Genomic DNA, 230686 nt, shown 5'->3' with positions numbered 1-230686 from the left:
AAAGTCCATGCCTTTCCACTGGTGACGCTCGAGCACGCGGAACTTGCCGCCGGAAACCACCGGCGGAGCAATCACTGCACAGCCTGCGCTGTCGCCGGTATGTGACGGGTCGTAACCAATCCACACGGGACGATAGGCAAACGGTCGTTTCAGGTAGGGGTCGAAGTCTTCCCACTCGTCCAAGCTGTCCACCATGCAGCCCTGCAACTCGGCGAACGGGAACACAGAAGCCTGATCGTCCACGAACTCACACATCAGCAGGTTTTCATATTCGGCGGGGCTGTATTCCAGTTGCAATTGATCCAGGTCGAACAGATTGCAGCCGCCTGACAATGCATCTTCCACCGTCACAATCTGCCGCCACTGACCGTCTTCGCACAGCACGCCTTTTGACAGGTGCGCGTGCGTGAGATCCAGGTCAATCCTGTCGGCTTTATTGCGACGGCCTTTGTTGAACAGTTCGCCCGACCAGAACGGATAGGCGCTGTGTGCCAGGCTGGACGGCGTGGAGAAGTAGGTGCTTCGCCATTTCTTATGCAGCGACATACCGGAGGCGACTTTACGCAGCTCCTGAAACTTAGGGATCCAGAAGTATTCGTCCAGGTACAGATTGCCGGTGTAGCTCTGCGCGGTGCGGACGTTGGTGCCAAGGAAAATCAGTCGTGCGCCGTTCGGCAGAACAATCGGGTCGCCTTTTAAATCGACATCCACCTGTCGGGCAAAGTCGATAATGTAGTTTTTAAAGACGTGTGCCTGCGCTTTACTGGCCGACAGGAAAATCTGATTGCGGCCGGTGGTCAGCGCGTCAATCAACGCTTCCCGGGCAAAGTAGAAGGTTGCGCCAATCTGGCGGGACTTGAGGATGTTGCGGATACGGTGCTGTAATCCGGCCTGATGCCATCCGCGTTGATACTCGAAGGATGTTTCAATGAAGATGTCACCGAGTTTCTCAATGGCCTCATCGCTGAAAACATTCTTTTCGGGTGCCTTGCGTTCGCCCTTGTTGCGATTCGCGACGTTCGGATTTAAATCAGCCTCGCTGCCGGTGTGGTTGTAACGGTTTACCCTTGCCAGGCGTTCAATCTGTCGTCCTAACAGGTCGATCTCTTTGTAGTCCTTCCCCTCCTTTACATCTTTCATGACGAGCTGGATCAGCCGCGCTTCCATGCTGGTTTCCACGCGAGAAATGGGCGCAATGGCCTCCCACTGATCGCGAGTTTTCCAGCTCTGCACGGTCGGCGTTTTTTGGCTCAGCATCTCCCCGATTTGCCGCACAGAAAAACCCTGCCAGTAAAGCAGTGCCGCCTGTCGGCGCGGGTCGCTGATGATGGTGGAGTTTGAAATATTCATGCCGCCACGTTACCGGCTGAACAGCCGTTTTTCGCGCTGCCCACGTTGTGCCATCGGGCAACAACCCGCATCGACTGGCGACCCGCGGTGACTGTCTGGAAACTAACTCCCGTTCTCAACACTCATTACCGGAGTCAGTCACATGGCAAAGAAAGTATCGAAATGGTTCCGTATCGGGGTCGAAGGCGACACCTGCGACGGCCGCGAAATTGATGCTAACGACATCAAGCAAATGGCGGAAACATACAGCGCGAAAGCCTACGGCGCCCGCGTCAATTTGGAGCACATCAAAGGCGTTTTACCGACCAGTGATTTCCGCCGCTATGGCGACGTGATCCAACTTAAAGCCGAACAGATTGATGATGCGGCCGAACCTCTGCTGCATGACAAGTGGGCGTTGTACGCGATGATCAGCCCGACCGCGGATTTAACGCAGATGGTCGGCGACGGACAAAAGGTTTACACCTCGATGGAGATCAAACGTAACTTCGCCAACTCCAATAAATCCTACCTGGTCGGTCTGGCCGTCACCGATGACCCCGCAAGCCTCGGCACTGAAATGCTGGAGTTCAGCCGTACGGCAAAACAGAACCCGCTCGCCGGTCGTAAATCCGATCCGGACAGCCTCTTCACCGTCGCAAGCGAAGCACTGATTGAGTTTGAAGATGCGCCGGAAACTGCCCCTTCTCTTTTCGCCCTAGTGAAACAAAAGCTTTCACGTAAACAGGCGTCAGACGATGCCCGCCTGGCCGATGTTCATGAAGCCGTCAGCGAAGTTGCTCAATACGCTCAGACTGGACTGGATAAGCATGAAACCAGCCTGACTGACCTGCTGAGCCGCGTCGATACCCTGGAAAAATCCACCGCTGCCGAACATGAAGCTCTCAGTGAATTGAAGGGCAAGCTTGCGCAGACACCGGCGCAGAACTTTAACCAGCGTCCGCACGCAACCGGCGGCACAGGCGCTGACGAGACAGTCACCGACTGCTGATCCGACACATTAATTTATTTCTCAGGAAACTCTCATGAAAAAAGAAACGCGCTTTAAATTTAATGCGTTCCTCTCCCAGCTCGCCAAGCTCAACAACGTTGATATCGGCACGCTGGATAAAAAATTTAACGTCGAGCCGTCCGTCACGCAGACGCTGATGACCCGATTGCAGGAGTCCTCAGAGTTCCTGACCCGCATCAACATCATTCCGGTGGACGAAATGATGGGAGCGAAAGTGGGCGTCGGCGTGACCGGCACGATTGCCAGTACCACCAACACTGATGCGGGTGACGAGCGCGAAACGGCTGATTTCACCAAGCTGGATCAGGAAGGCTACCACTGCACCAAAACCAATTACGACTTCCACTGGATGTACAGCAAGCTGGATTTGTGGGCGCGATATAACGATTTTCAGACCCGCCTGCGTGACGCCATTATTAAGCGTCAGGCATTGGATCGCATCCTTGTCGGCTTTAACGGTATTTCCCGCGCACCGACGTCTAACCGCGTTCAGAATCCGCTGTTGCAGGATGTCGGTGTGGGCTGGCTGCAAAAATACCGCCTGAATGCCCCGTCTAAAGTGATGGGCATGATTGTCGCCGAAGACGGTACGGTGACCAATGAGGCGGTGAAAGTCGGTGGCGAAGGTGAATACAAAAACCTCGACGCGCTGGTCTTTGATGCGGTGAATGAACTGATCGACCCGATCTATCAGGACGACACCGAACTGGTGGTTATCTGTGGCCGCAAGCTGCTCGCGGATAAGTATTTCCCGCTGATCAACAAACAACAGCCGAACACTGAGGCGATGGCCGCCGACCTGATTGTCAGCCAGAAACGCATCGGCAATCTGCCCGCCGTGCGTGTGCCCGGCTTCCCTGCTAACGCCATGCTGATCACCCGCCTGGATAACCTGTCTATTTACTGGCAGGACGGCACGCACCGCCGCCACGTTGAGGAAGTACCAAAACGTGATCGCATCGAAAACTACGAATCCATTAACGAGGATTACGTGGTGGAAGATTACGGCTGCGGCTGTCTGATCGAGAACATCGAAGTGACAGCCGAAGAAGACGACACCGCTGAAAAGGCCGAACTCAGTAAATTCACCTCGGCGATCGTTGATGCCATCAAAACTGCATCCGGGACCACCGCACCGGCAGCTCAGGAGTAAATCATGACCAGCCCTGCCCGACGTCATTTGTTGCGGCAGTCAGCGATCGAAGCCGCGCAGCAGGATACCAGCCTGCTGCGTCATGCCACCGGCTATGAACTGCTGCTGCAAAAGCTTAATGCTGACCAGAAAGCCCTGAAAAAAGCCTACTCCGCTGAGAAAAAGGCAGAACTCAAACGCAAGATGCTGCCCGAATATGCGCCGTGGGTGGCAGGCGTTCTCGCCGAAGGGAAAGGTGCTCAGGACGCTATCCTGATGACGATCATGATCTGGCGTATTGATGCCGGTGACTACGCCGGTGCGCTGGAAATCGCCCGCTACGCGCTTCATTACAAGCTGGCGATGCCGTTCGGCAAACGTCCTGCCGGTTATGCGCTGGCGGAGGAAATCGCCGACATGAGCACCCGCGCTCATGCTGCCGGTGAGCCGGTCAGTCTTGATGTACTGATGACCACGATGGAACTGACTGAAAGTCAGGATATGCCGGATCAGGTGCGCGCCAAGCTGCACAAAATCACCGGCTACCTGTATCGCGACGCGGAGAAACTGCCGCTCGCCCTGCAACACCTGAAACGCGCCTTCCAGCTGAACAGCAACTGCGGCGTTAAAAAGGATATTGAGCGGTTGGAGTCAGCCATCAAAAAGGCTGCCAGCAGCTAAACAGCACGCGCCCCGCGCCGGACGGCACGCCAGCCGCGACAGGTCTGTGACCTCGTTCAACGCTGGCGTCCACCGTCCCCTATTCAGAGGTCACTATGTCTCTTGTTGTACCTGCACCAAAGCCGGACGCCGCGACGGAACCCGCGATTAAAAACACGCACTTCTGGCCGGATATCAATCCGGTGGAGTTACGCGACACGCTGCGCCTGGAAGGAACAGTGACCGCCAAACGGCTGCGCGCCGTGATTAAGTACGCGCTGACCGAAGTGAACGCTGAGCTTTACAACTACCGCGTCGCACAGCTGGCACAGGGATACAAAACTCTCGCTGATGTGCCGGCTGACCAGATTGATGACGAAAGTATCAAAGTCTGTGCCTACCTGCGGGCGGTTTCATCCATTACGGCAGCCATTCTTGCGGAACGATATCCGAACAGTGATACCACCGATGCTGGCAGTAAAAAGGCGGAGATTGTCGAAAGTACGGTTGATGAACTGTGGCGTGATGGCCGCAATGCGATCAGCGATGTTGCTGGCGTGTCGCACTGTGTGATCGGGCTGCTCTGATGAAAGTCTATGCCGAACAGGGCGACACCGTGGATTCGCTCTGCTGGCGTTACTACGGGCGCACCGAATCGGTGATGGAACAGGTTTACGCGGCTAACGTTGGCTTAGCCGCTCGCGGGGCAATTTTGCCCCATGGCTACGCGGTAGAGCTGCCGGATATTACTCAGGCCGCAGTCAGCGAAACCGTCTCACTTTGGGACTGATGACCATGGAGCGCATCACCTCGTTTATTTGTTATTGCGTCGCGGCCTTTCTTGCGTGGCTCGGCGCAATGTCGCCGCAGGATATTGCCTTTTTAGTCGGTGCCGCCGTCGGCGTCGCGACCTTCCTGGTGAACTGGTACTACCGGCGCAAAACTTACCGCCTGCTGAAAGCTATGGGCGTCAGAGGAGACATAAATGCAGCCATCAATCGTTAGACGCTGCACCGTCGCCGCAGTACTTGCGATTGCCGCGCTGCTGCCGCAAACGCCGACGTTGAAAACCTCCGCCGCCGGTCTGGCACTGATTGCCGATGCCGAAGGCTGCCGCCTGTCCGCCTATCAGTGCAGCGCGGGCGTCTGGACAAACGGCATCGGGCACACCGCAGGTGTGAAGCCGCAGACCCAAATCAGCGAACGTCAGGCCGCCGTGAATCTGGTGGAAGATGTGATGCGGGTGGAGAAAGGCATTGCGCGCTGTATGCCGGTTGCCATGCCGCAGCCGGTGTATGACGCCGTGGTGTCCTTTGCGTTTAACGTCGGCGTGACGGCGGCGTGTAAATCCACCCTGGCGTTTTTCATCAACAAGGGGGAATGGCGAAAAGCCTGCGAACAGCTGCCGCGCTGGGTGTTTGTGAACGGCGTGCGCGTCACCGGCCTGGAACGCCGCCGCGCGAATGAGCTGGCCTACTGCCTGCGGGGTGTCTGATGCGGTTGATGATTGTTTTACTGCTGAGTGCCTGCGCACTGGCGGGGCTGCAAACCTGGCGTATCGGCGGCCTGACTGATAAGTCAGACCAGGCGCAGCGTATTATCGGCACGCTGTCCGCCGGTATTGAAAGCCGCGACAACGCTATTCACCGCCTGAATGAAAACGCCGTGACGCGGGAACGCCAGGAACAAAGCCTGCGTGCGCAGCTCACGCAGGCCGGTCAGCGGGCGCGGGATCGGGAATACACAATTCAAAGGTTACTCAATGAAAATCAGGAAATGCGTGATTGGTATAGCGCTCGCCTGCCTGACGGCATTGGCCGGATGCACGCCCGTCCCGCCTTTGCCAGCGCCGCAGATTATTTACGTTGGCTGTCCGGCGGTGACGAGCTGCCCGATACCGGCAAGCTCACCCGTCACTAACGGCGATTTAAGCAGTGATGTCAGAAACCTGGAGGCCGCGCTGACAGCCTGCGGCCTCCAGGTGGAAGCGGTCAAACAATGCCAGGAGGAACACCGTGTTAAAACCCGCACAGCTACGAAAAGCCTTAACTGACGCCGTGCCGGTGCTGCAAACCAGCCCTGACCAGCTGCGGATGTTTGTGGATAACGGGCGCATCGTTACCACGTTAGCCAGTTCGCTGTCGTTTGAATATCAGTATCAGGTCGAACTGTTGATCACCGACTTTACCCAGGACAGCGATCTGATCGTGGTGCCCATTCTGGCCTGGCTGCGTGAGCATCAGCCGGACATCATGGCGACGCCGGAAAAGCAACAAACCGGCTTTAAATTCACCGCCGATATGCTCAACGATGGCGGTTATGACATCGCTATCCATGTACAGCTTACCGAGCGCGTGATTGTGAAACAGATTGATGCCGGTCTGCACGTGGAGCATTTTCCTGAGCCGCCGCTGCCGGAGCCGGTGGAAAGGCCGCGTGAACTGTATCTGCACGGCGAGTTAGTGAGCCAATGGAATGAGTGAGCTGACCGCGTTTGATACCCGCCTGGCGGGGCTAATTGCCGCCCTGTCACCCCAAAGTCGGAAGGCGGTGGCGGCGACCATTGCAAAGCAGCTGCGTAAACATCAGCAGCAGCGCATCAAGCGGCAGGTTACGCCGGAAGGGCAGCCGTTCACCCCGCGACGCCCGCAGCCGTTGCGGGCAAAGAAAGGCCGCATTAAACGGGAGATGTTCGCCAAACTGCGCACGGTTAAATACATGAAGGCCAAAGGTACGGACAGGGACGCGGTGGTGGAATTCACCGGGCAGGTTCAGCGTATGGCGAAGGTGCATCAGTACGGGCTGCGGGATCGCCCGTCTGTCCGTGCAAAAGAAATGCATTATCCGGCGCGTCCGCTGTTAGGTTTGGATGCTAAGGCCTTAAATATCATTAAATTAGAGCTATTGAATATTCTCACTTTATGAGTACTTTCTTCTGAACACTTAATCCATTGCTCCATGATTACTTACGTGTATTGATCCACCTAAACTCTAACAATGATAATTTTGAAAATACCTTTCACCGTTAACTATTTAAATTGTAATAGTTAACAGTGAAAGGTTAATTATTTATAATTTATCATTTGTAATTAAATATGAAATGGTGTAAAAAATATAATTCATGAAACATTTTAAAACATCATGAATAACTAATAGCCTCTTTATTTTTCCCAAAGTTAAAACCATTGGTTTTGGGTTTTTAATAATGAAACCTCAGACTCAAGAACTATCTTATATGGAAATTTTAATATGAAATCACGATCACTACTCACAACGCCAGATTTAATCGCTAGAAACTATACTGTTACAAGCATAGGTGGCGGCAGGTTTAATCACAGCTTTTCACCATCAACGACGAATACTATATATGAGTTTGAAGCCAACGCTGGGAATTATATCGTTGAAGGGGAGAGATATAATATTGGTTATGAAGTCATTGATGGTAAAAATATCGTTGATACTGACTGTATATCAAAAACATCTGTAATAAATAAATATTTAAGTTATGCAGTGGCTCAACATGAAGCTCTAAATAATCATGATATAAACAAAGATAAAAACGACACTAGAGTTATTCATACAGCCCAAGGAGGTTATTACTGGGGTAAAAAATATGCTTGGCGTGAGTTCGGGATGTGCCTACCAAAGGAAGTCTTTCACGAATATCTAAATTTTATAGGACACCCAACGGTTGTATGTCAAACAGTAACTCCAGGTTATCCTGTAGGCGATGATTCTATTGCATATTTAGAAACTGGCTTAGAAAAAGCAATAGAAGACCTTATTGACACGGCTGTAATAGTTAGAGATGGCCCATATTTTCGCTCACCACTTTACAATCCAACGCCTACGAAGAAATTCTCCATTAAAGGAATTGATGCAATAACTGATAAGAAATAGAAGTGTGAGTAGATTTTGAGCGAGGGCTTAATTCCCCCCGCTCAAATGGTTTTTATTGTATCTGAGAAAAATATATTTAGACATCTCAACATTCCTCCAAATAATTCATAGTTTTCCACACGCCAAATAAAACACAACCTCTTACATCTCCCTTTATCAGATTGGATCCGTTGTGCCATCTCGGACACAATCTCAGTCAATTGCCTGATTAACTGATTAACCGGCATCCTTTCCAGCATGAATACATCCATCCCCAACAACGACATTCCGCGCCTGCTGCGCAATCTGATCCGCATTGGCACCGTTGCCGAGGTGGATTTAGTTGCGGGCACCTGTCGCGTGAACACCGGCGGCAACGTCACCGACTGGCTGCATTGGCTGACCTCCCGCGCGGGGCGTTCCCGTTCCTGGTGGGCACCGTCCGCCGGTGAACAGGTTCTGCTGTTCTGCCTGGGCGGCGAGCTGGACACCGCCTTTGTGATGCCCGGCATTTTCTCTGATGAATTTCCCGCCCCGTCCGCCTCGGCGGATGCCGTACACGTTACTTTCCCTGACGGCGCGGTGATCGAGTACGAACCCAAAACCGGCGCGCTGCTGGCAACCGGCATTAAATCAGCCACGGTGAACGCTGCCGATAAGGTGGCTGTCACCGCCCCACTAATCACCTGCACGGCGACAACCCGCATCACGCTCGACACGCCGGAGGTGGTCTGCACTAACAAACTCACCACCGCCACCATAGAGATAAAAAAGGGCGGCACCATGACCGGCAACCTCACCCATTCAGGCGGCAGCATCACGTCAAACGGCATCGTTGTTCACACCCATAAACATAGCGGCGTCCAGACGGGCGGCGGCAAAACGCAGGCTCCCTCATGAGTAACGCAAAATATATCGGCATGGCTCACGATTCAGGGTGCGGCGTCGAAGACCTTGCGCACATCCAGCAGTCGGTCAGCGATATTCTGCGCACGCCCGTCGGTTCCCGCGTCATGCGCCGCGACTATGGTTCTCTGCTGTCTGAGCTGACTGACCGCCCGCAGAACGCGGCGCTGCGGCTGCAAATTATGGCGGCGTGCTACAGCGCGATCCTGAAATGGGAACCGCGCGTCAGCCTGACCGGCATCACCTTTGAAACCACCTACGACGGCAAAGCCGTGGTTGAACTCACCGGCACCCGCAAAGACACCTCTGCCGCCATTTCCTTAACCCTTCCAGTGAGCTGACTTATGGCAACGATTGATCTCAGCCAGTTACCCGCCCCCGACGTGGTGGAGGTGCTGGATTATGAAATTCTGCTGGCGGAGCGTAAAGCCACGCTGGCATCGCTTTACCCCGAAGACCAGCAGGCCGCCATCGCCCGCACGCTGACGCTGGAGTCTGAGCCGATTGTGAAGCTGCTGGAGGAGAATGCCTACCGCGAAGTGATCCTGCGTCAGCGGGTTAACGAGGCGGCGCAGGCCGTCATGCTGGCCTACGCCACCGGCGCAGACCTGGATAACATCGCGGCGACGTTCAGCGTGGAACGCCTGACCATCACGCCTGCGGATACCGCCAGCGTGCCCGCCGTGGCGGCTGTGATGGAAAGCGACGCCGATTTTCGTATCCGCGCACAGCAGGCGTTTGAAGGGCTGAGTGTGGCCGGTCCGGTCGGCGCGTATGAGTATCACGGGCGCTCTGCCGACGGGCGCGTGGCGGACATTTCGGTGGTAAGTCCCTCGCCCGCCTGCGTGACGATTTCCGTACTGGCACAGACCGGCAACGGCACAGCTCCCGCCGACCTTCTGGCGAAAGTACAGGCCGCGCTCAACGATGAAAACGTGCGCCCCGTGGCCGACCGCGTGACCGTCCAGTCCGCAACCGTCGTGAATTACACCATTGATGCCGTGCTGTACCTGTTCCCTGGTCCCGAAGCCGAACCCATCCGCGAAGCCGCCGAAGCGAAGCTTATCGCCTACACCACCGCGCAGCACCGGCTAGGCCGCGACATCCGGCTGTCGGCTATATACGCCGCGCTGCACGTTGAGGGCGTCCAGCGGGTGGAGCTGAAAAGCCCGAAGGCCGACATCGAGCTGGATAAAACCCAGGCGTCATTCTGCACCGCCTACACCTTAAAAGTGGGTGGCTACGATGAGTGATCGCCTGCTGCCCGTCGGTTCATCCGCGCTGGAGGTGGCCGCCGCCGACGCCTGCGCCGCGCTTGAAAACGTGCCGGTGCCGCTGCGGCAGCTCTGGGATCCGCTGGCCTGTCCGGTGAAGTTCTTGCCCTATCTGGCCTGGGCGCTGTCGGTTGACCGCTGGGATGAAAACTGGCCGGTTGCCACTAAGCGGCGCGTAATTCAGTCGGCCTGGTTCATTCACTGCCATAAGGGAACCATTGGTGCTATTCGCCGCGTGGTGGAGCCGCTCGGCTACCTGATTAACGTGACCGAGTGGTGGGAAACCAACGACGAACCAGGAACGTTTCGCCTGGATATCGGCGTGCTGGAAACCGGCATCACCGAAGAAATGTATTTAGAGATGGAGCGGCTGATAGCCGACGCCAAACCCGCAAGCCGTCATCTGATCGGGCTGACCATTACCCAGGATATTAAAGGCGACGTTTACATTGGCGCAGCGCAGTACGTCGGCGAGCTGCTGACCGTTTACCCCGCATAAGAGGACGATATGAGCACATTTAAATCCGTTGTCACCACGCTCGGCCAGGCGCGCATCGCGGCGGCCATTGCGGCGGGGACTGACATCAACATCACGCAGCTGGCCGTCGGCGACGGCGACGGCAAGCCAACAACGCCTGTTGCCTCACAGACCAAACTGGTGAAAGAGGTCTACCGCACGCCGCTCAACTCATTGAAGCTTGATCCGTCGCACGGAAACTGGGTGATTGCCGAAGCTGTGCTCTCTGCCAGCGTCGGCGGCTTCTGGATGCGCGAAATGGGGCTGTTCAGCAGCGACGGCGCGCTGATTGCCGTCTGCAACATGGCCGACACCTATAAACCGACGCTGGCGGAAGGTTCAGGCCGCACGCAGACGTTGCGTATGGTCATTGCGGTCAGCAATACCGAAGCGATCAGCCTGCTGATCGACGACTCGGTGATTATGGCAACGGAACAGTATGTGAATGACCTGCTGGCCGCGCATGAGAAATCGCGCAATCATCCAGACGGCACCACGACGGCAAAGGGGTTTGTCCAGCTGAGCAGCCTGGTCAGCAGTACCAGCGAAGCACTGGCTGCCACACCAAAAGCAGTGAAGGCCGCCAACGACAACGCCAACGGGCGACTGCCTTCCGGCGGGACTGCGGTCGCTGCAACTAAGCTTGCAACCGCTCGGAAGATTGCAGGTTTGGCGTTCGATGGCACTAAAGACATCAATATTACCTCCACTGATGTGGGCGCTTTAGCACCGGGTGATTTTGGGGTCGGCAGTTACGGAAAAAGCGTCCAGGATGCAAACGCCATCGATGCTAATGGTTTTTATCTGCTCCCTAAAGGAGCCGATAACGCCCCCGTGGCGGGGACGCATGCCGAAGTTATTCATGCTGGATATGATAATAATTCAGCGAAGCAAATCGCCTGGCGTGCAGGCGGTAGCTCCGTTAGCAGGATGTATCATCGCGCAAAAAGTGCCGGAAAGTGGGGTGAATATACCGGCGTTTATGATGAGTCCAACAAGCCCACTGCCGAAGACGTGGGGGCGCTCCCTTCCGGTGGTACAGCGGCAGCGGCAACAAAATTAGCCACTGCCAGAAAGATTGCCGGAGTGGCATTTGATGGCACAAAGGACATCAGCCTCACCGCCGCTAATGTTGGCGCTGTCCAGCAAGGTGGCGGAACCGGAATGTCGAGCAACACGATCCGTATTGGATGGAGCGGCAAAAAGTTATTGGCTCAAGTGGATAGCATCCAAATGGGAGAGCTTTACTACACCAATAACCCACCCAGTGCCGACGCCGTAGGCGCATTACCTGCTGAAGGAACGGCTGCTGCTGCGACAAAGCTCGCGGAGTCACGCAAGATTGCCGGGGTGGCATTTGATGGCACAAAAGATATCAGTATCAGCGCAGGAAACGTCGGCGCACTGTCATCGGGCGGCACTGCCGTAGCAGCGACTAAACTCGCCACCGCCCGCAAAATTGCCGGTGTGGCCTTTGACGGTACAAAAGACATCACTCTCTCCAACTCGAGTGTCGGGCTTGGGAATGTTGGGAATCATGCCAGCGTTCAGCAAGGCGGCGGTGTCGGTATGGGTACGAATAAAATCTATATCGGCTGGACGGGTGCGAAGGTAAAAATTCAGGTAGACGCCTCTGATATGGGGGAGGTTTACACAACGCAGAACAAACCGCCTTTTGTTGACGCTTATTCTAAGACTGAAAGTAATGCGCATTATATTGCGCGTGATAGCGTCAAAACTGCCGGATTTGCGAGCGGAAACGTGGCCAATCCCTATATGCGGCATGAGGCAAGTGACGCTGTGGTTTATCTTGCGGATCGCAACTGGTCAGACTCTCGCTTTGTTTATGACGTGCAGCGCGGTAGTCAAGCGCTGGAGAATGCGGGCTGGACTGCTCAGCAGGTATGGGAAGCGCCGACGGGTTGTTTCATGACGGGGTTAAACATCCGAACGGATTTAGGCGACTGCCGAATGATGGGCAAATACTACCGCGCGTTAATGATTAGATCGGCCAGTGGAAGCTGGCGACAGGTGGGTAACTAAGATGATCACATTCAAAAATATCACAATCTCTAAGCAGGTTTTAGAAGAGGGCATCCCCCTTCCCGTGCTTTATTTTGAAGATGAAACGGGTCAGGACTGGTACAAACTGCGAGATGAAAAATGGCAGGGTGAAAGCTGTTTCATTGCCGTTGGTGCAGACGGATTTATTTCTACCTGGGCGGATAACCCGAACTTTCTCACTTTATCGGAAGGCGTGAGCATTTACGAAATCAGCCCGGAAGCGTTGCCCGAAGATGTCAGCGATCACCCTTACCGCTATGAGAACGGCGAGTTCATGAAATTTGTGCAACCAGCGATTGAGGTTGCAGCACTGCAAAAAAGCACGTTGCTCAGTCAGGCCGCCGCCGCCATTGCTCCGCTACAGGATGCGGTTGATGTTGACGATGCCACCGACGATGAACTGGCAAGCCTGAAAGCCTGGAAGCAATACCGCGTTGCACTAAACCGGCTGGATTTAGCCGCTGCGCCGGATATCGACTGGCCTGCTGTACCTGAGTAAATTGATCGCTGAAAACGATCAATTACGGATAATTGATCAGTAGTAACTATTTGAACATGTCCCGCATATGTCTAAGGATATCCCCAGACTTTTTAGGAGGATGAAATGGAATTAAACCAGGAAGAAGCCGAGATGGTTGCGGGATTTATCGCGGCGAACTGGGCGGCATTTTCACAAGCCGCTGAGGGCGTAATGTCCGTTTGCGCTCTGCACCGGCTGGCTGAAAAATTGGGGTTGGAGAATTAACTCCCCCCGCTTTTCAAATCTATTGACCACTGCCCCCTCGAGGGGCTTTTTTGTATCTGGTCTTCACCACGTTGTGCCATTCCCCACACACCCCGCCCGCCGTGCCTGCGCGTACACAACACGCGATGATTGACCTCACCCCAATCACAGGAAAAAACACCATGGCTGATTATCATCACGGCGTGCGCGTTGTTGAAATCAACGACGGCACCCGCGTTATCTCCACCGTTTCCACCGCCATCATCGGGATGGTCTGCACCGCAGAAGATGCGGACGCCGACGCGTTCCCGCTCGATACGCCGGTGCTCATTACCAACGTACTGACCGCCGCCGGTAAGGCTGGAAAAACCGGCACGCTGCGTTCATCCCTGATGGCAATCGCCAACCAGGCGAAACCCGTCGTCGTTGTCGTGCGCGTTGCCGAATGTGACACCGAGGCGGAAACCACCTCCAACATCATCGGCGGCACCGACGCCACCGGCATGTATACCGGCATGAAAGCCCTGCTGTCTGCCCAAACCGAACTCGGCGTGAAGCCGCGCATCCTCGGCGTGCCTGGTCTGGATAATCTGGACGTCGCGACGGCGCTCGGTGCCGTCTGTCAGCAGCTGCGCGCCTTCGGTTACGTCAGCGCCTACGGCTGCAAGACCGTGTCCGATGCCATCAAGTACCGCGAGAATTTCAGCCAGCGTGAGCTGATGGTTGTCTGGCCGGATTTCGTCGCCTGGAACACTACCACGAACGCCAGCGACATCGCGCCCGCCACCGCCTATGCCCTCGGCCTGCGTGCCAAAATCGACACCGAAACCGGCTGGCATAAAACCCTGTCAAACGTCGGCATCAACGGCGTCACTGGCCTCTCAGCCAGCGTCTACTGGGATTTGCAGACCACCGGCACCGACGCCGACCTACTGAACCAGGCGTGCGTCACTACCCTTATCCGCAAAGGCGGCTTTAAATTCTGGGGGCAGCGCACCTGCTCTGACGATCCGCTGTTCCTGTTTGAGAACTACACCCGCACCGCGCAGGTGCTGGCGGACACCATGGCGGAGGGGCATCTATGGGCATCAGACAAACCCGTCACCCCGACGCTTATCAAAGACATGATCGCGGGCATTAACGCCAAACTGCGCGAAATGAAAACCGCCGGTCTGATCATCGACGGTAACTGCTGGTATGACCCCGAAGCCAACACCGTCGAAACCCTGAAAGCGGGCAAGCTGTTCATTGATTACGACTATACGCCGGTGCCGCCGCTGGAAGATTTAACCCTGCGTCAGCGCATCACCGATCAGTACCTGGCGACGTTCGCCACGTCCGTTAACAGCTAAGAGGCGCTAAACCATGGCACTGCCTAAAAAACTGAAATACCTGAACCTGTTTAACGACGGGAACAGCTACCTCGGCATGGTCAGCGCGCTGACGCTGCCAAAACTCACCCGCAAGCTGGAGAACTATCGCGGCGGCGGCATGACCGGTGCCGCGCCGATTGACTTCGGGCTGGACGATGACGCGCTGACCCTGGAATGGACGATGGGCGGGTTGGATACGCTGGTGCTCCAGCAGTGGGGGGCGGTTGACGCTACGCCGCTGCGCTTTGCCGGTTCCTTCCAGCAGGACGACACCGGCGAGACGCTCGCGGTGGAGGTCGTGATGCGCGGGCGTCACAAAGAGATTGATTTTGGCGAGTACAAACAGGGCGAAGACACCGAAACCAAAGTGTCCACCCAGTGCACCTATTTCAAACTGAGCATCAACGGGCAGGACGTGATCGAGGTGGACACCGTGAACATGGTGGAAATCGTCAACGGCACCGACCGCCTGGCGGAGCATCGCAAAAACATCGGCCTGTAACACCTGAGCGGCGCTGGTTCGCGGCGCTGCTATACCCCTTACGATTTAAGAGAATGTTATGAAACAGATTAATGAAGCCGCTATCGAAAACGAAAACGTCATTACCCTGGAAGAACCGATCACCCGTGGCGAGATGGTGATTAGCCAGGTTGAAATCATCAAGCCAAACGCCGGTCATCTGCGCGGCATCGGCCTTGCCTCCTTGTCGAATGCGGACGTTGACGCGCTGGTGACGGTGCTGCCGCGCATCACGCTACCGATCCTCACCAAACAGGAGTGCAACGCGCTTTGCCTGCCCGACCTGATCGCCCTGGCGAGCAAGGTGGTCGGTTTTTTATCGCCGAAATCGGAACAGTAAAACTGCCCGCCTCTTTGATAGTTGACGACCTGATGGCTGACATTGCGGCGGTGTTTCACTGGCAGCCCTCGGAACTCTTTGCGATGTCGCTGACCGAGATTATCGGCTGGCGGCGTCGCGCGTTACTGCGTAGCGGAGCCGAAAGTGAGTAATTTACGATTGCAGGTGCTGCTGAACGCCGTGGATCGGGCGTCGCGCCCTTTCCGCTCGGTGGAAAAAGCCAGTAAAGCACTCAGCGGAAACATCCGCAACACGCAGGACACCCTGAGAAATCTCAACGCGCAGGCGTCGCAAATCGACGGCTTTCGCAAGGCGAGCGCGCAGCTGGCCGTCACCCGTGCCAGCCTGAAAAAAGCCAAAGAGGAAGCCAGCCGGCTGTCGCAGGCGTTTGCCAATACCGCGAACCCGACGGCTAAGCAGACGCGGCTGATGGAGGCAGCGAAGCGCGCCGCAAGCGAGTTGCAGGCCAAAGAAAACAGTCTGCGCAACTCTGTGCAACGTCAGCGCGGCGCGCTGGAGTCGGCGGGGATTTCCACGCGGAACCTCGCCGCCGAGCAGCGCCGGTTACGAGCCAGCTCGCAGGAGGCGAACGCCACGCTTGCCCGTCAGCGGGAGGAGTTGGCACGGCTGAACCGGCAGCAGCAGCGGCGGGACAACAGCCGCAGGCGTTTTCAGGCAACCCAGCGCGCAGGCGACACTATCCGAAATAACGGCGCGGTAGCGATGGGCGTGGGCTCGGCGGCGCTGTATGCAGAGGGGAAATTTATCGCCCCAGGCATCACTTTTGATAAAGAGATGTCCGGCACACAGGCGATCCTCGGGCTGGATAAAACCGACAAAAAGCTGGCGGCTATCCGGCAGCAGGCGCGCGATATCGGCGGAAGTACGGCATTTTCTCCGATGGACGTTGCGCGCACGCAGGGCGTACTTGCCCGATCCGGCTATAACGCCGACTCCATTCTCAGCTCAACCGAATCCACGGTGAACCTGTCGCTGGCTTCGGGGATTGATATCGCCGACGCCGCCGACATCGTCACTAACATGCAGTCGGCGTTCAACATCCCGATGGATCAGATTAAGCGCGTCTCTGACGTGATGACCAAAGGGTTTACCAGCTCGAACACCAACCTGATTGAGCTGGGCGAGGCGATGAAATACGTGGCACCTATCGCCCAGGCAGCGGGTGCCAGTATCGAAGACACTACCGCGATGCTCGGCGTGCTGGCGGATAACGGCATCAAAGGCAGTATGGCGGGCACCGGTGCCAGCGCGATGTTTAGCCGGTTGCAGGCACCGACGGGGCAGTCACCGGCGGCGCTGAAGGAGCTGGGGATCAGCACGCGGGATAAGAAAGGCAACATGCTGCCTATTCAGAAAATCCTCACCGACATCAACGCCTCATTCAAAAGGAACAAGCTCGGGACGGCGCAGCAGGCCGAATACCTGAAAGTGATCTTCGGTGAAGAGGCGATGAAAGGCGCGGTGAAGCTGGTGGAGGCCGCAGGCAACGGCAGGCTGACCGAAAAGAAAACCGCGCTGGAAAACTCGCGGGGATCGGCGGCGTCGGTCGCGAAGGTGCAGACCGATAACCTCGACGGCGACCTGAAAAACATGCAGTCCGCGTTTGAGGATTTGCAGATCGAGACCTTTGATAAACAGGACTCCAGCCTGCGAAAGTTGACGCAATCCGCGACTGACTGGCTCGGCAGCGTGGGCAAATGGGTGAAAGCCAACCCGAAGCTGACCGGCACTATCGTTAAGTCAGCGCTGGCGGTGACGAGCCTGATTGTCGGCCTCGGCGTGCTGGGCGTGGTGGTCGGTCCGGTCGTGAAAGGTCTGGGCTATATCGGCATGGCACTGAAAGGCGTGGGCACCGCGCTGCTGTGGATGGGACGCGCCGCGATGGCAAACCCGCTGCTGGCCGTGGTCGCACTGATCGCGATGGCGGCGATTTATATCTGGGCGAACTGGAGCACGCTGGAGCCGAAGTTTAAAAAGATGTGGGACGCGATTGCCGCCTGGACGACCGAAGCCTGGGCAACCATCACCGACTGGCTGACCGGCACCTGGAACAGCATCGTTACCGGTGTGCAGGGATTATCAGATAAGTTCGCAGCGGTCTGGACGGGCATTAAAGACGGGGCAAAAGCGGGGTTTGCGGCCTATATCAATTTCCTCAAGTCTTTTGGGCAGAAGATTTTCGACGTGGTGAAAAGCCTGCCAGGCAAATTTAAAGAGGCGGGCAGCAATATGATCACCGCGCTGATGGACGGAATTGCCGCGAAGTGGCAGGCGCTGAAAGACAAGCTTTCCAGCATGACCGATTTCCTGCCGGACTGGATGAAATCGGACGGCGATAAAACCATTTCGGTGAGCGTCAGCAATAGCCTGCCGAAACCGGCGGAAGGGCTTTCTTCCCCTGCGCAGTTTTACGGCACCGGCGGCGAAGCTTACGGCTATGCGGGCATGTTCGATAAAGGCGGCGACATTGCCGCTGGTGAAGTCGGCATTGTCGGAGAGAACGGCGCGGAGCTGGTACGTGGTCCGGTGAGCGTCACGGGGCGTCGGGATACGGCGGCGCTGATGCGTAATCAGGCTCCTGCTGCCGCTCCTACCTTCAACATCTACGCTGCGTCCGGACAAAGTGCGAAGGACGTCGCCGCCGAGGCAATGCGTTTATTTGAAGATTACATGCGCCGCCAGCGTTCTGCGGCGCGCAGCTCAATGAATTACGGCTAAGGGGGTTTCTATGATGCTGGCTTTGGGGATGTTCGTGTTTATGCTGCAAACCCTGCCCTATCAGAGTTTGCAACGCTCGGCGGAATACCGCTGGCCGACCAATGACCGGATCGGCCTGCGCGCCGCGCCGCAGTTTCTCGGGCAAGGGGATGAAAAAATCACCCTGACCGGCACGCTGCTGCCGGAAATCACCGGCGGCAGGCTGAGCCTGGATGCGCTGCGCCTGATGGCCGATCAAGGCCGCGCCTGGTCGCTGATTGGCGGCAACGGTGCGATTTACGGGATGTTCGTGGTGGAAAGCCTCAGTGACGAGCATTCAGAGTTTTTCGCTAACGGTGCCGCCCGCAAAATTGAGTTTACGCTAAGCCTAAAGCGAGTGGACGAAAGCCTGACCGCCATGTTCGGCGATATCAAAACTCAGGCGGATGGCCTTCTGGATCAGGCGGGCGGCATTGCCAGCAATGCGCAGAAGTATGCAGGCGGGCTGATGTCATGATGTCCACGATCGCAATGGATAACGGCGCACAGATTGCGCCGGACTACATGGTTAAACTCGCCGGTTCAGATATCACCACGGATATCAGCAGGCGACTTATTTCGCTGTCGCTGACCGACAACCGCGGCTTTGAGGCTGACCAGCTCGACATCGAGCTGGACGACGCGGACGGGCTGATGCAGATGCCTCCGCGCGGCGCGGTGCTGAGCGTCTTTCTGGGCTGGAAAGGTCAGGCGCTGTTCCATAAGGGGGAGTTTACGGTGGACGAAGTGGAGCATCGGGGCGCGCCGGATACGCTGACGCTGCGCGCCCGCAGCGCCGACTATCGCAGCAGCCTGAATTCCCGCCGCGATAACTCCTATCACGACACAACGCTGGAGGCGATTGTCTCCGCCATCGCGGCGCGCAACAGTCTCCAGCCCGCCGTCGCCGAGTCGCTCAAAGGTGTGAAGGTTTCGCACATCGACCAGACGCAGGAAAACGACGCGGCTTTTATCACCCGTCTGGCCGAGCTGAACGGCGGGGTTGTCGCCATCAAGGCCGGTAAACTGATTTTTATTAAGCCAGGCTCAGCCCTCACCGCCAGTGGCAAGCCTATCCCGCAAATGACGCTGACCCGCAGCGATGGCGACGGGCATACGTTCAATATTGCTGACCGTGATGCTTACACCGGCGTATCAGCCACCTGGCTGCATACCAAAGAACCAAAGCCAAAAAAGGTAAAGGTACAGCGAAAGAAGAAAGAAAAGCACCTGCGCGCGTTGCAACATCCGGCGGCCAAAAAGACCACGGCGAAAGCACAAAAAGCGCCGGAGGCGAAAGAAGGCGAATATCTGGTAGGCAATGATGAAAACGTGTTTGTGCTGACGACGGTCTACGCCACGCAAAAGGCCGCGATGCGCGCAGCACAGGCCAAATGGGACAAGCTACAGCGCGGCGTCGCGCAGTTTTCTATCTCACTGGCTCGCGGACGTGCCGACCTGTTCCCCGAAACCCCGCTGGCGGTGTCAGGCTTTAAAGCAGTGATCGACGCGCAGCCATGGATAATCAGCAAGGTCACGCACAGACTGAACAGTGGCGGCTATACGACCGGGTTGGAACTGGAGGTGTTGTTGTCAGATGTGAGTTATGAGGCGACGGAAAACAACTGAGGCATTAATAGCCTCAGAAGAACTCCATTTCATCGTATGGATTTTCTTTGCACGAACGGAGCCGGCTTTCAAGATCACCACAATGAACCTCTAACTGATGGCCATCGGGGTCCAGAAAGTAAATTGACTCCCCTTCACTCTTGTTGCTTTTCCACTCTATAGCACCGGCCTGCTGTATTTTCTCTCGAAATGACGGCATGTCATCTGAAGCGATCGTAAAGGCGTAGTGAGTGTAATCTGCCTTGCGTTCTACAACAGATTCCAACGATAAACATAGCCACAGATCTCCTAGCGATATGTAAGCCCCTTTCGCCCATCTAGCCCGAGGTTTAAAACCAAGAACATCTACATAGAAACCAAAACTGCGCGGTAAATGACTGACCGCGAGAGTGAGGTGATTCAATCCGGACAGCATAATTCCCCTTTTGATTTGATTGAGTTATCTTGAATTACCATAACTAAAAACTGTGTAAATCACTGTAATTTAAGATGTATGCTCAACGCGATAACATACAATGAGTGCATCTGATTAGAATGATTATATGGTGATTATTATGATGCATTGCCCCAAATGCCAGCACGCAGCTCACGCCCGTTCAAGCCGTTACCTCAGCACCAATACCAAAGAGCGTTATCACCAGTGTCAGAATATCAATTGCAGTTGCACGTTCAAAACTCATGAAACGATCGCCGATATTATTGTTGAGCCAGGAACCGTCCATGCCGTGCTGCTGCATCCGGATAAACATAGTCAGCAGTCGTTGCAAATGCACTGAGACGAAGCCCGCGAAAGCGGGTTTTTACTTTCATAGATTCAGTGAATTAATCCCCTTACATGTATACGACTGACTAAATCAAACATTTACACTGTTTTTATATACAGTAAAATTCACATTCTCAAAAAGGAGGATGTGATGAGTGTAAGAAAGCTGTCTACCGGTAAATGGTTATGTGAATGCTACCCGAACGGGAGTGGAGGTAAGCGATGCCGCAGGCAGTTTGATACCAAAGGTGAAGCCGTTGCCTTTGAAACTTACACCATGGACCAGGCAAAGAACAAACCGTGGCTGGGTGAGAGGGAAGACCGGCGGAAGCTTAGCGAACTGGTCGATCTCTGGTACAGCCTGCACGGCTGCTCTCTGAATGATAAAAAGGGACGGTTGGGCAAACTGAAGATTATCAGCGCGGGAATGGGTGACCCGATAGCCAGTACCATCACGCCGAGAGACTGGGCGCATTATCGCGATCAGCGGCTGCGCGGTGAGATTGATAACGGCTATAGTACCAGTCTGGCGACACGTAAGGTTTCGACCGGCACGGTGAACTGTGAGCACGCTTTTCTGCGGGCGGTGTTCAATGAGCTGAAACGCCTGGGAGAATGGTCGCTGCCAAACCCTCTCGAGAATATCCGCGAGTTTGATCAGCCGGAACGCGAGATGGCATGGCTGAACCAGGAACAAATTCTGCGGCTCATGGCGGCCTGTGCAGAGCATGGGAATGATGAATTAACGCTGATCGTTAAACTCTGCCTTTCGACCGGCGCACGCTGGAATGAGACCGCCAAAATCAAGAGCTCGCAGATCTCCCCGTACAAACTCACCTTCATCAATACCAAAGGGAAAAAGAACCGCACCGTCCCCCTCGCCCGCCCGCTGTATGACGAATTGATGGCCCGCGAAGGTGTGCCCTTCTCGCCCTGCTATAAGCAGTTCTATCGGGTGATCAGGCTGGCGGGCATCGAACTGCCAGAAGGTCAGATGACGCACGTTCTAAGGCACACGTTTGCCAGTCACTTCATGATGGCCGGCGGCAATATCATTGTGTTACAGCGCATCCTCGGGCACTCAGATATCCGCGTCACGATGCGTTACGCACACTTCGCTCCCGATCACCTGGAAGACGCTATTTACATGAATCCGCTGGCTCAAATCAGTGGCGATAAAATGGCGATGGAGAATCCAAATGAGTAACATTGAGGGTAAGTGAAAAGAGTCTAAGTGATTGTTTTTATTATAAGTGGTTGATTTCAAAAACAGGCAAAAAAAAGACCGAATACGAGTCCTATATTCGGTCTAGGGAAATGGCTCTTGGGAGAGAGCCGTGCGCTAAAAGTTGGCATTAATGCAGGCGGTTAAGCCGTACAAAGTAAAGAATAGCCGACGTCTGACTATTTTCCACTCAACTCGCAACATAGTGATAATAACAATGCTGTATTATTTTCATTATGTGACAACATTCTCAAAGCATGAGTTTAACAACATTCACTTATTCGCTGCACAGCAACTCAGCAGAGCGATTCCGCTTTGGTGATAAATGGCGCGAGGCTCATTTTTTGTCCCGGATTTTGCGGGTCATCCAGCCAGATTTTTTCCAACGGAACTGCCTGAACCTGACGGTTTTTAACCTGCTCTTTCGCCACGTCGTTCAGAGGATATTGCGCCAGCGTGCTGTCGTTGATCACATACAGCGCATGGCCCGGGCGGCATTGCAGCATGACTTCTTCACGGGTGAATGCCCACGCCTTTCCGTACTGTAAGCGGCTGACCGTTTCCAGCTGTGGCGCAGCCAGACTGCTGGCGGATAAGGTCAGCAGCACGCAGGCAAGCAGTGTTTTCCTCATGATTTTTCCTCGGTAATGATTAAATTCTTAATAGGTTATAAAAGGCCACTTCAGCGCGGCGCCAGTGTGGCAAACAGGCTCACCAGCAGCAAAACCAAAAGCGCCAGCCCCCACTCAATCCATGTCATCAGTACAAAACGGCGTTCGGTATGACCGGAGTCCTTACCCATCAGCGGCACCAGACGATAACGGTTGTACACGGCGACAGCGGCCATAATGCCGACCAGCAGAATCTTGATAACCAGAAGACATTGATAAAGCGACGTCAGCTCCGTCGGCCAGCGCTGCAAAACGATGGCGGTATTGACGATGCCCGTGAGTATGACCAACGCGACAGCGGCATGACCCCATGTCGAAAAACGGATCAGCGTGGCGATGGCAAAAGGCCGCAGCTCAGGTTTACGGGTGTAGTACATGCACGCCAGCAGCGGGAGCAAGCATCCGAACCAGTAAGCGGCACTTAGCAGATGCACCATATGATTGAGACGGTGGATGAGCCCTAACATGCCGTCATGCATGGCCGCATGGCCGATCAGCGCCTGACTCAGCAACAAACCGAGCGAGCACAGAAACACCAGCAGATTGCGCACCGACAGCCAGTCCATCAGCAACACCAGCATCAGTGCGGCGGTCAGCAGCAAATGCCAGCGCCAGACTTCACCAAACGTAGTGGTCAGCACCAGCAACCAGACATTCAGGTTCAGGCCATCACTCCAGCCATTACCCATCAGCATGGCCTGAATCGACAGCATCCCGACAGACGTTACCGCCGCAACCGCGCCAAACCACATCATCAGTGTCTGGTTTTTTCGCAGTAACATCGCCGAAAAGCCGGCCGGTGCCAGCAGGGAGCAAAACACGCTCAGCCCGAATATTTGCATCAGGGAGGCAAAATGGGCGAACCGGCACAGAACAAACAACGCAGTCAGGCTCATGACTTACTTAACGGTGAAGCTGTACTGACCATTCGTTTTATGACCGTCGACCGACACCACGCTCCACGTCACCCAATATTTACCCGGGCTCAGCGCGTCGGGTAACGGGACAACCGTCTGGGTATTGTCATTGGCAGCGAGCGTTAACGCGCCAGTTTTAACCGCTTTTTTATCTGCACCGGTCAGGGTGATTTTGCTGAAATTTGGTTCGATACCTTCACTGAACCCGAGTGAGAGTTCTGTCGGGCTGGCGGCAAGAACGGTGTCCGCAGCGGGCGTCTGAGTTTTAAGATGTGCATGCGCAAAGGCTTGCGATGAGATAAATCCGCTCAGCAATACGGCTGAGACTGCCATGGCACGGCAAAGAGAGGTGGTTTTTTTCAACACGATGATTCCTTGGCTTGCGTAACGATGAATTTATAACGCCGTCACTTTATCGCAAACCAACCCAAAACGTTTGTCATAAATGCATAAAAAAACGCAGAAGCCGGAGCATTCTGCGTTTTATGTGCATCACAAACGGGGTTTACGCCGCCGGGGCTTGCGCTGCCATATTTTTGAGATCTTTATCAACGAAGAACAAGCCGTTGCCGGTATTGCTGACCAGCGACAGTTTGTCGAGAACGGATTTGAACAAGGTCTCTTCTTCATGCTGCTCTGCGACGTACCATTGCAGGAAGTTGAAGGAAGAATAATCTTTCAGAGTCATCGCCAGATCGGCCAGTTCGTTGATTTTCTGAGTGATCAATTGCTCATGCTCGTAAGTCTGCATGAAGAGATCGGACAGAGACTCAAATGTCACCGGCGGTGCAGCAATCGCGCCCAGCAAAGGCAATGCACCGGTATCGCTGACATATTTGAACAGGCGATGCATGTGATCCATCTCTTCCATGGAATGCTTTTTCAGAAACGCAGCCGCACCTTCGTAGCCTTTGGCGCTGCACCATGCACTCATCTGCAAATATAAATTGGCAGAATAAAACTCGAGGTTCAGCTGTTCATTAAGCTGATCGATCATTTCTTTTTTAAGCATGATGCGGCTCCATAAATAAATTAAGGCAGGGGAATGGGTTTATTTATCCGCATTATGCCCGCATCGACACAAAATAAAAACAGGCGATTCACATTAATATCCACATAAGCAACATTTAATTTTATTTCATTGATTTAAAAGGATTAATTATAATGGCAAATATATAATAATGAGAACCATTAACATGCATGTATATATTAAAAAGAATCATTCCTATTTGATAAAATAAAACCCCCGGTCTAATTGAAGCTAATTATCAATTCCACAACGTGAATGGTTCTTATTCACCCGCATAACATCAGTAATAATTTAGCTTAATGGCTGTTCATAAAAATAAGATGTCAGCATTCACCCCGGCGGTGGCCTCGGGTACAATGCCGGTCAAAACAGAGTCACGGGATGTCGCAATGAGTATCAATCTGGCGGAAATCAGTAAAGAAGAGATGGATCGCATCAACATCGATCTGGCGGCCTCGGCGGTCGCTTTCAAAGAGCGTTACAACATGCCGGTTGTCGCTGAAATGGTGGAACGCCAGCAGCCTGAGCACCTGCGCACGTACTTTCGTGAGCGCGTGATGCATTACCGTGGGGAATCACATAAATTCTCCCGCTTACCTTACGAACCGAAGCAAAAGTAACGTTGCTGGCGCAGGTAAACGGGATTAGGAAAGATTAACGGCGGGTAGCAAATTGCTGGTTGGTGCGGATCAGTTGATCGAGAATGCCCGGCTCATCAAATGAGTGCCCTGCTCCTTCGATAATGTGCAGCTCGGCTTCCGGCCAGGCTTTCGCCAGATCCCAGGCGTTTTGCACCTGACAGGCCATGTCGTAGCGGCCATGCACAATCACCGCAGGAATGTGACGGATGCGGTCGACATTTCTCAACAGTTGATCGTCGGTCTCTAAAAAACCCAGATGTGTAAAGTAATGGTTTTCGATACGGGCAAAGGCCAGCGCAAAGTTATCTTCACCAAACGACGCCGAACCTTCCGCAGGCAGAAGCGTGACTGTTTCCCCTTCCCACAGGCTCCAGATTTTAGCGGCCTCCAGTTGCACTGCGCGGTCGTTTGACGTCAGTCGCTTGTGATAAGCGGCGATCACGTCTTTGCGTTCTTCTTCTGATAAAATTGACAAAATCCGCTGCCATTTTTCCGGGAAGAATCGCGATGCCCCGTCCTGATAGTACCAGGTCAGTTCCTGCTTACGCATGGTGAAGATACCACGCAGCACCATCTCGCTGACATGTTCGGGATGCGTCTGGGCATAGGCCAGCGCCAGCGTGGAACCCCACGAACCGCCGAACACCAGCCATTTCTCAACGCCTGCCATTTTACGCAGACGCTCGATATCTTCCACCAGATGCCATGTGGTGTTGTTGTCGAGGCTCGCATGAGGCTTTGAACGCCCGCAGCCACGCTGATCAAACAGCATGACGTCATAATCATTCGGATCAAACAACTGACGGTGGACGGAGGAACAGCCGCCGCCGGGGCCGCCGTGAATAAAGACTGCCGGTTTGCCTTGTGGGTTTCCGCTGCGTTCCCAGTAAACCTGATGGCCGTCGCCGGTATCAAGCATGCCGCTGGCATAAGCCTCACGCGGTGGATACAACCCTTTTAATTTTGGCATGACATTTCCTGTTCTAGTTGGCCAGAGTATTGATGGATACATTTACAACCCAATAACAGCGCATCAGCCAGCCAACAACAAGTTGTAATCCACGAAAATCGGCTTTTTGTATGCTGTTCGCATACTTATCACGCAATTTCTTTTTCCCCCGCTAAGCGGCGGCGTATTCCGTGACTGTAAAGTACTGTTGGAAACACAAAGGAGCTTGCAACCGGAACGGATTTGGCTCTAAATAGGTGAGCAACCCAATCCACCAGCTTTAAAGAGAGGCGATTATGAGTAAAGGAATGGATAGCAAAAAGAATGCGAAGAAAAAGCCATTGAAAACCCCTGCCGAAAAAAAGGCTGATAAAAAAGCCAAGAAAGCATCTGCTTAACAATGTACTTCGTAGAATAAACCCGCCGAGCGCGGGTTTTTTTATTTAGATGAAATTTTTTAGATTTAGTTTTTCGAAGCCAGCGCTACCACGAAGGCGTACTCCAGCGCGATATCCTCGTAAGCTTTAAAGCGACCGGATTTGCCGCCATGCCCGGAATCCATATCCGTGTGCATCAGTAGCTGATTGCTGTCGGTTTTCACATCACGCAGCCTGGCAACCCATTTTGCCGGTTCCCAGTATTGCACCTGAGAATCATGCAGACCGGTGGTGACCAGCATGTGCGGATATGCCTGTGCACGCACCTGATCGTACGGGCTGTATTGCAGCATGTAGTCGTAATAAGGCTTTTCGTTCGGATTACCCCACTCGTCGTATTCGCCGGTCGTCAGCGGAATAGACTCATCGAGCATCGTGGTGACGACGTCGACAAACGGAACCTGCGCAACAATGCCGTGATACAAGTCCGGCGCCTGATTGATGATCGCCCCCATCAGCAAACCGCCCGCGCTACCGCCCATTGCATAGACCTGTTTCGCATCGCCATAGCCTTCGGCCACCAGCTCTTTAGTGACATCGATGAAATCATGGAAAGTGTTCAGTTTGTTGAACAGTTTACCGTCGTCATACCATTGCTGACCAAGCTCAGCACCGCCGCGGATATGCGCCAGCGCGAAAACAAAACCGCGATCTAACAGGCTGAGACGACTGCCGCTGAAAGCAGGATCCATACTGCTGCCGTAGGAACCGTAGCCGTAAAGCATCAGCGGATTCTGGTGCGGTTTGAAAAGTTCATGGCGGTAGACCAGCGACACCGGCACTTTCACGCCGTCGCGGGCTGTAACCCAGACCCGTTCGCTGCGGTAATTCGCCGCATCAAAATCTTTCACTTCCTGCTGCTTGAGCAAGGTGCGTTCTTGCGTATCCAGATCCAGCTCAAACAAGGTACTTGGCGTGGTCATGGAAGAATAGCCGTAGCGCAGCAGCGCGGTATCCGGTTCCGGGTTGTATGCCAGCCAGGTGGTGTAGGTCGGATCGTCAAACGCCAGCGATTTTTCTTCGCCGGTTTGCCAGTGGATTTGACGCAGATGCGTCAGCCCCTGTTCGCGCTCTTCCACTACCAGCCAGTCTCGAAACAGACTGAAGCCTTCCAGCATCACTTCTACGCGCGGTGCGATCAGCGCCTGCCAGCCGGACTCTTCGCCGTTATCACTTTTATACAGGCCGAAATTTTTGCCGTCTTTGTTCGAACGGATATAGAACTTGCCGAGGTAATGATCGAGCGCGTACTCGTGATCTTTACGGCGCGACAGAAACACCTGAGGTTTTGCCTGCGGATCGTCAGCATCGAGCAGCAAAATCTCGGATGTCGTGGTGCTGTCGAGATGGATAAGGATGTATTTTTCTGAGGTGGTTTTATCCAGCCCGACATAAAACGTGTCGTCTTTCTCTTCGTACACCAGTTTGTCGGTTTTCGGATCGGTGCCGACAACGTGGCGATAGACCTGATATGGCAGGAGGGTTTTCTTGTGTTTGCGCACGTAATACAGCGTTTGAGAATCGTTCGCCCATTCGCTGCTGCCGGAGGTGTTTTTCAGCAGATCGTCAGCCCAGGTTTCGTCATCCAGATTTTTGATGCGGATGTCGTACTGGCGGCGTGACAGAAAATCTTCAGCAACGGCCATACGTTTGTTATCACGGCTGATATCGAGCCCGCCCAGCGTATAAAACTCACTGTCTTTGGCGCGCTCGTTACCGTCGATAAGCGTCACCCACTGTTCGTGTTCGTCAGCAGGCTGGCGCAGATAAATGGCGTATTCGTTGCCCGGCTCGTAGCGGGTCTGATAGCGGAAACCGTGTTTAACATAAGGAACAGAATGATCCTGCTGGGCAATGCGCGCCACCATCTCGCCATAGAGTGTTTCGCGCAGCGCCTGATGCGGTTTCATGGCCTCATCGGTGTATTCATTTTCAGCTGTGAGATAAGCCAGAACCTGAGGATCGGTGCGGTCATCGTCACGCAGCCAGTAATAGTTATCGACGCGTTCAGTACCGTGCGCGCTCAGGATTTTAGGGCGTTTCTCAGCCTTTGGAGGTGTCATCATCGCGGGATCTCTTTGTCCTCTTAGTGGTATGACAAGAGTGACAGGTTTAGGCGGGGAAACCAAGAGACGGAAATGAAAGGAATAATGCGTCCGCCCAAGGAAACGGACGCAGGTATAACTCAGACTGGCGTGCTGTAACTGATTTCACCGAGCTGGCAATTGAGTGTCACCTGATACGTTTTGTCGGTGTGATCGCCGCGAACTTTCAGCGGAATGGTCCACTTCGCGTTATCGCCGCCGATACTGTCAGGCGCCACCCACGCCACCGGCGTAGACGTGCCGAGCGTTTTCTTGTCCGCATCCCAGCGTGGAATGCGGTTTTGCAGGAAATCACGTTTAACCAGCGCCGCAATCTCATCTTTGCTGGCGGTAGAGCAAGGCGCGACCGTTGCCGTTCTGACTTCAGGCTCCGCAGCCTGCGCTACCTGAGTCATCCCGCTCATTCCTGCTATGGCGATCACTACGCCTGAGATCATCTTTTTCATTATTCGTCTTCCCGCTTTTTGTCGATCATTACCAGTGACCTTGCAGGATTTATATCCCTACAACTGACAAGGTCATCGCTTGCGATAGATAATATAATCCCCAACAAGGTAATAACACAACATTAACAATATGACGAACAACGCATAATGCTTACCGTAAGATGATGGCTTTGCAGTTCTTGCCTTTGATCTTCCCTTCCTGCAAACGCTGCAACGCCTTTTTGGCACTCTTCTGACGAATCGCCACGTACGCGTGGATTGGGAACATATCAATTTTACCGACTTCGGCAGCGGTCAGGCCGGCTTCACCGGTCAGCGCGCCGAGAATATCACCGGGGCGGATTTTGGCTTTACGGCCACCGTCGATGCACAGGGTAGCCATGACAGGATCCAGCGCCACCGGCGTAGCGGCCAACGCCTGCGCAGCCGGCTGCCAGACAAAGGTCTGACGGGTGTAATCTTCCAGTGCGTGAACACGACCCATTTCCTGCGGCGTGACTAAACTGACGGCCAGACCGCTGGTGCCTGCACGGCCAGTACGGCCTACGCGGTGGATATGCACTTCAGGGTCGAACGACAGCTCGTAATTGATCACCAGACCGAGATCTTTGATGTCCAGCCCGCGCGCCGCCACGTCGGTGGCGACCAGCACGCGGCAACTGCCGTTGGAGAAACGTACCAGCACACGGTCACGGTCACGCTGTTCAAGATCGCCGTTAAGCGCCAACGCGCTGATGCCTTTGGCGGACAGCGCATCGCAGACATCCTGACAATCGCGCTTAGTGTTACAGAACACCACGCAGGACGTGGGCTGATGCTGATACAGCACCGCTGCCAGCAGCGACAAACGCTGATGTTTGTCGGCTTCGATAAAGACCTGCTTGATATCCGCAACGTCTTCTTCGCCTTCGATTTCGACCTTCAACGGCTGACGCTGGAATTTAGAACTAATACGCTCGATGCCGTCCGGATACGTCGCGGAGAACAGCAGAGTCTGACGGGCGGGCGGCGTGTAGCTGACCACGTCTTCAATGTCTTCGCTAAAGCCCATGTCCAGCATGCGGTCGGCTTCATCCAGCACCAGCACTTTCAGCTGATCCAGCTTCAGGGTGCCTTTACGCAAATGTTCCTGAATACGCCCCGGCGTCCCCACCACAATATGCGGCTGACGGACCAGTGATTCCAGCTGCGGGCCGATTGACTGGCCACCGCAGAGGGTCAGAATCTTGATGTTCTGGGTAAAGCGAGCCAGACGACGTAACTCTTTACTCACCTGATCCGCCAGTTCGCGGGTCGGACACAATACCAGCGCCTGAGCGTAGAACTGCGCCACGGTGATACTGTTCAGCAAACCGATCCCGAATGCAGCTGTTTTGCCACTACCGGTTTTGGCTTTGGCCAGGACGTCCTGCCCCTGCAAAATGGCAGGCAGTGAAGCGGCCTGAATCGGGGTCATTTCGGTATAACCCAGTTCGGTCAGGTTAGAAAGTTGCTCAGCGGGCAGTGTCAGGGCTGAAAAGGAATGCGTGCTCAAGGCGATAACTCTTTATGTGAGGCAAAAATCGAAGCAGCGGCAGGTGGTCTGACGCCATGGTTTGGCTAAATGATAACAGAGACGCCCGCTGACTGCCTTAAACGGCAGAAAACTGGCTGAAAAAATCCCTTGGACGCCCTGCTTTGCTCCGCGACGAATTCGGCGAACCTGCTGCGCAATCGTTTTCGTTGCCCATTAATTCAGATATACTGCGCGCCGAAATTCTCATTTTTCTTCATCACAGATCTGGGTACGAAGCTATGTTAACCATTGGTACTGCACTGCGCACCGGCGCCACCCGCGTCATGTTGTTAGGCTCTGGCGAACTCGGGAAAGAAGTGGCGATTGAATGCCAGCGTCTTGGCCTGGAAGTGATCGCCGTGGATCGTTACGCCGATGCACCGGCAATGCAGGTCGCTCATCGCAGCCATGTCATTAATATGCTGGACGGCGACGCCCTGAAACAGGTTATCGAAAGCGAACGTCCTGACTTCATCGTGCCGGAAATCGAAGCTATCGCCACCAGTATGCTGGTCGAGCTGGAAAAACAGGGTCACAACGTGGTGCCTTGCGCCGAAGCCACGCGCCTGACCATGAACCGCGAAGGGATCCGTCGTCTGGCTGCCGAAACGCTGCAACTGCCGACGTCTACTTACCAGTTTGCGGATGACGAAGCCTCTTTTCGTCAGGCTGTAGACGCAATCGGTTACCCGTGCATTATCAAGCCGGTTATGAGCTCATCGGGTAAGGGCCAAAGCCTGATCCGACGCGCAGAACAGCTGCAAACCGCCTGGGATTACGCGCAGCAAGGCGGTCGTGCCGGTGGCGGTCGCGTCATTGTAGAAGGCCTGGTGAAATTTGATTTCGAGATAACTTTGCTGACCATCAGCGCCGTTGATGGCATCCACTTCTGCGCGCCAATCGGCCATCGTCAGGAAGACGGAGATTACCGGGAATCCTGGCAGCCACAGCAAATGACCGAACTGGCCCTGCAACGTGCGAAAGAGATTGCCGAAAAAGTCGTAAAAGCCCTTGGCGGCAAAGGTCTGTTTGGCGTCGAACTGTTTGTGTGCGGCGACGATGTGATCTTCAGCGAAGTTTCACCGCGCCCGCACGATACCGGCATGGTGACGCTGATTTCTCAGGATCTCTCCGAGTTTGCCCTGCACGTTCGCGCCTTTCTTGGCCTGCCGGTGGGCAATATCCGCCAGTTCGGCCCTTCCGCCTCAGCCGTTATTCTGCCTGAGCTGACCAGCAGCAACGTCACCTTCAGCGGTCTGGAAAATGCGCTGACCGGTTACAATCAGGTTCGCCTGTTCGGCAAGCCGGAAATCAGCGGAAAACGCCGTCTGGGCGTTGCGCTGGCGATTGCAGATAACGTCGAAGATGCGGTAGAACAGGCCAAACAGGCCGCCGCTGCGGTGGTCGTGAAAGGTTAATTCCTGCGAATTTCGCACAAAAAAAACCGGACGCCTGCCAAGGCTCCGGTTTTTTTTCATCACAACGTACCTGAAAGAGAAAACTTTCAGGACGGGATGTTATTCGTCTTCGTCATCAAAAATGACGGTCACGCGATCGCCTTTGTGCGTTTCACGGATTTCTGCCGCAACGGTGGCAATGGCTTCGCCGCTGCTCATGCCGTTTTCCATTAACTGGCGGATACGATCGGCGGCCTGTTCTTGTTCGTTATGTGATAGTGAAGGCATACCTGTCAGCATGGGAGGTTCCTGTTGTACGTGGTGATTGTTGCAAGATAAACAACGCCCGCAGGCTGCGGGGTTGCACAGTATACGCCTTATTCATGCAAATCGCCTGTGCTGGTTTCCGGGGGCGGAATCTATGTTAGGATCGCAGGCCTGTAACGTCATTCATCGCGCCAGAGAAACTGAAACCCGTCATGCAACCCGCTCACTCCCTTGCTTTCCACCCTTTGCCGTATCAGCCGGACGCGCTGCTGACGCAGTTCGCGCCGCTTTCAGTTTTGCCGTGGGCAATGCTGCTGCATTCCGGCGCAGCGCAACATCAGCACAACCGCTTCGATATTCTGGTCGCCGATCCGCTGGTTACTCTGACCACACGCGGTGTGGTCACGCAGATCTCGAGTAAGGGTACCGTGGCATCACGGAAAGAAGATCCGTTTGCGTTGCTGGAAGAACAGCTCTCCGCCTCGAAACTGCAGGCGGAAACCTCTGATGATTTTCCGTTTCTGGGCGGTGCACTCGGCCTGTTTGGCTACGATTTGGGCCGCCGCGTTGAGACGCTGCCAGACATCGCGCAGCGCGACATAACGCTTCCGGACATGGCGGTCGGTATTTATGACTGGGCGCTCATTGCCGATCACCATTTACAGCGTCTGACTCTGGTGTGTCATGGCGATATTCAGGCGCGTATACGCTGGCTGGAACAGCATACGCAACCGGTGAACAGGCTGCCTTTCCACCTTGATGCGCCGTGGCAGGCCAATATGAGTCGCGAAGAATACGGAGTGAAATTCCGCCGGATTCAGGAATACATTCACAGCGGCGACTGCTATCAAATCAATCTGGCGCAACGGTTCGCCACGGCCTATCAGGGTGATGAATGGCAGGCGTTTCTGCGGCTGAATCAGGCCAACCGCGCGCCCTTCTCGGCGTTTCTGCGGTTGCCGGAAAACGCCGTGCTCAGCCTTTCTCCCGAACGCTTTATCTGGCTGAAAGACCAGCAGATCCAGACGCGACCAATTAAAGGCACGCTGCCGCGCTGTGAAGATCCGGCCGAAGATGCCCGTCAGGCGGAACGTCTGGCAGCATCGGAAAAGGATCGCGCCGAGAACCTGATGATCGTCGATTTACTGCGTAATGACATTGGCCGGGTGGCGACGCCCGGCAGCGTGCGGGTGCCGGAATTGTTTGTCGTCGAACCCTTCCCGGCGGTGCATCATCTGGTCAGCACGATTACCGCCGAATTACCGGCTGACTGCCATGCCAGCGCCCTGCTGCGTGCCTGTTTTCCAGGCGGCTCTATCACCGGTGCGCCAAAAGTCCGCGCGATGGAAATTATCGAAGAACTCGAACCCCAGCGCCGCAACGGTTATTGCGGCAGTATTGCTTACATCAGCTGCTGTGGCACGATGGACAGCAATATCACCATCCGCACTCTGCTGACTGAACAGGGTAAAATCTATTGCTGGGCAGGCGGCGGGATTGTGGCGGACAGTCAGGAACAGGCAGAATATCAGGAGACGTTCGATAAAATCGCCCGCATTTTGCCGCAGTTAGGAGATGCTCAGCCGTGAGTTTGCTGGAACAACACCCGCCGGTGCAGACATTTTCGCCCGCAGTGAAAGATTTCATTCTGCGCTTTCAGTTACAGCAGCCGCGCAGGCCCGCGCCGCTGCTACGCGGCACCCGCCATGCAGCAGTGTTGATCCCGATTATTTGCCGCGAAGAACCCACGATTTTGCTGACCCGCCGCTCAGACAGCCTGCGCAAGCACGCCGGTCAGGTGGCGTTTCCGGGCGGAGCGGCGGATGCCACGGATGCGTCGATTATCGCCACTGCGCTGCGCGAGACGCAGGAAGAGGTCGCCATCCCTCCTGAGCAGGTACATATATTAGGCACTTTAGCCCCGCAGGACAGCAGCAGCGGTTTTCAGGTCACGCCGGTGATCGGCCTGCTGCCGGTGGATGTCACCTTCCATCCGGCGGAAGATGAAGTGGCGGAAATATTCGAAATGCCGCTTCAGGAAGCTTTCGATCTGGCCCGCTATCATTCTTTGGATATTCATCGCCGTGGCACTCATCACCGGGTGTATTTATCCTGGTATCAGCAGCAATTTGTCTGGGGATTAACGGCGTCGATCATTCGTCAGCTGGCCCGGCAGGTTAAAGACTGACCTCAGTGGTTACACATCGATCACACTTTCGCATCAAATAAGTTTATTTCATGCGAAAATAGACACTTTTGCCCCAAAGCCCTTTTACACTATAGATCTAGCCACAAATTCATTTGTGGCTGTCAGGGATCCCGTTCCCTGCCGTTTTCCATTACAGGAGTATTCGACGTGATTAGCGTTTTCGACATGTTCAAGGTCGGGATTGGCCCTTCCAGTTCCCATACTTTGGGCCCGATGAAAGCCGGTAAACAGTTCGCTGATGACCTGCTCGAACAGGGCATGATGCCTGCCGTTACGCGTGTCGCCGTGGACGTTTTTGGCTCCCTCTCGCTGACAGGTAAAGGCCACCACACAGATATCGCCATTATTTTAGGTCTGGCCGGTAACCAGCCTGACACCGTTGACATCGACGGCATTCCGCACTTTATCCGCGACGTTGAGCAGCGTGAGCGTTTGCCGCTCGGCACCACCCAGCACGAAGTCGATTTCCCGCGTGACACCGGTATGGTGTTTCGCAGCGAGAACCTGCCGCGCCATGAAAACGCCATGCAGATCCACGCGTTTGCTGGTGACAAACTGGTGTACAGCAAAACGTATTATTCAGTTGGCGGTGGTTTTATCGTCGATGATGAGCATTTCGGCCAGCCGGTACTGGATGAAGTGTCCGTTCCTTTCAGCTTTAATTCGGCCAGTGAAATGCTGGCAAAGTGCAAAGAAAATGGCCTCTCGCTCTCCGGCTTGATGATGCAAAACGAGCTTGCACAGCACAGTAAGCAAGAGATTGAGCAATATTTCGAGAAAATCTGGCACACCATGCAGGCGTGTATCGATCGCGGTTTAAACACTGAAGGCGTGCTTCCCGGCCCGCTGCGTGTTCCGCGCAGGGCATCGGCTCTGCGCCGGATGCTGGTGTCCAACGATCAGCTGTCTAAAGACCCGATGAACGTGATCGACTGGGTGAATATGTTTGCGCTGGCGGTGAACGAAGAAAACGCCGCCGGTGGCCGCGTGGTCACTGCTCCGACTAACGGTGCCTGCGGGATTGTTCCGGCGGTGCTGGCGTATTATGACAAGTACATTCAGTCCGTCAGCCCGGATATTTATCTGCGCTATTTCCTCACCTCCGGCGCTATCGGCATTCTTTATAAGATGAACGCGTCGATTTCAGGTGCGGAAGTGGGCTGCCAGGGCGAAGTCGGCGTGGCCTGTTCAATGGCCGCCGCCGGTCTGACTGAATTACTGGGCGGCAGTCCTGAGCAGGTTTGCGTGGCGGCGGAAATCGGTATGGAGCACAATCTGGGGCTGACCTGTGATCCGGTGGCCGGTCAGGTTCAGGTGCCCTGCATCGAGCGTAATGCTATCGCGTCGGTGAAAGCCATTAACTCGGCACGCATGGCGCTGCGCCGCACCAGTGAGCCACGGGTTTCTCTCGATAAAGTGATTGAAACCATGTACGAAACGGGCAAAGACATGAATTCCAAATACCGCGAAACGTCACGCGGTGGTCTGGCGATAAAGGTGCAGTGCGACTGATATTACTGAGTTTTTCTCTTGGCGGCGTCACATTGCCAGATGGTTTTTGGCCGTGTGACGCACAAAATACCGCACCGGTACTATCGTGTAGCCATTAACTCTTCGCTAAGAACAACCTTTTGTATTATCAATACATAATGGATATGACACTTGCTTTATACCCCGCGGGTACGGCATGCTGATTTCCGCGTGTTTAGCCACTCAGGCTGCTTCAATAGGTTCTAGCGCTCAAACGTCCAGGATTCACAGGTGTAAAATGCGTGACAACGTCACAGACAGGGATTTTCTTTCAGTTTTACACCCGATAAAGAGAAAGAGCCTGCTTCGATTTACAGCTACTATCAATAATAACAAAACGGCTGTTACGCCCAGGTAAACCCTTTATAAATGACTATTTGTGAGCCTGCACATTACACGGGATACAAGGATTAGAACGATGCTGTTCTCCCAGACCGGACTTGCGAAGTATCGCTACTATCGCCTTGCGTTGGCCGGCGCTATGGGTTTATTGACCCTTATTCTTACGCTGGGTATTCGTATTTACGAACAAAGTCGGGTTATCTCTGCGGATCAACAACGCGTGGCGATGCACACCGTTGAAAAACTCGAAAAACTCCTTGAACCGGCTTCCCAGGCCGCGCGAAAAACACACGTTGACCCGGAGCTCACCTGTCGTGAATTACAACCTGCCATGCAGCAAACCGTGGCACGCATGCAAACCTTGCGTTCTATCACGCTGGTGACCAATGGCACAATTACCTGTTCAAGCCTAATTGGCGCGCTGGATCTGAGTTTCAGCAAAACCCTGCCGGATATCGCTCAGGGCCGAACGCGGCTGGAGCTTCGCGCAGCAAAATTAAGCAGGTTAGATATTCCTACTTTGCTGCTCTGGCAACCTGCCACGGCTGATAATCTTAACGGTGAACTGTTCGTCTATAACATCGGGATCCTGTCGAATTTCCTGCTCGAACCACAGCCTCCGTATGCGCGCCATATTGTCCTGAACGTGGTGAAGCAAAGCCTCGAATATGGCAAGAATGAAATCATGCAAAGCATGAATTTACCGCAGCGACCGTTGCTGACCGTAAAATCACCGAACTATGATTTTTCCGTGTCAATTTATGGTGAGGAAGCGTCCGCGCTGGCCTGGTCCGAACTGGCTTCCCATCTTCCTCTTTCGGTGTTGATCAGTTTGCTGACCGCAACGGCGGTCTATTTGTTATCCGGCAGCCGGATCAGTCTGGCGTATCCGATAAGCCACGGGATTTCGCACCGCGAATTCAAAGTCTATTGTCAGCCGATTATCAACAGTGTCGATGGCCGCTGTATTGGTGTCGAAACGCTGATGCGCTGGAAGAATCGCCGACAGGAATGGGTTTCGCCCGATGTTTTTATTCCGCTGGCAGAACAGCATGGGCTTATTATCGGGCTGACACGCTATCTGATTAAAACGGTTACCGATAATCTCTCCGTCTTCCCCGCCACTTCCGGTTTTTACGTCAGTATTAACGTCGCCGCGCAGCATTTTAATAATATGGAAATTGTGGATGACATCCGCAAAATCTGGCTGCCTGCGCAGCCTTCTGTCTCGTTAATGCTGGAACTGACTGAGCGCACGCGCTTGCAGGAATTGCGAGCCGCCGAGATTTCACAGTTGAAAGAGATGGGGATATTACTGGCGATCGATGATTTCGGTACCGGCCACAGTTCACTAAGTTATTTGAAAACGCTGAACCCGGACGTGCTGAAGATAGACCAGGCGTTTACCGCCTCGATTGGTACTGATGCGATCAACGCAACGGTTACCGATACTATCATCACGCTGGCGCAGCGGCTGAATCTCAAGCTGATTGCCGAAGGTGTCGAAACTCGTGAACAGGTCGATTATCTGCGTAAACGCAAAGTCGATTCCCTGCAGGGATACTATTTTGCCAGGCCGATGCCGATTGAGGTATTCCCGATCTGGCTGGCGCGGTATGAGAAATCCACCCAGGCCATGCAACCGGTTGATGAATAATCGCTGAGAGTAAGAAGCATAAAAAACGGCGACCGGAGTCGCCGTTTTAAACAGAAGTGAACCGCTATTACTGGTCTTCTTCCCAATGGTCTTCAGACTGGATTTTCGTGATCCGCACGCGCTCGATCCGATAATCTGTCACGTCGAGAATTTCAAAGTGCAACGAGGCCATTTCAATCACTTCACCTGCGACCGGCATCTGGCCAGATTTCGATAACAACAGACCCGCCAGTGACGCAAAATCATCGTCCGGGCTGACCAGCGTGTTAATGTCCAGGATCTGCTGTAACAGATGTAAATCCGTGCCACCCTTGGCTATCCAGGAATCACCGTCGGCAATCACGTCTGGCGTTTCGTCCTCGTCCGGGAATTCACCGGCAATCGCTTCCAGCACGTCCAGCGGCGTAACCAGCCCCTGAATCACACCAAATTCGTTGCTGACGACCACCAGACGGCCTTTCGCTTTACGCAGCACGGCCAGCAGATTGATGACATCCATCGTTTCCGGCACCACGATCGGTGGCGTTTTCTCGGCAAAGGCCACGATGCTTTCACCCTTTTCCAGCGCCACCAGCAGATCTTTCGCCCGCACCACGCCGATCACGTCATCCAGAGAATGACGGCAAATCGGGAACAGACTGTGCGGCGTGTCCAGCAGCTGGCTGCGGATTTCAGCCGGTGAGCGTTCGCAGTCCACCCAGGAGATCTCGGTGCGCGGCGTCATGATGCTGCGCAGCGAACGCGAGGCCAGCGTCAGTACGCCGGTTATCATGTGACGTTCTTCTTCCGCAAAAGTCTCATTGGCAGGAACGGTATCACCTGAGGGTTCGTCTTCATTCTGATGCTGACGTTTCCCGCCCATCAGACGCTGAATCGCCTCGGCCGTACGTTCACGCATCGGTCGTGTGGACTGGCTTTTCAGGAAGTTACGGCGTGCAATCTGGTTGAACAATTCAATCAGAATGGAGAAACCGATCGCGGCGTACAGATAACCTTTCGGAATATGGAAACCAAAACCTTCAGCAATCAGGCTCAGACCGATCATCAGCAGGAAGCTGAGACACAGCACCACCACCGTCGGATGATTGTTCACAAAACGGGTCAGCGACTTCGACGCCAGCAGCATGACACCCATGGCAATCACCACTGCCGTCATCATGACGTACAGGTTGTTGACCATGCCAACGGCGGTAATCACCGCATCGAGTGAGAACACGGCGTCCAGCACCACAATCTGCGCCACGACCGACCAGAAGCTGGCGTAGCCGCGGTTTTGCGAACCGTGCTCTTCATGCCCCTCCAGCCGTTCGTGCAACTCCGTCGTCGCTTTGAACAGCAGGAATACCCCGCCGAGCAACAGGATCAAATCGCGTCCGGAGAAACTGAACTGCGCAATGCTAAACAGCGGCGTGGTCAGTTTGACCATCCACGAGATAAGCGACAGCAGGCCTAAACGCATAATCAGAGCTAGGGATAAGCCGATGATACGTGCTTTATCACGCTGTTTTGGTGGCAGTTTGTCCGCAAGGATGGCGATAAACACCAGGTTGTCGATACCCAGAACAATTTCCAGAACGACAAGTGTCAGCAAACCGACCCATATTGAAGGGTCCATCAAAAATTCCATGTCAGACTCCGCAATGAGTTAAAGAAAAAAGACGCAAAGAAACGCGATTCGCTGGGCAATCAGAGACCTGGCAAAGTGTTTTAGCTGTATGACTTACAGATGAAAGCGGTTTCAGTGCGGCAAAAATCAGGCCCATTGGGGCGGATTTGCCGGTAACGATGAGGTGAAAAAGCGAAGAATAGTGACGTCGGTGACAGTCCATAGGGAGGGCTGAGGCCCGGTACTCCTGTTCAATTATTTGGAAAATCACTTTATCAGGAATGATTATCGGACGAAAGTGCGATCTTTTACCTCCTGCATTATTCTGAAACATCTATGCTGTTTTATTAGGCACGTGGAAGCGTATTCACAATACGTCTTTGAATAACGGACAGTCGTCACAAAATTTATTTTTTCACACACTAAAATAAATCACGTCGCACAACCTGTTGAGGTTCTGCCGTTTTACTGTTTATCAGTGTTATCAGAAATTAACGGACATTAGTGGGTTCATTCTCACGCAGGGAACGCTCTGTCCGCCTCAGGAATAAAAACGGGCGGATATCATCATCAGCACCATTACTTATGTGCATAACTCTTAACCGAGTTAACAGAGGAGGTAGCGAGTGAGTATTGCTATTATCATCGGCACGCACGGGTCAGCAGCTGAACAGTTGTTGAAAACAGCGGAAATGATTTTAGGTGAGCAGGATAATGTCGCCTATATCGATTTCGTACCCGGCGAGAATGCCGAAACCCTGATCGAAAAGTACACGGCAAAGTTGGGTGGTTTAGACACCAGCAGCGGCGTCCTTTTCCTGGTCGACACCTGGGGTGGCAGCCCGTTTAACGCCGCCAGCCGCATTGTTGTCGATAAGGAAAATTACGAAGTTGTCACCGGTGTTAACATCCCTATGCTGGCAGAAACTTTCATGGCCCGTGATGACAACCCGTCCTTCGCAGAACTGGTTGCTATTGCAGTGGAAACCGGACGTATCGGCGTGAAAGCGCTGAAAACCCCGGAACCTGCCACAGAAGCGCCTGTCGCCGCACCGGTACCGAAAAAAGCCGCCCCGGTTCAACCTTCCGGTCCGAATGACTACATGAAAATCGGTCTTGCCCGTATTGATGACCGCTTGATCCATGGCCAGGTCGCGACCCGCTGGACCAAAGAAACCAACGTCAACCGCATTATTGTCATCAGCGATGAAGTGGCTGCCGACACCGTGCGTAAAACGTTGCTGACTCAGGTTGCTCCTCCTGGTGTTACCGCACACGTTGTCGACGTGGAGAAAGCTATCCGTGTTTACAACAACCCGAAATACGCCGGCGACCGCGTGATGTTGTTGTTCACCAACCCAACCGACGTTCTGCGTGTGGTTGACGGTGGCGTGAAGATTACATCGGTCAACATTGGTGGTATGGCATTCCGTCAGGGTAAAACCCAGGTGAATAACGCCGTGTCCGTCGACGAGAAAGATATCGAAGCATTCAAAAAACTGAATGAAAAAGGTATTGAACTTGAAGTGCGTAAAGTGTCCTCGGATTCACGTCTTAAGATGATGGATCTTATTAATAAGATGAATTAATAAGCACAGGCGTCAAACGCAGATTTTCTCAACGTTATCTGCATCTGATGTGCTTGTTTTTACTCAGCGTCCTTTGGTCATAGGAGAAGTGCAATGGAGATCACCACACTACAAATTGTGCTGATATTTATTGTTGCATGTATTGCCGGGATGGGTTCGATTCTGGATGAATTCCAGTTTCACCGTCCGTTAGTTGCCTGTACTTTGATCGGTTTTGTTCTGGGTGATGTTAAAACCGGGATCATTATCGGCGGTACGTTGGAAATGATCGCGCTTGGCTGGATGAACATCGGTGCTGCTGTTGCGCCGGATGCCGCCCTCGCCTCCATCATTTCTACCATTCTGGTTATCGCAGGCGGACAGTCTGTCGGTGCCGGTATTGCATTAGCCATCCCTCTGGCTGCAGCAGGTCAGGTATTAACCATTATCGTTCGTACTATCACCGTTGCCTTCCAGCATGCTGCTGATAAAGCCGCTGAGAAAGGAAACCTGAGCGCGATTACCTGGATCCACGTTTCGGCGCTGATTCTGCAGGCAATGCGTATCGCTATTCCAGCCGTGATTGTTGCTGTTTCCGTGGGTACTGCCATCGTTCATGACTTGCTGGCATCGATTCCGGAAGTGGTCACCAACGGTCTGAATATTGCGGGTGGTATGATTGTCGTCGTCGGTTACGCCATGGTCATTAACATGATGCGTGCTGGCTACCTGATGCCTTTCTTCTACCTCGGTTTCGTGACTGCGGCATTCACTAACTTCAACCTGGTTGCACTGGGTGTGATTGGTGTGGTGATGGCAGTGCTTTACATCCAGTTGAGCCCGAAATACAACAAATCTGCGCAAGCAGCGGCAGCTCCGGGTGTTAACGACCTCGATAACGAATTGGATTAAGGGTGAAGGACATGGTTGATAAAACTGAAGTTAAAAAACTCACGGCAGGCGACATCCGCGGTGTGTTTATGCGCTCCAACCTTTTCCAGGGGTCATGGAACTTCGAACGTATGCAGGCTCTGGGCTTCTGTTTCTGTATGGTGCCTGCTATTCGTCGTCTCTATCCTGAAAATAACGACGATCGCAAAGCGGCAATTAAACGCCACCTGGAATTCTTCAACACCCATCCATATGTTGCCGCGCCGGTTCTGGGCGTAACGCTTGCGATGGAAGAACAGCGTGCCAACGGCGCTCCTATCGACGACGCGGCCATCAACGGCCTGAAAGTCGGTCTGATGGGTCCTCTGGCAGGTGTGGGTGACCCGATCTTCTGGGGTACTGTACGTCCGGTGTTTGCTGCGCTGGGTGCGGGTATCGCGATGACCGGGAGTCTGCTTGGGCCATTGCTGTTCTTCGTATTGTTTAACCTTGTACGCCTGCTGACCCGTTATTACGGTGTAGCTTATGGCTACAAAAAAGGTGTCGATATCGTAGGTGATATGGGCGGCGGCTTCCTGCAAAAACTGACCGAGGGGGCGTCGATTCTCGGCCTCTTTGTCATGGGGGCACTGGTTAACAAATGGACGCACGTTAACATTCCGCTGGTGGTATCGAAGATAACCGACCAAACCGGTCATACCACGGTCACTACGGTACAGACGATTCTGGACCAGCTGATGCCGGGTCTGGTGCCATTGCTGCTGACCTTCGGCTGTATGTGGCTGCTGCGTCGGAAAGTGAATGCGTTGTGGATCATCGTGGGCTTCTTCGCCATCGGGATCTTCGGTTACTGGATTGGCCTGTTAGGTCTCTGATAACCACAAGCCGGGGGATCACTCCTCCGGCTTTTTTATTGCCTGAGTTTGTCTGTTTCTGCTTTTATTTTGCTTTGCCTGTTGGCAGTACGCTGGAGTTTTTTCATGTCCGTGACCGATATCGTCCTCGCCCTCTTCACCTTCATGCTGCTGGCCTATGCCATCTACGACGAATTCATCATGGGAGCCAAAAACGGCAAAACCCGCCTCAGAGTCAATCTTCGTCGCCGCAATAAGCTCGATTCCATCATCTTCATTGGCCTCCTGGCGATCCTGCTTTACAACAATATTCAGGCCAATGGCACGCCACTTACCAACTATTTGTTGATTGGTCTGGCGCTGGTGGCGTTCTATCTTTCTTTTATTCGCTGGCCAAAATTGTTGTTCAAGCCCAAAGGGTTTTACTTCGCCAATACCTTCATCACTTATGACAGGATCCGCAGTATGAATCTCTCAGAAGATGGTGTGCTGGTGTTTGAATTGGAACAGAAGAAGTTATTGATCCGCGTAAACGAGCTGGATGATTTAGAGAAGATTTACAAAGTGATGGTTGAAAATCAGTAGCCTGGTCTTCAACCCTGAAAGACTAAATTAAGAATTAATGCTTTCGTCATCTGGTTTGCGCTGATGCAGCCTGATGACGAAATCAGTCTCACACCCGAACGCCGTCTCAACCTTCAGATTCGCCATCACCTCTTCCGTCGCGCGCCATGCAAAAGGCGTCATCTGCAATAAATCAAACGCCTCCGGCCCGGTAAGCTGCATAGCGTAGGCGAGGGATTCCGTCGCAATACGCTCGAAGCCCTCCAGCTGTTCATCCAGCTCCGCATGCAACTGCACATCCTGATAAATCAGCCCTTTCAGCTGATACAGATGGCGCGGCCCTGGTGCAACGGTTAACACCACGCCACCCGGTTTAACAGCGCGGTACAGCTCCTGCGCCTTGCAGGGTGCGTAGATCCGCACCACGGCGTCCAGCGAGGCCTCGGCGAAGGGTAAACGATGGCTGGAAGCCACGCAAAAAGCCGCCGAATGATACCGCTTTGCCGCATAACGAATCGCGACCTTCGCTACATCCAGTCCATACACTTTCATCGCACGCGTCAGGGCTAACCGTTCTGCAATAGCCGTCGTGTAATACCCTTCCCCGCAACCGATATCGAGCAGAGCCGTCGCGCTTTGCGGCAACACTTCATCAAGGAGAGTCACCAGACGATCGCGCAGCGGCTGATAATGGCCGGCATCAAGAAAGGCACGGCGTGACATCATCATTTCAGTACTGTCCCCCGGTTGCTTCGAGCGTTTATGCTGCACGGGCATCAGATTGACGTAGCCTTCTTTGGCATGATCAAACTGATGATTCTGCGGACAGCGCCATTGCTGGCCGGTCAGCTCAAGAGGCTGGAAACAAAGTGGACACTGATAAGTCATGCGGGAAACCTGCAAGGAAAGTCTGAGGGGCGAATATTCGCAATAATGTTAAGTCTAAAGAAGGCGACTGGTGGTTGCAACCGCTGGAAAGTCCGGCCAAAAGCCAGCTACACTGATGCCATGACCTTTCCTTAACGAGACTTGAGATGAGTGACAGCTCAGCCTTACTCCGTCAAATACCCGGTATTCTTCATGGCTTCGGTGATAAGCACACCTTGCTTCCTGCTGAGTTACAACCTTACGAATCCACCCGTCCTGCCAAGAAGCAGGTGCATGGCGTTCGGATAGTCGATGTCACTCAGCCTGGACAGGCCTGTGGCGAAGCAGACGGGTTTTTCACATCGATGCCCGGCATTCTTCTGGCGGTATTCACGGCGGACTGTTTACCGGTGATTTTTTGCCGCAAAGATGGCAAGCAAACCGGCGTAGTCCACGCGGGCTGGCGGGGTCTGATCGACGGGATTCTGGAACTGATGGCTGCCCGAATTAACGCGTCAGGAGATACGGCTGACTGGGTGGTGTCTATCGGCCCGGCGGCGGGTGCCTGCTGCTATGAAGTGAGTCAGGAGCTGGCGGACACGTATATGCAGCGCCTTGATTTTCCGCCTTCATTGATATCACCTGTGCCGCGCCATCTGGATCTGGCCGCTATTGCCGAAGCGAAATTACGCGCGCTGGGCTTTGCCGACATCGATCACGCTGGCCGTTGCACGTTATGCACACCCGATGAAACCGGCACCGGTTTCAACTACACCAGCTATCGCCGCAACAGCCATCAGCGAGAAAAAGATCCGGCGCATCCTGGCATCAGCGGACGCAATCAGCAATCCGGGATCATCATTCTCTGAATGCCGGACACAAAAAAACCCGCCTTGGCGGGTTTTTTTACAGCTGGACGCTGCTTAGATTGCAGTTACGTTAACTGCAGACGGGCCTTTCTGGCCGTCCTGGATTTCGAACTCTACGTTCTGGCCTTCAGCCAGAGTTTTGAAGCCGTTACCCTGGATTGCAGAGAAGTGTACGAACACGTCTTTGCTGCCGTCAGCAGGAGTAATGAAACCGAAACCTTTAGACTCGTTGAACCACTTAACTTGACCTTTGATCTTTGCCATCTTGAGTATTTCCTTTGGATTGTTTAAACCGCCCGTAGGCGTTACATAGACAAACTAGAGTCGTTACTGCTTGAGGCACTAAGATTAGAATCGGCAGAGAAGCGGTATTCAACGTGAACGTCTTTACTCAGAACTTCTATACTGAAAATGCCACACATATACAGAACTGTACCTCGTTTTACCCAGAAGCGTTATCACATACTCTGAATTCGATGGCAAGCCATTTTTAATCAGCGATGGACATGTCGCACATATTTGAGCCGCTTAATGGCACTTCGTGTTCAGTTAAGCTGAAATATGTTGATAGACATGCTTTTTTCTGCTTTACAGGTACAGCGGTATATCCAACAAAACAATAACGACCTGTTTCGATTATTGATCATTTAATGTAGAACCGTAAGCGTAAAAAACATCTTTATTTGAATTTTTATGGAGGATATCCCGGAAGATGGCTTACGCATCAGTCCCCTGCTGACCGCGTGCAGGATCGCCACGACCAGCCTCTCATAGGAGTCGCGGAATATTTAGACCATAAGCAATCGCAGGACGCTCCCGCTGATGTTGCTTTCAGGTTATGTGACTGGTTATGCAATAATCAAAAAGGTCATGGATGAATAAAATGGTGCAAACAAAACAAAGGAATGAAATTAATGCACCTAAACCGTGCGCCTTTACATTGGCAGGGATATTAGTGAGTGAAAAAACCGAACGGAGGATTTCAATTCAAAGCCCTTAATCCTCACATGTATATTTCATTGCCTGGCGTTGTTTACATTATAATGAATTAAAGTTTGCGACTTCGTTAAATTCACATGAAAACTGAAGAATAACCAGGCACGCTTATTCACTAATAAGATATCGATATGAATAACAATTATTAATTACCGTGATCTGCCTCGCAGATTTTATTTCCTGATGCGTAACATCCAGGTGTTTTCTTCGACACAGCCCGCTGTTTCACGTCACGGGTATGCGTTTGCCACATTACGACAGACAAGGTGCTTCACGGCACACTATGAGTTCCCGCAGCATAAAGCCCTCTCCGCTAGGCTCAGGAAGAAGCTTTATGGTCATAAACTACATAATTCTCTGCCGGACGCGGCAATATTTTGAAACTCTGAAGAGGCATTTCATCGTCTTTTGCCATTCACTTTATAAATAATAACAAATCATTAACCCTTACCCTTAACAGGGTAAAATAAAATGCCTCTCAAGTGATAATACTTCTCATTAATCGCTGAATGAGATTTTTCCTGCCCTATAATTTGAATGAGGAATAATTTCACTCTTTGGTGATGCTCGCCCCGATTTTTAACGGCGAAAATTTGATATCCGGCGAGACGCTTTCCGAAATTGCCTGAGCTAATTCTTTCAAAGGCTGATCCAGAGATTCATCCGCTAATTCAAAAACGCCCCAGTGAATCGGCACGGCTTTGCGACAACGCAGCTCTGAAAACACGTCCACAGCCTGTTGCGGGTCCATATGTTGCGCACTCATGAACCATCTTGGTGCATAGGCACCTATCGGAATTGCCGCCAAATCAAAAGGTCCCAGACGCTGGCCAATCTTTTCAAACTGATTGCTGTAACCACTGTCGCCCGAAAAATAAAAACGCAGTGAGGGGTGCGAGACCACCCAACCGCACCACAGCGACTGATTGCGATCCCAGGGCGTTCGCATACTCCAGTGGCGCGCAGGAACCGCAGATAATGTCAGTTCGCCGAACTGGCGCTCTTCCCACCAGTCCAGCTCTTCGACAAAATGCGCGCCCCGCTTCTCCAGCCAGCGCTTCATGCCAAGGGGCACCATAAATTGCACCTGCGGAAATCGACGCAATAATTTGCGTACGGTTACATTGTCCAGATGGTCATAATGATTATGCGAAAAAATCACCACATCGATAGGCGGCAGTTGATCAACCGGAGCAGCGACCGGCGTTTTGCGTTTCGGTCCGTAAAATCTCAACGGCGAAGCACGCTCCGACAACGCGGGATCCATCAGGATATAACATCCCGCGACGCGCAGCAGCAGACAGGCGTGGCCTAAAAACCACAACCGATCATCCGTGCCACTGAAATCGGCGGTCTGCCACCAGTTTTCAATAAAATGATCGTAGCCCTTCTCCGGCGGCAGAGGCAGCCGCTGCGCTTTGCGTTCCTGTTGCCAGCGTTTGAAATCTCCTTGCTGACGATTATGCGGTTCGACATTGGTAAATCCGTCAGGCGTATGATGGCTTTTTGACGGATCGTAATAGGGATTTTTACCAGACATAGGACTCCTGGATGGTGCTATTTCAGGGTGAACAGCGTACGGCGCCGTCCTGCATCCAGATTAATTAGCATACTTGTCGATATCTCTACAGGCCGAAAGTGCAAAAATATGTGCAATTGTCACCACAGAGGCGTGTTAAGAAACTCTTAATAACTCTGTGCTTTACTGGGACTGTTCAAAAAGGAGGACAACGATGACCCGCAACACATTCACTTCGCGCCTGACTCATATCTTCCAGCTACAGACACAGTACGGACGTTTGTGGCTGCGTTCGCGCTTTCGCCGGTTGACGCTGCCACCGGCCTTGAAAGTCGTGATCTTCGCCGTGACGGGCATGATGGTACTCGCACTGACAGGTACTCTGCTTCTGCTGCTTGATCTGATCACAATAGTTTTCCGGATGCTCAAACGCCCGTTTCCACGCGGTAATTTTCGCCAGCCATCCCTCATCAGAAAACCCACATAAAATAAAACCGTGCAGGGAAAACCCGGCACGGTTTGCATTAAGGTGGAATGTCCCCTGAACTCAGGCAGGCATACCGCAAAGTTTGGTTAAATTTCGGGCTCCGATCATGAGGGTAGCAACATAGGATTGTCTGCGGGTCACCACTTCGACCGCAACACGCGCATCTTTATATTTGATGAGGTAAGTAGAAGGCCAGCCCTGCCGGCGCTTACCGTAGGCTTTTTCATGACTGTCGATAGCTGCATGAGCAACCACCAGATGGGAGAGAGTTTTATCACCTTTAATGATGCGCTTCATAATGGACTCCGCCTTAGACACAACTGTCAAAATGAGGAAACATTAATCACTTGATACGCATCGCTTTTATGCGACGCTTATTCGAATCACTTCTTTGCAATACTTTGTCGCAATCTGAGTATCTCTGCGCTTTTTATTCCACGCAAGCCTTACTTTCTTTACTTAGCAGGAAACAGATCATCGCCGCCCGCAGAGGCCGTATGCTTTGCGCCTGCCACTGTCCATCAGGGCTTTGAATTTCGGCAAGCCAAAGCGGATCGCTCTGCAACTCTTTAAAATTTATGCTGATTTTATTGGCGCAAATAATGGGCCACGCATCGGAGGGATTGTTGCAATAATCTTTGCCTTTGACGCCGCCGTAGGGATACCACTTCTCAGGCTCTTCCCCGGTCAGTAAGGCGATACTGTGGTTTACATCACTGTCGTTTTCTTCGGACCATTTAATCATCAGTTCTTCCATCATGCAGGGCACATGCGTGGAGACTACCGGAGGATTAAGACAGATTTATGACCGGAAAGCACAAACAAAAAACCCGCCTCAGAGGCGGGTCAGCAAAGCACATTAACTTTATCTTTCCGGAATAAATCCACGCAGGCTGAGAGCGGAATCCTCTTCTGCCTCTTCCACCGGCTCCGCGCCTTTGGCTCTGGCCGTCAGAATCTTGAGCAACTCTGTTTGCTGACGTTGCTGCTCGACAATTTCCTGCAGCAATTCAATCTGCTGGTTCGCCCTGACACTGGCCCGGCTGACAAAAAACCAAACCAACAAGAATAACAGCGCTGAGAGTGCACTCAACGCCAATGAAGCCAGGCTGTTTTGGCCCATTGCGAAATCAAACATTTACGACCCTACCACTGAATGTTCTGAACACACATCTTATCACTCCCGACGAGTCTGAGAAGCGGTTCACAAAAAAACAGGGCTTTCTTATGCTGCTGACGCTCAAAAGGGGATAAAAGAGGTGATCGCGCACACACCGAGGTCAAAGTTTCCGCCCTGATCGCAATAGCTGTTCAGTGCCATCAGGTACAGACCGACACAGATAAGCAGGAAAAGAACGAATACAACAATTTTCCTGAACTTGAAAGCAGGCTTTTTCAATTTGATTGCGGGTCTCTTGTAGTTTACAGCGCGTCTGTCAGGGCTCAATGGTGGCGTCCAACATGATATGGAACAGATTTCCATAGTACGACGGAAATCTTAAACAACGATATAACGAAGCGCGCCATTTTGCACACTTGCCGCCGTGCAATAATCACGTACAGAAATCATACATTAAAATGCATAACCCTTATCAATATATCGCAAAAGCCTCATTTGATCTGTATCAAATAAAATAGCATCTCCTGATCATGCTTCTCCCCAATAATTTCACTATGTGATTTCTCAAAAAGGGATATTTTTAATCAAGGCGACATCTTATTTAAAAAGCTATCTGGAAAGCCAATAAGATGACAGCATTGAGAGAATATAAATCTCATCACAAACTCATAAACACCTGTTTACTCTGGCTGTCAGCCACACCTGCTATATTACTAACACTCCCGGCTATCATTTAATATCACCTGAAAAGCAATACGGTTGACAGATACAAACACTTCAATACGGAAATTATAAAGAAAACGACTTACTAAAAAGCAATTAATTAACTCAATCAACATAAAACCCAAGAAAAATATTTCATTTTTCGCCCATTTTTATTTGAACTTCTTTGTTGAATTACCCACCTCATTAAAATATCATCCCACCGTCGAACAGTACTTCTGTCTCTTCGTTATATAAATGAAAGCATAATGGCTGGGATTATTCCCAGCTGGTTCATGCTGACTATTTTTTGTTGAGGGATTAATAAATGCATGCATGGAATAAAAAGTTCTTCGTTTCTAAAATAGCGCTGGCCTGCGCTGTTGCAGTAGCTGCACCTGCCGCGATGTCAGCTGACATCTCTGGTACCGTATACGATACCTTCTATCACGACGCATCTGTGACAGGGCATGTCGGATACCGTGGCTATACGGATAACGATGTTGCAGATAACGGTTACGTGGGCGGAGATATCAATTCTTCAATCAATAATGCTGTGGTTAACGGCGTTATTTCCACTTACTATCTGGGCTTCAATAATAATACGACCAATACGCTCAATATCACAGACACCACAGTAAACGGGATGATCAGCTCCAAATGTCAAACCAATGACTGTGGCGACGCGCGTAATGATTACGATCAGTCTCCATTACAACTGACCATTGATAATTCAACAATCAATGACACCTATGAACATTACAGTTACGACGTAACTGACGCAAATAATGTTCGCGATAACGAAATTTTAAATACGTACGATTTAGGGGTGGCAGTCACTCTGGATCAAGAAAGTGATATCGTTATAAAAAATAACTCTCACGTAGCTGGCATTGCATTGTCACAAGGTTACCAGTGGGTTGATACCGACGTTAACAACAGCAATACCTTTGATAACACGCTAACTGTCAATGATTCTGTATTGACCTCTGGTTCGTATACTGAATTACAAACTTCCGGTTTTTACGGTCAGTCAGATAAACCAAGTGATTATGGTAATCTCAGTGCTACGGGTAGCGAAGTTGACGATATCGCACTTTCCGTAATAGCTGATTCTGCTGCTGATAATTCAATGAAAACAACAGCTGTTTTCAATAATTCAACGATCTCCGGCGACGTCTATTTCGAAAGCAGCTTTGATCATAATTATTATGATGGCGGCTACGATAGCAACGGTGATGGCGTACTTGATACCAACGGATGGGACGACACAGATGAACTCCATCTGACCCTGGACAATGGCAGCAAATGGGTCGGTGCAGCTATCTCCAATGTTGAAGCAGATGCTGATTTGTACGACAGAAGCATGAACAGCATCTGGCCTGGTTCTGTCGTCAACAAAACTACCGGTTACCTGGTGGGTGACAGTGTTTATCAGAGTGGTCTGTTTGACGTTGCGCTGAACAATGGTTCTGAGTGGGACACGACTAAAAGTTCCATTATTGATAATCTCACCGTTAATAATAAATCTCAGGTCAACGTTGCAGATTCCGGTTTGCTGGCTGACAACATTTCCCTGTCTGAGCAGTCAAGCCTGAAAGTTGCTGCGCATGGTATTGTTTACACCGATGCGCTGAACCTGAATTCTGGCAGTAAAGCCACCCTTACTGAGGAAACGGCAACCGTTTATGCTAACACCATCACCGTAGGAAGCGGCTCTGAACTGAACTTAGGTGCAGGTCAGGTTGATACCCACAATATGGTGCTGACTGACGATGGTACTTTCAATATCGGTAGCCGTGAATTCGTTCTGAATGCCGATATGAACAATGCCCGGGACAAAACCACCGTTGATTACGTTTACGATCGCGGCACTGTCGGCATGAACTCCGACGGACATCTGGCGGTTAACGGCTTAACTAACGGTAACTATCAGGTTCGTATTGATAACGCGACCGGTGAAGGTCGTGTTGCTGATTACCAGAATAAAGAGCTGATCCGCACTTACGGCGGCAATGCAACCTTCACGCAAGCTAACACCGCGGATTTGGGTGCCTATAAATATCAGGCAGAACAAGTTGGCGATACTGTCGTTCTGGCTAAACAAGGCATCACGTCTACCGCTAATGCAGCGCTAAGCCTGCCTTCTTCCAATGCTGCCACCTGGCACATGGAGCAAGACACGCTGAACAATCGCATGGACAGCTCACGTCACACCCAGGGTGATGACAAAGGCGGCGTCTGGGTTAACTACTTTGGCGGCCAGCAGAACGGTGATAATGGCGTTGTTGATTACGACCAGGACATCAACGGCATCATGGTAGGTTTGGATAAAGTCACTGAAGGTGGTGACGAGCGTCAATGGCTGGTCGGTATGGCAGCAAGCTTCGCAAAATCCAGCCTGTCTATGGACAATGCTGATGCGGACACTGACAGCCAGTCAGCACGGGTGTATTCCAGCCTGGACTTCAAGAATGGCGTATTCTTCGATACTTCTCTGAGCTACAGCCACTTCAGCAACTCGACTGACAGCACCATGAGTAACGGTCAGCAAGTTTCTGGCGACAGCACAACAGACGCATGGGGCTTTGGTCTGAAAGCCGGTTACGACTGGAAGTTCGCACCACAAGCTTACCTGACACCTTATGCAAGCATCACCGGCGTGTTCATCGGCGACGACGACTACAACATGAGCAACAATATGCGTGTCAGCGATCAGGCTTATGACAGCATGCGTTATGAGTTAGGTGCCAACATCGGTTATACCTTCGATCTGGGTGCAGATCAGGCTATCAGCCCTTACGCTACTCTGGCCTATGTGTATGAAGATGCCAACAACGACGCAGACATCAACGGGGACCGTATCGATAACGGCATCGATGGTTCCGCAGTTCGCGTAGGTTTAGGTGGTCAGTTCGACATGAGCAAAAACTTCACCGTTTATGCAGGTGCTAACTACCTGGGCGGCAGCGATGTTGACCAGCCTTGGGCAGCAAATCTGGGTATGAAATACCGCTGGTAATTGCTTTTAAAGCTAATGAGTTAATTCTGGTGGCCCCTTTCAGGGGCCGCTTTTTTTTGCACTCACACCCACGGCCTCAGATTAAGAATCTGCTGGAGTGACTTCTTTCGCTCAATAACTTCTACTAAGCTAATCAATATCCTGAAGCCTCAGGATTGATAATCAGAGGAGTGTTTGGGATGAGTGCTATCAAAGCCATTATTGTGTTGGCTGTGATTTACGCGATTTTCTTGTTTTCCGGCTACGGCGTTACCGTGGGCAGCAGTGAAAATGCGGCGGGATTAGGCCTCAAATGCCAGTATCTGACGGCCAGAGGGATTGTCAGTTCGCAGTACATTCATTCTGACAGCGGCGTGATTGGCGTGGCTAATTGCCCAATATTCAAACAAGTGGGCGAAGTGGTGGATAATAAATAGTTAAATTGTTTGGGATAGCGCTTTGTGATGCCCGCGCTGGCAGGCATCACAAAACCGGCAATCAGCTGTCGTGCTTGGTGAACTTCAGCTCGATGAGCGAAATGGCTTTTTGGATGGCACGCTTAGTCACCGGGTCCGCACCGGCCGGATGCTTGTTAAAATCGATACTTTTTAACTGATGAGACATTTTCTCGCGCACTTCGGCAGGCGCAATAATCTCAATCACATCTAAAATTTGCTTAATCACCAACTGGCAGGCGACCAGATCAGACTCGTATTCTTGTTCTCTGGTTAAAGCATCAGACATGGGGTGCTCCTATCATCAAGATCATTCGTAAAAATTATGGCCGCGAGGATATCACGCTGGCTGAATAAATTCTCGCTCCGGTAATTAACCCCCTCTGAGGGCTTGTTCAGCGCACAAATAAACAGCAAACAAACATCATCTTATGTTGTTAGCGTCAGATTACTTCTATGCTTACAGCTGCGGCAAAAGGAAGGAGATTCGCGATGTTCGCACTAGTGTTGACCATCTGTTATCTGGGAGGAGGCTGCGAAGATTTCGTCGTGGATGCCTTTAATACTCAGCAACAATGCACCGTAGCGATGCAACAGCAGGGACTGCGCCAGGCAGGCTGTTACCCTATCGAAGATTTTATCGACGGTTACTGGATCCCCGCCCATGACAATGCCGACTTTTAGCGCGTTGCGTAGCCTTTCACAGAGTCGATACTAATAATCTCATAAAGATTGCCAAAGTGTCCGAACAACGGTATGAATACCCTGTTAATCATTGATATTTAACCATATTGACAGGGCAGGAAATGGCAATGACGATACGTAAAACTTATGGCTGCTTTGCGAAGCTGCCTCTCGCACTTCTTCTTTCATCAAGCTTTCTCACTTCTTTTGCCAGTTACGCCGCGACCGTTCCCGCCGGTGTAGAGCTGGCGGCAAAACAAGAAATTGTCCGCAACAATGGCAGCGAGCCAGCCTCTCTTGACCCGCATAAAGTTGAGAGTGACGTTGAATTCAATATTTTGAGCGATTTGTTTACCGGGCTGATAACCATCGATAATGACGGGAATGCACAGCCTTCACTCTCCAGCAGTTGGGAATCTAAAGACAATAAAACCTGGGTATTCCATCTCCGTCAGGGCATCGTCTGGTCAGACGGAACGCCAATCACCGCGCAGGACGTGGTGTTCAGTTGGCGACGCCTGATCGACCCGAAAACGGCATCGCCTTACGAAAGCTACCTCGGCAGTATGCATGTGCTTAATGCCAACGATATTATTGGCGGCAAAAAAACGGCGGATCAGCTGGGTATCAGGGCGCTGGATAAACAAACGCTGGAAATCACCCTGGATCAGCCGCTGTCTTACTTCCTGGGCATGCTTGCGCACCCTTCCCTTTCTCCGGTCAGTCAGGCGAATGTCGAAAAGTTCGGTGATAAGTGGACACAGCCGGCGAACATGGTCAGCAGCGGCCCGTTCAAGCTCGATACCTGGACGGTGAACGAACGTATTACGGCTGTACGCAATCCGACTTACTGGGATAACGCACACACCGTCATCAATAAAGTCACTTATCTGCCCATCGCTTCCCCTACGGCGGATGTAAACCGGTTCAAATCCGGGGAAATAGATATCACCGCCACGATCCCAGCGACACTATTTGCATCACTGAAAAAAGAGCTCGGCTCGCAGGTACATGTCAGCCCTTATCTCGCCGTTTATTACTACGCAATGAACACACAAAAACCCCCGTTCAACGATGTCCGTGTGCGTAAAGCGCTGAATCTGGCGATAGATAAATCAATCATTGCTGATAAAGTTTTAGGTCAGGGGCAAACACCTGCCTGGCATTTATCGCCCGATAACACCGGTGGGTTTACTTTCTCAAAACCCAAAGAAGCCAGCCTGACGCAAGAACAGCGTAATGAAGAAGCGAAGAAACTGCTGAAAGAAGCCGGTTTTGGTCCGGATCATCCGCTGAAATTCAATCTGCTCTACAACACGTCAGAGTCGCATCAGCGTATTGCCATTGCCGCAGCATCAATGTGGAAAAAGAATCTTGGGGTAGATGCCGTTCTCCAAAATCAGGAATGGAAAACTATGCTCGATACCATGCATCAGGGCACCTATGATGTCGTGCGTTACGCCTGGATTGCCGATTACAACGAGCCTTCTACCTTCCTGAATACCTTACGCACTGGCAACAGCGAGAACACGCCGAAGTTTACCAATTCCGCTTACGATAAAGCCCTGGATGATGCATTAAAAGCCACGGATAAAGCGGAAGTAGGAAAGGCATATCAGCGAGCGGAAGACGTGCTCACAGAACAATCTCCGGTGATCCCGCTATACCATTATGTCAGCCCGCGACTGGTTAAGCCTTACGTTGGCGGGTTCCAGGACAGTCTGTTGAACTACATCTATACCAAAGATCTCTACGTCATTAAGCACTAAGTCCGTCCTGCCTCTTCCTGTCGAAAAACCGGAAGAGGCATCTTTAATTTTCTGTCCTGCTTTCTCCGCCCCCTCTTTGCCGGCTGCCCGCCAGATGTTAGATTGTACGTAAATCACACAAACGGGAGCGATAATGAAATTCTCGCAAAGTGAGATACAACCACTATGGGATGAAGTTGCGCGAATCATTGGCGATGGGGTAATTCAGATGCGACATCGGGGAGAACCGCTGAGCGCAGATGCGCTGATTGGTCATCTTGAACGACAACTGGCCTGCGCAACCGGCGTACAACGCCGCATTTTACTGGGCGCTGCAATCAATATGCTTAAAACCGACCGCCGTTCCTGATTTTAAGGCGGACGCAAACCCTGTCGCCTTTTCGGGTGACAAGTCGAATATTATCAACATATTGCCTTTACTTCGATTGTGCGGCGCGGCCTTGTGCGAACAGGAAAATGCGCTGAGTAATATCATCTGCGCCAAGAATATTCCCTTTTTGCTCCAGATTTGCGCGAGCGTAAGCCACGTCGTGTGCTTGATCGACCATATTGATCACCCGGTCACGCGTAGATTTATCGAGAGTTCCCAATAGTGTCGTCAGAATGGCCTGATAAGCGTTCGAGGCATAAGTCAACTGCCTTTCACGTTGTTCCAGCGCGTCAATGCGAACCATCAGGGCGTCCAATTGTTCTTGATGCGTCATAGCGGCATCCTCTTCACGGGTGGAAAATAACCGGAGACAGTGGAGAAAGCCGATCTCCGCCGGTTACTGACATTAAGTTTAGCAGAGTTGAGAAAAGTGACGCGATCCCGCTAATGCCACCAAAGTAAACCGCCCCTCAATGAGTCTTTTCCTGCCAGTTCAGATGTAACCGTGACTTATCTCAAACCGTCCATATAGGCGGGCACCCTGAGTTTTGAAGCGTTACAACGGCAGTAATTGCTTACAGACCGCCAAATGAAATCTGCCGAAGGATATGACATTTTCTGGTGCAGCACTGTAGATCTGTTAAGAAATTATTCATTCAGGGGAGAAGCGTGGGTAAGAAAACCATTTTTAGCGTAGCGATGGCAACGTTGTTGCTGGTGAGTTCATTTGCACAGGCGGCAGGATGCCTCAAAGGCGCAGTCGTTGGCGGTGTGGCCGGGCATCTTAAACATCACGCCGTGATCGGCGCCGTGGCGGGGTGTGCAATCGGCCATCATCTGGCGGAGCAGGCGAAGAAACAAAACCCTTCTGACCAAAAATAATTCATACCCTCAGGACAGACTCTGCCCTGAGGGTAGTACTCTGCTACTGCTTTTGAGAGACCACTACGCGGTTGCGGCCTTCTTTCTTGGCCTGATAGAGCGCTTCATCTGCTCTTTTCAGTGATTCTTCAGGTTTGCCCTGCTGCAGATTCCAGTACGCAACACCAAGAGAAATCGTGATGGGCCGTATGCCAGGCAATACCAGATTTTCCACGTTTTTACGTAGACGTTCAGCAATCATTTCAGCCTCAGCCAGCTGCGCGCCCGGCAGCAGAACCAGGAATTCCTCTCCTCCCACGCGGCACAAAATATCGCTTTCACGCGCATTATGTCGAATCTGTTCAGCCAGTGACCTGATTACCTGATCGCCAGTATCATGCCCGTAGGAATCATTGATCGACTTGAAGTGATCGATATCCAGCGTTATCGCCGCAAACTGCTGACGCAGTTGCACTACTGTTTCCAGCGTCATTGCCAGCCCGCGGCGGTTGAATAAACCGGTCATCGGATCAGTCTGTGTTTCGAACTTCAGCTTGCCGATTTTTTTCTGCAACAGACTAATACCAATCAATAGAGCACGTTTTAACTGTGTCGATTCAAAATACCATGAGGGGATTTCGCGGATGTTTGTAGAAACATCGGGCTTATCCATCTCATTTGCGCTGCGCGCCAGCAGCCACAGCGGTCGGGCTATCAAACGCGAGAATAACCAGACAGCCAGAAGCGTCACTAAAGCCAGTGGTGTCAGATGGCGCAGGACTTTATACATCAGGCCTTCAAGGGGTTTAAGCGTTGAGTCAGTGGGCCGTTGCGTAACAATTTCCCATCCGGACGACGGAACCACCGCGAATCCTGCAAGCATTGCCTGCCCTGCCAGATTAGTAACCATCAGGCTGCCATTCGCATTACGTTTTACTGCGTCAGTCAGCGGGCGCGGTTTCACGACTTCGCCAATACGGTTAGCATCAGGGTGATAGAGGATCCGGCGTTCATTATCGAGAACGGCAATATAGGAGCCATCGCGATAATAATGCTCACCCAGCAGTTCATTCAGAATACTTTTCTGCCGCAAATAAATGGTGCCGCCGATATAACCGAGGTATTCCCCCTGCGCATTGATGATCGGCGTGGAGATTATAATGACCAGATTTTTAGCCAGTGAGATATAGGGTTTACTGATCATCGGACGGCGCTGTTTCAGGGCTTCCAGCGCGCCAGGCGTATTCAGCGTCTGGCCCATCAGTTGCAGGCTGTCAGGCGATGTCGCAAGGATTTTCCCTTTTGCATTTGTAATCACCACCGAGTTAAAGCTGTCGGTCTGATACTTTAATCGGGCCGTTTCTGCCTGCAGGATTTTTGGATCGTCAAAGTGGCTCGCTGCGATAACACCGCTGTATGCGAGCTGCTTTTGCATGCTTTTCAGGAACTGCTCGGTGCTGGCCGCCAGTTTTGTAGCATAAACACGGTTCTCTTCGAGCGTATTGTCGATCAACAACTGACGCTGCACGCTGTAGCTGGCATAAAAACTGTTCGCCAGCGTCACGAAGGCGCTCATTACAGCTAAGCTCAGGATCAGGCGTCGAAGATCGATACGAAACAAAGAGTGGGAAAGGAGTGAGCGCAACGAGAATTCAATCCACTGTCAAAAAAGTGGCTCATATTTAACACCCGTAGCCCGGATGCACAATAAGGCTGAAAAAATAAACAGCAAGCCGCTGATTGTGAAATAAAAAAAGGGAACCTACAGGCTCCCTCTCATAACGTCAGTCAGACAGCAACTGCCTGATGACGGTTCACTTACATATTGGCGATCATGTCGTCGGCAAACTCGCTACATTTGCGCAGCTTAGCGCCTTCCATCAGACGTTCGAAATCGTAAGTCACAGTTTTGGCAGCGATTGCGCCTTCCATGCCTTTGACGATCAGGTCTGCGGCTTCGAACCATTCCATATGACGCAGCATCATTTCTGCGGAAAGAATGATCGAGCCTGGATTCACTTTGTCCTGACCGGCATATTTCGGTGCAGTACCGTGCGTGGCTTCGAACAGTGCGCAATCAGAACCAATGTTTGCGCCCGGTGCGATACCAATGCCGCCAACTTGCGCAGCCAGGGCATCGGAAATGTAGTCACCGTTCAGGTTCATACAAGCAATGACGTCGTATTCAGCAGGACGCAGCAGGATCTGTTGCAGGAATGCGTCAGCAATTACATCTTTAATGATGATTTCTTTGCCGTTGTTTGGGTTCTTGATTTTCACCCAAGGTCCGCCGTCGATCAGCTCACCGCCGAACTCTTCACGCGCCAGTTGGTAGCCCCAATCCTTGAAGGCACCTTCGGTGAACTTCATGATGTTGCCTTTGTGAACCAGAGTCAGTGAATCACGATCGTTAGTGATGGTGTACTCGATGGCCGCACGAACCAGACGTTTGGTACCTTCTTCGGAGCAAGGTTTGATGCCGATACCGCATTCCTGTGGGAAACGGATTTTCTTCACACCCATTTCGTCTTGCAGGAACTTGATCACTTTGTCGGCTTCAGCAGAACCTGCTTTCCATTCGATACCTGCATAGATATCTTCGGAGTTTTCACGGAAGATCACCATGTCAGTATCTTCTGGACGTTTTACCGGGCTTGGTGTGCCGGTGTAATAACGAACAGGGCGCAGACAGATGTACAGATCGAGCTGCTGGCGGAGGGCCACGTTCAGGGAGCGAATGCCGCCGCCAACTGGCGTAGTCAGTGGGCCTTTAATAGCAACACGGTAATCACGGATCAGGTCCAGCGTCTCTTCTGGCAGCCATACGTCTTTGCCGTACAGTTCTACTGATTTCTCGCCGGTGTAGATTTCCATCCAGGAGATTTTACGCTCACCTTTGTAGGCTTTCTGAACTGCCGCATCAACAACCTTGATCATGGCTGGAGTCACGTCAACGCCGATACCATCACCTTCGATGAATGGGATCACAGGATTATTAGGAATCACCAGTTTACCCTGAGCGTCTACTGTAATCTTTTTACCTTCAGCCGGAACAACTACTTTGCTTTCCATTAACCTCTCCTTCGAGCGCATTTTTGTTAAAAATTTGTAAGATGCCGGTCGATACTACTCGAATATTTCCCGCTAGCCAATCCGAAACATTTTTCAAGTATAATGCGCTAATTCTCTCTAACTTCAATGCCTATGAACCCGCTATCTTTTAGAAATCACAACGTTAAACGTTTCAGCAAACGGCCTGCCAAAGAACAATCTGCCCCAAAAGGGCCGAGAAAGGTGATTCTCTTCAATAAACCGTTCGATGTACTGCCACAATTCACTGATGAGGCGGGTCGGGCGACACTAAAGGATTACATTTCGTTAACAGACGTATATGCCGCAGGCCGTCTGGATCGCGACAGCGAAGGTTTACTGGTGCTGACTAACGATGGCAAACTGCAGGCTGCGCTGACACAGCCGGGCAAGCGCACCGGTAAGATTTATTATGTTCAGGTCGAGGGCGTACCGGATGACGCTGCGGTTGCGGCTTTGCGTGACGGGATTACGCTCAAAGATGGCCCTACCCTGCCTGCTGGCGCTGAAATTGTTGATGAGCCACAATGGTTATGGCCACGCAATCCGCCCATCCGTGAGCGCAAAGCGATCCCCACTTCGTGGTTGAAAATCACGTTGTATGAGGGCAGAAACCGCCAGGTGCGCCGCATGACGGCACACGTTGGTTTCCCTACGCTGCGTCTCATCCGTTACAGCATGGGCGAGTACACCCTCGGTGATTTACAACCCGGCCAATGGAAGGAGATCCCACATGTTTAAACCACACGTCACCGTCGCCTGCGTGGTGCAGGCTGAGGGCAAGTTTCTGGTGGTTGAAGAAACGGTCCACGGCAAAGTCACCTGGAACCAGCCTGCTGGCCATCTGGAAGCGGACGAAACCTTAGTCAGCGCCGCGAAGCGCGAGCTGTATGAAGAAACGGGGATTCACGCCGAACCGCAATCTTTTCTCGGGCTGCATCAGTGGCAGGCACCGGACGGCACACCTTTCTTGCGTTTCGCGTTTGTGATTGACCTGCCCGAAATGCTGGACACCGCGCCGCAGGATGACGATATCGACCAATGCCGCTGGGTGAGTGCCGAAGAGATAATCGGCTCCCCGCAGCTGCGTTCTCCGCTGGTGGCTGAAAGCATCCGCTGTTATCAGCAATCCCCGCGTTACCCTCTGGAAATCCTGCACAATTTCAACCTGCCGGAATAGCCTTCTGCGCCGGTTGTCGCTTCCCTGTGAATCAGCGATGCAGCAACCGGCCTGACGTGATAAAATTTCGCGCGTTCTTTTTTGCGCACGCTCTGTTTACTTAATGCAATAAACCGATGTCCGGGTTTCTGTGGTGTTTTTGTCGCGCGCGGCCTTCATCCTCGTGGGGCAAATATCGTAAAAAACACCGGCAGCACCGGGCAATAAATTCCTATGTTTCGGGACTATTATGTCTGACAACAGCCAGAAAAAAGTGATCGTCGGGATGTCCGGCGGTGTCGATTCCTCTGTATCTGCTTACCTTCTGCAACAGCAGGGTTATCAGGTCGAGGGCCTCTTCATGAAAAATTGGGAAGAGGATGACGACGAAGAGTATTGCACTGCAGCCACTGACCTCGCCGATGCGCAGGCCGTATGCGACAAGCTGGGCATTGAACTGCACACCGTGAATTTCGCGGCGGAATATTGGGACAACGTGTTCGAATTATTCCTCGAGGAATACAAAGCCGGACGCACGCCGAACCCGGATATTCTGTGCAACAAAGAAATCAAATTCAAAGCCTTCCTGGAGTTTGCAGCCGAAGATCTGGGTGCCGATTACATCGCCACCGGTCACTACGTGCGCCGCCAGGATATCGACGGTGTCAGCCACTTGTTGCGCGGCGTCGATGGCAACAAAGATCAGAGTTATTTCCTCTACACGCTGGGTCATGAACAGGTCGCACAAAGCCTGTTCCCGGTCGGAGAACTGGAAAAACCTGAAGTTCGTCGCATCGCGGAAGACCTCGATTTGATCACCGCGAAGAAGAAAGACTCTACCGGTATCTGTTTTATCGGTGAGCGTAAATTCCGCGATTTCCTCGGCCGCTATTTACCGGCGCAACCGGGCGTGATTAAAAGCGTAGATGGTCAGGTGATGGGGCAGCATCAGGGTCTGATGTACCATACGCTCGGCCAGCGTAAAGGTCTGGGCATCGGCGGACAAAAAGACGGCGGCGAAGAGCCGTGGTACACCGTCGAAAAGGATGTGGAAAACAACATTCTGTACGTGGCGCAGGGTCATGAACATCCGCGACTGATGTCCGTTGGTTTGATTGCGCAGCAGCTGCACTGGGTTGATCGCAAGACGCTGACCGCCCCGCTGACCTGCACTGTGAAAACCCGCTACCGCCAGCAGGACATTCCGTGCGTAGTGACTCCGCTGGATGATGAGCGCATCGAAGTGCGTTTCGACGCCCCCGTGGCCGCCGTGACTCCCGGCCAGTCAGCGGTGTTTTACCTCGGTGAAATCTGTCTGGGTGGTGGCGTCATTGAGCAACGTCTGCCGCTTCAGGTCTGATACTGAGCAATCAGGTGGTTGAATACGGGACGCTTTCGGGCGTCCCGCTTTATTTCTGCCCGTAAGTGGCCTCTGCACTGATTCCGAACTGTGTTTAGAAGCAGTTTTATGGCATGATCTGTCGCCATTAGTTTGGGCTATTTTCTTTGGCACCGCGTCTCATCGTTTCGAAAACGCTTACAGGAGTAAACGTGGCTAAAAATTATTATGACATCACGCTGGCATTGGCGGGGATCTGTCAGGCAGCACGCCTGGTTCAGCAACTGGCGCACGACGGCCAATGCGCTCAGGAAGAAATGTCAGTTTCGCTGCGCAGCCTGCTGGAGATGAATCCTGCTTCCACGCTGGCGGTGTACGGTAATAATGAAGCCAATTTGAAGATGGGGCTCGAAACGCTGCTTGGCGTGCTAAACGCCAACCGTCAGGGACCGGGCGCTGAGTTAACGCGCTACGCATTAAGCCTGATGGTGCTTGAGCGCAAGCTGTACGCCAATAAATCGGCCATGAATCAGTTGGGTGAACGTATCGATCAGCTCGATCGCCAGCTGGCGCATTATGAGCTCGAATCTGACACCATGATAAGTTCGCTGGCCTCGATTTACGTCGACGTCGTCAGCCCGGCGGGTCCGCGTATTCAGGTCACCGGATCACCGGCTATTTTACAAAATTCGCAGGTTCAGGCTAAAGTCCGCGCCATTTTACTGGCCGGTATCCGCTCTGCCGTGCTGTGGCACCAGGTTGGCGGTGGTCGTCTGCAATTGATGTTTTCTCGTAATCGCTTGTTCGAACAGGCGAAAAATATTCTCGCTCATTGTTAATAAGATCCCAGGAGTTGCTACCGATGGAATTATCCTCACTGACCGCCGTTTCCCCCGTTGATGGACGCTACGGTGATAAAGTCAGCGCGCTGCGTACTATTTTCAGCGAATTTGGCCTGCTGAAATTTCGTGTGCAGGTTGAAGTACGTTGGCTGCAAAAACTGGCCGCCTGTGCAGAAATTAAGGAAGTTCCTGCTTTTGATGCCGACGCAAACGCTTTCCTTGACCAGTTAGTGGCCAATTTCGATGTTAATGACGCTCAGCGCATTAAAGATATCGAGAAAACCACCAACCATGACGTGAAAGCGGTTGAGTATTTTCTGAAAGAAAAAGTGGCCACCATCCCTGCCCTGCATGCGGTGTCAGAGTTCATACACTTCGCCTGTACCTCGGAAGATATCAACAACCTGTCTCACGCACTGATGTTGCAAACCGCCCGTCAGGACGTCGTCCTGCCGTACTGGAAACAAATCATCGATGCAGTGAAAGGCCTGGCGCATAAATACCGCGACATTCCGTTGCTGTCCCGTACTCATGGCCAGCCTGCTACGCCATCCACGATCGGTAAAGAACTGGCTAACGTCGCTTACCGTATGGATCGCCAGTTCAAACAGCTGGGAAATGTGGAAATCCTCGGTAAAATCAACGGTGCCGTCGGCAACTACAACGCCCACATCGTGGCCTACCCGGAAGTGGACTGGCATCAGTTCAGCGAAGAGTTTGTGACCTCTTTGGGCGTGACCTGGAACCCGTACACGACCCAAATCGAGCCGCATGACTACATCGCCGAGCTGTTTGACTGCGTCGCGCGTTTCAACACCATTCTGATCGACTTTGACCGCGACATCTGGGGCTACATTGCTCTGAACCACTTTAAGCAGCGCACTATCGCGGGCGAAATTGGTTCATCCACCATGCCGCACAAAGTTAACCCGATCGACTTCGAAAACTCCGAAGGCAATCTTGGTTTGTCTAACGCAGTATTGCAGCATCTGGCGAGTAAACTGCCGGTTTCCCGCTGGCAACGTGACCTGACGGATTCCACCGTGCTGCGTAACCTGGGTGTCGGTCTGGGCTACGCTCTGATTGCTTATCAGGCAACGATGAAAGGCGTCAGCAAGCTTGAAGTGAACGAAGCGAATCTGGCGAACGAACTGGATCACAACTGGGAAGTTCTGGCTGAGCCAATCCAGACCGTGATGCGCCGTTATGGCATCGAAAAGCCTTATGAGAAGCTGAAAGAGCTGACCCGAGGCAAACGTGTTGATGCAGCGGGCATGCAGGAGTTTATCGATTCTCTGGAATTGCCGGAAGAAGAGAAAGTACGCCTGAAAGCCATGACGCCAGGTAACTACATTGGCCGGGCGACCACTATGGTTGACGAGCTGAAGTAAAAATGAATTAGCACTTTAGTTTTTAGGCATGAGGCGATCTTTAGATCGCCTTTTTTTATTAAAAATAATACAACTCCTCAGTGTAAATACATCTCGTCGGAATTATTTATTCTACCCGCTCCAATAACAAACTACTGCTTCATTTTTATAACTTGTCAGTCTGGTGTTACTTATATAACATCTCCAGCACTTCATTAAATGGATACTTATGGAAGGATGATTTTAATCATGAATAAAACACACATGAAGTATATATTTAAAAGCATATTATACGTATTTTTTATATTGCCAAATCTATCATTTGCGTTGTGTATAATATTTTTTTATTTGAGTATCATTGCGGCTAAGCTCCTAAAAATCACCCATACCGACTCTATCAACATATTTCAATGGATCTGTATAATTCTTACGTTTTATCTTTACGGGAATCGGTGGGCAAAGAAAAATACTTCCAATCAATTTTTTTACTTACGCTATGGTCTTTTTATTTTTGCAACATTTTACAGTTTAATGGCTCTCATATACTTAGTTTTCAATGGTGGTGGAAGTCTTGCTGATATTAACCATACTTTAGCGTTTTATATGTATATTCAATTCATTCTCAGCAACATATTCTTGAATATCATCGCTGAACCATGGTTTTTTCTGATTTTACCTTCAGTCACTTACCTTGCATTCTTCCTGGGGATGGTAAGGGGAGAATATAAATATAATAAAAAAACATCTGCACCATTCGCACGAACTATCATAGGCTGTAGTCTGGCTGTATTATTGTCAATCTTGTTTTTGCAAAAAGCTATACATAATCGCAAGTTTGTTACAGAACACGCTGAAGTTACTTTAAGTGACAGAATTGAAGAAAGGGATTACAGACCTTTTACCTCAAACAAAAAAATCACACCTATTCATGCCCCGGCTACTGTTAAATTTGAAGAGAATTGGCCACATGTTGATGGCGCAACTGCACTTTATCCCCTTTACGCATCTGCTGTCGAAGCATTGTATAAAGACCTCAATGACCGGACAGTTAATGCTTACATTTCAATGAGTACAACCCCAAATGCTTATAAAGCGTTAAATAAGGGAACTGCAGATTTAATTTTTGTGGCAGCACCTTCTGATAAACAAATCGAACTGGCAAAACAAACTGGTAAAGAGTTACATTTAACCCCAATAGCACGTGAAGCATTCGTATTTATTACGCACATAGACAATCCGATAACTAATCTAAGCACCGCGCAGATTAGGAATATATACTCAGGAAAAACTAACTACTGGAATGAAGTTGGCGGTAGTAAGCATAGAATAATTCCCTTCCAGCGGGATGACGACTCTGGTAGTCAGACAACGATGCAAAAAAACGTCATGAAAGGCCTGCCAATGCGCACGCCGCTCAAAAGTGAAAGAGTTAAATTTATGAGTGGTCTTATTAGCCGGGTTGCTGATTATCAAAATACTCAAAATGCACTTGGATATTCATTTAGATATTATACGACGATAATGCAACACAACGAAAACTTACGTTTACTCAGTATCGATGGTATAGCCCCTACTGTTGAAAATATTCGCAATGGAAAATATCCGCTGACTGTAGATGTGAATATTGTCACCTCCGGTACTCCATCAGAAAACAGTCAAAAAATGATCAATTGGTTTCTGAGTCCGCAAGGGCAAAAATTGATTGAAGATGTGGGTTATATAGCAATCCAATAGGTGATTATTAAGTACACAGACGCGTCTGTGTACTTTTCACGAAAATGCCTAACTCTGCGTCTGGAGTTTACTCTGGCGCAAATCACCAATGATGTTATTCATGCGGTCTTAGGTTAAACGATAATATCGGATAGAGAATTCTGTAATCAGTTACATAAGCATCACGGCGTCAGCCTGCAAATGCTAAGACGGTGGTAGAAACCGGCAAACCGGTGGTGGTAATGACTGGCGGACGCCCATATAACCTGGACGGGCAGGAAGACCGGGTTGCGGCGCTGATTGTGGCATGGATACCGGGCCAGCAAGGCAGCAGTGCGATTGCTATGGCGCAGGTTAAACCCTGCGCGTAAATGAAGTACCTCTCTCATTCCTTGATGATACTTTTGGCTTTAATCAGCGTAAGAACTCACTTTTTGTGCCTCTGAACTTAAACGCCGTTTATAATTGGTTTAGGTTTTGTTTAGGTTTGCGGTGACGACGTTGATGTGACGTTGATTAAAATGTTTCTGAATGATTTACAATTACGTTCAGAATAGTTTTGCCGTCTTCCGCGCCATTAGGATAAGGAACTACCATGCGAATTTTAGTCATTGAAGATAACGCACTGCTGCGCCATCACCTTTCCGTTCAGATGAGAGAAATGGGCCATCAGGTGGATGCCGCTGAAGATGCCAAAGAAGCCGATTATTTTTTGCATGAGCACGCGCCGGATATCGCGATTGTCGATCTCGGTTTACCGGGTGAAGACGGCCTGAGCCTGATCCGCCGCTGGCGCAGTCATCAGGCTAACCTGCCGATTCTGGTCCTGACCGCCCGCGAAAGCTGGCAGGATAAAGTTGCCGTGCTCGAAGCCGGTGCCGATGATTACGTCACTAAACCTTTCCATCTGGAAGAAGTGCTGGCGCGCATGCAGGCGCTGATGCGTCGTAACAGCGGTCTGGCATCACAGGTCATTACCCTGCATCCATTCCAGATCGATTTGTCCCGCCGTGAACTGACCGTTAACGAAAACCCGATCAAACTGACCGCATTTGAATACACCATTATTGAGACGCTGATCCGCAACGCCGGAAAAGTGGTCAGTAAAGATTCGCTGATGCTTCAGCTTTATCCCGACGCCGAACTCCGCGAAAGCCATACCGTCGATGTGCTGATGGGCCGTCTGCGCAAGAAGCTGCAGGCCGAGCACCCGGAAGATGTCATCACTACGGTCCGCGGACAGGGATATCGTTTCGACATCCGTGCACAATGACACGTTTTACCCTCGCCTGAAGCCTCAACATCAAAGGACGCGCCATGAAAGGACGCACTAAAAAACCCTTCTCGCTTCGCGTCCGCTTTATGATGGCGACCGCCGCCGTTGTTCTCGCGCTGTCGCTGGCCTACGGACTGGTGGCGGTGGTCGGCTACATGGTGAGTTTCGATAAAACCGCCTACCGCCTGTTACGTGGCGAAAGCAATCTGTTCTTCAGCCTCGCGCAATGGCGCGACGGCAGGCTTTCCATTAACGTTCCACCGGATCTCGACCTCAATACGCCCACGCTGGTATTCATCTACGATGCCGACGGCAAATTGCTGTGGTCGGAACGCCGGATCCCGGAACTGGAAGCGCATATCAACAAGGCGTGGATGAACAAACCGGGCTTCTATGAGCTCGATACCGACACCCAAATCAGCAGCGAAGTATTGGGTAATAATCCGCAGGCGCAGGATAAGCTGAAAGATTACGACGACAGCGATTCTAACGCCATGACGCACTCCATCGCAGTGAATACCTACAACGCCACGGCGCGATTGCCTGCGCTGAACATTGTTGTGGTCGATACAATTCCGCAGGAATTACAGCGTTCCGATCTGGTGTGGGAATGGTTCAGTTACGTGCTGCTCGCCAACCTGTTGCTGGTCGTGCCGCTGCTGTGGCTGGCGGCTTACTGGAGCCTGCGCCCTATCAAACAACTGATTCATCAGGTCGCTGAGCTTGAAAGCCACGAACGCGAATCCCTGGATGAAAACCCGCCGCGAGAACTGCGCGGCCTGGTACGCAATCTGAATATTTTGCTACAAGGGGAGCGCGGGCGTTATGACCGCTATCGCACCACGCTGGCGGATCTGACCCATAGCCTGAAAACGCCGCTGGCGGTGTTACAGTCTACGCTGCGCGCCCTGCGTAACAGCAAGCAGATGACCATCGAAGAAGCAGAGCCGGTAATGCTCGAGCAGATCAGCCGTATCTCTCAGCAAATCGGTTATTACCTGCATCGTGCCACCCTGCGTTCCGAGCAAAATTTACTGATCCGCGAAGTCCATTCTGTTCCCGCCATTCTCGACGGATTATGTTCAGCGCTGAACAAGGTTTATCAGCGCAAAGGCGTGGTGATCACCGTGGATATTTCGCCCGAGCTGACGTTTGTCGGCGAGAAGAATGACTTCATGGAAGTGATGGGTAACGTTATCGATAACGCCTGCAAATACTGCCTGGAGTTCGTCGAAATCAGCGCGGTACATACCGAAAATCAACTGGTGATACTGATCGAAGATGACGGTCCCGGCATTCCTGAAAGCAAACGTGAAGTGATTTTCCAGCGCGGTCAGCGTGCCGATACATTGCGTCCTGGACAAGGTCTGGGACTTTCTCTGGCCAATGACATCATTGAGCAATACGACGGTAAAATTATCATCGGTGACAGCCCGCTTGGCGGCGCCAGCATGCGCGTGTGCTTTGGTTTACAGCAGGGAATCGAACTAGAATAACGGCTTAGCGGTGTAATCTCCGGCAAATTTCGGTGCTTTCTTCACCGGTATTTGAAATTTGCTGGCAATTGCCCAACGCAGCCGCAACACCTTCCGTTATAATCCTTTACAGACCCACCTTCTTTTGGAAAAAAAATGGATTACAAACTAGACCTGGACTGGAACGAGTTCCTGCAGCGTTACTGGCAAAAGCGTCCTGTCGTGTTAAAGCGCGGCTTCAAAAATTTCGTCGATCCGATTTCTCCGGATGAACTGGCCGGTCTGGCAATGGAAAGTGAAGTGGACAGCCGTCTGGTCAGCAATCAGGACGGGCGCTGGAACGTCAGCCACGGTCCGTTTGAAAGCTACGATCATCTGGGCGAAAACGGCTGGTCGGTACTGGTTCAGGCGGTCGATCACTGGCACGAACCTTCCTCGCATCTGATGACCCCATTCCGCCATATTCCTGACTGGCGCATGGATGACCTGATGATTTCCTTCTCGGTGCCCGGCGGTGGTGTTGGCCCGCACCTGGATCAGTACGACGTGTTCATCATTCAGGGCACCGGGCGCCGTCGCTGGCGCGTGGGCGAGAAAATCGCCATGAAACAACATTGTCCGCACCCGGATTTACTTCAGGTGGAGCCTTTCGAGGCAATTATCGACGAAGAGCTGGAACCGGGCGATATCGTCTACATTCCACCGGGCTTCCCGCACGACGGTTACTCGCTGGAAAACTCGCTCAATTATTCGGTCGGTTTCCGCGCGCCGAACACCCGCGAGATGATAAGCGGCTTCGCAGACTACGTTCTTTCCCGTGAACTGGGCAGCCACCGCTATACGGATCCAGATCTGGTGGAACGCGATCATCCGGCTGAAATACAGCCTGCTGAACTGGATAAACTGCGTGGCATGATGCTTGATCTTATCGGCAATCCGGAGCATTTCAACAGCTGGTTTGGCGAATTCATTTCCCAGTCGCGCCACGAGCTGGATCTGGCACCGCCGGAGCCGCCATATCAGGCAGGCGAAATCTATGAGCTGATGGAGTCCGGCGAAACGCTGGAACGCGTTGGCGGTTTACGCGTCTTGCGCGTGGGCGATGTGTGCTACGTCAACGGCGAAGCGATAGCTTCCGAACAGACCGCCGCGGTAGACGCCATGGCCCGCCATAAAACTGTGACCCGTGAAATGCTAGGCGATGCACTCGACGATCCATCATTCCTTGCACTGTTATCTGCACTGGTTAACAGCGGTTATTGGTACTTCAACGACTGAATCTAATAAACCACAAGGGCATCTGTATGCCCTTGTGGTTCCAACGTTTTATCCCTATTCCCGATCTTCACACTGGCCATTCTCTCTGTGGATATTTTCAAAAAATCCGCCGCATCTGAACTCATTAATAATTCTAATATTTTAGCCGTCAATAACTTGTATCGGAAAATAAAAAAACAGCATTAGACACCCATTTTAATATCCAATATATTCCTGCTGTAACTATCCTATCTATTTTTAACGTTTTAAAGCCAGGAATACTCATGAGATTTACAGATTTATTCAGAACATCATCAAAAACACCTCCACCGCAATACAATAACTTAAATTCAAATATAAATCGCTCATCAGAATATATTTTTGATTTAAGTATTAACCAAGAAATTGAAAGAAAATTACTGAAAACGATCAATAATAACATATCATCGGATGTCACTAAACATGGATCATCAGTAATGAACCATAGTATGCAAGTGGATATACCCAGAATGAATTACTATATCAATGGCCAGAAAATTTCCGTTCCAGGCTCAGAACACGAATCAATAGTTAACTATTCAAATCTCATTATGAGGCCTGAAAATCAATGGATACAGGAAAATATCGGGGCATTATCTTCATTTATGCATCAGGGAATATTCCCGGATTTTTTCGGTGCTGTTGATTCGTGGACTGCAAGTAATGGTGAAATATGGAATATCGAAATGATTACATTAGATCGTAACCATACGGAAAACGACTTTTACATTTCCAACTCTGGCATTGTTAAAATAATATCTCAGGCTAAAGTAAAAAATGTCATGTTAAAAGGCGGAGACTTTGTTTTAGCAGACGTTAATAATAGTCATTTCTCATTGCAACTTTCTTTCTGTGTCGTAAAGAACAACGGGAGATGCATGGTAACTCCATTAATGCAGGGGAGCGATCGTTGCCGACTTAAAGTTAAAAAAACGGGTATGATGTAATCGTTTTAAGATAATAGAAAACCCTCTAAAGAGACTATAGGGCAAGCCGTTACTCAGACACAATAGGGATGTTAAACTGACGGTGAAACTGCCCGGAGTAAGGCCGGGCATCTGAAAATAAAGCATGACGTGCAATTACATTTCAATCCTGACTATCTCAATCGAACTAACGTTTTTATAAACGTTTTTTTGCTTTCTCTTCCTGGAATTTTAATCTTTAAGGCGGAATTATTATCCCTTAAAAGATTGCAAATCACTGCAATTCTTTTCGGAGTCCAAATGAATTGGTCGCCATCAAACATACCGAAAACTTTATGCCGTAATTGTGAATGTTTCAACCCTGCCTTTAGCACACGCGAAACTACAACCGCACAATTCTTTGAAAGAGGAGAAAATGATGCTCCGCCTTTAGAGACGATATTCCGCCAGGCTGTCTCCATCTCCCTTACATCCAGCCCACGTAAACCATAAACCACATGAGGAGTATTTTCTTCAGAGTAACAATCGATAAAGTAATCACTGCTAGTGAATTCATGCTGGTGAGTAACCGGATTGAAAATCATTACTCTGGATGCAGGACTTTTTTTGTAAAAACCTGGCAGTCCATCTCTTGATTTTTTAGGCCACCAACTCACATAAGCACTTTCCGCATGAATATCACCAATCATCATTGCCACATGCCCATAACGGGTACCTTCAGGATACCAAACAAATACCCATGCATTTATTTCAGAAGCAAACATACAGCTTTGTGATTGCGCTGTGACAAATTCCTTAAGACGTTTAATATCCTTTAACATAAAATTTCTTATAATCTCCTTTTAATCTCAAGAAAAACATTAAGTTATTTAATAAATCGATTTTAATAATATATATAAAAAATAATTAGCGACTAAAATATAAAATATTTATATTAAAAACGCGTAGTCATTATTTATAATATTGATTTCATCATATCATTAATTGTTATTTTTATCTAATTTATAAAAAAAACCAGATAATATATTGAATATTATCTGGTTTTTTGGACGATATTAAATGAGTTTTATTTACAACTCTTTAGCCGTCAGCTCTGCTATGCGCATAATCACCGATACCGCTTTCTCCATTCCTTCCAGCGTGACAAATTCATGTTTACCATGGAAGTTATAGCCACCGGTGAAGATGTTAGGACAAGGCAAGCCGCGGAATGAAAGCTGTGCGCCATCGGTGCCGCCGCGAATAGGCTTCATGACCGGCTCAATATCGCAATCTTTCATCGCCTGCTGCGCCAGCGCAATAATGTGCGGATGCTGTGCTACTTTGTCGCGCATGTTGTAATAGTGATCATCGAGAGTCACTTCGATATAGCAGTCGCGGTGCAGACCCTTACCGACCAGATGTGCAATATCAATAATCTTTTGCTTACGGGCTTCGAACTGCGGCTTCTCGAAATCACGAATGATGTAATGCATTTCCGCGCGCTCAACGTTGCCCTTGATGGTCGTCAGGTGATAGAAACCTTCATAACCCTCCGTATGCTCAGGCGTTTCATCAGCGGGTAATTCGCTATGGAAACGGGTTGCCAGTGACAATGCGTTGACCATCACGCCTTTTGCGCTGCCCGGATGCACGTTATTACCGACGATTTTAATGGTCGCGGACGCTGCATTGAAGTTTTCAAACTCCAACTCCCCTACCCCGCCGCCGTCAACGGTGTAGGCCCATTCAGCGCCAAAACCCGGAATATCAAAACTCTGCGCACCTTTACCGATTTCTTCATCCGGCGTAAACGCGATACGGATCGGACCGTGCGGCACGTTGCTATTTTTAAGACGCACCATGGCGGTGATGATTTCCGCGATACCTGATTTGTCGTCCGAACCGAGCAACGTTTTGCCGTCGGTGGTGATCAGTGTCTGACCGAGTAACTGATGCAGAACCGGGAACATCACCGGCGAAAGCACTTCGTCACCGTTGCCCAGCGCAATATCGCCGCCACGGTAATTCTCAACAATCTGCGGATTGACGTGTTTTGCAGTGAAATCAGGGGCGGTATCGAGATGGGAAATAAAGCCGATGACCGGCACTTTCCAGGCAACGTTGCCCGGTAACGTCGCCATTACGCAGCCTTTGTCACTGAGAGTTACCTGTGAAAAACCCAGATCAATCAGTTCGTTACGCAGTGCCTGCGCCAGCCTGAGCTGTCCGTCAGTGCTGGGCGTATGTTTAACATTGGGCTTAGATTGGGTATCGAAAGAAACGTAGTGAAGAAAACGGTCAAGCAACTTATCCATTTGGGTATCCTCTGGCGGCTGGGTTTTATTATGCGCAGCATGAATACCGTGAATATTGCGTCAGGTCATTTTTCACCAAGTTTACGCAAAGAACTCTTAGGATCCGGCGCAATTTTGGGGATGTATGGCTAAAAAAGCCCGGTTACGACCAGGCTTCGTCTTTTTTAGTCAGGAACTTATGCACGAACTCAGGGACGACCTCGCTTGCCAGCCCGTAGTGTTTCATGTCGAATTCGCTTTCTACCTGGCTTGGCTCGAGATTCAGCTCGACCGCACAGGCTCCGCCGATACGCGCTTCGTGAACAAATCCGGCGGCCGGATATACATGACCGGACGTGCCAATCGCCACGAAGAAATCAGCTCTGGCCAGCGCATCGTAGATTTTATCCATACCCAGCGGCATTTCGCCAAACCACACAATGTGCGGGCGCAGCGGTGCCGGGAACTGACAGCAGTGACAGCGATCGTCAACGCTCAGGTCACCCGGCCAGTCCAGGATCTGCCCGGACTGGGTGCAGCGTACTTTCAGCAATTCACCGTGCATGTGCAGCACGCGCGAACTGCCTGCGCGCTCATGCAAATTGTCGATGTTCTGCGTGACCAGCAGGAAGTTATCCCCGAGTGCTTCCTCCAGCGTCGCCAGCGCGTAATGCGCGGCATTCGGTTTGAGATCGTCCTGTTGCAGCTGGCGGCGGCGTTCGTTGTAAAAACGCTGCACCAGCTCAGGATCGCGGCGATACCCTTCCGGGGTCGCCACATCTTCCACGCGGTGCTCTTCCCACAGGCCATCGGCGGCCCGGAAGGTACGGATCCCTGATTCTGCGGAAATCCCCGCGCCAGTCAGTACCACCACAAACGGTTTCTTCAGTGACGCGGCGGCCATGGAATCACGGTGAAAGATATTCGACCGGAAACGCTGGTGGCGAATGCGTTTATTTTTGCGAAACCGACACAGACGATGACGTGTGCGCATGACGTGCTCCTTACTCTCTGTGTCTGAATTTAAATACTGTTTTTGAAGATTTGATTACTGACCGCCACTGAGAACCCGGGCCGGATCGATGCGGCTTGCACGACGCGCCGGATACCAGCTTGCCAGCAGACTCAGCACCAAAGCGGTAAATAATACGCCCGCAACGTCAATCCAGTGAACTTCAGATGGCAGGAAGTCGATGAAATAAATGTCACCCGACAGGAACTGATGCCCGGTCAGCTTCTGCAATCCGTTAATGATGTTGGTCAGCTGGAAGGCGGCAATGACACCGATCACCACACCGGTTACGCTGCCGACCAGCCCCGCCAGTAAACCGTACCAGATGAAGACCGCGCGGATAAGTCCGTCTTTCGCCCCCAGTGTGCGCAAAATCGCAATATCGCTGCTTTTATCTTTCACAGCCATGACCAGCGTCGACACGATGTTGAAACAGGCGACGCCGATCACCAGCACCATCGCCATATACATAATCGCGCGAACCATCTGGATGTCGCGATACATATAGCCGTAAGTGCCAATCCAGCTGCTGATATAGACGTAAGCCTGCGTCACTTCACCGGCGTCGTGCACCAGTTTCTGCGCGGCAAACACATCGTTCACTTTGATATCGATACCGGTGACGCTGGTGCCCATATCCTGATACTGCTGCGCATCCGCCAGCGGTACCATGCCAAGACTGTGATCAAGCTGACCACTGAGCTGCAAAATCCCGGTAACCTGCAAACGGATCCGCTTCGGCTGTAGCAGTTTCATCTCCGGGTCGCTGTTGGGGATCATCACCGTCACCCAGTCGCCCTGCTTCACGCCAACGGCGTCCGCTACGCCTTTGCCGAGGATCAGTTGTTGCTCACCGGCCTTGAAATTCTGCCATGCGTTATTCTGCACAAACTTCGGTGCGGCGCTGACGCGGGACTCGCTCTGCGGATCCACGCCTTTTAGCTGGATGGCACGCAGTTTTGCGCCGTGCTCAATCAGACCGTTGAACTGAATATAAGGTGCGGCGGCCACAATACCGGGCACTTTTTCGACGCGATCCAGCACACCCTGCCAGTCGTTGAACGGCTGATTCACCGGACGAATTTCACCGTGCGGTACTACCGCCAGTACGCGATCTTTCAGTTCACGCTCGAAGCCGTTCATCGCGCTCAGGCCGACGATCAGTACTGCCACGCCAAGTGCGATGCCCAACGTTGAGATCACCGAAATCAGCGACACCATGCCGCTGCGACGACGACCCCGGCTGAACCGCAGGCCAATCAATAAAGAAAACGGAATGCCTGACATTACTTCGCTCCCAGCAACATCGAGTCCGGCTGCAATCTGCCGTCACGCATTTCCAGCTGACGGGTCAGGCGGCTTGCCAGTTTGAGGTCGTGAGTCACCACCAGAAACGCCGTGCCCTGACGCACATTCAGTTCGCCGAGCAATTCAAAAATGCTGTCGGCATTGCGCTGATCCAGGTTACCGGTCGGTTCGTCCGCCAGTACCAGCGAAGGATTGTTGACCAGTGCGCGGGCTATCGCCACACGCTGGCGCTCACCACCGGAAAGCTCGGAAGGACGGTGATTACTGCGGTGTTGCAGACCTACCGCTTCAAGCATCGCCAGCGCACGCTCCTGTACTTCGGCAGATTTCTTTTTACCGATCAGCAATGGCATCGCGACGTTTTCCAGCGCGGTGAAATCGGGCAGCAGGTGGTGGAACTGATAGATGAAGCCCAGCTCACGGTTGCGCAGTTCTGATTTCGCAGAAGAAGACATCGCATTGAGCGACTGGCCTTTAAAAATAACTTCGCCGGAGGTCGGAGAGTCCAGTCCACCCAGCAAATGCAGCAAAGTACTTTTGCCGGAACCTGACGTCCCGACGATCGCCATCATCTCACCCGGCTGCATGTCGAAGGTCACGTCACGCAGTACATCGGTGTGCATCTTCCCTTCCTGATAAGTCTTACAGAGGTTGTCACACTGCAATAAAAACGAATTACTCATAACGTAAAGCCTCTGCGGGGTGGGTGGCAGCAGCGCGCCAGGAAGGATACAGCGTTGATAATAAAGCAATGACCATCGCGACCAACGCAATGACCACCACCTGAACCGGTTCAATATCGACCGGCAGCGACGCGCCATCGAGCATCAGCCCGATAGCCGGCATAATAGTATTGAGCTGCGTGGCGAGCACCACGCCGAGTATGGCACCGAGTAACGCGCCGATGACGCCTGCGCTCGCACCCTGCACCATAAACACCGCCATAATCTGACGGCGGCTGAGTCCCTGCGTTTGCAAGATAGCGACTTCGCCCTGTTTCTCCATCACCAGCAGACCCAGCGACGTAATGATATTGAATGCGGCAACCGCCACTATCAGGCTAAGCAGCAGCCCCATCATGTTTTTCTCCATGCGCACCGCCTGGAACAGCTCGCCGCGACGCTCGCGCCAGTCTTTCCAGCTGCTGCCTTCCGGCAGCTTTTGCGCGCTCAGGCTGTCGACGTCCAGCGGTTTGTCGAGAAACAGTCGCCAGCCGGTGACGTTGCCTTTCGGATAGAGCATCAGACGTGACGCATCCTGAATGTTAACCAGCATCTGGTAACCATCGACTTCGCTGTTGGCTGAAAACGTGCCGATCACGTTAAACAGACGCTGGCTCGGCACACGCCCAACCGGCGTGAACTGGCTGACGCTGGTAACCATCAGACGCAGTTGATCGCCACGGCGTACCTTCAGCTGTTGTGCCAGCTGATCGCCAAGAATGACGTTATATTTGCCAGGTTGCAGTTCCTGTTGGGCCACGCCAATCATGTATTTCGCCAGCGGGTCCTGGTCTGCGGGATTAACGCCGAGCATCACGCCCACCGCCACGCTGCCAGGGCTTTGCAGCACCACGTCACCGGTGGTCACGGGCACGGCGCGGTTCACGCTTTTCAGCGCGGTGACTTGCTCGTGAGTAATTTTTTGAGGGTCCAGCGATCCAACCGGTGTGGTGATCAACGCCTGAGGCATCAGACCCAGAATGTTACCTTCCAGATCCTTCTCAAAACCGTTCATGACCGACAGCACCGTCACCAGCGCCATCACCCCGAGGGTGATACCAATGGTGGATAACCAGGAGACAAACCGCCCAAAGCGGTCCGAACCACGCCCGCGCATGTAGCGCAGGCCTATGAATAACGCGACAGGTTGATACATGACTTCCGTTTTAAGTGCTTGGCCGCAAATAAGTGCATGGCGCAGACTAAAGTGATCAAGGATAATAAAGGCTAGCACCGCTTTATGGAACCATTAACCCAAAGTAATCGGTTTAACCCCGGGGCTCTTTTGTCCTTTTTTATTGCAAAGCCGGGTTGACCCCGATTGTCTGCGCATCGCAAGATACGGTCTGCTAATTGGCCACCTGCTGCCGCCAAACGAGAACGCAAAACAGCCTATGTCTCAAGATTATCGTTATTCATTGCCTGAACGCCCCGGCGACACCCGTCTTTTAGGGCAGCTTACCGGCTCCGCCTGTGCACTCGAATGTGCACAAATCAGTGAGCGTCACGCAGGCCCCGTCATGCTGATAGCACCGGATATGCAAAATGCCCTGCGTTTGCGCGATGAAATTCAGCAGTTTACCGATCACAAAGTGCTGAGCATTTCTGACTGGGAAACACTGCCGTACGACAGTTTCTCGCCGCATCAGGAAATCATTTCTTCCCGTCTTTCCAGCCTTTATCAACTTCCCACGATGGAACGCGGCATCATTATTCTGCCGGTGAATACGTTGATGCAACGTGTCTGCCCGCACGAGTTTTTGCACGGCCATGCGCTGGTGATGAAAAAAGGCCAGCTGCTGTCACGCGACAAACTGCGTGCTCAACTGGAACAGGCCGGTTACCGCAGCGTCGATCAGGTCATGGAGCACGGTGAGTTTGCCACCCGTGGCGCCCTGCTCGACCTGTATCCGATGGGCAGCGACGAGCCTTTCCGTATAGATTTCTTCGATGATGAAATCGATAGCCTGCGCACCTTTGACGTCGATACGCAGCGTACGCTGAGCGAAGTCGATCAGATCAATTTGCTGCCCGCGCACGAATTCCCGACCGACAAAAATGCCATCGAACTTTTCCGCAGCCAGTGGCGCGAGAAGTTTGAAGTTCGCCGCGACGCTGAACACGTTTATCAGCAGGTGAGTAAAGGGACCTTCCCGGCCGGGATCGAATACTGGCAGCCGCTGTTTTTCAGTCAACCGCTGACCACGCTGTTCAGCTATCTGCCGGAAAATACGCTGGTGCTCAATACCGGCGATCTGGAAACCGCCGCCGAGCGTTTCTGGCAGGATGCCACTCAGCGCTACGAAAGCCGCCGCGTGGATCCGATGCGTCCGCTGCTTGAGCCGGAAAACCTGTGGCTGCGGGTCGATATGCTGTTCGCTGAACTCAAAGCCTGGCCACGCGTCCAGCTGCGCACTGACTCGCTACCGAAGAAAGCTGCAAACACTAATCTCAGCTACGAAACCTTGCCGGATCTCTCCGTGCAGCCGCAAAACAAAGCGCCAATGGATAACCTGCGCCGCTTTAACGAATCCTTTGCCGGCAGTCTGGTGTTCTCGGTTGAAAGTGAAGGCCGTCGCGAAACGTTGCAGGATTTACTGGCGCGCATCAAGCTGATGCCGACGCTCATTACCCGCATCGAAGAAGCCGAATTCGCCGGACGTTACATCATGATCGGCGCCTGTGAGCGCGGATTCCTTGATGCCGATAAACAGCTGGCTCTGATTTGCGAAAGCGATCTGCTGGGTGAGCGCGTGGCGCGACGCCGTCAGGACAGTCGCCGCACCATTAATACCGACACGCTGATCCGTAACCTCGCCGAGCTGCGCCCCGGCCAGCCGGTGGTTCACGTCGAACACGGCGTTGGCCGCTATCTGGGCCTCACCACGCTCGAGACCGGTGGTATTAAAGCTGAGTACCTGATCCTGACCTACGCCGGTGAAGATAAACTTTATGTGCCGGTATCGTCACTGCATCTTATCAGCCGCTACGCCGGCGGTGCCGATGACAGCGCGCCGCTGCACAAACTCGGCGGTGAGGCATGGTCGAAAGCCCGTCAGAAAGCCGCTGAGAAGGTCCGCGACGTGGCCGCCGAGCTGCTGGATATTTACGCCCAGCGCGAAGCCAAAACCGGTTTTGCGTTTAAGCATGACAAAGAGCAATACCAGCTGTTCTGTCAGGCTTTCCCGTTTGAAACCACGCCGGATCAAGCGCAGGCCATCAATGCCGTACTGACTGACATGACTCAACCGCTGGCGATGGACCGGCTGGTGTGTGGTGACGTTGGCTTTGGTAAAACCGAAGTGGCAATGCGCGCTGCGTTCCTTGCCGTCGCCAACAACAAACAGGTGGCGGTTCTGGTGCCAACCACTTTGCTGGCACAGCAGCATTTCGACAACTTCCGCGACCGTTTTGCCAGCTGGCCGGTGCGCATCGAAATGATGTCGCGTTTCCGCAGCGCCAAAGAGCAACAGGCGGTGATTGAGGAAGCGGTCGAAGGCAAAGTCGATATTATTATCGGCACACATAAACTGCTGCAAAGTGACCTGCGCTGGAAAGATCTCGGCCTGCTGATTGTCGATGAAGAACACCGTTTCGGCGTGCGTCATAAAGAGCGTATTAAAGCGATGCGCGCTGACGTGGATATCCTGACGCTGACCGCCACACCGATCCCGCGCACGCTGAATATGGCGATGAGCGGCATGCGCGACCTGTCGATTATCGCCACGCCGCCCGCACGCCGTATGGCGGTCAAAACCTTTGTCCGCGAATACGACAGCCTGGTGATACGCGAGGCCATCCTGCGTGAAATTCTGCGCGGCGGGCAGGTTTATTACTTATTCAACGATGTCGAAAACATCGAGAAAGCCACGCAGCGCCTGGCAGAGCTGGTGCCGGAGGCGCGTATTGCCATCGGCCACGGCCAGATGCGCGAGCGCGATCTTGAACGGGTGATGAATGATTTTCACCATCAGCGTTTTAACGTACTGGTGTGTACCACGATCATTGAAACCGGTATCGACATTCCGACGGCCAACACCATCATCATTGAGCGCGCCGATCACTTTGGTCTGGCGCAGTTGCACCAGCTGCGCGGTCGCGTCGGGCGTTCGCATCATCAGGCCTACGCTTATCTGCTGACGCCGCCGCCGAAAGCCATGTCCGTCGATGCGCATAAACGCCTCGAAGCTATTGCTTCGCTCGAAGATCTGGGTGCCGGTTTTGCGCTGGCGACGCACGACCTTGAAATTCGTGGCGCAGGCGAACTGCTGGGCGAAGGCCAGAGTGGGCAGATGACCAGCATCGGTTTCACGCTGTATATGGAGCTGCTGGAAAACGCCGTCGAAGCGCTGAAAGAAGGTCGCGAGCCATCGCTTGAGGATCTGACCACCAGTCAGACCGAAGTCGAAATGCGCATGCCTGCCCTGCTGCCGGAAGAATTCATTCCTGACGTCAATACACGCCTGTCGCTGTATAAACGCATCGCCAGTGCGAAAAGCGAAAATGAGCTGGACGAGCTGCGCGTGGAGCTTATCGACCGCTTCGGATCGCTGCCGGACGGTGCGCGCAATCTGATTCAGATAGCCGTGCTGCGACTTAAGGCGAAGGAACTGGGCATCAAACGCATTGAAGGCAATGAGCGCGGCGGCTTTATCGAGTTCGGCGATAAAAATCGCGTCGATCCGGGCCACCTGATTGGTTTGCTGCAAAAACAGCCGCAGGTTTACCGCCTCGACGGCCCGACCAAACTCAAGTTCATGCTGGACCTGACCGATCGGCCAAAACGCCTGAAATTTGTCAGCGATATGTTGGCAGATTTTGCTGAGCATTTGATCTGAGGTCGTAAGCAGATCTGAAGTGGTAAGCACAAAAATAAAGCCCGGTGAATTCATCCCTCACCGGGCTTTTTTACATCGTGATGTCACTCAAACGATTATTTACGCAGCGCCTTCACCTGTTCAGGGGTGATATCCCCCGGCAGACCGGCGAAGGTGACACGCAGATAGTTCACCATATCGGCGATCTGGGCGTCATTCAGACGATCCGCAAATCCCGGCATGGACTGCATGCTTTCGCCATTGGGAAATGCCTGCGCCGGTAAACCATCGAGCACTGAGACGATGAGATTACGGCCATCGGGCTGGCGCAGCGTGGCGTTGTTTTGCATCGCCACAGCGACGTGCGGTTTACCAGATCCATCGGCCATATGACAGCCAGAACATTGATCCAGATAAGTGATCCGCCCCGCATCATTGCCGTCCTGCCCGATGCTCACCGGTACTGCCACGGGCGGTTTATCCCCCAGCAGATAGGTGACTATGGCACGGTGATCGTCGTCGGTCAGATGACGGGTGCTGAGATCGATAACTTTGTGCATTTCGTCAAACGCCGATCCTTGCGGTGAGATGCCGGTAGCGAGGAAACGGCTCAGACTGGCCGGATCCCAGCCGCGCTGCGCCAGCGCCTGCGGGGAGATGTCTGGGGCAGTGATGCGCCCGAGCGTTCCGCCTTTCAGGTTGTTATCGGTATCCATCTGCCCCAGTTTGCCGCGCGGCGTATGACATTCTCCGCAGTGGCCGAGCACGTCCGTCAGATACTGCCCGCGCTGCCAGTCGGCAGAATTCCCCTGCGAGCTGGCGGGCATCGGATCGGCGTTGCGGAATAACAGATTCCAGCCGATCATCGCCATGCGCTGGTTAAACGGGAACGGCATCTCGTTTTCCGGCACTGGCTGATTCACCGCCGGACGGGTCATCAGAAACGCGTACATGTCGTCCGAATCTTTCCGCGCCACACCTTTATAGGAGGTATACGGCATCGCCGGATACAGGTGACGCCCGCCAGGAGCCACACCCTGAGTCAGCGCCAGATAGAAATCATCCGACGTCCAGCGACCAATGCCGTCGTCGGCGGAAGGCGTAAGGTTGCTGCCGAATATTTTGCCGAACGGCGTTTCCAGCGGATAGCCGCCCGCTAACGGAGCACCGCCGGACGCGGTGTGGCACGCGGCGCAGTCAGATGCCTGTACCAGATAACGGCCCCGTTCAATCTGTGCGCTGTCCGCCGTGACTTTCTGTACCGGTGCGTCCAGTGTGCGGTTTTCCCGCCACCACAGTACGGCGATAATGATAATAATCACCACCAGCAGCGCGAGGAAAAGACGTTTTATCATCACGCGTGCTCCCTGATCAGACCCGGCGTTTTCATCACCACGTCACGCACCGCTTCGTAATAACGGACGTAACCGGTACAGCGGCAGATGTGATTCTCCAGCGCGCCTTCAATCGCACTTTCCAGATCGGCAAGCGCAATCGGATGTTTTTCCAGCCGCTCAAGCAGCAGCGTCGCGGCATTCACAAATCCCGGTGTGCAATAACCGCACTGGAAGCTGTAATGCTCCATAAACGCTTGCTGAACCGGCGACAGCCGGACTTCACCTTGGTCATCGGTTTTGGCGTGGCCTTCGACGGTGCGGACTTTCTTACCGTTGAAAAAATGTGCGCCGGTGATGCAGGTGCGCACTTCTTCGCTGGTGCCGCTGTCGTGATCGACAATTGCCACGCAGGCGTGACAGATGCCCTGCCCGCAACCAAGCCGCGAACCGGTCAGCGCCACGTATTCGTGCAGGAAATCGATCATCATCAGGCCTTCAGGCACATCCAGCGGGCCGTAATGTTGATTATTGATGGTCAGCTCTAACGGCTGTGTTTTGATGCTCATTGTAAAACCTCACGAATATTTTCAGCACGGACGGGCAAATCACGGAAACGGTGACCGGTGGCGTGGGCGATGGCGTTCACCAGCGCAGCGACGACCGGGATCATCACCACTTCGGCCATGCCTTTCGGCGGATCGGTTTCCGACAGCGCAGGCAGGATCTCGCTGGTCTGTTTCCAGACCGCCACGTCGCTGGCGCGCGGCAGGTGGTAACGGTTGAAGTTCCAGGTACCGTTACCCGGCCCGTCTTCGTACAGCGGTAAATATTCATGCAATGCGTGACCGATGCCCATCGCCAGCCCGCCCTGTAACTGTCCGGAGACCAGTTCAGGCACGATCAGATTGCCGCACTCCATAATCGAGTGGTGCGTGAGTAATTCGACGTTTCCGGTGGCGATATCCACCGCGATTTCCGCCAGCGTGCCGACCGCACTGTAGTAGGTCACAGACGCGTTATTACGCTGCGTCGGCGGGTAATAGACTGCGTCACGCGCCAGCGTCTGGTATTCACCCGCGCCGGTACGTACTGACATGCCGTCAACCGGCACGCGCTGACGCGCATTGTTGAGCGTGAAATCGGCTTCAGCCCACTGCCAGCGGTTGAAGACGTGAACCGCCGCGCCGGTCAGTCCCTGCATCTCGTAAGCTTTTTTTGCCAGCGTCTCAAGACTGAGAATTTGCATCCCGTTGGCCGTCAGGCCGCCTTCCACCCAGCGGGCATCCTCTTTACGCACGATGTATGGCGCAGCCTGTCCACCGCCAATGCCGGTTTGCCAGATAGCCATCGCCGCCGGCCACAGGCCGTGATCGAAGACCAGACGCGCCGCTTCGCGGGTGCTGTGTGAAAAGTAATAGGCTGAGTTACTGGCGCTCGACGGTGAGCAGTAGGAGGGCGACCAGCGCGGATTTTTTTGCAGCTTGTCCTGCTCTTCCTGCGACATAATGTACGGATCGCCGCTGGTCTCCACCGGCAGCACTGACCAGTCGGTCACCGAGAAATGCGCCTGCTCCGCCGGTTTACCCAGCCATTCGGCGCACAGCACGGACTGTGACGTGGACATGCCCGTCCCCATTTCCGCACCGCTGTGCCACAGGCTTATCTGCCCGTTTTCGCTGATTTCGACGCGGGCGAATGACGTTTCCGCACCAGTACCGAAATCTTTCTGCACGCAGCCAAACCCGACGCCGTAACGTTTACCCGGATTCTGGCTTTCATAGGCGGCCTTGCGTTTTTCACGCTCCGTCCACAACGGATGGACGGCGGCTTTTTCCAGCACTTCATCCGCACGAATCGCACCTGCCGGAATCGCCCCCTGGGTATTTTTCATACCGGATTTCAAAACGTTGCGCATCCGGAAGGCAATCGGATCCAGCTTCAGTTCGGCGGCCAGTTCATCCATCATCATTTCGGTGGCGGCCATACTTTGCAGCGTGCCGTAACCACGGGCGGAACCGGCATCCAGCGCACGTGACGCCAGTCCGACGGCGGATAAATCACTTTTCGGGAAGTAGTAAATCGACTGCGCAGCGGTTGCGCCAACCATCACCACCGACGGAGTAAAGTTGCTTCGCCCGCCGCCGTCTGCGGTCATTGCCGCATGGAACGACTGCAACATCCCGGTTTCACGGTTCACCGCGATGTCGTAATTCATATCAAACGCGTGACGCTTGAGGGAGGACTGGAACTGCTCGAAGCGGTCATTAGCCAGGCGCACCGGAGTGCCGTCACCGTACATCGCCGCCACCGCGCCGTAATACGGGAAGTTATAGTGATCTTTCGACCCGTAACCGACGGTGTAGCAAGGATGCATAATCAGCGTTTTCACCGTGCGGTGGGCTTTGGCCATCATGCGCGGCATTTCATCTGCGACTTCCTGCGGTGACTGCGTCGGCACCACCATATGCAGCGTTTGCGTGGCGGCGTCATACCAGCCGTTGGCGTTGTCGGGTTCAAGCGCCGAGGTATCGACAGACTGCGTGGTGAAACGGCGCGACATCACCAGCCAGTCCTGCGGCGGGGATTTCATTTCGTCTGCCATTTCACCGGCGTAGAACATGCCCTGCTCATCCAGCTTGCCGCCTTCACGCCCTTCCGGCCAGACCGGCAGATGCTTGCGCATACCGGTCGGAAATACCGGCATATCTTTCAGGCTGGAGAAACGATCGTCTTCAAACGCAGTTTCTCCCCCGACGCGCACAAAGCGGAAAGTGCCCCAGGGATCGCGTTCCAGCGGGCCGGTTTTGGCGCCATAGCGCACCACACCGTCTTTGAATTTCAGTGCGTTTTTCGCAAAGCGGAATTTGGCAAAATCCTGATAGACCAGAATGGCCACCGCCTGACCGAGATACGCAGGCGTTTTGCCTTCCGGCAGCAGCATGTCTTCGCCGTAAAATGCCGGGAATGCCAGACCGTCTCGCGCCAGTACGTCGGCGGTGACCAGTTGGTCGGGTTGCAGATCCTCACCGAGTAACGATAAATCCAGTCCCGCATAAGTTCTGTCTGCCTGCGTCACGCGCAGGATAAAGGCGTGCGCCTGTTTCTGCGGCCAGTGCGGCATATCTTTGGCGCGGATATCGCGGGCAAACACTTTCTGCCCCATGACTTTGGCTTTTCCGTCAATACGGAAACGGACGCGTTTGTGTTGTGCGTCCCACTGCGGCGATTGCAGGATTTTTTCTTCGAAGAGTGCCGCATAAGCACGGCTGTGTAGCGGCGCGAGATACACGGAGACACCAGCGATTACAGCGCCTTTCACAAAGCGCCGCCTGGACGGGTTAAAATTGCTCATAAATTTCCTTGCTTCTTATTGTCTTTCTTATAGTCCGGCACATTTACAATTTGTCATAAATTCTGCAAATACCGTTTAATGCGGGCGATTATAGGTAGATGAGTTACTGGAAGTCATGACAGAAAACACATTTTTAATATTTCGTTCACAAATTTGCGCAAAATAGTGGGATAATTAATTCTGTTGCGCAAACAATGTACAAAAGGGATCGGAGCAAGATGGCAGGTATTATTCTCCTCGCCGCAGGGCTGGGGAGCCGGTTTATCGCCGCAGGCGGCGAAGGAAACAAGCTGAATGCCACACTGTCGAAAACAGCAGAAAATGCTGCCAGTGTTTTTGATATTACGCTCGGTCATGCACTGGAAAGCGGACTGCCGGTACACGTCGTGACGCGCGCCGGGAACCTGCAGGTGCAGGCCAGCTGCCGCCGCGCAGGTGTGCCGTTTACGCTGACGGAAAGCACGGGCACCGGTGGTTCCATTGCCGCAGGCGTGCGCGATACGCCGGAGTGGGACGGCTGGCTGGTTCATCTCGCCGATATGCCGTTCGTTACGCCGGACATTTTCGCCACCGTGGCCGATACCCTGCACCTCAAGCCGGTGGTGCGCCCTTTCTGGCAAAATGAGCCGGGGCATCCGGTCGGTTTTGCCCGCGAAATGGGCGACAAACTTTTGCAACTGCGTGACGATCATGATGCCCGCGAGCTTATCCGCAGCCATGACCTGCTGCGCATTGATTTCAATACTTCGGGCGTGATCGCAGACATTGATTTGCCGGGGGATCTTGCCCTTTCCCCGCGACTTTTGAACGGAAATCTCCATGCAGCATCTTGATAATCATGTTATTTCAAAGGCGCGTGAATGGCTGGCACAGCAGCCGGTGTGGCTGTGTACAGTGCTGACAACCTACGGCTCTTCTCCGCGCGCACCGGGCGCGCTGATGGTGGCGACCGAGGATGGCCGCTATTGCGGGTCGCTCTCCGGCGGCTGCGTCGAAGAAGATTTTTTACAGCGGATAGCCGCCGGTGATTATCAGCAAGCCAGCCAGATTGTGCGCTACGGAGACGGTGGATTAACGCCAAACATTGCGCTGCCCTGTGGCGGATCGCTCGATGTGCTGATCGAATATCTGCCCGCTACGCAGGGGAATCTTGAGTACCTGCAACGCATGGGAATGGCGCTGGCCGGGCATTATGCGCTGGATAAATCGCTCACCCTGCCCGCTGCCTGTGACCATCTGGCGCTGACGGAGTATCACAGCGCCACACAGGTAATGCGTGACGGCGACTGCGTGCATCTGCATCTGGCCGCGCCCCCGCGCTTACTGATTGCCGGACTCTCGAGCGTCGCGCTGTATTGCGCCGACTTTGCCTGTGCGCTGGGTTTTGACGTGGTGGTGTGCGAATGCCGTGAAGACGTGCTGGAAAACTTTCTGCCGTTACTGAAAGCGGAAATACGGCTGGAGAAAGCGTTCCCTGCGAAGTATCTCGAACGGGAAAGTTGCCACGCCAATACGGCGATTGTGGCGCTGACCCACGATCCGCGTATGGATGACCTGACGCTGATGGAGGCGGTGAATACGCCTGCGTTTTACATCGGCGCAATGGGCTCACAGCGCAACAGCGCACGACGTCGCGAACGCCTGCAAACCATCGCCGATTTCTCAGCCGATGATTTCGCCCGTCTTCATGCCCCGGTCGGTTTATCCATCGGCAGCAAAACGCCGGCAGAAATTGCACTGGCGGTGATGGCCGACATCGTTAAGCACAAAAATGGGTTGAAAACCCACGGCGTGGCTGCCTGACCAGCAGAAGTGCGAACATAAAAAAAGCCTGAGGTTTGCACCTCAGGCTTTTAGTTTGCGACTTACCTGTGGGTTATGAACGGGTAAGCTGCAACTGACCGCTTTTATCCAGCGGGATTTGCGTGCCCGGATCGTGGTCCATACGCACTTTGCCCTGCTGATCGCCTATTTTATAGGTGACATCATACCCGAGCATTTTATCTTCTTTGTCATACACGGTTTTACAGCGCTGCTGCTGTGTGGTGTAAGTGTCGTTATTCTGCATGCTGCTCTGTACACGGTTACCCGCGTAGCCGCCACCCAGCGCACCGGCAACTGTCGCGACATCGCGACCGCGTCCGCCACCGAACTGATGACCCAGCACACCACCCGCGACGGCACCCAGAACGGAACCGGCGATCTGATGCTCATCCTGTACAGGACGGCGGTGAGTCACAGTGACGTTACGGCATTCCTGACGTGGCGTTTTCGTGGTCTCTTTGATTGGCGTCGCGCTAACAACCTGCGCGTATTGCGGCTCAGATGAAAAGACATTCATGCTCGCCACACCGGCAATGCCCAATGCCGCAGCCACACCAATACCGACCCCAGCTAACATTGACTTGTTCACAGGACTTCCTCCGAAAATGTTACCACGCATATTGCACCTTACTCAGGGCACATTCCTCAGTGGAAAACTTCACATCCTGAGGTTCGGCGTGCGTGAATCGCCGGCTATGAACTTGTTAAAGTTTGTACTCTGAAGCGTTAAGGAACAATAAGACGAAGTCTGTAAGTGCGGGAATTGCGGGTGTAACGGGGTGTTTCAGAGCATTCTTAGCGGACAAAGCCGGGCTTTAAGTGTCTGCTTGCGCCTGAAAAGAAAAAAGCCTGTAGTAAACAGGCTGTTAGAATAGAAACGACGTTGAAACCATTCAGCCGACAGAGAAAAAAAGTCGGCCAGTTCGCATCAGTGCAGCTTCAGGCGCGGGCGGATCACGCGGTTGATTCCGCCAACCAGCATCATCAGGCCGGTTTTAGTGTAGCCATGCAACGCAATCTGATGCATGCGGTACAGGGAAACGTAAACCAGTCGCGCCAGGCGCCCTTCTACCATCATCGAACCGCGCATCAGGTTACCCATCAGGCTGCCGACGGTGCTGAAACGGGACAAAGAAACCAGTGAACCGTGATCTTTATACACGTATGGTTTCAGACTCTGCCCTTTGCGCTGCGCCATGATATTTGCGAAGCAGCGTGACGCCATCTGGTGCGCGGACTGCGCGCGTGGCGGTACGAAACCACCGGACGGCTGCGGGCAGGATGCACAGTCTCCAATCGCGTAAATGTTTGGATCGCGCGTGGTTTGCAGCGTCGGTTCAACCACCAGCTGATTGATACGGTTAGTTTCCAGACCGGCAATCTCTTTCATGAAGTCGGGCGCTTTGATACCCGCTGCCCAGACCATCAGATCCGCATCAATGAATTCGCCGGATTTGGTGTTAAGACCGTTTTTATCAGCACTGGTCACCATGGTTTGCGTCAGAACGCGCACGCCGAGCTTGGTCAGTTCCTGATGGGCGGCCGCAGAAATACGCGGCGGCAGCGCAGGCAGAATACGTTCACCGGCTTCCACCAGCGTGACGTTCAGCGCTTCGCTGTCCAGCCCTTCAAAACCGTAGCTGTGCAGCTGTTTCACCGCGTTGTGCAGTTCAGCAGACAGCTCAACGCCGGTAGCGCCGCCGCCGACAATCGCGATGTTCACTTTTTTCTGTTTATCCGCGCTGGCGGAGAATTTGAGGAACAAATTCAGCATTTCGTTATGGAAACGGTGCGCCTGATGCGGGTTATCGAGGAAGATACAGTGATCTTTTACGCCCGGCGTTCCGAAATCATTGGAGGTACTGCCCAGCGCCATAACCAGCTGGTCATAGGCAATATCGCGCACCGGCACCAGCATTTCGCCGTTTTCATCACGAATTTCAGCCAGTTTGATGGTCTGATTTTCACGATCAATATCGGTCAGGGAACCGATCTGGAAAGTGAAGCCGTGGTTGCGGGCATGCGCCAGATAGCTCAGCGCATCCACGCCGTCATCCAGGCTGCCGGTCGCCACTTCGTGCAACAGTGGTTTCCATAAATGGCTGTGATTACGGTCGACCAGAATGATCTCCGCTTTCTTTTTACGGCCAAGCTTATGCCCGAGGCTGGTTGCCAGCTCCAGTCCGCCTGCGCCGCCGCCAATTATCACAATTTTCTTGATTGGTGATGTCAAAATGACCCCCTAAATGTGAACCAATTGTTATATAAGAGTTAAAAAATAATCCTTATATTACATAGGGTTGCTTAAGTTAAATCGGTATCTGAGAGGGAGGATATCATGCGTGGTGATTTGGTCATACCAAAATTGATGCAGGTCAATTTAAATTGATTTGTCTGATTTCAGTTAATGATTTGGCATAGATTTTGACGATTTTAAATCAGCAAGTTAGCGACAACGCAGTGATAAAAGTGAACCACTGATGAATCTCAGCCATAAAAAAACCACTGCGCAAGGCAGTGGTTTTGGTCTTCGGCAGTTTCTGTCAGACGATGTTTTTGAAGGCTTTAATGCGCTGCAAATGCGTCGAAATATCCTTGAATTTATGGCTCTGCTTTTCGTCCCATTCAACAGGATAATAATGATGCAGCTTCTCAGCGGTTTTACTGCTGTCCAGTACGCCATCTTCACGGGATAAAATCACCAGACAGCGGTCACGATTTTTCTCACGGAAATCACTGATGCATTTGGTGGCGATATCTTCGTACTCTTCAGGACGATCGATTTTTCCAGCCATATTGTCCTGCGGCGACAAATTCGGATTGAACATTACCTGACGAATGCCGCACAGGAAACCGATGCGCTCGGCCCAGAAACCGCCGAGGCCCACGCCGCAAATCAGCGGATGCGGATCGCTGGTTTCTTGCAGGACTTTATCGACTTCTTTCAGCAAGTGCTGCATGTCGTGGCGCGGATGTAGCGTGCTGTAACTGATAAAGCGCACGTCCGGGTCAATAAACTGTAACTGCAATACTTTCTCGTGGTTACCGGGACTGGTTGAATCGAAACCATGCAAATAGATAATCATCGTTTACCTCATCCTGAATCTGCGAGACACCCTCATACGGTTCGAAAACCGTTACCGGGCAGCCTGTTTGTGTTCCTGCCAGCGGGCATCCAGCGCCGTTAAATCACGGTTTGCCTGCTGCCAGCGGGTTGAATTGAGCAGGTCCTGACGGGCCTCTTTTCCCGTGTAGCGTCCGCGATGATACAGCTGCGCAACACGCTCTGCGTTGACCGGAGACAGGTTATCCAGCACGCTGACCGCGCCTTCACGATGGTTACACACCAGAATCATGTCGCATCCGGCATCCAGTGAAGCCTGACCGCGCTCGGCGTAACTGCCCATGATCGCCGCGCCCTCCATCGATAAATCGTCTGAGAAAATCACACCGTCAAAGCCCAGCTCTTTGCGAAGAATTTGTTGCAACCAGTAAGGCGAGCCGCTTGCCGGACGCGGATCGACCTGCGTGTAAATAACGTGCGCAGGCATGACAGCATCGAGCAACTTACGCTCATTGAGCTGGCGGAAAATGGCCATATCGTGCTCGCGGATAACCTCCAGCGGGCGATCGTCACGCGGCGTCTCTTTGTGGGAATCCGCACTGACCGCGCCGTGACCCGGAAAATGTTTACCGGTGGTTTTCATCCCCGCCGCATGCATGCCGCGAATGTAGTGTTCGGCCATCTCCAGCGCTTTTTGCGGTTCGGCGTGGAATGAACGCTCGCCGATAGCTGCGCTGACATGGCCGATATCCAGCACCGGCGCGAAGCTGATGTCGATATCCATTGCGATCATTTCAGAGGCCATCAGCCAGCCGCTTTCCTGCGCCAGCCGCCCCGCTTCGTGCGGTTCATTCAGTGCCGCAAAAGACTGTGCGGCAGGCAGACGGGTAAACCCGTCGCGAAAACGCTGCACACGTCCACCTTCCTGATCGACGGCCAGCACCAGCCTGTCGTGTGATGCCGCACGGATCTGACGGATCAGCTCATGCAACTGCTCTACGTCATGATAGTTACGGGTGAACAAAATCAGTCCGCCCACCAGCGGGTGTTGCAAAATCTCACGTTCTTCGGCATCCAGCTCATAGCCAGCCACATCCAGCATTACAGGTCCCAACAAGATGAGCACTCCTTTTCAATCAGTTCAGCATTCAGTTAAGATTTCGCTATGGTCGCAGCGGTTGCGCCCATTCACAATATTTTAGCTCGCCGGTTTGCTGCCAGCGCACTTCAAACCACATCAGCATCAGGTAGTCGACCCAGCGTAACCAGCGGTTTACCTGCTGCTGTAAAAGGACGAGATCACGGTAACCGCCCGCATCGACGTAGCGCTGCACCAGCGCATGCTGCTGCACTGCATTCCAGCCATTACTGCGAACCATCGCCGCCAGTTCCAGCGCGATATCGCCATCCGCTGCATATTCCCAGTCAATCAGACGCAGGCCGTGCGGCGTTTCCAGCACATTACCGGCGTGAATATCCATGTGCACCAGCGACAATCGCAGCGGCGCAGGCGGCCTGCAACGCATCATTTTTTTATGCAGGCGCAACCAGGCCGGCGTCAGACGACGGCGGTCAATGTGCTGCCAGTAATGTGCGAACTGCTGCTGCAAATCCAGCCGGTAACCTGTAAGCGGCAGGTGATGCAATTTTACTAAAGACTGCGTCAGCACATCCTGAGCCGCACCTGCAAAGGCATCCACCGCCAGCGGCGCGCCGTCAAGCCAGTCGACTAAGAGCCACGGCGATGAATAAAGTCTGACACAGGGGCCAAGATTATGCCGCGCGATATGCCGCAAAATCGAATGCTCGCGTCGCCGGTCAGCCCCCGAAATCTGTCGGTCAGGTGAGTGAAAACGCGCCAGCATTTCGCCGGAAGACATGCTGACTCTCCAGCTCTCGCCGGTCAGCCCGGCAACCGGCGACAAATGAAAACCGGCGGTTTTCACCGCCGGATAATGTTGCTCAATCAGTTGCGCAAGCTGAGAATTAATTCTGAACGGCACCGCGACCTGACCAGACAATTTCGCCGCTCGGTGCGGTAATAAGACGCATCGACATCGTCGGCGCTTTCACATCGCCGCTCACCGTGCTGTAAAGGACGTATTGCGCTTTGACGATGTTCGCCAGACCGATGGCTTTGCTGACGGACGCCAGGCTGTCGTCAGGCGATAATCCCAAAGACTGTTTGGCAGAAGCCACCTGTTCGGCAGGGACAACCTGGAAAGTGGTGTTGTTGGCCAGCGCGTTGCGTAATGCATCCGTCGCTTTGGCGGTTTGCAGCGAACCGTTGGTGCTGTTTTTCACGCTATCCACCAGCAGAACGCTGCCGGACTGCACGCCTTCAGCCTTGAGCATTTTTGTCAGCAGCGGCGAAACGGTCGCAGTCCAGTCAATATTGGCAAATTTCGGCGGCTGAGGAACAGGCTGAACCGGTGGTTGCTCCGGCACTGGCGGATTCACCGGCGGCAGCGGCTCTTGCGGCTGCTGTGGTTGTTCCGGCTGTTGTGGCTGCTGCTGGTTTGGTAGCGTACAACCACCGAGGATCAGTGCGGCCATTGCCACAATGAGGAAATACTTTTTCATCAACCTGCTCCGTTATGGAAATTAGAGATAAAGGTAAAGGCGCACACTGTACGCATCAAGATTGCCATTCAGCGAGTTGATTTCCACGCTGCTGTTGGCAGGCACGATGACCGTGCGCGCATCGGCGACGGGCAGTAAATCCAGCCCCTGTTTGTCATACCAGAAGAAACGATAATGCAGCGTCACAGCATGCGGCTGGTTGTTATTGAGCGTGCTGGTGGCTTGTTTTTGTCCACCGGTTTCACCCACGGCGGGGGAACTGGGAATGATTCCCGCGGTAAGAACAGGCGATTCCATCACAATCCTTTGCTGATTATTGAGCGCAATGCCCGGACGACTGCTGCATCCCATCAACAAAAGCACTGGCAATAATGCCATCAAAAATCGCATATTTTATCCTTACTGGCGCGACAGCAATGGGCCAAGCGCATGACCACCGACAAGGTGCATGTGTATATGATAAACCTCCTGTCCGCCGTCACGGTTGCAGTTAACAATCAGACGGTAGCCGCTTTCGGCGATCCCTTCCTGTTCTGCGATTTTCGCCGCTACCGTCATCATGCGGCCGAGCGCAGCTTCGTGCGTGGCATCCACATCATTCATGGTGGGGATCAGAACGTTGGGAATAATCAGGATATGGCTGGGTGCCTGAGGAGAAATATCGCGAAATGCGGTGACGAGCTCGTCCTGATAAACCACATCTGCCGGAATTTCACGGCGTATGATTTTGCTGAAAATTGTCTCTTCGGCCATCTTAACTGTCCTTAACATAGTAAAAAGCGATGTACGCAGTATGGGTTAGAATTTCCATTCCTTTCAACCTGATTACGCTTTTAGCTGCTTAATTGCCGCAGAAAGCGCCAGCGAGTGCGTAATGGCAAATCGCAGGCATGAAAAAAGGAGGCCGAAGCCTCCTCTCTCAGAACTCATACTGCTCAGCATTAATGGCTGCGCATGTACTCGTCCATATCTGTTTTCAGGTTATCCGACTTGGTGCCGAAAATTGCCTGAACACCAGAACCTGCCACAACCACACCGGCTGCACCCAGTTTTTTCAGGCCAGCCTGATCAACTTTAGAGATATCAGCCACGCTGACACGCAGACGGGTGATACAGGCATCCAGGTTAGTGATGTTGTCTTTACCGCCGAAAGCCTGAACCAGAGATGCAGACATTTCTGAACCGCCCTGAGTTGTCGTTTCGCTCGTAGAGTCTTCACGACCCGGCGTTTTCAGATCCAGTTTGGCAATCAGGAAACGGAAGATGCTGTAGTAAACCACTGCATATACCGCACCCACCAGAGGGAACAGCCAGATACGGCTGCTGTTGCCACTCAGCACGATGAAGTCGATCAGACCGTGTGAGAAGCTGGTGCCATCACGCATACCCAACAGGATACAAATTGGGAACGCCAGACCTGCCAGAATTGCGTGGATCACGTACAGGATCGGCGCAACGAACATGAAGGAGAATTCGATTGGCTCGGTGATACCGGTCAGGAACGCGGTCAGCGCAGCGGAGATCATGATGCCGCCGACTTTGGCACGGTTCTCAGGTTTCGCTGAATGCCAGATAGCGACTGCAGCAGCTGGCAGACCGTACATTTTGAACAGGAAGCCACCTGACAGTTTACCCGCAGTCGGGTCACCGGCCATATAACGTGGGATGTCGCCGTGGAAGACCTGACCTGCGGAGTTCACGTATTCACCGATTTGCATCTGGAATGGAACGTTCCAGATATGATGCAGGCCAAACGGTACCAGCGCACGTTCAACCACACCGTAGATACCGAATGCCACAACCGGGTTCTGGTAAGCAGCCCATTGGGAGAAGGTTTGGATTGCGCTGCCGATTGGAGGCCAGATGAAGGACAGAACCACACCCAGGATGATAGCGGCCATACCGGAGATGATTGGCACAAAGCGTTTACCGGCGAAGAAGCCCAGATATTCTGGCAACTTGATACGGTAGAAACGGTTGAACATGTATGCCGCAATCGCACCCGAGATAATACCGCCGAGTACGCCGGTATCCGCCAGATGGCTGGCTGCGATTTCTTCAGCCGGCAAATGCAGAACCAGAGGTGCTACAACTGCCATGGTTTTCACCATGATGCCGTAAGCCACAACTGCCGCCAGTGCAGAAACACCGTCGTTGTTGGTAAAGCCTAATGCAACGCCGATAGCGAAGATCAAAGGCATGTTAGCGAAGACTGAACCACCGGCTTCGGCCATAACATGAGAAACGATCAGTGGCAGCCAGCTAAAGTTTGCGGAACCGACGCCAAGCAGGATACCTGCGATTGGCAATACGGAAACGGGCAACATTAGCGATTTACCGACCTTCTGAAGGTTTGCAAACGCGTTCTTAAACATAATTGAGTGTGCTCCTGAGTAATGATGCTTTTTGATACTTCATGCGGTTCGTCTGATAACTGACCGCTTTGTAAAACGCTCGTGGAGCCTTTTACAGTCGGGTGTCTGAGCACCCCTTTTAATTTTTACGCAGGGTAAAATAATTCCCATTGTTAATGTTTGATGGCAGTCACGTTTTTCTGAAAAATGCTGAAAAACTGGATTAAAAACCGTCACTTTGCAGCGTTAAATCCGAATGAGGCTCTCCTGACAACCGAAAAACGGTGCCAAGATACCTCATTCAGATGATTAATTACGAGGTGAAAAATAAATCCAGCGAATATGACTAAGCTACAGCCTAGATCAAGGAGGATGTGTCGACGTGAAATAATTGTGAAAAGTTTGCGGTAGTGGCTTCTGCGAGCTGTTCAACGCTGACGCCTTTAAGTACCGCCATATAATCGGCCACGTCGCGCACGTAAGCAGGCTGATTCTCTTTCCCACGGTGAGGGACCGGTGCCAGATACGGCGAATCAGTTTCCACCAACAGGCGGTCAAGCGGTACATAGCGCGCCACTTCGCGTAATGCTTCAGCGTTTCGGAAAGTCACAATGCCGGAGAAAGAAATGTAGAAACCGAGATCCAAAAGGAACTCAGCGGTGGGCAGATCTTCGGTAAAACAATGCAGAACGCCACCGCACTCCCCTGCATTTTCCTCTTTGAGGATATCCAGCGTATCCTGGCGCGCATCGCGGGTATGCACGATCACCGGTTTATTGAGCGCGCGGCCAATGCGGATGTGCTCGCGGAACGAATCCTGTTGCAACTTCAGCTGGTGCGCTTCTTTCTGATAGAAGTAATCCAGACCGGTTTCCCCCATCGCCACAACCTTCGGACTGGCTGCCAGACGGCGCAGTTCGGCAAATTCATAACCATCGTCAATGTTCAGCGGATGAACGCCGCAGGAAAACGCCACGTCCGGGCGATCGCCAATCAGTTGCGTCATCGCCTCATAGCCCGGCAACGTGGTTGCCACCGCCAACATAAATTTCACGTCACGCTCGCGCGCCTTTTCCAGCACGTTATCCACGCCTGAATGAAGTTCGTTGTAATCCAGGCTGTCGAGGTGACAGTGGGAATCGACTAAAAACATAGTAGTTAACTCATTACGATTAAAGTGGGGTTCAGCGCATCATGCCTGAGCTGAAGTGGGAAGGAGACACGGCGCCCTGCAGCATTTGTTCCCATTCCAGCAGCTGTTCGGTGAGCAGCAGTTCGCGGTTCACACCCACGATAGAAAGCAACTGCTGACGACACTGCATCCAGGCCGATACCGACTGTTGCAGCGAGGCGTTGGGCTGCGCACTGGCCAGCAACGCGATAAGCGGCTGCTGATCATGATTGAGAATAAACTGCGCCGCGTGTTGCTGCCATTTGATGGCATCAAGCAGCAGCGAGGCCAGCCAGTAGATGCGGTCAGCGGCATCGTCATGGTTTAGCTGCGTCAGCAGCGACAACATATCCTGCTGCTGACACTGGATGTAAAGCTGCTGGCAAAGCGCCACGCGCTGTTTCCAGCGTTCCGGCTGCAACAGCTCTAGCGCAGAAAGCGGTGCACCGTTGGTCAGGCGTAATGCGGTTTTAACTGAAACCGGATCGGTGTTCATCTGGCGGTTGATCCACTGCACCGATAATGCTTCTTCAGGCACCGGCAGATGCCAGTAGAAACAGCGGCTGCGGATGGTCGCCAGTAAAGACGAAGGTTCCCGACAGCCCAGCAGGAAATAGGTCCCCGCGGGCGGTTCTTCCAGCGTTTTGAGTAAGGCATTGGCGGCGGCTTCCGTCAGCAATTCGGTCTGCGGGATCCACACCACTTTCGCCCCACCCTGCTGCGAATAGTTGTACAACGTTTCAATCAGCTGACGCACAGGGTCGATGCCCAGTGAGTTTTTACCTTTTTCCGGCTGCAACACGTGCCAGTCAGGGTGGTTTCCGGCAATCATCAGCTGGCAGCTGTGGCATTTGCCGCAGCTCTTTTCGCCGTCTTTATGCTGACACAGTAACCAGCGGCTCAGACCGTAAACCAGCGCTTCATCACCCATGCCCGCAGCAACGTGCATCAGCACAGCGTGATGTCCGCGACCGGCCTGATATTGTCCGATCAGTTGGCGATAGGGGGCACTCAGCCACGGATACCAGCTCATAACGCGTGGCCTTGTGCAGCGACCTGCTGCTGATCGAACCAGTTTTTCAATGTCTGTTCGATGGACGCGGTCACCTGCTCAATGGTTTGCGACGCATCGATGGTTTTGATGCGGCTGTCTTCGGCGGCCAGTTCCAGATAGCGGGCACGCGTACGTTCGAAGAACGGCAGAGCTTCCTGCTCGATACGATCCAGCTCACCGCGCGCACGGGCGCGTTGCAGACCAATTGCCGGCGGCAGGTCGAGATACAACGTCAGATCCGGGCGGAAGTCGCCAAGCACGGTGTCGCGCAGCGAACTCATAAGTTTGGCGTCAATACCGCGACCGCCGCCCTGATAGGCTTGCGAAGAGAGATCGTGACGATCGCCAACCACCCAGGCACCGCGCGCCAGCGCAGGCAGGATCACGGTTTCCACCAGTTGAACGCGCGCGGCGTACAGCATCAGCACTTCCGCTTTGACGGTCGGTTTTTCACCTTCCACGCCGCGCTTAAATAAATCCCGCAGCTTTTCTGCCAGCGGCGTACCGCCTGGCTCACGGGTGAAAATGATTTCTTCGACGCCATGCTGGCGCAATGCATTCACAACCACTTCATGAGCGGTCGTTTTGCCCGCCCCTTCAAGGCCTTCAATTACAATGAAGTTACTTTTCATTCTTATTCTTCAGAGCCTCTAAATACACGCGAACCGCCTTGTTATGATTCTCAAGGTTAGTGCTGAAAGTATGCCCGCCTTTGCCGTCAGCGACAAAATAAAGATAAGCCGTTTTTGCGGGATGCGCCGCAGCCTCAAGCGAAGCTTCACTTGGCATCGCGATTGGCGACGGTGGCAGACCGGATATCACGTAGGTATTGTACGGCGTTGGCGTCTCAAGGTCTTTCTTGCGGATATTGCCGGTGTAGCTATCACCCATCCCATAAATGACCGTTGGATCGGTTTGCAGACGCATACCAATTCTCAACCGGTTAATGAAAACGGAAGCCACTTCTGCACGTTCGCCTTTAACCGCGGTTTCTTTTTCAATGATCGACGCCATGGTCATCATATCGGCCGGGGTCTTGTACGGCAGAGAATCTGCTCGCCCTTTCCAGATATCGGCAACGGTTTTTTCCATCCGCACGTGAGCACGTTTTAGCAGCGATAAATCCGTCATGCCGGCGGTGTAATGATAAGTATCAGGATACAGCCAGCCTTCCGCATTTTTGGTATCGGTCATGCCCAGCGCTGCTGCGATCTCTTCGCCGCTCTTACCTTTTAGCTCGTGTTTGATGAATTCCGAGCTATCGAGTACTTTCATCCAGTCACTCAGTTTGAATCCTTCCACGAAGCGGATGCTGAACTGCGCCTCTTTGCCACTTTTCAGCAGCGCGAGCATCTGGCGGATCGTCATACCTTTCTCAAAGCGATAGGTGCCCGCTTTGAACTCACTTAATTCTGGTTCAAGACGCAAGAGCCACGGAAACCACGGGTTAGGTTTCATGAGCTTTTTATCGATCAGTAACGTTTCCAGCACCACACGGCCTGTGCCTGCTGGCAGGGTAAAGATGGTTTCACTGCTGACGTTAATCGGCCGGTCAGCAAACTGTTTCACTTTGTGATAGGCAAACGCCACTGCCCCGAGCAGGATCAGGACTATCAGGGCGAAGATTTTGGTCTTTTTGTTTGTCATTTTTTGTTCACTTATTAACAGCTATGGCGCAGAAAATCGTACAAATGACGCGAGGAGTAATGGCGCTTATCTACTTGCGTCACCGGTAATAATGGCATTAATGCATTACAAATCAGGACCTCATCGGCATCGGTCAGCGTCCCGGGTGCTTCGCTGACGATATCTACCGTCCATTCAGTGCTGGCATCCAGTTCGCGGATTAGGTGCTGACGCATAATGCCGTCAACGCCGGACTGCGATAAATCCGGGGTATAAACGCGGGTTCCCTTGCGCCAGAATAAATTGGCCGCACAGCATTCCACCAGGCAACCGGAGGTGTCAACCACCAGCGCTTCATTGGCGTCCGTCTGGTCAAGATGCATGCGGATCATGACCTGTTCAAGCCGGTTAAGATGCTTGATACCCGCCAGCAGCGGATTTTTGCTCAGTGCTACCGGGCTTGAGCCCAGCCTCACGCCCTGCTTACGCCACTGATGATAATGCGCGGGATAATCTGACACAGTGACGATGCGCGTTGGCAGAGTGCAACCTGCGGCGCTGTAGCCACGTCCACCCTGCCCGCGGGTGAGAATCACTTTGACCACGCCTTCTTCGCGTCCGGCAGCTGCCAGAATCATTTCAGCTTCCAGCGCCTGCCAGTCTGCATTGCCAATCATGAGGACGCTGGCAGCGCGTTGCAGCCGGGAGATGTGCTGCGGCAAAAACTGAATATTGCCGTCAATCACCCGCGCGGTGGTAAAACATCCGTCGCCGAATTGCACAGCGCGGTCGCCTGCCAGCAATGTCTTCGTTGCCACACCGTTAATCCACATGGTTATACCCTCCGGGCGCACTATTCTGACAGCAGAGCCTGCGTGAGCAGACATAACGCAACAAGTGGAGCATTCCTACTTTATCGCACGAAAACGCTCAACGGGCCTGAACACGCATTCTGTTGAGCTGGCGTTTGAGACGTCAGCGCTTTTATGCAGACAGCAAAAAGGCCCGATCAACGGGCCTTTCATTTCAGCATCACTGACTGACTCAGACTTTACGGAACACCAGAGAACCGTTGGTGCCACCGAATCCGAACGAGTTACACAGTGTGTACTCCATCCCTTTGACCTGCCGCGCTTCGTGAGCCACGAAATCGAGATCGCAACCTTCATCTGGATTGTCCAGATTGATGGTTGGTGGAACTGCCTGATCACGCAAAGAGAGAACGGTGAAGATAGATTCCACTGCGCCCGCTGCACCTAACAGGTGGCCAGTCATCGACTTAGTGGAACTCACCAGAACTTTGTGCGCATCCGCACCAAAGACTGACTTCACAGCCTGTGCTTCGGCTTTATCGCCCGCTGCGGTAGATGTACCGTGTGCGTTGATATAACCAATCGCAGAAGCAGAGATGCCAGCATCGTTTAATGCGTTTTTCATCGCCAGAGCGGCACCGGCCCCGTCTTCAGGCGGCGAAGTCATGTGGTACGCATCGCTGCTCATCCCAAAACCGACGAGCTCAGCATAAATCTTTGCACCACGTTTGCGGGCGTGTTCGTACTCTTCCAGCACCATGATACCGGCGCCGTCACCAAGAACGAATCCGTCTCTCTCTTTATCCCATGGACGGCTCGCCGCCTGTGGATTGTCATTACGCGTTGATAACGCGCGGGCCGCGCCAAAACCACCGACACCCAGCGGGGTACTGGCTTTTTCTGCGCCGCCTGCCAGCATCACGTCTGCGTCATTATACGCAATGATACGTGCCGCATGGCCAATGTTGTGTACGCCAGAAGTACAGGCTGTTGCAATAGAAATACTCGGTCCACGTAATCCAAACATAATGCTCAAATGACCGGCAATCATGTTTACGATAGTTGATGGAACGAAGAAAGGACTAATTCTGCGCGGTCCGCCGTTAACCAATGAGGTGTGGTTTTCTTCTATCAGACCAAGCCCGCCGATGCCGGAACCGATCGCCGCACCAATGCGTGTCGCGTTCTCAGCGTTCACTTCAAGCCCTGAGTCTCGCATGGCTTGAATACCGGCAGTAATACCATACTGAATAAAGGCATCCATCTTGCGGGCATCTTTGCGCGAGATGAATTCTTCACAGTGAAAATCTTTTACTAAGCCAGCAAACCGTGTTGCATAGGCGCTAGTATCAAAATGGTCGATCAGGCTAATGCCACTCTGACCGGCAAGGAGAGCGTTCCAAGTGGACTCTACAGTATTGCCGACAGGAGAAAGCATGCCCAGTCCAGTCACTACAACTCGACGCTTAGACACGGGTGTCCTCCAGGGAGGGAAAAAAGTAGTAATACCGTGGGCTAAAAAAAACTTAGGCGGTCAAATGACCGCCTAACTATCTAAACTTAAAGCATGTACGCTTACTGTTGGCTAGCGTTGATAAAATCAATTGCTGCCTGAACAGTAGTGATTTTTTCAGCTTCTTCGTCAGGGATCTCGGTATCAAACTCTTCTTCCAGAGCCATAACCAGCTCAACGGTGTCGAGAGAATCAGCGCCAAGGTCGTCTACGAAAGATGCAGCATTCACTACTTCTTCCTGTTTAACACCCAGCTGTTCAACGATGATTTTCTTAACGCGTTCTTCGATAGTGCTCATACTCTTAAATTTCCTATCAAAACTCGCTTTCGCGATGGTTTTCGTAGTGTATAAAATGTTGAAAAAGATGCAACTAAATCCAGGCTATTCAAACCACGAATTTGCTCTATTTTGCGGTTTTTACCGCAAAAAACGCAAATAGTTTCGTAATTTTTAAATCATGTACATGCCGCCATTGACATGTAATGTTTCGCCCGTGATGTAGCTGGCCTCGTCAGAGGCTAAAAAAGCAACGGCGCTGGCAATTTCTTTGGCATCGCCCAACCGGTTGGCTGGAACTGATGACAAAATGCCTGCGCGTTGATCATCTGTCAACGCCCTTGTCATATCCGTCTCAATAAAGCCGGGAGCCACGACGTTGACAGTAATGCCACGTGAAGCAACTTCACGCGCCAAAGACTTACTAAAACCAATCAAGCCAGCTTTAGCCGCCGCGTAGTTCGCCTGCCCTGCGTTACCCATGGTGCCAACAACGGAACCAATTGTAATAATCCGTCCACACCGTTTCTTCATCATAGCCCGCATGACAGCTTTTGACAGCCGAAACACCGAAGTCAGATTCGTATCCAGGATATCCTGCCACTCATCATCCTTCATACGCATGAGAAGGTTATCACGGGTGATGCCGGCATTATTAACTAAAATGTCAATTTCGCCAAATTCAGCTCGAATCGTCGCCAATACTTGCTCAATAGATGCAGAATCAACCACATTGAGCATGATCCCTTTGCCATTTTCGCCTAAATATTCGCCGATCGCTTCCGCGCCTTTCTCGCTGGTCGCGGTGCCGATCACTTTCGCGCCGCCAGCAACCAGTTTTTCTGCGATAGCGCGGCCAATACCACGGCTGGCACCGGTAACCAGTGCAATTTTGCCTTCGAAGCTCATATTATCCTCTTTTATTGCTCAAGCGCCGCTGCCAGACTCGCCGTGTCATTCACTGCGGCAGCTGTCAGGGTGTCAACAATACGTTTAGTCAGACCAGTCAGTACTTTGCCCGGCCCTACTTCTAATAACTGCTCTACACCCTGTGCGGCCATGAATTCGACAGACTCAGTCCAGCGTACCGGGCTGTATAACTGACGAACCAACGCGCTGCGGATGGCTTCCGGCGAGGATTCTACTTTAACATCAACGTTGTTTACCACAGAGAACTGCGGCGCACTGAAGGTGATGTTTTCAAGCGCAACGGCCATTTTGTCTGCCGCTGGCTTCATTAAAGCACAGTGGGAAGGCACGCTGACAGGTAACGGTAACGCACGTTTTGCACCCGCAGCCTTACAGGCAGCGCCGGCGCGCTCAACGGCTTCTTTGTTGCCCGCAATTACCACCTGACCCGGTGAATTGAAATTCACCGGAGAAACAACCTGACCCTGCGCGGACTCTTCACACGCTTTGGCGATCGCGTCGTTATCCAGACCGATGATGGCATACATAGCACCTGTTCCTGCAGGGACTGCTTCCTGCATCAGTTTGCCACGCAGTTCAACCAGCGAAATTGCCTGTTTGAAATCCAGCACACCGGCACAGACCAGCGCAGAATATTCACCCAGGCTGTGGCCTGCCATCAGAACAGGCTGAGTGCCTTTCTGCTGCTGCCAGACGCGCCAGATAGCCACGGAGGCCGCCAGCAACGCAGGCTGTGTCTGCCAGGTTTTATTCAGTTCTTCAGCAGGCCCTTCTTGCACCAGCTGCCATAAATCGTACCCCAGCACCGAAGAAGCCTCGGCAAATGTTTCTTCAACAACCGGATGCGCAGCGGCTAAATCAGCCAGCATACCAAGCGTCTGAGAACCCTGACCAGGGAAAACAACTGCAATTTTTGTCATTTTTATGATCCTGTTAAATCAAAAACGTACCAGCGCCGAGCCCCAGGTAAAGCCACCGCCAAATGCTTCGAGCAATACTAATTGCCCGCGCTGAATTCTGCCATCACGCACTGCTTCGTCAAATGCCGCAGGCACCGAGGCCGCAGAGGTATTACCATGACGATCCAGCGTGACCACGACTTTTTCCATCCCCATGCCCAGCTTTTTCGCCGTGGCACTGATGATGCGCAGGTTCGCCTGATGCGGAACCAGCCAGTCAAGTTCGGAACGATCGAGATTATTCGCCGTCAGCGTTTCATCAACAATGTGCGCCAGTTCAGTCACTGCGACTTTGAAGACTTCGTTACCGGCCATAGTAACGTAGGCAGGTTTTTCCGGCTCAGTCTGGCTTGGATACGGTAACGTCAGCAAATTGCCATAATGGCCGTCTGCGTGCATGTGAGTGGAAATAATGCCCTGCTCTTCGGATGCGCCAAGCAAAACTGCACCCGCGCCATCGCCAAAGAGGATCACCGTACCGCGATCCTGAGGATCTAGTTTACGGGAAAGCACATCAGAACCGATCACCAGTGCATGTTTTACTGCACCGTTCTTGATGTATTGATCCGCCACGCTCAGCGCATAGGTAAACCCTGCGCAAGCAGCGGCCAGATCGAACGCTGCGCAATCCTTGATACCCAGCATATTCTGCAACTGGCAGGCTGAACTCGGGAAAGCATGTGAAGATGAGGTTGTTGCAACAATGATTAAACCTACGTCGCTTGCGCTGACGCCGGCCATTTCAAGTGCTTTTTCTGCTGCGTGCAGGCCCATTGTGGCCACAGTCTCATCCGGAGCAGCGATACGACGTTCACGAATACCTGTGCGGGTGACAATCCACTCGTCGGAGGTATCCACCATTTTTTCTAAGTCGGCATTAGACCGAACTTGCACGGGCAAATAGCTCCCCGTACCGAGAATCTTTGTATACATGTACGATCAGTCACTCTTGGGTAATACAGCTTCAAGGCGCGCGGCGATCCGCTGAGGGACCTGCCGCTGCACCGCCTGCACGGCCTGTTCGATAGCAACAGCAAACGCACGCTGATTTGCTCCACCGTGGCTTTTAATAACGATGCCGCGTAATCCTAACAAACATGCGCCATTATACTGGTCGGGGTTGAGATGGCTAAAACGCTTTAGCAATTTCTTCTGTAAAATCCGACCCAACCACTTCAACCACCAGGCCTTCTTGCCACCCTCTCCAGAGGATTTTAACAGTGACAAAAACATCCTTATTACACCTTCCATGGTTTTAAGCGTAACATTTCCGACGAAACCATCACACACCATCACATCGGTCTTGCCAGTCAGAAGGTCATTGCCTTCAAGATAGCCGATATAGTTGATAGCCGTGGTTTTTTTTAAAATAGCTGCGGCTTCGCGGATGTTATCGAGCCCTTTGCTTTCTTCTTCACCGATGTTCAGTAAGGCGACGCGAGGGTGAGTAATCCCCACCACCTGCTCCGCCATAACTGCACCCATCACGGCAAACTGAACCAGCATCGTGCTGTCACACTCAACATTCGCCCCCAGATCAAGCACCACCGTTTTACTACGCTGCTGATTGGGCAATACGCTCATCAGCGCCGGGCGCTCAATACCCTCTAAGGGTTTAACAACCAGCTTCGCTAATCCCATCAACGCGCCGGTATTTCCCGCGCTAACGCACGCCTGTGCATCACCACTTTTAATCAGTTCCAGCGCCACACGCATTGAGCTTCCTTTACTGGCGCGTATAGCTTGCGACGCTCGCATGTCGTTGGCTATAACGGACTCAGCAGGAATTATCCGGATTCGTTCTAACAAAGAAGGATCGGTTTTGGCTAAAAAAGGTGTGATGGCGTCGGGGATTCCGACCAAAAGAAGGTCTAATTCAGAATTAGAGATAAGTGCCTGCAATGAAGCAGGCACTGTGACGGATGGACCGAAGTCCCCGCCCATTACATCTAACGCGAGGGTTAGACGAGTCAAGGTATCGCCTTGCTAGCACTTATCACGTGAATAAGTAGCTGGCAAATATCAGCCGATAACCTTGCGACCGCGGTAGAAACCGTCGGCAGTGATGTGGTGACGCAGGTGAGTTTCACCAGAAGTCTTGTCCACAGACAGAGTGGAAGTGGTCAGAGCATCGTGTGAACGACGCATGCCACGTTTAGAACGGGTTGGTTTATTCTGTTGTACGGCCATGGACCTTACTCCTTAATTACTTTTCTTTAAACTCGCTAATACGGCAAATGGATTTGGTTTCTCCACCTCTGCAGGCAGTTTACCGAATACCATGTCCGCGTCGGACACTTCACAGTGTTCAGATTCATGTACCGGAACGACAGGCAGTGAAAGAATGATTTCGTCTTCAATCATCGCCAGCAGATCAACTTCGCCAAACTCATCGACTTCGATCGGCTCGTACGCTTCCGGTAATGCTTCAGCCTGTTCATCATTGCGGACAGGACTAAAACAATATGTTGCGTGAACCTGGTGCTCAAACGTCTTACCACATCTCTGGCATTCCAGAGTCACAGTAACATCAGACTGACCATTAATAACGGCCAGACGCAGATTGTCGATATCAAACGACAAAGAAGTTTGGACATCAGAATCAACGCTCACCACTGATGCCGCTAATCGTGTCACCTGACCAGGCGAATAGATACCGGAGTAGTCTAAACGCTTTTGGGCTGTACGAATCGCATCAACGGCTAAGGGTAATTTTACTTTTTGCATAGGGCGCGCATATTAACTTTGTAACGACATAGAGTCAAAGAAAAAGGCCTCAAAACCGCACCTTTCACCAATATTCGCTTCCACAGCGGCCAACAGTTTAAAATGTACGATTGAATAACGCTACGCTTTGTGAAAAAAATTATGACAACACTTCCTGCAAAACTGCTTTTGGCCTCTACGTCAGTCTACAGAAAGGCGCTGCTTGATAAGACCGGCCTCGCGTTTACCTGTGCTGCACCCGACATTGATGAAACGCCGCTGGAGGCTGAGAAACCAGAGGTTCTGGTGCAGCGACTGGCACAATCTAAAGCCTTCGCACTGAGCAACTCACACCCCGAACATCTGATTATCGGGTCTGATCAGGTTTGCGTCATCGACGGCCACATCACTGGTAAACCCTATACATTCGAAAATGCTTTTCGTCAGCTGCGCGCTGCCAGCGGTAAAACCGTGACCTTTTATACCGGCCTCAGTCTGTTCGACGCGCGAACTTCACAAGCGCAGACATTGTGCGAAACCTTTGATGTCACGTTCAGGGCATTAACCGATGAGGAAATTTCCGGTTATCTGCACCGTGAGCAACCCTACGACTGCGCAGGCAGTTTCAAATGTGAAGGGTTAGGGATTACTTTATTTGATAGCCTGACCGGTCGTGACCCAAACACCTTGATTGGTTTACCGCTGATTGCGCTTTTGGGCATGCTGCGCGGGCATAATGTTAATCCGCTGCTTTAGTCAGACGCACAAAAAAAGGGCGCAATGTATGCGCCCTTTTCGCTCTAAAAATGGCTATAAGCATTCACTTATCGGGACGCGCTTTTTCCACGCAATACCTTGAGGCAGTTACGCAGTTTGGCGTCCATCGGAGCCTCAATGCGCATCGTCTCGCCGGTACTCGGATGCTCAAAACGCAGTGCTGCCGCGTGCAGGAACAGACGGTTCAGGCCGGTTCCAGACAATTTGGCATCGAATTCGCGCTCACCGTAGCGATCATCAAATGCGATTGGATGCCCCGCGTGCAACGCATGAACGCGGATCTGATGCGTTCTGCCGGTCACCGGACTGGCCTTCACCAGCGTGGCAAACTCGTAGCGCTCTTCAATTTTGAATCGCGTTTCAGAAGGCTTACCTTCAGCATTCACACGAACAATCCGTTCGCCGCTTTGCAAAATATTTTTCAGCAAAGGTGCCTGTACGACTTTGCAATGGGAAGGCCATTCGCCCTGAACCAGTGCCAGATAGTCTTTCTGCATACTCTTGATACGCAACTGCTCATGTAATGAACGCAGCGCAGACCGCTTTTTGGCAACCAGCAGAACACCGGAAGTATCCCGATCCAGGCGGTGAACCAGCTCAAGGAAACGGGCTTCCGGGCGCAATGCCCGTAATCCTTCGATAACGCCAAAGCTCAGCCCGCTGCCGCCGTGTACCGCAGTACCGGAGGGCTTATTGAGGATCAGCAAATGATCGTCTTCATAAAGGATGCAATCTGTGAGTGCCGCAACTTTATCGAGTTTGGCCGAAACAGGCGCTTCATCTTTTTCCGCGATTCTCACCGGCGGAACACGAACGACATCCCCGTCTAATAATTTGTATTCTGGCTTAATACGTTTTTTATTAACCCTGACTTCACCCTTACGCACGATGCGATAAATCATGCTTTTCGGCACGCCTTTTAGGATTTTTAGCAAGAAGTTGTCAATACGCTGACCGGCTTCATCTTCAGAAATGGGGATTAATTGTACAGCTGGATTCTCAGTTTTCATGGCTCGGGATTCTAAATATCAGGCACGATTCGCGCCACAGATTTTTATGTGCTTAACTCATAGCTTACCAGCAACTACCGTGGAAAACCTGCAAGAAAACCAGATAAAAAGCACGAGCAATGTGCATTACCTCGCAGATGAATAAGATTCTTGGTCATAACGGGAAAAGTCACCTTGCTATCACAGTGCCTGCAATGGAATAATGAAGTCACTTTCCGCGTTGTTTCTCTTAAGTTAGGGAAAACGCAGGAATTATAGATTTGCCTGATCGCACAAAAACGCAGCAATGGCGTAAGACGTAATGTGAAATCAAGCAATTAGCGGGCTGCGGGTTGCAGCTTGGCCGGCAAACGGAATGAGATCTGTAAACTTAAATTCAGAAGCTATTCCCCTAATAAAAGTGCTGCTTTCACAACGCTGGTGTCTTTAATACAGCAAAAGCAGACTTACCGAAATAATGCGCCCCTATGCAAGCGACAGCCGTGAGGTTGACGATTTGCGAGAAGACTCGGGGCCAACGGTTTATCCGGTCATGACGTCATTTTGCCCGCAGCTCTGTCAATAATGGAAAAATAACGAGTAAGTTAAGATGAAAAGAATGTTGATTAACGCAACTCAGCAAGAAGAGTTGCGCGTTGCCCTTGTAGATGGACAGCGTCTGTATGATTTGGATATTGAAAGTCCGGGCCATGAGCAGAAAAAAGCGAATATTTACAAAGGTAAAATCACCCGCATTGAACCTAGTCTGGAAGCGGCATTCGTAGATTACGGCGCAGAACGACACGGTTTCCTTCCTCTGAAAGAAATTTCCCGCGAATATTTCCCTAGCAATTATTCCTCACATGGCCGCCCGAACATCAAAGATGTTTTGCGCGAAGGTCAGGAAGTGATCGTTCAGGTTGATAAAGAAGAACGCGGAAACAAAGGCGCAGCGCTGACGACGTTTATCAGCCTAGCCGGTAGCTATCTGGTTCTGATGCCAAACAATCCACGTGCTGGGGGTATTTCCCGCCGGATTGAAGGTGATGACCGCACTGAATTAAAAGAAGCGTTATCTTCTCTGCAATTGCCTGATGGCATGGGCCTGATTGTGCGTACTGCCGGCGTCGGTAAATCCGCAGAAGCCCTGCAGTGGGACCTGACCTTCCGCCTTAAGCATTGGGATGCCATCAAGAAAGCCGCAGAAGGCCGCCCAGCACCCTTCCTGATTCATCAGGAAAGTAACGTTATCGTTCGTGCGTTTCGTGATTACCTGCGCCCGGACATCGGTGAAATCCTCATCGATAACCCAAAAGTTCTCGAACTGGCGAAAGAGCACATTGCCGCTCTGGGCCGTCCGGACTTCAGCAGCAAAATTAAGCCTTATGTTGGCGAAATACCGCTGTTTAGCCATTACCAGATTGAATCCCAGATTGAATCTGCATTCCAGCGTGAAGTGCGTCTGCCTTCCGGTGGCTCGATTGTCATCGATAGCACTGAAGCTCTGACTGCTATCGACATCAACTCCGCGCGTGCAACCCGCGGCGGCGATATCGAAGAAACCGCTTTTAATACCAACCTGGAAGCCGCAGACGAAATTGCCCGCCAGTTACGCCTGCGTGACTTGGGTGGCCTGATCGTTATTGACTTCATCGATATGACACCTGTGCGTCATCAGCGTGAAGTTGAAAACCGTCTGCGTGATGCAGTTCGTCAGGACCGTGCACGTATTCAAATCGGCCGCATCTCCCGCTTTGGTCTGCTTGAAATGTCCCGTCAACGCCTCAGCCCGTCACTGGGTGAGTCAACGCACCATATCTGCCCACGCTGCGCCGGTACCGGTACAGTGCGCGATAACGAATCGCTGTCCCTGTCGATTCTGCGTCTGATTGAAGAAGAAGCGCTGAAAGAAAACACCAAAGAAGTCCATGCGATTGTGCCAGTACCTATTGCCTCTTACCTGCTGAACGAAAAACGTGAATCGGTGAATGCCATCGAAAAACGTCAGGGTGGCGTGCGCGCAGTGATCGTACCAAACGATCAGATGCAAACTCCGCACTACCACGTTCTGCGTGTACGCAAAGGCGAAGAAATTTCTGCACTGAGCTACCTGCTTCCGCAGATTCACGAAGCCGAAATGCTGCAACCTTCTGAGGAAGTGCCGTCTGAACGCCGTCGCCCTGAGCAACCGGCCCTCGCCGCGTTTGCCCTGCAAGGCGAAGCGCCACCATCAGGCTTTGAACAAACCTCTGCTCCTGAAGAGCCAGTTCAGACACGCACCACAACAGTCAATGCACCTGCTGCGCCTGTTGCTGAGAAACCAGGGTTTGTCAGCCGTCTGTTGAGCGGTCTGAAAGGCTTGTTCGCACCGGAACCTCAGCAGGAAGTTAAACCTGTTGAAGTGCCTAAAGCTGAAACAGAAACCACTGAAGCCGCGGAAACCCGTCGCAACAACGATCGCCGCAATCAGCGTCGTCAGGGCGGACGTCGTGATCGCAATGGCGAACGCGGTGAGCGCACCGATCGTGGTAATCGTGGTGAAGGCCGTGATAACAATCGTGACAATCGTGGCGAAAGCCGTGACACTCGCGAAAATAACCGCGAACCGCGTGAAGATCAACGCCGTAACCGTCGTAATCCGGAACCGGTTGTTGCTGAAGCCCGCATCGAAGAAGTTGAAACTGTCGCCCGTGATGAGCAGCAGCAACAACCTCGCCGTGAGCGCTCCCGTCGCCGTTCTGATGACAAACGCAGAACACAGCCGGAAGAGAAAGTTCAGGATGTTGTGGTTCAGGAAATTGCCGCGCCGGTGGTCTCCGCACCTGTTGTACAAGAAGATGCCGACCAGGAAGATCGTCAGCCTGCTCAACGCCGTCAGCGTCGCCAGTTAACGCAAAAAGTACGCTTCGAATCAGAAGAAGTGGATCACGAAGCTGAAGCTGCTGCGCAATTGCTGATTACCGGTAGTCGCCCGGCTGAACGCCCTGTTGAGCCTGCCTTCACTTCCCATGAAGAAGCCGGTGCTGAAACGAATTACTCAGCAGATAACGATGACAACCAGAATGACAACGCCCGTGAAAACGGTATGCCACGTCGTTCACGTCGTTCGCCGCGTCACCTGCGCGTCAGCGGTCAACGTCGTCGTCGCTACCGCGATGAGCGTTATCCGACCCAATCACCAATGCCAATGGCTGGTGCTTTCGTTTCTCCGGAAATGGCATCTGGTAAAGTCTGGATCACCTACCCGGTTGCTCAGGCTTATGAACAGCATGTGAATGAGACCGAAGCGCCAGAAGTGCTTGCTCAGCAAGTTGAAATCGCGCTGGAAAATACTCCTGTGTTGAATGAAACGACCGAAGCTGCACCTCAGACTGTTGTGGAAACGCCGGTTAATGAACCAGCGAAAGTTGAGCCAGAAGCTGTTGTTACAGAAGTTGCGCCGCAAGAAACACCTGTAGAAGCGGCACCTGAAGTTGCTGCACAGCCTGTTGCCGATGAGCCTGTTCTGGTTGAACCAGAAACATCTGAACCGGTAGAGGAAACCCCAGTGGTTGCTGTTGCACCGAAAGCGCAAGAGCCGATTGTTGTGGAACCTGTCACTGTTATCGCTGAACCAGAAATTCAGATTCAGGCACCGGTAGCGGCTCCAGAGGCTGAAGTGAAGGCTGAACCTGTAGCACAAGTTCAACCGGTTGTGGAAGCTGCGTCAGTTGCGGAAACGGCGATCAGCACTGAAGCGGCTGCACCGCGCTTCAAACTGCATGCTACAGCACCGATGACCAAAGCACCTGCGCCAGCTTACGTGCAAGAGCCGGCTCGTCACAGCGACTGGGTTCGCCCTGAGTTTGACTTTGAGGGTAAAGGTTCTGCAGGTGGTCATGCCGCCGTCAGCACGGCTACCGCACCGGCAACAAAACCTGAAATGCCATCAGAGTAATACTCTGACAGACTGGTAACAGGTATAAAAAAACCCGCCTCGGCGGGTTTTTTATTGCCTGAAACTTCCGGCGCATAAGACAGTTAAAGGCTGCGGGTAATCAAGCCAGTGTTTTAAGGCGGCGGATAGTCAGCTCATCAAGCTTACCTTCCAGACTTGCGGCGAAGCGCTGGAAGTGTTCAGTTTTATTATGTTGGTTCAGCGCGTCTTCCGATTTCCAGCGTTCGTAAAAGACAAAAGTTCCTTCTTTGTCGAGATCCCGATGAAGCTCATACTGCAAGCAACCCACTTCTTGTCGGCTGGGTTCAATCACCTCAAGTAAAGCTTCAGTTACCTGTGCCTTAAACTCCGGTTTAGCAGCAATAGTGGCAACAACTCTGATTTCCATAGTAGTTCTCCTGTTATTTTTGTCTTGCTTGCGGGTAACTCCGGCAAGCCCGGCGACTCACATCTGTCCCTACTATGACCCCTTCCCCGCATTGATTTCAATACGAAGTTTATTTAACAGATGCAACCCAACGGTTTTGCGCTTATTCTTGTTCCCCGCCGTTAATGCTCCCATTACCGCACCTGATCCCAACATCTTGTCTCTCAATGCCGGAGTTTTGCCTGATGACCGCAACACCGCAAGTTTTGAAAATCCGCCGCCCAGATGACTGGCATATTCACCTTCGTGACGATGATATGCTCAGTACAGTACTACCGTTCACCAGCGAAGTTTTTAGCCGTGCGATTGTTATGCCAAACCTGACGCCGCCGGTGACCACTGTAGAAGCTGCCCTGGCATATCGCGCGCGCATCATGGCCGCTGTGCCTGCAGGCCATCACTTCACACCGCTGCTGACCTGCTATCTGACCGACTCTCTGGATCCGGATGAAATCGCCCGCGGTTTTGAGCAAGGCGTATTCACCGCCGCAAAACTTTACCCGGCCAATGCCACGACCAACTCCCAGCATGGTGTTTCTGACGTCAAGACCATTTATCCGGTACTGGAACGTATGCAAAAAATCGGCATGCCACTGCTGATCCACGGCGAAGTAACGCACAATCATGTAGATATTTTCGATCGTGAAGCGTATTTCATTGATGAAGTGATGGAGCCGGTTCGCCGTCAGTTCCCTGAACTTAAGATTGTATTCGAACACATCACTACCAAAGATGCGGCTGAGTATGTTCTCGAGGGCAATCAGTATCTTGGTGCTACCATTACGCCGCAGCACCTGATGTTTAACCGCAACCACATGCTGGTGGGCGGCGTGCGACCACACCTTTTCTGCCTGCCTATTCTTAAACGTAATATTCATCAGGAAGCGTTGCGTAACGTAATCGCCAGCGGCGCTGATCGCTTCTTCCTCGGTACCGATTCCGCTCCTCACACCAAAGGCCGCAAGGAATCGAGCTGCGGCTGCGCAGGTTGTTTCAATGCACCTCTGGCAATGCCTGCCTATGCTACGGTATTCGAAGAGATGAATGCGCTGCATCACCTGGAAGCATTCTGTTCACTGAACGGCCCGCGTTTCTACTGTTTGCCGGTGAATGAAGATTTCATCGAACTGACCCGTATGGCGGTCACTCAGCCGGAAGAAATCGCGCTGGGCGAAGACTGCGTTGTTCCATTCCTGGCAGGGCAGACACTGAACTGGAAAGTGACAGCCTGCTAAACGCAGTTCAGAGTTGATCGTCAGTAATCCACCGCGCGATTTTCTCTTCATCTCCTTGTTGCGTAAACAGCAGATTGACTGTATAAATATACAGTCAATCTATTCAGGAGGTCCTATGCGTGTTGAAATCACTATCGATAAAACCAAACCTCTGCCTGTCGGTGCGCTCGACGCGCTATCAGGTGAATTGAGTAAAAGAATTAACAAACAATTTTCAGACCGCGAAAACAATATTCAGGTCCGCTACGCCGGTGCAAATAGCCTGTCGGTTTTGGGTGGAGCAAAAACTGACCGTGATCTGATCGAAGAAATTCTGCAGGAAACCTGGGAAAGTGCCGATGATTGGTTTTCAAATCAGAACGATGAGTAACGCGATGAAACGCCTGAAAATCAACCTGGCTGCCATACCTTATTTATAATAATCAGGTTTATTAAAACCACGCCGAAAGGCTATTTCAGTATTTTACCGGGCGTCGCAGTCCGGTTTTTTATTCCTCTCGCCTGTATAGAAAACACTCAGCGTGAAAATAAAATTTCCGTTAATTCCCAGATAATTCTTACCCCTCATATATCAACACAATTTTTTTACAATTAAATTGATTCAAACTCTCCTCAAAACGATTTAACTGTTTATACTGAAATAGCTCACCTGATAATGAGCCGCATTGATCCTCAGATAGTCACTCACGTTAGTCACTACAAGATAAGGGGTCTATATGGACAGAAATGATGAAGTTATTCAGACACACCCGCTTGTTGGTTGGGATATCAGTACGGTCGACTCTTATGACGCCATGATGATACGTCTCCATTACCTGTCTTCAAAAGACCAGACTCCAGAAAATGCTCAGGTAGACAGAACCCTTTGGTTGACTACCGACGTTGCCCGGCAATTGATTCACATTCTCGAAGCCGGCATAGAAAAGATCGAATCGAATGAGTACGAATACAGTGATCACCGAAAACACTAATCTTTACCTGCCAGCCTGAGGCACCAGCGATTGACATCCTGGTGCCTTTTTCTTTGTTCCCGCCCTGCTTGCCTTCGCTGCCGTAAACTCTCTATCATGACCCTAGCCAGATTGTTAAAAATTTTCGTCAGAGGAGTCTGTGTAACATGGATTATGATCTCATCGTCGTCGGCAGTGGCTCAGTAGGCTCTGCGGCAGGTTATTACGCCACCCGCGCCGGGTTGAAAGTCCTGATGATCGACAGTGCGATGCCGCCGCACAATGCAGGCAGCCATCACGGAGAAACGCGTCTAATCCGTCACGCCTATGGTGAAGGCGCACGTTACGTACCGATGCTGTTAAGAGCGCAAACGCTTTGGGACGAACTTGCGGAGGTCAGCGAAGAGAAGGTCTTTCATCGCAGCGGTGTACTGAATGTCGGACCGGAAAACTCAGAGTTTATCGCCAATGTGAAAAACAGCGCTGAAACTTATGACCTGACGACTCAGAACATGGATGCCGAAGAGATCCGCACAAAGTGGCCGCTGTTCACCCTGCCAGACGGTTACTGCGGCGTTTTTGAACCCAATTCAGGTTACCTGCAAAGTGAAATCGCCATCTCCGCTTATATCCGTCTGGCACGGGAAGCGGGCTGCGCGCAATTGTTTAACTGTCCGGTAGACAGCATAGAATGGCTGGAAGATGGCGTAGAAGTTTCTACCGCCGATGGTGTGTACCGTGGCGCGAAGCTGGCCGTTACCGCCGGTACCTGGGTGACTAAAATTCTCCCCGAACTGCCAGTGAAACCCCTGCGAAAAGTATTTGCCTGGTTCCATGCCGATGGACGCTACAGCGAAGAGAATCATTTCCCGGCGTTCACGCTGGAGACGATGCAAGGTGACCAATATTACGGCTTCCCGTCGGTAAAAGACGCACTAAAACTCGGTAAGCATAATGGTGGCCAGTGGATCACTGAACCGCAAGAGCGTAAACCCTATGGTGGTTTTAGTCAGGACGGAACGGAATCGTTTAACTTTTTCCGCCACTTCCTGCCGGGGGTGGGCGTTAATCTTCGCGGCGCGTCGTGCACTTACGACATGACCGAAGATGAAGACTTCATCATCGATACGTTACCTGACCGGGAAAATACCCTGGTGATTTCCGGACTTAGCGGACATGGTTTCAAGTTCGCCAGTGTTTTGGGCGAAATTGTTGCTCAATTCGCTAACAATCTTCCTATCTCCTTTAATCTGAAGCCCTTTTCGCTTTCCCGCTTCAAGTAATGTAAAAAAATCTCACCGTCGTCTATATTCTGCCGACGGTGTTTCTTTTTTCAGTGGCAATGGGTTAATTTCGCTTTGAACCAGATCAATAGACTGGTATTTCCGAATTGACAGCATTATAGAAAAAAACATATGCTAGCCTAAGAAATCACAGGAGTGCTTTCTATCGCGTAATGATACGCACAACAAGGATGTAATATGAAACTATCAATTATAGAACCCTGTGGATTCACACGCTTAGGCATCTATTCTTATCTTGTTGAGAATAATAATCTCGACATTATAGATTCCGTGAATATACCCAAGTCACTAAAATCTCTTCATGAATTCCAACCTGATGTGATTCTCGTTAACATGACACAATATTGTCATAGCGCAGAATTATCTGAGGAGTTGAAAGCTTTCTTTGAATACCGCCACACGGCCCGTATTTACTGTTACATCGATGCCAACTATCCCGATTGCGAAGAGCCGATTTCGATTACCCGCGAGGTCTTTATTCTCAATAAACAATCACTGACGTCATTGTTGCAGAACATTGCTTTAACACCTGAATCATACATGCCGGGAAATAATGCCGGGCTGCCGAGAATGTTGTTCAGCGATCAGGAAATTCTGGTGATGAACTACTGGATGTCTGAAATGCCCAACTATCGTATCGCCAGAAAATTGAATATCAGCAGCCGTACGGTGTATGTTCATAAACGACATCTGGCGCAGAAAATAAAAGTACGTAACCGGCTAGAGTTCTGTTTCATTTATAATTTGATCAAGTATCTTTTCTGGCCTATTGATGACATTTCTGCCACACCAATGAGTCGCCAAATAAAAGATGACCTTTTGATGATTTATAAGGCCCACATCTGAAAATGCCCTGATTGCTCAGGTTTTTTTTATTCGCAAACCCTTCTGCACTCCTCAACAACGGCTCTTCCGCCTCCCGCGGTTGCACTCTCAATCCAGAAGCCTACAATGACTTCAGGATTACCAGCCTCATTTTGAGGAGCCTCATAAAATGAATGTAATTGATAGAAGCGAAGTATCCCCCACAGAAATCACGGAAACATTGCTGTCTGTGATTCGTCTTATGCGTAAGCAGGTCGATGCTGCGATGTCCGCTCAGGGACTTTCGCTTGCCCGTGGTAAGTTATTGACCGCCATCGCACACGAGGGAACCTGCCGTCCGGGTGAACTTGCGCATGTGCTCCAGCAATCACCGAGAACCATTACTGACGCCATTGATGCAATGGATCGGGACGGTCTGCTTATCCGTAAACGCCATCCTACTGACCGTCGTTCGCAGCTGCTGGAGCTTACCGAAGCCGGTAAACAGGCGCTGGAGCAGGTAAAAAAACCCAAACAGGCGGCAATCGACCGGTTGTTTAATGGCTTAGACTCTCACGCCCGCCAACAGTTGATGGCCTCGCTACGCAGCATTGAAGCACTGGCGCAGGATATCGAAGAGCAGAACAAAGCCTAACGATGAGGCGTTCCATCGCCGAGCAGGATAGCAATTTTGTGCCCTGCTGCGGTGGGCTCCAGGGCGATTTTAAGCACAATCGTCAGAGGAACCGACAGTAACATGCCCACCGGCCCCATCAGCCATCCCCAGAAGATCAGCGAAATAAACACCACCAGCGTCGATAACCCCAGCCCTCGCCCGAGAATTTTTGGGTCGATAATGCTGCCGAAAATCACGTTGATCAGGATATAACCGCCGGTCACCATTATTCCGTCACTCACGCCGTTAAACAGGAAGGTCTGAATAATCGGCGGAATGGCGGCAATGAATGAGCCTATGTTAGGAATGTAGTTCAGCGCGAAAGCCAGCATGCCCCACAGGAAGGCAAAACGGACGCCGATAAATGCCAGCAACGCCCATACGGCAAGCCCAGTGACGACACTTATCAGAGTTTTGATCACCAGATAGCGCGTGACGCTGTCCAGCGCGCGCTGAACGTTCGCCATCCCTTTTCCCGGATCGTCGGAGAGTTGCTCGATTTTGTACGGCAGTTGCGTGACCTCCAGCAGCATGAAGGCGACCGTCATCAGCAACAAGAACAGCCCGGCCATGGCATTCGAAAGATAACTTATCAGCTTACTCACCAGATTCAGCGTCGCGGCCGGGTCGATATACCCGGCCAACTGTTCCGGCGTGAAGGTCAGTTCACCTTGTGGGAAATAGGCGTCGTACTGCCGCAATTTCTCAACGATGATGCCGCGATACTGCGGCAATGTGCGGGCAAACTCATTGAGCGTCACCAGCAACGTTGAGGTGAGAAAGACCATCACGCAAATCACCACCGTCGCCACCAGCATCACCGCGAGTGCACGCGGCACTCGCACTTTCTCCAGTAAGACAATTAACGGATTCAGGACGAAAGCCAGAAACAGCGCCAGAATGAACGGAACGATAATGTCAGCGGCTGACTTGATACCCGCGAAAATAACGACCAGCATGGCCATCATCACCACGATTTTCAGTCCCTGATTAGTCACTATGGTCTTTCGCATGATTGTCTCCTGATGATCATCGCTGGCAGCAAACTAACGTGATTTCACCCATTCACGTAAACGCTGAATATGCACATACAGCGCCGGGATAAACAAGATCCCCGCCGTCGTTGACAGCAACATCCCGCTGAAGACCGTGACCCCGATGATGTGGCGGCTCATTGCGCCGGCACCGGAGGCCAGCACCAACGGCAGAACGCCAAGAATAAAGGAAATCGCCGTCATCATCACCGCACGAAAACGCTGCTTCGCGCCGTCCTGCGCCGCTTCACGGACCGACGCCCCTTCTTCACGTCGCGCTTTCGAGAATTCGACAATCAATATGGCATTCTTCGCCGCCAGCCCTATCAGCAACACCATGCCGATTTGTGCGTACACGTCGTTGCTCAGCCCGGCCAGATGCAATCCGCCGATTGCACCAAATACGGCGAAGATAACTGAAATCATCACCACCATCGGGATACTCCAGCTTTCGTATTGTGCTACCAGGAACAGATAAGCAAACAACAGCGCTGCGGCATATATCAGGATTGCCTGACCGCCAGCCTGAATTTCCTGTAACGACATTCCTGTCCATTCATAACCATAACCAGCCGGGAGTTTTTCGCTCAGAATATGTTCCATCTGAACCATCGCTTCACCGGAACTTACGCCCGGCGCCGCCGAACCGCTAATGGCCAGCGACGGGAACTGGTTGTATTGAGTGATAAACGGCGCGCCGAGCGATGGAGTGAGATCGACGAGTTTGCCCATGCTGACCAGCGAACCATTATCACTGCGCACACTGAGGGTTGAAATCTGATCCGCGCGCTGCCGATCTTCCATTTCATTTTGCATCTGCACATTGAACAGACGGTTATTGATGATGAAATCACTGACGTTCACGCCGCCCAGCGAAGTCTGCAACGTGCCGAAGATGCGGCTGACCGGCACCTGCAACTGTGCGGCACGGTCGCGATCGACGCTCAGGGCAATTTCCGGTACTGATGCGCTGAAGGTGGTGAATACGCGGCTCAGTTGCGGATCCTGATTGGCTGCCATAATCAGCGCCTGACCGGTTGCCGCCAGTTCCTGCGGGGATTGCCCCTGTAATGCCTGCAGGCGCAGATCAAGCCCGGAGGCAGTACCCAGCCCGGAAATAGCGGGCGGATTGATCGCCATAATCATCGCCGAAGGGATCCCAGCCATCGCCGGTTGCAGGCGACCAATCACCTGGTCCACGCTGCTGCGCTCCCCCCAGGGTTTCAGCAGCACAATCCCGAACGCCGAGTTTGGCGAACTGCCGCCACTCAGCAGGCTGAAACCACTGATGGCAATCACGTCGTCAACCGCCGGATCGTTTTCCAGCAGCGTCTGCATTTGCCCGAGAACCGCATCAGTTCTCCCCAGTGATGCGCCATCAGGCAGTTGCACATTCACAAAGAAGTAGCCCTGATCTTCATCCGGCAGGAAGGATTTCGGCAAGCTCGAGTAGCCCCAGACGCATGCTCCCACGAGGGCTATAACAGTGATCACGCTGGTCAGTGCATGCTTGCCGAGGCCACGTGTGGCGGTCACATAGAGATCACGCACGGTATCCAGCCCACGATTGAACGCGCTGAACACTCGCGCAGGTTTTTCAGGACGAGGTTTCAATAAAGTCGCGCACAACGCGGGGGTCAGCGTTAATGCGTTGATGCTGGAGAGGATCACCGCCGCTGAGAGTGTGACGGCAAACTGACGGTATAATGCGCCGGTGATGCCCGGCAGTACGGCGATGGGAACAAAGACCGCCATTAACACTATGGTGGTGGCGATGACCGGCCCGGCGATTTGCTTCAACGCCTTGCGGGTGGCGGCCACGCGCCCGAGTGACGGGTCTTCAGTCATCAGGCGCTCGACGTTTTCGACCACCACGATGGCATCATCGACCACGACCGTCAGCGCCAGAATAATCGCGAACAGACTCAGCGTATTGGCGGAATAACCGAACGCGTAGAGCACCGCAAAAGTGCCGAGCAAAGAAACGGGAATGGTCAGTGCGACGATAAACGTGGCGCGCGCACTTTGCAGAAACAGGAAAACAATTGTCAGAACGACCAGGAACGTCAGGGCAAGAGATACCACGATTTCATCCAGCGTGGCGCTGACGAACTGAGTCGAGTCGAACTTAATTTCGTAATTGAGATCGTCCGGGAAATAGCGCGCCTGACGCGTCATTTCTTCGCGCACGGCATTGGCCACGTTCAGCGCATTGGCGCCCGGCGCGGGATAGACCGAAAGAAACGCGGAAGGCGTCTGATTGAGCGCCGCGTTGACCTGATAATCCTGCGCCCCCAATTCAATACGGGCGACGTCGCGCAGACGAACTGTGCCACCGTGCTCATTCTTACGCACGATGATGTTGGAGAACTCTTCCGGCGAGCTGAGACGTCCGGCACCACTGATGGTCAGGGTTTGCTGCTGCATCGACGGACTGGGTGATGCGCCGATTTGCCCGGCCGCCGCCTGCACGTTTTGGCTTTGGATCGCGGCACTGATCTCCGTGCTGCTGACATTTAGCGCTTCCATTTTTCGCGGATCAAGCCAGATACGCATGCTGTAGTCACGCGAACCAAAAACCTGTACGTCGCCCACACCGTCAATACGCGCCAGCGCGTCACGTAGCTGGATGCTGGCAAAGTTGCTGATAAACAACATGTCATGCGTATTTTTTGGCGAAAGCAGACTGATGCCCATCAAAATATTAGATGCCTGTTTACGCACAGATACGCCGGTGTTAAGCACCTCGGCAGGCAACTTCGCGCTAACCTGAGAAATACGGTTTTGTACTTCCACCGCTGCAGTATCCGGATCGGTGCCGCTGGCAAAGGTGATATTGAGGGAATAGCTGCCGTTATTGCCGCTGTTTGATGACATATACAGCATATTGCTGACACCGTTCACCTGCGCCTCAATCGGCGCGGCGACGGATTCCGCAACATCTCTCGCACTCGCGCCCGGATAAATCGCACTGACGGAAACCACCGGCGGCGTGATATCTGGATACTGCTCAACCGGGATGACTTTGAGCGCTACCGCACCAATCAGGGCGGTGACCAGCGCGATAACTATCGCAAAACGGGGTCGCTTGATAAATTGCTGGAGCATCGTCGTTCCTTAACGTTTTGTTGTCTGAGCCGTTGAAACGCCCTGTGCGTCCCGCGTCGTCACTTTCATTCCCGGCTGGATCCATTGCAGACCTTCCGTCACCACGAGATCTCCGCCCTTTAAACCTTCCAGCACGAAATAGCCCTGAGACGTTTGACCCCCGAGGCGTACCGCCCGCGCTTCAACCTGCTGTTGTGCATTGACCAGTAGAACAAAGTGACCGGACTCATTTTGTTGTAACGCATTGGCTGGCACGACTGGAAGATGGGCATCAGAGCGCGGCTGCGCCAGCACATTGACGGTGCCGCCGGGCAGTAAGCGATGTTGTGGATTCGCCACCGTCAGCCTGACCGCCACGGTGCCGGTCTGTGCATCAATACGGTTACCCAGCGATTCAAACGCAGGCACAGTCATATACGGCGACCCGTCTGATAAGCGCAAAGACAGCGCCATGTTTTTCTCAGACATCGCCTCTTCTAATGAACCGGTGTTCTGGCTGGCGCTGAGAAAATCGCGCTCATTGACGGAAATCACTACGCGAACCGGGTCAAGCTGAACGATTTCAGTCAGCGTACCGCTCGCCGGATTTACCAGACTGCCGGTGTGAAAATGGCTGACGCCGATGCGCCCGGAAATCGGCGCGGTGATGCGCGTATAGCTAAGCTGCAGCTCCTGCGTTTTCAGCGCGGCTTGCGCTTGTGCGACGGCTGCGCGGGCAGTGTCCCTCGCAGCGACGGCGGCATCAACGTCAGACTGACTGACCGTGCGGGCATCGCCCAGACGCTGGATGCGGTTCAGATGCGTTTGTGCGTTGCGTGCAGTCGCGTTTGCGCTGTCGAGTTGCGCTTTCGCCTGAGCAACAGCCGATTTATGCAAAGCAGATTCGATTTCATACAACAGGTCACCCGCATTAACAAACTGGCCTTCTTCAAAGGCGCGTCTTGCAATAAACCCTTCGGTGCGGCTGACCACATTGACCGACTGTACGGCTTCAAGTCGCCCAAGATAAGTGCGGCTGACGCCGTCAGTTTGGGTAGCAATGGTGACGGTGCCGACCGCAGGGACAGGCTGAGCAATCACGTCGTCTGAATAAAGCAGAACAAAAGCCAGTATTGCGGCAATAGCGTTAAAGCGGGTGCCCGTTGCCGGGCGGCGAAATGCAGGGATCATCATAGTGTCACTCTCCGTGTGATGTCGGATGCCTGCCCTGATGGAAAAGAGCGCGCAAGCAACGGCAGACATCGGATATAAGAATATAAAGAAATTCCTAACAAAATTTTCCCGCAAGTATAATTGCGGAAATATGCAGTAACCTGATCTCGATCACCTGAACCGCCACCCTTAATTTTCTTTACGTTTTATTTAGGATATATTTAGACTTTAGGAATATCAGTAAACTTATATATAAGAATTTTCGCCCCTCTGAATCACAACGCAAAAAAATCATCGAAAATCATTAATCACCGATGAAACCACATTTATTTACTCAAATTTTTAGAACTGGAATCATCTTTACCCGCCATGACAAATACTTACAAACCCTTGCCAGCTCTGCGTTGCCAGTTATTACTTATATGATTTGCGGAATAAGACTAAATGACTGAACAAGCCAAGGTTATTATCATCAAATTTAATGAACAAGTGAAATTAATCGACACTTTTGAAAATTAAATATTGCCAAGATGTTTCAAAATGTTTAGCTTTCGAAAATATCTAATTGAGTGAGATGTCTTTTATGCTGTGGAAAAATACGCCTGTTCGCTTTGGCAATATTTCCGTTGTGATTCATTGGGCAGTCGCGCTGGCCGTTTACGGATTATTCGCGCTGGGCCTGTGGATGGTGGGATTAGGTTATTACGACACTTGGTATCACCGTGCGCCGGAATTACATAAAAGTATCGGCATATTGGTTTTCACCGCCATGGTATTCCGGCTGGCATGGCGGTTTATTTCTCCGCCGCCGAAACCGCTCAGCAGTTACAGCGCGAAAACCCGCCTCGGCGCGTGGCTGGCACACCTGCTGCTGTTTGCCGGGCTGTTCGGCATTTTGATCAGCGGCTATCTGATTTCCACGGCAGAGGGCCAGCCGGTAAGTGTGTTTGGCTGGTTTGATATCCCTGCCACGCTCTTCGGATTGAACCAGCAGGCGGACATTGCCGGAACAGTTCATTTATGGATGGCATGGGGCATTGTGATTGTTTCCGCCTTACATGCGCTTGCGGCGCTTAAACATCATTTCATTGACCGGGACAGCACCCTGACACGCATGCTGGGTCGCTGATCCGTTTCACTTTCTGCTCTTCACTTTATGGACAATGGAGAATCATCATGTTGAAAAAAACCACCCTGGGCCTGACGCTGGCATCGCTGTTAATGGCTGTCGGATCCGCCAGCGCGGCAAATTATAAAATCGACAAAGAGGGCCAGCACGCCTTTATCGAATTTCGTATCAAGCACTTAGGCTACAGCTGGCTGTACGGCAGCTTTAATGATTTCGACGGTGGTTTCACCTTTGATGAAAAAGATCCCTCTGCCGATAAAGTCAACGTCACCATTAACACCACCAGCGTATTTACCAATCACGCTGAGCGCGACAAACACCTGCGCAGCGCAGAATTCCTCAACGTCGGTAAACATCCGCAGGCCACTTTCACCTCGACATCTGTGAAGAAAGAAGGCGAGAACCTGGCAGTGACCGGAGATTTCACGCTAAACGGCGTCACCAAACCGCTGACGTTACAGGCGAAACTGTTGGGTCAGGGCAAAGATCCATGGGGCGGTTACCGTGCGGGCTTTGAAGCCGCTGGCACCATCGCGCTAAAAGATTACGGCATCACAACCGATTTGGGCCCGGCCTCTCAGGATGTTGAGCTGATCATTTCTGTTGAAGGCGTCCGGGAGAAGTAATTCCTGCTGGCAAAGAAAAAGCCCTGAATGGCGAGGCCAGTCAGGGCTTTTTTACATCCTGAAAACGGATCAGTCGTTTTCTGGCGCAGGAATATGCATGGTGGTTTGCAACAGGCCTTTGGACTTGTTGAAAATCTTGATGCCATTTTCACGCCCGGCACGCAGCGCGCGCTGTTCTTCGACCGGCAGTTTCAGCTCTGTCATACAGATTTCACTGCAACAACCGTCAAACTTCGCCGCACAGCTTGGGCACTGAATAAACAACAAGTGGCAGCCGTCGTTTTTGCAGTTGGTATGGTTATCACACGCGGTGCCGCACTGGTGACAATGCGCGATCACGTCATCAGAAATACGTTCGCCCATGCGCTCATCAAAGACAAAATTCTTGCCTTTAAATTTAACCGGCAAACCTTGCTCTTTCGCCCGGCGCGCATATTCAATAATGCCGCCTTCGACGTGATACACATTTTTAAACCCGTTGTGCAGCATGTAAGCGCTGGCTTTTTCACAGCGGATCCCGCCAGTGCAGTACATGACAATTTTCTTTTCTTTGTCTTCTTTCAGCATATCAACGGCCATTGGCAGCTGATCGCGGAAAGTGTCCGATGGCACTTCGATCGCTTTGTCGAAATGCCCTACTTCGTATTCGTAGTGATTACGCATATCGACAAACAGCGTGTCCGGATCGTCAATCATCGCGTTGACCTGCTCAGCTTTCAGGTACTCACCGATATTGGACGGGTCAAAGCTTTCGTCGTCGATACCGTCCGCCACAATGCGGTCACGCACTTTCAGGCGCAGCACCCAGAACGATTTGCCATCGTCTTCAAGGGCAACGTTCAGACGAATTTGATCCAGCGCCGGATGGCTGGAAAATAGCTCAGTTTTGAACGCATCGAACCGGCTTTGCGGGACGCTTATCTGCGCGTTAATCCCTTCTTTCGCCACGTAAATTCTGCCAAACACGTTCAGACGCGTCAGGCTGATATAAAGGGCATCGCGGAAGGCTTTCGGATCTTCAATCTGGAAATACTTATAAAAAGAAACAGTGGTGCGCGGCTCAGTTTCGGCCAGCATGCGCTCCCTCAGTTCCTCATTAGAAATACGGTTATGTAACACTGGCATGGTGTACGTTCCTGTCTTTCGGGGAATTAAACTATCGGTCACTTTTAAGCGGCAAGATTATACATTAAAGCAACAATGAGGACATCTCCCGTTGCAAATTCGTCAACAGAAAAACACCTGCTGCTCCTTGCACCCAGGATATTTACGATAATCTATGCTTAGTTGTTATCCATTTTTCGGGATTTATTCACGATTCAACCCTTCGCAGGAGCAGGAAACATGAGCAAGCTTTTTGAACCGATTTCGCTGGGTCAGCTGACATTGCCAAACCGCATTGTGATCGCCCCAATGTGCCAGTACTCCTCAGATAACGGCAAAGCCACGTCCTGGCATCACGCTCATCTCGGCCAGTTATCCTTCTCGGGGGCAGGTTTGCTGATTCTGGAAGCCACCGCGGTGGAATCCGTCGGGCGCATTTCTGCCGAGGATTTAGGGCTATGGGATGATGAGACCGAGACCGCGCTGAAAGGTCTGGTTGATGGCCTGCGTGAAAACAGCGACATGGCACTCGGCCTGCAACTCGGCCATGCAGGCCGTAAAGCGTCGTGCGCAGCGCCATGGAATGGTGGCGCGCAAATCCCTCAGTCCGCCGGTGGCTGGCAAACTGTCGCGCCGTCTGAGCTGGCATTTGCAGAAGGTACCGAAACCCCCGAGGCGATGACGCTTGAACGCATCGCAGACCTGAAAAAAGCTTATGTTGACAGCGTATTCCGCGCCGATCGTCTTGGATTTGATCTGCTGGAATTACACGGTGCGCATGGTTATCTGCTACACCAGTTCCTCTCGCCGCTCTCCAACCAGCGTACCGATCAGTACGGCGGTTCGCTGGAGAACCGTATGCGCCTGCTGCTGGAAATCTTCGAAGAAATCCGCGCGGCCTTCCCGGCAGAAAAACCGGTGGGCGTGCGTATTTCCGCGACCGACTGGGTGGAGGGCGGCTGGGATCTGGAGCAATCCATCGAACTGGCCAAAGCGCTGGATGCGCTGGGTTGCAGCTACATTCACGTCTCCAGCGGAGGCCTGAGCACAGAGCAAAAGATCGCCGTCGGCCCGAACTATCAGGTACCTTTCGCCGATGGCATTAAGCGTTACGTGAAAATGCCGGTGATCGCCGTTGGCCTGATTACCGAGCCTGAACAGGCTGAAGCGATTATCGGCACCGGTCAGGCGGATATGATAGCCCTGGCGCGCGGGATTCTGTACAACCCGCGCTGGCCGTGGCACGCCGCCGCCAAACTTGGCGCCAAAGTGACCGCACCGAAACAATACTGGCGCAGCGAGCCGCACAGCGTAAAAGGTTTATTCCTGCCAAAGTAATCTCTGTTTGTAAATTTACCCTCGGGCAGCCCATTTGGCTGCCCGTTTATTTGACAAAAACCGGTTCTCTGCTGATATTCAGTCGGAAAGAGAAAAGTCCACTCTGTAGCCTTTTATAGGCCGCCGTTCATAAAAAGAGCACATTGCTTTCCATTCAGGCAGTGAATACCAAAAAATGAGGTATTAGTGCCGACAACTTTCACCTCATACAAAAAAAGTGCCACAATATGTCACTTTGCTACAAGAAATTAACGCATAACACGCACTCCATATGGGGAGTGACCGTTTTTATGTAGCGGGCTGCTGCACTAGACAGAGCTTATATATTTTCTACATCAATATAATGACGCAGAGATTCTATGACTCAGGTACCAACATTTAACCGTTCGTTACTGCACCCACGTTACTGGCTCACCTGGATGGGTCTGGGTTTATTGTACGCGCTGGTCTTATTACCTTATCCGGTTATCTATCGTCTCGGCACCGGGCTCGGGCGTTTCTCCATGCGCTTTCTGAAACAACGCTACAAAATCGCGCAACGTAATCTCGAACTCTGTTTCCCCGATATGCACCCTGAACAGCGGGCAGATATGGTGGTGAAAAACTTTGAATCCGTTGGCATGGGGTTGTTTGAAACCGGCATGGCGTGGTTCTGGCCTGACTGGCGCATAGAGCGCTGGTTTCGCGTCAGCGGGCTTGAGCACATTCAGCGCGCCCGCGACAACCAGCAGGGCGTGTTATTGATCGGCGTTCACTTCCTGACGCTCGAACTGGGTGCGCGCATTTTCGGCATCCACAATCCGGGCGTGGGCGTTTATCGTCCGCACGACAATAAACTGATGGACTGGATCCAGACCAAAGGCCGTATGCGCTCAAACAAAGGCATGCTGGATCGCAAAGACCTTAAAGGGATGATCCGCAGCCTCAAGCAAGGCGACATCATCTGGTACGCGCCGGACCATGACTACGGTCCGCGTGCCAGCGTCTTTGTGCCGTTTTTTGCCGTTGACAAGGCTGCCACCACCACCGGCACTTATCTGCTGGCGCGTATGGGCAAACCGGCGATCATTCCGTTCACCCCACGACGTCTGGAAGGTGGCAAAGGCTATGAGATGATCATTCATCCTCAGGTCGCTGACTTCCCACTGGATGATGAAGTTGTAGCTGCCACCTACATGAACAAAGTGGTGGAAAACGAAATCCGTCAGGCTCCGGAACAATATATGTGGCTGCATCGCCGCTTCAAAACGCGTCCGCAGGGCGAGTCTTCACTGTATAAAAAACTAAAAGATTAAACAGCTTGCCGGTTCTCATTCACTGAACCGGCGTTTGTTTCTCTGTTTTTGATTTGCTTAAACAGTTTTTTTGACAGACTTCTTCAAAGTTATCAGATTTTATCTCTTCTCTTTTAGGCCAATACTCTCAGCATAATTTCCCCACGTGATTACCCCACCCTTTTTGGGGCCGCGTGACATCTGAGTCTCATTCGAAAGGAACGTATTATGCTGGCTAAACTGAACACTGCTTTTACCCGCGCCACCGACCATCCTGATTTCGGTAAGCTTTTGTTACGTCTCACTTTCGGTATTCTTATCCTGTTCCATGGCGTGGCAAAAATTGAGAACGGTGTCGGCTGGATCGCTAAAATGTTACAGGCTGATGGCTTGCCGGGTTTCATTGCCTACGGTGCCTATATCGGCGAAGTGATTGCCCCCGTTCTGATCATTTTGGGGATCTTCACCCGCCCTGCGGCGCTGGTGATGGCATTCAATATTCTTGTTGCCGTCTTCCTGGTGGTCGCGGGTAAATTCTTCACCGTCACTGACGTGGGAGCCTGGGGTCTGGAAGGCGAAGCGCTGTATTTCTTCGGCGGCCTGGTGATTATGTTCCTCGGCAGCGGCCGTTATTCTGTGATGAAAAATCCGGCGCTACGTTAATTTCTACGGTGGTTTTTATCTTTCTGCGTCTGTCGCGGCCAGCCTCCTTGCTGGCCGTTTTCTTGTGATCTATCCGCACTGATATTGATCTCCTTCATCCCCGTTTTTTTTAATACCTGTATTTTAGTCCTCTTGTTACAGTTCATTAACATCATTGAAGTGGATGATAATTAGGCGCATAATTATCCATCTGACTGATTGTTACTTGTGCTCTGCCTTGTTTCTGTCTGCTATGACAGAGCGAATCGACCTTTATCTTTCGGTAATTTATGACCCCGGATCCTGAACCTGAAATAGCACCAGAACCCATTAACTGGAAACGTAATCTGTTTGTTGCCTGGATCGGCTGCTTTCTTACCGGTGCCGCTTTCAGCCTGATTATGCCTTTCCTGCCGCTGTACGTAGAAACTCTCGGCGTAACCGGCCATGAGTCCCTGAACATGTGGTCAGGGCTGGTCTTCAGTATCACCTTCCTGTTTTCCGCCATCGCATCCCCCTTCTGGGGTGGGCTTGCCGATCGCAAGGGACGCAAAATCATGTTGCTGCGCTCTGCACTCGGTATGTCGATCGTCATGGTGTTGATGGGATTCGCGCAAAACATCTGGCAATTCCTCGTTCTCCGCGCCCTGCTCGGCTTACTCGGCGGCTTCGTGCCCAACGCCAACGCGCTGATTGCCACTCAAATTCCCCGCAACAAAAGTGGCTGGGCACTGGGCACGCTTTCAACCGGTGGCGTCAGTGGCGCACTCCTCGGGCCGCTGGTCGGCGGTTTACTGGCGGACAGCTACGGGCTGCGTCCGGTCTTCTTCATCACTGCTGCGGTGCTGTTCCTGTGCTTTGTGATGACGCTGTACTGCATCCGCGAACAGTTCGTCCCGGTGAATAAAAAAGACATGCTTAACCGTAAGCAGGTGTTTGCTTCGCTTAAAAACCCGAAACTGGTCCTTTGCCTGTTCGTCACCACGATGATTATTCAGGTGGCGACCGGCTCGATTGCGCCCATCCTCACACTTTACGTGCGGGAGCTGGCGGGTAACACGCAGAATCTGGCGTTTATCAGCGGCATGATTGCATCAGTGCCGGGCGTGGCGGCTTTAATGAGTGCGCCACGCTTGGGTAAACTGGGGGACAGAATCGGACCGGAGCGCATTCTGGTGGCAATGATGGGGATATCAGTGCTGCTGCTCATCCCGATGGCATTTGTGCAAACGCCGTTGCAGTTGGGGATTCTGCGCTTCCTGCTCGGTGCCACCGACGGTGCGCTGCTTCCGGCGGTACAGACCCTGCTGATATACAACTGCACTAATCAGGTCGCAGGACGCGTGTTCAGCTACAACCAGTCATTCCGTGATGTCGGAAACGTCACCGGCCCGCTGCTGGGTGCAGCAGTCTCGGCCAGTTACGGGTTTCGTACAGTATTTTGCGTCACGGCGCTGGTGGTGCTGTTTAACGCCGTCTACTCCTGGTGGTGTCTGCAACATCGGCCGCGTCAGGCGATGGTCGATTAAACATGGCCGCCGGGACAGAAAGCCGCTTACTTCGCCATTTCCGGGCGGGGTGGCAGACCATCAGGAACTTCAACGACCGCCAATCGGACCTCGTAATGCTTACCGGCCGTGGTTGCTGGCAGCACCGATGTCAGGTTCTGGATAGTCTGAGTCGGATTATCACTGGCCACGCTGGCACAGAACAACTGCCCCGGATGACAGAATCCCATCATCAATGGCGGCGGCATGCCTTCTCCGTGGAATGGCGGCAAGCCCTGCAGTGGCTGAGGATGTGCATTTTCAGCTGCTGTACTGGCAACACTGAATAACACGCCGAGGCTGCACAGCGGCAGAAATAACGCGCGGGAAAGAATCTTCATAACAGTAACCTTATTGCTGAAAGTTTCATGGTCACTGTAATCCCCAACTTCACGCCGCGCAGACGGTTTGCTAAAACTTTACCCTCTCCCTTCAGAGCCTTTGCAAAGCAGGGAAAGTACTAACATTTGTGTCTAAACCGTCCAGTCACGAGAAGCAAAAACTACACGATATCTATCCACATCCTCAAACGTTTTGCCGTTCTCGTCCCAGTAGGGGTTAAACGACGCCACCTCTGTAAACCCGGCCAGGCGCATCGCTTCACATTGCGCATTCCATTGGTCGGACTCGGAAATATAAAAGACCAACAGGTTGTCCTGTGTCGGCGCACGGCCTGCGGTTGAAGCGTGATGATGCGTAAATTCCAGATGGTAATGATGATGCGGATGTCCTACCAGAACGCCGTCAAATCCCTGATGATCGCTGAAGCGGCCAATCACCTCGAATCCTAAACCGTGACAATACATTTGGGCTATTTGCCCAAGATTGTCAGTCGGGCGCGCCACCCGCAGCACTGCATTTCGTGAAATCATCGTAAATTCACTCCCTCACATCAGCGTTTATGACCAGGAAATTCAGAATAGCAGAAGAATGCCAGACTGTTTTTCATCTGAAAACTTGCACTCTGTGATTTATCGACAACAATCATTGAATCAGCGTTTTCACTGGCGGATGGTTGTTACCTGTTCATTCATAACGCTATTTACACCATAACTGTTTACCCGTTACCCCATTTCAACTCAGGAGACAACAATGAGCATGTACGTAACGCTTGAAGAAGCTATTGATGCCGCCCGCGAAGAATTTCTCGAAGCCGCACAGGATAGGATCCAGGGCGATGAAGAGCCGCTTCCCGATCAGTTCAATTTGCAGAAATACATCATGCAGGATGGCGACATCATGTGGCAGGCGGAGTTTCTTAACGGCGAAGGGGAATCGATTGATGCGTTAACCTTCCGCAGCGGTGCTGCCGCTCAGGCCATTTTTGATGAGGACTATGACGTCATCGAGCTCGAAGAAGAGTGGCTGGAAGAAGCGACGCTGTACGAATGGGATGAAGGAGAATTCCAGCATGAGCCGCAGACCGACACCGAGGAAGGCGCTGCTGCTGCTGAAGAGTGGGATGATGAGGACGATTATCCGGGACGTGATATCGACTAACGTCTAATCGTAAGGTCCGTGGCGGGCGTCAACCGGCAGCATGAAAGTGTCGACGATCATCGAAAGCGGTACGTCGATGACGGTAACAAAACGCCACGGGCTATCCCGCAGATCCCATTGCACGCCGGGATAATACTGATTGCCATGCCCCTGCCCCGGTACTGTCCGGCTGATGATACTGCCGCAGCCCGTCAGCGTTCCAGCCAGTAATGCCAGTACACATCCGCGAAAAATTACCCGATTAATCACTCACACAACCTGTCGATTCGAATCAATGGAAGCACTCTGTGGAGCGCTAAATAGCGCTGTCAGCGTATCACGTATGCCATGCGCCACGATGTTAAGGTAAAGTAAAATTTTATACGCTGGCACCTAAAGAGTCACTGAACTTCCTGCCATAAAAAACGGGCAGTATGTTTTTCACATACTGCCCGTTAGCTTTACTGACTCTTCACATCAACTCAGGCGGGTGTAACTTCCAGCGTCTGGGTTTCAGGGAAAGCCTCAACGTTACGCGGCAATTTACTGTAATGCTCACTCCACGCCTGCTGATCCGGTTGCGTCCAGACCGCAGAGTGTAAGCGCGCCATCAGTACCGGATCGCTCAGAAGGATCAGGCGATCGGCCTTACCTAAATCTTTCGGCCCGGTTTTCAACGCCTGCTCAAGGTGAGCACGACGGCCATTTTCAACCGCATCACGCATCAGGTGACGCGAAGTCGCCATAGCTGTCGCCAGCGCATTGAATGTCGGATCAAATACCGCATGCATGAAGCCGTTTTGCAACTTACGTTCACGGTTCAGTTTGAGATATTCATCAGTCGCCACCAGTTCACGCGGAGGATCGTACTCTTCCGGGATCAGGAACAGCTTGGCTCTCTTACTCTTAATCCCCAGCGTTGCACGGCTTGACAACACCGACACGATTGGCGAGAGGATAAGAGAAAAGACGATAGGCGCCAGCCACCACAGGAAGCGTAAGTCCAGCCACGCCATACCGGCGGCCCAGACAGCACCCAGCAACAGCTGAGAACCGTGACGCTTAAAGGCTTCGCCCCACGGCGTATCATCATCATCACGCTGCGGTGAATTCCAGACCACTTCCCAGCCCAGGAACGCGCTGACCACGAATACGGTGTGGAACAACATACGCACAGGTGCCAGCAGGACCGAGAAAAGCATTTCCAGCAACATGGAAAGCAGCAGACGCAGACCGCCGCCAAATTGCTTCGCACCTTTCGCCCAAATCAGGACGATACTCAGCAGTTTTGGCAGGAACAGCAGCACCATGGTGGTCGAAAACAGCGCGATGGCCAGCTCAGGACGCCACTGCGGCCACACCGGGAACAACTGGCGCGGTTGCAGGAAGTACTGCGGTTCCATCAGCGTATGCACTACCTGTAAAGCAGTAGACAGGGCCAGGAACGTAAACCACAGCGGAGCGGACAGATAAGACATCACGCCGGTCAGGAATACCGCACGGTGAACCGGGTGCATCCCTTTCACCAGGAACAGGCGGAAGTTCATCAGGTTACCGTGACACCAGCGGCGGTCGCGTTTCAGCTCATCCAGCAGGTTCGGCGGTAATTCCTCATAACTGCCCGGCAGATCATAGGCAATCCACACGCCCCAGCCCGCACGGCGCATCAGAGCTGCTTCCACGAAGTCATGCGACATGATGGAACCGGCAAACGAACCTTCACCCGGCAACGGTGCAAGCGCACAGTGCTCGATGAACGGTTTCACGCGGATGATAGCGTTATGACCCCAGTAGTGGGATTCGCCCAACTGCCAGAAGTGCAGACCGGCGGTAAACAGTGGCCCGTAGACGCGGGTGGCGAATTGCTGACAACGCGCATACAGCGTATCCATGCCTGACGCTTTCGGCGAAGACTGGATAATACCGGCGTTCGGGTTGGCATCCATCAGACGCGCCAGACCGGTCAGACATTCGCCACTCATGACGCTGTCGGCATCGAGAATAACCATGTAGGCATATTCTCCGCCCCAACGACGACACCAGTCATCAATGTTACCGCTTTTACGTTTCACACGGCGGCGGCGGCGGCGGTAGAAGATACGACCATGACCATCAACGTCGCGGCAGACTTCCATCCAGGCTTTCTGTTCGGCTACGCAGATATCCGGGTCATAACTGTCGCTCAGGACATAGATATCGAACTGATCCAAATCACCCGTTGCTTTTACAGATTCATACGTTGCACGAAGACCCGCGAAAACGCGCTCCACGTCTTCATTACAAATCGGCATGATCAGCGCAGTGCGGTTATTCGGGTTCAGCGGCTCATCGCCTTTGGTCGAAGCCGTGATGCTGTATTTATCGCGACCGATGAGCAATTGTAAAAAGCCCATCAGTGCGGTCCAGAAACCGGCCGACACCCAACAGAAGAGGATGGCAAACAGCACCAGGATCCCCGTCTGCAACACATACGGCAGAAGTTGCAGCACCGACTGTAGCCAGTCCTGATTCAGCATATCTGCGGGGTCAATCAGCGCCCAGCCCTGATAAGGCAGGATGGTTTTCATGTACCAGGTCGCGATCGCCGTTTGCACCAGCATCAGAGCCAGCAAGATATAACGGCGGACGGAACCTGCATGACGCCAGCGTTTTTCGGACTCCGGCATTTCTGAGGCACGATGACGTGAGGCCGCACTGCGCCCCATCAGGTTGTCCCAAAAACGCCCTACCGGGTTGGTGCGCCAGACATCAGGGAACATGCTGGAACGTTTAACCGGAGGCATAGCGCTCGCGATGGTGCGGCCTTCGTTATCCACCTCATCCAGCGAGCCCTTCTCCAGTGCGTAAGGCCAGCCAGCACCGACGCGCGCTTTCACCGAGGCCAGAGGTGCATCGGTGTCCGCTGCGGCAGCAGCCGCTGAAGCCATGTCATCAGCGCGTAAGCGCCGATGCACGGTGGCAAAAGCTTCACCTTCAGCAGCCGGGAGCTGCTGAAGGAGTGCCGCTTTCTGTTCTTCAGGAAGCGGCAAAGCTTCTACATATTCATGAGTAGAGTGCGTTGACTTATTCATTTGCAGGCAGCTGATAGCTCCAGGTTTCACTCAGTGTTTTATCGCCATTGGCCAGAGAAGCGCGCATTTCGATCGCTTTCTTCGGATCTTTCACTTTCAGGCGCAGCGTCAGACGCCAGCCTTTAGTTACCGGATTATAGCGGACAGTGTTTTCAACCAGATCGCCGTTGTCGCCCACGCTGACCTGAGACGCCACCGGGGTGTCGCTTTTCAGGGCTTTCAGATTTGGACCGACAAAATCAACCAGGAAGGCAACGCTGCCGTCTGGCTCACGGATCAGATTTGACTGCTTCACATCACCGGTTGAGCGCATGGTACGTTCAACCCATGCCAGATCCGATGAATGCAATTTGTCTTCTTCAATAGAGAAGTGCAGACGATAGTTCATAGACAGCGGTTTACCTGCATCAGGTAACTGATCCGGCGTCCAGAAGGCCACGATGTTGTCATTGGTTTCATCGGCGGTCGGAATTTCGACCAGCTCAACTTTCCCTTTACCCCAGTCGCCTTTGGTCTCTACCCAACCGCTTGGACGCAGATCATAACGATCGTCCAAATCTTCAAAGTTGGAGAAACTGCGGCCGCGTTGCAGCAGACCGAACCCTTTCGGGTTTTCCATGGAGAACTGGCTAACGGCCAGATGTTTTGGATTGTTCAGCGGACGCCAGATCCATTCACCGTTACCTGCGTGGATAGACAGACCATTGGAATCATGCAGCGCCGGGCGATAGTTCATCACCGGAGAAGGCTGGTTCGCGCCGAACAGGAACATACTGGTCAAAGGTGCAACGCCAAGTTTGCCCACTTTGTCACGCAGATAGACCTGAGACTGCACGTCGACAGTGGCTTCTTTACCCGGATATACATCCAGACGGTAAGCGCCGGTCGCACGCGGAGAATCCAGCAATGCGTAAATGACTAAGTGTTTTTCATCCGGATTAGGACGTTCAATCCAGAATTCGCGAAAGCGCGGGAATTCTTCGCCGGAAGCCAGCGCGGTGTCGATAGCCAAACCACGTGCAGACAAACCATAAACCTGGCCTTTACCGATGACACGGAAGTAGCTGGCACCCAGCACACTCATAATTTCATCATTTTTGTCTGCTTTATTGATTGGATAAAGCACTTTGAAACCGGCAAAGCCGAGGTTCTTCACAGAGTCAGCGTCATGTTTGACGTTGCCAAAGTTGAAGTAATCCGGGCTGTATTTGATTTCTTTGACAGCGTTGGCCGTCACTTCATTGATTTTCACCGGAGTGTCGAAGTACATCCCCTGGTGGTAGAACTCAAGCTTGAAAGGCGTGTTCTGGTCTTTCCAGTACGCTTTGTCATGATTGAATTGAATTTGTTGGTAGTCTGCGAATTTGAGGTCGCGGAACTGGGACGGTAAATTGCTTTTTGGCGCTTCGTAGCCTTTGTCGGCTAATGCTTTCGCTTGTTTTGCAACATCGTCAATAGAAAAAGCCCAGGCAGATGAGGTGAACATGGCCATCAACACTGCGGCACTTAGCAAACGGACTTTGATCATACGTGACCCTATGGAAAAATTTTTATCCGACACCTTGTCTCCTTTAAGCGCGCTTAACACATTCGCTGTAGCAATTTTAAGGGAAGTGTCAGGTTTCCGACAACCTGAGCAGTCGATGGTTCATCCATTGATGAACCGTTTAAGCGCAACAGGGTACAAGGATATCAATTCGTTGAAACACAGGCTATGGAAACTTGTCCTATAACAAGGCCCGTTTTATCTTCGGAGTTATACTATTGTCAGCAACGTCCATTTCTGGTTACCTGAATGAATAACCCTAAAGACAAATTACGATCTAAAATTAGGATGAGCTGCATACAACGGGAACCTAATGAAACCACAAAAACCACAACGTGAGTTCTTTTTGGACTCCATACGCGCATATTTGATGCTGCTGGGTATTCCATTCCATATATCATTGATTTACTCCAGTCATATCTGGGCAGTAAACAGTGCCATACCCTCACACGGCCTGACTATCTTCAATGATGTCATCCACGCCTTCCGTATGCAGGTGTTCTTCGTCATATCAGGCTATTTCTCCTATATGCTGTACGAGCGCTATGAATCGCATCAGTGGCTGAAGGTGCGTTTGGAGCGGGTTGCCATCCCGCTGGCCGCGGCGTTTCCGCTAATCACGCTGCCACAGCTTTATTTCCTGATGAAATACACCAGCAAGTTTTCTGATTGGAGCACGATGGGCCTCTATCAGAAAATTAACATCACCGTCTGGGAATTAGTCTCTCATTTATGGTTCTTATTGACGTTGGTTATTCTCACCAGCATTTGTTTTTATCTCTTTAAATTTATAAAAGAAATTAAGACTAATCGCATTCAATTAATTAAAAACCGAACAAATAGTTTAGGAAAACTCTCAATACTCTTTTTGTTTATCGGTTTAATTTATGCCGCATTTAACAGAGCGTTGTATCTTTTCGCACCGGATTTACTTTCTAACGGGGCGTTTAATTTCATCGTGATGCAGACGTTGTTTTATCTGCCCTTTTTCATCATTGGCGCCTTTGCGTATAAATTCGCCTGGTTGAAAGAGCTGTTTATCAAGCCTTCTGCCACTGCGGGTGTGGTCAGCATCTTCCTGTTCGCTGCCTACATGTTCAATCAGCACGTGAATACTCCGCAGCTTTACTCGATGGAGATTGATGCCATCATTACGACGCTGTTAGGCATTCTGATGGTTAACGTGGTGTTCTCCTTTAGCCATTACATGCTGAACTTCCAGGCTCCGTGGATCACTTATCTGGTGAACTCATCCCTGTTCATCTATTTGATTCATCACCCATTAACGCTGATTTACGGTGCGTTCATCACGCCAAAAATTCACAGCGACTGGATGGGCTTCTGGCTGGGTCTGGTATTCGTATTCGGTATCGCCTTCATCCTTTATGAAGTGCATAAACGTATTCCGCTCCTGCGCTTCCTGTTCTCAGGCAAACCGCAGCAGTTGACCAAAAAGAATCCGTCCGGCCCTACCCCGCCGCAAAATCAGGCGTCTTAACCGCCCCTTAACTGCGCAGTACGTAAAAAGGCGACCATGCAATGAAGCATGGTCGCCTTTTTTGTATCGGTTTAAGTGACTGAAAACCTGATTTATCGCGATGCGGTATTGATAGTAGGGATCACAGACATGCCCACTTTAAGACGATTCGTATCGGTCTGATGAGGGTCAAGCACGATTTTTACTGCCAGACGTTGCACCACTTTAGTGTAATTGCCCGTCGCATTGTCCGCAGAGATCGGGGAAAACGTCACGCCGGTTGCGGGAGAAATACTGTCCACCTTCCCTTTGAGCACCACACCCGGAAGCGCATCGACTTTGATCTCTACGGCCTGATCGGGCTTCACATCGCCTAACTGTGTTTCAAGATAATTCGCCACAATGTAGGCATCGTGCAGCGGAACGACCGCCAAAACGCGCGTGCCGGCGCTAACATAACCGCCGATGCGCAGCGAACGTTGCCCGACAATACCGTCGACGGGCGCCGTGATTTCCGTGTAGGAGAGATTTAATTTAGCCTGCGCCAGCGCGGTCGCCGCTGAATCAATAGCAGCTTTCGCTTCGGCCTGCCCCGCTTTCAGCACGTCGACCTGTTTTTCAGCGGCCTGTGCTGCCGCCATATCGCTTTGCTGCGTAGCCAGTTTGGCCCGCAGATTCGCATCCGATTCATCGCGCGCATCGGCGGTGCCCGAACCGTTTTGCAGTAAACGCTTGTAGCGGTCAGCGCTCTGACGCGCATACGAAATACCAGCGCTGTCGGCATTCACCTGCGCCTGAGCCTGCAAAATGGTTTGCTGCTGTTTCGCCAGCTGCGCGGTGAGGCTCAGCATTTGCGCATTGGCCGTTTCCAGATTCGCTTCGGCCGTCAGAACTGCGTTACGATAATCCCGGTCATCGATACGCGCCATTACCTCCCCGGCTTTAACCGGCTGATTGTCGCGCACATACACCTCGGCAATCGTGCCGGAAATGCGCGGTGCCACCAGCGTGGAATCGGCGGACACAAAGGCATCATCCGTTTCTGGCTTAGTGCCTCCGGCCAAAATCCAGAAAGCGATAACAATCAGCAATATCACCACTACGGCGGCAATCAGCCAGCTCAGGCGGACGGGCGATGTTTTTATCATGGTTCTTTTCTCTCATTCTTTTTTATTGTGGCGTGCATTTGTTTGGGTGGAGCGTGCTTCAGTTGCGGTTAACCAGTGACTGCGGCGGATACGTGCGTTTGGGCAAAATTGCGGCCAGTAAGATCAGTACCAGCGCCAGACCGATAATCACCAGATAGGTATCCGCCAGCCCAAGCACCAGTGCCTGTTTTTTTACCAGCCTGGAAAACTGGGTGATCACTTCCGTCGAAATCGGCGAGCCATCACTGTTAAGCGGCGCGAGAAAACTGCTGCCGCCCCCGTACGGCTGTGACAACAGATAGCTCACACTGCCTGCGTGATTGAGTAATACATTGGAATGGAACTGCTCGCGGTGACTGACGAAAACGCCCAGCATGGCGCTGCCCATCACGCTGCCCAGACCGCGCGTGGTATTAAACATCGCCGAGGCAAAAGGCCCTTCCGGCGGCTGCACTACGCTGGTCGCACTCATCAGGATCGGTAACACGGCCATCGGCTGACCCAACGCCTGCAAAATCTGAATCAGGTAAAAATTGTCCCGTGCCCAGGCGCTTGTGAGGTGCGTTCCCCAGTAGCAGGAAAAACCGATCAGCCCCAGCCCGCAGGCCAGCACCCAGCGACTGTCGATCCAGCGCATGGTTAGTACAAAGGCCACCATAGGGGCCAGCAGGAGTTGCGGCAGGCCAATGGTCAGCGCCAGCGGCCCCACCTGAACCGCACGGAATCCGCCGACCTGCTCCATATAGCTCGACGGTAAAGCAGAGCCGGATAAGAAAAGGAACATCAGCGCAAACAGCGTGATTAAACCGTGAGCCAGATTGTGGCGCCTGAGCATCTGTAATTTGAATAACGGCAAAGGATGATGCCATTCGTTGACCAGAAAAATTGTCAGCAACGCCAGCGCAGCAAAAAACATCATCGTGATCAGCGGAGAGTTAAACCAGTCCAGACGCTCCCCTTGTTGCAGGGACAGCACCAGCAGAGAAATACCGCTGCATCCGGTCAGCATCCCGACTTTATCCATCTGCTTAAAACGCTCAAAGCGCAACGGATCCTGCGGAATGCCGTAGCCGACCATCATGACCGCCAGTAAACAAGGCGGGATAACCTGCCAGAACACCCACTGCCAGCCTGCGTAATCTGTCCAGAGGGCTGCCAGCGACGTCGCCATATTCGGGCCGAAGGTGGCCGTCAGGGCGTAGGCACTCAGGCCATACAATTTGTAATGCGGCGGCATAAAGCGCAGCGCGGCGGTCATCAGCAAAGGTGGCAAAGCACCGCCGAAGATGCCCTGAACAGTACGCAACGCGATGAACACCGGCAAATTGGGCGCGAAAGGGAGGATCGCAGCCAGAAGTAAAAATCCGAAGGTGACGAAAAGAGTGAAACGGCGCAGTGAAAACGTCATTGCAAACCACGGTGCAATCATCATCGCCGCCACTTCCGCCGCCTGATAGACACCGATCAACCAGGATCCCTCGTCACTGCTGATACTTAGCGCACCGCGCACATCGGCCAATGCGATATCCGTTACCCGATCGTTCAGGCCGGAGCACAGTGAGGCGATCAATACGCCGATCAGCCCAATAATCAGCCGCAGATTAAAAGGCGGCGGAACGGGCATTGCAGCACCGTTCGCGGCAGGTGCCGTTGTGACTGAATGATTCATCTTGTCGCTCGTTAACTTCGTCGCTTATAGGTGCGGCGATAGTGGAAAGGCAGGTGTGCGGGTAGAAATCGCAATGTGGCGATCGATATCACTTTTATTTCGATGCATTGCACCACATTGTGGTACAAGCGCAAATACTATAATACGGTGCACTGTATTGCAATGTGATTAAAAATTGTTTTTAGACCGTCCAGCTATTACATTGGCAGCATAGATTTCGGTAAGGATCACCCGTTGGTGACAAAGGAGAAGTGATGGCGCAGGACATTGCAGGAGATGAAGAACGCAGCGGTGGGATCCAGGTGATTTCGCGTGCCGCATCCATTCTTAATGCGCTGGGGAAACATCCTCACGGGATGAGCCTCGGGGCGATCGCCCATGATGTCGACCTGCCGCGCTCCACCGTGCAGAGGATCGTGGCCGCACTTGCCGAAGAAGGTCTGGTGCGATCCGAAGGCAGTGGGGGTGTCCGGCTTGGTCCGACGCTGCTGAAACTGGTGTCCACGGTACATACCGATGTGATAGCCATCGCCTCCCCATTCCTTCGCCAGCTGTGCGAATCCACTGACGAAACCGTCTCTCTCGGACGCGCCAGTGGCCGCCAGATAGCCAATATTCACAGCATCGTGGCGGAACGTGAGTTACGCGTAGTACCGAGAGTCGGCCTGAATCTGCCGATTTACAGTACCTCCGGTGGCCGCGCACTGCTATCGCTTAAAACCGATGACGAGATCCGCATTATTGTCGGCGAGGTGCTTGAACCCGCCACCGAACAGACGGTGCGTACGGTCGATTCCCTGTTAAACAAAATTGCCGACGTCCGCGAAAGCGGCATCTCCATGGAGAACGGTGAGACCGTGGACGGCGTGTCGACGCTGGCCGTTGCGATCGATACCATTCTGGGTCGCTACTCCGTTTCAGTGCTTTTCCCCACCTCGCGCCGGGAAGCCAAAGAAGCCCTAATCCGTGACGCGCTGCTCGAGTGTAAAAATGCGCTGATTGGCGAAATCGGTAAGCTCGGTCAGAACAATTAACCCAGGAGTGCACGTGTTTGATGTTATTTTGCTGGCCGTAGATGGCTCAAAGCAGTCCCCTTTCGTCGTCGATCTTGCCCGGCAGTTGGCGAATGGCCATGCGTCAACGGTGTATGTCACCTGCTGCATCGATGAATCTTATGCGCTGGAAGAGAACGGCGATGTGCCTGGCGAAATCGTGGAGTATCCACCGGCGGAGGAAGAGCAAAACACCGCCCGCGCAGTGGTAGGCAATGCGCTGAAAACGCTGAATGAAGCGGGTATCCGCGCTAAAGGAAACCTGATCGTCGGTGCTGCTGGCGAAGCGCTGGTGGCCGAGGCTGAAAAGATAAAAGCATCGGTCATCGTCATCGGTCACCGTCAGCTCTCGGCCTTTGGACGTATGATGAAAGGTTCAGTCAGCGCAGAAGTGATCGCCCATGCGCCCTGCCCGGTGTTAGTTGAAGTTCGCGGAAATTAATTCAGCGGATCTAAAAAAAAAAAGCGCCTTGCCAGCGCTTTTTTAATACCTGAAGAATAAGGCTATTTACTGTTAATAAGCCCCATAGATGTTGCCCAGTCATTGATATTATTACGGTAAAAAAAAGCAATATCACTGTCCAGAGGATTGGTTTTAGACGGAGTCACCATACCAAGACAAGGGTATTCCTGCGGACGCGATTCGAAAAGAAAATCATCCATTTCCTCATCGGTCAGAAGTGTGTCACCAAAAATATTATCCTGACGGAAATAGGCATCAAGCATCCAGGAACGGTATTCAAAATCGTTTTTAATCAAGTGCATAGGATTAACTCACAGTAAATAATGTCTAACGCACCTGATAAAAAAGCTTCCTTAAATACTTAATATGAGATCAGGCACGCGTTGCGTTCGAGCCATCCATTGCTAATTTCACATAACAGAAAATTAACATATAAATTGAAGTTAGCAAATAGCAATTTCTCTCAAAACCTTATTTTCTGGGTTTATTCATTTTTTATTTAAAGGTAACCCCTTTATTCATAATAATAATGAATAAATTATGTATCCATATTCATTATAATAATTAATTACAGCAGTAACCATCAGGAGCGAAAGTACAAAACGCAAAAGGAACAGAACTGACATTGGGGATACTTTCGCATCACCACTGCCAACCCTGTTCCCAAAATTTTGATGATTCTCTTGAGCTAACTTACTGCGCTTTTATTACCAGCGTCCCGGAGGGGGCCCTTCCCGCCAGTGCCCCGGAGGGCCATCACGCCAGTACCCCGGCGGGGGTCCTTCGTGCCAGTGTTCATGATGCCAGTGACGCGGTGGCGGCGGTGGCTCGGGCTCGTAATAGACCCAGTGTCCCCGACCTTCATCACGGTAATGTTCATCCCACCAACCCGGCGGACGCCAGTCGCCTCCATCCCAATAATATCCACGGGGATCGCGGTCACCAATGTGCAGTGAAAGGCCCGGCATATTTACGCCCAGCTCGACGTTTGCCTGAGCCAGCGCGGGCACAGTGGAAAGCATAACGGCGAGAATCAGAATCAGTTTTTTCATTGGAAACCTCACGACCTGCTTATCAGGTGATGACAAATTACCGCCAGCTATCTTCCTGTTCTATAGGAATTTATCCCAAAAAAAATGTCCTTTCGCTATCCTTACATTTGCGTCAGAAACCGGTTTTACGTAATGCGTTGCAACGCTATGTCAGCAAAGGAGATTCAGACAAAAAATCGTTATTTCCCACAAACGTCAGACACAAAAAAACCGCCGAAGCGGTTTCTTTATTTACTGTACTTTGGGGCAAAATCAGATTTTGCAGCCTTCACAGTCACTTTCGTCCTGAACGGCTTCAGGCACTGCTGCTGCTTTTTCAGCCGCTTTTTCTTCTGCGGACACCAATGCAGCATCAATGTCAAAATCAAAAATATCGTCGCTCATTCTCATCACCTTAATTGTTCGAAACTGGCTCTAGTATAAACGAGACAGGCGTATATCTGACGCCTTTTTTGTGCCCTGATAACGCTTTTCCTGCCCCTGGAAATGGGACGAAAAGCCGCAGGATTTGCATAAACCGCTTATGGAAACCATAGTTATAGTGAATATGAAGGTGTCATGACGACATTTTTTACGAACTTATTTCTTGAGATCCTACGAGGAGAACCGGATGACGACGTCAAATATCAAAGCCTGGGCCAACACGCGTGAAACCTCTCACGAAATCGCCGAAGCCATTTTTGAGCTGGCCAAAAATGATGAAACGCTGGCTCAGAAAATTTGGGAAGAAGGCAATGATGAAGTGCTGCCTATCGCCTTCGCAAAAACCAAGGAAGACCATCTTTTCTGGGGTGAAGAGAAAATCGACAGGAAAAATGTGTAAAAGCTTCCTGAGAAAGCCCTGAGCGACACTCAGGGCTGGCGTTGATTCTTGCTACGACAATTAGCTGTCGAAGCCAAAGCCCATCTTGTGCGCCCAGTCGAAAATCTGTTCTTTATACACGAAACGCGGTTCGCAAACGCCCGGCTCTCCCGGCGTCTGGATCATCACCGCCACGCACGGATACGCTACCGGCCTGGCATCGAAAATAAAATCATCCACTTCCTGATCGGCAAACTCAGAGGTTTCGCCTACCGCGCTCGCCTGGAAAATTTCATCCATTATCCATTTACGGTATTCAACTTCGTTGTTGATAAACTTCATCATTCACCTCTGCTCTGCGTTTACTCTCTGCATTTTCTTACCCGTGAAGTGCGTCCCCACCACAGCACGGACACACTTCTGCGCGGGAAACTGACATCTTTGCACTTCCGTCACAATCCCATTCCACCCGTAAAGGTTCACCGGTGTCATTATCGGCGTGAATGTAGCGATCAAAATGGATGGCCTGCCCGCTCATCGTCTCGGTCAGCAGCAGCTCTTCACCAGCATAAATGCGGGCGACGGCATGTGCATCCTGTTTTTCATCAGAAACGATTTTGTGCAGATGATGAATAGTCAGTTTGATTCGTTCCACAGCGGCTCCTGTAACGGCTCAACATACCTCGTGATTCGTTCGTCAGATGAACAACTCATTCACGTAATGTATGTCCAGCCGCTATTTTATCAGAGCATGCAGGGTGACGTCATGGACGAAAGCCATGTTGAAGGGGGAATTAGTGCGCTAACTGTACAGCAGTCATCGAGGCCGGTTGCTGGTGTTCAAGGCGGGCCAGATCGTAAACATCGTAAAAATCGACAAAACCTTTGTTACGTACAATCGATTCGATGCGGTTTTTCACCCAACTACTTACGCTTTCGGCACTGAGAATCTGCTGTACGGCCTCTGCGGATAATTCACGGCTGAAATACCATTCGCCGTTATAGCAGACACGTAAATCCAGCACACCGATGTCTTCATAGCGATATACCGGTTTGATTTCTAGCAACAGCATCGCTGACATAAAGACCAAAAAGGCGGTGAAACCGATAAACCAGCCAATGCCCATGTATGGCGATACATACATCACGACGCCAACCGCAATATACCCGACCAGCATCGCCAGACACAGCCACGGATGATTCACGAAGAACTCAACGTTGATGCGAACCCTGCCATCACGGCCTTCCTGACGGTTGATCCGATCAATTTCACTATTTAATACATTTTTGATCACGTCCATCCCATAACCTCGCTGCAGTGACGACTATAATGCAATCTGATTACATTATTTTATCATGACAACTGTTATAGCGCGTAGAGCAGTTACCCGCTGCAAAACGGGGAACTGTTATAGCTGGCATCTGTACCGTTAGTATTATCATCATGGAACTATCTCAATTCATGTCAGATAAAAGGAGATCATCGTGGCACTATTAATCGTCGAAAGACCGGCAAAAAAACTGGTGAGCTACCGGGTTGTCGGGCCATATAAGGAGTCAATCCACAGCGGATTTCAGCAGCTGACGAAGTGGGTCGCACGACACCATCAGCCACATAACGAATGGCTGACGTGGTTTCATGATAACCCGGATACCACACCCGCTGAAGCGCTGCGCGCGGATCCTTCGGTTTGCGTCGCGGATAATTTCATTCTCGATGATGCGGACGGGCTGGCGCTGCAAACCCTGCCAGGTGGCACCTATGCGGCGTATCACACCACCATAACAGACGGAAATTTTGAACAAGCCTGGCGGGAGTTTTACAGCCAGCTGCTGGCCAGTAATCATTATCGGCCGGATGGAAAAGCCTGCTTTGAGCACTATCTGAGTGATGGCTCAAAAACCGGCATCTGGGAAATGGTGTTTTATCAGTCGGTCGAGAAGATCCCGGCTATCCGCTGAAGGGGTCAGACGCTGAGTGTAATGTCAGCCTGCTGGCAAAAATCAAGGTAAGCCTGTGGCGGTTTGGCATCGCTGACCAGGGTGTTAAAACGGGCTAAAGGTGCGATTGCCGCCGGTCGCACCTGATCAAACTTACTGCTGTCGGCCACCAGAATACATTGCGCAGAGCGCTCCATCGCCTGATGCTTCATCAGCAATTCATCGAAATTAAAGCACGTTACTCCATGTTCAATGCTGACACCCGCGGCGGAAATAAACGCTTTTGCCGGGCGGATAAAATCGATTTCACAGCTTCGACCGATCGGCGTGAATATACTGTTGCTGGATTTAAACGCGCCGCCGCATAAAATGACATCGCAGTGCGGTTTCTCCTGAAGTGCCAGAAAAGTGTTAAGCGAATAGCAGATTGCAGTGAAAATCCTGGATTCGGGGATACTTTCAATCACATACGGCATGGTAGTGCCGCAATCGAAAAAGACGGTGTCATTATCGAGGATCAGGCTGGCGGCACATTTGGCCAGTCGGCGTTTTTCAGCGACCTGCTTCATTTTTTGTTCACTGACGAAATAGTGCGTCGCCGGGTTGTTCTTAGGATCCATCACAATATAACCGCCGAGCAGGATCACTGGCGCAGGCTCTGCATTCAGATCACGCCGAATCGTCATCTCGGAAACATCGAGCAGCAAAGACGCTTCTTTCAGGTGGATTTTGTCAGTCTTTTTTAGCGCCAGCAAAAGACGCTGGATCCTGTCTTCACGCTTAGTTTCCATGATGTTATCTCAGCTTTCCGGTTCGCAGCCGGTCACTATACCTTTGCCAGCAATCCACCGCAAACCCTCACCCTGTCTGATATTATTGCAACTGAAGTATGGTCAGATAACCGCCGAATACCGCGCCGGTATCAATGTAGTGCTGATTGGCAAATTGCATCACTTTTTCAACCGGCGTATGGCCGAAATAAAAAGCATCGGCACCGGCGACAGGCTGATAACGTCCGGCCTGCGCGTGATTGATTCGATCACGATTCCAGATGATTTCATAACTGTCCAGGAGCCTTCCAAATACATACTCATCCGAAACGTAGTCAGCGTGCGCCACCACGATGCGTTTTCCTTCGCGGGTCGTCAGCTCAATAACATGCGGTAAACTGTCAGCCTCCAGAATCAGTGCTTTCGCCTGTTCCTGATCTTCGCTTTCCAGCGCATAAAACCAGTCACCACCGTTACGCAGCCATCGCGGAATATTCTGCTCGTTCACCGCATCAATCGCCATTTGCTCATGGTTGCCTCTCACGCAGCTAAACCAGGGCTGATGGATGAGTTGCAGGCAACCGACGCTGTCGGGCCCGCGATCGGCGAGATCGCCAACCGACAGCAACAGATCGAGGCTGGGGTTGAAAATCATTTTATTCAGTTGCTCGTCAAGTAAAAACTTACAACCGTGCAGATCCCCCACGATATAAATGTGCCGGTAGTTTTTGCCATCAATACGTTTATACAAAGCAGGAATCATATTTGGATGAAATCCATTGTGACCAGGGATAGCTCAAGTGTATCTGATGAGGGGCATTAGAAAAGGATGTTCGAAGAGCACACTAAGGGTTTCCTCGTGCGTTCAGGAAGTTGAGGCCTCTCTACACGTAGTCCCGGCTGAAATCCACTGATAAATTATTTATCATTAAGTAACTGGCGCCTTTTTGTGCTAGACTACTGGCCGCTCTAAGTAAAACCGGAGGTTTTATGAGTTCTACAGTTGTAAACGCTCAAGACGAGTGTCCGTTGTGTCAAAACACGAATAAGACGTCGGTAAATATGTCGGCGAAAATTGTTACTGTGACCTGCACTTCCTGTGGCCGTTACAGTATCTTCCGCAAAACCATGGAAGAGATTTCGATAGACCGGAAGAAACGCGTAGCCCTTCAGGCGTTTTTCACCAGCCAACCGAACTACCATCTGCCTTTATCGATCCGGGCACTGAGTAATACAGATTCATCGGGCGAGATTTAGCCCTAAAAAAGCCCTTCGGGGCTGTTTTAATCTGCCCTCAATCCGCCACTTTCACTGAACATCAGCACACACCCAGACCGGAAATTACCGTAAAGGGACTTTTTGCATTGCTGATATGATTTGGCGTTGCTGTAAAAGCATAAAGGCCACTCTTAGAAGTGGCCTTTATTATATGCAAACTGCAATATCGTGATGTCAGAAACATCCTTTCTTCATGCAAATTTCAGACATAAAAAAACCACCCGAAGGTGGCTATAACGACATTACTACACTATTGCTTTTGATTATTCAGCTAATTTTCCCATGGTACCCGGGACGAGACTTGAACTCGTACAGCCTAAGGCCGAGGGATTTTAAATCCCTTGTGTCTACCGATTCCACCACCCGGGCTCCGGGAAAATTGGAGGCGCGTTCCGGAGTCGAACCGGACTAGGCGGATTTGCAATCCGCTACATAACCGCTTTGTTAACGCGCCTTAAATCTTACTACTTGTCTTGCACTTAAATCGATTAAGAAATCAATTCAAGAAAATTTGGAGCGGGAAACGAGACTCGAACTCGCGACCCCGACCTTGGCAAGGTCGTGCTCTACCAACTGAGCTATTCCCGCTTTAATCAGAACGTACTGATTTTTTTAACTATCTTCTGGCGCATTGCTGTCTGCCTTCCGATGCGTTGCATTCTACTGACCTGAGAGAATGAGTCAATAAAATTATCTGGATCCTTCGCTCGTTTGACGTTTTTTACGTCAGTTTGATCAGGGTTCCAGCAAATCGTGGCGTGCAGCGTTCAAATACTGGAACATTGACCAGAAAGTCAGCACTGCGGCGATGTAAAGAGCTACAACACCGACACCCACGACAATGTTGTCAGGACGCCACAATAAGGCGACCAGCGATAACATCTGCGCCGTGGTTTTGACCTTACCAATCCAGGAAACGGCAACGCTGCTGCGTTTACCAATTTCAGCCATCCATTCGCGCAGCGCGGAAATGATAATTTCACGGGCGATCATGGTGGCAGCCGGTAATGTTATCCACCAGGAGTGGAAGTACTCTGCGACCAACACCAGGGCAATCGCCACCATCACCTTATCGGCCACCGGATCAAGGAATGCACCGAACCGCGTCGTTTGCTTCAGGCGTCGCGCTAAGTAGCCATCGAGCCAGTCAGTCATTGCCGCAAAAACGAAAATGAGCGCGCAAGCCATCGATGCCCATGGGTAAGGCAGATAGAAGGCGAGCACGAAGAAAGGGATCAGTGCAACGCGGAACAGGGTAAGGCACGTCGGTATATTAAATTGCATAGCGAAGGTAACTGTTTGTCCAGTTTAGATATTATGAGTATGTTGCTACAACGGCTTTAGTGTTTCAACGCATTATGAATCTTTTCTGCTAATGCGGTCGAAATACCTGGTACCTGTGCAATTTCCTCGACGCTGGCATTCAGTAATGGCTGAATGCCTCCCATATATTTCAGTAATACCTGACGTCGTTTCGGCCCGACGCCTTCAATCTCTTCAAGTGCACTGGTCGTGCGCACTTTGGCACGACGCTGACGGTGCCCGGTAATCGCATGATTATGCGAATCATCACGAATATGCTGGATAACGTGCAATGCCGGTGAATCCGCCGGTAAGGCAATCCCCTCACCTTCTGGCACAAAGAATAACGTTTCAAGCCCTGCTTTACGATCGGCACCTTTCGCAATACCGATCAGCAGAGGTTTAGATTTATCCCATGTCACATCCAGTGAATGAAACACATCCAGCGCCATCCCGAGCTGCCCTTTCCCGCCGTCGATAAAAATCACATCAGGAATTTTTTTCTCATCCAGCGATTTACTGTATCGACGCGTCAGAACCTGCTTCATGGCCGCATAATCATCCCCCGGCGTGATACCAGCAATGTTATAGCGACGATATTCAGAACGTACCGGCCCGTTATTGTCGAAGACCACACAGGAAGCGACCGTTTGTTCGCCCATAGTATGGCTGATGTCGAAGCATTCCATGCGGTTAATTTCCGCAAGATTAAGGGTTTTTGCCAGTTCTGCCAGACGCTGATGAATAGTCGACTGCTGCGCCAGTTTCGTGGTCAGGGCCGTGGAGGCATTTGTACGCGCCAGCTTCAGGTAGCGGGCACGGTCGCCGCGCGGCTTACTCTGAATCAGCACTTTGCGCCCGGCAATCTCACTGAGCGAATCAGCCAGCAGATCTTTTTCCGGCAGGCTGAAGTCCAGGAGGATTTCGCCAGGCAAGGTGCGCATCTGGCTGCCCTGTAAATAGAACTGCCCGACAAAAGTTTGCACCACTTCGCCAAGATCGGTGCCGCCCGGTACCTTCGGATAGTAACTGCGGCTGCCCAACACTTTGCCCTGACGAATAAACAGAACGTGCAGGCACGCCATGCCGGACTCGAATGCCACCCCGATAACGTCGAGATCTTCACTGTTACCCGATACAAACTGGCGCTCAGTGACGCGACGGACGGCCTGGATTTGATCGCGGATGCGTCCGGCATCTTCAAAACGCAAATCCTTGCTGGCCTCTTCCATCCTGTTCACCAACTGCGTGACCACCTGCTGATCTTTCCCCTCGAGGAAAAGACGCACGTAATCCACCTGATCTTTGTAATCCTGTTCGCTGACCAACCCTTTCACGCATGGACCGAGACAACGCCCAATCTGATATTGCAGGCAAGGACGCGAGCGATTGCTGTAAACGCTGTTCTCACACTGGCGGATTGGGAAAAGTTTCTGCAACAGCGCCAGCGTTTCACGCACAGCATAGGAGTTGGGAAACGGCCCGAAGTATTCACCTTTAGCGTGCTTGGCGCCGCGATGCACGGTAATACGCGGATGATTATCGGCGCTGAGGAAAATCAGCGGATAGGATTTATCATCGCGCAACAACACGTTATAACGTGGCTGATACAACTTTATGTAGTTGTGTTCGAGGAGAAGCGCTTCGGTTTCCGTATGCGTTACGGTGACGTCGATTTGCGCAATATTTTTGACCAGTGTTTCCGTTTTACGGCTGGAAACCTGAACGCGAAAATAGCTGGCAAGACGCTTTTTAAGGTCTTTAGCTTTACCTACATAGATTACGGTGCCGCTGGCGTCATACATCCTGTAGACGCCCGGCTGGCTGGTGACCGTTTTCAGAAAGGCTTTTGGGTCGAAACGCTCATCATTCACTGCCTGATAAAGTCTCCGCGTTGAACAAACCGTGTCGGATTGCCAGATGAGTTAACTCGACATCGCCACTGATATTTAATTTACTAAACATTCTGTAACGATAACTGTTAACGGTCTTTGGGCTCAAGTTCAGTTGTTCTGAAATTTCATTCACTTTTTGCCCTTTAGTAATCATCAGCATGATTTGTAATTCACGCTCAGATAAGGAGTCAAAAGGCGTTTCAGACTGAGGCTCAATCTGGCTGAGTGCCATTTGCTGAGCGATGTCAGACGCGATATAGCGCTGACCCGAGTCAACCAAACGGATGGCGTTAACCACTTCCTGTGGTGCAGCACCTTTGCTCAGATAACCGGAAGCCCCCGCCTGCATCACTTTTGCTGGCAGCGGGTTTTCAGTATAGATAGTTAACATGATGATCTTGATATCCGGCGAGAAACGCACGATTTTCTTCGTCGCTTCCAGGCCGCCAATACCCGGCATATTCATATCCATCAGGACAATATCAACATCATTGGTACGACACCACTTCACGGCGTCTTCGCCGCACTGAGCCTCACCAACGACTTTGATGCCTTTGATATCTTCAAGAATGCGTCGGATCCCTGCGCGCACTAATTCGTGGTCATCAACAAGAAGAACGCTTATCAAAGAGAATTCTCCAAAAAATAAGGGCGACGCACCGTCAGGGTCTTCGGGCTTGTCTTAACGCAATCATACACGTCAAACATTGATATCGTGCGCAGACAGCTTATAGAAGAGAAGGTGGCAATAAGAAGCCAACATCAACGAACTTACCTCACTACCGCACGTGGACAGTGTTTTTTAAATCAATAATTCAGAGTATTTATTATTGCCCGCACATTTTACTCTATCTGTGCAGCTTGACCAAGGAATGTCTGCAAAAAACTAGTTTGCTGAATGTAAATGAGAACTGCCATAACCTGTATTAATAATACAAAAAAAAAGCATTTTGAATCAAACAATAAGGTCTGTATCAAGCTACATCTTTTCTGCTGTAAAAATAACAATGTCGGTATTTTTCCCGTAAATTAACTGGCTTTCTGAAAAGGTGATTAAAACAGCAAATCATTACTCCCATATATCTATGATATACCCAATGATTATTTGCAATAGCAGGAATTGTCCCGGCATTTATAAGAATAACCTTAGTCATTTAAACGGAAAATGTCTGGTCACCTATTATGTTTAGTATTCTTTACTAACTTTCAAATCTGTTAACTCATCGGATTTCTTTTCTCTCTATGTCCGGAGCATTCAGCCCATTTTGATCGCAGCCCGCGCACTACTGCACTAAAACCTGCCGACTATGCTAAAATGCGGTCACTTTGCACCTGGCCGTTTCGGGTGAGCCCGTTGATATACCCCCTTCTTTTTACTGTATAAAGTCGGGAGCGCTGCCTGGCAGCCTGCCTGAGGAGAAATAATGAGTAACTGCGATTTTACCACTGAAGCGAACGTTGAAACCCTGGCGACAGAAGTTGCCTGCCTGAAAGCCACCCTGACCCTGATCCTGAAAGCGATCGGTCAGGCGGATGCGGGTAAGGTCATGTTGAACATGGAAAAATATGCTGCCCAGATGGAAGATGAACAGCAGGCAGAAATCTTCAGGAACTCCCTGCAGCAAATCAAATTTGCCTACCGTCAGTAATGCTTTTTCGGAGTCTGTCGCCCGACGGACTCCCGCCTTTTCCCGCATTCTGACACGATTTCTGCTATAATTATCCCCTCTTCTTATTTCATCAGGACAACCGTAATGAGCGAAAATAATAAAGAAAACAAAAGTAAAGCAGACGACGTACATGTCAGCGACGGGCTGGCTGAATTGTTTGAAGTCTCTGAACAACTGACCGATGAAGAAATTCAAAAGGCGGCTGAAGAAGCCAAACAAGCCGTTGAAGATGCTAAAAATCAGCAACACCACTGAGTCATGCACTCTCCCTTTCTCGCACCTGATCAGGCCATTGCACCGCTGGCAATTGATTATCAGCACGGTGACAGCGAACCTGCACACAGCCATAGCTGTTCACAACTGATCCACACCCTGTGTGGCGTTGTCGAAGTTCATACCGCGCTCGGCACCTGGATGGTTCCGCCGGGGCGCGGCATCTGGTTACCTGCCTATGTCGAACACAGTCTGCGCTTTATCGGCGGCGTTAAAGCCCGCACCTTGTTTGTCGATCCTCTGGCACGTGCGGATTTACCTGCACAATGTCAGGTGGTACAAATTTCCCCGCTGCTGCGTGAACTCATTTTGGTTTCGCTGACGATCCCCGCCGGTTATTTGCCCGGTGGCCGTGACGAACGTATTATGGAATTACTGCTCGATGAATTGCGTCTGTTACCGACGTTGCCGTTGTATTTACCTGAGCCAAAAGAACCCGAACTTCTGATGCTTAGCCAACAGATTTGCCGTGATTTAAGTGCATCGTGGGAACTGGAGGAAGTCGCTGCGCGGCTGAATATCAGCAGCCGGACACTTTCCCGTCGCTTTCAGCGCGAGACCGGACTGCGTTTCAGTGACTGGGTCCGTCAGGCAAAATTGCTCGACGCTTTGCAGCAACTGGCGGCAGGAAATTCGGTGATTGATGTGGCGCTGGCACTCGGCTACGACAGCCCGAGTGCCTTCAGTGCGATGTTCCGCCGATCACTGGGCGTATCGCCAAGTGAATATTTTAGTCAGTCAGAATTCCGCTCGCCGCATTAAACAACGCCTGCAACGAGGCGCTGGAGACATCACTGTCGATGCCCACGCCGTAGCACGTTTCGCCCAATTTTCCCTGACAACTCACGTACGCGACTGCCCGGCTATGGCTCTGATGCCCCAGCGTGTGTTCATGATAGTCGCCGATTTCCAGCTGAACATCGTAACTGCGGCGCAACGCATCTACCGCGCCGGACAACAAACCGTTGCCGCTGCCGGTAATATGCTGCTCTTCATTGCGATAACGGATGCGCGCGTTGAAATGACAGACATTCTGCTCGTCACTGCGGATGTCGTAACTCAGCAGTTTCACCACCGGTTGCTCCGTCAGTCCGTAACGCTGACGAAACAGTCGCCAGATATCGCTGGTGCTCATTTCTTTGCCGTGAGAATCGGTGTCCCGCTGAACGGCTTTGCTGAAATCGATCTGCAAACCACGCGGCAGTTTCAGCCCATGATTCTGTTCCAGCAGCCATGCGGCACCGCTTTTTCCCGACTGGCTGTTCACCCGGATCACGGCTTCGTAGCTGCACCCCACATCGGCCGGATCCAGCGGCAGATAGGGCACGCGCCAGACAGCATTGTCTGAGGTTTTCTGTGCCGCGAACCCTTTCTTAATGGCATCCTGATGTGACCCTGAAAACGCGGTAAACACCAGTTCTCCTGCGTATGGATGACGCGGATGCACCGGTAGCTGGTTACATTCTTCTACCGCTTCGACGATGGCCTGCAGATTGCTGAAATCCAGCTCAGGGGAAACGCCCTGCGTATACAGGTTCAGCGCCAGTGTCACAATATCCACATTACCGGTCCGCTCACCGTTGCCAAACAGACAGCCTTCCACCCGGTCGGCACCCGCCAGCATCGCCAGTTCAGCGCAAGCTACGCCGGTTCCGCGGTCATTATGCGGATGTACGCTGATGGAAACCTGTTCGCGGCGGCTGAAATGACGGCAGAACCATTCGATTTGATCGGCATAAATATTCGGTGTGCTGACTTCCACCGTCGCTGGCAAATTAATGATCATCGGGCGCGCATTGCCCGGCTCCCAGACAGCGGCCACCGCTTCGCACACTTCCAGTGCGAACTCCAGTTCAGTAAAACAGAAGGTTTCCGGTGAATACTCAAACGTCCACTGCGTCTGCGAATATTGTTCGCAAAGCTGACGGATCTGCTGCGCGCCGCGAACCGCCAGATCGCGCGTGGCATCTTTGTCCTGATTGAACACGACTTCACGAAATACCGGCGCCGTGGCGTTGTATAAATGTACGATGGCGCGTGGCACGTCTTTCAGCGCTTCAAAAGTGCGCGCGATTAAGTCCGGGCGCGAAGGCGTCAGCACCTGAATCACCACGTCATCAGGGATCAGGTTGTCGTCAATCAGACCGCGAACAAAATCAAAATCAGTTTGCGACGCCGAAGGGAAGGCCACCTCTATCTGCTTGAAACCACAGCGGATCAGCAAATCAAAAAACTGACGCTTACGGGCATTGTCCATAGGCTCAGCCAGCGCCTGATTACCATCGCGCAGATCACTGGAACACCACTGCGGTGCCTTCGTCAGCACGTTTCCCGGCCACCGGCGGTCGGGTAAATTCACCGGCGGGAAGGGACGATATTTTTGCGATGGGTCGGTTAACATGGGTTTCTCCTTAGAATTCATCGTTGCAGGCTTTGCGTTGTGAAATACCTTTGCCTTGTAAAATACATAGTACGCAAACGATAACTTCCTGCGCCTTGCTAACTGACACCAACCCTCGCAAAACGGACAAAAAGAAAATGATAAACGAATCATACTCACGTTATAGTGCATAACTAAACGCGTCCAGGTTGGCGATCAGAGGTCGTACAGAATGAAAAGGGTTCTGAATCTAAACGAAAAAAAACGGCTTTCGGCGCTGCAAAAATTAAAAATTGCTGACAGCAATCCGGACAAAGTGCTTGATTTGATTACCCGCCTTACCCAGCAGATTTTTGATATCCCGGTGTGTTTAATTACTTTGGTGGATGAACATCGCCAGTGGTTTAAATCGAAGACGAATATGGCGATAAGCCAGACGGCGCGCGACATCGCCTTTTGCGACCATACGATTCGTTCCTCCTCAGTGATGCTCGTCCCCGATGCCGAACAGGATCCACGTTTTTGCAAAAATCCGCTGGTGACCGCCGATGAAGGGATGCGTTTTTATGCCGGTGCGCCGCTGATTACCCGTGAAGGCTTTGCTGTCGGCAGTTTGTGTCTGATCGATCATCAGCCACGTGACTTTTCCGTGCAGGAAATCGAGATGCTGTCAGACCTCGCCGCTATCGTCATCGACATCATTGAGTCACGCAGCTCAGTCGGATTTGTCGATATCGTCACGCGCCTGCCGAACCGCCAGCGCCTGATGGAAGACATCGCCACGCTTATTAAAGCCCCAGACCACACGCCCTGTTTGCTGATTCTGATCGACACGCTCGATACACTTTATGCCTACGATATTGGCCGCGCGATCGGCATTCCCAAAGTCGAAAATATTCTGAAAGACGTGGGATCATTTTTACGCACGGAGCTTAAGGGTAATGACAAAGTCTATAGCCTGATGCTCGGGCGTTTCGCCATTATCAGGCCGCTCGACGAGCAGGAAGCGATTTTTAATCAGTTAGAAATCGCCGCCACTAAAATTTCGCAAAGCATTACCAGTGATATCCCAATTAACGTTCGTCTGCACGCCGGTTACACCGTCTTTTCTTCAACGTCGGAATGCGCTGAAACCATTATGCGCCAGGGCATGTCATCCCTGCACGAAGCCATCAGCCACAACCGGCTGGTGATGCCGTATCAGCAGGAGTCCGATGTTATCCAGCTGCGCGCCTTCAATCTGCTTAATGATTTAATGGCTACGGTGGCGTCCTGTGATGATTTTCATCTTCTTTATCAGCCAAAAATTCGTCTGGCCGATAAAAAATTTCACGGTGTTGAAGCGCTGATCCGCTGGCACCATCCGACGCTCGGCATCATTTCACCGTCTGAATTTATTCCTCTGGCGGAAAAAACGCCGCTGATAACGCCGCTGACCAACTGGGTTATCACGCAGGCGGTGATGCAGATTGCCGAATGGCAAAAACGCGGCGCACAGATTCAGGTGTCTATCAATCTGACCGCCAACAATCTGGTTGAACAGGATCTGGTACAGCGTATTCATACCGCACTTATCCTGCATCAGGTATCACCGTCGATGCTGGAGATTGAATGCCTGGAAACTCAGACGCTGATGAATAATCCTCACGCGGTGGCATCTCTGGATGCCCTGCGCCATATGGGGATCAGCATCGCGCTGGATGATTTCGGCTCCGGTTACAGCAATCTGAATTACCTGCAAAAGATCCCCGCCGATATCCTCAAGCTGGATCAGTCGCTGATTCAGGGCATCAGCAGTGACAATAAGAGCAAAGTGATTGTGAAATCGATGATTGATATGGCGCATGCGCTCAGCTATCACGTCGTCGCGGAAGGCGTTGAGGATAATGACACGCTGCGGTGTCTGGAAGAGTTGCAATGTGATTCTGTTCAGGGCTTCTACTTTTCGCGTCCGCTGCAACACGATCAGATTCTGGAATGGTCAAAGCCGTATATTTAAGTGCCTACGTGAGAAGCAAAAACAAAAAATCCGCCGAAGCGGATTTTTTTATGCCGGTTATTCGCCAGCTTTGGGGCGGATATGATATGTGCCAAAAATGTTGCGGTCGGTTTCGAGACTGATACTCTGCCCTTTCGCATCTACGGTGATAGAACCGGTGGTTTTGGTCAGCGCACAGGCAATACGGACATCAATTTTGCGCAAGCCATTAGGCACATTTAAATCTACGTACTGATTAAAATGCAGGGAAGCCACGGTCTGGCCGTCCAGAATCACAATCAGCGGACAGGTTTTCTCAAACGGCACCGTGGACCACTGATCGATACGATGCAACCTGATGTGTGTCTGCCCTTCCGGCGCCGTAGTGCTGGCGTTAGCGAAAGAGGATTTGACCTGAAGGGTCGGTTCATAAGGATTGCTTGCGCACCCGGCTAAAAGCAGAGCAGCCAAGGCCACCAGTGTTTTTTTCATCGTTATCTCCCTGAGTTTATGCACGAATGATAGCAGCGTGCGCGGCGCGGGCAACAAAAAACCGGTGAGAGTTACGTGTGGCCGAAAGGGAGACGACAAAAGCGGGACAAATCTGTGACGTTAGTATGAAAATCAGCCACCCGAATTGCTAATCGCCGTCCGCTGGTATTTGATACTCTTATTAGGATTTATCCGATGAGACGTTCAACCAGATTCAGGAAGCATCTATGTACAGCTACACACTTATCGCCCCCGCAGGGATCGTAAAGACCTATGAAGACGAGTTTCGCGAGAAAGGCATTGAGCTGCTGGTTGCCAAACAGAATCGCTCAGAAATGGTGGTTTTACGCAGCAGCCAGTTCACTGAAGAACGCGCCTTTATCACTCATGTCCATCTGCTCATTTTCAGCCTGTGCATGCAGGTACAAAAACAACTAAAAAACGGCAATAAACCGAATACCACCATTATGTATTAATTCCTCGCACTCGCTTAACCCTGTTCCGGCCTCATTCTGTGAGGCCAGACGCTCCGCCTTCATCTATTTCCCTTCTGCAAATAATTGCGATACCTAAAAATAATCTTACTTAGTGGCTCAGATATATGCAGGTTCCCCGACGTTATTTTCGTCAGAACATGGTCATTAATTTCGACTGAGGTTGAAATCAAATATTCATTATCAAGGAAAAACCGGAAGAGGCAGAACGACATCAGGCAAGGTAGAGATTATCACCTTGATTTATTGAATGTTGGTGGGTCGTGCTGGGTTCGAACCAGCGACCAATTGATTAAGAGTCAACGGCTCTACCAACTGAGCTAACGACCCAACGGGACGGATTATTCGCCTGTCGGCCGGTGATGTCAAACGCTTATCCCTACTTTTTTTACCGTTATTCAAATCGAGAATTGTGAAGCTCATCACAAGCAAACGCGGTATTATTCTCTGTCTACTCACGCTCATCTGATTAATTAACACGCAGTTATCCCCGATGTAAAAATTACGATACATTTTTCCAGTTGGCATTTTTCATGCCAGTTATAATAAATACGCAATTAACATTACTATTACATCAACAGATCGTCGCTGTCGTTCACAGTGCCGGTCAAAATAACCGCGTTTCAAATCTTAATTTGTTGAAATGAATGCGATATGGCGGAGTTCATACGCAAAAGCAAAAAAACAGGAATTAATACAACATGCAAGACGAGTCAAAAATCCTCACACAGCCGGAGGAAGAGAACGCTGAAGGTCTGCGGCGCAATCTCTCCAACCGGCACATCCAGCTGATTGCGATTGGTGGTGCCATCGGCACGGGTCTGTTCATGGGATCCGGCAAAACCATCAGCCTGGCCGGTCCTTCTATCATCTTCGTGTACATGATCATCGGCTTTATGCTGTTTTTCGTGATGCGCGCAATGGGCGAACTCCTGCTGTCCAATCTCGAATACAAATCCTTCAGCGATTTCGCCGCCGACCTGCTCGGCCCGTGGGCGGGATATTTCACCGGTTGGACCTACTGGTTCTGCTGGGTCGTCACCGGAATTGCCGACGTTGTGGCCATCACCGCTTACGCCCAGTTCTGGTTCCCCGGACTCTCGCAGTGGATCGCCTCTTTGCTGTGCGTTTTACTGTTACTTAGCCTGAATCTCGCCACGGTAAAAATGTTTGGTGAGATGGAATTCTGGTTCGCGATGATCAAAATCGTCGCCATCGTCGGGCTGATCATTGCCGGGCTGGTGATGGTTCTGACCCACTTCCAGACGCCAACCGGTACCGTCGCCTCTTTCAGCAATCTGTGGAATGACGGCGGATTCTTCCCGAAAGGCGTCAGCGGCTTTTTTGCCGGTTTCCAGATAGCAGTGTTTGCATTCGTCGGTATCGAACTGGTCGGGACCACCGCGGCTGAGACCAAAGATCCGCAGAAATCCTTGCCGCGCGCCATCAACGCCATCCCGCTGCGCATCATCATGTTTTACGTTTTCTCGCTAATCATGATCATGTCGGTCACGCCGTGGAGCCACGTCGTCGCGGATAAAAGCCCGTTTGTTGAACTGTTTGTTCTCGCCGGTCTGCCGGCAGCGGCGAGTATCATTAACTTTGTGGTGCTGACATCGGCAGCGTCTTCTGCCAACAGCGGTGTTTTCTCCACCAGCCGCATGTTGTTCGGCCTGGCGCAGGAAGGTAATGCACCGAAAGCGTTCGGCAAACTCTCTTCACGCGCGGTGCCGTCAAACGGCCTGACCTTCTCCTGCATCTGCCTGCTCGGTGGCGTGGTGCTGATATACCTTATCCCGAACGTGATGACCGTCTTTACGCTGGTCACCACCGTGTCAGCCATCTTGTTTATGTTCGTCTGGACCATCATCCTCTGCTCGTATCTGGTCTACCGCCGTAAACGCCCACAGTTGCACGAGGCATCTATCTATAAAATGCCGCTGGGTAAGCTGATGTGCTGGGTTTGTATGGCCTTCTTTGCCGGTGTACTGGTGCTGCTGACCTTGCAGGACGATACCCGCCAGGCACTTATCGTCACGCCGCTGTGGTTCGTTATTCTGGGGATTGGCTACTGGCTGCGTTGCCGTCACCGTACTGCCTGAGTCTGAAATCCGCACATTACAGATGAAAAAAAGGAGCCAAATTTGGCTCCTTTTCTTTATCTCACTCCACCTCTAACGCCTGCCTGAACTGTTCGAGCATTTTGGTCGCCGATGGCCTCGCCGAGGCGACTTTCACCGGCAACTCCGGTGGTGCGCCGGGTTTCATGTCGCCGAGATCGAACACAAAGCTATAGTCTGGCTCCTGCCCCATGCGTAAATCGCTGACCAGAATATGGCCCCCCTGCTGTTTTACGCTGAAGAAGCCGTGGCTGAACCAGGCGACGCGAGCCAAAAAGGCGTTATCTTTGTGTGCTTCATATAACGCTTCTCCACGCGGATAAAAGCTAAAGCGGATCGGCGAATCAGGGTGCAGCAACGAGGTGAATCCTTCTCCGTAACTGTCTTTGGTCATCACCACTACACGCCAGACCAATGTATTGAGCGGCGTGGGTGTCACCAGAACCTGCGTACTTTCGATATTCTGGCGTTGAAGTTCGTCGCCGACGTGCGCCGTCACCTGATGCTGTTCCACCACGGTGCAGGCCAGATACAGGCAGCTGACGCCCAAAAGCACGTTATTCCAGACGATACCGCGCTGACGTTCACGATACAGCGCCAGCCCGACGCCGATAATCAGCGGCAAGGTGTAGAGCGGATCGATGATGAAAATGCTGCCGACCGCAAAGGGCGTATTAGTGAACGGGAGGCCAAGCTGCGTACCGTAGACGGTCATCAGATCCAGCAACGGATGGGTGATCAGCGCAAGCCAGACCGCGGCCCACCAGTGCCGGAAATGCTGCCCGGCGCTGAACAGTCTGGCCATCAGCCAGGCTAACAGCGGTGACAGCAGCGTCAGATAAAACAGCGCGTGGCTCTCGGTGCGGTGCAGCGTCATATTGCTGATAGGATCACCGTGGTCATAAAACACGTCGAGATCCGGCAAGGTTCCGCACACCGCCCCCGCCAGCGCGGCTTTCCACACCGGCACGCGTTTACCCATCACCGCGATACCTACCGCAGCGCCCAAGACTAATTGTGATACCGAATCCATCCTGACCTCTTTAAGCCCGAAGCTGTATGCCTTCGGTAATAATGCGCTGTACGTTACTCACGGTCTGCTCGAAGAACTCAGGGTCGTTGAGCGTTTTGCCCGTGATGGCTTCGACCTGTACACCAAAATCCGCGTAATGCTGCGTCGTTGCCCACAGCATAAAAATCAGCTGCATCGGGTCAACCGGCGCGATTAATTGGTCTTTTATCCAGCCGCGGATCACGTCGGATTTATCTTCCACCAGCGTTTTCAGGCTGCCGCCGAGTTCCTGCCTGAGCAGCGGCGCGCCCTGCACCATCTCCAGACAGAACAGACGCGAAGCTTGCGGATGGTCGCGCGAAACACACAGCTTAAGGCGAATGTATTCGCGGATCGCCTCCAGCGGATGTTGATCCGACTGCAACGCTTTCAGCGGCGCCAGCCAGATATCGAGCAGGCCTTTCAGCACCGCGATGTACAAATCTTCCTTCGACGGAAAGTAGTACAGCAAATTGGTTTTCGAGACGTCGGCGCGCTCGGCGACCTGATCCAGGCTGGTGCCATGAATACCGTACAGCGAAAAAAATTCCAGCGCCGCCGCCATGATATTGCCACGCTTGGCGGCCACGGCGCGCGAACGTCGCGTCGGGGCTTTCGCTGCGGCTTTGCGGGTGTGACTTCCCCCGTCGGCAGGCTGCGGATGTTCATCCATTGGCTTCACAATGTCTCCCTGAGACAAACGGCAAGGCGGAAATCATAACAAATGGGGATAGAAGCGACTATCGCTATGCATCCGCATGATGAAAGCAACATGTTATCTAACACCACATAACCACAAAGGATTATAAATTTAACAAATTTGCACCATTTCTGTTCAATCCTGCCTGATTAACGTGCAGTTTGTTTTGACCAAATGGTCTGAATCAGACCATTTGCTCCACCTCAAATCGAAATCATTTTTCAACTCACTGAATATTCTGGTGATTATAAAAGTGGCATCCCCTTTGCAATAGTCCTCACGTCAGGAAATTTCAGCCCGGTGCAATTCGGAACCCGCAGGACGCACTCAAGCCGCGCAAAGAATTTCGCAAGCCCTTGTTTTGATCTCTTATTTTCAAAAATCTGTCATGAGGTGAGCTATGAAAATCGGCGTCTTTATTCCTATCGGTAACAACGGCTGGTTGATTTCTGAAACCGCGCCGCAGTACAAACCGACTTTCGAACTGAACAAAACCATCGTGCAAAAAGCCGAGCACTACCATTTCGATTTCGCGCTGTCGATGATCAAACTGCGCGGCTTTGGCGGCAAAACCGAGTTCTGGGAACACAATATGGAGTCGTTCACGCTGATGGCCGGTCTGGCCGCCGTAACGTCCCGCATCCAGCTCTACGCCACCGCCGCGACGCTGGTGATGCCTCCGGCCATCGTGGCGCGCATGGCGGCAACTATCGACTCCATCTCCAATGGCCGTTTCGGCGTCAACGTGGTTACCGGCTGGCAGAAACCCGAATACGAGCAGATGGGCATGTGGCCGGGCGATGACTATTTCAGCCGCCGCTATGATTACCTGACCGAATACGTCAGCGTCCTGCGCGACCTGTGGGGCACCGGCCACTGCACGCTCGACGGCGAGTTCTTCAAGATGGACGACTGCCGCGTCAGCCCGCGTCCTCAGGCAGAAATGAAAGTCATCTGCGCCGGACAAAGCGACGCCGGCATGGCGTTCTCTGCTAAACACGCTGACTTCAACTTCTGCTTCGGCAAAGGCGTCAACACGCCGACCGCTTTCGCGCCGACCGCCGCACGTATGAAAACCGCCGCCGAAGCCGAAGGCCGGGACGTCTCGTCTTACGTGCTGTTTATGATTATCGCCGATGAAACCGACGCCGCCGCACGCGCCAAATGGGAGCTGTATAAATCCGGTGCCGATGCCGGTGCGCTGGCATGGCTCACCGATCAGAGCAGTAAAGACACTAAATCCGGTGCTGACACCAACGTCCGCCAGATGGCTGACCCGACCTCTGCGGTAAATATCAACATGGGTACGCTGGTGGGTTCTTACGCCAGCGTAGCCAAAATGCTCGATGAAATCGACACCGTTCCGGGCGCAGAAGGCATTCTGCTGACCTTCGATGATTTCGTCGAAGGCATTGAAAACTTTGGCCGCTACATTCAGCCATTAATGAAAACCCGCCAGCACATCGCGGCAGAACAGAAAGAGGTAGCGTAATGACTGTTTTTGAGAAACCTAAAGCGGTGGAAAATCAGACCGTTGTCCGCCGCGAGCCGAAAAATAGCGGCGATGAAACCATTCTCACCGCCCGTCCGGAAGCCATCGCCTTCACGCCGCAGCAAACGGCGCTCATCGTCGTGGATATGCAGAATGCCTACGCCTCGCAGGGCGGCTATCTGGATCTGGCGGGTTTTGACGTTTCCGCCACTGCGCCGGTGATTGCCAACATCAAAGTGGCGATTGCCGCCGCGCGTGCCGCCGGCATCAAAGTGATTTTCTTCCAGAACGGTTGGGACAATCAGTACGTCGAAGCGGGCGGTGCCGGTTCACCGAACTTCCACAAATCCAACGCACTGAAAACCATGCGTAAGCGTCCGGAACTGATGGGCAAACTGCTGGCGAAAGGCGACTGGGATTACGATTTGGTGGATGAACTCCAGCCGCAGCCGGGCGATATCGTGCTGCCAAAACCGCGTTACAGCGGGTTCTTCAACACTCAGCTCGACAGCCTGCTGCGCAGCTACGGCATTCATCATCTGGTCTTCACCGGCATCGCCACCAACGTGTGCGTTGAGTCCACGCTGCGTGACGGTTTCTTCCTCGAGTATTTCGGCGTAGTGCTGGAAGACGCCACCCATCAGGCAGGCCCGGAATTCGCGCAAAAAGCGGCGATTTATAACATTGAAACTTTCTTCGGCTGGGTGTCTGACGTGCGCAGTTTCTGCGATGCCGTGGGTTATAAATCTGAACAAAACGCAGCCTGACCGACAGAAGATAAGGAAATTTTGTATGCCTAAAAGTGCAATTATCCCGGCCGGTACCGGCGTTCCGCTGGCGCCCTTTGTTCCGGGCACCCTGGCCGATGGCGTGGTGTATGTCTCCGGCACGCTGCCGTTCGATAAAGACAATAACGTCGTGCATCTGGGAGACGCCGCCGCGCAAACCCGCCATGTGCTGGAGATCATTAAAAGCGTGATTGAGACCGCTGGCGGGACGATGGATGACGTCACCATGAACTCGATTTTCATCACCGACTGGGCGAACTATGCGGCAGTGAATCTGGTTTACGCGGAGTATTTCCCCGGCGAAAAACCGGCGCGGTTCTGCATTCAGTGCGGGCTGGTCAAACCGGGCGCGCTGATTGAAATCGCGTCGATTGCCCATATCGGAAAGCCGTGAGGTAACCCTATGTATTACAAGGTGTCAGGTAAGAAAAATGCAGATGCCGAAACCGTGGTGCTCTCCTCCGGCCTCGGCGGTTCAGGCAGTTTCTGGCTGCCACAACTGTCAATGCTGAATGAGCATTTTCGCGTGATAGTGTATGACCAGCATGGCACCGGCGTCAGTCAGGGCAGCGTCCCGGCGGGCTACCGCATGGAAGACATGGCGGACGAACTGGCCGGGCTGCTCAACGAGCTGGACGTCAGCCGCTGTCATCTGGTCGGTCACGCGCTCGGCGGCATTATCGGCCTGCACCTTGCCCTGCGTTATCCGGCGCTGCTGCAAAGCCTGGTGGTGATCAACGGCTGGACAAAACTCGACAGCCAGACCCGCCGCTGCTTTGAAGTGCGCCAGAATCTGCTGCTCAACAGCGGCGTCGATGCCTACGTGCAGGCGCAGCCGCTGTTTTTGTATCCCGGCGACTGGCTTTCTGAAAACGAAGAATTGTTGCAAGAGGAGCGCCAGCACCAGGTAGCGCATTTTCAGGGGATGGAAAACCTGCTGCACCGCTTGCAGGCGCTGATGGCATCCGATCTGACCGATACGCTCGGGCAGGTGATCGCCCCGACGCTGGCGTTTAGCTGTAAAGATGATTTGCTGGTGCCGTGGATGCGTTCCGCCGATCTCGCCGCCCGGCTGCCCAACGGCGAACACACGCAAATGTTGTACGGCGGCCATGCGATGAGCGTGACCGATCCCGATACCTTTAACCCTATTTTACTGGACTGGCTGCTACGGCATTCATCGCAAAACACGGCCACGCCGTCCAGCCGCCTGCCCACGGAGACATCATGGCCGAAGCATTAACCGCCAGCGCACTGGCGACTTTATTCACCGAAGCCCGCACCCACAATGGCTGGCTGAATAAACCCGTCACCGGCGAAGAGCTGAAAACAATTTATGATCTGGCGCGCATGGGGCCGACCTCCGCCAACTGCAGCCCGCTGCGCATCGTATTTATTCAGAGTCAGGAAGCCAAAGAGAAACTGGCACCGGCGTTATCGGGCGGCAATCTGAAAAAAACCCTAACCGCGCCGGTTACAGCCATCGTCGCCTGGGATCCGGAGTTTTACGAGCTGCTGCCAGAGCTGTTTCCCTCCGGCGATGCCCGCTCGTGGTTCACCTCCAGCCCGCAGCTGGCGCATGATACCGCGTTTCGTAACAGCAGTTTGCAGGCGGCTTATCTGATCCTTGCCTGCCGCTCGCTGGGGCTCGATACCGGACCGATGTCTGGTTTTGACAATGCCAAAGTGGATGAAACTTTCCTGTCGGATACCGGCTGGAAATCCAATTTTCTAATAAACATCGGTTACGGCGATACCAGCAAAGTGTATCCGCGCGCACCGCGACTTGATTTCGACCGCGCCTGCCGCGTGCTGTAAGTCACTGACAGAACTCTGAGGACCCGATCATGCAAACCACCCTGAATGCCGTGGATTTACCCGTTGCACCTGCCGCGACCAACGCCGTTAAGGAAATCGCTGCCGTTGAGAAAAAAGAGTACCGCGATGCAATGGCGCACCTCGGTTCGGCCGTCAACATCATTACCACTGACGGCCCCGCAGGCCGTGCCGGATTCACCGCCTCTGCGGTGTGCAGCGTCACCGATTCCCCACCGACGCTGCTGGTATGCCTCAACCGCTCGGCCTCGGTGTACCCGGTATTTAAGGAGAATCAGGTGCTGTGCGTGAATACGCTGGCAGATTGCCATGAGTCGTTGTCCAACCTGTTCGGCGGAAAAACTCCCATGGAGCAACGTTTTGCCGCTGCCGAATGGGCGCGTCTCGCCACCGGCTCCCCTGTCCTCACCGACGCACTGGTGTCGTTTGACTGCAAAGTCACGCAGGTCACCAGCGTTGGCACCCATGACATTCTTATCTGTGAAGCCGTCGCGCTGCGACGAAACGACGAACGCCACGGACTGGTGTATTTCGACCGCCGCTATCACCCGCTGATGCGTCAGTCTGCCTGTTAATTTAACCTGATTAGGGAACACAGCATGGCAAACACTTACTTTCCAACCTGGCGTAAAAGAGAAGGCAATTTAGATGGCGCAGTGATCGCCCCGGAGGAGCGGCTGCCGTTAGGGCCGACGCTGGTCATGGGGCTGCAGCATACGGTGGCGATGTTTGGTGCCACGGTACTGATGCCGCTGCTGATGGGCTTCGACGCCAATATGGCGATCCTGATGTCCGGTATCGGCACCCTGCTGTTCTTCCTGGTGGTCGGCGGACGTGTCCCCAGCTATCTCGGCTCCAGCGCGGCGTTTGTCGGGCTGGTGATCGCGGTGACCGGTTACAGCGGCCACGGTGCGAACCCGAATATCGGCGTGGCACTCGGCGGGATTATTGCCTGCGGCGTGGTCTATACGCTGATAGGCTTTGTGGTGATGGCCGTCGGGACGCGCTGGATTGAACGTCTGATGCCACCGGTGGTGACGGGTGCGGTAGTGATGGCGATTGGTTTGAACCTCGCGCCGATCGCCATCAACAGCGTATCAGCCTCTTCTTTTGACAGCTGGATGGCGGTGGTGACCGTGCTGTGCATCGGCTCTGTCGCGGTATTCACGCGCGGTCTGGTGCAACGCCTGTTGTTGCTGCTGGGCCTTATCGCTGCGTACCTGATTTACATGGTGGTGACTAACGGACTGGGGCTCGGCGCGCCGGTAGATTTCTCCGCCGTGGCGCAGGCGCCGTGGTTCGGCGTTCCGACCATCACCACGCCAGTCTTCAGCTCGCACGCCATGCTGATGATAGCGCCGGTGGCGGTGATTCTGGTGGCAGAAAACCTCGGCCACATTAAAGCAGTTGCAGGTATGACCGGCAAAAACCTCGACCCGTATATGGGCCGCGCGTTTGTCGGCGATGGTCTGGCGACGTTACTTTCTGCATCAGCAGGCGGCACGGGCGTCACTACCTACGCAGAAAACATTGGCGTCATGGCGGTCACCAAAATTTACTCCACGCTGATTTTCGTTGCGGCAGCCGTTGTTGCCATTGTGTTGGGCTTCTCGCCCAAATTTGGTGCACTGATCCACACCATTCCCGGCCCGGTGCTCGGCGGCGCATCAATTGTGGTGTTCGGTCTGATTGCGGTAGCCGGTGCGCGTATCTGGGTACAAAACCAGGTGGATCTGGGACTTAACGGCAATCTGATCATGGTCGCGGTGACGCTGGTACTGGGCGCAGGCAACTTTACCCTGAGCCTTGGCGGCTTCAGCATGGGCGGCATCGGCACGGCGACATTCGGCGCAATCTTGCTCAATGCCTTCCTGAGTCGCAGCAACAAAGAAAAAACGTTGCCTGTTTCAGAAACTGGCACAGAAGCTGCATTAAAAGATCACTGACGACCTCAGTTTCTCCTTAGCTCATCATTTTTGATGATCGCCAGCGGTTAGCCGGTCCACCCGTCCGGATTAGCCGCTGGTTTTTTTCTTTCTGCCCTCCCCATTCCTGTTTTCCAGCTAAGCAATGCAGATTTCCTTCGTTCACCTGCCCTTTAAATTGGTTTGTTATGGGTCCAGCAGTTTCGTTCTATACGCGCTGCGGGAGTCATTCACTTGCCAATAATAAAAAGGGTCGTCTTATGCAAAACATTCGCCGGAAAAGCGCCATCGCTCGCGCACTGGCTTTAGGAGTTCTTCTCACCAGCACGTCCACCGTATTTGCTGCCGACGGCGCGCCGGTTCAGGGCGGAACACTGATTTATCTCGAACAGCAGGCACACACCAACCTTTATCCTCCAGCGGGCGGATTCTACCCGAATGGCGGCATCCTCAACCAAATCACCGATAAACTGACTTACCAGAACCCGCAGACGCTGGAAGTGGAACCCTGGATCGCCGAATCCTGGACGTTTAACGCTGACAAAACCGAGTACACCTTCAAACTGCGTCCGGGCGTGACCTTCTCCGACGGCACGCCGCTCGACGCCAATGCGGTGGCTAAAAACTTTGATACCTACGGTCTGGGCAACAAAGAGCATCATCTGCCGGTCTCTGAAGTCATCAACAACTACGACCACAGCGAAGTGATCGACCCGCTGACCGTGAAGTTCTATTTCAAAAAATCCTCTCCGGGCTTCCTGCAAGGGACGGCCACGATTGGCTCGGGGCTGGTTTCACTGAGCACGCTGAACCGCAATTTTGATGCGCTGGGTGATGCGACGCACATCATCGGCTCCGGCCCGTTTGTGGTCAGCAAAGAAACCCTCGGGCGCGAAGTCGATCTGACTGCGCGTAAAGAGTACAACTGGGGGCCGAAAAACCTCAAACAGCAGGGCCGCGCCAATCTCGACGGCATCAAAGTGATTGTCACCGGCGAAGACAGCGTGCGTATCGGCGCGCTGCTGGCAGGTCAGGCGGATTTCATCCGTCAGGTTCAGGCATATGACGAAAAACAGGCCAAAGACCAGAACTTCCCGATTTATGCCGCGCCGACCAAAGGCGTGAACGACGGCATCGCCTTCCGCCCGGATAACGCGCTGGTGTCAGATCTCAAAGTGCGTCAGGCATTGCTGCATGCCACCAACAGCAAACAGGTGGTCGATACCCTCTTCTCGCCAAACTATCCGCAGGCCACTTCGGTCATCGCCAAAACGGCCGCCGGTTACGTCGATCTTAGCCACAAGCTGACCTATGACCCGACGCTCGCGAAAAAGCTGCTGGATGAAGCGGGCTGGAAACCGGGCGCAAATGGCATCCGTCAGAAAGACGGCAAAACGCTGGCGCTGACAATTTATGAATCCCTGCCGCAGCCGCAGAACAAAGAAGTGTTGCAGCTGGTTTCCCAGCAGTGGAGTCAGGTCGGCGCGAAGCTGAACATTCTGGCCGGTGACGCAGGCAGCCGCGTGGCGGATAACCTGGATCCGGAAAAAACGCCGGCTAACGTCGTCGAAGTTGGCCGCGCCGATCCTGACGTCATCAAAAGCTCGTTCTACCCGACCAACCGCGATGCGCTGCTGCAAAAAGGGGGCCTGAGCAGCAAGGTGAAAAGCTTCCGCGACGACAAGCTTAATGACCTGCTGACCGCTATTTCGGCAGAAGTGGATCCGAAAAAACGTCTGGCCCTGACGGCTGATGTGCAGAACTACCTGCTCGATCAGGCTTACATCATTCCAATTTTCGAAGAGCCGCAGGTCTTTGCCGGTGCGCCGTATCTGAAAGGCGTGAATTTCGAAGCCGTTGGCCGTCCGAGCTTCTACGGCGCATGGCTGGAAAAGCATTAACAGGCAGGAGTGAATGATGAACCGATACGTGAGCGGTCGTCTGGGTCAGGCTGTACTGGTGTTGTGGGCGGCGTTTACCGTCTCCTTCATCCTGTTGCAGGTGCTGCCGGGCGACGCGATTCTGATTAAATTCCAGAACCCGGATATGGGATTAAGCCCGGCGCAGATCGCCGATATGCGTGCGGCCTACGGTGCGGATGTGCCGCTGCCACAGCAGTATCTGCACACTCTGGGCAATTTTCTGCGCGGGGATCTGGGTTATTCGATTCAGGCTGGCGTACCGGTCACTGAATTACTCAGCACCAACTTCCCGCCGACGCTGCGGCTGGCGCTGATTGGCTTTGCCCTGGCCGCCGTAGTGGCCTTTGCACTGGCGTTTCTCTCCAGCCTGCTGCACTTCGGCTGGCTAAAAAACCTGTTGCAGTCAGTGCCGTCGCTGTTTATTTCCATACCGACCTTCTGGCTGGGCATTGTGCTCATCCAGATTTTCTCCTTCCATCTGCGCTGGATCCCGGTGATTAACCCCGGCGAATGGGTCGGGCTGATTTTGCCGATCGTGACGCTGGCAGTGCCAATTTCCGCGCCGCTGGCGCAAATCCTGATCCGCAGTATCGATCAGGTTCAGACACAACCGTTTGTCGCCGTCGCCCGTGCCAAAGGCGCGAGCCGCAGCGGCGTGCTGTGGCGTCACGTGGCGCGTAATGCCCTGCTTCCGGCGCTGACTATCGCCGGTCTGCTGTTTGGCGAACTGATCGCCGGGGCGCTTATCACCGAAACCGTGTTCGGTCTCAACGGTCTGGGTCAGCTGACGCAACAGGCGGTGAATAATCAGGACGTCGCTGTATTGCAGGCGATTGTAGTGATTTCCGCCGCCGCCTTTGTCGGCATCAATTTACTGGTCGATCTGCTCTATCCGCTGCTCGACCCACGTCTGAAAACGTCCGCTAAACGTTCCGCCGGAGCCACCTCATGAGCAGTTTACCGCTTGGCAAAAGCGCCCTGTCTTTGCCCCTCACGCAGCGCCGCCGCTGGAAAACCGCCCGTCTGCAACCGGCGCTGATTTTAGCCTGGCTGGTGATGGCGACCGTCATTCTCTGGGCGATTGCGCCCGGCTGGTTTACCGATTACAGCGGCACCGAAGGCATCGCCGGTGCGCAACGTCTGGCGCCACAGGCCGGACACTGGCTCGGCACCGATCAGCTTGGCCGCGACGTCTACGCGCGCATTGTTTACGGCGCATCGCATTCGCTGTCCGGCGCGCTGGTCGCAGTGGCGCTGGGGCTGGTGTTCGGCACCGCCTTAGGGCTGGCGGCCGGTGCCAGCGGCGGCGTGATTGACGCCATCGTCATGCGTATTAATGACGTGCTTCTCTCGATTCCCGGCCTGTTGCTCTCGCTGAGCGTGATCATCCTGCTCGGCTTCGGCACGGTGCATGCGGCGATTGCCGTCGGCGTCACTTCGGTCGCCAACTTCGCCCGCCTTGCCCGCGCCGAAGTGGTGCTGGTGCGCCACAGCGATTACGTCGAAGCCGCCTATGGCAGCGGCGGCACATTCTTCTCGATTCTCTGGCGACATATTTTGCCTAACTCGCTGACCTCGGTAATCGCCTTCTCGGCGTTGCAGTTCGGCAGCGCGATACTGGCAATTTCCACCCTGAGTTTCCTCGGCTACGGCACACCACCGCCGACGCCGGAATGGGGTCTGCTGATAGCCGAAGGCCGTAACTACATTTCTACCGCCTGGTGGCTGACCACCTTTCCGGGCATCGTCGTGGTGCTGGTAGTGCTTTCCGCCAACCGCATCAGCCAGTCATTACGCAGGAGAACGCGATGAACGCTCAGGCCACGTTTAAACATGACGCCCCGCCCGTCCTCGAACTGGAAAATGTGTCGATTGCCTACGATGGCAAACCGGTGGTGCACAACGTGTCGTTTTCCATTCACGCCGGAGAAGTACTGGCGCTGGTGGGCGAATCGGGCTCCGGTAAAACCACCACTGCGCAGGCGATCATCGGCCTGCTGGCGGAAAACGGCCATATCGATCAGGGCGAAATCCGCCTCAACGGCACCGACATCAGCCAGTGGTCGCAGCGCCGTCTCGACGCTCTGCGCGGCGCACGCATCAGCCTGATCCCGCAGGATCCGACCAGTTCACTCGATCCGGTGAAAACCATCGGCTCACAGGTGGCGGAAATTCTCGACATCCATCAGCGCCTGCCACGCAAACAGCGCGATGAGCGCGTGGTTGAACTGCTGACCCGCGTTGGCCTTACGCACCCCGAACAACGCGCGAAGCAGTATCCGCACGAACTGTCCGGCGGCATGAAACAGCGCGTGCTGATTGCGATTGCCATCGCATTACAACCGGCGCTGATCATCGCGGATGAACCGACCAGCGCACTGGACGTGACGGTGCAAAAGCGCATTCTGGACCTGATCGACGATCTGCGTCGCGAGTTCGGCACCGCCGTGTTACTTGTCACGCACGATCTGGCGATCGCTGCCGAACGCGCCGACCGGCTGCTGGTTTTCCGTCATGGCAAAGTCCAGGAACAGGGCATCACCGCCGGGGTGCTGAGCGCACCGAAAAGCGACTACACCCGCCAGTTGTTTGCAGACGTTCCTGCCCTTTCAGGCCGCCACCGCGCACAAAGTAAAGCGAGCACCGAACCGGTATTAGTGGTCGAAGGCGTGACGCACGACTTCACGCTGGGCGGTAAAAATCACGCCGCCTTTCGCGCGGTGGATAACGTCTCGTTCAGCATTCCGCGCGGGACGACGCATTCGCTGGTCGGCGAATCAGGCTCAGGTAAAACCACGCTGGCGCGCATTCTGCTCGGTTTTCAGAAACCGGATAAAGGCCGCGTGCTGATCGACGGCGAAGACATCACCCGCCTCAAAGGGGAACCGCTGCGCCAGCTGCGCAAGAAAATTCAGCTGGTGTATCAGAATCCGTTTGCTTCACTGGATCCGTCACAAACGCTGTTCAGCGTGATCGAAGAGCCGTTGCTGAATTTCGAAAAAATTCCGTCCGCCGAACGCCGTCAGCGCGTGCTGGATATCGCCCGCCGCGTGGCGCTGCCGGAGGAATTGCTCAGCCGCAAACCGCGTGAACTGTCCGGCGGTCAGCGTCAGCGCGTGGCCATTGCGCGCGCCCTGATCCTCGAACCGAAGGTGCTGATCCTCGATGAAGCCACCTCGGCGCTCGATGTCACGGTACAGGCGCAGATCCTCACGCTGCTTTCACAACTTCAGGATTCGCTTGGCCTGACCTATTTATTTATCTCGCACGATCTGGCGACCGTCCGGCAAATCTCCCACAGCGTCTCGGTGTTAAACCGCGGGCAACAGGTGGATTCCGGCGAAGTGGAAGCAGTATTTGCGCTGCCATCCAGCGATTACACCCGCCAGCTGATTGATGCCATTCCCGGCCGCCATCGCGCCGCCTGAGAGGAAAATTATGAGCAGTAAACGTCTTGGATTTTTTACCCGCCTTTTGGACAACACCAGCGCACAGGAGCGCTACCGGCTGGCGACCGAGCAAATCATTCATGCCGAGCAGCTGGGTTTTGATTCCGCGTGGGTCGCGCAGCACCATTTCCACGAAGCCGAAGGCGGCCTGCCCGCGCCGCTGGTGTTTCTTGCGCAGGTGGCGGCAAATACCCGTTTTATTCGCCTCGGTACCGGCGTGATTACGCTACCGATGGAGAATGCGCTGCGCGTGGCCGAAGACACCGCCGTGCTTGATTTGCTCAGTGGCGGGAGGCTGGAGATCGGTCTCGGTTCCGGCGGCACGCCAACGTCCTTCCCGCCGTTCGGGCTGGAAAGTCAGGATCGCGGCGCGGCGTTTGCCCGTAATCTGCACACCCTGCTCACCGCATGGCGCGGTGAAAAACTGGCGGGCACCGATAATCGCCTGTATCCGGCAGCACCTCACCTGGCGCACCGCGTCTGGCAGGCGACATTCTCCGTGGACGGTGGTGCGCGAGCGGGTAAATCCGGCGATGGCCTGATGCTGTCGCGCACCCAGCCACGACCGGCGGATGCACCGGATCTGCGCCTCGACGAACTGCAAAATCCGATCATTGATGCCTATCTCGACGCACTGCCTGACGGTGTTGCGCCCCGCATCATGGGATCGCGCACCGCGTTCGTCACCGGAAATGGCGAAGACGCCCGTGAGCTGGCGCAAAAAGGCCTGCGCCGTCAGGCCGAAAATCACCGTGCCAGCGGGCAAATCGTACAAGGCGATACGCTCGATGATTACATCCGCGCGTTCGACGTCCATCTCGGCACGGCAGCGCAGGTGACCGCCTCATTGCAGGCCGATACCGCGCTGGCCCGCGTCACCGATTTGGCGTTTCAGGTGCACTCCATCGATCCGCCACATCCGTACATTTTGCGTTCTATCGAACTGATCGCCCGTCACGTCGCACCGGCCCTCGGCTGGGTTCGCCGCACGCCGTCACGCGCCGTTTCCACGTCTTCCTCCGATACCACTTTCTCCAAGGAAATCCAATGACCGACTATTCGACCGACCTGCTGGAAAAACTGGCCGAGATCGCCCCGGCGTCTGAATTGAAACAGGCGCGCGACACGCGTGAGGCCGCCACCCGCCATGCGCAGGGCAGCTACGACGCGTTATTTACCGAACAGGATGGCGTGGATTTCACGCTGGCGGAGCGTCTGCGTTTAGCGCAAAACGTGGCGCGCTGGCACGGTGATTCCCAGCTGACTAATCACTATTCCGAGCGTTTGCAGGATTTGCCCGATATCGATGAAACCGCCCGCCTCGACGCGGCGCTGACGCACGGTGAACGTCTGAGTTTCAAACCCGCCAGCGCCACGCCCGCACATTTGCAGGCGCTGAGAAAAGCCGGATGGTCGGTGGATGCGATTGTCACGCTGTCGCAGCTGATTTCCTTCGTCAGTTTCCAGAGCCGCGCGTTGCGCAGCTACCGGCTGATCGGCGGTAAGCCGGTGGAAAACGGCAGCAATAAACCGGTCGGCGCGGCGTTCTGGCGCACCGATCCCAACACACATAATGGCCGTGACGCACCGCAAGCGTTCACCCAGGAAGAGCTCGGCTGGGAGCCGTGGATCCCGGCGAAAAAGCTGGAAGAATTTGATGAAGCCCAGCAGGCGATTCTGGCAAAATTCGGCCATACCGATTCCGACTATTTCCGTCTGTTAGGCCGCAATTTGCCGGTGCTGGAACAGCGCACTCTGACCGACAAAGGCATTTTCTTCACCTCCGGCGGCCTGCCGCGTAAAGAGCGTGAACTGGCCGCCACCGTGGCCAGTAAAATCAACGGCTGTATCTTCTGCGCGTCGGTGCATTCGCGCAAAGCCAGCCAGCTGTCAAAGCAAACCGACGATGTTCAGCGTCTGATCGACACCGCACCGGGTGGCATTCTCAGCAAAGACCAGTCCCCGCGCTGGCAGGCTGAAATCGACTTCGCCGCCGCGCTCTCCGCTACCCCGCCGGTCGCCACTGCTCAGCACATCGCCGCCCTGCGCGATCAGGGTCTGAGCGAACTGGAGATCGTCGATTTAGCGCAGTCCACGGCGTTTTTCGCCTGGGCAAACCGTCTGATGTTAACGCTGGGAGAACCGTTCAATGACTGAGTCTCTTCGCCCGCAGCTCGACCACGTGGTGATCAACGTCGCCGAACAGCTCAATCATTCCGAACAACAGTTCCGCCGGTTAGGATTTTATCTCACCGCGCGCGGCCATCACTCTCTGGGATCGAGCAATCATCTGGCGATTTTCGGCGAAAACTATCTCGAACTGCTCGGTTATGAGCCGGGTAATGCCCACACCCGCACCGACTTATGGCAGGCTCCGCTCGGTCTGACCGGTCTGGTGTGGAAAACGCAGAATTCAGCGGCGGTTTACCAGCATCTGCAAAATCACAATATCGCCGGATCGCCTCCCGCTGAATTCTTCCGCCCGGTGGCACTCAACGACGGCACCTCGCCAAATGCGCGGTTCCGCACCGTTCCGCTGGCCGCCGATCGCGTACCCAATGGCCGCAGTTTCTTCTGTCATCACCTGACACCGGAGCTGGTATGGCGCAACGAATGGCAGCACCACCCTAATGGTGTCGCTGACATCACCGGCTTTGTGATTTCCGCCGCTGACCCGCAGGCTGCGGCAAGGGTTTACGGGGAGTTGTTTGGTGCTGAAGCCTTACAAAGTGTTGCCGATGGCGTGATTCTGCGCGCCGGGCGCGCTGCCGTCCGGTTTGTGACACCAAAGCAGGCCACGGCAGAATTCGGCATTGTGCCCGAAGGTGATGGCGGCAGCGCGCGGATGGTCGGGTTGGAGTTTGCGACGCGGTCGCTTGAGGCAGTGCGTAATAGTTTGCGGGTGGGGGAAATACCGTTTAATGACTTAACCCGTCTGGTTTTGGTTCGCGCGGCGGACGCACTGGGCGTCGCGTTGGCGTTTCGGGAAGAATAAATTCAAGATCAGCCAAAATCTGGCCGGTTTGCTCCTCCCTCTGCGAAGGGGGAGAGCTGGCAATAAACGTGTTAAAGCACACTTTAAACTTTGGATTTAACGTTAATACCCCACGCAGAGGAAGGAGCAGTTCGCGGGAGTCCGCAGGGCGTGCGTTTAGGCGTACTCAAGGCCAACTTAAGTAGCAACTCAAAACCCCCTCATTGCATCAATCACTGCAATAAAAAAGGCGCGACATTTTCACGTCGCGCCTTTCAACAAGCTTAAACACTTTTAGATGACGGCTTTAGCCGCTACCGCCGCATCTGAACGTTTCAGAATCGCGTAAGCACCACCGGCCAGCACGGTACCCACAATGATCGAAATCAGATAACCGAGAACAGGTGTGATTGCGCCAGGGATCAGCAGAACGAACAGACCGCCGTGCGGTGCCATCAGCTGTGCGTGGAAGGCCATCGACAGAGCACCTGTTACGGCGCCCCCTACGATACAGCAAGGCAGTACGCGCATCGGGTCACGGGCGGCGAAAGGAATCGCACCTTCGGAGATAAAGCACAGGCCCAGAACCAGCGCCGCTTTACCGCCCTCACGTTCACTCTGCTCGAACTTATTACGCGCCAGCAGCGTTGCCAGACCCATCGCCAGCGGTGGCACCATACCGGCAGCCATGATGGCAGCCATTGGTGCGTAGACGGAAGAACTCAGCAGTGCCACGCCGAACGCGTAAGCGGCTTTGTTCACCGGGCCACCCATATCGGTACACATCATCGCACCCAGGATTGCGCCCAGCAGTACCGCATTCGCTGTACCCAAAGATTGTAGCCAGGCAGTCAGACCCGCCATGATTTTAGCAACCGGCGTACCGACCACGTAAATCATGACCAGGCCGGTAATCAGACTCGCCACCAGCGGAATAATCAGGATAGGCTTCAGGGCTTCCATACTTTGCGGTAACTTCAGCTTGCCGCTGATGGCTTTCGCCACGTAACCCGCCAGGAAACCGGCAATGATACCGCCCAGGAAACCCGCACCGGTGCTGACAGCCAGCATACCGCCGATAAGACCCGGCGTCAGACCCGGACGGTCTGCGATGGAGAAAGCAATGAAACCAGCCAGAACCGGCACCATCAGCGCGAAGGCGGAAGCGCCACCGATTTGCATCAGTGCAGCCGCCAGCGTGCCCTTCACTTCAAAGGCTTTGATACCGAATACGAAGGAAAGCGCGATACACAAACCACCCGCAACAACCATCGGCAGCATGTAAGACACGCCGGTCAGGAGGTGACGGTATGGGCCTGAACCGCCCACTTCTTTCTTCTTCGTTGTTGAAGCCGCGCCCTGTGCGTTAGGGGCATACACTTCAGCTTCCACCAGCGCTTTATCCAGTTCCTGCTTGGTCTTTTTCAGTGCAAGACCCGTAGAGGTACGGTACATCGGCTTACCGGCAAATTTCGCCAGATCCACTTCGATGTCAGCCGCAACAATCACCAGATCGGCTGCTGCAACTTCTTCAGGCGTGATGGCGTTACCGGCACCCACGGAACCACGGGTTTCAACTTTCACCCACCAGCCGCGTTTTTTAGCTTCACTTTCGATAGCTTCAGCCGCCATGAAAGTGTGCGCTACGCCGGTCGGGCACGCGGTGATCGCCACAATACGTTTTGGACCGTTAACAGCCGGTGCTGAAACAGCAGCCACCGCGGCGGGAGCAACGTAAGGTTTCGCTTCAGCCAGTGCGCGTTGCACGAAAGCTTCAGGTTCGCGAACCGCAGCAGCCACATCGCCGGTATAAATATTCTTGCCGGTCAGCGTCGCATCGTTTGGCACGGTTTCACCGGCGACGATCACGATTTCAGCGTCAGCAGCCTGCTCAACCAGCTGGTGCCCGGCTTTCGCTACGGCAGCAGCGAGCAAATTTTTCGCCAGATGGCTGCGAGCCTGTCCCAGCGAACTGTCTATCATCAGCAGCGTTTTCATTCTGCCTCCTGCGGATTAAAAGGGTTTCAGATCAACACGGGCCATCATCGCCGCGAGCTGCGGACGATCGGTGACACCGACATTACTCTGGCTGACAGCCAGGGCGGCAACGGCGGTTGCCAGTCGTAGCGTATGTTCACTGGATTCACGCATCAGTAAACCGTAGATCAGGCCACCGACCATGGAGTCACCGGCACCGACTGTGCTGACAACTTCACAAGCTGGCGGTTTGGCGATCCACGCACCGGATGCGTTAACCCACAAGGCACCTTCTGCACCCAGAGAAATCACCACATGGGCGATACCCTGGTCACGCAAGGCGTGCGCGGCTTCTACCACGTCACTCAGTTCTGGCAATTTACGGCCAGCCCAAATTTCCAGCTCACGGCGGTTAGGTTTAACCAGCCACGGCGCAGCTTTCAGGCCAGCAACCAGTGCTTCACGGCTGCTGTCGAAAATGATGCACGGGCACTGCGCGCGCAGACGTTTCATCCAGTCGGTAAACGCGTCAGGATCGACGCCGGCAGGCAGACTGCCGCTCACACAGACCATGTCGAACTGGCCTAGCCATGACAGAGAATCCGTCACGAAACGTTCCCAGTCCGCCGGCGTCACGTTAAATCCGGAGAAATTGAAGTCGCTGACTTCGCCGTCTTTTTCGGTCAGTTTGACGTTGATGCGGGTACGGCCATTGACCACCTGAAAGCGGTTGGCGATGCCCAGATCGCTAAACAGCAGCTGGAAGCCGTCCTGATTTTCTTTACCGAGGAAACCACCCACAGTGACGTCGATGCCGAGATCTTTCAGCACTTTCGCAACGTTGATGCCTTTACCTGCAGCATGCAGGCCAGTGGTCTGCACCAGATTCACTTCACCGCGTTCGATTTCAGGCACATAGCCCACTAAATCGTACGCCGGGTTAAGGGTAATTGTGGCGACTCTGCGGCTCATGCGCCCTCCCCAAGACCTTCGGAAATGGCTTCACCGATGGTTTTCAATGCCAGTTCGGCATCTTCACCGCTGGCGGTAAAGCGCAGGTGATGACCTTTTTTCACGCCCAGCGCGACGACTTTCATCAGGCTGCGGCCATTGGCAGGTTTACCGCTGCCATCAAGATTGGTGACGGTGATTTCGCTGGTGAACTGTTTGATCACGTTGACCAGCGCCGTACCCGGACGCGCATGCAGACCGTGTTCGTTGCGGATCACGTATTCAGCCGTCAGCACGTTGGCTTCTTCTGCGACTTCACTGGTCAGCAAGGCCAGCACACCCACGGCGTCAGCCGTCAGCAGGCGTTCAGCTTTGTTGGCAATCAGCAGATCGCTTAAGTAGTTCAGCACGTTCAGAGGCTGATCGTCGGCGACGGAAATAGTCAGCAGCAACGCCACCTTTTCACCGTCCAGTTCGAAGGCCTGTTGAGCACGACTGACCGTCGCTGCGCTTTTCAGATTGCCTTCGGTGCTGTCGCTCAGCCAGATGCCCTGCCCCAGATTCAGCGGTTTACGGCTGATCACGTCACTGACGAAGGCCGTATCGACCGCGCCAACCTGTTGCAGACGACCGGCGTTCAGTGCCTGCAGGGTGATCAAATTTTCTGCCGCAACATCTACCGCAATCAATTGAGTATCAAACAAGAATTCAGCGGCGTTCTTCTCGCCCATCAGCAGACTGCGCAACTCTTCAGCTGAATCTGTTTTCGCCATGCGTTCTGCCACGCTGTCATCACTTAAGACGTGCGTCAGCTGACGCAGCAGGCTGAGGTGTTCATCAGAACGGGCTGCGATGCCAATAACGATGTAAGCGGTCTGATCTTCGCCCCAGGCAATGCCCTGTGGGAACTGATAGACCTGAACGCCAGTATCGAGCACCAGATCACGCGTATCGGTGGTGCCATGAGGGATAGCGATGCCATTACCGAGGTAAGTGGAAGTTTGCAGTTCACGGGCTAACATGCCGTCTACATAACCTTCGCTGACACGGCCAGCCTGAGTCAGCGCAGCGGCGACCTGACGAATGGCCTCCTGCTTGTCGCTGGCAGCTGCACCGAGGTGAATATCTTGCTGTGACAGTTGGAACATAATTCTCCTCTCCTGCTGAAATTGAATCGTTTCAGCTTTACTGAGAAAAAAGGAGCGTCACCAGATTTCGTTGTTGAAACTGATAACGCTGAAACGTTTCAGGAAGTCTTAATCGGCCTCGCCTTTAAAGCAAGTTTTCCCTGATTCTACGTGATGAATTTTTGATGCTACGCACAGTTTCCTTTATTCAGAACGTTCGGAACGAATCACTTAACACAAATGCTGAAGTCAGGCTGACGCGGTTGTATTGAGTCTTAAACGTCAAAAGCTGACGTCAGCTGACGGTTTCTGATGCTGCTGTCGGGCACTGTCTTTCGGCTATTTTTAACACAAAGTGCGGTTTTATTATTCAGTATGGCAAATTCATCCGGGTTTACATTTTTGATGATCAAAACCTGTTTTTGTTTTTTTTAAACTGTCGTAACATTCGCGCAAATTTTGTCCCTTCCCTACTTCTGGCACAGTTATCTCAATGCGAACATCTACAGCGTCAGCCCGCCGCCTGCCCGACATGACCTCGACGGCCTTTCTGATCATCGCCTTTCTCACTGGCATCGCGGGCGCGTTACAAACGCCGACACTCAGCCTGTTTCTGACCTCTCAGGTTTACGTCAGCCCGTTTATGGTCGGCATCTTCTTTACCGGCAGCGCGGTGATCGGCATTTTCGTCAGCCAGCTGCTGGCAACGTGGTCGGATAAACGCGGCGATCGCAAAACGCTTATCCTCTATTGCTGCCTGCTCGGTGCGCTGGCGTGTGTGCTGTTCGCCTTCAACCGCAACTACTTTATTTTGCTGTTTATCGGCGTGTTGTTATCGAGCTTCGGCTCCACCGCCAACCCCCAGATGTTCGCGCTGGCGCGTGAACATGCTGAGAAAACCGGGCGTGAAGCGGTAATGTTCAGCTCTATTTTGCGCGCGCAGGTTTCTCTGGCGTGGGTAGTGGGCCCGCCGCTGGCGTTCGCGCTCTCCATGGGCTTTGGTTTTACCTTTATGTACTGCGCGGCGACGCTGGCATTTTTGGTGTGCGGCGTGATGGTGTACGTGTTTTTACCGTCAATGCCGAAAGCGCGGATGAAGACTTCAGCAACACTCGAAGCGCCGCGCCGTAACCGTCGTGACACGCTGATGCTGTTCATCGCATGCTCACTGATGTGGGCGGCCAACAGTATTTATCTGATCAGTATGCCGTTGTACGTGGTGCGCGAGCTGGGTCTGCCGGAGAAGCTGGCGGGCGTGCTGATGGGCAGCGCAGCCTGTCTGGAAATCCCTACGATGCTGATTGCCGGTTATCTGGCAAGACAACTCGGTAAGCGCTTCCTGATGCGTCTGGCGGTTATTGCCGGTGTGATTTTTTACGGGTGTCTGTTGTTCACTACCGGCGCGGTCATGCTGATTGCTTTACAACTGCTGAACGCAGTTTTCATCGGCATTCTGGCCGGTATCGGGATGTTGTATTTTCAGGATCTGATGCCAGGTCAGGCGGGCGCGGCCACCACGCTGTTCACTAACTCCACGCGCGCGGGCTGGATCCTCGCTGGATCGCTGGCCGGAGTGATTGCACAGTTCTGGAATTATCATGCCGTGTTTTACGCCGCGCTGGTGATGGTGGTGGGCTCGTTGCTGTGTATCTGGAACGTGAAAAACGTGGAAAATCCGATCACGGAAACTGTCGCTCCGAAAGCTTAGGGTGCGGTGTCTGCTTCCAATTTAATCAGATAGGTCAGGGCCTGGTCGCGATGGGTGAAACACATCTCGCGGCTGGCCTGCAAACTGGCGCAAACTTTCGGGCGCAGCGGCGAGGTAAAAATCTTGCACAGGAAATTATCCGCCAGCTGAACGCAACGCGTATTCGCAGGCTTGCCGTCCGGCATTCCGGGGATCGGGCTGGAAATTGAAGGCGCTATGCAACAGGCTCCGCAATCAGTACGACAGTCCATCAACAGCCTCCTCAGGTCTGGTTTTGAGGCGCGACAATAGCAGGCGCTTTACTGCGCCACCAGCGAAATATTTACTACTCTTTAACACAGTTGACGGCCCATTTTTAACGTCAACGGGCTGGCCTGAAAAAATGCGTAATAATGCGGACTTTCCCGACTCTTTTTGCGCTATCTGCTTGCCTGAAACCGGCGCCGCGGGTAACGTGTCGCAAATTATTTTCCTCTTTATCTCGACAGGTATTTATATGGCTCGTGCTAACGAAATTAAACGCGGCTTCGTTGTGAACTACGACGGCAAATTGCTGCTGGTAAAAGATATTGATGTTCAAAGCCCAAGTGCCCGTGGTGCAAGCACCTTGTACAAAATGCGTTTCGCGGACGTGCGTACCGGTGGCAAAGTGGAAGAGCGCTTCAAGGGTGACGACATTCTCGATACCGTCAGCCTTACCCGCCGTAAGGTGAACTTCTCCTACGTCGACGGCGACGAATACATCTTTATGGATGACGAAGACTTCACGCCTTACACCTTCAATAAATCGCAGATCGAAGAAGAACTGCTGTTTATTCCAGAAGAAGGTTTGCAGGGTATGCAGGTTCTGACGCTGGACAGCCAGCTGCTGGCGCTGGAAATGCCGCAGACCGTCGATCTGGAAATTATGGAAACGGCACCGGGCATCAAAGGCGCGTCCGCCAGTTCACGCACGAAACCGGCTGTGATGGCCACCGGTCTGAACATTCAGGTGCCAGAATACCTGAGCACTGGCGACAAAATCCGCATTCATATCGCTGAACGTCGTTACATGGGGCGCGCAGATTAATTCCTGCTCCCTCTGAAATTGAAGGAACGCTGCGGCGTTCCTTTTTTATTACCTTCACTTTGCCAGAAATGCGCCAGACTCTCGATCTACTTCACAAAACGAGAGGCCTTCCGGACTTACCAATTCCCCTTTCTATCATATGACTTTACACTCAAAGCCCTGATTTCGGCTTAAATCGTCGCTTTATCCAGCATGAAATTGAACTGACGGGTAAACAGCCCCTATTTGGCCTGACCAATTATTTATTTTCTGACTTGCCTGGAGTATTGCATGAAAACTATTGCCACAGCGTCCCTGCCCGCAGCCGTGTCATTGCCTGCTTACGATCGCGATGCATTGAAAAGCCGGATTGTTCACCTTGGATTTGGTGCCTTTCACCGCGCGCATCAGGCGCTGCTGACCAACCGGGTGTTGAATTTACAGGGCGGCGACTGGGGCATCTGTGAAATCAGCCTCTTCGGTAACGAGACGTTGATCAAAACGTTACGCGAGCAAAACCACCTTTTCACCGTGCTGGAAAAAGGCGCAGAGGGTAATCAGGCGATTATTGTCGGCTCGGCCCATGATTCGGTGCACGGCTTGATTGACGGGCTGGATGCGGTTCTCGAAAAACTGACCGAAGCGCAGGTGGCCATTGTCTCGCTGACCATCACTGAAAAAGGATATTGCATCGAGCCAGGCAGCGGTGAACTGGATCTGCAAAATCCGAAAATTCAGCAGGATCTGGCAGGCGGACAAGCGCCTTGCACCGCACCAGGCGTGCTGGTTGAAGCGCTACGCCTGCGCCATGAGCGCGGCCTGCCGGGCTTTACCGTGCTTTGCTGTGACAACATTCCAGAAAACGGTCGGGTGGTCAAAAACGCCGTTCTGGGGATGGCAAAAGCGCGTTCCGCAGAACTGACTCAGTGGATCACCGAAAACGTCTCCTTCCCGAGCACCATGGTGGATCGCATCGTTCCGGCAGCGACCGAAAATACGCTGGAAGAAATCACCCAGGCGCTGGGTGGCGTGGCTGACCCTTGCGGTATCGCCTGCGAACCGTTCATCCAGTGGGTGGTGGAAGACCACTTTGTCGCCGGTCGTCCGGACTGGGAAAAGGCCGGTGCGCAGATGGTTTCTGACGTTTTGCCTTTCGAGCAGATGAAACTGCGCATGCTCAACGGCAGCCATTCTTTCCTGGCCTATCTGGGCTATCTGGCGGGATATCAGCACATCAACGATTGCATGGAAGATGAGCATTACAAAACCGCCGCCCATCGTCTGATGCTGAAAGAACAAGCGCCGACGCTGAGCGTGGAAGGCGTAGATCTGAACGCCTACGCCGACAGTCTTATCGCACGCTACAGCAACCCGGCACTGAAACACCGCACCTGGCAAATCGCCATGGACGGCACGCAGAAGCTTCCGCAACGTATGCTGGATTCTATCCGCTGGCATGTGAAAAACGGCGGTTCTTATGAGCTGCTGGCGCTGGGTGTCGCGGGCTGGATGCGCTATATCGGTGGCAAAGATGATGCCGGTCAGCCAATTGAAATCAAAGATCCGATGGCTGAGCAGCTCGCTCAAATCGTGGCATCTACCGCAGACGGCGAAGAACGCGTAAAAGCCCTGCTGGCGCTCAATGCCGTATTTGGTGAGCAACTGCCGCACGAAGAGAAAGTAGTGCAGGCAATTCTGGCGGCATATTCAGATTTGCAACGCGTCGGCGCGAAGAAAGCGGTGGCGAAGTACGTCGGTTAACATTTGGCCTGATGAGATGAAAAGCAACGGCTGCTGCGGCAGCCGTTTTTGTTGGCACTGATTCATCTAGTCATTGAGTTCAGAAGGCACTGAGGAAAATAAGAATCCATCAAATGAGGGATCATCCGCGTCCGACACCTGCAATAACATATCTTTGACGTTCTCCAGATGCTGCCACATCGCCTGCTTGGCTGCTTTCGGATCACGGCGCAGCACCGCCTGCAAAATGGTCTGATGATCCTGCAACCAGATCTGGCTGTGATTTTTATCGCCGACGTGCTGATGGATCCCCTGCCACATCGGGCTGCGCTGACGGATCACCCACAAATCATCCACCAGTTTGACCAGTACGCTGTTCTGCGACGCCTGCGCCAGCAAACCGTGGAAACGCTGATCCTCCGCGTCATCAGAAACGCCGCGCTCAATACAATCGCGCTGCGCGTCAATGGCGTCACGCATTTGCAGAATATCGGTTTTGGTGGCTTGCATCGCAGCAAAGGCGGCAACTTCGCTCTCCAGCAGCTGCCGCGCCTGAAGCAGTTCAAACGGGCCGTAACCGCTGTCGGCGCCTTCTGGCTGGCTATTTTCAGGCGGCGGCAGCACATACACGCCGGAGCCTTTGCGCACATCCACCACTTTTTCCAGTTCCAGCATGATCAGTGCTTCACGCACTACGCTGCGGCTTACGGAGAAAGATTCAGCGATATCGCGTTCCGGCGGCAAACGGTCACCGGGGGCATATTTTCCGCCATGAATATCACGACGTAAGTGCCCGCCAATCTCCTGATAAAGTCGCATTAAGGTTGCCTCTGCCGTTCAATTGGTCTGACATCTGTAAGCGAGTGACTCGCTGACACGATGCCTGCATTAACAGGGGAAATTATAACATGCGGGGATAATCGTAAAAGAAGGAGAGCTGAAAACTGACGGCCCGATCAAAATTGGGCCAGCCAGTTTTCAGGTTGTCCGGCCAGAAACGCAAAAGGCGTCACTGGCGGCAAAACTCCCCAACAAAATATTAAGAAATATTTATCAATTTAGTTATACGTGACTGTCATCACCGCCAGATGCGGATCGTTGTTAACAGACTGTGTGGTGACAGTTCCAAGCGATAGCGGCAAATTAAATGCTTGCGGGTTTTGTGGGTCGACAGCGTGAACCTGTTTGACGCTCTTACTCCCCCGTTCGCAATTGCTGATAACCTGCTTACTGCCGGTATCAAAGGTACATCCGCCGTCAACAATCGCACCGTAGAAGTGGATCGTCCCGGTGCTGCCGGCCGTCGCAAACTGGGTCATCCCTGAGGCTAACAATCCCAAAAACAGCACCCACATGATTCTGTTCATGGTTACACCCTCATATGAAAATAGATTTTTTAATATTTAGCCAACGTCAATTTAACATTAATACACCTAACCGAATTCGCACTGCGCGGGCGAAAAAAATTGGGGATAATGCACGTCAGATTCAAGCCCTCAGGAACAAACATCGGCACAGCGCTGGATTTTCTTTAATGCCCGTTGCACATTGTCGGGTGAATTTTTCAAATAAGGATAGGCAGTCATGACCAAAACTAACCTGATCACCGGCTTTCTCGGCAGCGGGAAAACCACCACGCTGCGCCATTTGCTGGCTCAGAAGCCTGAAGGTGAGAAATGGGCAATTTTGGTCAATGAATTCGGCGAAATCGGTATTGATGGCGCCTTGCTGGCCGACAGCGGTGCTGTCCTCAAAGAAATACCCGGCGGATGCATGTGCTGTGTAAATGGTTTGCCGATGCAGGTGGGATTGAACATGCTGTTGCAGCAGGCAAAACCCGATCGCTTGCTGATCGAGCCAACCGGGCTCGGTCATCCGAAGCAAATTCTGTCCCTGTTGACGTCAGAGGTTTACCACAACTGGATAACGCTCAATGCCACGCTGTGTTTACTGGATCCACGCCAGCTCAGCGATCAACGCGTTATCGACAATGAAAACTTCCGCGACCAGCTGGCTTGTGCGGATGTGATCGTCGCCAATAAAGCCGACGTGGCACAGCCGCAGGATCAGCAGGCGCTGGAGACGTGGTATCGGCTGAACGGCGGCGGACGTCAGTTGCTGATTGCGTCACAGGGTGCTGTCGACCCTGCCCTGCTCGATTTGCCGCGCCTTAATCAGGCACAACTGCCGGATGGCAAACATCATCATGCACACGCGGAAAAACGCGGACTGGCAGCACTGAGCCTGCCGGGAACGCAGCGCTGGCGTCGCGCAGTGAATCAGGGTGACGGCTATACCAGCTGTGGCTGGATTTTTGATGGTGACACGCAGTTTGATACCGCAGGCATTCTCGACTGGGCGCGTATGGCACCGGTTGACCGGGTGAAAGGCATTTTGCGCATAAAGGAAGGGACGCTGTTGATTAACCGCCAGGCAAACGATCTGCATATTGAGACAAAACCGGTGGCACCCTTGGACAGCAGAATCGAGCTGATTACACGAGATGTTGCGCAATGGAATGAACTCCAATCACTCTTGTTGAAGGTTCGTTTAAGTTGTAAGGATTAAGTTAACGCTGACTAATTTATTCATTACCCTGCTAAGTATAGGTTTTCATTTATGTGGCGCCGAAATATACCCGCAATCCTGGTACTCAATGTATTAGGCGTTGCCCTGTTTTTATCCTATTACCTGCCAGCGAATCACGGTTTCTGGTTCCCGATTGATAAGTCGATTTTCTTCTTCTTCAATCAGCATCTGGCAACGGACCACTGGTTCCTGCATCTGGTGGCCGTGACCAATAACCGGGCTTTTGACAGCATTTCACTGCTGGCGATGGGTGCGCTGTATTTGTGTTTCTTCCTCAAACAAGATTCGCTGGGGCGCCGTCGTCTGGTCATTATTGGCTTTGTCATGCTGCTGACCGCAGTGGTGCTTAACCAACTCGGCCATTTACTGCCCGTCAGTCATAAAAGCCCGTCGCTGAGTTTCCCGGATGTTAACCGCGTGAGTAAACTGACCGGCATTCCGACCAAAGATGCGTCTTCGGACAGTTTCCCAGGCGACCACGGCATGATGCTGATTATTTTCTCGTGCTTTATGCTGCGCTATTTAAGCAAAGGCGCGTTTGCCGTTGCGGTGCTTATTACGATTATCTTCTCGTTGCCACGCGTGATGATTGGTGCGCACTGGTTCACGGATATCGCGGTCGGTTCAATGTCCGTTGTGCTGGTCGGCGCCAGCTGGTGGCTGATGACACCCGCCAGCGACATGCTGATTAACTGGCTGGAAAGAAATTTACCCGGTAATAAAAATCCCATTCAGAAAGCGTGATCTACTGATACATATCATTTTATTATGACCCGTCGACGTTTTGCTGTCTGGCGGGTCTTTTTTTAAGACAAATCCCAGATATACTTAGCTTAAATGTTAATCAGAAACCCGCCTGCGATGCGGTTTTAATCCAAATTAGCATAAAAATAAACCATCTTTTTTTACATCTTTACTTACATAAGCTTACATCACAATTTCTTATAAAAAATCTCATAATACCTCTCGCAATCCCCTATTCATTACGGTAATCTCCAATTCGCCTGCATAGAAATGTGGCAAAAACACCCGGTTTGACGATAAAAACGTGCTCTGACGCACATTTTATCATTCAGGTGTTTGTCCCAACTGTGCGCGGCGGGTAGTCTCGCTTCGTTTGGCAATTTTAGTAACGATTTCATCGTTAAGGACAGCAAGGGATAACAACAATAATGGTCAAGTCTCAACCGTTTCTGAGATATATCACGCGGATAATTCCCGCGATTGGCGCAGCAATTATTCTCACTGCGTGTAGTGGTACACATTCTTCGAACACAGAAAACGCGCAAACTGATATGCGTGCAGTAAATGACAAAGACGGTCTTCTACTGCAAGCCTCTCAGGATGAATTCGAAGCAATGGTTCGCAGCGTCAACGTAAAATCCAAAATTATGGATCAGTATGCTGACTGGAAAGGCGTTCGTTATCGTTTAGGTGGTGACAGCAAGCGTGGTATCGATTGCTCAGCCTTCGTTCAGGTAACATTCCGCGAACAATTTGGTATGGATTTGCCTCGTTCAACGTATGAACAGGAAGAAAAGGGCAAGAAAATCCAGCGCACGAAACTGCGTCCGGGTGATCTGGTTCTGTTCCGCGCCGGCTCAACAGGCCGTCACGTCGGCATTTATTTAGGTAACGATCAGTTTGTTCATGCCTCCACCAGCAATGGTGTGATGATTTCAAATCTGAAAGAAACTTACTGGAATGCACGTTATCGTGAAGCAAGACGCGTATTGGCTAACGGTTAACCGTTACCCCATGATTTAGCTCTTGTTGTTCTATGCCAAGCGAATAAAAAAACGTCATCTTCGGATGGCGTTTTTTTATGCTCCGATTTTCCCTTTATCACTGCCCGTAATAAAAGACTGATGTTTTTTTGGCTGAGTTATACTTTGATTTCATCAGTCAGATAAAGGTTAACTCCCATGGGTTTAAAAGCGGCGCTGACGCACAGCGTATTGCCCAAACGCCGTTATTTAAAAAGAAGCCTTTTTTTCTCCGTCTTATTTTTTATTTTATTTACCCTCATCACTCTCAGCGTCATCAAAGCCAATAATATCCGCGAACAAAATGAGATTGCTAAAAGAACAGAGCAATTCAGCGCCCGCTATTTTCATCAGCTAACCGACAGTATGCGCAGGCTGGGCTTGCTCACCGCCGAACCCTGCGCGTCCGTCGCCCGCGAAATTAACCGGGACGCAGCGTTCAGCGTCGGTGTACGGGACTTCCAGCTGGTGCGTGATGGCATGGTGTTCTGCTCGTCAGCCTCAGGTAATCAGAACGTTCCAGCCAATACCACGCTGCGTGAAATAGATTTCACCCAACCGATGGCCGTCAGTTTGCAGATGGGGACGGCCGCGGTGCCGAACCGCCCGGTGATCATCGTCTGGCAACGTAATCCTGGCTCCCCTGACGACGGCGTGATCGCCACGCTCGAACTGACGTTATCGCCATACATGCTATTTTCCCAGCCCGGTACGGGATATCGCGGATTTGCCCTGCTGGTCGGCAACGCGGCGCTGTTATCGACAGAAGAAGGATTAGTCTCACTCAACGAGTTGCCGCGCAGCAATTACACCGAGATCAAAGCAGGCGACTATCCTTTTACCATCCGCCTCTACTCCCCTTCCCTCACCGCCGACAATCTTCGTTTTACGCTGCTGGGCGGTCTGCTGCTGAGCATATTCGTCTGCACGCTGATTTATCACAGTTACCTCAATCGCCACAATGTGGAAAAAGAGATCCTGCGCGGGCTGAAAAACAAAGAATTTTTTGTGGAATATCAGCCGGTGATTGAATCACGCAGCATGAAGATTACCGGCGTCGAGGCATTGTTACGCTGGCAGCATCCGATTGAAGGTCGCATTCCTCCTGACCTGTTTATTGCCTATGCGGAAACCCAGGGGCTGATAGTCCAGCTGACCCAACATATGATGGCGTTAGTGGCTGCCGATGCGCATGAGCTGCAACACGCATTTTCCGATAAAGCCAAGCTGAGCATCAATATTTCCCCGCATCACATGAACAAAGTCAGCTTTCATGATGATGTCCTGAACTTTGTCGAAGCGCTGCCGGAAAACGCGTTTCAGGTGGTTTTCGAAATCACCGAACGGGGAATGATTGATACCGAGGCGGCGATACGCGAGTTTAACTGGCTGCGTCGGCATAAAATTGAAATCGCCATTGATGATTTTGGCACCGGCCACAGCGCGTTAATTTATCTGGAAAAATTCACGCTCGATTATCTCAAAATCGACCGGGGTTTCGTCATGTCGATTGACCAGAAAACCCTGATCGCACCCGTACTGGATACCGTTCTCAGGCTGACCGAAGAGCTGAAGCTGAAAACCGTGGCCGAAGGCGTGGAAACGCACCAGCAGGCCGACTATCTGCGCAATCACGGCGTCACCTACCTCCAGGGTTTTTTGTACAGCAAACCGCTGGGCATCACCGTTCTGATGGACTTCATTCGCGACTTCAACGAAAAAGAGGCGTGCTATCACATCTGAGCCGCCAACTGCTGCCCTTTGCGGCGCTATTTTTCTTTTAGGCGTCTGCAGCTGAATATGATAAAAAGGCCGAAATCAGGGAAGTCGCCGAAAACGGGCGCGTTACAAGGCCTTAGCCATAATTTATTCATCACTGAACGACAGCCCGCGCCTAAGCCGCAACTTGCTGTTGTCATCACAGGAGTGCAGATTCAGGATGTTTTCTCGCGTGATTGCCGCAGCATTGTGCCTGCTGAGCCTCGGGGCTCAGGCTGAAGTTATTCAGGACAGCTATGCGTTCGCGATTTTAGGCGAACCGAAATACGTGTCCAACTTCAGTAGTTTTGACTACGTCAATCCTGCCGCGCCTAAGGGCGGCCAGGTGACTCTCGCGGCCATCGGCACCTATGACAACTTCAACCGCTTCGCCTCCCGCGGCAATCCGGCCGTGCGTAGCGGATCGCTCTACGACAGCCTTTTCACCACCTCCAGCGATGAGATTGGCAGTTATTATCCGCTGATCGCCGATTCTGCGCGTTACGACAGCCAGTACCGCTGGGTGGAAGTGGATATCAATCCGCGTGCCCGTTTTAACGACAACACCCCGATCACCGCCAGCGACGTTGCCTTTTCGTTTAAAAAATTCATGACCGAAGGCGTATCGCAGTTTCGCGTGGTGTACAAAGGCGTCGAAGTGAAAGCCATTTCGCGCCTCACCGTGCGCATCGAACTGCCGAAGCCGGACAAAGACATGATGCTCGGGCTGCTCGGTTTGCCGATCCTGCCGCAGGCGTTTTGGGAAAAACACAAATTCAACGAACCGCTCAATACCCCACCGTTAGGCAGCGGGCCTTATCGCATCAGCGATTACAAACTTGGCCAGTACATTACCTATTCCCGCGTGCCCGATTACTGGGCAGCTAATTTGCCGGTCAACCGTGGCCGGTATAATTTCGATACCATCCGCTACGACTATTACCTCGACGACAATGTGGCACTTGAAGCCTTTAAGTCCGGCGCGTTTGATTTCCGCATGGAAACCTCACCGAAGAACTGGTCAACGCAGTATCAGGGCGGTAATTTCAGCAAAAACTTTATTGTGAAGGCAGATGAGGAAAATCAGGCAGCACAGGATACCCGCTGGCTGGCGTTCAATTTGCATCGTCCGCAGTTTGCCGACCGCAAAGTCCGCGAGGCCATAACGCTGGCTTTCGATTTTGACTGGATGAACAAAGCACTCTATTTCGGCGCCTATCAGCGCGTTGACAGTTATTTCCAAAACACGCAGTACGCCGCGAAAGACTACCCTGACTCAGCCGAACTGGCGTGGCTGGGGCCGCTGAAAGGTAAAGTACCGGCTGAAGTGTTCAGCAAACTGTATCAGCCGCCGCGCTCCGACGGCAGCGGTAACGACCGGATTAATCTGTTAAAAGCGACGCAACTACTCAAAGAAGCAGGCTGGGAAGTGAAAAATCAGGTGCTGGTGAACGGTAAAACCGGCAAGCCTTTTACCTTCGAACTGCTGCTACCCAGTGGTGGAAATTCGCAGTACGTTCTGCCGTTCCAGCATAATCTGCAACGTCTGGGCATTAAAATGTCGATTCGCGAAGTCGACAGTTCCCAGTTCGTACGCCGTATGCGCCAGCGCGATTACGACATGATCCCGGCTGTTTATCCTGCCAATTCTTATCCGAGCAGCGATTTACAGATTTACTGGAACACCAAATATCTCGATTCGACCTACAACAAATCGGGTATCAGCGATCCGGCCATCGACAAACTGACCGAAGAGATCGCCGCTAATCAGGGCAATCCTGATGCGCTGCTTTCCCTTGGCCATGCGCTTGATCGCGTACTGACGTGGAATATGGTGATGATCCCGATGTGGTACACCAACCACGAGCGTTATGCTTATTGGGATAAATTCTCGATGCCTGCCGTTGCGCCGTCTAACGGGATGGAGCTGGATACCTGGTGGTATGACATGAACCGGGCCGCCCGCTTACCTGCGGAACGCCGCTGAGGAGAACGCCGTGGCCGCCTATTTATTACGACGACTGCTTCTGGTGATCCCGACCCTGTGGGCTATCATCACCATCAACTTTTTTATCGTGCAGATAGCACCCGGTGGCCCGGTCGATCAGGCCATAGCGGCCATTGAGATGGGACATTCCAGCGGTCTGCCCGGCGCGGGCGGTAACTCTGGTAACGGCAAAGCCTCGCCGGGCGTTGCACAGTTTGGTGAAGGCCAGTACCGCGGCGCTCGCGGCCTGGATCCGGAAGTCATTACTGAAATAACCCATCGCTTCGGTTTCGATAAACCGCTCCACGTCCGCTATTTCGAGATGCTGTCGAGCTATGTGCGCTTTGATTTTGGCGACAGTCTGTTTCGTGGCTCGTCGGTGATGGGGCTGGTGAAAAGCGCGCTACCGGTGTCGGTCAGCATCGGCTTATGGAGCACGCTTATCATCTATCTGGTGTCGATCCCACTGGGTATCCGCAAAGCGGTGCGAAACGGCACCAAATTTGATACGTGGAGCAGCACCTTCATCATTATCGGCTATGCCGTGCCGTCATTCCTGTTCGCCATTTTGCTGATTGTGTTATTCACCGGCGGCAGCTACCTCGACTGGTTCCCGCTGCGCGGCCTCACATCACCCAATTTCGATACCCTGCCGTGGTACGGTAAAGTCACCGATTATCTCTGGCATATCACGCTGCCAGTGCTGGCCACGGTGATTGGCGGCTTCGCGACGCTCACCATGCTGACCAAAAACTCGTTTATGGATGAAGTCGGCAAACAGTACGTGGTGACGGCGCGCGCCAAAGGCCTCAACGAGAAACAGATTCTGTACCGCCACGTTTTCCGTAACGCCATGCTGTTGGTGATCGCCGGTTTTCCAGCCACATTTATCAGCATGTTTTTCACCGGTTCGTTGCTGATTGAAGTGATGTTCTCCTTGCAGGGCCTGGGATTGCTGGGCTACGACGCCATTGTGCAGCGCGATTTCCCGGTGATGTTTGGCACGTTATATGTCTTCACGCTGATTGGCCTGCTGCTCAACATCATCAGCGATATCACCTACACGCTGGTTGACCCGCGTATCGACTTCGAGGGACGCCACTGATGCCCTTACTTAAAGTAAGCACTGTGAATCAGGCGCGCTGGGCGCGTTTTTGCCATAACCGGCGCGGTTTCTGGTCGCTGTGGATTTTCCTGGTGATCTTCGTTCTGGCGCTGCTCTCCAACGTACTGGCCAACGATAAGCCGCTTCTGGCACGCTATCAGGGCCACTGGTTTGTGCCTTTCATGGTTAACTACAGCGAAACCACCTTTGGCGGCGAACTGGAAACGCCTGCCGATTATCAGGATCCCTTTGTGCTCAACCAGCTGGAAGACCACGGTTGGGTACTTTGGGCACCGATTCGCAGCAGCTTTAACTCCATCAACTTTGCCACCACGCAGCCCTTCCCCTCTCCACCTTCCGCGCAAAACTGGCTGGGCACCGACAGCAACGGGCACGACGTGCTGGCACAAATCCTTTACGGCCTGCGGATCTCGCTGTTTTTCGGCATTTTGCTGACGTTATTCTCATCGCTGATTGGTGTGACGGCCGGTGCCGCGCAGGGCTATTACGGCGGGCGAATTGATCTCATTGGACAGCGCTTTATCGAAGTGTGGTCAGGCATGCCTACGCTGTTTCTCATTATCATGCTGGCGAGCGTCGTGCAGCCCAATTTCTGGTGGTTGTTGCTGATAAGCGTACTTTCCGGCTGGATGATTCTGGTCGGCGTGGTGCGCGCGGAGTTCCTGCGTACCCGAAACTTTGATTACATCCGCGCGGCGCAGGCAATGGGCGTCAGCGATCGCGCCATTATGCTGCGACATATGCTGCCGAACGCGATGGTCGCCACGCTGACCTATCTGCCGTTTATTTTGTGCGGCTCGATTACCACGCTTGCCTCGCTGGATTTCCTCGGCTTTGGACTGCCACTCGGTTCGCCTTCGCTCGGCACGTTGCTGATGGAAGGTAAAAACAATTTGCAGGCGCCGTGGCTGGGCATCAGCGCCTTTGTGGTGCTGGCCTCGCTGCTGTCACTGCTGATTTTCATTGGTGAAGCGGTTCGCGACGCCTTTAATCCGTCGGCTCAACACCATGAGGCGCGCTGAAATGACAGATACTCCTCTTTTACAGATCAAAAATCTCAGCGTGGCTTTCCGCCAGGGAAATCAGCTGCGCGAGGTGGTGAGCGACGTCACGCTGGATATCCGCGCCGGGGAAACACTGGCGCTGGTGGGTGAATCCGGCTCAGGCAAAAGTGTCACCGCGCTGTCGGTGCTGCGCCTGCTGCCCTCGCCGCCGGTGAGTTATCCGCAGGGCGATATTCTGTTCAACGGAAAATCCTTGCTGCACGCCGATGAAACCACGCTGCGCGGTATTCGCGGCAACGAGATTTCGATGATATTTCAGGAGCCGATGGTTTCACTGAACCCGCTGCACACTCTTGAAAAACAGCTGGCCGAAGTGCTGATGTTACACCGCGGTCTGCGCGGTGAGGCGGCGCGCGGCGAGATTATCCGCTGTCTCGATCGCGTGGGTATTCGCCAGGCTGCCGCGCGGCTGAAAGATTTTCCGCATCAGCTCTCCGGCGGAGAACGCCAGCGCGTGATGATCGCCATGGCCGTCCTGACCCAACCCAAACTGCTGATTGCCGACGAGCCTACCACCGCGCTGGATGTTTCAGTGCAGGCGCAGATCCTCTCCTTGCTCGACGAACTGAAGCAGGAGATGGGCATGGCAATGCTGTTTATCACTCACAACCTGCGCATCGTGCGCCGTCTGGCAGATAATGTCGCGGTGATGCAGCACGGGCGTCTGGTGGAGCAGCAACCGCGCACCACGCTGTTTAGCCAGCCGCAGCACCCGTATACGCGCCAGTTATTGCTGGCCGAGCCACAGGGCCGTCCGCAGCCGCTTACGGGCGAACCGCCGGTATTGCTTGAAGTGAAGAATCTGAACGTCGGGTTTCCGGTCAGACGCGGCTTTCTGCGCCGCACGGTCAGCGTCAAACACGCGGTGAATCAGATGAGTTTCCAGCTGCGTCGCGGGGAAAGCCTCGGCGTGGTAGGGGAATCCGGTTCGGGGAAAAGCACTACCGGGCTGGCGTTGCTGCGCCTGCTGAAATCACAAGGCGAAATCTGGTTTGACGGCCAGCCGTTGCACACTTTTTCACGCCAGCAAATGCTGCCCTTCCGCAGCCGGATTCAGGTGGTGTTTCAGGATCCGTTCTCGGCGCTGAACCCGCGATTTACCGTCGAACAAATCATCGCCGAAGGCCTGCTGGTTCATCGGAAAGTGACGCAAAAAGAGCGCGAACAGGCGGTGATCCGCGCCATGCAGGACGTGGGGTTGGATCCGCAAACCCGGCAGCGTTATCCGACCGAGTTTTCAGGCGGCCAGCGTCAGCGCATCGCTATCGCCCGCGCCCTGATTTTAGAGCCGGAAATGCTGATCCTTGATGAGCCGACGTCGTCGCTGGATAAATCGGTGCAAGCGCAAATTCTGGCGATCCTGAGCGAACTGCAGCAACGTCGCAGCCTGACCTATTTGTTTATCAGTCATGATTTGCACGTCGTGCGGGCGCTGTGCCACCAGCTGATGGTGTTACAAAACGGAGAAGTCGTTGAGCAAGGGGATTGTGAGCAAATTTTCACCGCGCCGCAACAGGCTTACACCCGCGAATTACTGGCCGCGTCTGATGCATTTGATACGCAGAATGAATGAAACGAGACGCCTGACGCAGTGATCGTCAGGCTGTCAGAACGGATAAAGCGCGGTGATCGATTCGGCAATGGCCGCCCCGATATTCTTCAGGCAGCAGAGCGTGGCGCTTTCATCTTCGCGACGCACAAACAGACAAGGCTCGCCGTCGATTTCGACGATCGCCGCTTTCACCTGGATATCTTCCAGCGCGTTGGTCAGCTGATGCATCACCTGCCAGGCAAACTCACCCTCATGGCTCAACAATTTCAGGCCAATCAGATTGTTATCTTCTTCGTTGCCAGGCAGCGGAATCGGTTCAACTTTGATACCGGCAAAACCTGACATCCAGCGATAACTTTGCGGCAAACGATGTACTACCGAAAGTTGGATATTATTCACGGGATTCCCCAGACAATGATTCAAACAAATCATCTACAAATTCGTTACATCTATACCAGTTATAGACGACGGAATGTGCTTTTCCCAATTTACGCTCAAATAATTAACATTAAATTAACGTAATCAGTCATACATCCGTAATCTGTAACCCTTTTTAGTCCGCTCCCGATGGTTCTGAGAGCCAGATCTCATTTTGGCTTCTTTGTAACCTTTTCAGCCTTATTTCACAACCATTTTCATCATTAGCGGCTACCTTTTAACTTCTATTTCTTTACAATTAATATACAAATTACAGGGGGGTGAAAAAACCTTCACACTCAAAAACCCATAAAAATCAGGAAAGTGCTCCTTTTAACCGACGCCATATCCCCTGACCGCGTCACTAATTTCATAGTGAAATGAACCGGTTGGTTACACTTTTTATCGCGCCGCATCATACGTTAAAATCTGGATCTAATGTTAATAAATCCGCACAATTTGTTTGCACAAAACCCTCATTTTTGGCTTATCATCCGCATCGTTATTACTGATATAACCTGTCAGGATGAAAGACACCCGCCTTAACCTTCTGATAAATATCATAATGAGTCGTTGAATTACGCATTCCTGAGTCATTTGGCTCACACCCAACCCAGCGAGAAATGAGATGGAAAACGATCCTTCAATCAATGGAAACAATGCGACCGCGAATGGAACCGGTTTCAGTCGTCGCGAACTGCTGAAAGGTTTAACCTCAGCGATGGTCGCCACCACCCTGCTCGGCTTTCCCTTCCTGAGTCAGGCCGAAAAAGAAACCGCCACGCAGTCGCCGGTGATCTTCGGGCAGTTCTATCTGGTCTCACAGGCCATCACCGAACATAAAAATATCAGCGAAGGCTCTTCAGCCCAGATTTTTAACGCATTCCACCGCTCGCAGCCGGATTTCGCCGCACAGGTCAGTAAACTCCACGCGCTGGTCAGGCCGGGGCAATCCGCCAAAGCCTTGCAGGAAGCCGCGAAGCAAAACGGCCTGGGTGAACTGGTGACCAGCATCGTCACCGCGTGGTACACCGGCACTGTCGGTCATGGTACCGATTCCATTCTAATTTCTTATAAAGATGCCCTGATGTACCGCCCGGTAAGCGACGGCCTGATTGTGCCGACCTACTGCGGCAACGGTCCGCTGTACTTCACCGCCGCGCCACCCGACGCCGCGATGCCTGAATCAATGAACGCTGACCGTTTCACCAATACTTCTGAATCTGCTGATGTGAGCAAAGCCTGATGAAAAAACCCGAATTTACCGCAGACGGCGATGCGTCTGCTGATGTGATCGTTGTCGGTTCCGGCGTCGTGGGCGGCATGATTGCCGATCAACTGGTCAGCCAGGGATATTCTGTATTGGTGCTGGAAGCAGGTTTGCGTATCGAACGCGCGCAGGCAGTAGAAAACTGGCGCAATATGCCGTTTGAAAACCGCGCCGGCTCTGATTTTCAGGGGCTTTATCCGCAGTCAGAGAACGCCCCCGCACCGTTGTACTTCCCTGAAAATAACTATGTGCATCTGACAGGCCCGAGCGCGAGCAGCTTTAAACAGGGTTATCTGCGCACCGTCGGCGGCACCACCTGGCACTGGGCGGCGTCCTGTTGGCGTCACGTCCCTAACGATTTCAAAATGAAGACGTTGTACGGCGTGGGTCGCGACTGGCCGATTTCCTACGAGGAACTCGAACCCTATTACTGTCGTGCGGAAGAAGAAATCGGCGTAGCAGGTCCGAACGATCCTGCGTTGCAATCCCCCGTGGAGCGCAGCAAACCTTACCCGATGGAACAGGTGCCTTATGGTTACGGCGATACCCGCTTTGCCGAAATCGTTAACCCGCATGGTTACCGCTCGGTGCCGATCCCGCAGGGCCGCAGCACGCGTCCGTGGAACGGTCGCCCGACCTGTTGTGGTAACAATAACTGCCAGCCAATTTGCCCGATCGGTGCGATGTATAATGGTATCGCCCACGTCGAACGTGCCGAAAACAAAGGCGCCGTGGTACTGGCCGAAGCCGTGGTTTACAAGATTGATACCGACGAAAACAACAATGTGACGGCGGTTCACTGGCTGGATAATCAGAAGAAATCACATAAGGCGACCGGCAAAGTCTTTGCACTGGCCTGTAACGGCATCGAAACCCCGCGTCTGCTACTGATGGCAGCTAACGAAAAGAACCCGAACGGTATCGCCAACTCGTCCGATCACGTTGGCCGTAACATGATGGATCACTCCGGCTTTCACTGTACTTTCATCGCTAAAGAGCCGCTGTGGATTGGCCGTGGCCCGGCGCAGAGCAGCTGTCTGGTCGGCCCGCGCGACGGGGATTTCCGCAAGGATTATTCCGCCAACAAGATGATCCTCAACAACATCAGCCGCGTGATCCCGGCAACGTCCAAAGCGTTGCAGATGGGTCTGGTGGGCAAAGAGCTGGATGAAGAAATCCGCCGCCGTTCTATCTTCGGCGTGGATTTATCCATCAGCCTGGAGCCTTTGCCGGATCCAAACAACCGCCTGACGCTTAGCACCACGCGCAAAGATCCACACGGCCTGCCGTGCCCGGATATTCATTACGACGTCGGCGATTATGTACGTAAAGGTGCGGAAGCGGCGCACAAGCAGCTGGAACATATCGGCTCGCTGTTTATGGCAGAAGAATTCAACATCACCACCAGCCTGAACGCCAACAACCACATCATGGGCGGCACCATCATGGGCAATGATCCAAAGGATTCCGTGGTCAACGGCGAATGCCGTGCGCACGACCATGCCAACCTGTGGCTGCCGGGCGGCGGGGCGATCCCGTCCTCCAGCGTGGTGAACAGTACGCTGACCATGGCCGCGCTCGGTCTGAAAGCAGCGGATGATATGGCGAAAAAACTGGCGGGTGCAGCATGAAGAAAATCCTTGTTGCCTGCCTGTTAAGTGCCTCACTGAGCGGATTCGCACTCGCGCAGGATAATCAGGCGGAGCTTATCCGCCAAGGGCAAGAGGTGGCGACTGCGGCCGACTGTCAGGCCTGTCACACCGCGCCGGAAGGCGGTAAAGCCTTTGCCGGTGGGTATGAAATCCACTCGCCGATGGGCACGATTTACACCACCAATATCACGCCGTCGAAACAGTTTGGTATCGGTAGCTACACCGAAGAGCAGTTTGTCCGTGCGGTGCGCGAAGGGGTGCGTCCGGACGGCGCAAACCTCTATCCAGCCATGCCTTACACCTCTTACAGCCATATGAGCGATGCCGACATGCATGCGCTCTATGTCTATTTCAAAGAAGGTGTGAAGCCGGTCGAGCAGCCAAATACTGAAACCGCCCTGCCGTTTCCGTTCAACATGCGTATTGCGATGGCCGGCTGGAACATGATGTATCTCGACAGCACGCCGTTTAAACCGGATCCGACCAAAAGCGAGCAATGGAACCGTGGTGCGTATCTGGTGAACGGTGCCGGTCACTGTGATACCTGCCACACTCCGCGTAACCTGATGATGGGTTCCGTGACGGATAAACCACTGGCGGGCGGCATGGTCGGTCCGTGGTATGCACCGAACATCAGTTCTGATCCGGTGAGCGGCATCGGTAACTGGTCGCAGCCGCAGCTGGTGGAATACCTGAAAACCGGCAAAACTGCCGGGAAAAACCAGGCCGCCGGTGGCATGGCAGAAGCCGTGCAAAACAGTCTGCAATACATGTCTGATACCGATCTCAATGCTATCGCCTTCTACCTGAAAAACAGCACGCCGGTACGTGACCCGCGTGATACGCAGGCAGCGGATACCTTTGGTAAACCGGTCAATGTGGAAGACGGTCTGCGCGGCGCGCATCCGTACAACGCCAATCACACCATTGATAACGGTGCCGCGTTGTTTAGCGGCTACTGCGCCAGTTGCCACCAGCCGGACGGCTCAGGCAGCAAAAATCAGGCGTATCCGTCGTTGTTCAACAACACCGCCACCGGCATGGGTAATGCCTCCAACCTGATTTCCGCCATCCTTTACGGCGTAGATCGTCAGGTCGGTGACCATCACGTGCTGATGCCGAAATTTGGTGTGGGTTCGTACGTCGGCCAGCTCGACGATCAGCAAATCGCTGACATCTCCAACTATGTGTTGAAGAATTACGGCAACCCGACCATTGAGGTCAATGCGCAGGATGTCGCGGTTTTACGTGCAGGGGGACCGGTCACCCTGCTGGCACAGCTGCAACCGTTCATGGCTCCGGCGATGGTCGCGGGCGTAGTGATTCTGTTGGTGCTGATTTTCTGGCTCGGCAGAAGGCGTAAACACAAAGCGGCGTAATCTTCCGCCGCTGTGAAATGCAATGCAAAACGGCCCTGTCTGGGCCGTTTTTCTTAGTTTTCTACGTTTATTCAAGATACTGAGTCACCTGACCACTAAAGGGGACTTCCAGGCCATCAATACTTATTGATTGATTAAACTCAAACGTCACTTCTTCAGTATTTTCAGGAATAGCAGACCAGATAATCTGGCCATTATTATATATCCCTCCATTACTGACAGAGGTGACAGGAATTGGCGAACCATCAACATTTATCACAGGATCATTAAGGGTAAGTGAACCTGTATTTGGCACAGGATCTATCTGTACATCCTGTGAATTTACATCCAGAAAGGTTAAAGACTTCATTCCAGATAATGCAGATAAATCACTAATGCCATTATCCGATAACTCAAGTTGCTCTAACTGCGTAAGACCCGAAAAGTTCGATATATCTATCATTCTCGACCCCTGAAGATATAGATTTTTTAAGATTACCAAATTTTCAATGCCGGGACATGTGCGGATATTATTACTGCTCAGATTAAGGCTTTCTAAAGAAGTCATTTCTGAAATGAAATCACCGTAGGTTAAACTATTATTATTCAGATCCAGATCGTTAAGATGAGTAAGATTTTTCAGAGGAGAGCCCGTGGTAATATGATTCCCTCCTGCGGCAAGGCGCGTAAGTTGCGTCATGTTCACCAAAGGCTGTAAAGACGCTAACTGATTATATTCAACATTTAAATAAGTGACATTAATAAGATTTTCTGCACCTGTAATATCCGCAATACCCATTTCCGCACAGCTAATCTGCCCCGTTAAACCCGCGAGCTCGGTATCTGTCAGAGGCATAGCAGGGAGTTTACCAAGATGGTCATTCAGGCAAGCACGAAATTTATCATCGGGTACATTCACCACTTCAGTGGCCAGACTCCAACATGAATACAGTGAACTGCTGATAGTTAAAAGTAAAAAAGGCAGTAGTTTATTTTTAATGAACATATTAACCCTCCGGTTGGCTTAAGTTATTTCATGTCTAACAGCGCGTTCTCTGTTAGATTTTCAAAGTAACATAATCAAAAAGAGGAATAATTAGGTCAGAGACGTGTCATTACTGAGACAAAACCACTTAAAATAGATATGTTTTAATAACTTTCATTCACCCAATAAATATATAACTGAACGGGAATGATATATAAACCATCAATCCCCGTTTCCAGTCATTATCCCCGTCCGACCAGTGGCATGGCGCTCGCCATTACGGTCATGGTCAGAACGTTGGTATCGAGCGGTAATCCGCCCATAAACGCCACCGCTTCCCCGACGCGTTCCACCGGGATCACCGGCTCCTCAGCGATTTGCCCGTCGGCCTGCATTCTGCCCGCCAGCGCCTTGTTACCCATGTCAGTCGCCGCATTTCCCACGTCGATTTGACCGCAGGCGATATTAAACGCGCGGCCATCAAGCGCCGTGGATTTGGTCAGGCCGGTGATCGCATGTTTGCTGGCGGTGTATGGGGCAGAATTCGGGCGCGGAGACTGCGCCGAAATCGATCCATTATTGATAATGCGACCTCCCTGCGGCGACTGTTGTTTCATCAGTTTTACCGCCGCCTGAGTACACAAAAAAGTGCCTGTCAGATTGGTATTAATCACTGACAGCCAGTCTTCTACCGCAAGCTCTTCGATTGGCACATCTTTCACGTTATTACCGGCGTTATTGAACAACAGATCCAGCCTGCCGAAAGTTTGCTGAATTTCCGTAAACAGCGCCGCCACGGACTGCGGGCTGGTAACGTCAAGCTGCCGCGCCACCGCCTGCCCTTGGGCGAACTGTGCGACGGCCTGCTCCAGTTTTTCGATATTCCGTCCGGCCAGGATCACTGTGAATCCGGTGGCGGCCAGCGCCTTCGCGGCGCTTAACCCGATGCCGCTGCCACCGCCGGTGATGAGTGCAGTCTTATTCATCGTAACTCCTTATTAAACAGCCGCTAACATGCCGCCATCAATGAAAAGAAGATGCCCATTGACGAAGTCCGAGGCTTTGGAAGACAGATACACCGCACCGCCGACCAGCTCTTCCGGATTTCCCCAGCGCGCAGCCGGCGTACGTTTGCACAGCCAGTCGGAGAACTCTTTGTTATCCACCAGCGCCTGCGTCATGTCGGTTTTGAAATAACCCGGCGCAATGCCGTTCACCTGAATATTGTAGCGCGCCAGCTCCACGCACATCCCGCGCGTCAGCATTTTCACCGCGCCTTTAGACGCAGCGTAAGGCGTGATGGTGTCGCGGCCCAACTCACTTTGCATTGAACCGATGTTGATGATTTTGCCGCGCTCACGTTGGATCATATACCGCGCCACGGCCTGCGAAACGAGGAACACTGATTTCTGGTTCACGGCGATCACGTCGTCCCAGTCTTTTTCCGGGAACTCGGTAAACTTGTGACGGCGCTGGATCCCGGCGTTATTAATCAGCACGTCAATCGGTCCGATTTTGCTTTCGATATGGTCAATCGCCTGATTTACCGCCTGACTGTTGGTGACATCGAACGAGACGGCATGAGCGATAAATCCTTCGGCGCGCAATGCTTCCGCCGCTTTCTGTGTAGATTCAGTCTGTGTGCCGTTGACGATAATTTCGGCACCGTGCTGCGCCAGCCCTTTCGCCAGCAGGAAACCCAGACCGCGCGTGGAGCCGGTAACCAGTATCTTTTTATTATCCAGTGAGAAGAGATTTGTCATAGCGTTGGCCTTATGAGGGAAGCGGTTCCAGGAAGTTAGCCACACTACAACGTTTTAGGCGCGGGCAAACTGTGATGCAGATCACTTTGAAGGATGTTAAAAAACCCTGTTACCCCTGATGTGATCATCATCATTTTGATAACAATCTCCGGCGCTTTCTGTTTCAATATTCAGGTAACGTTATTGAGCAAAGCAGTCAGGAAAACCAGGACAAAAAGCATGAGAAATCAGCGCGTGACACTACAGGACATCGCCCAACTGGCGGATGTTACCAAGATGACGGTCAGCCGTTTTCTGCGCACGCCGGAAAAAGTGTCCCCTGAAACCCGCGAACGCATCACCAAAGTCATGGAAGAAGTCGGGTATCCGCTGGAAGAAGCGCGCGGGCCTGCCAAAGCGCCGCGCATCGGCATCCTGGTACCCTCGTTCAATAACCAGATTTTTTCCGATTTGCTGGCCGGTATTGAATCCGTCACCGCCGCGCAGGGCTACCAGACGCTGGTCGTTAATTACGATTACAGTAAAGAGCGCGAAGAAGAACACATCATCAACCTGCTGGGTTATCAGCTGGCGGGGCTGATCCTCACCGATTGCGTCCACACGCTGAAAGCCGATAAATACCTCAATGCCGCCGAAATTCCCGTCGCACAGGTGATGGATCTGGATGATACACATGGCCGCATCGCCGTCGGTTTTGACAATCAGCAGGCCGGTTACGATATGGCAAATACCCTGCTCGCCAGCGGCAAAGAACATGTGGTGTATTTCGGGTCGATGTCTGACGCGCGCGACCAGAAACGCTATCAGGGTTACCGCCGTGCGATGGATGAACGCGGACTCACGCCGCTGCACATCACACCCAATAAAGTCTCTTCAGTGTCGATTGGCGCAGGCATGTTAGCGATGGCGCGCCAGCTGGATCCGCAGACTAACGCGATTTTATGTACCAACGATGATATTGCGGTAGGCGTGTTACAGGAATGCCTAAAACTCGGGATCCGTGTCCCGCAGGATATGGCGATTTCCGGCTTCCACGGGCTGGATATCGGCCTGGCGACCACGCCACTGCTGGCCAGTGTTATTACCCCGCGCTTCGAAATGGGCAAAGTGGTGGCCGAGATATTGCTTAAGAAAATCAAAAACCTGCCGACCATCGAACGCGTCGATTTACATTACCGGATCTCTCTTGGCGGCACCATTTAACGCGGCTTGCGCCCTTCTCTTCGGGGGTTAACATCCCCTGTCCCCTGCCCGAAGTGTGGCGCAGGATCACGTTACGGGTAACACCTTTTCTTAACATAATTCAACGTGACTCATGTCACGAAATACTTTCCTCAAAATGCTTTTATTAGGTCATCGCCGGATACAAGTACACAGAGGAAAGAATATGAATAATAAGATTCCTAAGGCCCGCTGGTTACGCGTCATTGCTCCCATTCTTATCGCCTGCATTATTTCGTTCATGGACAGGGTGAATATTAGTTTCGCCATGCCCGGCGGAATGGATGCCGAATTAGGCATTACCGCCTCGATGGCCGGACTGGCTGCGGGTATTTTCTTTATCGGTTATTTATTCCTGCAAGTCCCCGGCGGCAGCCTCGCCGTTCACGGTAGCGGTCGCAAATTTATCGCCTGCTCGCTGATTGCCTGGGCAATCATTTCCATCCTCACCGGCTTTATCACTAACCAGTACCAGCTGCTGTTCCTGCGCTTTGCGCTGGGGGTGGCGGAAGGCGGGATGCTGCCGGTGGTGCTGACCATGGTCAGCAACTGGTTCCCGGACAAAGAACGTGGCCGCGCCAATGCCTATGTACTGATGTTCGCACCGCTGGGCGGGATGATCACGGCTCCGCTGTCTGGCCTGATTCTGGACACGCTCGACTGGCGCTGGTTATTCATCATCGAAGGAGCATTGTCCTTTGTAGTGATGCTGTTCTGGTGGTTCACCATCAGCGATCGTCCTGAAGAGGCCAAATGGCTGTCTGAACGCGAACGCGATTATCTGGTGACGGAGCTGAACCGCGAACGCGACGCCCTGCGCGCACTGGCGCCGGTGAATAATGCGCCGTTGAAAGAGGTATTTCGCAACGGTTCTATCGTCAAACTGATCATCATTAACTTCTTCTATCAGACCGGGATTTACGGCTACACGCTGTGGCTGCCCACCATCCTGAAAAACCTGACCGGCGGCGACATGAGTTCAGTTGGCATGCTGGCCATCATTCCTTACGTGGGCACGATGCTGGGGATCCTGGCGATGTCGGTGTTGTCCGATAAAACCGGTAAACGCCGCATGTTCATCGCCCTGCCGCTGTGTGGATTCGCGGCCTGTCTGGCGGCGTCGGTGGCTTTTGGCCACAACATCATGGCGGCCTACGGTTTCCTGGTCGGTGCCGGTTTCTTCCTGCAGGCCGCCACCAGCGCCTTCTGGACCATTCCGGGCAAAGTCACCACGCCGGAAGTGGCCGGCAGTGCGCGCGGTGTGATTAACGGTCTGGGAAATCTGGGCGGTTTCTGCGGCCCATATCTGGTCGGCGTGCTGGTCAGTCTGTACGGTCAGAGCACGGCGATTTACGCCCTGGTCGCCTCGCTGCTGATTGCAGCTGCGGTCACCACGCTACTGCCGAAAGAGTGTGATATGGCGCTGATCCCCGGCGCTAAAGCCAAAGCGATGGCCGATGAATATGCCAGAGCCAAAGCGGCACGCAGGGTTCAGGGAGTTAAAGCGGAGATAGTGGGTTAACTATTAACGCATCCCTCTGCGATGGGAGAGGTCGGGAGGGGGCTGAGCAGGCAAAATCTGAATTAACGCCCCTCCCCTTCGCAGGGAGGGGCTGTACGGGCTCAGTTAACCGCCACTTTCGCCGGACGGCTGGCATACAGATACAGCAAGGTGGCCGCAATCACGCAAAACGCCATCGAGCCCACCATAGGCCAGGCGCTTTTCGCGGTAAACAACGAGAGGATTGAACCGATCGCCGCGCCGGTACCGAAACGAATCGTTCCCGCCAGCGACGCTGCGGTGCCTGCCATATGCGGGAAATCATCCATGATCACTGCCATCGCATTGGACGTCACCATCGCAATTACGCCGACGTAACCTGCCACGCCCATCACCATCGCCCAGAACGGTAACCCGAGCAGACAGACCACCACCAGCCAGATGCCCATCACCAGCTGTACGAACAGGCCGAAGCGGAACATTTTCACCGCGCCCGCGCGGCGGACGTTGCGGCTGTTTATGATAGTCAGGATAACCAGCGCCACGATGTTCAGCGCAAAGTAAAAGCCGAAGTGCTGCGGCGAAACACCGTTAAGTTCGATATACACGAACGGACCGGCGCTGAGGAAGGAGAACATCCCGGCGAACGAGAAACCACTCGCCAGCATATAACTCAGCACGCGCTTATGGCGAAACAGCGACACGAAGTTGCCGATACTGGTGCGCAGATGGAATTTTTGTCTTCGCTCTTTGGGCAACGTTTCTTTGATGTATACCGCCACCAACGTAGCGGCAATCAGGGCGGCAATGGCCATCGCCCAGAAAATCGCGTGCCAGCTAAACAGCACCATCAGCACGCCGCCCAGCATTGGAGCGAGCAACGGCGCGACGGTCATCACCAGCACCACGAAAGACATCATTCGCGAGAACTCGTCTTTGGTGAACATATCGCGCATCAGCGCGTTGATCACCACGCTGGCAGCCGCTGCGGCTAACCCGTGCAGGAAGCGCATCCAGACCAGTTGCTCGACCGACTGCGCCATCGCACAGGCACCGGCCGCTACCGCAAAGATCATTACGCCCCAGAAAATGACCGGCTTACGTCCGAGGCTGTCCGCCATCGGCCCGTAAAACAGCTGCCCTATCGCAAAACCCAGCACGTACGCGCTGAGGGTCATTTGCACACTGCCCGCCGGAACACCATATTCCTGCGCGATCACGGGCATACTTGGCAGATACATATCGATAGCTAAAGGCATCAGCATCGATATCAATCCCAGAATGAAAATCAATCCAATATGGGATACCGGTTTTTCCTGCACGTTCACCACCCAATTAATAAGACAAAGTAAAACTATCGCCCAGGCATGCCAACGCTGGCAATTTCCTGCTCAGTTAAACGACGATACTGACCCGGCTCTAAATCTTCATCCATCACGATCTCGCCGATACGCTCACGATGCAGCGCCACCACGTGGTTGCCCACCGCAGCAAACATGCGTTTCACCTGATGGTAACGGCCTTCGCTGATGGTCAGTCGCACAACACGCTCATCGATTTGCTCGAGCTGCGCCGGTTTGGTCAGGGAATCTTCGTTGTGCAGTTGCACGCCCGCTTCGAACTGCGCGGCGGTGTCGTCAGCCAGCGGATTCTCGAGCGTCACCAGATAGGTTTTTTCGCACTGATGGCGAGGCGAGGTAACACGGTGCGACCACTGGCCGTCGTCGGTCATCAACACCAGACCAGTGGTGTCGATATCCAGGCGTCCTGCCGCATGCAGTTTGTACGCTACTGGCTCTTCGAGAAAATACAGCACGGTCGGATGATCGGGATCGTCCGTAGAACATACGTAGCCCTGCGGTTTGTTGAGCATGAAATAACGTGGACCGGTGATTTGATCCAGCACATTGCCGTCGAAGGCGACGACCTGCTCGGGGCTGATTTTCATCGCGCCGGTTTTGACGATGTCACCGTCAACGGTGACACGTTTATTGCGAAGCTCGCGCAGCACGAGCGCGCGGCTTACACCTAATTGCTGAGATAGAAACTTGTCCAGACGCATTGGATCGGCTTGCCTTACATGGCGATCTGAGTGACCGCGTTACTGATAAAACACAAGACCCCGCCGCCGCATTTAAGCAACTGACAGGGTTCAGGGTTGTTCGGTTCGTAATACTTTCAATTCGCAATAACTGCAAAACGTGATTATTACTTCGAGGGGGCAGACGCACTGCCGCATTGAGACAGAGAGTATAGCCGCGCTTAGCGGAGCATCCTAGAAGGAAAACATAAAAATAAGCAGGCTAAACATTCACGTCGGGTGATTTGATTGCTCATCGCCATCCGGCGGATTTCTTGGCATACTTCACCACTGTGGTTATTTACAGGAAAAAACCAAAAGGTGACTGGTAAACCGTGACTGCTTTTACACTCCGCCCCTATCAGCAAGATGCCGTGGATGCCACGCTGCGTCATTTCCGTCAGCACGATGAACCGGCGGTGATTGTGCTGCCCACAGGCGCCGGAAAAAGTCTGGTGATTGCCGAACTGGCCCGCGTGGCGCGTGGCCGCGTGCTGGTGCTGGCGCACGTCAAAGAACTGGTCGCGCAAAATCACAGCAAATATCTTTCCTACGGTCTGGAGGCGGACATCTTTGCCGCCGGGCTGAATCTTAAACAAAGCAGCGGCAAAGTGGTGTTTGGTAGCGTGCAGTCCGTCGCCCCCAATCTGGCGGCGTTCAGCGGCGAGTTTTCCCTGCTGATTGTCGATGAATGCCACCGGATTTCCGACGACGATACCAGCCAGTACCAGCAAATCATCACCCACCTGAAAGCGCAGAATCCGCGCCTGCGGCTGCTCGGGCTGACGGCCACGCCCTATCGTCTCGGCAAAGGCTGGATTTATCAGTATCACCATCAGGGCATTGTGCGCGGCGACGCCAACAGCCTGTTCCGCGACTGTATTTATGAACTCCCGCTGCGTTACATGATCAAAAATGGCTTTCTGGTGCCGCCGGAACGGCTGGACATGCCGGTGGTCAGCTACGATTTCAGCCGTTTACAAGCCAACAGCAACGGGCTGTTCAGTGAAGCGGATCTCAACAACGAACTGCGCCAGCAAAAACGCATCACGCCGCACATCATCAGCCAGATTGTCGAATTCTCGCAGGATCGCAAAGGCGTCATGATCTTTGCCTCCACCGTCGAACACGCAGGGGAGATTTTCGGTTTGCTGCCAAAAGGCGAAGCGGCGCTTATCAGCGCACAAACCCATGCGGTCGAGCGTGACCGGCTGATCACCGCCTTTAAACAGCAGCAGTTACGCTATCTGGTCAACGTTTCAGTGCTGACCACCGGCTTCGATGCGCCGCACGTCGACCTGATAGCCATTTTGCGGCCAACCGAATCCGTCAGCCTGTACCAGCAAATTGTCGGACGCGGGCTGCGTCTCGCGCCGGGAAAAACTGACTGTCTGATCCTCGATTACGCCGGAAATCCGCATGACCTCTTTACACCGGAAGTCGGCAGCCATAAGCCTGCGGGCGATAACAAACCGGTGCAGGTGTTCTGCCCGGCCTGCGGCTTCGCCAATATCTTTTGGGGGAAAACCACTGAAGACGGCACGATTATCGAGCATTTTGGCCGCCGCTGTCAGGGTGTGCTGGAAGATGACGACGGCAACCGCGAGCAGTGTGATTTCCGCTTTCGCTTCAAAAGCTGCCCGCACTGCGGCGCAGAGAACGACATCGCCGCGCGCCGCTGCCATCAGTGTCAGGAAATTCTGGTCGATCCTGACGATATGCTCAAAGCCGCACTGCGCCTGAAGGATGCACTGGTACTACGCTGCGGCGGCATGAATCTTGAACACGGGCGCGATGATAAAGGCGAATGGCTGAAAATCACCTATTACGATGAGGATGGCGCAGACGTCTCCGAACGTTACCGGCTCAGCACGCCCGCCCAGCGAATGGCTTTTTTGCATAATTTCCTGCGTCCGCATCAGCGAGCGCCGGGCGTACCGCTCGAATGGAACACCGCGGCGGATATCGTCGCGCAGCAGGTTTTGTTGCGGCACCCGGATTTTGTGGTCGCGCGTATGAAAGGTCAGTTCTGGCAGGTGCGGGAAAAGATGTTTGATTACGAGGGGCGATACCGGCGTGCCAACGAGCTGCGCGGATAATATCCAGATAGGACTTTTAGTCCCACGGGTATTCCGGTATCATACCGCCCGCTTTCGCCATGTGTGGAAGCAGCAATACTCAACTCGTCACTCGGTCGCAGGTGGCGGGGCAAATTTATAAAGAAGTATTTCTTATAGAGAAACATACAATGTTCACTATCAATGTTGAATTACGTCCAGAAGCAGAGCAGGGCAAAGGTGCGAGCCGCCGCCTGCGTACAGAAAACAAATTCCCAGCTATCGTTTACGGTGGCTCAGCTGCTCCAGTTTCCATCAAACTGGACCATGATTCTGTAAAGAACATGGAAGTTAAAGCGGAGTTCTACTCTGAAACTATTACTTTGGTTATCGACGGTAAAGATACCCTGGTTAAAGTTCAGGCTGTACAGCGTCACCCGTTCAAGCCAAAACTGGCTCACATCGACTTCGTTCGCGTTTAATCGCTGATCGGGTTGTTGCGCATCGGGACGCCGTGCGAGAACAAATAAAAAACACCGCCCAGGCGGTGTTTTTTATTGGCTGCGATCCAGGTTCGCGCTGTGCTCCTCCCCTTCGCAGAGGAGGGAGTCGACCTGGCTATTTTCTCATTATTTATTTGCCGGATTTTCGCTGCAACTGATCCCGCAGATTTGGCGGTGTGCCTTTGATGGTCAGCGTGTCGGTCGCCGGATCCCAGAAAATACGCTCGCCCATCAGCATCGCATCAAAGTTGATGGTAAGACCGCCGCCGCTGCCAGCGAATTTGGTCAGCTGACGCAGCGTACTGCGATCTGCCGGGAAAGTTTCTTCCAGCTGATAGCCCTGCTCCTGGGTAAATTCTTTGAATTTCTTGTCATTCCACGGCGGCAGTTCTTCAGACAAATCATCCAGCGCGATCTCTTCGCCCGCCTGCAACTGCTCGTTGCAATAGGTATAAACCTGCTGACGGTAATTCTGACGCTCGTTTTTATCGAGCTGCGCTTCGGTACAGAAATCATCGACCGCCTGCAATAAGCCACGGTTCTGCGCTTTGGTGTCAAGCCCGACCCCGGCGCCAAGGAAATCCATGAAGAAATCAGAGACCTTGCGCCCTACCCGGCCTTTCAGGAAGGTCAGATAGCGGGTGGATTCCGGATTGGTTTCCCATTCGGTCAAATCGATACGCGCCACGATATCCGCATGGTTGATGTCGAGATAATGAATGCTGCTGACGTCCAGCTGTTCGTTGACGCGCATACTGCTGCGGCTGCTGAGCACTGCCACCAGCAAATATTCAACGGCTAAGAAGCGATAATGGCAGAACAGCACCACGCCGCCTTCGGCGAACGGATACTTCGCCAGCTCATCACGCAGGCGGCCGGTGGCGGCGCGGCTGAATGACAGGAAATCATCGTCCCCTTTGCGGCAGCTGCGTAACGCCTCTTTCAGCTCGCTGTCTTCGTTGAACAGACCATAGGCTTTGCTTTTTGCGCTATAAACGCGGTGCAGTTCAGCCATCATTTCGTCAACGGCAGCATTAGGCGTCAAAAGCGTATCGCGCAGTACAACATCCAGCGTTTGCTCATCGCGCTTGTTCAACTGGTGCAGAGCGATCTGCTCGATATCCAGACTCATGGGGACTTTCTCCTGTTTGAAATGCAGCCGTGTAAGAGGGGTTTGCCTGCGGGGCGTATTCAAACACTGAAGCGCCAAAGCCGCAACCACTCCCACTGCGGAAATACCGATTAATAGATGCGATCAATAACGCAACGTTATCTTCGTTATAAAAATGCGGAAAATGGGGGCGCGTTACGTTAAGATATTGGACTTTGTCAGATCAAGAAGCACATTACTCTATGGCACAATCATCCCGTTACAGTGACGAACACGTTGAACAACTCCTTTCCGAGCTGGCAACTGTTCTGGAAAAGCACCGCGCCCCAACCGATCTTTCTTTGATGGTTCTGGGCAATATGGTGACTAACCTTATCAATACCAGCGTCGCTCCTGCACAGCGCAAAGCGTTATCTCAGTCTTTCGCCAGTGCTCTGCAAGCGTCGATAAGAGAAGATAAAGCCCATTAATCCTTTACTTGCCCAAACCCTCTCATGGTGACAAATAGTCAGCGCTATCGCGAAAAAGTTTCCCAGATGATCAGCTGGGGCCACTGGTTCGCCCTGTTTAATATCCTGCTCATTCTTGGGCTAGGCAGCCGCTACCTGTTTGTTTCTGACTGGCCTTCCTCGCTGCAAGGTCGCATTTACGCGTTCGTCAGCTGGCTTGGGCATTTCAGTTTTATCGGTTTCTCCGCCTATCTGCTGATCATCTTCCCACTGACCTTTGTGGTGATGTCGCAACGTTTGTTGCGATTCCTTTCAGCGATACTGGCAACCGCCGGGCTCACGCTCCTGCTGGTTGATACCGAAGTCTTTACCCGCTTCCACCTGCACATTAATCCTGTGGTGTGGGAGCTGGTCGTCAATCCCGGACAGGGTGAGATGGCGCGCGACTGGCAGCTGATGTTTATCGCCTTGCCGGTGATTTTCCTGCTTGAAATGCTCTTTGGTACCTGGGCGTGGCAGAAGTTGCGCAGCCTGAACCGCCGCAATTTCGCCAAACCCATCGTCATACTGTTTATCGCCAGCTTCTTTGCTTCGCACCTGATGTATATCTGGGCGGATGCCAATTTTTATCGTCCGATCACCATGCAGCGCTCGAATCTGCCACTGTCTTATCCAATGACGGCGCGTAAATTCCTTGAGAAGCACGGTCTGCTAAATGCTGCGGAGTACCAGAAGCGTCTTGTTGAGCAAGGGAATCCGGAAGCGCTGGCCGTAGAGTATCCGCTGAACAACATCACGTTCAACGCCACCGGTACCAAATACAACCTGCTGATGGTCGTACTCGACGGCGTTCACACGTCGACGCTAAACCAGGATATGCCTGCGCTGACAGAATTCGCCAGAGAGAATGTCCGTTTCGGGCAGCATTTCAGTTCCGGCAACCGTGAAGATACCGGCCAGTTTGGTCTGTTCTACGGTATATCTCCGACTTATATGCCGGGCATTCTGGCGGCGCGAAAACCTTCGGCGCTGGTCACTTCTCTGGAACATCAGGGCTACGAATTCGGTCTGTTTGCCTCTGACGGCTTTGATAATCCGCTGTATCGTCAGGCACTGCTGACCGACTTTACGCTGCCCGCACCGGTCAAACAGACTGATGAACAGACGGTAGCCCAGTGGAGGCAGTGGTTGAACGTGCGCGGCAATGGCCCGTGGTTCTCTTACGTCAATCTCAACGGTATCAGTTCCGCGCTGCGTCAGAACGGCGACAGCGTTCCGGTGGGCAACACCTTTATTCATCGTTATCAGCGCGGCGCGCAAAACGTTGATCAGCAAATCACGACTATCCTGCAATCGCTGAAAGAGCGCGGAGAACTGGATAAAACCGTGGTGGTCATCACCGCCTCGCACGGCATTGAATTCAACGAGAACGGCACATGGGGTTCAGGCAACACAATGAACCGCCAGCAAATGCAGGTTCCGCTGATCATTCACTGGCCGGGCACCCCGGCGCAGAATATTGACAAGCTGACGGCGCATGCGGATGTGATGACCACGCTCATGCAACGCCTGCTCCACGTGACAACCTCCCCCGCAGATTACTCGCAGGGCGAAGATTTGTTTGCCGCCAAACGCCGTCACAACTGGGTCACCACCAGCGATGAGGGTACGCTGGTCATCACCACGCCAACTCAGACGCTGGAACTGGAAAGCGACGGCGATTACCGTGCGTTCGATGAGAACGGTAAGCGCATTAAAGATCAAAAACCTGAGCTGAGCCTTCTGCTTCAGGTGCTGACCGACGAGAAACGCTTCCTCGCCAACTGATTTTTTTGCATATAGAACATCGTTAAAAAAAGGCCTTCACCGATCTGTCAGTGAAGGCCTTTTTGTTTTGTCAGTATGTGGATTATAACCCCGCCCACCACAGCCTGGCTTTCATCCCCCAGTACGATGTCCAGCCGGTGGTCGTGCTGACCACTCTGCCTTTATCAATAATGACGAACGTCGGCGTCACGCCGATGTCCCACTGAGCGGAAAGCTCGCCGAGCGGGTCATTCACCACCGGCATCGCGATATTTTTCGCCGCCAGATACTGCCGGATTTTCACTTCATCGCCAGAACGCAGCGCCACGGAGAGAACGTTACCACCCTCTTCTGCCAGCGCCGCCACGTCTGGCGTGGTCATTTTGCATACCCCGCACCACGTTGCCCAGAAGTACACCAGCAGCGGTCGCTGCTGGCTTTGTTCAAGCAAAGTGATTTTCTGACCTTCGAGTAATTGTAATGGCTGACTGCCGAAATTAGCCGGTGCCTGAGGTCCGCGCAGGAAATCCATGGCGAACATTACGGCCACAATAATCAGCACCAGAATGCCCAGCTCACGCGCCCAGCGTTTAAGCTTTGTCATGCTTCACCTTTGCCAGCTGCTCCTTCACAAGTTTATTGAGATCGTCCCAGCTGATCGCGCCTGCCACCAGCTGATCGCCAATAATGGTGGCCGGTGTGCCCTGAATACCCAGCACTTCGGCGATTTCCACATTGGTTTTCAGTTCAAGATAACTGGCGGGCGTGACCGTGATTGGCGCAAGTCCCACGCTTTTCACTGCTTCCACCGCGCTGGCCTCGTCATGTGGCCCCTTTTTGGACATAAGACGCTGATGCACCGCCTGAAACTTTTCGGGATGCTGCTCCCAGACGGTCATCGCCGCGCGACCGGCAATGATCGAACTGGCCCCGCGAAACGGCAGCAGTTTGATGACCACGGATACGTCCGGATTTTCCTTCACCACCCGCTCCAGCAGCGGGTCGAACTGTTTGCAATACGGGCAGTTATAATCGGTAAACGACACAATGGTCAGCCGCGGATTTTTCGCGCCAAAGTGCGGCGTAGCGGGGTTGTTGAACAGCGTCTCCTCCGGCGTCATCGCCAGCACAGCCGGGGAAATTACCATCATTAATATCAGCATTAACATTTTCATTATTCAGTTCCGCGGGCTTTTTTCAGCCCTTGTAAAACGGCTTCGCGGGTCAGCAGTGGCGATAAAATTTCGCCTTCCGGCTGGGACGGGCCATAAATTTGATTGAAAGGCACGGCGACACTGCCGCGTTTTTGCAGAAATTCGGTGATGTTTCTCGACGGCAAACTCCAGTCACCGCGCAGGGCGACAACGTGATTTTCCGTTAGCGCTTTTTGCACGTCTTCACGCATCAGAACGTTATATTTATTGGCTTTACAGGTGACACACCAGTCAGCGGTGACATCCACAAATACCACTTTGTTCTGCGCCAGCGCGTCCTCAATTGCCTGTTCGGACAACGGTTGCCAGCGAATTTCATCCCGGCCCGATGGCTTGCCTGAGCTGAAAGTCAGACCAAAGAAAATGATCACCGCGACAATAAGCCCGCCCCCGGTCACCGCCGCCGTGCTGCGCACACCGTAGTGACGGGCAGAAGCAACTGTCAGTGCCAGCAATAATAAGGCGGCGATGATAATAACCGTCTGAACAGAAAGGTGATTTTGCATCAAGCTAAGCAACCACAGGCAGGCGGCGAGCATCAGGAACCCGAGCGTCAGCCGTAGTCGCAGCATCCAGCGGCCAGGGCGCGGCAGACGCAGCGCCAGACCCGGCCACAGCGCAATCACCAGCCACGGCAGGCTCATGCCTGCCCCTAACATCAGGAAGACGCCCCACAGCACCGGCAGTGAAGCTGCCAGCGCAAAGGCCACGGCGGTACCGAGAAACGGCGCAGAGCACGGCGTCGCCAGCAGGGTCGCAAACGCGCCCTCGGCAAAGTGACCGGCTAATCCGCCGCGTTTTTGCGACGCTAAGCGGGTAGTCATGCGAGAAGGCAGATTGATTTCAAACAGGCCAAGCAAATTGGCGGTAAACAGCGCGGTGACCAGCACCATCAGCCCGATAAACCACGGGTTCTGAAACTGAATTCCCCATCCCAGCGTCTGATGAGTCAGGCGTAATACCGTCATCAGCAAAGCCAGCGCGAGGAACGAGGTAATAATTCCGGCGGAAGATGCCAGAAATTGTACGCGGACGCGTTGCCGGTCACGCTCTGCCACCTGCAAAATGCTACCAAGTTTCATACCCAGGACCGGTAGCACGCACGGCATCAGATTGAGAATAAATCCTCCCGCCAGCGCCATCAGCGCAATCTGCCACAACGCGATCCCCTTTGCGGACTGTGCAGGAAGTGCGCCGACCTTCAGGCTCATCTGCTGCGCAAGGCCATTGTCGCTCAGCACGACACTGACGGTTTTACCGCTGAGTTCACCGGCATCATCGCCCCACTCATCGGTCACCGGCAGCGTCACCCGCAGCTGCTCACCCTCAACCTTCACCACAGGTTTACCAAACGCGCTGCCTTCCAGCGTATCAATAAACAGTTCAGGTTTTTGCCAGCCCTGAGCGCGGTGAGCGTCAATCTGCAAACTTCCGCGGCGATAACCCGCTGAAGCCTTATCCGTCAGCCCCTGCGCAATCGGTACCTTGCCCATCGCCACAGCAAACTCACGGGAAAAATCCTCGCTTTCCGTGGATTTACGCAGATCCAGACTGAAAGGATAATCGGTCAGGATGCAGACGTTGCTGCACACCGGTAACGTCAGCGTGCCGGAGAGCGTTTCCGGCGTTTTACCAGCGAACACCAGCGGCAAACTCACTTCGTCGTGATAGCCCTGGGTGGTGATACCGGCGACATCAAACCGCGACGGCGTCGGCCAGAACCAGGTGGCTGATTTGCCCACGGCGACATTCTGCCAGCTGATCGAGGGTGCAATACCGCCCTCGCCCGGCGATCGCCAGTAGGTTTTCCAGCCCTTTTCCAGACTGACAGACAGCAGCAGCCGGGTGTGTTGCGCATTAGCGTCCGCAGGCTGAGCCTGCAAACGCACCTTCGCATGGGTATTTTGCGGACTTTGCAGCCAGCCGGAATCGGCCGCTGTCCCGGTATTCAGCCAGAGCATCAGAAAGCAGCCGAACGCCGCCCTGAATAAACTTCGCATAGATTTTCTCCAAAAATAAAAGATCACGTCCTGTTGAACAACGCAGACGTATTTTTATTCCCGGAAAACGCACAGCCGCAGATGTACCCGCAATCGCGGTACAGGCACGGCCTCGGGCAGAAGACAGCGAATGGCCGCCATGTTGCCGCGTGACAAAAAGGCCAGCAGCAGGCTCAGCGCCAGAAATGCAAATTCTAAGAGTAATGGCGGCACAGACAGCAGCGATTTGCTGGCCAGTTCGCAGGGGGTGGGAATAGACGAGAGGTCAGAAGGCAGTTCATTCAGCGCGGGTGAACCCGATTGCGTCACAGCGTCCTGTTTCAAAATGGCAGTCAACGCGTTCAGCCCGGCGATGCGCTGCGTCATACAAGTTAGTATGACAAGACATGCCAGGCAGAAAAAAATCAGTGCTGAACGCCGTTGTGTATTCACAGTTCCCTCATCTATATCCGCGCCATTCTAACTGGCAACAAAACATTCACAAGAGCCAGGGGCCGCGAATTACATGAATTTACGCTCAAAAAGGTGAAACTGATTCCAGTCCACCGGTGAAAAACAGCTAGAGCGCCCCGGTCAGTTACTGTATATTTAGCCAGTTAATAACATTGATAATAACGAGGAAAGTTATGCGGGTTGAACTGATTTTTGACAAACGGAACGTGTCCGGCATCCCTAATGCCAGTGAAAAAATTGAAGCCGAGCTAGCCAAACGCGTTCACCGGATGTTCCCGGATGCTGACGTGAAAGTGAAGCCGATGCAGGCTAACGGGCTGAACACCCACGGTGCCAGCAAGCAGGAACGTTCACAATTAAACCAAATGCTAGAGGAAATGTTCGAAGAAGCCGACGAATGGCTGTCAGTCGAATAAAAAACGGCGTTGTGGTTGCACTTGCTTACAAAGCGCAATTGAAATAAACAATCCATAGCTTGGGCTTAATATAAGATATTGGTGATATACGAAATTCATTATCAATCAGAGCGATGAGTCGCAATATAATGGGTACACACTGGATTGATTTTGTCCGGTTTTAGTGTTCCCGCGCACCTTCGCTTTTCGCTTCAAATGCGTCAATGACTTTGCGAAACCGCCATGCCACCGAGCTCAAAAAAATCCAGCGCCCAACCCCATTTTTACGCCAAGCGCTTTGCGCTGATTTGCCTCGGCATTGTCTGTTGCATGGCGCTTCTGCTTGGCCGGGTGGGCTATTTGCAACTGCTCAATCAGCCGATGCTGGAAAAAGAAGCCGACTCGCGCTCGCTGCGTTCCAACGTTATTCCCGCCGTGCGCGGGACGATATCCGACCGTAACGGCCATCCGCTGGCGTTAAGCGTCGCTTCCAAAGATATTGTCGCCGACCCCTTTCGCATTCTCGAATTGCACAGCGATCTGAACAGCCCGAAATGGCAGTATCTGGCCTCCGCGCTAAATATGCCGCTGTCACAATTACAGCAAACCATCAACAGCGATCCGCAGCGCCGCTTTGTGTACCTGGGCCGAAAAATTGAAGAAGGCATCGCCGATGATATCGGTCAGTTACATCTGGGTGGCATCAGCAGCATCCATGACGACAGCCGTTACTATCCGATGAGCGAAGCGGCGGCCAATCTGGTCGGCGTGGTGGGCACCGATAACGAAGGTCTGAACGGTATCGAAAAAGGCTTCAACGCGCTGCTAGAAGGTAAACCGGGCATGCGCGAATACCGTCAGGATCGCCACGGTAACGTCATCGGCGTATTGAAAGAAGTCGCGCCACAGCAGCCACCGACCATCAACCTGAGCATCGACAGCTTTATGCAGTACGTACTGTACTCGCGTCTGCGCACCGGCGTGTTGCTCAATCAGGCTGAATCTGGCGCAGCGGTGCTGGTGGATGTGAACACCGGTGAAATTTTAGGCATGGCGTCGTTCCCGTCCTATAACCCGAACAACTACGCTGGCGTGGCGGTCAAAGACATGCGCAACGTCGCCATCAGCGACAGCTTCGAGCCGGGTTCAACCGTGAAACCGCTGGTGGTGATGGCCGGTCTGGCGCGTAAGATGATCCGTCCTGACTCCGTACTCGATACCCATCCGTACACCGTCAACGGGCACCTGATAAGAGACGTCGGCCACTGGCCTGCGTTAACCATCACCGGCATTTTGCAGAAATCCAGTGATATTGCCGTCTCGCACATCGCGCTGGCGATGCCAGCCAACGTGCTGGTGCAGCTCTATCAGTCCTTCGGTTTAGGCAAAGCCACAGATTTAGGCATCGGCGGCGAGAGCAGCGGTTACTTCCCGGCGCACCGTGAGCGCTGGGCGGATATCGAACGCGCCACGTTCTCCTTCGGCTACGGCCTGCGCGTCACGCCGCTGCAAATCGCCCGCGAATACGCCACCATCGGTTCTGAAGGTATTTATCGCCCACTGTCGATCACCAAAGTGACGCCTCCGGTTCTCGGCACCCGCATTATGTCCGCTGATGTAGTGCGCACCGTGATTCACATGATGGAAAGTGACGCCCTGCCCGGCGGCTCTGGCCTGAGTGCGGCGGTTCCCGGTTATCGGCTGGCTATCAAAACCGGTACCGCAGAAAAAATGGGCGCCAGCGGCAAATACGACGGCGGTTATATCAACTACACGGCTGGCGTCGCACCGGCGAGTAATCCGCGCGTGGCGCTGGTGGTCATGGTCAACAATCCGCAGGCAGGTAAACACTTCGGTGGCTCGGTGGCAGGCCCTATCTTCGGACAAATCATGGGTGAAGTGCTCAACCACATGAACATCGCCCCTGACGCGCTGGTGCCTGAAACGCCGCCAACCACCATCATAAACGGCGGGCAGAAGACCGATCTGGTGAGGCGTCCGGCGACTGAAGGGTAGATCTGCGTCACAAGTTCACTGGATTTGTGGGGAAAATAGGGTTAACGTTCGCGTGATTTGATTCCTGAAACTCAGTTTCAGGAAACTTGCAGATGATTTCCCTATGCTGGAGGAAGAGCTCAGGCTCTGATAAAAAACAATGAAACGCCTTTTTATCGTTTTGCTGGTCTTTGTTGTGGTGTGTCTGGCTGTTATTGCACTGAATATGCAGGGCAGTGGCCCCTGGTAACTGAGGTAGCTTATGCCAACGCGTAAGAACTTTATCATTCTGATCGTTCTTATTCTCGCCGGAATGGTACTTCTGGACGATGGCATTGCCCGGTTAATTCACTGGATCCTGTTACGCTAAATCATGGCCCCCCAGGCTGCACGCGCAGTTCTGCTCTGCGGGCCATTTTGTTCCCCACTTTCCTGAGCAACACCTGCAACGCCATCAGAGCGAAGTCGTGTATAATAGCGATATTCGACATTAATACAGACTGGTTATGGCTCAAGACATTCATCTCGCAATCGTCAGCGCACTCAGCAAATGGATCGAAGGCCACCTTGGCCGCGTGATCCACCTCGAAGAACTGGCTGAGTACTCAGGCTATTCGCTCTGGCACATGCAAAAACTGTTCAAGGAATCGACAGGCATTTCTCTGGGGAAGTACATCAGAGAACGTCGTCTGGCGAGCGCTGTCTATCAGCTGAGCAGCAGTGAAACACCGATTTTTGATATTGCGATGGATTTCGGATTCGGCTCGCAGTCGCATTTCACCTACATGTTCCGCAAGCGTTTCAACATTACGCCCCATGAATTCCGCCAAAACCCCGACATCAAACTCGATGTTTCGCCCCCGCTGCATTTGATCCACCAGAAATCAGCCTGAGGCTGTCAGAACCCCATGTCACTCAGGCCGGGATGCGTATCCGGCCTGCGCCCCAGCGGCCAGTGGAACTGGCGTTCACTTTCCTGAATCGGTAAATCGTTGATACAGGCGTGACGCGCAAACATCTGCCCCTGTTCGTTAAACTCCCAGTTTTCGTTACCAAAGCTGCGGAACCAGTTGCCGGAATCATCTTTCCATTCATAGGCAAAGCGCACCGCAATCCGCGCGCCGTCAAAGGCCCAAAGTTCTTTAATCAACCGGTATTCCAGTTCTTTCGCCCATTTGCGTTGTAAAAATGCGACGACGGCCTCCTGCCCCTCAACGAATTCGCTGCGGTTGCGCCAGCGGGTATCGGCTGAATAAACCTGACTGACCCGCTGTGGATCACGGCTGTTCCACGCATCTTCGGCCAGACGGATTTTTTCGATGGCGCTTTCGCGGGTGAATGGCGGTAACGGCGGTTTGATTGACATACTGACCTCGGCTGTAGAAGAAAATACTCCCGACACAATAGCGGCGTTTAGCGGGGTTCTCACGCCAAATCGTGCCCATAAAAAACGCGGCCACTGATGGCCGCGCTCTTTTACTGCTCATTCTTTACTGCACAATTCTAAACGCATTCTGTGTCTGAGAAAGGCACGCTTAGAACTGGTAAACCAGACCCACCGCCGTCACGTCATCGGTATTGATACCGGCGTTGTCGGTGAAGGTGCTGCTGTCGATCAGGTTGATTTTGTAGTCAACGTAGGCCGACATGTTTTTGTTGAAGTAATAGGTCGCACCCAGATCGACGAATTTAACCAGATCCTGATCCTGGTAGTTATTACCCAAACGGTCTGTGCCTAAATCTTTACCGCGAGTCTGGTTATACGCCACGAACGGACGCAGACCGAAGTCGAACTGATAGCTGGCGTAGGCTTCGAATGCCTGCGACTCATTCGCATAACCGTAAGCTTCTGAATCGGTAGAACCGAAGCGGGAAGCGTTGTACGCCTGAGTGAACATTGCGGCCAGATAGACGTTGTTGGCGTCATATTTCAGGCCACCGGTATAGCCTTCGGCTTTTTTGCCGTCGCCCATGATCCCCGGTGCAGAGTTTTGCTCGTCAGTACGGTCAGAGTTGAAGAAGGCACCCGCCACGCTGACGCCAGCGCCAATATCGTAGCTTAGGGACATCCCGTAACCGTCACCGTTCTGCGTCAGCACATCGCGCGTACCCGGTTCACCGCCGCCGCTGTCGTTTTTACCCTGATATTGCAGGGCAAAGTGCAGGCCATCAACCATGCCGAAGAAGTTATCGTTACGGTAGGTCGCTACGCCGTTGGTACGCTGGAAGAGGAACTGGTCCGCGCCATAGGTGGATCCATCGAACTCTGGCTGCATGTCGGTCCACGCCGCGACGTCGTACAGCACGCCGTTGTTACGACCATAGTCAAATGAGCCCATATCACCAAATTTCAGACCGGCAAACCCATAACGGGTGAAGGCGCGATCGCCGTCGTCAGAGCTCTCAGCCTGGTTGGCCTGAACCTGATATTCCCACTGTCCATAGCCGGTCAGTTGGTCGGTTATCTGCGTTTCACCTTTGAAACCTAAACGAATGTAGCTCTGATCGCCGTCAGAACCGGCGTTGTTGGAAAAATAGTGTAAACCGTCAACCAGACCGTAAAGGTCCAGTTTGTTGCCATCTTTATTATAGACTTCTGCCGCACTTGCTGAGCCCGCCACCACTAATGCTGGGATCATGAGCGAGAGAACACGGAGTTTCATTTTATTTATCCTCGATAGGTGTCGAGCCGTGCCACTGAATGTAAAGTATCTTTTTTACTTTTTTACTGAGGTAAAACTTTTTTAATTTTTGGCCCGACATGGCGAATTCATTCTCTGGTTATAATTACTATTAATCCAGAGAGAAAATGCTACCAAGTTAGTTAAGACATTTCCTATATACAGTAAGATGTAACAAGATATTTAAAAACAGTAAATTTACCTCTATTTATCTATGTTAAAATAAAGCACGCAAAGCTAATTTTATATAATACCGTTTAAAATCAATAAAATAACTCAAATAGTTACCGCACTAACTGATAAAGCAAATCCTCAGCATTAATATATACTTCATCTCGCTATCATCATTATTTGTTATTGAATTACCCTCATTCCCCGTTTTGTGGAAACAACAGCCGACCCATTGTGGTCGGTTTTTTTTTGCTTTTAAAATATGATTACGGCAGGTGATATTACTTCGCAGTGGTTATTACACATATCGACATTACTCCTCCACAATTAATTCACGCTTTCTCCTTATTTCACACCCGTATTTTATTAATATCTGATATCTAAATGGCGGAATTAGAAAGGAAATAAAGCCTGATTATTAACCGATAAATTATGCAGGGTTTGTTCGTCACTCAGGAACGGATCCGGTAGTATAAGCAAAGTCAGAGCAATCTCGCTGATCTGCGCACTCAACAACGTTAGACTGCGTTGCCACGTTATACCTTCATTATCCGACAGTTCAGGCTTCATAACCGCTCAGGGAAACTCATGCCACAACAGGATCAGTCCGACAACATATCCAAAGCCAGAATGCTGCTGGCAACCCGCCGTTTTCTAAAACTCGACGAGTGGCTGTTGTCACTGATGCGTGGCTGGCAGAACCAGACTGACGATCTCAGCGCTTACGGCCTGCTGATGCACCCGGCGACGCTGTTTACCGGTACCGAATCCCCTCCGCTCAATCCGCTGGAAATTCTCAGCGACTGGGCGCAGCAATGCCCGCAGAGTTATCACGCCCACGTCTTACTCGGTATGGTCTGGCATGAAAATGCATGGCTTATCCGCCAGACGCAGGCCGGTCAGGAAGTGGAAGATCATCAGTGGCTGGGCGCGCAGCTGTGCTGCGACTACGCCGTTCTGGCTTTTTTACGCGCAATTGAATTGCATCAGCGCCCGACACACGCCTACCGCCATATGATGAATCTCAGCGGCGGCTTCGGCGAACCCTACTGGCTGAAATCCCTGTTCGCCGGTGAAATCCCATTACCCTTGCATGAAAAGTTTTCGATTCAGGGCAGTGAGATCTGGCAGGCTGGTGTCGCTCACCTCCACGCCCTCGGGTTTGAACCCGCCACGCACTGGCCGCAAAACTTGCCCGCCGCTTTGCACGATACCCGCAAAGCCGGTGAAGAAGCGGTGGATCACTGGCTGCGCATGGCGATGTCGGTACGTCATGCCGACGTCGGCACCATGGAATCCTATCTGTTGTTCCATTCCGCCTTCTGGGGCGGCAGCGACGAGCAACAGATGCTGATTATCGACAGCCCGCTGTGTGCGGAATTCAGCGAAGAAGAACGCAATCAGTTTCGCGCGAATGCCCTTTGCGATGCGCTGTCTGGCGATATTGCCGATCGTGAATCGCCGCGTGCCCTCGAATTACAACAACGTCTGGCTGATTTACTCTCGCAATCTCTCGACCCCGACACACGCATCCGTTTGCTGGATCTGGCAGGTATTTGCATCGCCTACTGGCAGGATGACGATCAGGCCGGATTAGCCGTTTATCACGATCTGTTTGCCGTTTCAGCGCAGGCCATGCCGGGGCATTTCGCCACGATGTTTATCTCCCGCGCGGTGCTGGCGAACGGTAATGAAGAAGGTTTGCCGGTTCTTACGCAGCTTCTCACCCGCGCGCTCAGTCAGGCCAATAACCCGACGCTGGTGGCCTTTGCCGCCGCTGCGCTTCACTCGGGTTTATATGGATTACCGGCAAAACCGGAGTTGTGCAGCGGATTGATGGATCACGCGTGGTCGCTGATGCAGCAATCCGGCGACGAAAAACCCGCTAAAGATCTGGTCACGCTGGCGCACGATATGGCGATCAACGACGATCTGGACGCTGCGCATTTTCTGATGACCGAGATGGCCCGCCACGGCAGCGCCATCCATTGTTATGAGCTGTACTTTTTCTACCGCAATACCTGGCATCAGGACGTTCCGGCTCAGTATCACAATGACAGCAATGCGATGGATTGCGTGCTGAGCGCCGCGCGCTCCGGGATGGTGCCGGCGATGTTCACCTGTGCCAACGCCCTGCGTGAAGGTCTTGGCGGAGAGCCAGATTACGAACAGGCGATGCAGTGGTATCAGCGCGCGATGGACGCCGGGCATTTATCCGCCGCCTACTGGCGCGCCAGCTGCGCGCTGGATAACGGATCTGACGCCGAAAAACGTCAGGCTGCCGAACACTGGCTGCCGGAGATTTTGCACAACGCCGAACATCCGGATCGCGCCGAAGCCGCCTACACGCTGGGCATGGCCTGGCTGACCGGCACCGGTGTGAAGAAAAACCGCTACATCGCAGATCAGTTTATGGCGTTCGTACTGGAAATGAATCCCGAATCGGAGGCGGCCAGAAAGGTTCATGAAGAGCTTAACGGGTCACTGAGAGCGCGGATGAATTTGTGGCAGGATAAGAGAAAAAGTGAGGGAAGCGATCCCACTCAGGTGTTTCGGCAGGAGCTGCTGCACTAGCGGCTTTAAAATCGACTTCAAGGTCAAAACCTTGGGTTGCCACCCAAACCGGCCTTAAGGACGGCTTATCGCCGCCGCCCTTAAGAATCCCGGACTCTTCAAAACACGTGCCATGCATCCCGGCTCTGTTTCAGCAGCCACAGTTATTGCCGCAGGGTTTTGCGCCACACGCGGGAGCTACAGAACACGTCCTTCGTTCCAGCGACAGTGCATGTTTTAAAAGACGTGGAGATTCCAAAGAGGGCCCGTCCTGGCACTCTTTGGGCGGTTTCAGCACAGTAAGGTAAGTGATCGCTGTTCGTGAGAAACCGAAATATTTTCGATCCGACTTAGACATCCAGGGTGCAGCGTTCTCCTGTACTCAAATCAATACCTTATACATCACACTCGTTGACTCCAGAATTCCCCCGGTCGACATCGCGTAATGCGGAATCGTGCCACTCAGCGTAAAACCCTGATTTTCATAAAGTGTCTGTGCAGGGCTGCATGTGACCGTGTCCAGCACCAGCAGCGTTTTGCCTGCTTCGCGCGCCAGCGTTTCAACCCGCTCCATCAACAGACGGGCGATGCCTTTACGGCGGCCATCCGGGTGCACCATCAGTTTCACCACATCCCCGCGATGTTCACCGTTAGCAGGCTGATCGACCACCAGTTGCACCGTTCCCACGATAATCCCGTCAAGGCGCGCCACCAGCAAACGCCGTTCTCCGCGCTCGAAAACGGGCAACAGCTTTTGCCAGAACGCCTGCGCCTGCACAAATCCAAACGGCAGCACGAAACCAATACTCGCACCCAGCGCGACTGACTGCATCAGCGTCTCCGCCAGGGCATCGAGATCGGCTGCCGGTAGCACACCGCCCTGCACTTCACTGATCACTATTTCACTGCCGCTTTGCATAGCGTTACACCTTATTTCTGACTGAGATTAAGGACGGGAGATGACGATCGCATAACGCGCATCGGCCGGGCCCGGAACATAAAAGGAGGATGCGCCGTGAAGATGAAATCGCAGGCAATCGCCCGGTTCGAGCCGATAAGAGCGCGAATCCAGCGTGAAATCCAGCAGGCCTTCCAGCATCCAAATGTGCTGCTCCAGGCCGACAACCGGCGGGGAATCATAAACAATGGTGGCACCGGCTTTTAACCGGCCGGAAATCAGTTCAGCGCGAAAACCCGGTGCAGGCGCGGATACCGAGCGACGTTCGAAACCGGTTTCGCGATCATGCCAGACCGGTTGCAGGGCGGCGCGAATCAGCTCCGGCGGATTGTCTTCCAGCGCCATCAGCAGTCTTGACGTGGTCAGGCCATACGTTGCGCTCAGCTTTCCCAGTACCGACGCGGTCGGGCTGGTTTCCGCCCGTTCGATGCGCGACAGCGTGGCCCGGCTGATGCCGGTCCGCTGCGCCAGCTGTTCAAGCGACCAACCCTGCCCGATGCGTAATTCCGCCAGCCGTTCTGCCAGCCGTAAATCGTGGCTGTCCTGTTCGTCTTCCATTCCCGTTCCCTTACCCGAATTCTCAATACAGGGAAATTATCTCTAATCAGGGAAACTGGCAAGTTAAAATAATGTAATCCGTTAGTATTAGCTAAGTTGTACAAAAATAATAAAGTTGTACAACTTTGAGCCAAGACGCTAGAGTTAACATTAGTCTTATGAATATTTGGGTAGCGAATGTCACTTTACAGCATCGGCGAGGTTGCTCGCATTTGTGGTATCAATCCGGTCACGCTCCGTGCGTGGCAACGCCGTTACGGCCTGCTTAAACCGCAGCGCACAGAAGGCGGCCACCGGCTGTTTAATGACGACGATCTCGACACCATCCGCACCATTCTTGGCTGGATAGAACGCGGTATCCCGGTCGGTCAGGTCAAATCGCTGCTCGAAGGCAAAGTCGAGGCATTATCCGGCGACTGGTCAGAATCCGAGCACCGGCTGCTGACCGCGCTGCAAAAAGGCCAGAATCAGAAAGTGCGTCAGGTGATAACCGAACTGGGTCGCGAATATCCGGCCGCAGCGCTGGTCGATAATGTCTTCCGCCCGCTGCGTGCGCGCCTTAACCCCGGCGATCACCGCCTGCGTACCTTGCGCAGCCTGTTCGATGGCCTGGTGATTGAGCACGCGGTGATGTGCATGAACGCCGCCCGCAAACGGCCTGGCCTTCGGGCTGTGGTGCTGGGCTGGGGCGTCATCGACACCGCCGAACTGTGGCTGGAAGCGATAGTTCGTTGTGAAGAAGGGATGCAGGTGGAAGTTCTGCCCGCGCCGCTCGAAGATCCACATTTAGAAAATCTGTTGTGCGATCGGATTTATGTCTGGGCGGAAGGAAAACTGACGCAGATTGAGCGTTTACGTATGGCGCAGTGGGTGGAGCAAGGGCTCACGATCATTTTGCTTGGCAGCGCCTCGGTGTTGCTGGCAGCGGAGGCAGGTAGTCACGAGGAGGCAGAAG

At 52.8% G+C, this 230686-nt stretch carries 229 protein-coding genes, 4 tRNA genes and 1 pseudogene (2 of these 234 running past the window's edge); 126 read left to right on the top strand and 108 right to left on the bottom strand.

The features are described from left to right. A protein-coding gene (locus I2123_RS10015) for a terminase ATPase subunit family protein (RefSeq protein WP_213052340.1) crosses the window boundary here: on the bottom strand, positions 1 to 1350 show its 5' portion. It extends 414 nt beyond the left edge of the window; only the first 1350 of its 1764 coding nucleotides appear in the window; its start codon is at positions 1348 to 1350; its stop codon lies beyond the left edge, outside the window. Between the two features lie 142 nt (positions 1351 to 1492). Between I2123_RS10015 and I2123_RS10010 the strand changes: the two genes are divergently transcribed. The 26 genes from I2123_RS10010 (at position 1493) to I2123_RS09890 (ending at position 20137) form a co-directional block, all read left to right on the top strand. Then, positions 1493 to 2341 carry a GPO family capsid scaffolding protein gene (locus tag I2123_RS10010; protein ID WP_213052339.1) on the top strand — a complete coding sequence of 283 codons (849 nt, stop codon included), beginning with the start codon at positions 1493 to 1495 and terminating at the stop codon, positions 2339 to 2341. Between the two features lie 34 nt (positions 2342 to 2375). Then, positions 2376 to 3515 (top strand): phage major capsid protein, P2 family, encoded by a 1140-nt coding sequence (locus tag I2123_RS10005; RefSeq protein WP_213052338.1) that lies wholly within the window; start codon positions 2376 to 2378, stop codon positions 3513 to 3515. Positions 3516 to 3518: 3 nt separating this feature from the next. Then, on the top strand, positions 3519 to 4175 hold the full coding sequence (locus I2123_RS10000; protein WP_131694540.1) for a phage terminase small subunit: 657 nt from the start codon (positions 3519 to 3521) through the stop codon (positions 4173 to 4175). Between the two features lie 95 nt (positions 4176 to 4270). Then, the gene (locus I2123_RS09995) at positions 4271 to 4741 is read left to right on the top strand and encodes a head completion/stabilization protein (protein ID WP_047609579.1); all 471 of its coding nucleotides are present in this window, start codon (positions 4271 to 4273) and stop codon (positions 4739 to 4741) included. After that, positions 4741 to 4944, top strand: coding sequence for a tail protein X (locus I2123_RS09990; RefSeq protein ID WP_113876574.1), 204 nt, complete (start codon positions 4741 to 4743; stop codon positions 4942 to 4944). Before I2123_RS09995 ends, I2123_RS09990 begins: the two co-directional genes overlap by 1 nt. 5 nt (positions 4945 to 4949) lie before the next feature. Continuing rightward, complete coding sequence (locus I2123_RS09985; RefSeq protein ID WP_047609759.1) at positions 4950 to 5159, top strand: phage holin; 210 nt, start codon at positions 4950 to 4952, stop codon at positions 5157 to 5159. Further along, entirely contained in the window at positions 5140 to 5649 is a 510-nt protein-coding gene (locus I2123_RS09980; RefSeq protein WP_213052337.1) for a lysozyme, read from the top strand. Before I2123_RS09985 ends, I2123_RS09980 begins: the two co-directional genes overlap by 20 nt. Continuing rightward, on the top strand, positions 5649 to 6074 hold the full coding sequence (gene lysB / locus I2123_RS25450) for an Rz-like lysis system protein LysB (protein WP_120161727.1): 426 nt from the start codon (positions 5649 to 5651) through the stop codon (positions 6072 to 6074). The genes I2123_RS09980 and lysB overlap by 1 nt, the downstream gene beginning before the upstream one ends. Then, positions 5968 to 6207: an Rz1-like lysis system protein LysC gene (gene lysC / locus I2123_RS09975; protein WP_244879903.1), complete on the top strand. Its 240-nt coding sequence runs from the start codon at positions 5968 to 5970 to the stop codon at positions 6205 to 6207. The genes lysB and lysC overlap by 107 nt, the downstream gene beginning before the upstream one ends. Beyond that, positions 6170 to 6637 (top strand): phage tail protein, encoded by a 468-nt coding sequence (locus tag I2123_RS09970; RefSeq protein WP_213052335.1) that lies wholly within the window; start codon positions 6170 to 6172, stop codon positions 6635 to 6637. Before lysC ends, I2123_RS09970 begins: the two co-directional genes overlap by 38 nt. Beyond that, the gene (locus I2123_RS09965) at positions 6630 to 7079 is read left to right on the top strand and encodes a phage virion morphogenesis protein (protein ID WP_213052334.1); all 450 of its coding nucleotides are present in this window, start codon (positions 6630 to 6632) and stop codon (positions 7077 to 7079) included. The genes I2123_RS09970 and I2123_RS09965 overlap by 8 nt, the downstream gene beginning before the upstream one ends. Positions 7080 to 7403: 324 nt before the next feature. Further along, positions 7404 to 8054, top strand: coding sequence for a hypothetical protein (locus I2123_RS09960; protein ID WP_213052333.1), 651 nt, complete (start codon positions 7404 to 7406; stop codon positions 8052 to 8054). 237 nt (positions 8055 to 8291) lie between these two features. Continuing rightward, complete coding sequence (locus I2123_RS09955; protein ID WP_213052332.1) at positions 8292 to 8933, top strand: phage baseplate assembly protein V; 642 nt, start codon at positions 8292 to 8294, stop codon at positions 8931 to 8933. Then, positions 8930 to 9280, top strand: a complete 351-nt coding sequence (locus tag I2123_RS09950; protein ID WP_213052331.1) for a GPW/gp25 family protein — start codon at positions 8930 to 8932, stop codon at positions 9278 to 9280. The genes I2123_RS09955 and I2123_RS09950 overlap by 4 nt, the downstream gene beginning before the upstream one ends. A 3-nt stretch (positions 9281 to 9283) precedes the next feature. After that, the gene (locus I2123_RS09945) at positions 9284 to 10192 is read left to right on the top strand and encodes a baseplate assembly protein (RefSeq protein ID WP_213052330.1); all 909 of its coding nucleotides are present in this window, start codon (positions 9284 to 9286) and stop codon (positions 10190 to 10192) included. Continuing rightward, positions 10185 to 10712: a phage tail protein I gene (locus I2123_RS09940; RefSeq protein WP_213052329.1), complete on the top strand. Its 528-nt coding sequence runs from the start codon at positions 10185 to 10187 to the stop codon at positions 10710 to 10712. The genes I2123_RS09945 and I2123_RS09940 overlap by 8 nt, the downstream gene beginning before the upstream one ends. Positions 10713 to 10721: 9 nt before the next feature. Further along, the gene (locus I2123_RS09935) at positions 10722 to 12773 is read left to right on the top strand and encodes a phage tail-collar fiber domain-containing protein (protein WP_213052328.1); all 2052 of its coding nucleotides are present in this window, start codon (positions 10722 to 10724) and stop codon (positions 12771 to 12773) included. Between the two features lies 1 nt (position 12774). Further along, entirely contained in the window at positions 12775 to 13293 is a 519-nt protein-coding gene (locus tag I2123_RS09930) for a tail fiber assembly protein (protein ID WP_213052327.1), read from the top strand. A gap of 105 nt (positions 13294 to 13398) precedes the next feature. Then, a complete protein-coding gene (locus I2123_RS09925; RefSeq protein WP_213052326.1) occupies positions 13399 to 13539 on the top strand; it encodes a hypothetical protein in 141 nt (46 codons plus the stop codon). Positions 13540 to 13700: 161 nt separating this feature from the next. Further along, complete coding sequence (locus tag I2123_RS09920; RefSeq protein ID WP_213052325.1) at positions 13701 to 14870, top strand: phage tail sheath protein; 1170 nt, start codon at positions 13701 to 13703, stop codon at positions 14868 to 14870. Between the two features lie 13 nt (positions 14871 to 14883). Continuing rightward, entirely contained in the window at positions 14884 to 15393 is a 510-nt protein-coding gene (locus I2123_RS09915) for a phage major tail tube protein (protein ID WP_213052324.1), read from the top strand. A 58-nt stretch (positions 15394 to 15451) separates the two neighbouring features. Continuing rightward, complete coding sequence (locus I2123_RS09910) at positions 15452 to 15751, top strand: phage tail assembly protein (protein WP_181955516.1); 300 nt, start codon at positions 15452 to 15454, stop codon at positions 15749 to 15751. 32 nt (positions 15752 to 15783) lie between these two features. Continuing rightward, positions 15784 to 15903, top strand: coding sequence for a GpE family phage tail protein (locus I2123_RS09905; protein ID WP_120506653.1), 120 nt, complete (start codon positions 15784 to 15786; stop codon positions 15901 to 15903). Continuing rightward, positions 15896 to 18490 carry a phage tail tape measure protein gene (locus I2123_RS09900; RefSeq protein WP_213052323.1) on the top strand — a complete coding sequence of 865 codons (2595 nt, stop codon included), beginning with the start codon at positions 15896 to 15898 and terminating at the stop codon, positions 18488 to 18490. Before I2123_RS09905 ends, I2123_RS09900 begins: the two co-directional genes overlap by 8 nt. A gap of 10 nt (positions 18491 to 18500) precedes the next feature. Beyond that, positions 18501 to 18986 (top strand): phage tail protein, encoded by a 486-nt coding sequence (locus I2123_RS09895; protein ID WP_112168783.1) that lies wholly within the window; start codon positions 18501 to 18503, stop codon positions 18984 to 18986. Continuing rightward, positions 18983 to 20137, top strand: a complete 1155-nt coding sequence (locus I2123_RS09890) for a phage late control D family protein (protein ID WP_213052322.1) — start codon at positions 18983 to 18985, stop codon at positions 20135 to 20137. Before I2123_RS09895 ends, I2123_RS09890 begins: the two co-directional genes overlap by 4 nt. A gap of 13 nt (positions 20138 to 20150) precedes the next feature. Here the strand turns inward: I2123_RS09890 and I2123_RS09885 are convergent, their stop codons facing one another. Further along, positions 20151 to 20552, bottom strand: coding sequence for a fosfomycin resistance glutathione transferase (locus tag I2123_RS09885; protein ID WP_213052321.1), 402 nt, complete (start codon positions 20550 to 20552; stop codon positions 20151 to 20153). A 139-nt stretch (positions 20553 to 20691) separates the two neighbouring features. Between I2123_RS09885 and I2123_RS09880 the strand changes: the two genes are divergently transcribed. Then, positions 20692 to 20913 carry a DNA-binding transcriptional regulator gene (locus tag I2123_RS09880; RefSeq protein WP_112168840.1) on the top strand — a complete coding sequence of 74 codons (222 nt, stop codon included), beginning with the start codon at positions 20692 to 20694 and terminating at the stop codon, positions 20911 to 20913. 138 nt (positions 20914 to 21051) lie between these two features. Further along, complete coding sequence (locus tag I2123_RS09875) at positions 21052 to 22107, top strand: phage integrase (protein WP_213052320.1); 1056 nt, start codon at positions 21052 to 21054, stop codon at positions 22105 to 22107. Between the two features lie 314 nt (positions 22108 to 22421). On the opposite strand, the gene I2123_RS09870 is transcribed toward I2123_RS09875, so the two are convergent. The 4 genes from I2123_RS09870 to ftnA form a co-directional block, all read right to left on the bottom strand. After that, entirely contained in the window at positions 22422 to 22757 is a 336-nt protein-coding gene (locus I2123_RS09870) for a YebY family protein (protein ID WP_112168779.1), read from the bottom strand. Positions 22758 to 22807: 50 nt separating this feature from the next. Then, complete coding sequence (gene copD / locus I2123_RS09865; RefSeq protein ID WP_213052319.1) at positions 22808 to 23692, bottom strand: copper homeostasis membrane protein CopD; 885 nt, start codon at positions 23690 to 23692, stop codon at positions 22808 to 22810. 3 nt (positions 23693 to 23695) lie between these two features. Beyond that, entirely contained in the window at positions 23696 to 24082 is a 387-nt protein-coding gene (yobA, locus tag I2123_RS09860) for a CopC domain-containing protein YobA (RefSeq protein WP_208640422.1), read from the bottom strand. Positions 24083 to 24218: 136 nt separating this feature from the next. Next, the gene (gene ftnA, locus I2123_RS09855; protein WP_112168776.1) at positions 24219 to 24725 is read right to left on the bottom strand and encodes a non-heme ferritin; all 507 of its coding nucleotides are present in this window, start codon (positions 24723 to 24725) and stop codon (positions 24219 to 24221) included. 407 nt (positions 24726 to 25132) lie between these two features. On the opposite strand from ftnA, the gene I2123_RS09850 reads away from it, so the two are divergent. Further along, entirely contained in the window at positions 25133 to 25363 is a 231-nt protein-coding gene (locus I2123_RS09850) for a DNA polymerase III subunit theta (protein ID WP_112168775.1), read from the top strand. A gap of 34 nt (positions 25364 to 25397) precedes the next feature. Here the strand turns inward: I2123_RS09850 and pip are convergent, their stop codons facing one another. The 4 genes from pip to dbpA all read right to left on the bottom strand — a co-directional run bounded on the left by pip (position 25398) and on the right by dbpA (position 30861). After that, a complete protein-coding gene (gene pip, locus I2123_RS09845; RefSeq protein ID WP_213052318.1) occupies positions 25398 to 26354 on the bottom strand; it encodes a prolyl aminopeptidase in 957 nt (318 codons plus the stop codon). Between the two features lie 442 nt (positions 26355 to 26796). Beyond that, complete coding sequence (locus tag I2123_RS09840) at positions 26797 to 28836, bottom strand: S9 family peptidase (protein WP_213052317.1); 2040 nt, start codon at positions 28834 to 28836, stop codon at positions 26797 to 26799. A gap of 119 nt (positions 28837 to 28955) precedes the next feature. Next, positions 28956 to 29321 carry a protein YebF gene (gene yebF, locus I2123_RS09835; protein WP_112168772.1) on the bottom strand — a complete coding sequence of 122 codons (366 nt, stop codon included), beginning with the start codon at positions 29319 to 29321 and terminating at the stop codon, positions 28956 to 28958. 151 nt (positions 29322 to 29472) lie between these two features. Then, a complete protein-coding gene (gene dbpA, locus I2123_RS09830) occupies positions 29473 to 30861 on the bottom strand; it encodes an ATP-dependent RNA helicase DbpA (RefSeq protein WP_413529913.1) in 1389 nt (462 codons plus the stop codon). 254 nt (positions 30862 to 31115) lie between these two features. Between dbpA and purT the strand changes: the two genes are divergently transcribed. Further along, a complete protein-coding gene (gene purT, locus I2123_RS09825; protein ID WP_213052316.1) occupies positions 31116 to 32294 on the top strand; it encodes a formate-dependent phosphoribosylglycinamide formyltransferase in 1179 nt (392 codons plus the stop codon). A gap of 99 nt (positions 32295 to 32393) precedes the next feature. On the opposite strand, the gene I2123_RS09820 is transcribed toward purT, so the two are convergent. Then, positions 32394 to 32573, bottom strand: coding sequence for a YoaH family protein (locus I2123_RS09820; protein WP_056778924.1), 180 nt, complete (start codon positions 32571 to 32573; stop codon positions 32394 to 32396). 179 nt (positions 32574 to 32752) lie between these two features. Between I2123_RS09820 and pabB the strand changes: the two genes are divergently transcribed. From pabB to I2123_RS09800, 4 genes are all read left to right on the top strand, one after another. Further along, the gene (gene pabB, locus I2123_RS09815) at positions 32753 to 34129 is read left to right on the top strand and encodes an aminodeoxychorismate synthase component 1 (protein WP_213052315.1); all 1377 of its coding nucleotides are present in this window, start codon (positions 32753 to 32755) and stop codon (positions 34127 to 34129) included. Further along, positions 34126 to 34728, top strand: coding sequence for a CoA pyrophosphatase (locus I2123_RS09810; RefSeq protein WP_112168769.1), 603 nt, complete (start codon positions 34126 to 34128; stop codon positions 34726 to 34728). Before pabB ends, I2123_RS09810 begins: the two co-directional genes overlap by 4 nt. 168 nt (positions 34729 to 34896) lie before the next feature. Then, complete coding sequence (locus I2123_RS09805) at positions 34897 to 36261, top strand: L-serine ammonia-lyase (RefSeq protein ID WP_213052314.1); 1365 nt, start codon at positions 34897 to 34899, stop codon at positions 36259 to 36261. A 436-nt stretch (positions 36262 to 36697) separates the two neighbouring features. Further along, positions 36698 to 38278, top strand: a complete 1581-nt coding sequence (locus tag I2123_RS09800) for an EAL domain-containing protein (protein ID WP_213052313.1) — start codon at positions 36698 to 36700, stop codon at positions 38276 to 38278. A 67-nt stretch (positions 38279 to 38345) separates the two neighbouring features. On the opposite strand, the gene I2123_RS09795 is transcribed toward I2123_RS09800, so the two are convergent. Continuing rightward, on the bottom strand, positions 38346 to 39905 hold the full coding sequence (locus tag I2123_RS09795; RefSeq protein ID WP_213052312.1) for a TerC family protein: 1560 nt from the start codon (positions 39903 to 39905) through the stop codon (positions 38346 to 38348). Between the two features lie 605 nt (positions 39906 to 40510). On the opposite strand from I2123_RS09795, the gene manX reads away from it, so the two are divergent. The 4 genes from manX to I2123_RS09775 all read left to right on the top strand — a co-directional run bounded on the left by manX (position 40511) and on the right by I2123_RS09775 (position 43782). After that, positions 40511 to 41473: a PTS mannose transporter subunit IIAB gene (manX, locus tag I2123_RS09790; protein ID WP_112168765.1), complete on the top strand. Its 963-nt coding sequence runs from the start codon at positions 40511 to 40513 to the stop codon at positions 41471 to 41473. Between the two features lie 93 nt (positions 41474 to 41566). Further along, the gene (locus I2123_RS09785) at positions 41567 to 42364 is read left to right on the top strand and encodes a PTS mannose/fructose/sorbose transporter subunit IIC (protein ID WP_213052311.1); all 798 of its coding nucleotides are present in this window, start codon (positions 41567 to 41569) and stop codon (positions 42362 to 42364) included. An 11-nt stretch (positions 42365 to 42375) separates the two neighbouring features. Then, positions 42376 to 43218 carry a PTS mannose transporter subunit IID gene (locus I2123_RS09780; protein WP_112168764.1) on the top strand — a complete coding sequence of 281 codons (843 nt, stop codon included), beginning with the start codon at positions 42376 to 42378 and terminating at the stop codon, positions 43216 to 43218. A gap of 105 nt (positions 43219 to 43323) precedes the next feature. Further along, complete coding sequence (locus I2123_RS09775; RefSeq protein ID WP_112168763.1) at positions 43324 to 43782, top strand: DUF986 family protein; 459 nt, start codon at positions 43324 to 43326, stop codon at positions 43780 to 43782. Between the two features lie 27 nt (positions 43783 to 43809). On the opposite strand, the gene rlmA is transcribed toward I2123_RS09775, so the two are convergent. Continuing rightward, positions 43810 to 44649, bottom strand: a complete 840-nt coding sequence (gene rlmA, locus I2123_RS09770; protein WP_213052310.1) for a 23S rRNA (guanine(745)-N(1))-methyltransferase — start codon at positions 44647 to 44649, stop codon at positions 43810 to 43812. 146 nt (positions 44650 to 44795) lie between these two features. Between rlmA and I2123_RS09765 the strand changes: the two genes are divergently transcribed. After that, entirely contained in the window at positions 44796 to 45497 is a 702-nt protein-coding gene (locus tag I2123_RS09765) for a purine nucleoside phosphorylase YfiH/LACC1 family protein (RefSeq protein ID WP_213052309.1), read from the top strand. A 54-nt stretch (positions 45498 to 45551) separates the two neighbouring features. On the opposite strand, the gene cspE is transcribed toward I2123_RS09765, so the two are convergent. From cspE to I2123_RS09750, 3 genes are all read right to left on the bottom strand, one after another. Further along, on the bottom strand, positions 45552 to 45761 hold the full coding sequence (gene cspE / locus I2123_RS09760) for a transcription antiterminator/RNA stability regulator CspE (RefSeq protein WP_002221949.1): 210 nt from the start codon (positions 45759 to 45761) through the stop codon (positions 45552 to 45554). Positions 45762 to 45802: 41 nt separating this feature from the next. Further along, positions 45803 to 45919, bottom strand: a complete 117-nt coding sequence (locus tag I2123_RS09755) for a DUF2627 domain-containing protein (protein WP_071823629.1) — start codon at positions 45917 to 45919, stop codon at positions 45803 to 45805. Positions 45920 to 47043: 1124 nt separating this feature from the next. After that, positions 47044 to 48033 (bottom strand): MBL fold metallo-hydrolase, encoded by a 990-nt coding sequence (locus I2123_RS09750; protein WP_213052308.1) that lies wholly within the window; start codon positions 48031 to 48033, stop codon positions 47044 to 47046. A 193-nt stretch (positions 48034 to 48226) separates the two neighbouring features. Between I2123_RS09750 and I2123_RS09745 the strand changes: the two genes are divergently transcribed. Further along, complete coding sequence (locus I2123_RS09745) at positions 48227 to 48499, top strand: hypothetical protein (RefSeq protein WP_213052307.1); 273 nt, start codon at positions 48227 to 48229, stop codon at positions 48497 to 48499. A 60-nt stretch (positions 48500 to 48559) separates the two neighbouring features. Here the strand turns inward: I2123_RS09745 and I2123_RS09740 are convergent, their stop codons facing one another. The 4 genes from I2123_RS09740 to mgrB all read right to left on the bottom strand — a co-directional run bounded on the left by I2123_RS09740 (position 48560) and on the right by mgrB (position 49868). Further along, on the bottom strand, positions 48560 to 48796 hold the full coding sequence (locus I2123_RS09740; protein WP_013576199.1) for a DUF4060 family protein: 237 nt from the start codon (positions 48794 to 48796) through the stop codon (positions 48560 to 48562). A gap of 133 nt (positions 48797 to 48929) precedes the next feature. Beyond that, positions 48930 to 49244 carry a phage protein NinX family protein gene (locus I2123_RS09735; protein ID WP_112168836.1) on the bottom strand — a complete coding sequence of 105 codons (315 nt, stop codon included), beginning with the start codon at positions 49242 to 49244 and terminating at the stop codon, positions 48930 to 48932. 120 nt (positions 49245 to 49364) lie between these two features. Next, the gene (locus I2123_RS09730) at positions 49365 to 49637 is read right to left on the bottom strand and encodes a YebO family protein (protein WP_213052306.1); all 273 of its coding nucleotides are present in this window, start codon (positions 49635 to 49637) and stop codon (positions 49365 to 49367) included. A gap of 102 nt (positions 49638 to 49739) precedes the next feature. Then, a complete protein-coding gene (gene mgrB, locus I2123_RS25865) occupies positions 49740 to 49868 on the bottom strand; it encodes a PhoP/PhoQ regulatory lipoprotein MgrB (RefSeq protein WP_461492218.1) in 129 nt (42 codons plus the stop codon). 781 nt (positions 49869 to 50649) lie between these two features. Between mgrB and I2123_RS09720 the strand changes: the two genes are divergently transcribed. Beyond that, a complete protein-coding gene (locus I2123_RS09720; protein ID WP_213052305.1) occupies positions 50650 to 53343 on the top strand; it encodes an autotransporter outer membrane beta-barrel domain-containing protein in 2694 nt (897 codons plus the stop codon). A 179-nt stretch (positions 53344 to 53522) separates the two neighbouring features. After that, on the top strand, positions 53523 to 53759 hold the full coding sequence (locus tag I2123_RS09715; protein WP_112168755.1) for a YobH family protein: 237 nt from the start codon (positions 53523 to 53525) through the stop codon (positions 53757 to 53759). A gap of 61 nt (positions 53760 to 53820) precedes the next feature. Here the strand turns inward: I2123_RS09715 and I2123_RS09710 are convergent, their stop codons facing one another. Next, positions 53821 to 54066 (bottom strand): DUF2766 family protein, encoded by a 246-nt coding sequence (locus I2123_RS09710; protein WP_112168754.1) that lies wholly within the window; start codon positions 54064 to 54066, stop codon positions 53821 to 53823. Between the two features lie 203 nt (positions 54067 to 54269). On the opposite strand from I2123_RS09710, the gene I2123_RS09705 reads away from it, so the two are divergent. The 3 genes from I2123_RS09705 to I2123_RS09695 all read left to right on the top strand — a co-directional run bounded on the left by I2123_RS09705 (position 54270) and on the right by I2123_RS09695 (position 56579). Continuing rightward, positions 54270 to 54461, top strand: a complete 192-nt coding sequence (locus I2123_RS09705; RefSeq protein WP_112168753.1) for a YdfD/YebW family protein — start codon at positions 54270 to 54272, stop codon at positions 54459 to 54461. Positions 54462 to 54589: 128 nt separating this feature from the next. Further along, positions 54590 to 56230, top strand: coding sequence for an ABC transporter substrate-binding protein (locus tag I2123_RS09700; RefSeq protein ID WP_112168752.1), 1641 nt, complete (start codon positions 54590 to 54592; stop codon positions 56228 to 56230). Positions 56231 to 56363: 133 nt separating this feature from the next. Next, complete coding sequence (locus I2123_RS09695; RefSeq protein WP_112168751.1) at positions 56364 to 56579, top strand: hypothetical protein; 216 nt, start codon at positions 56364 to 56366, stop codon at positions 56577 to 56579. Between the two features lie 67 nt (positions 56580 to 56646). On the opposite strand, the gene I2123_RS09690 is transcribed toward I2123_RS09695, so the two are convergent. Continuing rightward, positions 56647 to 56934: a hypothetical protein gene (locus tag I2123_RS09690; protein WP_112168750.1), complete on the bottom strand. Its 288-nt coding sequence runs from the start codon at positions 56932 to 56934 to the stop codon at positions 56647 to 56649. A gap of 335 nt (positions 56935 to 57269) precedes the next feature. Here I2123_RS09690 and I2123_RS09685 point away from each other — a divergent pair, with 335 nt between their 5' ends. Further along, on the top strand, positions 57270 to 57482 hold the full coding sequence (locus I2123_RS09685; protein WP_420834347.1) for a hypothetical protein: 213 nt from the start codon (positions 57270 to 57272) through the stop codon (positions 57480 to 57482). A gap of 43 nt (positions 57483 to 57525) precedes the next feature. Here I2123_RS09685 and I2123_RS09680 read toward each other — a convergent pair whose 3' ends face one another. Beyond that, the gene (locus tag I2123_RS09680) at positions 57526 to 59037 is read right to left on the bottom strand and encodes a sensor domain-containing diguanylate cyclase (RefSeq protein WP_213052304.1); all 1512 of its coding nucleotides are present in this window, start codon (positions 59035 to 59037) and stop codon (positions 57526 to 57528) included. Positions 59038 to 59279: 242 nt separating this feature from the next. Next, the gene (icd, locus tag I2123_RS09675) at positions 59280 to 60533 is read right to left on the bottom strand and encodes an NADP-dependent isocitrate dehydrogenase (RefSeq protein ID WP_112168748.1); all 1254 of its coding nucleotides are present in this window, start codon (positions 60531 to 60533) and stop codon (positions 59280 to 59282) included. A gap of 132 nt (positions 60534 to 60665) precedes the next feature. On the opposite strand from icd, the gene rluE reads away from it, so the two are divergent. The 11 genes and pseudogenes from rluE (at position 60666) to I2123_RS09620 (ending at position 71968) form a co-directional block, all read left to right on the top strand. Beyond that, positions 60666 to 61292, top strand: coding sequence for a 23S rRNA pseudouridine(2457) synthase RluE (gene rluE, locus I2123_RS09670; protein WP_112168747.1), 627 nt, complete (start codon positions 60666 to 60668; stop codon positions 61290 to 61292). Further along, positions 61285 to 61731, top strand: coding sequence for an NUDIX hydrolase (locus tag I2123_RS09665; RefSeq protein ID WP_112168746.1), 447 nt, complete (start codon positions 61285 to 61287; stop codon positions 61729 to 61731). The genes rluE and I2123_RS09665 overlap by 8 nt, the downstream gene beginning before the upstream one ends. Before the next feature lie 229 nt (positions 61732 to 61960). Further along, positions 61961 to 63070: a tRNA 2-thiouridine(34) synthase MnmA gene (mnmA, locus tag I2123_RS09660; RefSeq protein ID WP_112168745.1), complete on the top strand. Its 1110-nt coding sequence runs from the start codon at positions 61961 to 61963 to the stop codon at positions 63068 to 63070. Positions 63071 to 63261: 191 nt separating this feature from the next. After that, positions 63262 to 63888, top strand: a complete 627-nt coding sequence (gene hflD / locus I2123_RS09655) for a high frequency lysogenization protein HflD (protein ID WP_213052303.1) — start codon at positions 63262 to 63264, stop codon at positions 63886 to 63888. 23 nt (positions 63889 to 63911) lie between these two features. Next, the gene (gene purB, locus I2123_RS09650) at positions 63912 to 65282 is read left to right on the top strand and encodes an adenylosuccinate lyase (protein WP_213052302.1); all 1371 of its coding nucleotides are present in this window, start codon (positions 63912 to 63914) and stop codon (positions 65280 to 65282) included. 228 nt (positions 65283 to 65510) lie between these two features. Beyond that, positions 65511 to 66995, top strand: a complete 1485-nt coding sequence (locus I2123_RS09645) for a PstS family phosphate ABC transporter substrate-binding protein (protein WP_167457456.1) — start codon at positions 65511 to 65513, stop codon at positions 66993 to 66995. Positions 66996 to 67177: 182 nt separating this feature from the next. After that, positions 67178 to 67318: pseudogene (locus I2123_RS25445) on the top strand (glycoside hydrolase family 3 C-terminal domain-containing protein); the annotation flags it as partial. 251 nt (positions 67319 to 67569) lie between these two features. Then, positions 67570 to 68247 carry a two-component system response regulator PhoP gene (phoP, locus tag I2123_RS09635; protein WP_112168741.1) on the top strand — a complete coding sequence of 226 codons (678 nt, stop codon included), beginning with the start codon at positions 67570 to 67572 and terminating at the stop codon, positions 68245 to 68247. 44 nt (positions 68248 to 68291) lie between these two features. Next, on the top strand, positions 68292 to 69746 hold the full coding sequence (gene phoQ, locus I2123_RS09630) for a two-component system sensor histidine kinase PhoQ (protein ID WP_213052301.1): 1455 nt from the start codon (positions 68292 to 68294) through the stop codon (positions 69744 to 69746). Positions 69747 to 69881: 135 nt separating this feature from the next. Continuing rightward, positions 69882 to 71003, top strand: a complete 1122-nt coding sequence (locus I2123_RS09625) for a ribosomal protein uL16 3-hydroxylase (protein WP_120078190.1) — start codon at positions 69882 to 69884, stop codon at positions 71001 to 71003. A 263-nt stretch (positions 71004 to 71266) separates the two neighbouring features. After that, positions 71267 to 71968 (top strand): hypothetical protein, encoded by a 702-nt coding sequence (locus I2123_RS09620; RefSeq protein ID WP_213052300.1) that lies wholly within the window; start codon positions 71267 to 71269, stop codon positions 71966 to 71968. Positions 71969 to 72120: 152 nt separating this feature from the next. Here I2123_RS09620 and I2123_RS09615 read toward each other — a convergent pair whose 3' ends face one another. The 6 genes from I2123_RS09615 to lolC all read right to left on the bottom strand — a co-directional run bounded on the left by I2123_RS09615 (position 72121) and on the right by lolC (position 78421). Further along, entirely contained in the window at positions 72121 to 72768 is a 648-nt protein-coding gene (locus I2123_RS09615) for a hypothetical protein (protein ID WP_112167374.1), read from the bottom strand. A 249-nt stretch (positions 72769 to 73017) separates the two neighbouring features. Then, entirely contained in the window at positions 73018 to 74244 is a 1227-nt protein-coding gene (gene pepT, locus I2123_RS09610) for a peptidase T (RefSeq protein ID WP_112167372.1), read from the bottom strand. Between the two features lie 142 nt (positions 74245 to 74386). Next, entirely contained in the window at positions 74387 to 75217 is an 831-nt protein-coding gene (gene cobB / locus I2123_RS09605; protein ID WP_112167370.1) for a Sir2 family NAD+-dependent deacetylase, read from the bottom strand. A 54-nt stretch (positions 75218 to 75271) separates the two neighbouring features. After that, complete coding sequence (lolE, locus tag I2123_RS09600) at positions 75272 to 76522, bottom strand: lipoprotein-releasing ABC transporter permease subunit LolE (RefSeq protein ID WP_112167368.1); 1251 nt, start codon at positions 76520 to 76522, stop codon at positions 75272 to 75274. After that, complete coding sequence (lolD, locus tag I2123_RS09595) at positions 76522 to 77226, bottom strand: lipoprotein-releasing ABC transporter ATP-binding protein LolD (protein WP_213052299.1); 705 nt, start codon at positions 77224 to 77226, stop codon at positions 76522 to 76524. The genes lolE and lolD overlap by 1 nt, the downstream gene beginning before the upstream one ends. Continuing rightward, positions 77219 to 78421 (bottom strand): lipoprotein-releasing ABC transporter permease subunit LolC, encoded by a 1203-nt coding sequence (gene lolC, locus I2123_RS09590; RefSeq protein ID WP_112167363.1) that lies wholly within the window; start codon positions 78419 to 78421, stop codon positions 77219 to 77221. Before lolC ends, lolD begins: the two co-directional genes overlap by 8 nt. 238 nt (positions 78422 to 78659) lie before the next feature. Here lolC and mfd point away from each other — a divergent pair, with 238 nt between their 5' ends. Beyond that, positions 78660 to 82103 (top strand): transcription-repair coupling factor, encoded by a 3444-nt coding sequence (mfd, locus tag I2123_RS09585; RefSeq protein WP_213052298.1) that lies wholly within the window; start codon positions 78660 to 78662, stop codon positions 82101 to 82103. A gap of 95 nt (positions 82104 to 82198) precedes the next feature. Here the strand turns inward: mfd and I2123_RS09580 are convergent, their stop codons facing one another. From I2123_RS09580 to I2123_RS09570, 3 genes are read right to left on the bottom strand one after another with little or no spacing between them, the layout of a single operon-like run. Next, positions 82199 to 83437 (bottom strand): cytochrome c, encoded by a 1239-nt coding sequence (locus I2123_RS09580; RefSeq protein WP_213052297.1) that lies wholly within the window; start codon positions 83435 to 83437, stop codon positions 82199 to 82201. After that, entirely contained in the window at positions 83437 to 83985 is a 549-nt protein-coding gene (locus I2123_RS09575; RefSeq protein WP_112167357.1) for a (2Fe-2S)-binding protein, read from the bottom strand. Before I2123_RS09575 ends, I2123_RS09580 begins: the two co-directional genes overlap by 1 nt. Then, on the bottom strand, positions 83982 to 86771 hold the full coding sequence (locus tag I2123_RS09570; protein ID WP_213052296.1) for a xanthine dehydrogenase family protein molybdopterin-binding subunit: 2790 nt from the start codon (positions 86769 to 86771) through the stop codon (positions 83982 to 83984). The genes I2123_RS09575 and I2123_RS09570 overlap by 4 nt, the downstream gene beginning before the upstream one ends. Positions 86772 to 86989: 218 nt before the next feature. On the opposite strand from I2123_RS09570, the gene I2123_RS09565 reads away from it, so the two are divergent. Next, positions 86990 to 87604 (top strand): nucleotidyltransferase family protein, encoded by a 615-nt coding sequence (locus I2123_RS09565; RefSeq protein WP_213052295.1) that lies wholly within the window; start codon positions 86990 to 86992, stop codon positions 87602 to 87604. Continuing rightward, a complete protein-coding gene (locus I2123_RS09560; RefSeq protein ID WP_213052294.1) occupies positions 87591 to 88574 on the top strand; it encodes an XdhC family protein in 984 nt (327 codons plus the stop codon). The genes I2123_RS09565 and I2123_RS09560 overlap by 14 nt, the downstream gene beginning before the upstream one ends. Before the next feature lie 73 nt (positions 88575 to 88647). Here the strand turns inward: I2123_RS09560 and I2123_RS09555 are convergent, their stop codons facing one another. The 22 genes from I2123_RS09555 to yceD all read right to left on the bottom strand — a co-directional run bounded on the left by I2123_RS09555 (position 88648) and on the right by yceD (position 107666). Beyond that, complete coding sequence (locus I2123_RS09555) at positions 88648 to 89184, bottom strand: glycine zipper 2TM domain-containing protein (RefSeq protein WP_112167345.1); 537 nt, start codon at positions 89182 to 89184, stop codon at positions 88648 to 88650. A 339-nt stretch (positions 89185 to 89523) separates the two neighbouring features. Continuing rightward, complete coding sequence (locus tag I2123_RS09550; RefSeq protein WP_112167342.1) at positions 89524 to 90828, bottom strand: NAD(P)/FAD-dependent oxidoreductase; 1305 nt, start codon at positions 90826 to 90828, stop codon at positions 89524 to 89526. A gap of 310 nt (positions 90829 to 91138) precedes the next feature. Continuing rightward, the gene (gene ycfP / locus I2123_RS09545; RefSeq protein ID WP_112167339.1) at positions 91139 to 91681 is read right to left on the bottom strand and encodes an alpha/beta hydrolase YcfP; all 543 of its coding nucleotides are present in this window, start codon (positions 91679 to 91681) and stop codon (positions 91139 to 91141) included. A gap of 51 nt (positions 91682 to 91732) precedes the next feature. Continuing rightward, positions 91733 to 92773: a beta-N-acetylhexosaminidase gene (gene nagZ / locus I2123_RS09540; RefSeq protein WP_244879916.1), complete on the bottom strand. Its 1041-nt coding sequence runs from the start codon at positions 92771 to 92773 to the stop codon at positions 91733 to 91735. 49 nt (positions 92774 to 92822) lie between these two features. Next, complete coding sequence (locus I2123_RS09535) at positions 92823 to 93626, bottom strand: phosphotransferase (RefSeq protein WP_244879915.1); 804 nt, start codon at positions 93624 to 93626, stop codon at positions 92823 to 92825. A 19-nt stretch (positions 93627 to 93645) separates the two neighbouring features. Beyond that, positions 93646 to 94242 (bottom strand): penicillin-binding protein activator LpoB, encoded by a 597-nt coding sequence (gene lpoB / locus I2123_RS09530; protein WP_213052293.1) that lies wholly within the window; start codon positions 94240 to 94242, stop codon positions 93646 to 93648. 21 nt (positions 94243 to 94263) lie between these two features. Next, a complete protein-coding gene (locus tag I2123_RS09525; RefSeq protein WP_112167330.1) occupies positions 94264 to 94632 on the bottom strand; it encodes a YcfL family putative periplasmic lipoprotein in 369 nt (122 codons plus the stop codon). 9 nt (positions 94633 to 94641) lie between these two features. Beyond that, positions 94642 to 94995, bottom strand: a complete 354-nt coding sequence (hinT, locus tag I2123_RS09520) for a purine nucleoside phosphoramidase (protein ID WP_112167327.1) — start codon at positions 94993 to 94995, stop codon at positions 94642 to 94644. A 188-nt stretch (positions 94996 to 95183) separates the two neighbouring features. Further along, on the bottom strand, positions 95184 to 96617 hold the full coding sequence (ptsG, locus tag I2123_RS09515; protein ID WP_213052292.1) for a PTS glucose transporter subunit IIBC: 1434 nt from the start codon (positions 96615 to 96617) through the stop codon (positions 95184 to 95186). Positions 96618 to 96954: 337 nt separating this feature from the next. Then, a complete protein-coding gene (locus tag I2123_RS09510; RefSeq protein ID WP_112167320.1) occupies positions 96955 to 97749 on the bottom strand; it encodes a metal-dependent hydrolase in 795 nt (264 codons plus the stop codon). Between the two features lie 31 nt (positions 97750 to 97780). Next, a complete protein-coding gene (holB, locus tag I2123_RS09505; protein ID WP_213052291.1) occupies positions 97781 to 98800 on the bottom strand; it encodes a DNA polymerase III subunit delta' in 1020 nt (339 codons plus the stop codon). Beyond that, positions 98797 to 99453 (bottom strand): dTMP kinase, encoded by a 657-nt coding sequence (gene tmk, locus I2123_RS09500; RefSeq protein ID WP_112167316.1) that lies wholly within the window; start codon positions 99451 to 99453, stop codon positions 98797 to 98799. The genes holB and tmk overlap by 4 nt, the downstream gene beginning before the upstream one ends. Continuing rightward, positions 99443 to 100468, bottom strand: a complete 1026-nt coding sequence (gene mltG / locus I2123_RS09495) for an endolytic transglycosylase MltG (protein WP_213052290.1) — start codon at positions 100466 to 100468, stop codon at positions 99443 to 99445. The genes tmk and mltG overlap by 11 nt, the downstream gene beginning before the upstream one ends. Before the next feature lie 14 nt (positions 100469 to 100482). Further along, complete coding sequence (pabC, locus tag I2123_RS09490; RefSeq protein WP_213052289.1) at positions 100483 to 101280, bottom strand: aminodeoxychorismate lyase; 798 nt, start codon at positions 101278 to 101280, stop codon at positions 100483 to 100485. Positions 101281 to 101491: 211 nt separating this feature from the next. Then, entirely contained in the window at positions 101492 to 102733 is a 1242-nt protein-coding gene (gene fabF, locus I2123_RS09485) for a beta-ketoacyl-ACP synthase II (RefSeq protein ID WP_213052288.1), read from the bottom strand. Between the two features lie 101 nt (positions 102734 to 102834). Beyond that, positions 102835 to 103071, bottom strand: a complete 237-nt coding sequence (gene acpP / locus I2123_RS09480) for an acyl carrier protein (protein ID WP_015690190.1) — start codon at positions 103069 to 103071, stop codon at positions 102835 to 102837. 153 nt (positions 103072 to 103224) lie between these two features. Then, entirely contained in the window at positions 103225 to 103959 is a 735-nt protein-coding gene (gene fabG, locus I2123_RS09475; RefSeq protein WP_013576245.1) for a 3-oxoacyl-ACP reductase FabG, read from the bottom strand. A gap of 11 nt (positions 103960 to 103970) precedes the next feature. Beyond that, positions 103971 to 104900, bottom strand: coding sequence for an ACP S-malonyltransferase (gene fabD / locus I2123_RS09470; protein WP_112167308.1), 930 nt, complete (start codon positions 104898 to 104900; stop codon positions 103971 to 103973). Between the two features lie 18 nt (positions 104901 to 104918). Beyond that, complete coding sequence (locus I2123_RS09465) at positions 104919 to 105872, bottom strand: beta-ketoacyl-ACP synthase III (RefSeq protein ID WP_112167305.1); 954 nt, start codon at positions 105870 to 105872, stop codon at positions 104919 to 104921. Between the two features lie 6 nt (positions 105873 to 105878). Beyond that, on the bottom strand, positions 105879 to 106913 hold the full coding sequence (gene plsX / locus I2123_RS09460) for a phosphate acyltransferase PlsX (protein WP_112167303.1): 1035 nt from the start codon (positions 106911 to 106913) through the stop codon (positions 105879 to 105881). Positions 106914 to 106961: 48 nt separating this feature from the next. Next, positions 106962 to 107129 (bottom strand): 50S ribosomal protein L32, encoded by a 168-nt coding sequence (rpmF, locus tag I2123_RS09455; protein WP_013576249.1) that lies wholly within the window; start codon positions 107127 to 107129, stop codon positions 106962 to 106964. 12 nt (positions 107130 to 107141) lie between these two features. Then, positions 107142 to 107666 (bottom strand): 23S rRNA accumulation protein YceD, encoded by a 525-nt coding sequence (gene yceD, locus I2123_RS09450; RefSeq protein WP_112167301.1) that lies wholly within the window; start codon positions 107664 to 107666, stop codon positions 107142 to 107144. A 141-nt stretch (positions 107667 to 107807) separates the two neighbouring features. Here yceD and I2123_RS09445 point away from each other — a divergent pair, with 141 nt between their 5' ends. Next, the gene (locus I2123_RS09445; RefSeq protein WP_213052287.1) at positions 107808 to 108401 is read left to right on the top strand and encodes a Maf family protein; all 594 of its coding nucleotides are present in this window, start codon (positions 107808 to 107810) and stop codon (positions 108399 to 108401) included. Positions 108402 to 108469: 68 nt separating this feature from the next. Here the strand turns inward: I2123_RS09445 and rluC are convergent, their stop codons facing one another. Beyond that, positions 108470 to 109432: a 23S rRNA pseudouridine(955/2504/2580) synthase RluC gene (rluC, locus tag I2123_RS09440; RefSeq protein ID WP_112167298.1), complete on the bottom strand. Its 963-nt coding sequence runs from the start codon at positions 109430 to 109432 to the stop codon at positions 108470 to 108472. A gap of 589 nt (positions 109433 to 110021) precedes the next feature. Here rluC and rne point away from each other — a divergent pair. After that, on the top strand, positions 110022 to 113348 hold the full coding sequence (rne, locus tag I2123_RS09435; protein WP_213052286.1) for a ribonuclease E: 3327 nt from the start codon (positions 110022 to 110024) through the stop codon (positions 113346 to 113348). A 100-nt stretch (positions 113349 to 113448) separates the two neighbouring features. Here rne and I2123_RS09430 read toward each other — a convergent pair whose 3' ends face one another. After that, entirely contained in the window at positions 113449 to 113736 is a 288-nt protein-coding gene (locus tag I2123_RS09430) for a putative quinol monooxygenase (RefSeq protein WP_213052285.1), read from the bottom strand. A gap of 224 nt (positions 113737 to 113960) precedes the next feature. On the opposite strand from I2123_RS09430, the gene pyrC reads away from it, so the two are divergent. From pyrC to I2123_RS09400, 6 genes are all read left to right on the top strand, one after another. After that, positions 113961 to 115010, top strand: a complete 1050-nt coding sequence (pyrC, locus tag I2123_RS09425) for a dihydroorotase (protein ID WP_213052284.1) — start codon at positions 113961 to 113963, stop codon at positions 115008 to 115010. 115 nt (positions 115011 to 115125) lie between these two features. Continuing rightward, on the top strand, positions 115126 to 115380 hold the full coding sequence (gene dinI, locus I2123_RS09420; RefSeq protein ID WP_056778732.1) for a DNA damage-inducible protein I: 255 nt from the start codon (positions 115126 to 115128) through the stop codon (positions 115378 to 115380). A gap of 346 nt (positions 115381 to 115726) precedes the next feature. Next, positions 115727 to 115981, top strand: coding sequence for a biofilm formation regulator BssS (bssS, locus tag I2123_RS09415; protein WP_056778730.1), 255 nt, complete (start codon positions 115727 to 115729; stop codon positions 115979 to 115981). A 146-nt stretch (positions 115982 to 116127) separates the two neighbouring features. Further along, entirely contained in the window at positions 116128 to 117243 is a 1116-nt protein-coding gene (solA, locus tag I2123_RS09410; protein WP_213052283.1) for an N-methyl-L-tryptophan oxidase, read from the top strand. A 198-nt stretch (positions 117244 to 117441) separates the two neighbouring features. Then, positions 117442 to 118110 carry a LuxR C-terminal-related transcriptional regulator gene (locus I2123_RS09405; protein ID WP_213052282.1) on the top strand — a complete coding sequence of 223 codons (669 nt, stop codon included), beginning with the start codon at positions 117442 to 117444 and terminating at the stop codon, positions 118108 to 118110. A 148-nt stretch (positions 118111 to 118258) separates the two neighbouring features. After that, positions 118259 to 118723: a MarR family winged helix-turn-helix transcriptional regulator gene (locus I2123_RS09400; RefSeq protein WP_213052281.1), complete on the top strand. Its 465-nt coding sequence runs from the start codon at positions 118259 to 118261 to the stop codon at positions 118721 to 118723. Here I2123_RS09400 and I2123_RS09395 read toward each other — a convergent pair. The 3 genes from I2123_RS09395 to I2123_RS09385 are packed head-to-tail and all read right to left on the bottom strand — an operon-like array spanning position 118720 to position 124059. Next, a complete protein-coding gene (locus I2123_RS09395; protein WP_112167284.1) occupies positions 118720 to 119757 on the bottom strand; it encodes an AI-2E family transporter in 1038 nt (345 codons plus the stop codon). The two genes, I2123_RS09400 and I2123_RS09395, sit on opposite strands and share 4 nt — an antisense overlap. Before the next feature lie 33 nt (positions 119758 to 119790). Continuing rightward, entirely contained in the window at positions 119791 to 122886 is a 3096-nt protein-coding gene (locus I2123_RS09390; protein ID WP_213052280.1) for an efflux RND transporter permease subunit, read from the bottom strand. A gap of 9 nt (positions 122887 to 122895) precedes the next feature. Then, positions 122896 to 124059: an efflux RND transporter periplasmic adaptor subunit gene (locus I2123_RS09385; RefSeq protein WP_244879902.1), complete on the bottom strand. Its 1164-nt coding sequence runs from the start codon at positions 124057 to 124059 to the stop codon at positions 122896 to 122898. Between the two features lie 562 nt (positions 124060 to 124621). On the opposite strand from I2123_RS09385, the gene I2123_RS09380 reads away from it, so the two are divergent. Next, entirely contained in the window at positions 124622 to 125167 is a 546-nt protein-coding gene (locus I2123_RS09380; protein ID WP_112167280.1) for a cytochrome b, read from the top strand. Positions 125168 to 125217: 50 nt separating this feature from the next. Then, a complete protein-coding gene (locus I2123_RS09375; RefSeq protein ID WP_213052490.1) occupies positions 125218 to 125793 on the top strand; it encodes a YceI family protein in 576 nt (191 codons plus the stop codon). Between the two features lie 69 nt (positions 125794 to 125862). On the opposite strand, the gene trhO is transcribed toward I2123_RS09375, so the two are convergent. Then, positions 125863 to 126918, bottom strand: coding sequence for an oxygen-dependent tRNA uridine(34) hydroxylase TrhO (trhO, locus tag I2123_RS09370; RefSeq protein ID WP_112167278.1), 1056 nt, complete (start codon positions 126916 to 126918; stop codon positions 125863 to 125865). A gap of 219 nt (positions 126919 to 127137) precedes the next feature. Between trhO and I2123_RS09365 the strand changes: the two genes are divergently transcribed. The 4 genes from I2123_RS09365 (at position 127138) to mdtG (ending at position 131680) form a co-directional block, all read left to right on the top strand. After that, entirely contained in the window at positions 127138 to 128235 is a 1098-nt protein-coding gene (locus tag I2123_RS09365; RefSeq protein ID WP_213052279.1) for an NADH:flavin oxidoreductase/NADH oxidase, read from the top strand. A 359-nt stretch (positions 128236 to 128594) separates the two neighbouring features. Beyond that, complete coding sequence (locus tag I2123_RS09360; RefSeq protein ID WP_112167274.1) at positions 128595 to 129530, top strand: Kdo(2)-lipid IV(A) acyltransferase; 936 nt, start codon at positions 128595 to 128597, stop codon at positions 129528 to 129530. Between the two features lie 207 nt (positions 129531 to 129737). Further along, positions 129738 to 130172: a DoxX family protein gene (locus I2123_RS09355; RefSeq protein WP_112167272.1), complete on the top strand. Its 435-nt coding sequence runs from the start codon at positions 129738 to 129740 to the stop codon at positions 130170 to 130172. A 269-nt stretch (positions 130173 to 130441) separates the two neighbouring features. After that, entirely contained in the window at positions 130442 to 131680 is a 1239-nt protein-coding gene (gene mdtG, locus I2123_RS09350) for a multidrug efflux MFS transporter MdtG (protein WP_112167270.1), read from the top strand. 26 nt (positions 131681 to 131706) lie between these two features. Here mdtG and I2123_RS09345 read toward each other — a convergent pair whose 3' ends face one another. Beyond that, on the bottom strand, positions 131707 to 132039 hold the full coding sequence (locus I2123_RS09345; RefSeq protein ID WP_213052278.1) for a hypothetical protein: 333 nt from the start codon (positions 132037 to 132039) through the stop codon (positions 131707 to 131709). A gap of 132 nt (positions 132040 to 132171) precedes the next feature. Beyond that, positions 132172 to 132570: a VOC family protein gene (locus tag I2123_RS09340; RefSeq protein WP_213052277.1), complete on the bottom strand. Its 399-nt coding sequence runs from the start codon at positions 132568 to 132570 to the stop codon at positions 132172 to 132174. A gap of 220 nt (positions 132571 to 132790) precedes the next feature. Here I2123_RS09340 and I2123_RS09335 point away from each other — a divergent pair, with 220 nt between their 5' ends. Then, the gene (locus I2123_RS09335; protein ID WP_213052276.1) at positions 132791 to 133198 is read left to right on the top strand and encodes a MysB family protein; all 408 of its coding nucleotides are present in this window, start codon (positions 132791 to 132793) and stop codon (positions 133196 to 133198) included. Between the two features lie 3 nt (positions 133199 to 133201). On the opposite strand, the gene I2123_RS09330 is transcribed toward I2123_RS09335, so the two are convergent. The 3 genes from I2123_RS09330 to I2123_RS09320 all read right to left on the bottom strand — a co-directional run bounded on the left by I2123_RS09330 (position 133202) and on the right by I2123_RS09320 (position 137776). Beyond that, positions 133202 to 133447, bottom strand: coding sequence for a YceK/YidQ family lipoprotein (locus tag I2123_RS09330; protein ID WP_112167261.1), 246 nt, complete (start codon positions 133445 to 133447; stop codon positions 133202 to 133204). Positions 133448 to 133659: 212 nt separating this feature from the next. Beyond that, positions 133660 to 136248, bottom strand: a complete 2589-nt coding sequence (gene mdoH / locus I2123_RS09325) for a glucans biosynthesis glucosyltransferase MdoH (protein WP_213052275.1) — start codon at positions 136246 to 136248, stop codon at positions 133660 to 133662. After that, positions 136241 to 137776, bottom strand: a complete 1536-nt coding sequence (locus tag I2123_RS09320) for a glucan biosynthesis protein G (protein WP_213052274.1) — start codon at positions 137774 to 137776, stop codon at positions 136241 to 136243. The genes mdoH and I2123_RS09320 overlap by 8 nt, the downstream gene beginning before the upstream one ends. Positions 137777 to 138107: 331 nt before the next feature. On the opposite strand from I2123_RS09320, the gene mdoC reads away from it, so the two are divergent. Beyond that, the gene (mdoC, locus tag I2123_RS09315; protein WP_112167257.1) at positions 138108 to 139292 is read left to right on the top strand and encodes a glucans biosynthesis protein MdoC; all 1185 of its coding nucleotides are present in this window, start codon (positions 138108 to 138110) and stop codon (positions 139290 to 139292) included. Positions 139293 to 139384: 92 nt separating this feature from the next. Here mdoC and I2123_RS09310 read toward each other — a convergent pair whose 3' ends face one another. Continuing rightward, entirely contained in the window at positions 139385 to 140419 is a 1035-nt protein-coding gene (locus I2123_RS09310) for an HlyD family secretion protein (RefSeq protein WP_213052273.1), read from the bottom strand. A gap of 58 nt (positions 140420 to 140477) precedes the next feature. After that, positions 140478 to 142088 carry an MFS transporter gene (locus I2123_RS09305; RefSeq protein ID WP_213052272.1) on the bottom strand — a complete coding sequence of 537 codons (1611 nt, stop codon included), beginning with the start codon at positions 142086 to 142088 and terminating at the stop codon, positions 140478 to 140480. A gap of 254 nt (positions 142089 to 142342) precedes the next feature. On the opposite strand from I2123_RS09305, the gene I2123_RS09300 reads away from it, so the two are divergent. Both I2123_RS09300 and I2123_RS09295 read left to right on the top strand, forming a co-directional pair. Continuing rightward, positions 142343 to 143122, top strand: coding sequence for an IclR family transcriptional regulator (locus tag I2123_RS09300; protein ID WP_213052271.1), 780 nt, complete (start codon positions 142343 to 142345; stop codon positions 143120 to 143122). Between the two features lie 13 nt (positions 143123 to 143135). Beyond that, complete coding sequence (locus I2123_RS09295; RefSeq protein ID WP_213052270.1) at positions 143136 to 143582, top strand: universal stress protein; 447 nt, start codon at positions 143136 to 143138, stop codon at positions 143580 to 143582. A gap of 62 nt (positions 143583 to 143644) precedes the next feature. Here I2123_RS09295 and I2123_RS09290 read toward each other — a convergent pair whose 3' ends face one another. The 3 genes from I2123_RS09290 to I2123_RS25655 form a co-directional block, all read right to left on the bottom strand. Beyond that, positions 143645 to 143905 (bottom strand): hypothetical protein, encoded by a 261-nt coding sequence (locus I2123_RS09290; protein ID WP_112167247.1) that lies wholly within the window; start codon positions 143903 to 143905, stop codon positions 143645 to 143647. 405 nt (positions 143906 to 144310) lie between these two features. After that, positions 144311 to 144655: a DUF2502 domain-containing protein gene (locus tag I2123_RS09285; RefSeq protein WP_112167245.1), complete on the bottom strand. Its 345-nt coding sequence runs from the start codon at positions 144653 to 144655 to the stop codon at positions 144311 to 144313. 252 nt (positions 144656 to 144907) lie between these two features. Continuing rightward, positions 144908 to 145039 (bottom strand): hypothetical protein, encoded by a 132-nt coding sequence (locus I2123_RS25655; protein WP_256370271.1) that lies wholly within the window; start codon positions 145037 to 145039, stop codon positions 144908 to 144910. A gap of 226 nt (positions 145040 to 145265) precedes the next feature. On the opposite strand from I2123_RS25655, the gene I2123_RS09280 reads away from it, so the two are divergent. Then, positions 145266 to 145478, top strand: a complete 213-nt coding sequence (locus I2123_RS09280) for a YccJ family protein (protein ID WP_056778653.1) — start codon at positions 145266 to 145268, stop codon at positions 145476 to 145478. Positions 145479 to 145538: 60 nt separating this feature from the next. Here I2123_RS09280 and I2123_RS09275 read toward each other — a convergent pair whose 3' ends face one another. The 3 genes from I2123_RS09275 to I2123_RS09265 form a co-directional block, all read right to left on the bottom strand. Continuing rightward, positions 145539 to 145802, bottom strand: a complete 264-nt coding sequence (locus I2123_RS09275; RefSeq protein WP_244207707.1) for a hypothetical protein — start codon at positions 145800 to 145802, stop codon at positions 145539 to 145541. Positions 145803 to 145836: 34 nt separating this feature from the next. Then, the gene (locus I2123_RS09270) at positions 145837 to 146112 is read right to left on the bottom strand and encodes a hypothetical protein (protein WP_112167241.1); all 276 of its coding nucleotides are present in this window, start codon (positions 146110 to 146112) and stop codon (positions 145837 to 145839) included. A 139-nt stretch (positions 146113 to 146251) separates the two neighbouring features. Beyond that, complete coding sequence (locus I2123_RS09265) at positions 146252 to 146758, bottom strand: YlaC family protein (RefSeq protein WP_213052269.1); 507 nt, start codon at positions 146756 to 146758, stop codon at positions 146252 to 146254. A gap of 184 nt (positions 146759 to 146942) precedes the next feature. Between I2123_RS09265 and I2123_RS09260 the strand changes: the two genes are divergently transcribed. Then, entirely contained in the window at positions 146943 to 147419 is a 477-nt protein-coding gene (locus I2123_RS09260) for a GyrI-like domain-containing protein (protein ID WP_213052268.1), read from the top strand. 5 nt (positions 147420 to 147424) lie between these two features. On the opposite strand, the gene deoR is transcribed toward I2123_RS09260, so the two are convergent. Both deoR and I2123_RS09250 read right to left on the bottom strand, forming a co-directional pair. Continuing rightward, positions 147425 to 148189, bottom strand: coding sequence for a DNA-binding transcriptional repressor DeoR (deoR, locus tag I2123_RS09255; RefSeq protein ID WP_112167235.1), 765 nt, complete (start codon positions 148187 to 148189; stop codon positions 147425 to 147427). Between the two features lie 82 nt (positions 148190 to 148271). Next, entirely contained in the window at positions 148272 to 148931 is a 660-nt protein-coding gene (locus I2123_RS09250) for a metallophosphoesterase (protein ID WP_213052267.1), read from the bottom strand. Between the two features lie 227 nt (positions 148932 to 149158). On the opposite strand from I2123_RS09250, the gene I2123_RS09245 reads away from it, so the two are divergent. Beyond that, on the top strand, positions 149159 to 149425 hold the full coding sequence (locus tag I2123_RS09245; RefSeq protein ID WP_112167230.1) for a hypothetical protein: 267 nt from the start codon (positions 149159 to 149161) through the stop codon (positions 149423 to 149425). 304 nt (positions 149426 to 149729) lie between these two features. Here the strand turns inward: I2123_RS09245 and I2123_RS09240 are convergent. From I2123_RS09240 to uvrY, 6 genes are all read right to left on the bottom strand, one after another. After that, a tRNA-Leu gene (locus I2123_RS09240) sits at positions 149730 to 149815 on the bottom strand. Between the two features lie 11 nt (positions 149816 to 149826). Continuing rightward, positions 149827 to 149900 (bottom strand) — tRNA-Cys (locus I2123_RS09235). A gap of 58 nt (positions 149901 to 149958) precedes the next feature. After that, positions 149959 to 150034 (bottom strand) — tRNA-Gly (locus I2123_RS09230). Between the two features lie 147 nt (positions 150035 to 150181). Continuing rightward, complete coding sequence (gene pgsA / locus I2123_RS09225) at positions 150182 to 150730, bottom strand: CDP-diacylglycerol--glycerol-3-phosphate 3-phosphatidyltransferase (protein WP_112167227.1); 549 nt, start codon at positions 150728 to 150730, stop codon at positions 150182 to 150184. A gap of 56 nt (positions 150731 to 150786) precedes the next feature. After that, on the bottom strand, positions 150787 to 152622 hold the full coding sequence (gene uvrC / locus I2123_RS09220) for an excinuclease ABC subunit UvrC (RefSeq protein WP_112167224.1): 1836 nt from the start codon (positions 152620 to 152622) through the stop codon (positions 150787 to 150789). Continuing rightward, on the bottom strand, positions 152615 to 153271 hold the full coding sequence (gene uvrY, locus I2123_RS09215) for a UvrY/SirA/GacA family response regulator transcription factor (RefSeq protein WP_112167220.1): 657 nt from the start codon (positions 153269 to 153271) through the stop codon (positions 152615 to 152617). The genes uvrC and uvrY overlap by 8 nt, the downstream gene beginning before the upstream one ends. A 796-nt stretch (positions 153272 to 154067) precedes the next feature. Here uvrY and I2123_RS09210 point away from each other — a divergent pair. The 3 genes from I2123_RS09210 (at position 154068) to I2123_RS09200 (ending at position 155348) form a co-directional block, all read left to right on the top strand. Next, positions 154068 to 154292, top strand: a complete 225-nt coding sequence (locus I2123_RS09210) for a DUF2594 family protein (RefSeq protein ID WP_056778602.1) — start codon at positions 154068 to 154070, stop codon at positions 154290 to 154292. A 105-nt stretch (positions 154293 to 154397) separates the two neighbouring features. Next, positions 154398 to 154568 carry a hypothetical protein gene (locus I2123_RS09205; RefSeq protein ID WP_167457454.1) on the top strand — a complete coding sequence of 57 codons (171 nt, stop codon included), beginning with the start codon at positions 154398 to 154400 and terminating at the stop codon, positions 154566 to 154568. Positions 154569 to 154571: 3 nt separating this feature from the next. After that, positions 154572 to 155348 (top strand): AraC family transcriptional regulator, encoded by a 777-nt coding sequence (locus tag I2123_RS09200; RefSeq protein WP_112167217.1) that lies wholly within the window; start codon positions 154572 to 154574, stop codon positions 155346 to 155348. Here the strand turns inward: I2123_RS09200 and leuA are convergent. Then, a complete protein-coding gene (leuA, locus tag I2123_RS09195; protein ID WP_112167214.1) occupies positions 155317 to 156987 on the bottom strand; it encodes a 2-isopropylmalate synthase in 1671 nt (556 codons plus the stop codon). The two genes, I2123_RS09200 and leuA, sit on opposite strands and share 32 nt — an antisense overlap. A gap of 211 nt (positions 156988 to 157198) precedes the next feature. Here leuA and I2123_RS09190 point away from each other — a divergent pair, with 211 nt between their 5' ends. Next, the gene (locus I2123_RS09190; protein ID WP_213052266.1) at positions 157199 to 158965 is read left to right on the top strand and encodes a sensor domain-containing phosphodiesterase; all 1767 of its coding nucleotides are present in this window, start codon (positions 157199 to 157201) and stop codon (positions 158963 to 158965) included. A gap of 57 nt (positions 158966 to 159022) precedes the next feature. Here the strand turns inward: I2123_RS09190 and I2123_RS09185 are convergent, their stop codons facing one another. Further along, positions 159023 to 159436: a hypothetical protein gene (locus tag I2123_RS09185; protein WP_112167207.1), complete on the bottom strand. Its 414-nt coding sequence runs from the start codon at positions 159434 to 159436 to the stop codon at positions 159023 to 159025. A 227-nt stretch (positions 159437 to 159663) separates the two neighbouring features. Between I2123_RS09185 and I2123_RS09180 the strand changes: the two genes are divergently transcribed. After that, positions 159664 to 159912, top strand: a complete 249-nt coding sequence (locus I2123_RS09180) for a hypothetical protein (RefSeq protein ID WP_112167203.1) — start codon at positions 159664 to 159666, stop codon at positions 159910 to 159912. 272 nt (positions 159913 to 160184) lie between these two features. Here the strand turns inward: I2123_RS09180 and I2123_RS09175 are convergent. Then, positions 160185 to 160260, bottom strand: a tRNA-Lys gene (locus tag I2123_RS09175). A 371-nt stretch (positions 160261 to 160631) separates the two neighbouring features. Here I2123_RS09175 and cycA point away from each other — a divergent pair. Beyond that, a complete protein-coding gene (gene cycA, locus I2123_RS09170) occupies positions 160632 to 162032 on the top strand; it encodes a D-serine/D-alanine/glycine transporter (protein ID WP_112167194.1) in 1401 nt (466 codons plus the stop codon). 61 nt (positions 162033 to 162093) lie between these two features. Here cycA and I2123_RS09165 read toward each other — a convergent pair whose 3' ends face one another. After that, positions 162094 to 163083 carry a metal-dependent hydrolase gene (locus tag I2123_RS09165; RefSeq protein WP_213052265.1) on the bottom strand — a complete coding sequence of 330 codons (990 nt, stop codon included), beginning with the start codon at positions 163081 to 163083 and terminating at the stop codon, positions 162094 to 162096. A 10-nt stretch (positions 163084 to 163093) separates the two neighbouring features. Further along, complete coding sequence (gene rutR, locus I2123_RS09160; RefSeq protein WP_213052489.1) at positions 163094 to 163774, bottom strand: HTH-type transcriptional regulator RutR; 681 nt, start codon at positions 163772 to 163774, stop codon at positions 163094 to 163096. Positions 163775 to 164201: 427 nt separating this feature from the next. Here rutR and rutA point away from each other — a divergent pair, with 427 nt between their 5' ends. From rutA to I2123_RS09090, 14 genes are all read left to right on the top strand, one after another. Next, positions 164202 to 165293: a pyrimidine utilization protein A gene (gene rutA / locus I2123_RS09155; RefSeq protein ID WP_112167189.1), complete on the top strand. Its 1092-nt coding sequence runs from the start codon at positions 164202 to 164204 to the stop codon at positions 165291 to 165293. Further along, positions 165293 to 166060, top strand: coding sequence for a pyrimidine utilization protein B (gene rutB, locus I2123_RS09150; protein WP_244879901.1), 768 nt, complete (start codon positions 165293 to 165295; stop codon positions 166058 to 166060). Before rutA ends, rutB begins: the two co-directional genes overlap by 1 nt. A 25-nt stretch (positions 166061 to 166085) precedes the next feature. Continuing rightward, positions 166086 to 166475: a pyrimidine utilization protein C gene (gene rutC, locus I2123_RS09145; protein WP_112167187.1), complete on the top strand. Its 390-nt coding sequence runs from the start codon at positions 166086 to 166088 to the stop codon at positions 166473 to 166475. A gap of 9 nt (positions 166476 to 166484) precedes the next feature. Next, complete coding sequence (rutD, locus tag I2123_RS09140) at positions 166485 to 167324, top strand: pyrimidine utilization protein D (protein WP_213052264.1); 840 nt, start codon at positions 166485 to 166487, stop codon at positions 167322 to 167324. Then, positions 167309 to 167899: a malonic semialdehyde reductase gene (locus I2123_RS09135; RefSeq protein ID WP_112167184.1), complete on the top strand. Its 591-nt coding sequence runs from the start codon at positions 167309 to 167311 to the stop codon at positions 167897 to 167899. Before rutD ends, I2123_RS09135 begins: the two co-directional genes overlap by 16 nt. A 29-nt stretch (positions 167900 to 167928) precedes the next feature. Further along, positions 167929 to 168492: an NADH-dependent FMN reductase RutF gene (gene rutF / locus I2123_RS09130; protein ID WP_213052263.1), complete on the top strand. Its 564-nt coding sequence runs from the start codon at positions 167929 to 167931 to the stop codon at positions 168490 to 168492. Positions 168493 to 168516: 24 nt separating this feature from the next. Beyond that, on the top strand, positions 168517 to 169863 hold the full coding sequence (gene rutG, locus I2123_RS09125; RefSeq protein WP_112167180.1) for a pyrimidine utilization transport protein G: 1347 nt from the start codon (positions 168517 to 168519) through the stop codon (positions 169861 to 169863). 239 nt (positions 169864 to 170102) lie between these two features. Then, a complete protein-coding gene (locus I2123_RS09120) occupies positions 170103 to 171743 on the top strand; it encodes a TIGR04028 family ABC transporter substrate-binding protein (protein ID WP_213052262.1) in 1641 nt (546 codons plus the stop codon). 16 nt (positions 171744 to 171759) lie between these two features. Then, positions 171760 to 172716: an ABC transporter permease gene (locus I2123_RS09115; protein ID WP_213052488.1), complete on the top strand. Its 957-nt coding sequence runs from the start codon at positions 171760 to 171762 to the stop codon at positions 172714 to 172716. Continuing rightward, positions 172713 to 173576, top strand: a complete 864-nt coding sequence (locus I2123_RS09110) for an ABC transporter permease (protein WP_213052261.1) — start codon at positions 172713 to 172715, stop codon at positions 173574 to 173576. Before I2123_RS09115 ends, I2123_RS09110 begins: the two co-directional genes overlap by 4 nt. After that, on the top strand, positions 173573 to 175192 hold the full coding sequence (locus tag I2123_RS09105) for a dipeptide ABC transporter ATP-binding protein (protein ID WP_213052260.1): 1620 nt from the start codon (positions 173573 to 173575) through the stop codon (positions 175190 to 175192). Before I2123_RS09110 ends, I2123_RS09105 begins: the two co-directional genes overlap by 4 nt. A 10-nt stretch (positions 175193 to 175202) precedes the next feature. Further along, on the top strand, positions 175203 to 176264 hold the full coding sequence (locus I2123_RS09100; protein ID WP_213052259.1) for a putative FMN-dependent luciferase-like monooxygenase: 1062 nt from the start codon (positions 175203 to 175205) through the stop codon (positions 176262 to 176264). Then, entirely contained in the window at positions 176261 to 177370 is a 1110-nt protein-coding gene (locus tag I2123_RS09095; RefSeq protein ID WP_112167168.1) for an alkylhydroperoxidase domain protein, read from the top strand. Before I2123_RS09100 ends, I2123_RS09095 begins: the two co-directional genes overlap by 4 nt. Further along, positions 177363 to 178208 carry a VOC family protein gene (locus I2123_RS09090; RefSeq protein ID WP_213052258.1) on the top strand — a complete coding sequence of 282 codons (846 nt, stop codon included), beginning with the start codon at positions 177363 to 177365 and terminating at the stop codon, positions 178206 to 178208. Before I2123_RS09095 ends, I2123_RS09090 begins: the two co-directional genes overlap by 8 nt. A gap of 273 nt (positions 178209 to 178481) precedes the next feature. Here I2123_RS09090 and fruA read toward each other — a convergent pair whose 3' ends face one another. From fruA to fruB, 3 genes are read right to left on the bottom strand one after another with little or no spacing between them, the layout of a single operon-like run. Beyond that, positions 178482 to 180185, bottom strand: a complete 1704-nt coding sequence (gene fruA / locus I2123_RS09085) for a PTS fructose transporter subunit IIBC (protein ID WP_213052257.1) — start codon at positions 180183 to 180185, stop codon at positions 178482 to 178484. 15 nt (positions 180186 to 180200) lie between these two features. Next, entirely contained in the window at positions 180201 to 181136 is a 936-nt protein-coding gene (gene fruK / locus I2123_RS09080) for a 1-phosphofructokinase (RefSeq protein ID WP_112167162.1), read from the bottom strand. Beyond that, entirely contained in the window at positions 181133 to 182263 is a 1131-nt protein-coding gene (gene fruB / locus I2123_RS09075) for a fused PTS fructose transporter subunit IIA/HPr protein (protein ID WP_112167160.1), read from the bottom strand. The genes fruK and fruB overlap by 4 nt, the downstream gene beginning before the upstream one ends. Before the next feature lie 472 nt (positions 182264 to 182735). On the opposite strand from fruB, the gene I2123_RS09070 reads away from it, so the two are divergent. Beyond that, the gene (locus I2123_RS09070) at positions 182736 to 183950 is read left to right on the top strand and encodes a sugar efflux transporter (protein WP_213052256.1); all 1215 of its coding nucleotides are present in this window, start codon (positions 182736 to 182738) and stop codon (positions 183948 to 183950) included. Here the strand turns inward: I2123_RS09070 and I2123_RS09065 are convergent. Beyond that, positions 183947 to 184201: a YkgJ family cysteine cluster protein gene (locus I2123_RS09065; RefSeq protein ID WP_095922780.1), complete on the bottom strand. Its 255-nt coding sequence runs from the start codon at positions 184199 to 184201 to the stop codon at positions 183947 to 183949. The genes I2123_RS09070 and I2123_RS09065 overlap by 4 nt on opposite strands. 245 nt (positions 184202 to 184446) lie before the next feature. Here I2123_RS09065 and yeiP point away from each other — a divergent pair, with 245 nt between their 5' ends. After that, on the top strand, positions 184447 to 185019 hold the full coding sequence (yeiP, locus tag I2123_RS09060) for an elongation factor P-like protein YeiP (RefSeq protein WP_112167405.1): 573 nt from the start codon (positions 184447 to 184449) through the stop codon (positions 185017 to 185019). 270 nt (positions 185020 to 185289) lie between these two features. Beyond that, the gene (locus I2123_RS09055) at positions 185290 to 186759 is read left to right on the top strand and encodes a mannitol dehydrogenase family protein (RefSeq protein WP_213052255.1); all 1470 of its coding nucleotides are present in this window, start codon (positions 185290 to 185292) and stop codon (positions 186757 to 186759) included. Between the two features lie 66 nt (positions 186760 to 186825). On the opposite strand, the gene I2123_RS09050 is transcribed toward I2123_RS09055, so the two are convergent. Next, a complete protein-coding gene (locus tag I2123_RS09050) occupies positions 186826 to 187557 on the bottom strand; it encodes an FCD domain-containing protein (RefSeq protein ID WP_213052254.1) in 732 nt (243 codons plus the stop codon). 239 nt (positions 187558 to 187796) lie between these two features. Beyond that, the gene (locus tag I2123_RS09045) at positions 187797 to 188105 is read right to left on the bottom strand and encodes a fimbrial protein (protein ID WP_213052253.1); all 309 of its coding nucleotides are present in this window, start codon (positions 188103 to 188105) and stop codon (positions 187797 to 187799) included. Positions 188106 to 188322: 217 nt separating this feature from the next. On the opposite strand from I2123_RS09045, the gene I2123_RS09040 reads away from it, so the two are divergent. The 8 genes from I2123_RS09040 to yejF all read left to right on the top strand — a co-directional run bounded on the left by I2123_RS09040 (position 188323) and on the right by yejF (position 198601). Further along, a complete protein-coding gene (locus I2123_RS09040; RefSeq protein WP_213052252.1) occupies positions 188323 to 189306 on the top strand; it encodes a CobW family GTP-binding protein in 984 nt (327 codons plus the stop codon). Positions 189307 to 189357: 51 nt separating this feature from the next. After that, complete coding sequence (locus tag I2123_RS09035; RefSeq protein WP_213052251.1) at positions 189358 to 190071, top strand: phosphatase PAP2 family protein; 714 nt, start codon at positions 189358 to 189360, stop codon at positions 190069 to 190071. Positions 190072 to 190499: 428 nt separating this feature from the next. Continuing rightward, entirely contained in the window at positions 190500 to 191075 is a 576-nt protein-coding gene (mepS, locus tag I2123_RS09030) for a bifunctional murein DD-endopeptidase/murein LD-carboxypeptidase (protein ID WP_112167147.1), read from the top strand. Positions 191076 to 191252: 177 nt separating this feature from the next. Next, the gene (locus I2123_RS09025) at positions 191253 to 192836 is read left to right on the top strand and encodes a cyclic di-GMP phosphodiesterase (protein ID WP_213052250.1); all 1584 of its coding nucleotides are present in this window, start codon (positions 191253 to 191255) and stop codon (positions 192834 to 192836) included. Between the two features lie 196 nt (positions 192837 to 193032). Further along, positions 193033 to 194838, top strand: a complete 1806-nt coding sequence (locus I2123_RS09020; RefSeq protein WP_213052249.1) for an extracellular solute-binding protein — start codon at positions 193033 to 193035, stop codon at positions 194836 to 194838. A 10-nt stretch (positions 194839 to 194848) separates the two neighbouring features. Next, the gene (locus I2123_RS09015; RefSeq protein WP_213052248.1) at positions 194849 to 195943 is read left to right on the top strand and encodes a microcin C ABC transporter permease YejB; all 1095 of its coding nucleotides are present in this window, start codon (positions 194849 to 194851) and stop codon (positions 195941 to 195943) included. Then, positions 195943 to 196986, top strand: a complete 1044-nt coding sequence (locus tag I2123_RS09010; RefSeq protein ID WP_213052247.1) for an ABC transporter permease — start codon at positions 195943 to 195945, stop codon at positions 196984 to 196986. Before I2123_RS09015 ends, I2123_RS09010 begins: the two co-directional genes overlap by 1 nt. Before the next feature lies 1 nt (position 196987). Next, positions 196988 to 198601, top strand: coding sequence for a microcin C ABC transporter ATP-binding protein YejF (gene yejF / locus I2123_RS09005; protein ID WP_213052246.1), 1614 nt, complete (start codon positions 196988 to 196990; stop codon positions 198599 to 198601). A 33-nt stretch (positions 198602 to 198634) separates the two neighbouring features. On the opposite strand, the gene I2123_RS09000 is transcribed toward yejF, so the two are convergent. Then, entirely contained in the window at positions 198635 to 198979 is a 345-nt protein-coding gene (locus tag I2123_RS09000; RefSeq protein ID WP_112167136.1) for a YejG family protein, read from the bottom strand. A 646-nt stretch (positions 198980 to 199625) separates the two neighbouring features. Between I2123_RS09000 and I2123_RS08995 the strand changes: the two genes are divergently transcribed. Genes I2123_RS08995 through I2123_RS08985 form a run of 3 tightly spaced genes read left to right on the top strand, consistent with a single transcriptional unit; the run spans position 199626 to position 203298 of the window. Further along, positions 199626 to 200243, top strand: a complete 618-nt coding sequence (locus I2123_RS08995; protein ID WP_112167134.1) for a sorbitol dehydrogenase family protein — start codon at positions 199626 to 199628, stop codon at positions 200241 to 200243. Continuing rightward, positions 200243 to 201898, top strand: coding sequence for a GMC family oxidoreductase (locus I2123_RS08990; protein WP_112167132.1), 1656 nt, complete (start codon positions 200243 to 200245; stop codon positions 201896 to 201898). Before I2123_RS08995 ends, I2123_RS08990 begins: the two co-directional genes overlap by 1 nt. Then, positions 201895 to 203298 carry a cytochrome c gene (locus tag I2123_RS08985; RefSeq protein ID WP_213052245.1) on the top strand — a complete coding sequence of 468 codons (1404 nt, stop codon included), beginning with the start codon at positions 201895 to 201897 and terminating at the stop codon, positions 203296 to 203298. Before I2123_RS08990 ends, I2123_RS08985 begins: the two co-directional genes overlap by 4 nt. A 67-nt stretch (positions 203299 to 203365) precedes the next feature. Here the strand turns inward: I2123_RS08985 and I2123_RS08980 are convergent, their stop codons facing one another. The 3 genes from I2123_RS08980 to idnO form a co-directional block, all read right to left on the bottom strand. Then, the gene (locus tag I2123_RS08980) at positions 203366 to 204283 is read right to left on the bottom strand and encodes a leucine-rich repeat domain-containing protein (protein WP_213052244.1); all 918 of its coding nucleotides are present in this window, start codon (positions 204281 to 204283) and stop codon (positions 203366 to 203368) included. Positions 204284 to 204504: 221 nt separating this feature from the next. Then, complete coding sequence (locus I2123_RS08975) at positions 204505 to 205248, bottom strand: SDR family oxidoreductase (RefSeq protein WP_213052243.1); 744 nt, start codon at positions 205246 to 205248, stop codon at positions 204505 to 204507. 12 nt (positions 205249 to 205260) lie between these two features. Next, the gene (gene idnO, locus I2123_RS08970; protein WP_112167124.1) at positions 205261 to 206025 is read right to left on the bottom strand and encodes a gluconate 5-dehydrogenase; all 765 of its coding nucleotides are present in this window, start codon (positions 206023 to 206025) and stop codon (positions 205261 to 205263) included. Between the two features lie 219 nt (positions 206026 to 206244). Here idnO and I2123_RS08965 point away from each other — a divergent pair, with 219 nt between their 5' ends. After that, positions 206245 to 207228 (top strand): LacI family DNA-binding transcriptional regulator, encoded by a 984-nt coding sequence (locus tag I2123_RS08965; protein WP_112167122.1) that lies wholly within the window; start codon positions 206245 to 206247, stop codon positions 207226 to 207228. Between the two features lie 184 nt (positions 207229 to 207412). After that, positions 207413 to 208768 carry an MFS transporter gene (locus I2123_RS08960; protein ID WP_112167120.1) on the top strand — a complete coding sequence of 452 codons (1356 nt, stop codon included), beginning with the start codon at positions 207413 to 207415 and terminating at the stop codon, positions 208766 to 208768. A gap of 101 nt (positions 208769 to 208869) precedes the next feature. Here the strand turns inward: I2123_RS08960 and I2123_RS08955 are convergent, their stop codons facing one another. Both I2123_RS08955 and rsuA read right to left on the bottom strand, forming a co-directional pair. Beyond that, positions 208870 to 210069 (bottom strand): Bcr/CflA family multidrug efflux MFS transporter, encoded by a 1200-nt coding sequence (locus I2123_RS08955; RefSeq protein ID WP_213052242.1) that lies wholly within the window; start codon positions 210067 to 210069, stop codon positions 208870 to 208872. Between the two features lie 32 nt (positions 210070 to 210101). Further along, a complete protein-coding gene (gene rsuA, locus I2123_RS08950) occupies positions 210102 to 210809 on the bottom strand; it encodes a 16S rRNA pseudouridine(516) synthase RsuA (protein ID WP_112167118.1) in 708 nt (235 codons plus the stop codon). A gap of 353 nt (positions 210810 to 211162) precedes the next feature. Here rsuA and radD point away from each other — a divergent pair, with 353 nt between their 5' ends. Together radD and rplY are read left to right on the top strand one after the other, a co-directional pair. Beyond that, positions 211163 to 212926, top strand: coding sequence for a DNA repair helicase RadD (gene radD / locus I2123_RS08945; protein ID WP_213052241.1), 1764 nt, complete (start codon positions 211163 to 211165; stop codon positions 212924 to 212926). A 149-nt stretch (positions 212927 to 213075) separates the two neighbouring features. Beyond that, entirely contained in the window at positions 213076 to 213366 is a 291-nt protein-coding gene (gene rplY, locus I2123_RS08940; protein ID WP_112167115.1) for a 50S ribosomal protein L25, read from the top strand. Positions 213367 to 213517: 151 nt separating this feature from the next. On the opposite strand, the gene yejK is transcribed toward rplY, so the two are convergent. Then, on the bottom strand, positions 213518 to 214519 hold the full coding sequence (gene yejK / locus I2123_RS08935; RefSeq protein WP_112167113.1) for a nucleoid-associated protein YejK: 1002 nt from the start codon (positions 214517 to 214519) through the stop codon (positions 213518 to 213520). 221 nt (positions 214520 to 214740) lie between these two features. On the opposite strand from yejK, the gene I2123_RS08930 reads away from it, so the two are divergent. Further along, entirely contained in the window at positions 214741 to 214968 is a 228-nt protein-coding gene (locus tag I2123_RS08930; protein WP_112167111.1) for a YejL family protein, read from the top strand. Between the two features lie 24 nt (positions 214969 to 214992). Beyond that, the gene (gene yejM / locus I2123_RS08925; RefSeq protein WP_213052240.1) at positions 214993 to 216774 is read left to right on the top strand and encodes an LPS biosynthesis-modulating metalloenzyme YejM; all 1782 of its coding nucleotides are present in this window, start codon (positions 214993 to 214995) and stop codon (positions 216772 to 216774) included. A gap of 82 nt (positions 216775 to 216856) precedes the next feature. On the opposite strand, the gene I2123_RS08920 is transcribed toward yejM, so the two are convergent. Genes I2123_RS08920 through I2123_RS08905 form a run of 4 tightly spaced genes read right to left on the bottom strand, consistent with a single transcriptional unit; the run spans position 216857 to position 220333 of the window. Then, the gene (locus I2123_RS08920; RefSeq protein ID WP_213052239.1) at positions 216857 to 217357 is read right to left on the bottom strand and encodes a protein disulfide oxidoreductase; all 501 of its coding nucleotides are present in this window, start codon (positions 217355 to 217357) and stop codon (positions 216857 to 216859) included. Next, entirely contained in the window at positions 217344 to 217928 is a 585-nt protein-coding gene (locus tag I2123_RS08915; protein WP_112167105.1) for a DsbA family protein, read from the bottom strand. Before I2123_RS08915 ends, I2123_RS08920 begins: the two co-directional genes overlap by 14 nt. Then, positions 217928 to 219967: a protein-disulfide reductase DsbD family protein gene (locus I2123_RS08910; protein WP_213052238.1), complete on the bottom strand. Its 2040-nt coding sequence runs from the start codon at positions 219965 to 219967 to the stop codon at positions 217928 to 217930. The genes I2123_RS08915 and I2123_RS08910 overlap by 1 nt, the downstream gene beginning before the upstream one ends. 54 nt (positions 219968 to 220021) lie before the next feature. Then, positions 220022 to 220333, bottom strand: a complete 312-nt coding sequence (locus I2123_RS08905; protein ID WP_244207706.1) for a copper resistance protein — start codon at positions 220331 to 220333, stop codon at positions 220022 to 220024. 260 nt (positions 220334 to 220593) lie between these two features. Here I2123_RS08905 and I2123_RS08900 point away from each other — a divergent pair, with 260 nt between their 5' ends. The 3 genes from I2123_RS08900 (at position 220594) to I2123_RS08890 (ending at position 223703) form a co-directional block, all read left to right on the top strand. Next, the gene (locus I2123_RS08900) at positions 220594 to 220836 is read left to right on the top strand and encodes a DinI family protein (protein WP_112167099.1); all 243 of its coding nucleotides are present in this window, start codon (positions 220594 to 220596) and stop codon (positions 220834 to 220836) included. Positions 220837 to 221058: 222 nt separating this feature from the next. Next, the gene (locus I2123_RS08895; protein WP_112167092.1) at positions 221059 to 222831 is read left to right on the top strand and encodes a penicillin-binding transpeptidase domain-containing protein; all 1773 of its coding nucleotides are present in this window, start codon (positions 221059 to 221061) and stop codon (positions 222829 to 222831) included. Between the two features lie 485 nt (positions 222832 to 223316). After that, positions 223317 to 223703 (top strand): helix-turn-helix domain-containing protein, encoded by a 387-nt coding sequence (locus tag I2123_RS08890; protein WP_056778417.1) that lies wholly within the window; start codon positions 223317 to 223319, stop codon positions 223701 to 223703. Positions 223704 to 223708: 5 nt separating this feature from the next. Here the strand turns inward: I2123_RS08890 and I2123_RS08885 are convergent, their stop codons facing one another. Both I2123_RS08885 and ompC read right to left on the bottom strand, forming a co-directional pair. After that, positions 223709 to 224176 carry a nuclear transport factor 2 family protein gene (locus I2123_RS08885; protein WP_112167091.1) on the bottom strand — a complete coding sequence of 156 codons (468 nt, stop codon included), beginning with the start codon at positions 224174 to 224176 and terminating at the stop codon, positions 223709 to 223711. A gap of 169 nt (positions 224177 to 224345) precedes the next feature. Beyond that, positions 224346 to 225473, bottom strand: a complete 1128-nt coding sequence (gene ompC / locus I2123_RS08880; RefSeq protein ID WP_112167089.1) for a porin OmpC — start codon at positions 225471 to 225473, stop codon at positions 224346 to 224348. 777 nt (positions 225474 to 226250) lie between these two features. Here ompC and I2123_RS08875 point away from each other — a divergent pair. Then, complete coding sequence (locus tag I2123_RS08875) at positions 226251 to 228236, top strand: DUF4034 domain-containing protein (protein WP_213052237.1); 1986 nt, start codon at positions 226251 to 226253, stop codon at positions 228234 to 228236. A 361-nt stretch (positions 228237 to 228597) separates the two neighbouring features. Here I2123_RS08875 and I2123_RS08870 read toward each other — a convergent pair whose 3' ends face one another. Together I2123_RS08870 and I2123_RS08865 are read right to left on the bottom strand one after the other, a co-directional pair. Continuing rightward, positions 228598 to 229134, bottom strand: coding sequence for a GNAT family N-acetyltransferase (locus I2123_RS08870; protein WP_213052236.1), 537 nt, complete (start codon positions 229132 to 229134; stop codon positions 228598 to 228600). A gap of 27 nt (positions 229135 to 229161) precedes the next feature. Further along, positions 229162 to 229731 carry a helix-turn-helix domain-containing protein gene (locus tag I2123_RS08865; protein ID WP_213052235.1) on the bottom strand — a complete coding sequence of 190 codons (570 nt, stop codon included), beginning with the start codon at positions 229729 to 229731 and terminating at the stop codon, positions 229162 to 229164. A 177-nt stretch (positions 229732 to 229908) separates the two neighbouring features. Here I2123_RS08865 and I2123_RS08860 point away from each other — a divergent pair, with 177 nt between their 5' ends. Beyond that, a protein-coding gene (locus tag I2123_RS08860; protein ID WP_112167082.1) for a MerR family transcriptional regulator crosses the window boundary here: on the top strand, positions 229909 to 230686 show its 5' portion. The gene runs 56 nt beyond the window's last position; only the first 778 of its 834 coding nucleotides appear in the window; its start codon is at positions 229909 to 229911; its stop codon lies beyond the right edge, outside the window.

Origin of the sequence: Rahnella inusitata (assembly GCF_018288855.1) — a bacterium.
Lineage (GTDB): Bacteria > Pseudomonadota > Gammaproteobacteria > Enterobacterales > Enterobacteriaceae > Rahnella > Rahnella inusitata.
The sequence above is the reverse complement of the archived record's forward strand: the minus strand, read 5'-3'. Positions and strand labels throughout refer to the sequence as shown.

Bases quoted from the DNA above. Each gene is read 5' to 3' on its own strand.
- I2123_RS10010 (WP_213052339.1), top strand. From the start codon at position 1,493: ATGGCAAAGAAAGTATCGAAATGGTTCCGTATCGGGGTCGAAGGCGAC.
- I2123_RS10005 (WP_213052338.1), top strand. From the start codon at position 2,376: ATGAAAAAAGAAACGCGCTTTAAATTTAATGCGTTCCTCTCCCAGCTC.
- I2123_RS10000 (WP_131694540.1), top strand. From the start codon at position 3,519: ATGACCAGCCCTGCCCGACGTCATTTGTTGCGGCAGTCAGCGATCGAA.
- I2123_RS09995 (WP_047609579.1), top strand. From the start codon at position 4,271: ATGTCTCTTGTTGTACCTGCACCAAAGCCGGACGCCGCGACGGAACCC.
- I2123_RS09990 (WP_113876574.1), top strand. From the start codon at position 4,741: ATGAAAGTCTATGCCGAACAGGGCGACACCGTGGATTCGCTCTGCTGG.
- I2123_RS09985 (WP_047609759.1), top strand. From the start codon at position 4,950: ATGGAGCGCATCACCTCGTTTATTTGTTATTGCGTCGCGGCCTTTCTT.
- I2123_RS09980 (WP_213052337.1), top strand. From the start codon at position 5,140: ATGCAGCCATCAATCGTTAGACGCTGCACCGTCGCCGCAGTACTTGCG.
- lysB (WP_120161727.1), top strand. From the start codon at position 5,649: ATGCGGTTGATGATTGTTTTACTGCTGAGTGCCTGCGCACTGGCGGGG.
- I2123_RS09965 (WP_213052334.1), top strand. From the start codon at position 6,630: ATGAGTGAGCTGACCGCGTTTGATACCCGCCTGGCGGGGCTAATTGCC.
- I2123_RS09960 (WP_213052333.1), top strand. From the start codon at position 7,404: ATGAAATCACGATCACTACTCACAACGCCAGATTTAATCGCTAGAAAC.
- I2123_RS09955 (WP_213052332.1), top strand. From the start codon at position 8,292: ATGAATACATCCATCCCCAACAACGACATTCCGCGCCTGCTGCGCAAT.
- I2123_RS09950 (WP_213052331.1), top strand. From the start codon at position 8,930: ATGAGTAACGCAAAATATATCGGCATGGCTCACGATTCAGGGTGCGGC.
- I2123_RS09945 (WP_213052330.1), top strand. From the start codon at position 9,284: ATGGCAACGATTGATCTCAGCCAGTTACCCGCCCCCGACGTGGTGGAG.
- I2123_RS09940 (WP_213052329.1), top strand. From the start codon at position 10,185: ATGAGTGATCGCCTGCTGCCCGTCGGTTCATCCGCGCTGGAGGTGGCC.
- I2123_RS09935 (WP_213052328.1), top strand. From the start codon at position 10,722: ATGAGCACATTTAAATCCGTTGTCACCACGCTCGGCCAGGCGCGCATC.
- I2123_RS09930 (WP_213052327.1), top strand. From the start codon at position 12,775: ATGATCACATTCAAAAATATCACAATCTCTAAGCAGGTTTTAGAAGAG.
- I2123_RS09925 (WP_213052326.1), top strand. From the start codon at position 13,399: ATGGAATTAAACCAGGAAGAAGCCGAGATGGTTGCGGGATTTATCGCG.
- I2123_RS09920 (WP_213052325.1), top strand. From the start codon at position 13,701: ATGGCTGATTATCATCACGGCGTGCGCGTTGTTGAAATCAACGACGGC.
- I2123_RS09915 (WP_213052324.1), top strand. From the start codon at position 14,884: ATGGCACTGCCTAAAAAACTGAAATACCTGAACCTGTTTAACGACGGG.
- I2123_RS09910 (WP_181955516.1), top strand. From the start codon at position 15,452: ATGAAACAGATTAATGAAGCCGCTATCGAAAACGAAAACGTCATTACC.
- I2123_RS09905 (WP_120506653.1), top strand. From the start codon at position 15,784: ATGGCTGACATTGCGGCGGTGTTTCACTGGCAGCCCTCGGAACTCTTT.
- I2123_RS09895 (WP_112168783.1), top strand. From the start codon at position 18,501: ATGATGCTGGCTTTGGGGATGTTCGTGTTTATGCTGCAAACCCTGCCC.
- I2123_RS09890 (WP_213052322.1), top strand. From the start codon at position 18,983: ATGATGTCCACGATCGCAATGGATAACGGCGCACAGATTGCGCCGGAC.
- I2123_RS09885 (WP_213052321.1), bottom strand. From the start codon at position 20,552: ATGCTGTCCGGATTGAATCACCTCACTCTCGCGGTCAGTCATTTACCG.
- I2123_RS09880 (WP_112168840.1), top strand. From the start codon at position 20,692: ATGATGCATTGCCCCAAATGCCAGCACGCAGCTCACGCCCGTTCAAGC.
- I2123_RS09875 (WP_213052320.1), top strand. From the start codon at position 21,052: ATGAGTGTAAGAAAGCTGTCTACCGGTAAATGGTTATGTGAATGCTAC.
- I2123_RS09870 (WP_112168779.1), bottom strand. From the start codon at position 22,757: ATGAGGAAAACACTGCTTGCCTGCGTGCTGCTGACCTTATCCGCCAGC.
- copD (WP_213052319.1), bottom strand. From the start codon at position 23,692: ATGAGCCTGACTGCGTTGTTTGTTCTGTGCCGGTTCGCCCATTTTGCC.
- ftnA (WP_112168776.1), bottom strand. From the start codon at position 24,725: ATGCTTAAAAAAGAAATGATCGATCAGCTTAATGAACAGCTGAACCTC.
- I2123_RS09850 (WP_112168775.1), top strand. From the start codon at position 25,133: ATGAGTATCAATCTGGCGGAAATCAGTAAAGAAGAGATGGATCGCATC.
- pip (WP_213052318.1), bottom strand. From the start codon at position 26,354: ATGCCAAAATTAAAAGGGTTGTATCCACCGCGTGAGGCTTATGCCAGC.
- I2123_RS09840 (WP_213052317.1), bottom strand. From the start codon at position 28,836: ATGATGACACCTCCAAAGGCTGAGAAACGCCCTAAAATCCTGAGCGCG.
- yebF (WP_112168772.1), bottom strand. From the start codon at position 29,321: ATGAAAAAGATGATCTCAGGCGTAGTGATCGCCATAGCAGGAATGAGC.
- purT (WP_213052316.1), top strand. From the start codon at position 31,116: ATGTTAACCATTGGTACTGCACTGCGCACCGGCGCCACCCGCGTCATG.
- I2123_RS09820 (WP_056778924.1), bottom strand. From the start codon at position 32,573: ATGCTGACAGGTATGCCTTCACTATCACATAACGAACAAGAACAGGCC.
- pabB (WP_213052315.1), top strand. From the start codon at position 32,753: ATGCAACCCGCTCACTCCCTTGCTTTCCACCCTTTGCCGTATCAGCCG.
- I2123_RS09800 (WP_213052313.1), top strand. From the start codon at position 36,698: ATGCTGTTCTCCCAGACCGGACTTGCGAAGTATCGCTACTATCGCCTT.
- I2123_RS09795 (WP_213052312.1), bottom strand. From the start codon at position 39,905: ATGGAATTTTTGATGGACCCTTCAATATGGGTCGGTTTGCTGACACTT.
- I2123_RS09785 (WP_213052311.1), top strand. From the start codon at position 41,567: ATGGAGATCACCACACTACAAATTGTGCTGATATTTATTGTTGCATGT.
- I2123_RS09780 (WP_112168764.1), top strand. From the start codon at position 42,376: ATGGTTGATAAAACTGAAGTTAAAAAACTCACGGCAGGCGACATCCGC.
- I2123_RS09775 (WP_112168763.1), top strand. From the start codon at position 43,324: ATGTCCGTGACCGATATCGTCCTCGCCCTCTTCACCTTCATGCTGCTG.
- rlmA (WP_213052310.1), bottom strand. From the start codon at position 44,649: ATGACTTATCAGTGTCCACTTTGTTTCCAGCCTCTTGAGCTGACCGGC.
- I2123_RS09765 (WP_213052309.1), top strand. From the start codon at position 44,796: ATGAGTGACAGCTCAGCCTTACTCCGTCAAATACCCGGTATTCTTCAT.
- cspE (WP_002221949.1), bottom strand. From the start codon at position 45,761: ATGGCAAAGATCAAAGGTCAAGTTAAGTGGTTCAACGAGTCTAAAGGT.
- I2123_RS09755 (WP_071823629.1), bottom strand. From the start codon at position 45,919: ATGTGTGGCATTTTCAGTATAGAAGTTCTGAGTAAAGACGTTCACGTT.
- I2123_RS09750 (WP_213052308.1), bottom strand. From the start codon at position 48,033: ATGTCTGGTAAAAATCCCTATTACGATCCGTCAAAAAGCCATCATACG.
- I2123_RS09745 (WP_213052307.1), top strand. From the start codon at position 48,227: ATGACCCGCAACACATTCACTTCGCGCCTGACTCATATCTTCCAGCTA.
- I2123_RS09740 (WP_013576199.1), bottom strand. From the start codon at position 48,796: ATGAAGCGCATCATTAAAGGTGATAAAACTCTCTCCCATCTGGTGGTT.
- I2123_RS09735 (WP_112168836.1), bottom strand. From the start codon at position 49,244: ATGATTAAATGGTCCGAAGAAAACGACAGTGATGTAAACCACAGTATC.
- I2123_RS09730 (WP_213052306.1), bottom strand. From the start codon at position 49,637: ATGTTTGATTTCGCAATGGGCCAAAACAGCCTGGCTTCATTGGCGTTG.
- I2123_RS09720 (WP_213052305.1), top strand. From the start codon at position 50,650: ATGCATGCATGGAATAAAAAGTTCTTCGTTTCTAAAATAGCGCTGGCC.
- I2123_RS09715 (WP_112168755.1), top strand. From the start codon at position 53,523: ATGAGTGCTATCAAAGCCATTATTGTGTTGGCTGTGATTTACGCGATT.
- I2123_RS09710 (WP_112168754.1), bottom strand. From the start codon at position 54,066: ATGTCTGATGCTTTAACCAGAGAACAAGAATACGAGTCTGATCTGGTC.
- I2123_RS09705 (WP_112168753.1), top strand. From the start codon at position 54,270: ATGTTCGCACTAGTGTTGACCATCTGTTATCTGGGAGGAGGCTGCGAA.
- I2123_RS09700 (WP_112168752.1), top strand. From the start codon at position 54,590: ATGACGATACGTAAAACTTATGGCTGCTTTGCGAAGCTGCCTCTCGCA.
- I2123_RS09695 (WP_112168751.1), top strand. From the start codon at position 56,364: ATGAAATTCTCGCAAAGTGAGATACAACCACTATGGGATGAAGTTGCG.
- I2123_RS09690 (WP_112168750.1), bottom strand. From the start codon at position 56,934: ATGACGCATCAAGAACAATTGGACGCCCTGATGGTTCGCATTGACGCG.
- I2123_RS09680 (WP_213052304.1), bottom strand. From the start codon at position 59,037: ATGAGCGCCTTCGTGACGCTGGCGAACAGTTTTTATGCCAGCTACAGC.
- icd (WP_112168748.1), bottom strand. From the start codon at position 60,533: ATGGAAAGCAAAGTAGTTGTTCCGGCTGAAGGTAAAAAGATTACAGTA.
- rluE (WP_112168747.1), top strand. From the start codon at position 60,666: ATGAACCCGCTATCTTTTAGAAATCACAACGTTAAACGTTTCAGCAAA.
- I2123_RS09665 (WP_112168746.1), top strand. From the start codon at position 61,285: ATGTTTAAACCACACGTCACCGTCGCCTGCGTGGTGCAGGCTGAGGGC.
- mnmA (WP_112168745.1), top strand. From the start codon at position 61,961: ATGTCTGACAACAGCCAGAAAAAAGTGATCGTCGGGATGTCCGGCGGT.
- purB (WP_213052302.1), top strand. From the start codon at position 63,912: ATGGAATTATCCTCACTGACCGCCGTTTCCCCCGTTGATGGACGCTAC.
- I2123_RS09645 (WP_167457456.1), top strand. From the start codon at position 65,511: ATGAATAAAACACACATGAAGTATATATTTAAAAGCATATTATACGTA.
- phoP (WP_112168741.1), top strand. From the start codon at position 67,570: ATGCGAATTTTAGTCATTGAAGATAACGCACTGCTGCGCCATCACCTT.
- phoQ (WP_213052301.1), top strand. From the start codon at position 68,292: ATGAAAGGACGCACTAAAAAACCCTTCTCGCTTCGCGTCCGCTTTATG.
- I2123_RS09625 (WP_120078190.1), top strand. From the start codon at position 69,882: ATGGATTACAAACTAGACCTGGACTGGAACGAGTTCCTGCAGCGTTAC.
- I2123_RS09620 (WP_213052300.1), top strand. From the start codon at position 71,267: ATGAGATTTACAGATTTATTCAGAACATCATCAAAAACACCTCCACCG.
- I2123_RS09615 (WP_112167374.1), bottom strand. From the start codon at position 72,768: ATGTTAAAGGATATTAAACGTCTTAAGGAATTTGTCACAGCGCAATCA.
- pepT (WP_112167372.1), bottom strand. From the start codon at position 74,244: ATGGATAAGTTGCTTGACCGTTTTCTTCACTACGTTTCTTTCGATACC.
- cobB (WP_112167370.1), bottom strand. From the start codon at position 75,217: ATGCGCACACGTCATCGTCTGTGTCGGTTTCGCAAAAATAAACGCATT.
- lolE (WP_112167368.1), bottom strand. From the start codon at position 76,522: ATGTCAGGCATTCCGTTTTCTTTATTGATTGGCCTGCGGTTCAGCCGG.
- lolD (WP_213052299.1), bottom strand. From the start codon at position 77,226: ATGAGTAATTCGTTTTTATTGCAGTGTGACAACCTCTGTAAGACTTAT.
- lolC (WP_112167363.1), bottom strand. From the start codon at position 78,421: ATGTATCAACCTGTCGCGTTATTCATAGGCCTGCGCTACATGCGCGGG.
- mfd (WP_213052298.1), top strand. From the start codon at position 78,660: ATGTCTCAAGATTATCGTTATTCATTGCCTGAACGCCCCGGCGACACC.
- I2123_RS09580 (WP_213052297.1), bottom strand. From the start codon at position 83,437: ATGATAAAACGTCTTTTCCTCGCGCTGCTGGTGGTGATTATTATCATT.
- I2123_RS09575 (WP_112167357.1), bottom strand. From the start codon at position 83,985: ATGAGCATCAAAACACAGCCGTTAGAGCTGACCATCAATAATCAACAT.
- I2123_RS09570 (WP_213052296.1), bottom strand. From the start codon at position 86,771: ATGAGCAATTTTAACCCGTCCAGGCGGCGCTTTGTGAAAGGCGCTGTA.
- I2123_RS09565 (WP_213052295.1), top strand. From the start codon at position 86,990: ATGGCAGGTATTATTCTCCTCGCCGCAGGGCTGGGGAGCCGGTTTATC.
- I2123_RS09560 (WP_213052294.1), top strand. From the start codon at position 87,591: ATGCAGCATCTTGATAATCATGTTATTTCAAAGGCGCGTGAATGGCTG.
- ycfP (WP_112167339.1), bottom strand. From the start codon at position 91,681: ATGATTATCTATTTGCATGGTTTCGATTCAACCAGTCCCGGTAACCAC.
- lpoB (WP_213052293.1), bottom strand. From the start codon at position 94,242: ATGAAAAAGTATTTCCTCATTGTGGCAATGGCCGCACTGATCCTCGGT.
- I2123_RS09525 (WP_112167330.1), bottom strand. From the start codon at position 94,632: ATGCGATTTTTGATGGCATTATTGCCAGTGCTTTTGTTGATGGGATGC.
- hinT (WP_112167327.1), bottom strand. From the start codon at position 94,995: ATGGCCGAAGAGACAATTTTCAGCAAAATCATACGCCGTGAAATTCCG.
- ptsG (WP_213052292.1), bottom strand. From the start codon at position 96,617: ATGTTTAAGAACGCGTTTGCAAACCTTCAGAAGGTCGGTAAATCGCTA.
- I2123_RS09510 (WP_112167320.1), bottom strand. From the start codon at position 97,749: ATGTTTTTAGTCGATTCCCACTGTCACCTCGACAGCCTGGATTACAAC.
- holB (WP_213052291.1), bottom strand. From the start codon at position 98,800: ATGAGCTGGTATCCGTGGCTGAGTGCCCCCTATCGCCAACTGATCGGA.
- tmk (WP_112167316.1), bottom strand. From the start codon at position 99,453: ATGAAAAGTAACTTCATTGTAATTGAAGGCCTTGAAGGGGCGGGCAAA.
- mltG (WP_213052290.1), bottom strand. From the start codon at position 100,468: ATGACAAACAAAAAGACCAAAATCTTCGCCCTGATAGTCCTGATCCTG.
- pabC (WP_213052289.1), bottom strand. From the start codon at position 101,280: ATGTGGATTAACGGTGTGGCAACGAAGACATTGCTGGCAGGCGACCGC.
- acpP (WP_015690190.1), bottom strand. From the start codon at position 103,071: ATGAGCACTATCGAAGAACGCGTTAAGAAAATCATCGTTGAACAGCTG.
- fabG (WP_013576245.1), bottom strand. From the start codon at position 103,959: ATGAGCTTCGAAGGCAAAATTGCACTGGTTACCGGTGCCAGCCGTGGT.
- fabD (WP_112167308.1), bottom strand. From the start codon at position 104,900: ATGACAAAAATTGCAGTTGTTTTCCCTGGTCAGGGTTCTCAGACGCTT.
- I2123_RS09465 (WP_112167305.1), bottom strand. From the start codon at position 105,872: ATGTATACAAAGATTCTCGGTACGGGGAGCTATTTGCCCGTGCAAGTT.
- rpmF (WP_013576249.1), bottom strand. From the start codon at position 107,129: ATGGCCGTACAACAGAATAAACCAACCCGTTCTAAACGTGGCATGCGT.
- yceD (WP_112167301.1), bottom strand. From the start codon at position 107,666: ATGCAAAAAGTAAAATTACCCTTAGCCGTTGATGCGATTCGTACAGCC.
- I2123_RS09445 (WP_213052287.1), top strand. From the start codon at position 107,808: ATGACAACACTTCCTGCAAAACTGCTTTTGGCCTCTACGTCAGTCTAC.
- rluC (WP_112167298.1), bottom strand. From the start codon at position 109,432: ATGAAAACTGAGAATCCAGCTGTACAATTAATCCCCATTTCTGAAGAT.
- rne (WP_213052286.1), top strand. From the start codon at position 110,022: ATGAAAAGAATGTTGATTAACGCAACTCAGCAAGAAGAGTTGCGCGTT.
- I2123_RS09430 (WP_213052285.1), bottom strand. From the start codon at position 113,736: ATGGAAATCAGAGTTGTTGCCACTATTGCTGCTAAACCGGAGTTTAAG.
- pyrC (WP_213052284.1), top strand. From the start codon at position 113,961: ATGACCGCAACACCGCAAGTTTTGAAAATCCGCCGCCCAGATGACTGG.
- dinI (WP_056778732.1), top strand. From the start codon at position 115,126: ATGCGTGTTGAAATCACTATCGATAAAACCAAACCTCTGCCTGTCGGT.
- bssS (WP_056778730.1), top strand. From the start codon at position 115,727: ATGGACAGAAATGATGAAGTTATTCAGACACACCCGCTTGTTGGTTGG.
- solA (WP_213052283.1), top strand. From the start codon at position 116,128: ATGGATTATGATCTCATCGTCGTCGGCAGTGGCTCAGTAGGCTCTGCG.
- I2123_RS09405 (WP_213052282.1), top strand. From the start codon at position 117,442: ATGAAACTATCAATTATAGAACCCTGTGGATTCACACGCTTAGGCATC.
- I2123_RS09400 (WP_213052281.1), top strand. From the start codon at position 118,259: ATGAATGTAATTGATAGAAGCGAAGTATCCCCCACAGAAATCACGGAA.
- I2123_RS09395 (WP_112167284.1), bottom strand. From the start codon at position 119,757: ATGCGAAAGACCATAGTGACTAATCAGGGACTGAAAATCGTGGTGATG.
- I2123_RS09390 (WP_213052280.1), bottom strand. From the start codon at position 122,886: ATGCTCCAGCAATTTATCAAGCGACCCCGTTTTGCGATAGTTATCGCG.
- I2123_RS09385 (WP_244879902.1), bottom strand. From the start codon at position 124,059: ATGATGATCCCTGCATTTCGCCGCCCGGCAACGGGCACCCGCTTTAAC.
- I2123_RS09380 (WP_112167280.1), top strand. From the start codon at position 124,622: ATGCTGTGGAAAAATACGCCTGTTCGCTTTGGCAATATTTCCGTTGTG.
- trhO (WP_112167278.1), bottom strand. From the start codon at position 126,918: ATGCCAGTGTTACATAACCGTATTTCTAATGAGGAACTGAGGGAGCGC.
- I2123_RS09365 (WP_213052279.1), top strand. From the start codon at position 127,138: ATGAGCAAGCTTTTTGAACCGATTTCGCTGGGTCAGCTGACATTGCCA.
- I2123_RS09360 (WP_112167274.1), top strand. From the start codon at position 128,595: ATGACTCAGGTACCAACATTTAACCGTTCGTTACTGCACCCACGTTAC.
- I2123_RS09355 (WP_112167272.1), top strand. From the start codon at position 129,738: ATGCTGGCTAAACTGAACACTGCTTTTACCCGCGCCACCGACCATCCT.
- mdtG (WP_112167270.1), top strand. From the start codon at position 130,442: ATGACCCCGGATCCTGAACCTGAAATAGCACCAGAACCCATTAACTGG.
- I2123_RS09345 (WP_213052278.1), bottom strand. From the start codon at position 132,039: ATGAAGATTCTTTCCCGCGCGTTATTTCTGCCGCTGTGCAGCCTCGGC.
- I2123_RS09340 (WP_213052277.1), bottom strand. From the start codon at position 132,570: ATGATTTCACGAAATGCAGTGCTGCGGGTGGCGCGCCCGACTGACAAT.
- I2123_RS09335 (WP_213052276.1), top strand. From the start codon at position 132,791: ATGAGCATGTACGTAACGCTTGAAGAAGCTATTGATGCCGCCCGCGAA.
- mdoH (WP_213052275.1), bottom strand. From the start codon at position 136,248: ATGAATAAGTCAACGCACTCTACTCATGAATATGTAGAAGCTTTGCCG.
- I2123_RS09320 (WP_213052274.1), bottom strand. From the start codon at position 137,776: ATGATCAAAGTCCGTTTGCTAAGTGCCGCAGTGTTGATGGCCATGTTC.
- mdoC (WP_112167257.1), top strand. From the start codon at position 138,108: ATGAAACCACAAAAACCACAACGTGAGTTCTTTTTGGACTCCATACGC.
- I2123_RS09310 (WP_213052273.1), bottom strand. From the start codon at position 140,419: ATGATAAAAACATCGCCCGTCCGCCTGAGCTGGCTGATTGCCGCCGTA.
- I2123_RS09305 (WP_213052272.1), bottom strand. From the start codon at position 142,088: ATGAATCATTCAGTCACAACGGCACCTGCCGCGAACGGTGCTGCAATG.
- I2123_RS09300 (WP_213052271.1), top strand. From the start codon at position 142,343: ATGGCGCAGGACATTGCAGGAGATGAAGAACGCAGCGGTGGGATCCAG.
- I2123_RS09290 (WP_112167247.1), bottom strand. From the start codon at position 143,905: ATGCACTTGATTAAAAACGATTTTGAATACCGTTCCTGGATGCTTGAT.
- I2123_RS09285 (WP_112167245.1), bottom strand. From the start codon at position 144,655: ATGAAAAAACTGATTCTGATTCTCGCCGTTATGCTTTCCACTGTGCCC.
- I2123_RS25655 (WP_256370271.1), bottom strand. From the start codon at position 145,039: ATGAGCGACGATATTTTTGATTTTGACATTGATGCTGCATTGGTGTCC.
- I2123_RS09280 (WP_056778653.1), top strand. From the start codon at position 145,266: ATGACGACGTCAAATATCAAAGCCTGGGCCAACACGCGTGAAACCTCT.
- I2123_RS09275 (WP_244207707.1), bottom strand. From the start codon at position 145,802: ATGATGAAGTTTATCAACAACGAAGTTGAATACCGTAAATGGATAATG.
- I2123_RS09265 (WP_213052269.1), bottom strand. From the start codon at position 146,758: ATGGACGTGATCAAAAATGTATTAAATAGTGAAATTGATCGGATCAAC.
- deoR (WP_112167235.1), bottom strand. From the start codon at position 148,189: ATGGAAACTAAGCGTGAAGACAGGATCCAGCGTCTTTTGCTGGCGCTA.
- I2123_RS09250 (WP_213052267.1), bottom strand. From the start codon at position 148,931: ATGATTCCTGCTTTGTATAAACGTATTGATGGCAAAAACTACCGGCAC.
- I2123_RS09245 (WP_112167230.1), top strand. From the start codon at position 149,159: ATGAGTTCTACAGTTGTAAACGCTCAAGACGAGTGTCCGTTGTGTCAA.
- pgsA (WP_112167227.1), bottom strand. From the start codon at position 150,730: ATGCAATTTAATATACCGACGTGCCTTACCCTGTTCCGCGTTGCACTG.
- I2123_RS09210 (WP_056778602.1), top strand. From the start codon at position 154,068: ATGAGTAACTGCGATTTTACCACTGAAGCGAACGTTGAAACCCTGGCG.
- I2123_RS09205 (WP_167457454.1), top strand. From the start codon at position 154,398: ATGAGCGAAAATAATAAAGAAAACAAAAGTAAAGCAGACGACGTACAT.
- I2123_RS09200 (WP_112167217.1), top strand. From the start codon at position 154,572: ATGCACTCTCCCTTTCTCGCACCTGATCAGGCCATTGCACCGCTGGCA.
- leuA (WP_112167214.1), bottom strand. From the start codon at position 156,987: ATGTTAACCGACCCATCGCAAAAATATCGTCCCTTCCCGCCGGTGAAT.
- I2123_RS09190 (WP_213052266.1), top strand. From the start codon at position 157,199: ATGAAAAGGGTTCTGAATCTAAACGAAAAAAAACGGCTTTCGGCGCTG.
- I2123_RS09185 (WP_112167207.1), bottom strand. From the start codon at position 159,436: ATGAAAAAAACACTGGTGGCCTTGGCTGCTCTGCTTTTAGCCGGGTGC.
- I2123_RS09180 (WP_112167203.1), top strand. From the start codon at position 159,664: ATGTACAGCTACACACTTATCGCCCCCGCAGGGATCGTAAAGACCTAT.
- cycA (WP_112167194.1), top strand. From the start codon at position 160,632: ATGCAAGACGAGTCAAAAATCCTCACACAGCCGGAGGAAGAGAACGCT.
- I2123_RS09165 (WP_213052265.1), bottom strand. From the start codon at position 163,083: ATGGATTCGGTATCACAATTAGTCTTGGGCGCTGCGGTAGGTATCGCG.
- rutR (WP_213052489.1), bottom strand. From the start codon at position 163,774: ATGGATGAACATCCGCAGCCTGCCGACGGGGGAAGTCACACCCGCAAA.
- rutA (WP_112167189.1), top strand. From the start codon at position 164,202: ATGAAAATCGGCGTCTTTATTCCTATCGGTAACAACGGCTGGTTGATT.
- rutB (WP_244879901.1), top strand. From the start codon at position 165,293: ATGACTGTTTTTGAGAAACCTAAAGCGGTGGAAAATCAGACCGTTGTC.
- rutC (WP_112167187.1), top strand. From the start codon at position 166,086: ATGCCTAAAAGTGCAATTATCCCGGCCGGTACCGGCGTTCCGCTGGCG.
- rutD (WP_213052264.1), top strand. From the start codon at position 166,485: ATGTATTACAAGGTGTCAGGTAAGAAAAATGCAGATGCCGAAACCGTG.
- I2123_RS09135 (WP_112167184.1), top strand. From the start codon at position 167,309: ATGGCCGAAGCATTAACCGCCAGCGCACTGGCGACTTTATTCACCGAA.
- rutF (WP_213052263.1), top strand. From the start codon at position 167,929: ATGCAAACCACCCTGAATGCCGTGGATTTACCCGTTGCACCTGCCGCG.
- rutG (WP_112167180.1), top strand. From the start codon at position 168,517: ATGGCAAACACTTACTTTCCAACCTGGCGTAAAAGAGAAGGCAATTTA.
- I2123_RS09120 (WP_213052262.1), top strand. From the start codon at position 170,103: ATGCAAAACATTCGCCGGAAAAGCGCCATCGCTCGCGCACTGGCTTTA.
- I2123_RS09115 (WP_213052488.1), top strand. From the start codon at position 171,760: ATGAACCGATACGTGAGCGGTCGTCTGGGTCAGGCTGTACTGGTGTTG.
- I2123_RS09110 (WP_213052261.1), top strand. From the start codon at position 172,713: ATGAGCAGTTTACCGCTTGGCAAAAGCGCCCTGTCTTTGCCCCTCACG.
- I2123_RS09105 (WP_213052260.1), top strand. From the start codon at position 173,573: ATGAACGCTCAGGCCACGTTTAAACATGACGCCCCGCCCGTCCTCGAA.
- I2123_RS09100 (WP_213052259.1), top strand. From the start codon at position 175,203: ATGAGCAGTAAACGTCTTGGATTTTTTACCCGCCTTTTGGACAACACC.
- I2123_RS09095 (WP_112167168.1), top strand. From the start codon at position 176,261: ATGACCGACTATTCGACCGACCTGCTGGAAAAACTGGCCGAGATCGCC.
- I2123_RS09090 (WP_213052258.1), top strand. From the start codon at position 177,363: ATGACTGAGTCTCTTCGCCCGCAGCTCGACCACGTGGTGATCAACGTC.
- fruA (WP_213052257.1), bottom strand. From the start codon at position 180,185: ATGAAAACGCTGCTGATGATAGACAGTTCGCTGGGACAGGCTCGCAGC.
- fruK (WP_112167162.1), bottom strand. From the start codon at position 181,136: ATGAGCCGCAGAGTCGCCACAATTACCCTTAACCCGGCGTACGATTTA.
- fruB (WP_112167160.1), bottom strand. From the start codon at position 182,263: ATGTTCCAACTGTCACAGCAAGATATTCACCTCGGTGCAGCTGCCAGC.
- I2123_RS09070 (WP_213052256.1), top strand. From the start codon at position 182,736: ATGCGAACATCTACAGCGTCAGCCCGCCGCCTGCCCGACATGACCTCG.
- I2123_RS09065 (WP_095922780.1), bottom strand. From the start codon at position 184,201: ATGGACTGTCGTACTGATTGCGGAGCCTGTTGCATAGCGCCTTCAATT.
- yeiP (WP_112167405.1), top strand. From the start codon at position 184,447: ATGGCTCGTGCTAACGAAATTAAACGCGGCTTCGTTGTGAACTACGAC.
- I2123_RS09055 (WP_213052255.1), top strand. From the start codon at position 185,290: ATGAAAACTATTGCCACAGCGTCCCTGCCCGCAGCCGTGTCATTGCCT.
- I2123_RS09050 (WP_213052254.1), bottom strand. From the start codon at position 187,557: ATGCGACTTTATCAGGAGATTGGCGGGCACTTACGTCGTGATATTCAT.
- I2123_RS09045 (WP_213052253.1), bottom strand. From the start codon at position 188,105: ATGAACAGAATCATGTGGGTGCTGTTTTTGGGATTGTTAGCCTCAGGG.
- I2123_RS09040 (WP_213052252.1), top strand. From the start codon at position 188,323: ATGACCAAAACTAACCTGATCACCGGCTTTCTCGGCAGCGGGAAAACC.
- I2123_RS09035 (WP_213052251.1), top strand. From the start codon at position 189,358: ATGTGGCGCCGAAATATACCCGCAATCCTGGTACTCAATGTATTAGGC.
- mepS (WP_112167147.1), top strand. From the start codon at position 190,500: ATGGTCAAGTCTCAACCGTTTCTGAGATATATCACGCGGATAATTCCC.
- I2123_RS09025 (WP_213052250.1), top strand. From the start codon at position 191,253: ATGGGTTTAAAAGCGGCGCTGACGCACAGCGTATTGCCCAAACGCCGT.
- I2123_RS09020 (WP_213052249.1), top strand. From the start codon at position 193,033: ATGTTTTCTCGCGTGATTGCCGCAGCATTGTGCCTGCTGAGCCTCGGG.
- I2123_RS09010 (WP_213052247.1), top strand. From the start codon at position 195,943: ATGCCCTTACTTAAAGTAAGCACTGTGAATCAGGCGCGCTGGGCGCGT.
- yejF (WP_213052246.1), top strand. From the start codon at position 196,988: ATGACAGATACTCCTCTTTTACAGATCAAAAATCTCAGCGTGGCTTTC.
- I2123_RS08995 (WP_112167134.1), top strand. From the start codon at position 199,626: ATGGAAAACGATCCTTCAATCAATGGAAACAATGCGACCGCGAATGGA.
- I2123_RS08990 (WP_112167132.1), top strand. From the start codon at position 200,243: ATGAAAAAACCCGAATTTACCGCAGACGGCGATGCGTCTGCTGATGTG.
- I2123_RS08985 (WP_213052245.1), top strand. From the start codon at position 201,895: ATGAAGAAAATCCTTGTTGCCTGCCTGTTAAGTGCCTCACTGAGCGGA.
- I2123_RS08980 (WP_213052244.1), bottom strand. From the start codon at position 204,283: ATGTTCATTAAAAATAAACTACTGCCTTTTTTACTTTTAACTATCAGC.
- I2123_RS08975 (WP_213052243.1), bottom strand. From the start codon at position 205,248: ATGAATAAGACTGCACTCATCACCGGCGGTGGCAGCGGCATCGGGTTA.
- idnO (WP_112167124.1), bottom strand. From the start codon at position 206,025: ATGACAAATCTCTTCTCACTGGATAATAAAAAGATACTGGTTACCGGC.
- I2123_RS08965 (WP_112167122.1), top strand. From the start codon at position 206,245: ATGAGAAATCAGCGCGTGACACTACAGGACATCGCCCAACTGGCGGAT.
- I2123_RS08960 (WP_112167120.1), top strand. From the start codon at position 207,413: ATGAATAATAAGATTCCTAAGGCCCGCTGGTTACGCGTCATTGCTCCC.
- rsuA (WP_112167118.1), bottom strand. From the start codon at position 210,809: ATGCGTCTGGACAAGTTTCTATCTCAGCAATTAGGTGTAAGCCGCGCG.
- rplY (WP_112167115.1), top strand. From the start codon at position 213,076: ATGTTCACTATCAATGTTGAATTACGTCCAGAAGCAGAGCAGGGCAAA.
- yejK (WP_112167113.1), bottom strand. From the start codon at position 214,519: ATGAGTCTGGATATCGAGCAGATCGCTCTGCACCAGTTGAACAAGCGC.
- I2123_RS08930 (WP_112167111.1), top strand. From the start codon at position 214,741: ATGGCACAATCATCCCGTTACAGTGACGAACACGTTGAACAACTCCTT.
- yejM (WP_213052240.1), top strand. From the start codon at position 214,993: ATGGTGACAAATAGTCAGCGCTATCGCGAAAAAGTTTCCCAGATGATC.
- I2123_RS08920 (WP_213052239.1), bottom strand. From the start codon at position 217,357: ATGACAAAGCTTAAACGCTGGGCGCGTGAGCTGGGCATTCTGGTGCTG.
- I2123_RS08915 (WP_112167105.1), bottom strand. From the start codon at position 217,928: ATGAAAATGTTAATGCTGATATTAATGATGGTAATTTCCCCGGCTGTG.
- I2123_RS08910 (WP_213052238.1), bottom strand. From the start codon at position 219,967: ATGCGAAGTTTATTCAGGGCGGCGTTCGGCTGCTTTCTGATGCTCTGG.
- I2123_RS08905 (WP_244207706.1), bottom strand. From the start codon at position 220,333: ATGACGCAGCGCATCGCCGGGCTGAACGCGTTGACTGCCATTTTGAAA.
- I2123_RS08900 (WP_112167099.1), top strand. From the start codon at position 220,594: ATGCGGGTTGAACTGATTTTTGACAAACGGAACGTGTCCGGCATCCCT.
- I2123_RS08895 (WP_112167092.1), top strand. From the start codon at position 221,059: ATGCCACCGAGCTCAAAAAAATCCAGCGCCCAACCCCATTTTTACGCC.
- I2123_RS08890 (WP_056778417.1), top strand. From the start codon at position 223,317: ATGGCTCAAGACATTCATCTCGCAATCGTCAGCGCACTCAGCAAATGG.
- I2123_RS08885 (WP_112167091.1), bottom strand. From the start codon at position 224,176: ATGTCAATCAAACCGCCGTTACCGCCATTCACCCGCGAAAGCGCCATC.
- ompC (WP_112167089.1), bottom strand. From the start codon at position 225,473: ATGAAACTCCGTGTTCTCTCGCTCATGATCCCAGCATTAGTGGTGGCG.
- I2123_RS08875 (WP_213052237.1), top strand. From the start codon at position 226,251: ATGCCACAACAGGATCAGTCCGACAACATATCCAAAGCCAGAATGCTG.
- I2123_RS08870 (WP_213052236.1), bottom strand. From the start codon at position 229,134: ATGCAAAGCGGCAGTGAAATAGTGATCAGTGAAGTGCAGGGCGGTGTG.
- I2123_RS08865 (WP_213052235.1), bottom strand. From the start codon at position 229,731: ATGGAAGACGAACAGGACAGCCACGATTTACGGCTGGCAGAACGGCTG.